The sequence below is a fragment of the Clostridium fessum genome (assembly GCF_027698965.1).
Taxonomy (GTDB): Bacteria; Bacillota; Clostridia; order Lachnospirales; family Lachnospiraceae; genus Otoolea; species Otoolea fessa.
The window spans coordinates 240-230,925 of record NZ_JAQEQF010000003.1 but is presented as its reverse complement, the minus strand read 5'-3'; the positions used below and the strand labels follow the sequence as shown (position 1 = coordinate 230,925).

Here is a 230,686-nt window from a genome sequence, read left to right as displayed (position 1 = left end):
ACCTGCAGTCGGGCTGGAGATACTGATCGTCGGAGCGACCTTCTCCTTTACCTTTAACTTCAGCGATGCACCCAGCGTAGCATCTGAATCTGTCTTTGTCGTTGTGTTTCCTGCTTCATCCGTAGCTTTAACAGTGACCGGATAATAGTGTCCGCTATTTACGTTATAACTCGATTTAGCAGGTGCCGTAACCGTCGCCTCATATTTTCCATTGCTGCTGTTATACGTTAGTGTGACGGTCGTGCCATTAATGACGGCCTGTACTGATTTTACTGCCATATCTTATTCCCCTTATCCGAGTTTGTGTTTAAACGCTACGATACGGATCTGTTTCGTCTCGTAGACCGGTTTCCAGTTCTTCGGATTTGCAACCTCAGTTCTGGACGGGCCTTCTGTCTTAGCAACCTCCGCATTCTGCCAAGCGATTCCTCTCGGATGCAGGATCGTAGTTCTGCGGTTGATCAGATAGTCGATACCAGAGCCTTTACGTTTCGCACGATCGGTCTCTGTCGGCACATCGCCCACCGGATGACCGTTTCCGAGCGCTACAGCTCCGTTACCGAACAGATATGTCGTGTACACATCGCCATCGACCGGGCATCCATCATCGACGATAACTCGTTTTCCCTGGTACACACCGAATGCAACATCGCTGGACGGCTGCACCGTCTCAATCAGGTTCTGTTTTTTCAGATATGCCTCCGTTGCAGAATGCATACAAACACCGGTCAGCTGCGCTTTTGCGTCGCCTAACTTCTGTTCTGCATCAATGAATGCTGAACCAGACCAATTTGCTTTCGCGCCACTCAGACCAGAAATGTCCAGAATATTAGACGCCAGTCTGGTTTCTGCCGGAGGAGTTCCAGATCCACCTGCCGGTACGGTACCAAACACGCCTTTGAGGATGGCGATCAATTCTTTCTGCATATCACGCTCCCAGAATCTGGCGACCAGAGTACCAATTGCCATCATGGGATCTGTTCCCGCAAGTGCCGCTGCCAGGTCTGTTGCCGACCACATCTTTGCACGGCGAAGAATTACCGCTACATCCTTGTTTGATGCAATCTTGTTATCTGCAAGATCCGCGCCTTCAATAATCGGCTCAGACTCTCCAGTCAAATCCTCGAAGAACGGCATATTGACCATCGGGGATGCCTGGGAAGCCAGGGCATCAAACTCTGTATTATTTGCAATAATTCCGCTCTGGTACAGCGCGGACAGTTCCATCGTACGATTAATCACATACGGATTAAAAAGTTCCGGGACAATAACGTCCTGTAAGGTTGTTCCTGCCATTTAAAATTCCTCTCTTTCTTAAAGTTTTACCCCAGCTGCAGCCGCCATCTGCCGTGCCTGCTCCGGGTTCTGCTTGAACAGGCGTCCCTGTTCCGTCAGATTGTACGTTTCTTTCGCGAACGGGTTATTTACAGGCGGCTTTCCGCCGCCAGCCGGATCGTATCCACCAGCACCGCCGGCATTCTTAAACAGGTGTGGAGAAGATTCCCTCATCGGTTTCAGAACATCATCCAGACCAATAACCTTTCCATCCTTGTCAAAGGTAAATTTATCCAGACCGCCTTGCTTATAGATGATGTAGTCTGCATCCGTGACGCCCGCCTCTTTCAGCTTATCCTTCAGTGCATACTCTTTTCGGGTATTATCCGCCTCCGTTTTAAGCCTTGCCGTCTCCGCTTCATAATCTTTGACCTTCTGCTGCAGCTCTGCGTTATCCGCATTATTTTTCTTCAGGTCCTTGATTGTCTCACTGGCTGTGCTCAGCTCTTTTACTTTGTCATTGTAGTCCTGTTTCGGTACCGCGTGCTTTGGAAACTCCGCGTTGATCGCTTTCACGGCTGCCTCAACATCCAGTTTTCCATCAGTAATTACTGCTTTTTCTAAGATTTCTTTTAACCATTCCACGTTACATACCTCCATAGATTTTTATTCCCGCTCTCCGGGTGTTGGGATCGGCCGGTTATACTCCCGGCAGAGTAGGCCCAGTTTTATGCCTTATGGCAGGGCATAAAAATAACACGCATCTCTGCGTGCTTACCGCTCGATCTTATCGCATTTCGTGCACCGCCGTACATAACCGAATCCCGGCTCCAGTGTTTGCAGTAGTGATGGCTGCACCGGTGCTGTCTGATCCACTTGAAGATTCCTGTTATGATCACCTCCCTGTTGTTGCGATATCGCAACGGATTATTTGACTTCAATATCCGGAATTATTCTTTCCGGATAAAATACCAGCTCATAATGATACTTGTCCGTCCCTTTAGGCTCCGTCTGCTCCATCACGTAACAGGTCCAGTCATTCAGATAAATGTAGTCCTTATAATACTGATCCTTTCCAGTCTTAATCGTTACTACCAATTCATTTGACCTATTATTACTAAGTGCCATATACCCTTCTGCCTGAAGCATGATTGTATCTGTTCTTGCATTCGTAACCGTGATTTTGCGGTAAACATTAAATTCATCCGCGTCCTTTGACAGATTGTGATTCACTGTAGATGCCGTTGAACAGCCAGATACTCCCACAGCAAAGCAACACGCCATCATAAGTGCTAAAAGTTTTTTTCTCATAAACCTTAAATCTCCTCTCTCGAAAACGGGTACAAAAATACCACCAGCCTACTGACCGGTGGTATCTTTCAATTTATTTCGAATCTGTGTTTTATAATCTTCAATCCCATCGTATTCATCCCAGTTATAAGGTGGAAACGGTGCGGAGTACATCTCCTTCCATCTTGACCGAAGTTCTTTCAACTCTTCATCCGTCTTTAAATACTGTATTAACCCCATCCTCCGACCTCCTTATAAGCCTCATACAAATCTGGAAATAATTCTTTGATTTCCTTTAAACTGTCGTATTCCAACACCTCGATGCTGTTGATATTTGCAAAAAGTTCCATGCCTATATTAGCATCTGTACTCCAATACTCTACGCTGTGTCCCGCAAACAAATACTCATTGAATTCTGCTTTACTTAACGCACTAATTATATCCGATAAAGCCATATCATATTCATATTTGCCTCCGTCAGAAAACCATTGTTTTACAAGATCAACATTATTGTACACCGTCCTCGATGCTCCTTCAATCGCTTTCTGAAATCTTGCATTTCTCCATGAATGATACTTTTTATAATCAATACGATGAGATGTTTCATGCGCTTGTACAAATGCTAAATCATATAACTCAAAGTTGGGGGCTTTTGAATTGTACATTATCACATCTTTCTGCATGTCATACGCAAATGCCACCTTTAAATCAGGATTTTCTTGATATACGGCTGTATCACTGAACATGATCATATCCAATACAGCCTTGTTCTCGTTTGCGGTGTTCGCTAATACTGATGTAAATTCATCATAAGCTTTTCTGATGATCTTATCTTTTATAACCGGCGCTTGTAGACTACTGTCTAGAAACTTTTTCTTCCAATCAACATAGGTCATATTCTCCGGCACTTCGATGTTGTTGCCATCCGCATCCCTTGCAGCTCTCATCTGGCCTTCCGTTGGAGTATCCGGATAATACGGCACGTCCGTGCACCGGCAGAAGGGATGGAACGGAGGCATATTCTTTCCAGTTACTGCTTCAGATACCAGATAAATCTTACCATCTTTTTCTCCGCAGATACCGCAGGTCTTACTGTCCAGAGTGGCCAAAATCTGGTATTTCTCAACCCCATCCTCTTTATATCCGGCATGGGCGGCCTCACTCATCACGAACGAGCTTTCTGTGTGCAGAAGGCGGTAGGCATCGAACTTCTTGGCCTGCATCTTTTTGGCAAAGTCTTTTGCCAGGTTTTGTGGAGCAGTTCCCTGAATCATCATGGTAGTCAGCGACTCCATGAGCTGACTCTGCAGGTGATCCTTCTGCTTCCAGAGCCTCGTGGAGAAATCCGCGCCGTTGAACGGATACTTAAGCAACTCCTCGACTGTCCGAGGTTCAATCTGCGCAAACTCTGCGTGAAAGCCGTGATACCGGTCTGAATCATACCAGATGCGGTGGTAAGTATCGGCATAGACCTCACTCATCATCTTCCCCGCGTCCGCTTCATAATCAACCGCATACAGTTCCCGGAGAATCGCATCAACCTGCGCCTCCAATGCCTGGTATCTCGTCATACGTGCCTTGATGGACATGTTGTTAACCTTCTGGTTGTACTTGCCAATGTTCTGCATCACAAGGTCAATATACTCACGCATCTCACCTATTTCGGCTTTGCTGAGACGTTTCTGGGCCTCCGCATAGGTGAGTCCGTTCTCTTCTGCATACTGCCAATAAAAGCTTTCTACTGTCTTCTGAAGTTCTCTCTTAGCCTGGTTGAATGCCTTTTCCAGTTTTGTGAAATATTGATTTACCGTAAATTCGCTAGCTTTATAGACTGCTTCCTGCCGTTTCTGCCAGTAGGCCACTAATCATCACCACCTCCGCCGCCTGGATCGTCGATAGGTTCATTCTTCGGGAACATCTGTGAGATTTCTTCTACTTCTGATTCTTCCTTCTGGATCATCTCCATCTCCTTTTCCGGGTCTTCCACCCACGGATGATGATCCACAATGGTCTCATCTGAGATGATGCCCTTGCTCTGTGATGCAATCTGTGCAAGCTCCTGGTCATTCTTCACACTGGTTCTTGTCCAGGTCTGGACAATCGTGTCATCCTTGATTGAGATGTCACACAATCGGCAGATGCAGCGGATGAAACTTCCGAAGCCTGTTTTAAACTCCGTTTCCTGCAGTCCTGCCTTCTGCTCTATCAAGGAGTACAAAAACTGCAGTGCAACGCCAGAACTGTTCCCGAAGTTCTGCGGATCCGGATCGATCCCCATGCCCTGCTCAAAAATGCATTTTCTGGTAATATCAAGCAGCTTCTCCCTGGCCTCCACCGGCAATTCAATCGTTAAAGTCGAAACGCCTGAATGGTCGCCATCTCCATCGTTATCAATCTGTATCGCTTTGTAGTCCTTCAAATCCCTCAGGAACTGGCCTAAATCCGCACCGCCATAATTGGTCAGTATAAAGATTACCTCCTGGATGTCTTCCAGGTCATTTACAAACCCGCTGAATACTTTACAGTAGGTGTCAATCAGCGGCTTGATGTTCTTTAAGTCGTTGGTATCTTTGTTGTTGTTGAAAAAAGGAAAGAATGGAACCTCACCGACTCCATGCCGATAAGTGTTCGAGTACTCACAAAGCGAAGGATCAACCAGGAACATTTGATGCGGCATCAGCTGCCCAATCTCGTCTCCGGCTTTTAATCGATATGCAGCGCATTCAGTTTCGTTCCAGTATTCGTAAATTGTATAGGCATCCCCTGTTTCTTCGTCAATGTCCTGGTAGCATCTGAATACGCCCAGCAGCTCTTTTTCTAGGCTCTTAGTCCAGACCGGGATAACCTGCTCGGCCGGAACCACCGCATACTTCCATATACCTTTTCCGTCCTTCCACACATGCAGCCAGCCAACCGTGCAATTGGATGCCTCGATGCACAAGTCCTTACAAATCTTCGCATATTTGTCCCCGAGAAACTTTGAAAGCTTTTTGTTCTCCTCTTTTTCTCCGAGGTCAAAGATTGGAGGTGCCGTGAACATGTAAGCAGCTTTCTGATCGACTAACATGCCGTGGAAGTTAAATGGAATCCGGTTATCTGCATTTCGGAGTGGTTTTTCTTTTTTCTCTCGTTCTTCCTTCAACGGCGGGAATAAAATATCTGTTTCGTTTTCGTAGTACCGCCTCGCTACTTCAGCCTTCGCCATAAAATCCGAATGCCCTACCTGATACTTCCGTATCAGCTTCTTAATCACTTCCATGTCCATTCATATCACCTCACTTTAATATCCGGATGCCGCCACCCCTGCGAATAATCGTGTAACAAAAGTACCGGAGAGCATCGAGCGCATGATCATGTTCTTTTACCGGTTTGTCTTCTCCGCGTTCCGCTACCTTTGCATCCCAGATATAGGATGCAAACTCTTTAATCAGATTCTCACAGGATTTATCAACAAAAATAGAACCCGAAAGCAGCAAGGTTGCTACAAATCGGATTCCATCCAAAACATCATTCTTTGCTTTTTTAACTTTGTATCCGTCTTTCTCCAGCTGCGCCTTGAACGAAGCAGCAGCAGGATCCAGAATCACCGCCCGGACCTTTTCTCCGGAAAGCCAAGCGGTCAAATCATCCGAAAACTCTTTATCCGTTTTCTGCCGGCCTTTATCGCGGCCGGAATAGTAATACTCTCTGCGGCAGTACCATTTCTTGTCGCCTCCCTTACTCCACAGCAGAAAGGCCGTCGGGTTCTGGGTACCATAGTCACAACTGACGTACTGGTCGCCCATCCAGAACTCGTGACCGGTTTTCTGCCGGTATTCCTCTGCAATTGCCTCTGCATCAACTACGTTTTTGTCCTGGCTGAACATGTCGTAGATGATGCCCTCAGCCATCGCCCAGAGTCCTAAGATATACCGCTTGAAGAAAACGCCGGAATACATGCTCCGGTATCGTGCTTTGATTTTTTGCGACAGGCTCAGGTTATCATCCATCGTGAAATGGATATACAGCAGGTTCTTGTCTTTGCATCGGTCTATCCAGTTAACTTTGAACCAGTGATATGGTCCGTCCGGGTTACAGTTAAACCAATACTTAGAACCCTCTACAGAGCATCGGCCAGTTGCCTGATTGACGAAACTCTCTGGCATCAGTGCAACCTCATCACAGAAAACTCCTGCCAGGGTAATACCCTGAATCAGGTCCTGACTGCGTTCGTCCTTACCACCGAAAATGTAAAAGTAATTCGTTACATTCTTTCGGGTGATCTCCACTAGATTGTCAGCCCGATGGTCCGTCACTTGATAACCTCGGCTCTTGAGCATCAGCTTCAGCCAAAACAGAACATTTCGCCGGAAGGAACCAATTGTCTTTCCGCACATGGCGAAGTTCTGACCGTTGAAGTTCTCCATCGCCCAGAACACGAACGAAAGAGACATACAAACCGTTTTACCCGAACGGATGGCTCCATCTGCAATAACACCATCATAGTCCTTCACAGGGCTTTTCTGCATCCACCAGGTAAGAACCTGCTTCTGTCTTTTCGAGAACGGCTGGAATTTAAAGACCTGGACCTTTGCAGTAATTCCGCGCCGGTCTTTCATGGCATTCACTTTTTCTCGCATGTCGGTGATGCGCTGCTTAATCGTCATCCGCATCCCCCCACAAGTTACTAGCCTCGGCATTCAGTGCGTCAATAAAGCCATCGTCCTCGACTTCAGTCTCCTGACCTCCCAGTTTCAATGCCGCCAGGTCAAGTTTCATCATCTCGATTTCAAGGCGGGCATCATCCACACCATAACGGTGCAATGCGTCGATGGCAGCCTGCTTCCGCCCCTGCACACGGGTCAGCGCAGCCTCGATGTTTTGGATCTGTCCCAAAACGCCCTCATATTCTCCTAAATCTGATATTTTCCCCTTTTCTATACCAGCCTTATATCCCGTTACCGTCATGCCCGGCGGGATCTCTATCTCATATCGGTTATCCTTTACCGGCTCTTCTCCCGCTTTGCGGAGTGCTTCAATCCGGTGCAACATACGACGTTCCCGGACTGTCAGAAGCTGTATCTCCTGCATGAGGAGCTTCTGCTTGTCCTCCGGGACCGCCTGTGCAAGACGCTGTTCCTCTGGATCCAGGCAATCAAAAAGGAGAGTTTCAAACTCTCCCGTGGTGACTGCATTCTTGTTTTTCTCCGGAGCCGCACCGCCTCTGTTCCCGGCAGCGTTCTTGTTTCCTGGCTGACCGCCTTTCCGTTTCGCAACGTTGCGTTTCTTTTGCAACGTTGCATTGTCCCAGTCATATCTATTTTTCCAGCTTCGGATTGTCCCTTCCGGGATTTCCAGAAGCTCAGAAATCTCAATAAGTTTCTTGCCTTCCAGGAACAGTTCTCTGGCCTGTTCCATTCTGGCATCCGGCGCTCTTGCCATACCACCACCTCTCAATCGTGTTTGTTTTTTGGGGGATAAGAAAGGAGCCACGCTGGGTGACTCTTACTGTGAATCATTCTTCGCACTAAAAATATTGAATTTTTCATACCTTTCAAGTATCTTTTGCAACTTTTCTGTATTATTTATTAGCGCCCTTAGTCTTTCTCCAATTTTTTTCTCGATTTTTTCAGCAGCTTTTTTATATTCTTCCCTATCACCCAGCCCAAACGTATCACTTCGGCTACGCCGTTCAAAATCTGCCGCCGTTGCTATATCAGCGAGAATATTTTGGCTTTCTTGATAAACATTTTTTACGATATCTATTTCATCATTTCTAAATTTAATCCAACTATAACAGATCGGACATTCGTTGAGAAAATCTTGAACTTGTTCAATTGTCATAGTCTCTTCCCTTTGCAGCAAAGATGTAGATATTCGCACACCAGCCCTAGCTGAAAATAAATATAATTCCTTAAGAAACACTATTTTCTCACGTTCATCATCTTTCATCCTATAATTTCTTGTGACAATCACACTACTAATAACTCCTGTTAGGATTCCGATAATAATACTTCCTATTGCGTTTGCATTGTTTGATATCAAATCATACATTGCATCGTATACCACATTGCTCGTACTTAGCAAATCCATCACAACACATCCTTTGCTTATTTTTAACACATTTGTACAATATCACATTATACACAAAAATAGCTTGAAAAAGCAAGAAAAAGAAAAGCACCCGTTTCCGGGTGCCATTCTCGAAAGGATATTATTATGAATCACAACGCAAGTGGATCGGCGTGTTGCTCCGCCAAACAACCGCCAAATCGGAACGGAAGGAATCGAACCTTCGACACGCTGGATATAAGCCAGCTGCTCTAACCGACTGAGCTACGCCCCAAGGGGTTCCCCGCCGGGACCATCTTCCAGCGGGGTTGAAGTACATTCAGGAGAAGCTTTCGCTACTGTGAAACTCTCACATTCGCCGTCACACGAATGCATGATACCATATTAGCACCTTTCATCGGGACATTGAGGGACATTTTTAATTTTTTCAAAAAATCTTTGTCTCCGTTTCTTCACGTTCTCGTCCGTATACTTCTTTCTGCGATTTGGGAGCATCCGATTCATCCGGTACGCTACCTTCGGATCACTCAAACCATCTATAAAATACAATCTGAACATAATCCGCAGTTCTGAACTCTGGATCGTCTCTATGTACTCTTCTGCCTGAGTAGTCAACTCCAAAAGTTCCGTCTCTTTTGCAGCCAGCAACTTCCTGTATCTCTCTCTGGCTTTCTGCTTTCGACAATAGACCGGGTCCGGAATACCAACTATCTTGATCGGACCTATCGTTAAATCCGCCCTGCTCCCCTTTACTGTGTCCGCCACAATCGGCGGGTTTTCCAGGAACTTGTCCAGTTCCCGGATGCGTCTTCTAATATCTTTTATCTCTTCCATGACTTCGCAATACTGCAGCAGCACCTTTTTCTCCAACGGTACCACCTCCCTCTATTTTTCTACGCGAACCTCAACTGCCCGCCCGCATCCTCGCCCAGGCGATCCGCCCGGCAATTTGGCAGCCGCTTCGCTATGCATAACTCTTTCAGATTCGCCCGCACCAGTGCCGTAGGTATCGGCGGACACACAGCGTTCCCGCAGCGCCGCACCTGCTCCGCTCTCGGATAAGGCTTGCCGTCGCAATCCCGGTCGATGATGTAGTCGTCCGGGAATCCCTGGCAACCGTACAGCTCTTTCGGTTCCAGCATCCGCAGTCCGATATCCACAATCTGATATTCAGTGCCATATATGGTTACCAGCCCGAAACGATCCTGCGCTGTGATAGTATCAAGCGGCACTTTTATATCCTGCCCGGTACCGCCACCGTAATACTTCGTCAAAAACGCCCGCACCTCTCCAAAATGCCCCGGGGAGGTCGTCACTGTATGTAATGGCTCCCTTATATCTTGTCCGGTACCGCTCTTATAAAATTTATTGATAAACGATGTAACAAGACCGTATCTGTTCGAACCATCTACCGTCATAAGCGGATCTTCTATTCCTTGACCACGCGTTTCATTTTGCGTCGTTTCCGAATGGTACTGAATCAGTATCGGCGCAGCCACAAAATTTCGATTTCCGGTTGTTATTGTCGGGAGCGGACTTCTTATATCTTTTCCGACATTATTTTCGTTGTTGCACATAATACACGGTGCCAGCGTTGCCTCCACAAGTCGATTGTGAGCGACCGTCGTAATAGTATCTATCGGATCGTTTACTCTACTCCCCGCGCCGGAATAGTTCCCGCCATATGCTTTGTCAATAATCGGGGCAAGTTTTGGCTCAACGACTCCAAAACCATGCTTTCCGGTAATTGTCGGCATTGGCTGCCGGATATCCCCCGGTTTACGTTCGCCGCCGTGATTGCACTGGATCAAGAACGGCTCCGGGTTATCCAGAATGAATTTCTTGATTCCACGGGCAATGCGATCCATTGTCTTCTTCGCCAGCGGACGCACCGCCCGGATTCCGTACTTTTCTTTAATTTCTTCAGCGCTATCGAAGATGCTCGGACATGGGAGTGAAAAATCCAGCTGTGTATACGCCCCCACATAAGGTTTCAGCAAGCCAGCCTTTACCTCCGGGCTGTCTGCCGGTCCGTGGGTATGTCGCGCCCATGCGATCGGCTTGCCATCGCATCGCGCAATCAGGAAGAACCGCTTCCGCATGGTAGGAGCTCCATAATCTGCCGCCACCAGCTCCCGGAACTGCACTTCGTATCCCAAATCAGTAAGCTGCTGGATAAATTTATGAAACGTTTTTCCTTGCTTTGCCTTGATCGGATGCTTCCGACGCCCCAGCGGTCCCCACGTCTTAAACTCTTCGACATTCTCCAACATTATCACGCGCGGGCGTACCAGTCCTGCCCAGCGGCAGGCAACCCACGCCAGACCGCGAATAAACTTGTCCTTTGGCTTCCCGCCCTTTGCTTTGCTGAAATGCTTACAATCTGGAGAAAACCACGCCAGCGCCACCGGATGCCCTCCACATACTTTGACCGGATCTACCTGCCACACATCCTCGCAGTAATGCTTCGTGTATGGATGATTTGCTTTGTGCATCTTGATGGCTTCCGGATCATGGTTGATTGCAATGTCTACACAATACCCCGTTGCCTCCTCGATTCCAGTACTTGCCCCGCCTCCACCGGCAAAGTTGTCTACAATCAGCTCTCCGTTAATCATTTCTGCAAGACTTCCTTTCCTCCGCCTTCCACTTCCCGCAGGCATCCTCCTCGCCTGCTGCCGTCCAACTGCAAAAATCATCAAATTCGCAGTTCCAGCATTTTCTATCATGCTCTTTCTTGCTCATCTTATCGTCCACTCCTTAACATACAAAACAATAGTTCGACCATTGACCGCTTCCGGCGACCGCCAAAACACTTGATGGCGATCGCCAGTTTCCATTTATCCAGGTTCCCATCCAGCGGTGTCGGATTCTGAAATTCATCTTCGAGCATTCTCGTTTTTGGAATAGCCACTATGATTCCGTATTCTGTCGACGATCCTGGATTGATACTGCGGATATGTGCGTCAAGTGCCCCGCTTAGATAATCCTCTTTAATGTCTTTATAGCACTGCATCGTGGTTACTATGTAATTCTTTTCTCCGATGAAATTCAACCCATTCCCGCTATATACATCTGCCTTGCAACTCTTGATTTCGTAACAGATAAAGATTCCCTTTTCGATGTCCGATATATTACGCTGTCCCGCTGGCTGGAATAACATATAGTCGATCCGGCGATGCGTCCGTGCTGAGCCCGGATCGATGTTTACCTCTTTCGCCCAATGTTTTCCCAGCCCACTTAAATACTGCCGTTCCAGCAACTCGCCAAGAAATTTTGTTGTTTCCTTTCTATCCATGCTATAACCTTTCCGATACCTTCTTCGTGATCGCATCGCAAGCCATATCCCAGCCTTTCGAGAAATTGTCCGACGAATCACATCCTCCGGTTTCTTTGATGATTTCCAAAACATCTTTTTTGGAGATCGGCTCGTTTTTCAGAAGCTCCATAACCCGCTCATTTTCCTCTTTTGTGCCGCAGCGGATAATGATATCATAAGTCTCATCATGAGCACTCCACGTTCCGTCGTTATTTGCTATCAACCGCATTCTATTACCTCCCAAATCCATGTTTCAGGGCGCACATCGTGCATACTGCTATCGCCCTTGCCTTCTCCTGCTCCGGTCTATACCAGCACGCCGCCCCGCATTCCGGGCACTTAACTATCTTCCAGCCTTTGCGCCCATTTGGCACGTTTGCCACTAGCGGCATCATAAGATAACCGCCGACTTCGTCCGGTTTTCTTGGTGTGATCTTTATCTTCATCATTCCTTCCACCTTCCCAGCCTCTAACATCTTCTGCAGGGCGTTGCGGGTGTATGTCGGCTCTTCGTCAATCAGCTCCGCAATCTCGCTCACGCGCTTCTTTCTCCCATCAAGGAGCGCCTGCCAGATAAGCTCCTGGCGTTCTTTCATGCTTTTCATCGTCCATCGCTCCTTTCAACCTGTCTAAAACATTCTTAACTGTCCCGACGGCTCAAAATTCATCCAGAGACATTCTTCCCGCTGCTTATTCGCCCGGCAGTATTCCATTTTTGTTTCCAGATGCCAGCCCCGAAGCATATCTCGATATATCTCATTGTCATAGCCGCTTATCAACACCGATCCTTTGTGCTGCAAAAGCGCCTGTAGCAACCGCTCATGATCCGCATCACTCATCTCGTGCTTATACTGCTTGCCTGTCCTGCTGCCAAGGATATACGGCGGATCGCAGTAAATCAGCACGTTTTTGTGATTGTATTGCCCGATCAGCTTGACCGCATCCATGCATTCTATCTGCACTCCCCTCAGCCTTTCCGCTGCCTGCATAATAACGTCCGGCAATCTGCTCCAGTCCCGCGCTGTGTAGGCTTTTTCTCTACCGCAGACGTCTCGTTTCCACCCAGCCGGTGTCCCCGCCGTTCGGAATCCATATCCTTGATTGGCTCTTATACACAGTCTTGCAGCCCGGTCATAGGCTTCCGTGGATTTGCCCTCTTCTTCGTACAGCACACGCGCATATGGGGTGTAGTAAATCATCCATGCGAGACGTTCCGGATCTTTCCAGATGCATTCAAACAGGTTGATTACATCTCCATCCAGATCGTTGACCGTTTCAATCGGGCTCCGCGTTTTCCGGAAGAGAACCGCTCCAGAACCTAAAAATGGCTCTAAATAGCTGCGATGAGCCGGGAAGTGACCGATGATCCAGTCCGCCAAGCGCGCCTTACTGCCTGGATAGCGAATCACTGATTGCATTGTTCATCATCCTTTCATCCCGTACCGGATTCCACAGCGCTTCCAGCCTTGCCCTGCGCCGCTGCACCCACCATGCCCCACACCATCGCATCGTAGTCGTAACCATGTTCTTCCAGGTTGTGAAAGCGGTTCTTCTTGGCGACTTCGGCGGTCCCTTCCAGCCTCTGCGGAGTCTTTTCACTCCTGTCCCAGTTTCTAACCACCGCTTTCCAGTCCTTCATGCGGTTTTTTCCGACCATCCAGCCGTTACTCGCGTAGTAGTCAATAAAACGCTCTGCATCCACGTGCGTGTATCCCATTTTCAGGCAGTAATCTTTTACTTCCTGGAGTGTGGGAGGCGCGAAGCGCTTTTCTTTTACACCCTCTAGGGTGTTTTCTTTAAGATCATTATCATATTCATTATCATTATCAGCTTTTTTTGCTTTTTCAGAAAAGCATTTGCTTTTTTTGCTTTCCTCAGAAACCATTTGCTTTTTATCAGAAGCATTTGCTTTTGGTCTTCCGCCTTTCTTCCCTGCTTCCGATCTGGCGGCACATGCTTCTTTATAGCGCTGGCTATCTGCGTCCAACTGCTGCTTGATAAGTTCAAACACAAATGCCAATGCAGGGTCTTTCGGAGCGGCATCCGGGTCTTTCTGGTAGGCATAGATCGCCTTGATGAGTTCGCCTGCCTGTTCGTTGCTCATCTTTTCGATGGCAGCGCCCCAGCTCTCATACATGACAAAAGACTTCTTATCACTCATCCAAGCCCATCTCCTTTCCCGCCTGCCAGTCCCGGTAATAGCAAATCCATGTATCCAACAGCAGAGTAATGATTCCACCGCGGATCCGTGCTTTCAGTTCGTCGAAAATGTCGTCCGAATACATCCGCTGGAAGTTCTGCAGGCACATGGACACCCGCCACGGCTCCCGGTTGCGCCGGTGCATTACCACCGGAATCTCGCCCGCTCTGGCGTCCCTGGAAGACTGCTGCAGCGCTTTCCGAAGTCTCAGGTCTTCCACTCGTTTTACTTCGATATGTACATTCGGCAGCCCGATCACGTCCGCATCGCCAGAAGTCCCGCAATACTGCTGACCCCGGCGGCAATTATATCCATAGTCCCGCAGGATGCCCGCAAGTTCACGCTCGCCGCGCTTTCCTTTCTCTCTCTGCATCTTCCCCATCCTGTCCTCCGTCTCTGAACATACTAATCTGTCCATATATGCCCTTCGGCTCTTTCCATCCCATCGCAAATTTAAGTGCTCCCGCCTGTGCTGCGCGGATTGCCTGCACGCGGCGATCTTGCCGCTTAGACCAGCGCTTGGCATCTGCACGCCCCGCATCCGTTGTCTCTGGCAAATAGTATCCCTTGCCATCGTCACGGCTCAGAATCGCGTAATCAATCCGCAGAATCTCTATTCCCTTCCGGAGCATCCGATCGCTGCATCCGAGGCGCTTGCACAGCTCCCCGCGGGTCTGCGCGTTCTTATGTCCTACACCCAGCGCATTGTATAAAGCACTGGTAAAGATTTCCATTTCTGTCAATTTCTTTTCCGACAAATCTCTTCCTCCTTCCGGAGCGGGAGGGTCGGTCTCCCTCCCGGTAAACCAATGGCATCCTGTAAAGGTTCGATAATATATAACACGGTAAGGCGTGCCAGGATGCTGTCTACGGGTTGCTATGTACAAGCCCTGCGGCTGTTGTACCGTTATAAATAACTCTTGCCAAACTCGGCAATAAACTGCTGTCTGCTGCCGATGTGAGCCTCATAATACTCCTGTGCCTGACGTTTCAGACTCTCATCGAACTCTTGGTTCATGTGGACACTGTACGGCGTCATGTTATGCCAGTCTGGGCGGAGCGGAACGATAAAGCCATATGCCTCCGATCTGCTCCGGTTGGCTCCATTAAATACATGATGGATTGCCACCTCCTGGCTGCCGGTAATGATACAATGTTTTAAATCATCCGTCAGTACGCTGTACAGTTTCTTTCTTCCTGTGGTTTTCTTCATATTCTGCCATCATCCGAGCCAACTCCTCCGGCGGCAGGGTTTCAATCCCCTGCTCCTTGCATTCCGCTACCAGCCCGTTTATCAACTCACTCATTTCCTTTGTATCGTAGGTACTGGATCCGGCAAGCACCGTATATGTACGGTATGCTTTCCCGTCCTTACCCTGCTTAACCTGCGAAGTTGGACGGATGTGGAAGGTTTCCGCCTCCAGCGCCGTCTCTTCCGCTTCGGTCGTGTCCGGCACAACCAAATACGCCATCTGACCGGCAATCATGAGATTCTGACCGTACCTCCGAAGCATGAGATTGTGCGCCCGCGGCTTGGATATGCCCGCCGCCTCTGCCAGACGCGAGAGAAGCACCCAGTAATACGCATTCGCGTCCAGGCTCCGCTTCTCCCGCCATTGCTTTGCAATGATCCGCAGGGGCTTGTCCTTCATCTTGTCAATCGACGATGACACATCCGATTCCAACTCAAACGTCAGCCGCATCCGACCGGTTTTCCAGTCCATCGACACATCTTTTAAAGTTCCCTTACTCTCCATAGGCTAATTGAACGGAAGACCGCTCGTTTCATCCTCCGGCGGTACCGTGGCTGGATCTACTTTCCCTTTGGATTTATCCGGCGTGTTCTTAAAACTCTTCATCGCGCTCTGGAATCGTTCCACCGTCAGGTGTTCCAACGAATCTATGCCGATTGCTTTCAAAATACATTTCGGACTCTTTCCGATTCTGTCGCACTCTTTCAGGAATACATTCCTCATCGCTTCGGTTGCCAGCTCCGGAGCTTTCTCGGAAGCCGGCGGCGTCTCTGCATCCGGATCCTTCATTTCCTCGGTTGGAATGCAGAACACCTGGAAGCAGGCATATTTGAACGCAACCGACATCGCTTTGTTGGTTGCTTTGTCGCCGCTGTCCATCCCTTCGCCAACTACCACCGCCTCGATGTGGCTGCCGTCCTCGGCGTAGAACGTATATTTCATACGACAGACCGAATATAAAAGCATCCCGCCCTTTGCAGTCCTGCGTTCCTCCCGCGTCTGATCCATAACCTCCGGGACAACGAACAGGTGATGCTTAATAAATGCCGGATTCAACGCATTCATGACTGCGTCAATGCCGCGATACTTGAATTTCTGCTGCTCATTTAACGAATCTTTCCCGACCACTCCCACATCTTCCATGACGGCCGCTATCGTCTGGAAGATATTCTTTTTTGTCTCTCCCATATCTCTGCCACCTATCTAATGATCATGTTGCTACGGGTTACAATCGATACTCCAGGAATCTCAGCGCCTTTGTCCAGCGCCTCTTTCAGCGCTGTCTTATTCAGCTCTGGATCCTTGCGGCGGATAAACTCTTCCGGAAGTGCATTGATATCCCCAGCGTATTCAATCGCTTTGCTGGCGCGGTACGACACCGCCACTCTGCTTGTCTTAAACTTCTGACCATCCAATGCTCTTTTAACATACTCCTGCAGCGATTCCGCCTTTCTCTCGGCTTCTCTCTGGCGTGTTTCCAGCACCCTCTTCTCATTTTTCAGCTGCTCTGCATCGCTTTTCAGGTCCTTGATCCAGAGCAGGACATTCTCAATCTTCTCGTCTCTGGCTTCCTGCAGCGCATCCAGCGCCGCATAAGCCTCCTCATTTACAATCTCTCCTGTCTCTTCATCGACTGCCGCCTCAAACGCTTCCATGATGCGGGCATCAATCTCATACAAATTCATAAGCTACCTCCGGTTCATTTGCTCTATTTTCATTTCTCTGATTTCTATGGTTGATCCGGTTCTTCATATCTTTCCGGCACTCCTCACAAGCCAGACCGCCGCCTTCCCGATACGCCCCGCAGTAGTCACATCTTTCCAGCATCCTGTAACTCCTTTTTCTTGTTTGCAAGCTCTTCTAAAAGTCTATCCGTACTACAACCAATATAATTAGTACTGAATGACCAATATTTATAGCAACCAGGGTACCACCCATCTGGATATACACGAATATCCAAGCAACCATTAATGTGTCCATTAAACGTAAAGAACGCCGTAGGCTTGTTTCCTGTAACACTCTGTTCTCTTGCATGCGTGGTATTGATCTCCAACACCATCTCCAGCGCCTCATGAATCTTCTTCCGGCGCATCTTCTCAATTTTCTTTGCCAGTCTCTTCTTCATCAGAATCCCCCTCCAGCTCCATCGGCTCCCTTTTACCTTTAATTGTTGCTTTTACCATTGCATCCTCCCGAATCTCTTGATATAATCAAGTTGTTAATATTTTTATTAATGTGACCGTTCAGCTCTGCCAAGCTGGCGGTCTTTTTCTTTGGTTTCCCATAACCGGTGTACCGGCTGGCGTTAAGCATCGCACCGGCACGGTTCGTCCCGTTGGTTCTTCTACTCATGAGCTTCTAACCACTCCTTCCCTTTGCAGATAACTCCGAGCAACTTTGCAATGTCTTCACCCTTATAGGCTTCCTCTTCTACTTCGAGATATCCGATGAGATAATGCACACACGCTTTGACACGTAATGCATCATCCCTGTAATCATCCTTTGGTTCGAGGATTTCACTAGGCATTCCTTCAACGATTCTTCTAATTTCTTTTGCCATCTTCTCCACCTCCTAATGCAGTACCAAGAGCGCCCCGGTCGCGATCCCTGCAACCGCCGACATCACTACCGCCACCTCTGCCATCAGATGCAGATGCTTGTCCTTCTGTCTCAGCTCCGCTTCCAACGTCTGGATCATCTGGTTGCGCTGGCTCCGCAGGTTCATACACTCGATTTTTCTTTCCTCTCTCATCACGCTTCCTCACTTTCTTCTCATGCTCTCGGCAGGCATATTCTCTGTCGGATTCCCAACACCGCCACTGCTTTCGGCAGTTGTTACATGACACTTTCATACTGCTTGTCCAACACAACCGCCCTCAGGCGGTTTTCTCCTTCTCGTCCTTATGGACTTCATACGTTATTTTCACTCCTTCTTGATCCTCCAAAAGGGCTACTAAAATTGCTACGATTTTATTTACATCCATGCAAAACGCCTCCTTTGTAATCATCATATGTTTCTGCGTTTGTCCCTGTTTCCTTTTGCATTCCGAATCAATCCGGTTCTATCGGCAAATCATCCGTCACACGCTTTTTGAACTTCTTCTGAATTTCTGCCGTTGATACTGGAACTCCTACAAGCTGTACAAAATGTCTCTCTCGCCCGCTGCTGTATGCAACATGGCACTCCTTGAATTTTCTGTCATATATCATGAACGCCATTCGCTTACTGGTAGCTTTCTGGTAAAGTTTAAAACCAGGACTGGAGTCCGGCCAAATCAGATAAAGGCATTCTTTTCCGCCGCCCTCCAACTCCGCATCCAGAAGCCAGTCCACTGATCTGTTTAAGACCTTTGACAGCTTTTCCAAATCATCCAAGTCGATCCGGATCTTTACATTTTCAATTCCCACCAGCCGATGAGGTTTGATTCCTGACTGCTCTGCCAGCTTCTTCTGGGTCCATCCCATTTCTGCTCTGGCTTTGACAATGTTATTTGCAATGTCACAATAAAAATCAAAGCCAATACGTTCCAGAATCTCGTTCTCAATAAAACGCATCTCTTTTGCCTCCCTTCTAGGTTCGCTCTCTTTATTGGAATACGCCTCTTTTTAATTGCCATCCCCATCCTTTTGTCCTATACTGTACTTACAGGCTCCTACCAGAACCGAGTATGATAGAAAGGAGAACGATATGGGCGAATTATCTTCTTATAGAATCCGAAACTATTCTCTCGCTGACTGGAAATATGAAAAAATTATGGAAGAAATAGCTGAATACGAAGCTAAGCTTGATAATGACCATGAAATTGCTTTACGCTTGGCATCGTTTGGTTCTTCGACCGTTATGGTCGTTACATCTGTTGGTTATCAAAATCCAGATATGCTTTATTTTTATGGATTTGTTAACGGAAAGGATGCTCAGCTTATCCAACACGTTAGTCAGCTTAACTTTCTCATTACCTCTGTGGAACGTGAAGACAAAACTAAACCTGCACGTCGCATCGGCTTTCGCACTACCAACGATTCTCAGGAAGACTAGCTTTTGATAATTCCATTGCCATTCTTTCGCATATCTTATCAACCTCAGCATCGCGTGACTGCCCTTGCAGCTTTTCTTCAAGAGCAGTCACTCTTTTCTCTAAAGACGCCCATTTCTTCTTGGATACCCACATTTCGCGATCACCTCCCTTCGACCTGCCAACTCACTCACAGGAACTCCCCCATTGTCTTTTCTCTCTACTTGCCCTATACTGAATTCATAGGCTTCCATCAAAGTCTAATTACACTAGAATGGAGAATTTCATGAAACAATTTTTTCAACATATCATCGCTGAATACCCTATATCCTTCGAATCTCTGATTATATGGGTCAAACTTATTCTTTCAACCGCCATTTCCTATGTAATGGGGCGATATGCTTCAAATAATCCCCGACACAAGGCAATCAATCAAGAGCAACTTGAAAAGGTATATTTACCATTGTATAAACTTCTTTTTGTTCAAGACATCTCAAAACTTGACTGCCAAAGCTTAATAAAACTTTCAAACCGAATGCAGATTATTTTGCGCAAACACTATGAACTGGTCTTTCCTCAACTGCATCAGCTTACCGAAGACTTTCATCAAGCACTACTATTAAAGCAAAATCATCAAGAAATACTTCGCCAAATCAAATATCAAGTTTATGTAGATTATGAATCTCTAAAAAGGAAACTTGGATATCCACATATTAATGCTTTCGAATTGTTTAGGCGAAAAACACTCATTGATAAGATTCGTACTATTTGGGGGTATTTGTTTCTTCTGTATTTATTTCCAGGCGCGTTTCTTAGCGCCGCATTCTCTCCCGTGACTTGGTCGTCTCTCTTGTTCTATTGTATTGGATTTTGTATTATTTCTTATATTGGTGTACAACTTGGATCTAAAAGTTTTTAATCAGCTCTTCCCAAAGTCCATCCCATAAAAATTCCATACAAACTTGCTGGCAAATCTCCGTATTCCGAACGAATCATTAATACGGAGAGCGCAAGCAAGAAAAATATCACGCCCTTTTTCACTTTTCCGCCTCCCTTCTGTCTGCTTGGTTCATCCCAGCAGCTCACTCACAGGAACTCCCATCCGTTCAGCCACTTTTTGTAAAGAATCCAACCTTGGATTTCCATTTTCCCAACCACGGATTGTTCCATTTCCCAAGCCACATTCTTTTTCGAAAACGTATACTGGAATTCCTTCTTTTTTGCAAAATTCTACAACCTTGTTGTACAGCACCTCTTCCCCTCCTTGTCTTTTAGATTTTTTTATAAAATATATTGACAAGTTTTAGAGAATAATCTAATATAAAGATGTCCAATAATTATATAAGATTATCTCTAAAACTCATTTTTTGATTTAGAGCTTTCTCTAAATCACGAGTTCATTATATAGAGTATCTTCTAATTTGTCAAGCTCATATTTAGAGTTTTCTATAATTTTTAGAGGTGTGTAATGAACAGTGTCGAATTGATAAAGAAAATATGTAAAGAACGAAAAATTCCAATTTCCAGACTAGAACGAGAATTGGGTTATGGAAATGGATATATAAATCAATTAAAAAAAGGAACCATTCCTTCCAATCGCGCGGTTGAAATAGCTAATTACCTTCAGATTGAGCTTCCTTATCTTTTATCCGGTGGAAAAGCAGATGACTCCCCAGCACAAACTCCAGAGCTTACTGCCCGCGATGAGCGCGACATAAAGAAAGACCTTGATAACATCATGGATAAAATCCGAAACGGCGAAGATGGACCTCTGTATTATGGTGATACAGAAATTGACAGCGCTTCCCTGAGCCTGCTCCAAAACGCATTCGAATACGCGCTTAGGGAAACAAAGAAAGAAAATAAAGTAAAGTACAATCCAAATAAGAATAAAAAGTAGGTGGTACTTTTTGGAAACAATTGATCATAAAATCCGCAGGCTAATCCGGTACTATGAACGCATGGCTGGAAGCCGGAACCCTATAAAGATTGCTGAATATGCCAATATTCGCATAGCAATTCTCCCGCTTGGAAACATTGCTGGAAACTACAAGCTCATAAATCGAAAGCGCTGGATCTTCATCAATGACAGCATCCCGGCGGACAGTCCGCTCTTCGAAGTAGTCGCGGCACACGAACTCGGGCACGCACTTTTACATAGAAAAGAAAATTGCGCGTTCATAAAAAACAAAACCTTGCTTCTCACATCTGGCATTGAACGGGAAGCAAACGAATTTGCGGCTCAACTGCTTATATCGGAGGATTTGCTACAAGCTTATTCCGGATGCACGCAGAGCCAGTTCTGTGATTGCACGGGATATCCGATGGAATTGATTGAGTTAAGATTAAAATAGCCTATGGCATTTTAATAAAAACACGTTAAGGAGAAAAACATGGAACCTTTAACCACAGAAGAGGCAACTCGCCTTATAAAGCTTACCAAACAATCTCTTATCGATATTTTATCCTCTCCAGACCCTGGTGCCAATGTTGAATTTGATGCCAGCCACGAAGATACTGGTGATTTATTTACTGTTAAAATTTATAGAGGAAAAATAAATAAAAACAAATATAATTATGGTGCCAGAATTTCAAAAAATGGTATAATATTGTTGGAATTACATATAAATGCAGGTAATATACATGTGAATCCTAACGGTCAAAAAATCACAGGATCGCATTGGCACTATTACACACAAGAGAACGGAATTAAAAATGCATTTCCAGCAGATGATCTGGACTCTAATGATTTTGTTAAAAATACATTATTGTTCCTTGAAGAATTTCACATTGTGAAGACTCCTACCATTAATCATCAAATTGATTTATTTTAACAGCAGAAAGGAGTGTATATTATGGATATTCAAAAATGTATTAATGATTATGCCGATTGGCTAAAAAGCGAAATTACCTTTACCAAAATGGGAGAATATTTTGAAATTACCACTCCTTTCTTGGACTCGTACAACGATTACTTTCAAATATATGTTCGCCAAGACGGGGAAAATGTTCATTTTTCAGATGATGGTCAAACATTAAATAGCCTTGCAATGAGTGGTTTTCAGCTAACACCTAATAGAAAAGTACAGCTCAAAAATATTCTGTCTCAATATGGAATTAAGCTTAAACAAAATGAATTAATCGCAGTTGCGCCTATGCATGATTTTCCACAAGCAAAACATATGTTTGTGCAGGCAATGATTCGTGTTAGTGATTTATATATGACTTCGAGAACTAAAGTTTCCTCGCTGTTTCTTGATGATATTCAGGAATTTTTTCATCAAAACCATATTTATTGTACAGAAGATGTTCAATTTAGGGGAAAATCAGGATTTTTTCATAATTATGATTTTGTTTTACAACGAACCCAATTCAAACCAGAGCGCTTGTGTATGGCAATTAACAATCCAACAAAGTCTACCATTGGAAATGCATTATTTTCATGGAATGATACCAAAAGCACCAGAAAAAAAGATAGCCAATTAATCGTTCTGCTTAATGACAATAATAACTTCAACAAAAATATTACTGACGCTCTAACAAACTATGACGTAAAGTCGATCTTGTGGAGCGAGCGGAGCAGTCGTTCTAGCCTAGACTTATTATCTGCATAAATTTTTATTTTTTTACTTTGCAATCTTTTACGTTATATAAATAGCAAAACCGCCCGGTATTGGCGTACCGAACGGCTTCACATAGATTTTCTCTTACAGGCTGCCCTGAAAGATATGAATCAGACTAGAACACCTGAATTATATCATCTCCAGAGCGTCCTGGCAAGGGGCGTTATTTTTATACCCATTTTCACGTAAACTACTAGAGGAGATGATATCATGAAGCACTCTACTTTTCCATCCATCCCCCTGCGCGCTGGTATTTACATCCGCGTCAGCACGGAAGAACAGCATTTAAACGGCCTGTCTCTCCCCGCCCAGCGCCTTGCACTGGAGGACTACGCCAACAAAAACGGCTATATCATCGCCGGAGTCTATGCCGATGAGGGAATCTCTGCCCGGAAAAGTATGTCCCGGCGCAAAGGTCTTATGCGGCTGCTGGAGGACGTGCGGAAAGATAAAATTGACATGATTCTGGTAACCAAGCTCGATCGCTGGTTCCGGAATATCAAAGACTACAATATTACCGAAGAAATATTAAGAGAACACCACTGTTACTGGAAAACCATTTTTGAAAATTATGATTCTTCGACCGCGAACGGTCAGATGGTTATCAATATCATGCTATCCGTAAACCAGGCGGAATGCGATCGAACCTCCGAACGTATTAAAGCTGTTTTCGACTATAAGCGTTCAAAGGGAATGTGCGTGACCGGAATGTGTGCGCCCTACGGTTACATCATCGAAAATGGCTACATCAAAAAAGATCCGGCTACTCGGTCCGTCGTCGAGGACGCCATCCAACATTATTTTTCCTGCTTTTCCATTCGTCACACGACGCGGTATATCGCTGACAAATACGGCGAAAACGCCCCCAGCTATTACAAGGTTGATAAAATATTCCATAACCCCAAATACGCGGGAATTGACAAGGATGGTGCACCTTATTGTGAACCCTATATGACGATGGAGCAATATCATATGCTCCTTAAATCCAGGCAGGCAAAATCATGGAGTCCTTCCGGATATGTATACATATTCAGTTCCCTGATTACCTGTCCGATCTGCGGATGCAAATTCTCCGGCCGGCAGCGGAAAGCGATCCGGAAAAACGGCGCCGTTTACTGCGACACCCGCTATAACTGCATGGGGAAATTTCAGTACCATTCCGGAGCCTCGCTTCGTGAAAGCGCGATCGAAGCCTATCTGCTTGAACACATTGACTCCTTCATTGAGTCCGCTCAGGTAAATCTTTATATGGACGCAGGCAACGCATCGCCGAAGCCCGCCCGCTCCGCTCAATCAGTACAGGAAGAATTGAACCGCCTAAATACCATGTACCAAAAAGGGCGGCTGTCAGAAGAATATTATGATCGGGAATATGAGCGCTTGACCGCTCTCCTATCCACATCTGATGATCGCCAACTTGAAGAAAAACGGAAGCGTCTGAAATGTGTAGAACGGCAATTCTCCGGTGACTGGAAAGTTTTATATAAACGCCTGGATAATTCCCATAAACGGGCGTTCTGGAAACAAACGATCGAAGAAATTTTAGTAGATCCTGATACACGAAAAATTAAAGACGTGAAATTGCTTATATAAGAAAACAAGGGCAGTATTCTATCTTACACGGTCGAGTTCGAGCCCTTCGCCACCACCCTTGAAACCGAAGGAAATGGCACCGTTGTCGCCTCGCTCGGCGTCGATTCCGGTTATGTCCCCTACACCGCCTACTGTGCAAAGCAGAGCTATCTAAATAGGCATCCGGAAATTATCCAGTCGTTCACGAATGCCATCCAGAAGGGCTTAGCTTACGTCAACTCCCACAGTGCGGACGAAATCGCCGAGACAATCCAACCTCAGTTTCCGGAAACAGACCGCGCGGCAATCGCCCGCATCGTTGAACGCTACAAAGCGCAGGACACCTGGAAAAATGATACCATTTTCCACAAGGACAGCTTTGAGCTTCTGGAAAATATTCTGGAAGAAGCAGGTGAACTCAAGGAACGGATTCCTTATGAAAAACTGGTAACGACCACGTATTCTGAAAAAGCGGCTGGATTGCAGAATGAATAACCAGCAAAAAAGAATGTGCCTTGGCACATTCTCGCGCCGAGCGCGGTCGCTTGCGACAACCTACATCTTCGCGCGAGTGCGCATCATTGGCACGTTAGTGCCTTTTTGTGTAATAGGGAATTCCAAGGAATTTCCTATTACACAAAAAAGCTGTCATGTATCACTATTCAAACATGACAGCTCTTTATTTCTATGCCGCAAACACTCCCATTACCTTCTTAAAATAGTCCCATAGTCCCGCTTTCTCCACCGTTTCTGCCGCTTCTATCTCCACACTTCCCAATTCCCGTCCATCCAGCCGGTAAACCAGATGTCCGATCACATCGCCCTCCTGAATCGGCGCTTTGCGGGATTCTTCCATCATCCACTCTTTTTCGATTCCATCCAGATTCTCTCCTCCCATCGAAAGATAAGAAAAGGTTCCTCGCAGACGTCCTGCAACCTGTTCCTGGATGCCGCCCGCCACCATCGTTTCCGGCACAGCTCCCGGATTGTCATCTTTGTAAAGATGACAATTTGCAAACCCATAATTTAACAATGTGACCGCATCCGCAAACCGCGCCTTATAATCCGGTGCTGCCAGAATGACGGCAATCAGATCAACTCCATCTTTCCGCCCGGTTGCGGACAGGCAATATTTTGCCAGCGATGTAGAACCTGTTTTCAGTCCCGTCACTTCAAAATTTGTCACCATTTTCAGCAGCTTATTCGTATTGGAAAGTCCAAATTCTTTCTCTCCCTGCTTGGTCCGGTGCGTTATATTTTCCATCCAGATCGTTGAATACTGAAAAATTTCCGGATACTTCGTGATCAATTCCCGCGACATGAGGGCAATGTCGCGCGCCGACATCGCGTGCGTCGTAGACGCCGTCAGACCACAGCAATCCTCAAACTTTGCTGTCTCCATTCCAAGCCCTTTCGCCCGCTCGTTCATCATCGCAACAAATGCCTCCTCACTGCCGCCGATATACTCTGCCATTGCCACACTGGCATCATTTCCCGATGCAATGACGATGCACTTGATCAGCGTTTCGACCGTCTGTACCTCCCCTTCTTCCAAAAACACCTGAGATCCCCCCATGGATTTCGCATGGGCGCTGGTCGTGACCTCATCCTGCAAATGAATTTTTCCCGAATGTAACGCATCAAAAATCAAAAGCAGAGTCATAATCTTCGTCACGCTGGCTGGATTTCGCGCCTCGTCCGCATTTTTTTCATACAAAACAGTTCCGGTGGACGCCTCCATGAGGATCGCCTCCGGTGCCCGGATGGGAAGCTCAGCGGCATTTTCTGCTGCCTGCGCTGTCTCTGCGGTTACTGAAACGGGAATCCACAGTTCCTCCGCGTAAGATGTGAGCATACCACTTCCCCCCAATTTACCAATTCCAAGCTGTATGCCTGACACACATTCTCCCATCGTAAGCACAACCGCTACACCAATCGCTGCCAGCCCTCTCCAAGCATTTTTATTTAAATACTCTCTTCTCCTGTCTCTGCCCCCTTTGTCCCAACACATACATTCTTTTTCCCGAAACAGCTTCTTTTTCACAAACCAACACCATTTTTCCACACGCTTCCATTTCAAATACCACGCCTCTCCCTGCATGATACATTTTTCATTCATATCTTCCTCCGCCTGCACATACTCTCTTCTCAAGATATGGCATATCCGCCCGTCCCTATGCCAAAGAGAATTGTAAGAAACTGTCATAGACCACCTTTCCTTTTTATGGTATACTATAAGAACACAGACAGGCTTATAAAAACGTTTTCCGCTCTCTTTCTTGCTGTGTCGAGTCGGTGGCAAACTTTCTCGGCCTGTTATTACTATCTGACGCAAAAAACGACAGATAAATATGAATAAACAAAAGGTGAAAACTATGATGAGAAGAAATTCCTCCCTTGGAAGCGTTGGATTTTCTGCACGTGGCGGACGTTCCAGGCGACGGCACGGCGGTTCCTCTAAACTTCCGTATTTAATTTTAATCGGCATTCTGATTGTACTGCTTGGAATTGCCGCGTTCCTCTGGGTGCGCCGCTCTCCGGCAGCACATGTATCTTCGGTTCCAGCGACAACCGAAACGGATTCTGAAAATGGAGTAATTTCCCTTGATAATGCATCTGCACCTGCTGATGACAGCCTCGAGGGTGTCATCGCTCAGGCAAAGCTTCTGGCAGACGGTTATGACTATGACGGGGCAATCAATCTCCTGTCCAGCAGTACATACGCATCTGACGAGTCCGTGACGGCAGCGATCGACGAATACAACGCCACCAAAGAAACACTGGTGCGCGCTGATCCGCGTAAGGTAACGCATGTATTCTTCCATACACTGATTATGGATACCTCGAAAGCATTTGACGGCGACAGCCGCGAAAAGGGTTATAATCAGGTCATGACGACCAAGGATGAATTTATGAAGATTCTCCAGTCGATGTATGAGCGCGGTTTCGTTCTGGTACGTCTGCACGATGTAGCATATGAGGTGACCGCAGAGGACGGTTCCAGGCATTTCCAGGAGGGCGATATCATGCTTCCGGAAGGTAAGAAACCGTTCGTCATGTCACAGGATGATGTCTGCTACTACGAATACATGGATGGCGATGGCTTTGCCTCCCGTATGATTATCGGCGAGGATGGCAAGCCAACGAACGAGATGAAGATGGACGACGGTTCTGTTTCCGTCGGTTCCTATGATCTGGTGCCGTTACTGGATGATTTCATCAAAGAGCACCCGGATTTCTCCTACCGCGGCGCAAAAGCGTGCATTGCTTTTACCGGTTACAATGGCATCCTGGGTTACCGCACCGATTCCGCCTACAATACTGACGAGTACAAAGCGGAACACCCGGATTTCAACTTTGAGGAAGAACGCGCCAACGCAGCAAAAGTCGTCCAGTGCCTGCGCGACGACGGTTTTGAAATTGCCTCCCACAGCTGGGGCCACCGCAACATGGGTACGATCCCAATGGATAAATTCCGTGAAGATACCGATAAATGGGCAAATGAAGTCGAAACGCTGACCGGTCCGTGTGATATCATCCTCTTCCCGTTTGGAAGCGATATTGGGGACTGGCATCCGTATGATACAAGCAGCGAGCGCTTCCAGTACCTGTACAACAAGGGATTCCGTTACTTCTGTAACGTAGATTCCTCCCAGTATTTCGTCCAGATCGGCGACGATTATATGCGACAGGGGCGCCGGAACCTCGACGGCTACCGGATGTATTATGACCTTCCGGAAAGTGGAGTCGGCGGCGACCATTTGAGTGACCTGTTTGATGTCAACGAGGTATTTGACCGGTCAAGACCTACTCCGGTGCCGAAGATGACGGAGTAAGATAAAGCTGTAATCCAATTTTAAATAAAAGAAAGAGAAATCGAGCATTTGTTCGATTTCTCTTTCTTTTTTAAAAACCCCGGAGTCTTCCACACTCCGGGGCACACCTTTTCTTTCAAACACAGCTTTCCGTTGCAAATCTTAGAACTGCACAATCTCCTCAATCGGCTCTGCCTTTTCCACGTAATCTGCATAAAGCATCGGACCTTCACCCTCATACTCCGGCATATACTCATATTCTACGCGGGCACGTACTTTGACCCAGTCTTTCGTCTCAAGCAGACGGGCATTTTTTGCCTTGCACATGAAACCTAAGAACGTCATATCTGCCTCGCAACAGGTCATCGCCATACGTCCAGGAACAAAGTTGTTCTTCGGGAAATCCGGGGTTTTCAGTACCATGCCGGTAAATTCAACGGTCTTTCCACGGTAACGGTCCGGTTTATCCATCGCATCAATATACCAGATACCATATGCCTCCGGCGGAATCTCGATCACTTCGGCATTGACATCAAATGGAAGATCCGCTTCGGTCACTTCCTCAATTTCGCCCTCTGCGTCCTCAAACACGATCTGAACCTGCGGGTTCATGCCCTTTAAAGTACGGCGGTATACATCCAAATCCTCGATCTCGTCGCAACGGTTCATGATAATCATTTCCGTGTTGCGGACCATGGCACCAATCAATGGTTTCATGTTCTGCAGGTATAAATCAAATGTGGAACCATCGATGATCGTAATCTGCTGATACAGATCCCAATCGTTCGGAAGTTTCAGGGCATCCAGATTCCACATACCGTTCCACTCCATCAGAACTCGCTCCGGATTGTAAAGAAGCTCCAGATCCTGTAGGTATTCCGGCGTCAGCTTTTCCGCTTCCTCTATATAAACAACCGCTGTATGAGTCTGCTTTAAAAGCTCCTCATCATACTCTTCCTCGCCCTCTTCGCAGACAATCAGAAGTGTTTTTCCTTCGGTCTGGAAATAATCCTGCTGCATTGTAAATTTAATAAACTGGGTTTTTCCAGCTTCCAGAAAACCATTGATGAGAAACAACGGCATCTTATCTTCATTCATAGTTCATTCTCCTTGTATTTACGCGTTGAACGCTGCCTTCAGACCCTCTTCGTCCAGCTCGGCACCGATCACGCACACCTTTCCGGTAAAATCCGGTGCTCCCTCACGGATCTCAGCCTGCTCCGGAACCATATCAAAATGCAGCCATACGCCCTTTTCTTCACTCGGAACCATGCCTTTCGCACGCAGAACCTCGCCGTATTTATCACCATAAGCCAGATCATCCAGAATCTTCTGCAGATCTTCTTTCTTCATCACGCCGACATTCTCCAAGCCCCAGCTTGTAAATACATCATCTGCATGATGGTGTCCTTCGTGATCGTGGTGGTGGTCATGGCAGCCACAGCCACACTCGTCATCATGGTCATGATGATGGTGCTCATGATCGTGATCATGACAGCCACAATCGCAGTCATCGTCATGGTGATGATGCTCGTGATCATGATCATGGCAGCCACAGTCGCAATCATCGTCATGGTGGTGATGCTCATGATCGTGGTCATGGCAGCCGCAATCGCAGTCATCGTCATGATCATGATGGTGATGATGCTCATGCATATGCTCTCTTGCCTCTTTCATCAGCTCCTCTGCCATATCGTCTTCCTGCTCGATCATCTCAAGAAGCTGTGCGCCGGTCAGCTCGCTGCATGGAGTGGTCACGATGGTTGCCTTTGCATTGTGCTGGCGAAGCATCTCAACCGCGCCCTGTACCTTCTTCGGATCCGCTACATCGGTACGGCTTAACACGATCGTGCCTGCATTTTCGATCTGGTTGTTGAAAAACTCACCGAAGTTCTTCATATACATACGGCATTTGTTGACATCTACCACGGTAACCGCACTGTTTAACATAACCTCAATCTCAGAAGCTACATTTTTTACTGCATTCATAACATCAGACAGCTTGCCGACGCCTGACGGCTCGATGATAACACGATCCGGCTGATATTTGGTCAGAACTTCCTCGAGGGAACGTCCAAAATCGCCGACCAGAGAGCAGCAGATACAGCCGGAGTTCATCTCACGGATCTCGATGCCAGCGTCTTTTAAAAAACCGCCGTCAATGCCGATCTGTCCAAATTCATTTTCAATCAGAACGACTTTCTCGCCTGAAATTGCTTCTTTTAAAAGCTGTTTAATAAACGTAGTCTTTCCTGCACCCAGGAAACCGGAAATAATATCAATCTTTGTCATTTTACTTACCTTCTTTTCTGTACAAATGTGTACTGACTGTAAATCATTGTCCGCCCGGTACCTGACATCCCGGCAATGCATAGCTTTACATCGCCCGAATCTGCCGAAGTTCCGATCAGCCACTTATTATTTTACACAAATACCTAGTAAAGTCAAGCATCGGCAAAATCCCGTTACTGGGCGCGTGTGAACAGTAACTTTTTTAGCCTCACATATATGCAGCCTTTTTGAGACCAAAAACGCCCTATAAAGACACAGTAATCGTCCGCTTCCAGCTCGCCCCAGCATACACTGCCGTGATAAGCTCTGCCAGCCAGAACGCGTGCCAGACACCGATAGGACCGATGATCCGGCTGAGCACAAATGCGATCGGAATGATAATCACAGCATAGCGCATCAGGGAAATTTTCAGAGATTTAAGTCCCATTCCAAGTCCCTCAAACGCGCCAGAAGCAATGACGGAAACCGTTGACATGACAAAGCCCGGGCTGATGAGCCGGAGCGCCGTTCTGCCGATCTCCACCGTCGAAGGCGTCTGCGTAAACAGCCCCATCAGGAAATCCGGCACCAGCTCGCCAAGCAGGGTTCCCGCTGTCATGATAATGCCAACAATCATGAAGGCCGCGCGGAAGATCTTTTTCACCCTCTCCTGCTCGCCTGCACCGTAATTGTAACCGATCAGCGGGCGCATTCCCTGCACCACGCCGCTGGCTCCCTGATAAAGCAGTGCCTGCAGCTTGTAGTAAACACCCAGCACCAGAATATATACCTGCGAAAATGGTGCCAGAATCGCATTGAGCGCCGTCAGAAGCAGGGATGTCAGCGCCATATTGAGTGTTGCCGCGATTCCGACTGAATACATACCGCCGCAGATCTCCTTCGACGGACGCATTTCCCGCAGCGAAATCTCCACATTTAACGGTTTCACATGGTTTAAAATCAAATAAAACAGCAGCGACGCCGTCTGCCCGATTCCTGTCGCCCACGCCGCACCGCGGATTCCCAGTTCCGGCATGGGGCCTAATCCAAAGATAAAGATCGGGTCCAGCACGATATTGACGACGCATCCAATCAAGACGGCTGCCATCGATATTTTCATCTTTCCAACCGACTGGTAGACCTTTTCATATGCCATTCCCATCGTGTCGATCGTTGAAAACAGAAACACATTGCAAAAATACGTCAGTCCGTAGGAAATCGTTACCTCATCGCTCGTAAACATCCGCAGGAAATACGGAATCACCGCCATTCCTAAAATCGTTAAAATCATTCCATGTAAGGCACTTAAAAATACTCCCTGCGATGCTGTCTGGTTCGCCATCCGTGTTTTTCCTTCGCCAAGGCGTCTCGCCACCATCGCATTGATACCAACGCCAAACCCAACCCCGGCTGCGTGCGCGAGGTTCTGGATCGGATAGACAAGCGAAACCGCCGTCATCGCGTCCTCACTGATCATTGCCACGAAAATGCTGTCCACGATATTGTAGAGTGCCCCGGCGATCATCGATATGATGACCGGGATTCCCATCGAAAGCAGCAGCGGGACAACTGGTTTTTCTTTCATGTAGGTCTGATCCATTTTTCCATCTCCATTCCTTTTTTATTTTTCACTTTTCATGAGCGTTTCTGACACATTCTTCGCAGAAAAAAAACACCTGGGGTTCTTCTGCAAAGCATTTCTTATCAAATAAAAAAGAGACTACGGACTTTACTGTTTATCTCAGAAACAGTACAAACCCTATAGTCTCTTTAACGCTTAGACAAGCTATTCGATTTTCGTTTTCTATCGCCGACCAGCAACTCTGCAAGCTTTTGCTGGCGATCTGCCCATTCCGGCAACCGGATATTATTATAACCGCAAGCCATTTTATTTGTCAACCACTCCCCGGCAAATTCCTGCTGCCACCACGTTTTCTTACGGCACTTTCGGTTCCAAAAGTGCCTACCCGTGAACAGAAACATGAGCATACAGAATGTGTATGTTCTACAAAAAACATCCTATTTGCGGGCAGTAGCAGCTATCCCTCTCTGTATCAGCGAAAAGAGCAGAAACGCCGCCAGATCCACCACAACAACGCTCGCGCCCGCCGGTGTTGAGTACGTGTAAGACATCACCATTCCTCCAAAGAAACAGATCAGCGACAGAATCCCCGATGCGATGACCACCCCCCGGAAGCTCTTGAACACCCGCATGGAGGTCAGAGCCGGGAAAATAATCAGACTGGAGATCAGCATCGCGCCCATCATCCGCATTCCAATCACGATCGTGATCGCGGTCAGAACCGCTATCAGCACGTTATAGAGCGACACATTGACGCCGGTCGCCTTGGCAAAGCTCTCATCAAAGGTAACCGCAAATACTTTGTTATAGCAAAAAAGATATAATCCAAGCACCACCATGGAAAGCACCGCCGCAAACTGGACATCTTCCCGGCTCATCGCGAGAATGCTTCCAAACATATAGCTGCTGACATCGGTCGTCATACCGGTTGTCAGGGAAGTTACGATAATACCGATTGCAAGCGCACTGGCCGAGATCATCGCAATCGCAGCGTCACTCTTTACTTTTCCATGTTCCGTGATCCGCAGCAGGAAAAATGCCGCCAGCACGACCACCGGAATCGAAACCTTTAAAGGTGACCAGCCTGCCGCCAGTGCAATCGAAAGGGATCCGAACGAAACATGGGATAAACCGTCTCCAATCATTGAGTAGCGTTTCAGCACCAGGCTGACACCCAGCAGAGAGGCGCAGAGAGAGACTAAAAGACCGCCGATCAGCGCCCGCACCATAAACGGGTATGATAACATTTCAGATATAATTCCCATCTTCTACACCTCCTTCTCCGCATTTCTGTCTTTCAAATGCTGTTTCGTTTCAGAATCAGTTTCCGAACCCATTTCCGGCTTCTGCATCTTCCTGATTCCATCCTTCTGCATCGGCACTCCGCATCTGTGCCCCAGAGTTGCCAGCTCTTCCCGTCCCAGGAAAGAATGAGCAATCTCACTCTTCACATATTCTTTCATCGTACCCCAGAACAGCGGCTTCTGCCGCATCTGCAAAATTTTTCCTCCCTGATGCACAATATTTGCCATATCATGGGAAACCATCAGGATTGCAACCTTTTCTTCCTGATTCAGTTTCCGGATCAGCTGGTAAAAGTCCAGAATCGCCGACGGATCGAGTCCCGTGATCGGCTCATCGAGAATCAACAACTTATCCGTCGCACAGAGCGCCCGCGCGATCAGAACACGCTGTTTCTGACCGCCGGAAAGCTCTCTGAAACAGCTTTTTTCCAGATCACGGATTCCCAGACGATCCAGATTTGCCCGCGCCTCTTTCTTTTCTTTCATCGAATAAAACGGGCGGCTGCCGCGTTTTCCCAGGCACCCGGAGATAACCACCTCAAACACAGTCGCTGGAAAGTCCTTCTGCGCGTCGGTCTGCTGCGGCAGGTAACCAATACCGGCTTTTTTTAATTCTTCCGAATATTCAATCCTGCCCGAAGTCGGTTTTAAAAGTCCCAGAATGCCCTTCATCAGGGTACTTTTTCCCGAACCATTTTCCCCGACAATGCAGATGTAATCGCCCTCATTTACCTCCAGGTTCACATCCAGCACCGCATCCTGGTTTTCATAACCAAAACCTACATGCTCACATTTTAAGAGTAATCCCATCTATAATTCCTTTCACTACTGCTCTACTCTTCTATTGTCATAAACATTCACCATGGCTAAAGACTTTTCCCATAATCATCTATTCTTTTTATGACAATCCCTTTTTCAAGTTCTTTACGTTCTGCTCCATCAATTCCAGATAGGTAACGCCCGAATCAAACTGGTGTCTCGTCACATTGTGGCAGGAGTGGAACAACAGTGGTTCCGCGCCCGTCTCTTCCCCTATGATCTCCGCCACGCGCGGGCTGGAAAGCTCCAGGTAATAGACGGCTGGTATCTGTTCCTCCCGCACCTTATCGATCAGGTAGGCGATGGTCTTGGCACTCGGCTCCGTATCCGTACTGCATCCTGAAAATGCCGCCCTGTATTCCAGCCCATACTCATCGAAAAAGTACCGGAGTGGAAATTTATCACCGAAAACGACGAGACGGCGCTTGGCATGGGAGACAACTTCTCTGAATTCTGCATCCAATTCCGTCAATTTATCCTGATAGGACGCGCAGTTTTCCGCATAGGAAGCCGCGTGCGCCGGATCTTCCTGTGCCAGCACCTCCGCCAGCACGCCGGCCAGCTTTTTCGCATTGACCGGGGATGTCCAGATGTGCTCGTCATATTCAATCTCGACGCCGTGACCATCGTCCTCATCCAGATACTCCTGAGCGTGATCTTCATCATGAACCGCCACATCTTCCATATCATGCTCATCCTCGCTGTGAATATGCTCTTCTGTGTCGTGTTCTTCTTCACTGTAAACATGGTCCTCTGGCTCATGTTCTTCTTCACTGTGAGCATGATCTTCCAACTCATGATCGTGATCACCCGCATGAACTGTTCCATCCGCATGAACATGCGTATGTCCATGATCGTGCGCCTCTCCATCTTCCATGCCCTCGACGATCTCCTCCTGCACTACATCCACGCAGTCCATCATCGTCACGACGCGCTTCGGTCCGGTGCCTTCCCCGAAGGAATCAAGCACCTGCGAAAGCCACTGTTCCATCGTACCGCCGTTGCAGACTAACAGATCTGCATTCTGGATCGTGATCATGTCCGCCGGCGTCGGCTCGAACGAATGGCTGTCCATGCCCGCCGGAACAACCATCGTCAGCCGGATCGAATCCCCGGCAATCTGCCGGAGAAAATCGTAATACGGAAATAGCGTCGTCACAACGTTTAAGCGCGTATCACCAGACGCATCTGCCCCTTTTAACGGATTCGACGATGAATCAGACGATGCAGTTCCCCGCCGTGGCGTACACGCTGTAAGAACACAGGAAAAGGCAATCAAAAAAGCAAGCATCCATGATATCCATTTACATTTAAATCCATTCTTGTGTTTTACCATATTTCTTTTTTACCCTTAACTTCTTCTATTTCAGTAAATGTTTTTCAATAAACATTTCGAATTACTCTTTCAAATATCATTTTCTTTCACAACTGTTTCTCTTTTCACAGCTATGAACAAACACAGACACTACTCCATTCTTCCATGTGACTCATTCTTTTTCTTCACAATCTCCGCTACTTCCGACGGATGTGCCACAATATACTGCGGGTGGCAGCCTTCCAGCTCTTCCCGGTCACGGAAGCCCCAGAGCACGCCGACCGTGTCCATTCCGGCATTCAGCCCAGTTTCCATATCTGTATTCGTATCGCCCAGATACAGACACTCTTCCTGTTTTATACCCAGTTCCCGGCAAATGGCGAACACCCCGTCTGGAGCCGGTTTTTTCGGCGTTCCCGCCTGCTCACCGCGCACCACATCAAAATATCCTTTCCCAAAGAATGTCTCAATATTCACAATTGCCTGATCATGCGGCTTGTTCGAAAGGACAGCCACATGTACATCCATCTCTTTTAACGACGCCAGCAGTTCCCGGATACCGTCATATGGCTCTACGTCTTTCAGGCAGTATTTAGAGAAATTCTCCATATAAATCGGAAGCGACGCTTCATAATGAACCAGCTTCTCGTCCCCCGCCAGCACCAGCGCGCGCTTCATCTGCATCCGGTATCCATTTCCCACGATCCGTTTCGTTTCCTCCGGTGTAACATGGCGCAGTCCGAATGCATCCAATGTTAAATTTGTCACATAAGTCAGCGCATAAACCGTATTTAAAAGAGTTCCATCCAAATCAAATATACATAAGCGGTACATTGCGTTTCTTCCTTTCTGTTTCCATCTTTTCTTATAACTTTTTTGTTACTGTTCACGCATACGTGCTCAGTAACGGAATTTGCCGTGGCTTCGCATTTAAATACGGCAAATTCCTGCTGCCACCACGTTTTCTTACGGCACTTTCGGTTCCAAAAGTGCCTACCTGTGAACAGTACCACTTTTTTCCCCTCACAGCCGTTTCATACTTTCACAGCTACAGGCAATCATCCATACAAACTCCTCTTCGACCAAACATATCGCCCCGCAAATCACGATGTTTCCTGCCTCTCCTTCTGCATCTGCTCTTCACGCTCCCGCTTCGAGAACACGCATCCGCAGTAATTCTGACGGTATAGATGATACTGCGCCGACAGCTCGATCGAGCGCTTATATCCCTCTTTTTTCTTGAAATCCGACGGCAGAAATGCCACATGATACTCTTCTCCCATCGCCTGCCCGATCGTATTGAGGCGCCCGGCATTTTTGAGCGGACTGATCGTGAGGGTCGTCGTGAACCAGTCATAGCCGCCCTCGGCTGCCAGCTTCGCCGCTTCCCGTAGGCGCATCTCAAAACAAATACCGCAGCGCTCGCCGCCCTCCGGATCCTTCTCATGCCCCCGGACTGCCTCATAGTAGCATTCCGGGTCGTATTTTCCTTCTACAAACCGGATCGGATGCACCGCTGGAAGCTCCCGGATCAGCCGCTGTACCTCCTCCGTGCGCGCCTCATATTCCTCTTTCGGTGAAATATTCGGATTGTAGTAGAACACCGTAATTGAAAAATACTGCGACAGATATTCCAGCACGTAGCTGCTGCACGGCGCACAACAGCTGTGGAGAAATAAAGTCGGAACTCTGCCGTCCCGGACTGCTGCATCCAGCACTTTTTCCATTTCTTTCTGATAATTCCGTTTCGCCGTCTGTGTCTTTCTGGCTGGCGGATTTTTCATTGGTTCCGACATTTTTCTCTCCTCTTTCTATAAGTTCCCATCTGTCCGTGCATTTTCCTTCCAGCACGCGATATTTCTATCCGAAACGCTTCTTTCCTGACAAACATCATTTCCATCCTTAGACGTCATATGAAGATATGCACAATAATTCATATTCTCCAAAACTTGAAAAAGCAGCCTGTACCCACGGACGGGTACAAACTGCTTTATCTTTTTATTAAACCTTTCAGGAAATTCCAAACAAATTTCCCTTTTTACCAAAATGATACAACTCTTACAGGAAATCGCGAATCCGCTTGCTCCGGACCGGATTTCTTAATTTACGAAGTGCTTTTGCCTCGATCTGGCGGATACGCTCTCTCGTTACGTTGAATGCTTTTCCGACCTCTTCCAGGGTTCTCGGATGTCCATCCTCCAGACCAAACCGGAGAATAATAACCTGACGCTCTCTCTCCTTCAGGTCTCCAAGCAATGCATCGATATGCTCACGCAGCATAACAGATTCTACATTACCTTCCGGCGTTACCACGTTGCCGTCCGCTACGAAATCACCCAGATTGGAATCGTCTTCCTCACCGATCGGGGTTTCCAGGGAAGCTGGCTCACGTGCGATCTGCATGATCTCCATGACCTTATCCTCGGACATGCCAAGCGCCTCGGACAGCTCTGCCACCGACGGCTCATAGCCCAGTTCCAGCGTCAGCTTACGCTGCATCTTGGACATCTTGTTGATCGTCTCTACCATATGCACCGGGACACGGATAGTTCTCGCCTGATCCGCCAGAGCCCTTGTAACAGACTGACGAATCCACCAGGTCGCATATGTACTTAACTTATAACCCTTTGTATAATCAAACTTCTCAACGCCCTTAATAAGACCCAGATTGCCTTCCTGAACCAGATCCAGAAAGCTCATGCCGCGTCCTGTATAGCGCTTTGCAATGCTGACAACCAGGCGCAGGTTTGCCTCAATCAGGCGCTCTTTTGCATTCACATCACCCTCTGCTTTGCGCTTTGCAAGGCGGATCTCCTCCTCCGCGCTCAGAAGCGGAACGGTACCGATCTCTTTCAGGTACATGCGGACCGGATCTTCCGTGCCGATTCCCTCTAACAGATCGATCGCATCCAGATCGATATCCTCTTCCTCGTTCTTGAGGAATTCATCATCCACATCATCATCGAGCATCGAATCATTTTCCTTGAGAATCGAATCATCGATCACCTCCGGAATGACATCAATATTATTCTGCTCCAGATAATTGTAAATCTGCTCCATCTGCTCTGTCTGCAGATTATCGCCCATAAAAAAGTTATTGATCTCTGTCACGTCCAGCGCGTTCTGCTTGGACTTTGCTAACTCTACCAGTTTCCTTAACTTACCTAAAAAATTTTCTTTCTCCACGAATTAACGTCCTTTCGATTTATTTCGCTTAGAAGTTTCTTTATATCTAACGTGATATTGTCCCTCGATTGTTTGTGTGCTCTTATTTCCCTGCACCTTTCCCTGCAATATCCCGAAAGTACATTATATACGATTAAATTCTATTTTTCAACAATTTTCGAAATTTTTCGATCTATTTCTATTTAGGCAGTTACTGTTCACGCATACGTGCCCAGCAACGCAATTTGCCGTGGCTTCGCATTTAAATACGGCAAATTCCTGCTGCCACCACGTTTTCTTACGGCACTTTCGGTTACAAAAGTGCCTACCCGCGAACCGTAACTTCAGGCACCCTGATCGCAATCTCTCTTGGTTTATTTTCAATCACGACCTCTGTCTGACTTCCACCAAACTCACCGTCCAGCGACCAGTCCACCAGCTCCTCCGACTGTACCGTCAGTTTCGAGGTGCGGAACTTGAATACGCATTCATTTTCGCCCTCTCTCTGAATCAGATAAGCAGCAATACTTGCAATGTCAAGCGGCGTGCGCGGTTTCCGGACCAGAAGCACCTCAAACTCCCCGTCATCCAGCGCCACGTCCATACCAACCAGTCCTTTAAAACCTCCGATCGAGGTCGTATTGGTCACCATTCCCAGAATAAATTCCTCTTCCAATTCTCTTTGCTCCCCCAGATGTTCCCACGTAAGGCGCATCCGGTAGGATTTAAGCCCTGTCAGGCGTTTGATGGCTTCCAGCATATATGCCTGATGCCCCAAAATATTTTTCGTCTCCTGCGGGGTCGAATAGGATACCTCCGTAAATGCTCCGAACGCCGCCACATAGACGAAATACCGGTTTTTGCCGAATATACCGACATCGACCAGAAATGGTTTTCCCAGCGCAGCTGTCTGCGCCGCTTTCCGCATATTTTTCGGAAGTCCCAGACTGGATGCGAAATCATTCGTGGAACCCGACGGGATATATCCTAACTCCGGGCGCTTTTCCGGGGTGATCGTCATCAGCCCCGATACCACCTCGTTGAGCGTACCGTCCCCGCCGCTGCACACGACCAGTTCCTTCGTTTTCGCACGTGCCGCCTGATACTCCGCGTCCTTCGGTCCCTGCGTAATATAAACAGACGGTCCATAGCCCGCCTTTACAAAACTATCTAAAATTTCAAGAAGACGACTTCGAATCTGTTCTTTGCCAGATCTCGGATTGATGATAAAAAGCATTTTTTTCATAATCGCCATTTCTCCTGTTTCCCCACACTAACAGTATTTCATATTAATATATTTGTATACACGCGAAATGCATTGGGGATCGGATAGCGATCCTGCAGCTGTGCCCGGCACACCATCAAAACTGTTTTATCCTGATAGCCGGATGCCCGTTTCAAGCGGATTCTGCGTCCACACATATGCCATTCAACATGGGAAAAAATGTGGACTGCATCCGGCAGATCCTCGGTTTCCCTGATATCCGCCTCCGCGATCCCCAGTTCTTTCGCTGCCTCCGCCGCACTCTTTTTTCCGTCCAGATTGACATATTCGTAGAGGGACGCCAACAATCCCTTGCTGCTGCGCTTGCGGATCGCCACCGTATCCTCCCACTCAATCAGGCAGACCGTTTTTTCCTCGATCCGGCGCGGCTTTTTCGGCGGCTTGACCGGATATTGCTCCTCCTCTCCCCGCCGGTGCGCCAGACAAAGGGATTCCAGCGGGCACTTCTCACAGAGCGGACGTCCGCCCGGGATGCAGACAAGCGCGCCCAGTTCAATCCATGCCTGATTATATTCACCTGGATGAAATAGCTCTTCTGACCGTAATGCCGTGGAAACCTCACCGGCATCATCACCGGCTGACAAATAGGAATCTCTTTCCTCCGTCCGGCGCACAAGTTCCGCCTCCAGGCGCCGCTCATATTTCTTTCGAAGCGCCGGCTTCGTGCTGTCCTGTGGGTCAGCAAACAGGCGTGTCAGAACACGCACCACATTTCCATCCAGCGCCGGAGCCGGCAGAGCATACGCGATCGACGCAACTGCCCCGGCTGTATAACTTCCGATGCCCGGAAGTTTCAATATCTCATCCCGCGACGCAGGCATCTGACCGCCGTAGTCTTCCATCAGGCAGACCGCTGCCTTTTTTAGGTTCCGGGCTCTGGAATAATACCCAAGTCCCTCCCACAGCTTCAAAAGCCGCTCTTCGTCCACCTGCGCGAGGGAGGTGATGTCCGGGAGTGCTTCCATAAAACGGGCAAAGTACGGTTTGACCGCCTCTACCCGCGTCTGCTGCAGCATGATCTCCGAAATCCAGACCGAATACGGTTCCGGATTCTCCCGCCACGGAAGGAGCCGCCGGTTTTTCCGGTACCAGAAGAGCAATGGAGCGCCGGATGCCGCCAGCCTCTCTTCTTCCGCATAAGGTATTTCCCCCTCTAAAGGCTTCAACGACGCATAAAAATCTTTATACATATCCGTAAATGCCCCTGACAGATACCTCTCCTGAGATCACTTTGCACACCTTTCCGTCTTCTGTGCGGACCAGCAGTTCGCCCATCTCGTCAATTCCGAGCGCCATGCCCGTATACTCATTGCCCGGAGACAGGACGCGCACCTGTGTACCGCAGTTTGCCAGACGGCTGTTATAAACGTCCATCAGGGATTTCATGTTCTGGTTTTCCATGAATTTATCATAATATCCCTCATACGCCCGCATGATCGCGGCGATAAGCTGGCTGCGGCGCACTTCTTTTCCTGTCTCCAGATACAGAGACGTTGCCACATCCCGAATCTCCTCCGGGAACTCGTGATTTGCCACGTTGATACCAATACCAGTCACGATATAATTAATACACTCTAATTCCGTGCTCATCTCGGTCAGGATACCACAGACCTTCTTTCCATTGACGACGATATCGTTCGGCCACTTGATCTTTGCCTCCAGATCACAAACCTCCCGAATCCCGTCGGCAACTGCCAGAGCCGCCACCAGCGTCAGCATCGACGCGCAGGTCGGAGGAAGCTCCGGGCGCAGAAGCAGGCTCATCCAGATGCCGACGCCATGCGGCGCCGCCCAGCTTCTTCCGCGGCGTCCCTTTCCCATCGACTGATAATCCGCGACTGCCAGCGTACCGTGCGGGGCATCTTTCTCCGCCGCTTTCTTGATCTCGGTATTGGTTGAATCTGTCTCGTCAAAATATAAAATATTTTTTCCAGCCCACTCGCTGTCGATGCTGCTCTCCAGCTCTGCCTGGCTGAGAACATCGCCCAGGAAACGCAGCCGGTAACCGCGGTTCCGGACCGCCTCTATCTCATATCCTTCTGCCTCCAACTGTTTGATAACTTTCCAGACTGCCGTCCGTGATACATTTAAACGCTCACAGATCTCCTGTCCGGACAGGTAATCATCCGTTTCTTTTAACATTCGCAAAACTTCTGTTTTCACTTTTATTACCCCCACCATATTGTAAGTGTACTGACAATACATAAAAGGAACAATCCTGCTCCCACAGCCATCAGGATCATTCCGCCGGTCCGCAGATGCTTTCTTCCCCTTCCCCGGCGATAGCGGTCATAGCCATTGGCAAAATTCAGTACCGCCGCCAGAAGAAAGATTACCGGAAACAAAATCCGGTTTTCATCCGGGTTCAGAAACGCAAGAACCGCAAATATCACGATCAATATACCCACTACGATATGAAGCATATCCAGGGCAAACGCGATATTCGCGCTTTTCTTTCTTTTTTCCTGCAGGTTCAACGCATCCACTCCTTACTTATATTCGTATTCGCAAACAACAGCCTCATTCTTCATATAGCACATAGCTTCTTGCATATACCCTTTCATCAACATATATGGGTATACATATCACTATGGGATATTATACCGAATGTCCGCAGGCTTGTCAAAAAAGAAATCGAAAAAGGCTGCGGTTCCTGCTTTACATAACCATCAGCCTTTTCTTATACCTTCTTTTTATAACTTAGAGCCGCTCACTCCCGGCTACTCTGCCTTTTGAACATCCGTGCCAACTTCCGTCAGACCCTTTACCAGACCGGCAATGCCCTGGATCTCGGACGGGATGATGATCTTCGTCGCCTTGCCGTCCGCTGCTTTGGCAAATGCCTCCAGGCTCTTGAGCTGTAGCACTGCATTGTCCGCGCCTGCTTCCTTGATGAAGCGAAGTCCGTCTGCTTCCGCTTTCTGGACTTTGAGGATCGCTTCCGCCTCACCTTCTGCCTCGCGGATCATCTTTTCCTTCTGTGCTTCTGCACGCAGGATCGCCGCTTCCTTCTCTGCTTCTGCTTCCAGAATCGCGGACTCTTTCTTACCTTCGGCTACCAGGATCGTCGATTTCTTCTCGCCTTCGGCACGGAGAATGGACTCACGGCGCTCACGCTCTGCCTTCATCTGTTTCTCCATCGCATCCTGAATAGCTGCCGGAGGAATGATATTTTTCAACTCAACACGGTTTACCTTGATTCCCCACGGGTCTGTCGCCACATCGAGTGCAGCGCGCATCTTCGTGTTGATCGTCTCACGGGAGGTTAAGGTCTGGTCAAGTTCGAGATCACCGATGATATTTCGAAGGGTGGTCGCCGTCAGGTTCTCGATCGCCATGATCGGGTTCTCAACACCATACGCAAACAGCTTCGGATCCGTGATCTGGAAAAATACAACCGTATCAATCTTCATCGTAACGTTATCTTTCGTGATAACCGGCTGCGGTGCAAAATCTACAACCTGCTCTTTTAAAATGACTCTTTTTGCCACGCGGTCAATGAACGGCACCTTGAAATGCACGCCAACCGACCATGTCTCCAGATAAGCACCCAGACGCTCTACGACTAATGCCTGTGCCTGCGGCACAATCCGGATACAGGATGACAAAATCAGAAGTACCACAATTGCAATGACAAGAAAACTGATAACTGCTCCCATATTTCCTACTCCTCCTTACATTTGCTGACAATCAGCTTGACGCCGCTGACCGCCTGAATCTGTACCATCGTATCCTTCGGAATCCGGCTTCCATCCGCCGAGCGTGCCGTCCATTCCTGACCGGACACCATCGCCGTCCCTCTCGCCTCGTCGTTATCAATCTCTGCGGTTACCCGCGCTTTTTTACCCACCAGCGCGTCCACATTGGTCCGCACCGTCTTCTGATTGATATACCGGAGTGCCAATGGTCTTGTTGAATACAAAAGAAGGAATGAAACAACGACAAACACTGCCATCTGGATGTAAAGATTCACTCCCGCGATCGACAGGACACACGCAATCAGAGCGCCTCCAGCAAACCAGATCGAAGTCAGCGCCATCGACGCTGCTTCCAGCCCGATACACACTACAAACACCGCCAGCCAGACACACCATACTGACATGTCATCCCCTCCTTCCATATAGGTCTTTTGACCCTGATATCTTAAAACTAGTATACGATATTTTCTGACATTTATCAACCAATCAGCTCTGTTTTTGAACTTACGGTTTTATTACAAACTTCTTAATGGAACATATCGATCTGCAGTTCAATTTATTTCTTCACTGCTCTCTATTTGCACAAACTATCCGGCTTAAAACATTGTTTCAAAAAATGCAATTTACTGCCGTCTCTGCCGTGCCGTCTCAAACAGCAGCACCGAAGCCGCCACCGCTGCATTGAGGGATTCAACCTTTCCAGCCATCGGAATCCTCACCCACGCGTCAGCAAGCGCCGCCGTCTCCTCGGTCAGACCATTTGCCTCATTTCCGATCAGGAAGCCGGACGGACCTGTATAATTTTCTTCTTCGTAGTTATGTTTCCCCTTTAAATGCGCAGCATAGAGGCGGATTCCCTGCTTTTTTACTTCCCCGATCGTCTGATGCAGGTCGTCCGTGTAGATAAACGGCACCCGGTAGATCGAGCCCATCGTGGAACGGATGACCTTCGGGCTGTAAATATCAGCTGAACCACGGTCAAGAATGATGCCTGTCACACCCGCCCCCTCTCCGGCACGCAGGATTGTTCCCAGATTACCCGGATCCTGCAGCGTCTCCAGAATCACAAGCTCCGGTGCCTTTCCGTCCGGGCTATTTTTCAGCACATCTGAGAGCTGATAGGAAAACTGTTCCGCTATCGCCAGGATACCCTGCGGTGTCTGGGTGTCCGACATATGGCGCATGACCTCATCCGTCACCGTCTCATACCGGCAGCCAGCCAGCAGTTTTTCTGCTCTTTCCCCCTGCTGGCGCAGAAAATTTTCCGACACATAGACTTCGCGGCGTCTCTCCACCGGCAGTTCCCCGAACATCTTCGGACCTTCCACCAAAAAGACGCCCTGTTCCCGTCTTGCTTTTGCTTTCTTTGCAAGCGCCGTCACCGCTCTGACACGGGCGTTGCCCGTGCTCGCGATCACAGGCTGCCTCCTGCCGCGTTCGTCTCCGGCACTCCGTAAACGCAATCCTCATCCAGTGTTTCCAGCTCCTCCAGCCACAGGCGGCTGCACGCATCGCTCGGCATACGCAGGTCGCCGCGCGGTGATACTGCAGCAGAACCTACCTTCGGACCATCCGGCAGGCAGGAACGCTTAAACTGCTGGTTGAAGAAACGGCGGTAGAACACCTTCAGCCATTTAAGGATCGTTTCCTTATCATAAGCACCGTCAAATGCCTGACGCGCCAGGCGGTAAATCTTACCCGGACGGTAGCCGAATCTTAATATATAGTAGAGATAGAAATCATGCAGCTCATAAGGACCAACCAAATCCTCCGTTTTCTGTGCAATCTTTCCATCCTCCTCCGGCGGCAGAAGCTCCGGGCTGACCGGTGTATCCAGTACATCCAGTAGAATATCAGAAAGCTCTTTCTCGCCACAGGTATCTGCATAATAGCGCACCAGATGGCGCACCAGCATCTTCGGAACCGAGCAGTTGACACCGTACATCGACATATGATCGCCGTTGTAGGTCGCCCAGCCAAGCGCCAGCTCCGACATATCGCCGGTACCGATGACTAGACCGCCGATCTTATTGGCAAGGTTCATCAGAACCAGCGTTCTCTGGCGTGCCTGTGAATTTTCATACGTTACATCATGAACCGACGGATCCTGCTCAATGTCACGGAAATGGATAGTAACTGCCTCCCGGATATCGACTTCTTTCAAGGTTGCACCCAGCTTTTTCGTGAGCTGGCAGGCATTCTGGTACGTCCGGTCAGTCGTACCAAAGCACGGCATCGTCACAGACAGGATATTTTCACGCGGAATTCCCAGCAGATCAAAGGCGCGCACGGTTACTAAAAGTGCCAGCGTTGAATCCAGACCGCCTGAAATACCAACGACAGCATGGCGGCATCCGGTATGTTTGAGACGTTTTTTCAATCCCATCGCCTGGATCGAAAGGATCTCCTCGCAGCGGCGGTTCCGGCTGCCCGCATCGTGCGGAACAAATGGGGTCGGATCGATCGCGCGCTCCAGCGCAAGCGGTTTTTGATCCAGCGTAAATCTTACAAACTGGTAATCCTCACGACCTTCTGTCTGATAGGTCGTCATCCGGCGGCGCTCACATTCCAGACGTTCCAAATCGATATCTGCGTAGATCGTCTGATTCTCAAATCGCGCTGACTCCGATAGGATATTGCCATTCTCAGCGATAATATTCTGGCCGCCAAAAACGAGATCCTGGGAAGACTCTCCTTCGCCCGCATTGGCGTAAATATACGCACAGAGAAGCCGCGCCGACTGACCGCTGATCAGACTTCTGCGGTACTCGCTCTTGCCTGTCACCTCATCGCTGGCAGAACAGTTGACGATCACCGTTGCCCCCGCCGACGCGTGTGCAATACTCGGTGGATTTAAAACCCAGACGTCCTCGCAGATCTCCGCTCCCACGACGAGATTTTCCACATTGTCACAGGAAAATAAAAGCTTCATTCCCATTGGCACCTGATAACCGTCCCAGGAAACGTCGATTGTCTTTTCCCAGCCCGGGTTGAAATAACGTCCCTCATAAAATTCAGAATAGTTTGGAATCCATCTCTTCGGAACCAGACCGAGCAGCTTTCCATCCTGGATCGCCGCTGCCACATTGTACAATTTATTGTTGTATTCCCACGGAAGTCCTACAAATACAAGCATTGAATCGCCAGCTGTAAAGGCGATCAGCTTCCTAAGCTCTTCCTTTGCCTTCGCCAGCAGCGATTTCTGGATAAACAGCTCACCGCACGTATATCCTGTCAGCACCAGCTCTGGAAATACCATAATCGAAGCGCCCTTTTTGCGCCCCTCCTCTATCTGTTCACAAACCTGTTCCCGGTTGTACTCTACATCTGCCACCTTCACTTCCGGCGTTGACGCGGCAACCCGGATAAAGCCATCTCTTATCATATGGTTTGTCTCCCTTATAAATAATTTTTAAAAACATAGCAACTGTTCAATAGGTCTGCGCATTTACTGCGCTGACCGTACGAAAACATGGACCAGCAGGCAAAAATCCCATTGCCGTAGGCAATTTTAAATGGATTTTTGCGCGTGACTGTGAAGGTACTGAACAGTTACGAATTTATTGTAGCTGTCACTATACAAAAAGTCAAACATATATAAAAAGAGAGCCGCTTTTCCCCCACAGAAAGCAGCTCTCCGGTCACGTTCACAACCGTTACATTAAATAGTTTGATTGCTGTATGTAAATATACCACTCTTTTCCATTTTTGTCAACGTCGCTTTTGTCATTTTGCACAATAAATCATTTTCTTTTTTCGACAAGAAAAAGCAATTTTCACAGTTCTTTTTTACAAATCTTTCCGCTTTCAGTCTTTGAAAACTCCTTTAGCAAGGCAAATTTGCGCGGGATCTCATAATCTGCCAGTCTTTCCGCCAAAAATTCCCAAATTGCCATATTGGTACAACCACATATCCCGCTGTCACTTCCGACATTTTCTAGTATATCGGAATTTCAAAAGATTGCCAAACTTGTACCACTGAAGGTTTACAAATTGTTTTTCTTTTTACTCAACTGCCAGAACGGATATTTCACGATACCGGGTGTGTTATTGTTTTATCATTTTAAACGGTTGCTTTTCACTTCCGATGAATTTATAATAACGCCATAGGTTACAGTCTGAAACCAATCCCCGACGCAATGCGGATCTGGGGCGGACATTATAAACCGACACAGGAGGATACTGCCAAATGATCACCATTCAAAATCCGCTGACCTTTACTTCCTCTTATCCGCCCAAACGGTTAGGAGCTATCTCCGATCTGCTCTTTTTCGATATCGAGACAACCGGCTTTTCCGGCGACTACGCCTCGGTCTATCTGATCGGCTGCGTCTGGCACGACGGAAACACCTGGATTCTGACCCAGTATTTTGCCGAGACGAGGGATGCGGAGGAAGAGGTTCTCGACGCTTTTTTTGCACTTCTCCGGACAAAGCGCATCCTCGTCCATTTCAACGGCGACGGGTTTGACATTCCATTTCTGACGAAACGCTGTGTTTTTTATAAAAAGGACTGGAATTTTGAAGCGGTTGAAAGTTTTGATATTTATAAGAAAATACGCCCATTAAAGAAATTGCTGGGACTTGAAAATCTGAAACAGAAAAGCATCGAGCGGTTCCTCGGCATTGCCCGCGAAGATAAGTACAACGGCGGTCAGCTCATCGAGGTTTACGGTGAATATTTACAGACGCACTCTGAGCTGCTGAAACACCTTCTGATTCTCCATAACGAGGATGACTTAAAGGGAATGCCGCAGATTCTGCCGATTCTCGCCTACCCGGACTTTCTGACCGGCGATTTTTCTTTCAAAGGTTCAGAAAGCCGTGATATCCCATATGCGGACGGAAACTCAGAAAAGCACCTGCTGCTTCACTATGAAAGCCCCGTCTCTCTGACAAGTGGATTCCAGTTTTCTATCGGTGAGCTGGAGCTGTCGGCGGAAGGAAACCGCCTGACGCTCGACCTCCCATTATATTCCGGGGAACTGAAACGATTTTACAGCGATTATGAGAATTATTACTATATGATCTACGAGGACTGCGCCATCCACAAAAGTGTCGGTCAGTATGTGGATCGCTCCGCCCGCAAGAAGGCAACCGCCAAAACGTGCTACACCCGCGCAGCCGGGCTGTTTGTGCCGCAGCCGCTTCTTGCAGATGGCACTCCGATGTGGCATGAATGCCTGAAAGCAGACTATAAGAGTAAGCAGCTGTTTGTGCCGTATTCAGAACAGCTTTTCACAGATCCAGAGACGGCAGTGCTGTACTTACATAATTATCTGAGAGAATTGTCCTTATAAATTACAGCACCCGTCCACGCTCTCTTATCTCCCGGATCACGTGTCCCATCCGTTTTCTCCGGACTGCCTGTTCTTTCGCCCTCTCCCGCGCAAGCAGCGCCCGGATGAACGCAAAGGTTCTCTCCTCGCCCTGCTCTTTCAGCATCGTGAGGAGATATTCCAGCTGGTACTTTGTCCTCGGGTGCATCACGACAAAATCTCTGCCTCTTTCAAAGTATTCCCACGCACACGCATCCGTATAATCTTTTCCCTTATAAACCTTCGACGCGGCAATCCGGTCCATTACCATCTCGATCAGATAGCGAAGGGGCATTTTATTGCCGACAAGCCCCCAGGACTTGTCCGGTGCAAAATCGATCCAGTATTCGAAATGATGTTTGTTGCGTCCCTTGTGGTGCAGCCATGCCGCCGAATAGCCCTTTTCTTCTTTTTCCGCTGCATTTGGGCTGCGGTTTCCCTGATAATATTTAACGCCGGTCACAAATTCCTCCCAGGAATACTTGGAGAGGTCGTGCAGAAGTCCCTGGCGGTACAGCCCTACCGCAAAGCAGTTTTTCATGACCTCGCATTTATGTTTCGTGATCGTCAAAAAATGATGATACGCATTGTAAATATAATTCATTTTCCTACCTCTTTCCCCTTTTCTTTCCTCCTATTTTACCCCCCGTATTCTGGTTTGACAACCCCACTTTCTTTCGCGGCTTTCTGGAAAATACCCGTTACTGGGACACATGTGTGTACAGTAACAAATGCCCTTATTTTCCACAAAAATTTAACTATTTTTAAATGTCTGAATTTCCAGAAATTTTATGCGAAAACGTTTGACATCAATATGAAACTATGCTATTCTTGGAACAGGTCGTAAATCCATGCGGCCATCACTATTTTTTATATTTTTTTGGAGGTATCATATGAACAGAGGTACTGTAAAGTGGTTCAACAACCAGAAAGGTTACGGATTTATCTGCGACGAGCAGGGCAACGATGTATTCGTTCACTACTCCGGACTGAACATGGAAGGCTTCAAGTCTCTTGAGGAAGGCGCTCAGGTAGAGTTCGAAGTTGTTAACGGTGCTAAGGGACCGCAGGCTACTAACGTAACCAAGCTTTAATCATCAACTTTCCAGTGTACCTGTTTTCCAAATATGTTTGATATATATTTTGCGAATACGTTATATTGATCTAAGTAAAGTGATTATAAAAAGGGATACTGCTTCGGCAGTATCCCTTTTTTCGTCACTGCTCACACATGTGTGAACAGTGACCTTTTTTTCTGTCCTGCCATGCGGAACATATCCAAATATCCTTTTTCCGCACAGCAGCCATATCTATTATCTCATTTCTTTTTACTTCTTAGCTTTCTCGTACAATTTTTTCAGCTCATCCACACTAAATTCATAGTGCTTGTTGCAGAACTGGCAGTTGACTTCGATGCTCTTGCCCTCGTCGATCATCTCCTGCAGCTCCTTGCCGCCGATGCTGATCAGCGCCTTTTCTACACGGCTCTTGGTGCAGTTGCAGGTAAACTGAATCGGCATCTTATCCAGAATCTCCAGACCAAATTGTCCTAAAATCAGCTCCAGAATATCCTCCGGGGTCATTCCCTTATTTAACATCGTCGTCACCGGCTCCAACTCACCGATCGTCTTTTCAAGTGCCGCGATCGTCGCCTCCTCTGCTCCCGGAAGAAGCTGGATGATAAATCCGCCTGCCTGGCGCACCGTATTTTCTTTATTCATCAGAACGCCCAGTGCCACGGAGGACGGAGTCTGCTCGGAGGTCGCATAGTAATAAGTCAGATCTTCCGCAATCTCACCCGTTACCAGGATCGTCTGTCCCACATACGGCTCTTTCAAACCGATATCCTGGATTACGCTCAAGACGCCGACTCCCAGCGCACCGCCCACATCCAGCTTGCCCTTCGCATTCGGCGGCAGCATTACCTCCGGGTGGAACGCGTAGCCCTTGACATTGCCGTTCTTATCAGCTGTCACCGTCAGACCGCCGATCGGACCATCGCCCTCGACCCGGATGGTTAAAAGATCACTGTCCGCTTTCATCATCGATCCCATCATGACCCCTGCCGTCATCAGGCGTCCCAGCGCTGCGGTCGCCACCGGGCTGGTATTGTGCGCCTGTCTGGCTTTCTCCACCAGATCACGGGAAGTCGCCGCAAATGCGCGGATCTGACCATTCGCCGCCGTCGCACGGAGCATATAATCTCCGGTCTGTCCCGTTATTTCACCTGCTTTTATCTTTTCCATCATTTATACCTCTTTTCCATGTTCTCTCGCAACCACATAGATTCGGTCGCTCTCTTTTCGCGGCGCATTCTTCGTAAATGCGTCATACGCCGCCACAAATTCCATGCCCGCCTCTGTGAGCGCCTTTTTTATCTCGTCCAACGACCACGCGCGCTCAAAATGCGTCTCCTGATAGCGGCGGTATAAGTCATCCTCCTCGCGGATAAAGAGCGTCAGATCGTAGGAGTTAATTTTCTCCTCTTCATCATACTCATTTTCCCAGATGAAGCTCCCCTCGTCGCGCACCTCCGCGATCGTCTCACTTCCCATTGCCTGAAACTTTGCCTCCGTGTTCAGGTCGAAAATGAACATTCCCTTCGGATCCAGATAATTGTTGACCAGCGAAAATACGTGCGCCAGATCGTCATAATCCAGAATATAATTCAGCGAATCGCAGATACTCACGACCGCCCGGACCGTCCCGTACAATTCAAATTCACGCATATCCTGCAATAAATACAAAATTGGCAGCCCGGATTCTGCCCGTTTTTCGATTGCTTCCTGCAGCATATCCTCCGAGACATCCACGCCGATCATATCATAGCCTTCCTTTGCCAGAAGCTCCGTCAGCGTGCCGGTTCCACATCCCAGATCCAAAACCAGACCGTCGTCGATCCCATATTCCTTTAAAAGAGAAGTCAGGTACCCGCACCAGTCCTCATAGGGAATATTATCCATAAACATATCATATACTTCCGCAAAACTCGTGTAAGCGTCCATTTAGCCTCTCCTTCTATATTGCCAATGCAAAAATGACTGCCATGCACCGAAAGCTTTCCCCTACTGCACAATCTCCTTCCGATGCCAGCACTCCCATCATAGCAATTTTTCGCCCTGTTTGCAAGAATAATTGAAAAAGCACGCGCAGATGACCAGGAATGGAGTAATTGTTTACAGGTAGGCACTTTTGGAACCGAACGTGCCGTAAGAAAACGTGGTGGCAACAGGATTTTGTCGTATACACTAACTCTTGACGTTCCACGCAGAACTGACTATACTAGAGCGTATGAAAAATTTGACTGAAAAACAAAAACATTCCCCCATCAAAAGCCGCCGTTTTTACCGCCGGCAGATGTGGCTTCCGGCGCTGGTGCTGATCGCGTCCATCCTGCTCCTGTGGCAGAATGCCGGGGAAAATTCACACTCCCCGCGGCCGATAAACAGCCAGTGCAAGTTTGAAGATTTTTATAACCCGGCTCAGCCCTATGTCTCGGTGAACGCTCCTTCCTTATATTATACAGGGTGCGCTGCCTACGATGGAAAGAAAGAGACCGGATATTATTATTACTCTCTGGAAAATGGAACCTGCCATTTCTATCTGCTCGATCCGTCTTCCGGCTATCCAGAGCCGCCCGAACGCAAAGCACTTTCATTAAACGGGCGTTTGATCCGCCTGAACGAGGATACCTATGAATCTCTTCTCCAGACGATGGCGGACAGTCTCTCCTGGACGGTAAGCTCCCTGCGGAACATGACTTCTCCTTATATCATATCCGCTCTGCCGTATCCCGCCCTGACGCATGAGGTATTTCATCTATTAGCCGGATGTGCGTTTCTGATCGCCCTGGTGGATCTGATCTGGCTTTTTTACCATTCACTCCGGCACCGCCGGGAGCCGCTGCAGCTTTCCGGTGAGGCACAGCAGGGGCAGCAGGATTCTTCCAGTGAGCAGCCGCGCACTTTGATTTCCCACCGCAGGAAAAAACATTGACAGACGATTCGAGCCATGCCGCTTTCCCTGGCATAGGCCGAACCGTCTGTCTTTTTTCGGCTGCTATTTCGTTTTTCTCTATTTCAGCTTATCAGATTATGCTTCTATCTGAATACACCGCGCCCAGTGTGTCCTTGAAAGTTGTACTGCCTCCGGTGACAGCGGCACATGGGCACACGCCTCTCTTCTCTTCGGACAGCGCTCATAAAAGATACACTTCTCCCCACTGCCCTCTATCTTCTTTGGTGCATTCTGGACGAACCGCTCTTTTTCCTGATTTTCCAAAAGGTTCTCTTTCGTCTGTCCCCGCTCTGGTTTTTCCATCCGGCTGTCTCTCTCCGGCTCCGCACTCTGCTTTCCTGCCTCCGCATCCAGTTCCATTGTATCCCCGCCGATCGCCGCTTCCAGCAGAAGTTTCGTGTACGGGTGCGCCGGATGCTCATAGATCTCTTCTGCCAGACCTTCTTCCACAATCACACCCCTGTAAATGACCATGACACGGCTGCAGAGCCCGCGCACGACGTTCAGATCGTGGGAAATAAAGAGGATGGTCATCTGCTTTTCGGCGTGCAGCTTCAAAAGCAGGTTCAAAATCTGGGACTGGACCGTCACATCAAGCGCCGAAACAGGCTCATCCGCGATCACCAGGCGCGGATCCATGAGAAGGGCCACGCCGATGCTGATGCGCTGTTTCTGACCGCCAGAAAGCTCTCTCGGATGGCGCGCCGCAAAGGACTCGTCCAGTCCGACATTTTCAAGCATTTCCTTCACTAGCTGCCTGCGCTCTGTGCGGTCCCTGATGCCGCGCAGGCGCAGCGGTTCTTCCAGAATCCATCCGATCGTCCGCGCCGGGTTGAGCGATCCCGCCGGATCCTGAAATACCATCTGCGGACGGACGCCGTCACGCACCTTCACCTCACCCGTATAATTGTCGTGAAGTCCCAGGATCGTCTTGCTGAGCGTCGATTTGCCGCAGCCGCTCTCGCCCACGATCCCCACAATCTCTCCCTCTCTTGCCGACAGGTTCAGATCGTGAATTACGTGTTTTTTTTCTTTTTTGCGGAACAGACCGCCACGCACATCGTAAAATACGTTCAAATCCGTCAGGCGCAGGATCTCCCCGCCGGAGCTTTCCCCTTTTTCTCCCTCCGGAATCGACGCCACCAGATGGCGCGTATATTCATGCTTCGGATGCAGAAGGACGTCTTCCGTCTGCCCTTCTTCCACGATCTCGCCCTTATAAACCACGATCACACGGCTGCAGAGCGCACGCACAACATTCAGATCATGGGAAATAAAGAGAATCGACGTTCCCTTGGTCCGGTGGATATTCCGCAGAAGCTCCAGGATCTGTGCCTGAACGACACAGTCTAACGCTGTCGTCGGCTCATCCGCAATCAGAAGACTCGGGGAATTGATCATCGCCTGCGCGATCATCACACGCTGGCGCATGCCGCCGGAAAGCTCATGCGGGTATTTACCGCACAGCCCCTCCGGGTCCGGCAGACCGACTTCTGAGAGTGCCTGCACCACCCGTTCATGGATCTCAGCATTTCCGAGTTTCGTATGGATCCGCAGGCTTTCCCCGACCTGCCGTTCGATTTTCAATACCGGATTTAAGGAGGTCATCGGCTCCTGAAAGACCATCGCCATTTTGCTGCCGCATAGCTGTCTTCGCTTTTCCGGTTTCATGGTCACCAGATCTTCTCCCTGAAAACAGAGCGATCCGGAGGCAATCTCGGCGTCCTTCGGAAGCAGCCCCATCAGTGCAAGCGCACTCATGGATTTTCCTGACCCTGACTCGCCGACTACTCCGACGATCTCGCCTTTTCCGATCGAAAAGCTGATGCCCTTGACTGCCTCAAAGGTCGAATTTCCTTCTGGAAAACGGATCGACAGATTTTTTATCTCAACCAATGGTTCCATCTTTTCGCCTCCTTACTGCTGCATCGAGCGCAGCCCCTCGCTCACCATGCTGAATCCCAGAATAATCAGGATGATCGTCACGCCCGGTCCGATCGCGTACCACGGCGCATTGAACAGGTACGACTGCGCTTCGTAAAGCATTCTCCCGAGACTCGGCTCCGGCGGCTGGATTCCCAGTCCCAGATAACTCATACTCGCCTCCGCCAGCACCGCATTGTTAAATCCGATCGCCGCCGCCGTCAAAAGGCTGACCGCCGCATTCGGCAGAATATGGGCGAAAATAATCCGGATATGCCCTGCGCCAAGGATCCGCGCACTCTTGACAAAATCCAGTTCCCGGCACCGGATCACCTCACTGCGGACGATCCGGGCAAAACTCGGGATAAAAAGGATTCCCAGCGCCAGAATGATGTTGTAGCTTCCCGGCTTCGTCAGGCTGATGAAGATAAGCGCCAGAAGAATGCTCGGAAACGATAAAAGGATATCATTGAAACGCATGATCAGGTTATCGAAAAAGCCGCCGAAATAGCCGGTCAGCGCACCGACGATCGTGCCAAACACACACCCGATCAGAACCGTGCAGACTGCCACAAAAAAGGTGCTGCCGCTTCCCGCCATCACACGGCTCAAAATATCGCGCCCGAAGTTATCCGTTCCCAGCGGGTGTGCTGCACACGGCGCCAGATTGACTGCCATGGAGTCCATCGTCGTCGTCCCATACGGCGTCCAGAACTGTCCGATCAGGGCAACTGCCAGAAAGAACAGCGTGATCGCGCCCCCTATCATCAGATTATAATTCTTTCGTTTCATTCGTCTTCCCTCTATTCTTCCGCCGTCCGGACTCTCGGATCCAAAACCTGATAAATCATATCAACCGCAAAATTGATAAGTACGACCACCGATGTGATATACAGCACGATCGCCTGCACAACCGGATAATCGCGGTTGGAGATCGAGCTGATCAGAAGTCTTCCGATTCCCGGCACGCTGAACACCTGCTCCGCCACGATGCTGCCGGCAAGGATCTCCGCGATTACCATCGCAAAGAACGTCACAACCGGAATCATCGCATTTTTCAGCACATGCCCGTACAATACCGCCGTTTCCGTATTGCCGCGGCTGTAGGCAGTCCGCACGTATTCCCGGTTCATCTCGGTCAGAATCGAGCTTCGCAGGAATTTCACCACCATCGCAATCTTCGGCAGCGCCACCGCGAGCGCCGGAAATAAAAGGTACTGTGCAGACTTTCCGAAATTTTCCGACGGTTCAATAAATTTACCCGGCTGGAACATATGAAGAATCAGTCCAAACACGTAGGTCAGGATCATGCCGAGAAAGAATGACGGCACCGCCATCAGAATCTGCGTCAGGCAGTTCGTCAGCGTATCGACCCATTTCCCGGCAAACCGGGCACTCAGGATTCCGAGCGGAACTGAAATCACCGTGATGATGAGCAGGGAAATGACTGCCAGAAGCACCGTGACCGGAAGCCGCTGTGCCAGAAGGGAGCGGACTGAGGTTCCCTCATACCGGTAGGACTCCCCGAAATCCCCCTGCATCGCATCGGTCACCCATCTTCCATACCGCTCCAGAAGTGGATCGTTTAATCCCATCTCATCCCGCGCCCGCTCTAACTGCTCTTCCGTCGCGTCCTTTCCCAGCCTGGAAAGTGCCGCATCGCCCGGAATCACAGAAAAAGCGGTAAACGTCAGGAAGGATATGACCAACAATGTGATAATGAGAGTTATCAGTTTTTTTATAAAGAATTTCATAATTCCCTCCTGCGTTTACCGCTTCTTATTCTGTTGTTATTTCCTGGTTACTGTTCACGGGCAGGCACTTTTGGAACCGAAAGTGCCGTAAGAAAACGTGGTAGCAACAGGAATTTGCTGGATTGTAACTGTATATTTTACTGCTCTACCTGATATAACAGGGACATATCCTCTGCTGCCGTCGGGTAGAAGGTGTAGCCGCCAAACTTCTTGCTGACTGCTACGAGGTTCGCCGGATCTTCGATGTAAACGGCTGCCGCATCCTCCGCCAGGATCATCTGCGCCTTCTTGTAGTTTTCTACTTTTACATCGTCATCAACGGTTGTGTATGCTGTATTAAATACATCGTCGTACTCAGTGTTGGAGTAATGCATGAAGTTCTTCGCATCGTCTGTCACATATTTCTTGAGCCAGTCGCTTGGTGCCAGCGTTCCGTCAAAACCGATGACGGTCGCCTGGAAGTTGCCTCCCTTGTATACATCCTGCAGCCAGGTGCTCCACTCAACCTGATTTAAGGTCACGTTGATGCCGACCTGAGACAGCTCATCCGCGATGATCTGCGCGCTGTCTACGTGCTGGCTGTATGAGCTCGGAACGGTGATTTCCAGATCAAAGCCATCTGCATATCCGGCATCTGCCAGAAGCTCTTTTGCCTTCTCCGGATCGTAGCTGTATACGGTCTCTGCTTCCGGCTCATAGTATTTCGACATTGCCGGAATCATATGGGAGCCGATGATGTGGCTCTTTCCGCCGAAAATAAAGTTGTTGATCGCATCGCGGTCTACCGCATAGCAGAGTGCCTGACGCACCTCTGTCTTGGAAAGCGGCTCGTAAGCGCTGTTTAAGTACATCGCATGGACGAGGTTCATGCTTCCCTGTACGATGTTGTAATCTTCATCGCCCAGCGTCTCCGCCTGTGCGGCGGTTAAATATTTCAGAATGTCGATGGTGCCTGCCTGCAGCTCTACAAATGCGGTGTCCACATCGGCAATAAATTTAAATTCCACGCTGTCCAGGCTCGGAACGCCCTCCTGCCAGTAGCCATCATATTTTTCCAGCTCCAGGTTCTGTCCCGGTGTGTAGGAAACATATTTGAATGGGCCGGTACCGATCGGATTGCCTGCCGGGTCCTCGTTGGACTGCGGAATGATGGCAATCGTCATCATCGGAAGAAACTCTGAATAACTTTCTTTCAGGTTTACAACCAGTGTCTTGTCATCCTGCACCTCTACACTATCTACAAGCGAAGAAAAAGCGGAGGATTCGCCCTGAATCTCCGCATAACGATCGATGGAATATTTGACATCTTCGATGGTAACCGGTGTGCCGTCATGGAATGTGATGCCATCTCTCAATGTGAAAGTATAAGTCTTTGCATCATCGGAAATGGTATAATCGCTGGCAACAGCCGGAATAAATCCGCCATCGGAAGTAGGCTTTACAAGCCCTTCGTACAAATTGAAAACCACGTCTCTAGTTCCTGCGTCCGTATCTACATGGGGGTCAAGACTAGCCAGATCCTGCGTCATGCCATACACAACGCTGCCGCCTGGTACTGGTGTTCCTTCTGAAAGAGTATTACTGGTTTCTGCTTCGCTGGACTCGCCAGCTGCTTCTGAGGTGCCTTCTGCTGTCTTGCTGCCTCCGCATGCACAGAGTGAAGCAGATAACAAAAGTGCCATTACGCCTGAAAGAAGCTGTTTCTTTTTCATATCTTTGTCCTCTCGAATTCGTAATAATCTCTCATTATTAAATTGTCCTAGCCATTATAGCAGATTTTCATAGAAAATCAACTTTTCCAGCATAATTTAGGACTTTCTCACTATCTTTTAGGATGTTTTTTGTTAAAATTCACGAATTGATCCGGCTCGAAGCTGTCAAAAATAAAAACATCAAACTGTTTCCGGTGCCGGTTTAATTCACCCTGGTTTTTGATCGTCCACGCCGCCATCTTACATTTGTAGAAATAGCGCAGCATTTCCACCGGAAGCGTGTTGCTGAACTGGCAGTTGTACGCAATGAAATCCGGTCTGCAAAATCCGTTCAGCATACAGTATGTAAGCATCTCCCGCACAATGACCGGCGTTTTCAATCCCTCGCCGCGGTGATTGGTCGCAAGCTGTCCGCGCAAAACATTCGGACGATGGCGCTTAAACCAGCCGAGTGCCAGCGGACTGAACGATTCGATGCAGTACTCACCCGGATAACGATCTAAAAGCGCCGCGCACTTCTCGCACAGCTCCCGGTGGACAATCTCCGCTTTCAGCTCGATGATAAGCGGTGTGCGTCCATCCGCCAGCTCAAGCACTGCCTCAAAGGCCGGTATCGTCTGGGATGAACCAAACAAACGATAGCTTTGCAGCTCTTCAAAGGTACAGTCGCGTATCTTCCGGTCAACGCCCGCCGCCCGCTTCAGATCCCAGTCGTGAAATACGACCGGAACCCCGTCTTTTGTCAGCTGTACATCCAGCTCGATCCCATATCCCATCTGGATCGCGCGCTCAAACGCCGGGAGCGAATTTTCCGGACATTCACTCCGGTTGTCATGAAATCCCCGGTGGGCGATGTATTGCCGCTCAAATGCCTGCATTCTCGTCTTTCGCCCCGTCTCCGGCAGCATACTGCAGTAGAACAGAGATAAGAGCGATAACGTCACCATCCCTGGAATTACGATTGTCATATGTAAATAGCCTCTTTTCTTTCGTCACACAACGGCTCTGCGCCGTCATACTAATCTTCTATCTCCCAATGCACCTGGCTTCCGCCATTTCCTTTTTTTACCACCAGCTTGTGTCCCATCTCCTCTTTCAGTTCCGTCACATGGGAAATGATGCCGATCAGGCGTTTTCCTCCGGACAGTTCCTGCAGCACCTGAACCGCCCGCGTCCGTGATTCCTCATCCAGGGAACCAAACCCCTCATCAATGAACATCGCATCCACCTTCACGCTGCCTGCCGCATTCTGGATGACATCCGCCATGCCGAGCGCCATCGCAAGCGCCGCCAGAAAGGATTCTCCACCGGACAGTGTTTTGACGTCCCGGACCCGGTCAGTCACAAAGCTGTAGACATCCAGGTCAAGTCCCACTTCTCCCTGTTTTCCCAGATCAGCCAGACCGCGGCATTGAAGTTCAAAGGTTCCTTTCGTCATCCGGCGCAGGCGGCGGTTAGCTGCCTGTATCATCTGGCGGAAATACTGGCGCTGTACATACGTCTGGAAATCGATCCGCGCCGCGCCGCTCAGTTTTCCGTCCGCCGTCTGGTAAAGCTCGCTGATCTGCTGTTTTTCCCGGTCAAGCTGCTCCCGTTCCTGCAGATACACCCGAAGTGCCGCATATGCATCCTCGTTGCGCGTCCGCACCGACACATGTTCCCGGTGAAGCCGCGACCAGCGCTTTTTTTCCTCTTCCCAATGCCGGATCGCCTGCTGGATTTTTTCTTCCGGATCTGTTTCCGAATCTGCTTCCATATGCTCCCGGAGCGAAGATAAGCTTCCCTCCAGCTCCCGACATTTTTCCCGGCACTCCTGTGCTTTCTTATCAGCCGCTGTCACCGCCTCTGCAAGTGTTTCCAGCTCCCGGCTGCGCTTCTCAAGCTCCACCCGGAGTGTCCGGCTGTCTTTCCACTCCAGCCGCTTCGAGAGTTCCTCCAGCTCATTACGTCTCGTCTGGCTCTCGATCGCCGCCTGCTGCACCTCACTTCTTTTAAGCTCCAGCGCAGCTTCCAGCTTCTTCTGTCCGGCTCCGTTCGCCTCCCGTTTCTGCCGAATCGTTTCTTCCATGGCAATCCGGTCAGTATAAGTGGTTTCCGCCTGCCTGCATCGCCGGATTTCCTGTGCCATCTGCCGTAGCTCCTTCTCCAGAGCATCCACATCCGGCTGGACTGCCGGGCTGTCCTGATTTTGACCGTACAGTTTTCCCTGGATCTCTATCCGCCGTCTGCTCTCATGTTCCAGCGAGATCTGCGCCTCCTGGCACGCCTCAGCGGCTGTCCTCTGCTTCTGATCGGCATCATCCCGCCCGGCACGCAGCGCTTCTACCTGTTCCTCCCGGATCGGCTCTGTCTCCAGACGGCAGGGAGCCGGGTGTTCCAGCGAGCCGCAGACCGGGCACGGTTTTCCTTCTTGCAGCTCTGCCGCCAGAAGTCCCGCCTGCATCGCCAGAAAGCGGCAGGACGCGTCCTGATACAACTGATCTGACTGCTGGTACGCCCGCGCGGCTGCCTGAAATTTTTCCTGGCGTTTTTCCAGTGACTTCCTCCATGTCCGCTCCGCTTCACAGCATTTCCCTAACTCCTGCAAAACCGCCTGGCGCCGTTCCATCTGCTCCCGCCGTCCCCGGCATTCTGCCAGGGCAGCGCGCGCCTCTACCGCCTCCCGCTCCTGGTTTCGAAGTATTTCTTCCTGTGTACGGCACGTTTCCAGCTGATTCTGCATTTTTTTCAGGTTTTGGGTCAGAGCCGTCCGCTGATGTTCCAAAGTTTCATATGCCTGCCGTTTTTTCTCCTGCTCCGCATAGAGCGGAAGCGCATCCTGCATCCGCCGGATCTGATCCTCCAGCTCCGGTTTCCGGCTCTCATAGGCTGCGGCAGCTTCCCGGCGCCTAGCCTCCATCTCCCGTCCAAATGCTTCCAAACGGCTCTTTTCTTCCAGTACCCGTTTTTCCTTTTTCACAAGCTCCAGATGGTTCTGTCCGGCGGCAAGCTTCTGGATTGCATTCTCTTCCAGTCTCCCCGCCTCTTCCTCGATCCTCCGGCTTTCCTCCGACAACTGATGCAGAAATGCAAGCAGTTCCGCTCCATTTGTCCGGTACCGCTCTTTCAAAGACTGCCATCTTTCTTCCCACTCCGAAGCTACCGCCTCCTCCGTCCTGGGAACCGTCACCTGCCGGATGACTTCCTCGCACCGGGTCTTGTTATCCTCCAGCCTTCCATACAGCGTCCGATCTGCCTCCCGCAGCTTCTGCTGGATTCTACCGTAGATCCCGGTATGGAAAATGCGCGAAAATATCTCTTTTCTTTCTTTGGAGGATGCATGGAGCAGACGGATGTATTCGCCCTGCGCGATCATCGCGATCTGCGAAAACTGATCGCGGTCCACGCCCACGATCGCCCGGATCTTCTCATCGATCTCACGGATCCGGCCGGACATCTCACTTCCATCCGGCAAAAGCAGAGACGCTTTCGGCGCCACACTCGTCGCCGTGTATGCGCCGTCCTTATTTTTCCGCTTGCTGAGGCGCGTGTATGCCGGACTGCGGCGGATCGTATAATCCTGCCCCTTATCCTCAAACGTCAGTTCCACCCAGGTCTCCGCGTCCTCCGGTGCATACTGGCTGCGAAGCATCGCGCCCTCTCTCCCGGCGCCGCTCGCCGCCCCGTAGAGCGCAAACGAGATCGCGTCAAAGATTGTCGTTTTGCCTGCCCCCGTATCGCCCGTGATCAGGAACAATCCCGTCCCTGCCCGTTCGAAATCAATCTGCGTCACGCCCCCATAAGAGCCAAACGCCGACATTGTAAGCAGCTTCGGTTTCATACGCGTTCCTCCTCCTCTGCCTCTTCCACCATGCGCGCCAGAATCGTCTCCTGTTCCTCTGTCATCGGGCAGTGGCGCACCGCCTCATAAAAAGAGGCAAATGCCTGAAACGGCGTCACCGCCCCTGTTTCCTCCGGTTCTTCCTCCAGTCGTTTCCGCGTCCTCTCATTGTCCACCCGGATCTCCAAAATATGCGCAAATAACTCCTCCAGGCGTTCCCGGAAATCGTACATTTCTTTTTCGTCCGTCAGGACCACGCTCACATACGCGTCCGCGCGTCCGCTTCCATCCGGCATCTTTTCCATCGTATCTGAAAGCAGCTTGAGTTCTTCCAGTGTCCCCCGCACGCGCTTTACATCGGGATGACAGAGAATCGGCAGACGGCGGATCTGAGGCTCACTTCCTTTTTCTCCCAGTTCCACCACCGTGATCCCCTTCTGATGATGTTCTTCACTGATCGAATATTTGTACGGCGTCCCACAATAGCAAAACCGCTCCTGCCCTACCTTCTGTGCCCCGTGGATATGCCCTAACGCCGCATATTCAAAGGGTTCCAGCACCGACGCATCGATCGCATCCAATCCTCCGGAGGTCAGCACCGCCGTCTCCGAATCGCAGGCTTCCGGATTCTGACCGTTCCAGACAAAAAACTGGTGCGCCAGAACCACATTGCGCTCCTGCTTCCGGATCGTCTCCCGCGCCAGGAGTTTCTGGAATGCATCGGTATAACCATTGGTGTCAAACAAATGGCGCACATGACCCGGACGGATAAACGGTACCAGATAAAAATGAACCGGTCCCCACTCATCTGTAAGTGTGACCTGCTTTAAATACTCCGTCCGATCTGCCGGCGGCAGCGCCGCGATATGGATCCGGTGGCGTGCCAGAAACGATGCGCCATACGCCAGCCGCTCCGGTGAATCGTGATTTCCCGCAATGATCAGGATCTCCGTCCCCGGACAGCGCCCGGATAGCTCGGTCAGAAACCAGTCAAAAAGCGTATACGCTTCCCCCGCCGGGACCGATTTATCATAAATATCCCCGCATATCAGAATCGCATCCGGCTTCTCTTCCTCCGCATATTTAAGTATCTGCAAAAACGCATTCTTCTGGCTCTCGCGCAGGCTATAGCCATTTAACATTTTCCCGATATGCAGATCAGAAAGATGAAATAGTTTCACGCAGGCACACCTCCTTTTTCTTTCTTTGAGCCACTGTTTTTTTGATTTCCAATTTTTTCCGCTTAAACATATAGACATTTTCCGGACATATATGGCAAAAAGCGCCGACACATCGAACCACTTCCCGTGCCAGCGCCTTTTTTGGTTACTGTGAACCGTTACCTTTTTCTGTTTTGTTCTTCACTCTTAATCCAGCTGGATCAATGCCATAAAGACCAGATCTTCATCTCCGGTATTGGCAATGCCATGACCACAGCCATCCGGCGTGAAGGTCTTATCGCCGACGGTAACCGGACGTTTCGTTCCATTGTCATCGTACTCGCCCTGTCCCTTGATGATATAATACGTCTCGCTCTCGCCGTGGTGCTCATGATAGCCCAGGGAACATCCCGGTGCGATCGTTACCTCGGCAAACATCTTACATTTTGCATTTAACTCATTGTCATCCAGAATGTATTTTACAACTACCTGTCCTTTGCCGCCGTTCGCATTTTCCTTAACAACTGTCTTCATGCTGCTTCCTCCTCATCCTGTGCCATTCTTTCAGATTCGTTCGACACTATTTTTCTATGGAGTATTATAAGCGATTTTTTCCTCAACTTCAAGCTCTCTACTTAAGGGCAATCCGCATTTGTTGCAGTTCAGAAAATTCCTACTTGCTAAGTTCAATCCGCATTTCTAACTCGCTGTACGGAATTGTTACCTCCGGGAATCCTTCCGCATACGATGCAATCTCATACGGCGCATAATAGAAAACCACGCCCGTCTCGCTCAGATAAAACGGCGATTCGTAGCTGATGCCGTCTGCCACCGTATGTTCCAGATCCTCCGGTGATTCAAAGGCAAAATTTGTCTTTTCCGCCAGCTCCCGGAATGCCGCACCAACCTTCGCCTGCAGCTCCTCCACCGGATTCTCAACCACATCGCTCAAAGACAGGCGTGCCCCCGTTTCCCGGTCAAAGACAAAATACTGGCGGAACGGCGTTCCGTGTGCGCCGCCCGTATATTCGTATCCATCCGCACGGACGCAGACATAATGATCATCCAGATACGTAATCGCGTCATCTCCGTCGATCGTAAGCGCCATCGAATAGATCGGCTGCGCTGCATCCGCCTCCTGCGGAAGTACCTCTTCCTCCGATCCGTCCGTTTCCGCTGTATCGATGCTCATCTCCGTATCAAGATTCATGGAATCCGTCCGCGCCGCCGACAGAACCGACGCCTGCAGCTCCTGCATCGTCTGGTTCATCGCCTCGACCGCATCGCCCTCTCCGTCAAATACCAGCCGTTCTGCGTACACACTTCCCAGCTCCCGGCTTCCATCTGCACTCTTTAACGTCTCCGACTGCGCCTCGACATGCCCCAGCTCCCGGATCGGAGACTGGAACAGAACCGGCTCTAACAACGTCACTTCCCCGCCTGCCGCATCATCCAGCGTTTTTTCGCCCAGATAAACGCCGTAATCCTTAAACTGCTGGCAGTATGCCTGATTTCCCGTCACATAAAAATTACCATACATAGAAAAATCATTCGTCATGCCCGGCTCTTCCTCGACCGTAAAAAGCGCATTCTGCGCCTCGGCGGCATTTGCCGCTGCATCTGCCTTAGCATCCGCCGCAATCCGCTTAAACGAATACTTTCCCGTGCTGATCTGGGACGCCTGATTTTCCATCAGGTACAAATATCCGCCCTGATACTGCACCAGGCTGATATTTTCCGCCGTCTCATATAAAAGCGTCCGTTTCTCCGGGTCAGAGACCTCATAGCGGTAACACTGCGTATTTCCATTGCCATCCCGAAGCAGGGCAAAAAATGCGTCCTTCGCAAACAGCACCGACGATGTATTCGTAATATCCGAAATCTCCCTCGGATGGCTGCCGTCCACATCCGCAATCACCAGGCAGGTTTCATTCTGCACCGGCATATACCCAAACTGTTCCGTATAATATGGAAGAATCCCATTAAACAGCTCGCTGCAGCCTGCCGGAATCTCCCCGTAGATCGTGTCTGACGGTGACAACTCTCCCGCTGTTTTGCCATTCTCATCGAGCGTATAAATGACATTCATGTTGTAACCCTTGACATACAGGCGGTTCTTTGACGCATAGAGCACCGACGGCTGATCCGTCAGATCCGCTAAATGCTCTTCCACACCGCTCTCCAAATCCAGCCGGTACAGCCCATAAAGCTCCGTGCCCTGTGTGCTGCCACTCTCCGCCTGTATCCGATCAAAATACAGCCCGCCTCCGTAGACCCAGAAGGTGCTGTTTTCCTCTCCCGTGTCAAACTGGCAGAGCGTCTTCATCTCGCCTGTCTCCTTCGAAAGGGAACGGATCTCCGTGCGGTATTTGAGGTACAGCATGCCATTCTCCTCCAGCACCCGATCCGCCGCTCCGAGCGCCGTGCTGACCGCGCCCTCCGTTTCCTCTGCCGCCTGTGTCTGCGCTGTTGTCTCAGCCGCCGGTGATTTTTTGCACGCTGACAGGGCTGCCGAAGCAGCAATCAAAAACATCGAAGCCGCCAGCACTGCCCTATACCCTGTCTTTTTCTGAACCTTTTTTCTCTGGTTCTGCTCTGTTCTTCCCTGATTCTGTTTCATTTCTTCCCGTTTCCACTCTTTCTGAGCCATCCGTCCAAACTCCCCACACTTTTTCTATTTTTCATCGGACCTGCGTCCGCTTTTTCTTCTGAATACAGGCGGAAATGGTGAATCCATCCCCGCCTGTCATACAGTGTACCCTGTTTTTTTTGCAATGTCAAAAGGTGTTCCAATATATTAAGTTATATTAATGAAACTGTAAGATTACAGTGCGCGGGTCTTTGACACCTGCATACCAGCTTTATGAGGCAATCGGCATTCCTACTGCAAATTATCCGGTCCGAATCCCATCGGTAGAAGCTCCGCCAGTGTATAGACCTTATATTCCTTCACCGAACGTGCCAGAATGATCTGAAACGCATCCTCATGGCAGAATTCCTTCATCACCTGACGACACACGCCACAGGGCGCACACCAGTCAAATTCCGAAGCTCCTTCCGGGCCTCCCACAACTGCAATCGCTGTGAAGCTGCGTTCACCCTCACTGACTGCCTTAAAAAAGGCAGTGCGTTCCGCGCAGTTTGTCGGTGTATAGGCCGCATTTTCAATATTGCAGCCACGGTAAATCCCGCCTTTTTCAGTCAGCAGAGCCGCCCCCACCTGAAAATGAGAATAGGGTGTATAGGCCATTTTCCGTGCTGCGAATGCTTCCTCGATGAGTGTTTCTATCCTCTCATTATTCATTCTTCGCATCCTCCTGAATCAAGATACGGATGGCTTCCACCGCTGTCCGGATCGCTGCCTCTGTATCATGGGCCTGTTCATTGGACAGGCCTTTTTTCGCCCGCTCCTGATTAGCCAGAACCAGGAAGCAGGCACCTACACGCACCCGAAGGAAGCTGCCTGCGATAAACAGTGCTGCTGACTCCATCTCCGATGCCAGGCATCCCATCCGAAGCCACGCCTGCCACTTATTTTCAAGCTCGTAGCTGACCGGCATCACCTCCGGCTCATGCTGTCCAAAGAAGGAATCCTTCGACTGTACAACGCCCGCATGACAGCGGAACTTCAGCTTCTTCGCTGCACGGATCATGGCATTCATAACATCCACATGGGGAACAGCCGGGTACTCAATGGGAGCGTACTCTCTGCTGGTTCCTTCCATGCGGATAGCTCCGCTTGCAACTACGATATCTCCGCCCAGTACATCCTCCTGCATACCGCCACAGGTGCCTACACGCAGAAAAGTATGGGCTCCGCACTTGGATAACTCCTCGATAGCAATAGCCGCTGACGGACCACCGATGCCGGTTGACGTCACACTGACTTTTACCCCATCGATGGTTCCCGTATATGTGGTATATTCACGATTATCCGCAACTAACACAGGATTCTCAAAATGTTCTGCTATCTTCTTGCATCGCTTGGGGTCCCCCGGCATGATGACATATCCGCCGATATCCTCCGGACCGATTCCTGTGTGGTACTGTTTTCCCGTTCCTTCTGTATAATCAACCATATAATCGCCGCCTTTCTGTTTTTAACTTCAAGTCCAATGTCATTTATTTTATCTGATCCAGCATAGAAGTTCCGATGGTTCCCTCCGGCATTCTGACACCGAAATTGTCCGCAATAGTCGCACCGATGACAGCAAAGGTGTCACTGGTATCAAGCTTCCCACTTTCCGTATCCGATGGTGAATACGCAATAAACGGGACCTGCTCTCTCGTATGATCCGTTCCCTTGTAGGTTGGATCATTTCCATGATCCGCCGTCAGAATCAGCAGATCGTCCTCACGGAGCAGCGGCAGAAGCTCGCCCAGCTTTTTATCAAATTTCTCGATCTCTTCCCCATATCCTACCGGATTTCTGCGATGCCCCCACAACGCGTCAAAATCCACCAGATTGGTAAAGCAAAGTCCCTTGAAATCCCGCTTTGCGATATCGATGGTCTGCTGCATGCCATGTACACTGCTGTTGGAATGATTGCTTTCTGTTATCCCTTCTCCCACAAAGATATCGTTAATCTTTCCAACGGAAATCACATCATATCCGGCATCCTTCAGTGCATTCAGCGCCGTCGGTCCTGTGGGTTTCAAAGCATAATCATGGCGGTTGCTTGTCCGCTTAAATTCACCGCGTTTTTTACCCACATAGGGTCTTGCGATAACACGGCCAACTCTCCACTCATCCCGCATAGTCAGTTCTCTGGCAATCTCGCAGTAATGATACAAGGTCTCAAGTCCCATGGTTTCCTCATTGCCACAGATCTGAAGCACAGAATCCGCTGATGTATAGACAATCAGCTTTCCTTCATTCACTTCCTGCTCGCCCAGTTCCTCCAGAATCTCCGTTCCGCTGGCTGCCTTATTGCCGATTATCTTTCTGCCGCAGCGCTTTTCCAATTCGTCAATCAGTTCCTTTGGAAAGCCATGTTCTGTAAATGTGATAAATGGCTTATCTGTCCGAATGCCCATCATCTCCCAATGACCGGTCATGGTATCCTTACCATTGCTCGCCTCATTCATCGCCATGAAATATCCTTCCGGATGTTCTGCCGGCTTAACCTGCTTAAGGGCCTTGAGATTGGCAAGTCCCAATCTCTGCAGATTCGGAATATCCAGATGTTCCACTGTTTCTGAGATGTGCCCCAGCGTATCCGCACCGGCATCATCAAATCTGGCTGAATCCGCCATGGACCCGATTCCAAGGGAATCAAGTACAATTACAAACACTCGCTTAAAACGCATACCACTCACCCTTTCTACTAATTTTTGCTATATTTGATAGTTTACTTTTTTACACTCTCACACAGTCACGGGTAATTTCAGCAAGGGAAGATACGCCGCACATAGCCATGGTATCTGCAAGCTCACTTCCAATCTTCTGGATATACGCTTCAACTCCTTCTCGGCCTCCGCCATATACAGCTGTGACGAAAGGTCTGGCTATGATAACCGCATCTGCCCCCAATGCCAATGCTTTAAATACATCGGTACCGGAACGGATTCCGCCATCCACGAAGATTTTCATGGAACCGTCCACTGCCGTTGCTATTTCTTCCAGAACCTCTGCCGTTGCCGGGCACTGATCCAGGACTCTTCCTCCATGGTTAGATACCACGATGGCTGCCGCACCGGCCTCTTTAGCCTTCAAAGCGCCTTTTACCGTCATAATACCCTTTACAATAAAAGGGACTCCTGCTGCCTTCACGATCTCACGAAGCTCCTCCACTGATTTACTTCCGGCCGGCGGATTGAAATTTTTCAAAAATGGAAGACCTGCCGCATCAATATCCATGGCAGCCGCGAAAGCACCTGCATCCTTGACAAGCGCCATTTTTTCACGAATCATCGCCACATTCCATGGCTTCACTGTAGGAATTCCCAGTCCCCCTGCCTTTTTGATGGCTTCCGTGGCTGCCACCATCACATTGCTGTCCATTCCGTCTCCTGTAAAAGCAGCAATTCCAAACTCTGCGCAGGAAGAAACTAATATATCATTGTAAGAAACATCATTCAGTGAATCGCCGTAATGCATATTCACGGCTCCCACCGGACCTGCAAAAAACGGATACTGAAAATTCTTTCCAAACAACGAAAGAGAGGTATCGATGGGACGTTTCTCCACCAGTGTATCCATCTGGACACGGATTTCCTTCCATTTGTCATAATTCCGAATCGCCGTATCTCCGATTCCTTTGGCTCCCGGACCCGGCATCTGATTCTTGCAGGCTCTTCCGTTGCATTCCGGACAGGCCTTACAGTAATTGCCCATTTTTACTCTTGCCAGTTCTAAACATTCTGCATAATTCATTAATCTGGTTACCTCCCTGTCACTTTCATGTGGTCTCGAAATCCTTTTGTACTTGATTCTGCGAGAAATTTTTTGACAGCTGCATCATTTCCGGTAAGCAGCTGTCCACCACTCAAAACAGCCATTTCACATATGATATAATAAAAACCTATCCCTTCTTCGGCCTCTTCTCAAATCCATGCACCCAATTTCCCCTTAAAAACAAAAACAGGAAAATCACGGAGCTGATGCTCCAGGTCAGTGGGTATGCCCAGAATATGACACGGATATCCGGAATCAGACGCACTGCCAGTGTGATGTAGCTGACCCGGAACAGACACCATACACAGAGCAGAACGATCATGGGCACGGCAGCATTGCCGGAACCCCGGAGTACAGCCGCGATACAGTGAGTAAATGCCAATAAACAATAAAACAACGCAATGGTTCTGGACTGCATCACCCCATAATGTATCACATCCGGATCACGGTTGAATGCTGCAATCAGCACCGGTGCCGCCGTATATATGGTGATACCAATCAATTCTGCAATGAAGATGGAGCAGAGGATACCGAACTTCGCACCTTTCTTTGCTCTGTCATACTGCTTTGCCCCAAGATTCTGTCCCACAAAGGTAGTTATCGCCATAGTAAAGCAGGTCACCGGCAGGAAGGCAAAACCTTCTACCTTAGAATAAGCTCCGCAGCCTGCCATGGCCATTTTACCGAATGCATTGATGTTGGACTGTACAAACACGTTGGCTATGGCAATGACTGAGTTCTGGAAACCGGAAGGTACACCATTCTGAATAATCTGCCTCAGCATATGTCTGTCAAAACGAATCCTCCTAAGCTCCAGCCGGTAATCTTCCTTCACCCGCATCAGATGCACCATACAGAGAATCGCACTGACAAACTGGGATATAGCCGTTGCCAGGGCTGCCGATCCCACTCCCATGCCAAGTCCGGCGATAAAGAAGATATCCAACACCACATTCACACAGGAGGAAATAATCAGATAGATCAGCGGATGGCGGCCGTCCCCCACCGACTGCAGGATTCCCACGAAAATATTGTACATGACTACACCCAGAGAACCTGCAAAATAGGTTTGAAAATATACAATCGATTCCGGAAGTACATCTGCCGGTGTTCCCATCAGTACCAGAATCTTCGGTGCCAGATACATTCCCGCAGCCGTCAGTGTGATTCCGGCCACCAGACCGAAGGCTGTGGTTGTATGAATCGCCCGCTGGAGATAATCCTTGTTTTTCGCCCCATAATACCTGGCAATTACCACACCGGCTCCCATGGCAATACCGTTAATAAAACCTACCATCAGGAAAATCAGGTTTCCCGACGAACTGACTGCTGCCAGCGCATTGCTGCCAAGATAATTACCTACAATCAGGGAATCCGCTGTATTATACAGCTGCTGAAACAGATTCCCCAGAAACAATGGTATGGCAAATAAAATAATCTTCTTAGAGATACTTCCCTCTGTCATCCTCGTTTTGCTTTCAGCCCCCATAAAACCCCCAAAATGAATCCTATTTATGCACACAGTCGATGACTATTCATCGCCCCTCTGCACGCATATGTTCTCGATCTCATTATAGCCGACTGCCAGCAAATTCTCAATACTTCTTGCGCTGAGTGTGCAGCCCATTGGCTGTGATTAACAGTGCTAATCGGAACACATCGTTTTTATGTTTCTTTATATTTTTGCTGTCAACCTGATCTCCATTCAACTTGCGTTCTTTTAAATCCAGCCACGCTTTCGCCTTAAATAGTATCAGGCAAGTCGGACTTAATACCGGAATGCCATCAACCATCTTTTGTCCGGTTTTTAGCAATTCATAATACGCTTCATTTAAAAGGATTGCCGACAAACTAGATATTTCATCATCTATCAGAAGCGGGGTGAGAACTGCATCATCTTCCAATATAATGAAATCCGGATTTCTGGAAAATATCTCTATCATATTAAGCAAAATTTCCACTCGATGAGTGGAATTTCTACAATACCTAAACTACTTCTTGAATTTATATTTTCCTTTTCCATGACCGGATACTGATTCAATAATGTCTGCCTTTACCAAATTGGAAAGAAGTTTTGAAGCACCTGAACCTTTCAGCTCAAGAAGCTCCATAACTGCACTTCTTCCAAACACCTCATCAAAGCCAAACTTTTCAAAAAGTCTATGGATATGAATCGTCGTTTTTGCCGAGAAATCACTACTTTTTTCGAAAAGTAAACTTTCAATATCCACTTTTTTGTCTCGAATGTCCACTTTTCCACTCTCAACATCCACTTTTTTGTCCCCAATGTCCACTTTTTCTTCGTTCAAAAGTTCACTTATATGAAGATTTCGATTATGAAGCTCATTTTTCTCGTTCAAAAGCAAATTTCTGAGAAATGCTTCCAAATACTCTGTTGTTTCGTGAATGCCTTTTTGCAGGTTCGTATAGTTTGCACGCACAAGTGCATTTCTGAAATACCAGGCATTTTCTGCAAAAATATCATTGGTTGCAGAGAACCCAAGCGTCCTTAAATATTTGATGAAGAACACTGCTGTTGTTCTCGTATTGCCTTCCCCGAAGATATGGATTTGCCATAACCTTGAAACAAATACCGCAAGATGATGGATAATCTCGTCCATTGAAAGCCCTTTATAACTATAATCCTTCTCCTGCGAAAAATCATATTCAAGTGTGGCTCTCAATTCAGATGCACTACCGTACATAACAGTTGCCCCATCAAGCACCCATTCTTTCTTTGTAATGTTGTAATCTCTAATCTTTCCGGCGTGTTTATAAATGCCCTGAAAGAGTTTGCGGTGAATAGAGATATACTCATTCGGAGAAAATGAGAACGCTGTTTCAGAAAGAATTTCAGCAATACGGGACGAAACCTTATCTGCTTCTTCGGTACGCTCATCATCCGACAAATGCACTGGTCTTTCTTCATAGTAGCTATCAATAAGACTTTGTGCTTCTTTCATCGTGATTTTGCCTTCAATATTCTGAATGGCGGTATCAATCAGATATTTAGATGGTTTGAGTCCGTCCACCGCCTGAAGTCCGATTGCTGTACTCCAAGCATAACTTTTATAAGCTTTATTCGGTTCAGACTCCCTCAAATATTCCTTAAACGGATCTTTCTCCATATCCACTACCTCGCTTCATAGTCTTATAATTCTATCTTCTGTAAGATTGAAAGTGCTATTTAAAAGAGTAAGTTGTTGATTATCATTTTTAACAAAAGACATATGCATCACCTCACAGAATCTTACCTATATTTTACCAGAAAATCCAATGTTTTTATATATCGTGTTAAACTTTCAAGGTACAAATTTATATCAAAGGGGATGCGAAAAAACTCAATCGAGTTTTTTCACATCCCCTAATTTCTTCTAATTCAAATTTCTTATATGATATATCAAAATAATACCCGAACCGAATTTTTTGACATTTGCCGCACTGAATTACCTGATTCTCTAATCTTTATGATTATCGCTCTAAAATCGTATACTTCTTCTCCAGGCGAACCGGATGCATACTCTCTTTCGTCCGCCTGAGATTTTCAAGTCCCATATCGTCTTCCCGGTTTACAAATTCCGCCTCCGGATAAACGTGCGTTAAAAATTCTTTTTCCAGGTAATTATAAAGCCCGCGTAACTCCAGATTCGCCTTTTCCACATGGGTAACAGTCATATTTCTCTCCTGATTCATCGTTCCCATCGAAAATGCTTCCAGAGTTCCTCCTATCCGGACTCCCGCCATCGTGATCCCCGCCTCACGTCCAAAACGGATTGTCTCAAAGATCCCCTGCTCTTCGCTGTCCAGCCGGTTCAGATCATCGTCGCTCTCCTTATTCTTAGACCAGCGTTCCAGAAACGTCCGTATCTCGCCCTCATCCTCCGGATTCAGGATCACAAACTCTGCCGTTTCCCCGTAATCCCGACGGAATCGCGAAATCCGGTTTTTCATTTTTGAATATTTTCTTCCGGGAAGAACACGCATTTCTTCCCCGGAATAAATATAGTCAAAGCTGTCCCGATCCTCCAGCACCTCATAGCGCTCCGGATCCGGACGAATCGCTCCAAGCGCCGCCTCATCCACCAGATACATATGCATTTTCACACCGATTGCTGTGAAATATGCCTGCAGACGGTCAAAGTTTTCCCGCATATGCCCCAGGCCGCAGACCGGGACCATCGTCGCCTGCTCATCATAATCGATCTTCTGAAGCCACACAAGCCCCTTTTCGTCCGCATAGTATTTTGTCTCATAATAAGGTCTCCAGAGCAGATGATAGGCAAAATGGGATTCTGCACAGTCCGTCGGGCGCAGCGAAAAATACGGCTGCAGACCAATCAGCTTCTCCGGTGTCAATGGTTCAAATTTTATCATGCGTTGCTCTCCTCCCCTGCATCTACTTTCTCACCAAAGAGGAAGAAAAGTACAGCTGCGGCAAAACCACTTCGACGCAAACGGTCAAACTTCGACCTAATTGGTATCTGGGGATCAAAAAAATGCCGCCTTACGCGACATTTTTCTGAATCCGAATCTTATATTTAATTTATAATCACACCTCCAGCTTCCGCTTCTTTGCCAGCTTCTTCATCTCCTCCGCATTCTGCCGCACGGTCTCGGTGATCTCCGCGCCGCCCAGCAGTCTCGCAAGCTCGTCCACCATCGCCTCGCGGTCTAAGGCGCGGATGGAGGTTGCCGTCCGTCCATCGGACGCGGATTTGCGGATCTCGAAGTGCTGGTCCGCCATCGCCGCGATCTGCGGCAGGTGCGTGATGCAGATGACTTGACGGCATTTGGAGAGGATCCGCAGCTTCTCCGATACCATCTGTGCAGTCCGCCCGCTGATACCGGTGTCAATCTCATCAAAAATCAACGTTGGAACCTGATCGGTCTCCGCCAGCACCGTCTTGATTGCCAGCATGATACGCGACAGCTCACCGCCGGATGCCACCATACCGAGCGGCCGAACCGGTTCGCCCGGATTCGTGGAAATCAGGAATTCCGGCTCGTCGATACCGCCCGCCGTGAAATGATCCAGCCGCCTAAACTCCATCTCAAACTGCACATCAAGGAAATTCAGTTCCCGAAGCCCGTCTGCGATCTTCTCCACCAGCTCCCCGGCAAACTGCTTACGCGCTGCTGACAATGCCTCGGAATGTTCTTTCAATACTGCTTCCGCCTGTTCCAGTTCTTTTTCCGCCTGTTCCCGAAGTTCATCGTAATTCTCCAGTTCCTGCAGTCGCGCTTTCTTTTCTTCCAACGCCTGAAGTACCTCCGGGATCGTCTTCCCATACTTGGTTTCCAGGCTCCGGATCAGGTCAAGCCGCTCCTGTGTCTCCTGAAATGCCGCTTCGTCAAAGGTCATATCGTCCATATATCCGGCGATCTCCCTGGAAAGATCCGAAAGAAGGGAATCTACATCGCACAGCTCGTCACGGATCCCCTTCAATCCCTCGTCAAATGCCATCGCACCATCGATCTCACGGAACGCCCGCGACACCGCATCGCCGGACACCGCGTCATATGCCTGTGAAAGACTCTCAGCGATCCGTCTGGCATTGGAAAACCGCTTAAAATCGGCTGCCACCTTTTCCTCTTCGCCATCCTTTAACGCGGCATTTTCAATCTCCTCGATCTCAAACCGGCAGAAATCCATCTCCCGCAGTCTCGTCTCCTGATCGGATGCAAATGCGGCACATTTCTGTTTTAACTGCATATACAAGCGATAGGCAGCTTCCGTATTCTGTTTGAATGGGAGAAGTTTCTCCCCGCCATACGCATCGAGGATTTCCAGATGTTTTGACGCATTCACCAGCGACTGGTGTTCATGCTGTCCGTGCAGATCGATCAGAAGACCCGTGATCTCCCGCAGCCTTGCAGCCGTTACCGTCTCGTCGTTGATGCGGCTGATGCTCCGGGTCGGTGTGATTTTCTTAGAAATGATTAAAATTCCCTCTTCATCAGGGTAAACATCGTGTTCCTTCAGCTGCTCGCGCTTTCTCTCATCATCGATGGAGAAAACCAGTTCAATGTAGGCGCTGTCACAACCCCGGCGGATCATCTCTTTCGGTGCTTTTCCGCCCAGCGCGATCTGGACCGAACCGATGATGATCGATTTTCCGGCTCCCGTCTCACCGGTCAGAATGTTGAGTCCGTCCCCGAACTCCACCTCCGCCGAATCGATCAGAGCCAGATTTTTCACTCGTAAATGATAAAGCATCCGCTTTCCGTTCCTCCTTATCAGCGGTTCCCGCAAAAAATGCGTGAACCCACCTTCCCTCATCCCGCAATCAGCTTGCGGATCTTGTCCATCAGCACGATCGTATCGTCCACCGTACGGACTGCACACATGACCGTATCATCCCCGGCGATGCAGCCGACAATCTCTGAAAAATGGATTGCATCGAGCGCTGCCGCGACTGCCATCGCCATGCCTGACACCGTCTTGATGACAAGGATGTTCTGCGCCATATCCATGGAAACGAAGCTATCGTGCAGAATACGGGTATATTTATCATTGAACGCCGTCTGAGGATGGAAAACCGCATATTTCTGTCCGCCGTTTTCTGTCTGGATCTTAGACAGCTTTAACTCCCGGATATCCCTGGAAACCGTTGCCTGCGTGACATTGTATCCCTCTTTATTCAGATATTCCGCCAGCTCTTCCTGCGTTTCAATCTCATATTTTCCAATCAATTCCACAATCTTGCTGTGACGTTCCATTTTCATGGCTCTGACTCCTTTTATATCTGTTTCATTTTGTTCCGTATATTTTCCAAAAATGGCACCTGTTTGAGCTGAATCAATGTCGTCTCGATCTCTGATTTTGCTATCTCGATTGTATCACCCGGCTCAATATCAACCACCGTATCGCCGTCAAAGCTCAGCGAAACCTTCGTCCGCCCGGTCGTCTGAATCCGCAGGCTCAAATGGTTATCCGGCGGCAGAACGATGCTGCGCGAATTGAGTGAATGCGGGCAGAGCGGTGTCAATACCATCAGATCCGCCTCCGGCGCCACGATCGGACCGCCCGCTGACAGGTTGTATGCCGTCGAACCGGTCGGGGTCGCAACCACCATGCCGTCCGCCGAATACTCATTAAACAGCTGTCCATTGACAGCCAGCTCAAACCGGAACGCATCGATTCCCATACGGTTCAGGACGATATCATTCAGCGCGATATCCTCTATGACGACCTTCCCGCCGGAAATCACGCACCCCTTGAGCATCATCCGGCTTTCCAGACGGTAGTGATCTTCCATCAGATCCCGCATGGCAGGCAGAATGTCCTCCTCATGCCCGATCTGCGTCAGATACCCCAGATGCCCCATATTGATGCCAAACAGTGGAATCTTCCGTCCCGCCAGATCACGCGCCGCCTGAATCAACGTTCCATCACCGCCCAGACAGATCACACAGTCTGTGTCCTCCGGCACGGTCCGACGATCCGTATAGCGATACGCCGGTATCACCCCAACATCCCGTCGAAGCCCGTCGTGACGGTCCAGGCGAATGCAGCGGCAGCCCTGCTCTGCAAAAAAGCTGCAAATCAGATCGGCGGCCTCCTCTACGCGCGGCTTTTCGCGGTTTACAATCAGATAGAAATTTCTCATGTTTTGTCTAACTCCATGTGAGCTTCCTCAACAACCTGTTCCGGTGAAACCGGACACTCTTTTTCCGCTTTTGCAAGTGCTTCCTCACCAGTCACAGTTTCCTCCGATGCCTGCTCCGGTTTATGCAGATACAGGAGGTACTCGATATTTCCCTCCGGTCCCTTGATCGGGGAAAATTCCAGATTCCGGATCTCAAAACCGATCTCTGCCGCATATGCCATCACCATCTGAATGACCTCCAGATGCGTGCTCTTCTCGCGGACAACGCCCTTCTTTCCGACTTTCTCACGTCCCGCCTCGAACTGCGGCTTGATCAGTGCAACCACCTCGCCGCCCGGGCTTAAAATCTCCTTGACCGGACCTAAAACCTTCGTCAGGGAAATAAAGGAAACGTCGATCGAAGAGAAATCTACCGGCTCGCCGATATCCTCCAGTGTCACATAACGGATGTTTGTCTTCTCCATGCAGACCACACGCGGATCATTGCGAAGTTTCCACGCCAGCTGTCCATGTCCTACATCGACCGAAAACACCTTGACCGCGCCATTCTGCAGCATACAGTCGGTAAATCCGCCTGTGGACGCGCCGACATCCATACAGACCTTTTGATCCAGCGTCACTCCGAAATGCGTCATCGCCTTCTCCAGTTTCAGACCTCCGCGGCTCACATATTTTAAGGTAGATCCACGTACCTCGATCTTCGCATTTTCATCGAAGGTCGTACCCGCCTTGTCTTCTTTCTGATCTTCTACATATACAATCCCGGACATGATGATCGCTTTCGCCTTCTCACGGGATTCTGCCAGACCTCTCTTGACGAGAAGTACATCTAACCGTTCTTTCATTCTATGTTCTTCCTTCCGCTGCTGCCACTCTTTTGTTTCCCATCATGCTTCCGCGTCAGTCTCCAGCACACCTTCACGTTTCAGCTGCGCCAGAATCGAATCACTGTCTATTCCCAGCTCATTCCGGAGCACCGACACATTTCCGTGTTCGATGTAGGCATCCGGCAGCGCTATATTAACTACCTTGATCTGCGGATAATGCTTCTGTACATAATCCGTCACCCGCTCGCCGTAACCGCCGCGCAGGACATTTTCCTCCAGTGTCACGATCGTATGGTGCGTTCCTGCCAGATGGTCGATCACGTCGGTATCCATCGGTTTCACAAACCGCCCATTGACCAGCGTACACGGCTGCCCGGCACTCTTTAATTTCTCCCGGATATGCTCTGCCGTGCTGACCATACTTCCGACTGCCAGAAGCGCCGTCCCGCTCTCCTCATACAACATCTCGCTGACGCCATACTCAACCGGTGCCAGAAATTCCTTCAAGCCCCGGTACGCCTCGCCCCTCGGATAACGGATCGCAATCGGTCCATCGTAGGAGATGGCAAACTGCAGCATCTTTTCCAGTTCCCAGCGGTTCTTCGGCGCCATCACGCTCATATTCGGCACAGAGGAGAGAAATGTCAAATCAAAAATACCCTGATGCGTCTCCCCATCGCTTCCGACCAGTCCCGCGCGATCCACGCAGAACACAACCGGAAGATTCTGGATACAGACATCGTGAATGACCTGATCATATGCCCTCTGTAAAAAGGACGAATACACCGCCACCACCGGTTTCAGACCGGCTGCCGCCATACCCGCCGCCGAGGTAACCGCGTGTTCCTCCGCGATTCCCACATCGAAAAAGCGGTCCGGATATTCTTTCGAGAACCGTTTGAGCCCCGTTCCATCCGGCATCGCCGCTGTCACCGCCACGATCTTCGGATTTTCCGCTGCCAGACGGCAGATTTCTCTGGAAAATACATCTGTATAGCCCGGATGTTCCTTTTTCCGGAGCGGTTTTCCCGTTTCAATATCAAATGGTTCAACTCCGTGAAATGCCGACGGATTCTTCTCCGCCGGACGGTATCCCTTGCCCTTTTTCGTAATCACATGGATCAGCACCGCGCGGTTGATCTTTTTCGCCTCGCTGAAAATACGGATCAACCCCTTAATATCATGTCCATCCACCGGTCCCAGATACGTGATTCCCATATTTTCAAACCACATGCCCGGAATCAGAAGCTGCTTGATGCTGTTCTTTGTCCGGAGCAGCGTGCCGACCAGATCCGAACCGATCATCGGGATCCGCGATAACGTGCCCGCCACATTCTTCTTCAACAGATTGTAGCCCTCATCTGCACGAAGATTATTCAGATACCGCGACATACCGCCGACATTTTCCGAAATGGACATATTATTATCATTTAAAACAATAATAAAATTCGTCTTGAGCCGTCCCGCATTGTTGAGCGCCTCATATGCCATGCCGCCGGTCAGCGCGCCGTCCCCGATGACGGAAACGATCGAATAATCCTCGCCCAGCAGATCGCGCCCCTGTGCCATACCAAGCCCCGCCGAAATCGAAGTCGAGCTGTGTCCCGTGTCGAACGCATCAAACGGGCTTTCCTTCCGCTTCGGGAAACCGCTCAAGCCCCCATACTGGCGCAGTCCATCAAAATTATCCTTCCGCCCGCTTAAAATCTTGTGCGTATAGGACTGGTGCCCTACATCCCAGATAATCTTATCCTTCGGAAGATTCAGCGCGCAGAACATTGCAATCGTCAGTTCCACCACGCCTAAATTGGACGCCAAATGACCGCCTGTCCGGCTTGTCGTCTCGATCAGAAACTCGCGGATTTCCGCCGCCAGCTCCTTGCGTTCTTCCTCGCTCAACCGTTTTACATCCTCCGGTCCTTTTATCGTATCTAATACCATTCTTTCATCCCCCAAACCGTTTTCCACATCCGCTGTCGTCCCCGGTCTTCGATTGGATTTTTTATTTTTCACGGCTGACCAGCATCTCGATCAGCTCTTCGAGGAATTCATTCTTTCCAGGCAGGGAATAGAGGATATCAACCGCCGTCTCCGAAAGCTGTTTGACATCATGCTTCGATTTCTCGATTCCCTCCAATGTCACATAAGTGGTTTTATTGTTTTTCTCATCGCTCAGAACCGGTTTTCCAAGCACCTCCTGGCTGCTGGTAACGTCGAGAATATCATCCTGGATCTGGAACGCCAGACCGATCGCCGCCGCCATACGCTCTACTGTCCCGCACTCAGCTTCGCTCGCGCCCGCCATCACGGCTCCGATCACCATCGACGCCTCCAAAAGTGCTCCCGTCTTTAAACGGTAGATAAAATCCAGCTTATCCTTCGGAATCGGCTGATTCGTCAGTTCCACATCCACCGTCTGACCGCCGATCATGCCGTAAATACCCGTTTTTTCGGATAAAATCTGGATACAACGTCCCACCTTTGCCGCATCCGGCGTCATCGCAAATGCCTTTGCCGCCGTCTCGATCGCGTAGATCAGAAGGGCATCTCCCGCCAGAACTGCCATATCATACCCATATGCAACCCAGGTCGTCTTTTTGCCACGGCGGTACTCGTCATTGTCCATACATGGAAGATCGTCATGAATCAGGGAAGATGTATGAATCATCTCGATCGCCGCCATCAGCGGCTCAATCTCTTTTCCCTGACCGCCAAACAGACGGTATACCTCACGCATTAGAATCGGACGAAGGCGTTTGCCGCCTGCCTTCACACTGTAATTCATCGCTTCAAAGATCGTTTTCTGATGCCCTTCCTCTGCCGGAAGATAAGAATATACAATCTCTTCCGCTTCTTTGACTGCCTGTGCCAGCCGTTCCTTTGCATTTTCCATCTCTGTCACGCCTCCGTCTCCTCGCCGTTTACGACCATAATCTGTTTTTCAACCTTATCTATCTTTTCACTGCAGGCGCGGACCAGACGCATTCCCGCCTCATACGACGCAAACGATTCTTCCAGCGTGCTGCGGCTGTCCTCCAGCGTCCGCATAATGCCATCCAGACGGTCAAACATTTCCTCGATCGAAAGTTCTTCCTTATTTTCTTCCATCGATCCTGCCTCCTGTTTTATCTAATATACTCTCGGAATCTTTCCTGAAAGAAAACGTGTTCTCAAATCTCTCTGTTATGATTCACACGCAACACAATGAACCACTTTTTTACCCAGGCAGGTTTTCCTGATAAACCTCCCGGATCTCTGCCTCCACGCGTCCATCTGGCAGACGGACGGTCAGAGTATCCCCAGCTTGCAATCCTGTCACTGTCTCCACACGTTTTCCATCTGCATCCGTCACGAACCCATATCCGCCGCTTATCTTTTTTAACGGGGAGAGACCATCCATCCGGCTGCACACCAGTTCCAGACGATGGCGCAGATCGGACACCTTTTTCTCCATCTGGCGCGCCATCTTAACTCTCGCATCTTCCAGATACTGCCGTCTCTCATTTAACTGGCTCTGCGGACTGTGAAGCTGCAGGCGCAGACGAAACTGCTCCAGACGATAGGCATACTGCTCCGCCTTCTGCTCCATCCGCTTCGTCATCTGCTGTGCCGCCGCTATGCACTGCTGCTCAAACAGGTGGTAATCAAAAACCGCCAGTTCTGCCGCCGCCGAAGGAGTCGGGGCACGCAGATCCGCCACATAGTCCGCGATCGTAACGTCTGTCTCATGCCCGACCGCCGAGATTACCGGCGTCCGGCACGCAAAAATCGCCCGCGCCACACTCTCCTCATTGAACGCCCACAGATCCTCAATCGAACCTCCTCCGCGCCCGACGATCAGCACATCCAGATGCAGCGCATCCAGGGTCTGGATCGCCCGCACGATACTCGGCGCTGCCCCTGCTCCCTGCACCAGTGCCGGGCAGAGGACAAGCTGCACGTAAGGGTTCCGCCGTCCCGAGATATTGATAATATCCCGGATTGCTGCGCCGGTGCTAGCCGTCACGATACCGACCGTTTTTGCATACTTTGGGATCGGCGTTTTATATTCCGGGGAAAACATCCCCATTTCTTCTAATTCATTTCTCAGTTTTTCAAAGCGCCGGAATAAATCGCCCGTGCCGTCCAGCGTGATCTCGCTGGCATAGAGCTGGTATCTTCCATCCCGCTCATACACTTCGATACTGCCCTTGACGACCACCTGCTGTCCTTCTTCCAGACGGAACGTAAGTCCCTTCCGCCTACTGGCAAACATAACTGCCTGCATCGCTCCCAGACCGTCTTTCAAGGTAAAATAAATATGACCGGACGTATGATATTTGCAGTTAGAAACCTCGCCCTTGACCGAAATCCGGTTCAGGGCAAAGTCCTGTGCGAACATATTCTTAATGTATGCATTAACCTGCGAAACCGAATATACGCCAGCCATCGCTTATACCAGCTTCGCTAAAATGCCGTTGATAAATGCCGGTGAATCATCGCCGCCGAACTTCTTCGCCAGCTCGACCGCCTCATTGATCGCTACCTTCTCCGGTACATCGTCATCGTGCTTGATCTCGTATAATGCCAGGCGCAGGATCGTCAGTTCCACCTTGCCCATACGGCGGGTAGTCCATCCCTGTGCAACCCCATCGATTGCCTTGTCAAGCTCCGGAAGCACATCCAGAATCTTCTCAACCTTGCTCTTTACGTATCCGCCGTCAAAGGTGTCTAACATCGGATTATGGATGATATCGCCGATTCCGCTCGGAACATCGTCCTCCTCTTTCGGCTCTGTAAAATATACATCCACCTGCTCCTGCATCTCATCCGTCGGGTAAAAATCCGCACAGAAAAGCAGCTTAAAGCAATGTTCTCTCAGTTCTCTTCTGGTCATACTAATCCTCCTGTTACCTGTTTCTATCCGTCTGATACGCCCGATTTGCTGCCTCGGTATCGCAAATATCCCTTTCGTAATCCGCTGCAATCGTTTTCTGAATATCCACAGTCTTTCCTGCATAATTGTTATATTTCTACTATTCTAATGTATCATTATACCGTATCCCCGGTTTTTTCACAAGAGTTTGAGAAAAAGAATCCGCCAAAGTTACTGTTCACGGGTAGGCACTTTTGGAACCGAAAGTGCCGTAAGAAAACGTGGCGGCAACAAGAATTTGCCGCATTTAAATGCGAAGCCACGGCTAATTCCGTTACTGGGCACGTATGCGTGAACAGTAACCCGCCAAAAAAGCGGCATCCCTGCTGAAGCAGAAACGCCGCTTTTATATCGTTTACAATCTTATCGATTGCTTATGCTATCCAATTTTTATTCATCCACGCTGTAGTTCGGAGCCTCTTTTGTGATGTGGATATCATGCGGATGGCTCTCTTTTAAGGATGCTGCGGAAATCTTGATGAAACGTCCGGTCTCCTGAAGAGTCGGAATATCCGATGCGCCGCAGTAACCCATACCAGCACGCAGACCGCCGAGCATCTGGAATACGGTATCTTCTACCATTCCCTTGTATGCAACACGTCCTTCTACACCCTCCGGAACGAGTTTCTTCGCATCGCTCTGGAAGTAACGATCCTTGCTGCCGTTCTCCATCGCTGCGATGGAACCCATGCCGCGGTATACTTTGTATTTTCTTCCCTGGTACAGCTCAAAAGTTCCCGGGCTCTCATCACATCCTGCAAACATGGAACCCATCATGCAGACGCTGCCGCCTGCTGCGATCGCCTTCGTCAGATCGCCAGAATACTTGATACCGCCGTCTGCGATGATCGGAATGCCGTACTCTTTGGCAACTGCGTAGCAGTCCATAACAGCGGTGATCTGCGGAACGCCGATACCTGCTACGACACGGGTCGTACAGATGGAACCCGGTCCGATACCAACCTTGACCGCGTCAACGCCTGCCTCGATGAGAGCTTTTGTTGCCTCTCCGGTCGCTACGTTACCTGCTATTACCTGCAGATCCGGATATGCTTCCTTGATCATTCTGACACAGTGAAGAACATTCTCAGAATGTCCATGTGCAGAGTCGAGAACAACTACGTCTACTTTTGCTTTCACCAGGGCTTCCACACGATCCAGCACGTTTGCAGTGATACCTACTGCCGCGCCGCAGAGCAGACGTCCCTGTGCATCCTTTGCAGAGAACGGATACTTGATCTGTTTCTCAATATCCTTGATAGTGATAAGACCCTTGAGGTTAAAATCCTTGTCCACGATCGGAAGCTTCTCGACACGTGCCTTGGCAAGAATCTTCTTTGCCTCCGTCAGGGTGATGCCCTCCGGAGCGGTAACCAGATGCTCAGAAGTCATGCACTCTTTAATCTTCTTGGAGAAATCTTCCTCGAACTTGAGGTCACGGTTTGTGATAATACCAACCAGTTTTCTTCCCTCTGTGATCGGAACACCGGAAATCCGGAACTTGCCCATCAGCTCATCCGCATCCTTTAATGTATGCTCTGGGGATAAATAAAACGGGTCAGTGATTACACCATTCTCAGAACGTTTTACTTTATCGACCTCCTCAGCCTGCGCCTCGATCGACATGTTCTTGTGAATAATACCAATTCCACCCTGTCTTGCCATTGCAATCGCCATGCGGTGCTCTGTAACCGTATCCATGCCGGCACTCATCAGGGGGATGTTCAGCTGAATCTTCTTGGTCAGATGTGTCGTCAGGTTTACCTGATTCGGAATAACCTCAGAATAGGACGGCACAAGCAGGACATCATCAAATGTAATGCCATCGCCAATAATCTTACCCATTATATTACCCTCACTTTCGTAAATTTTAAACACTGGACATTGAAAACTGTCTGATGTTAATAATTGATTTTAGCAAGTTTTTTGAAATATGTCAACCGGAGAATAAAGGGGTTGACGATAGAATTTACTTACGCCATTTAATTAGTGTATCTTATAAATAATACCAATCAGATAAGTATTAATAATGCAGTCATCCTTAGCCTCATTTCCCTGCCAATTTTTTCACCAAAAAAGAAGGACTGCCACACCTTCGCATAGCAGTCCTTCTCTCCCCTGGCAGCTGCCTGTCAGAGATTCTTTCTATAAATTACCATTTTTATTTTCTACATTCGATACTGCATCTCTGATGTAACATCTTCCGCCATTTTCCGGCTCTCTTACTTACATCATGCCGCCCATGCCAGCGCCTGCTGCCGGACCTGCCGGTGCATCTTCTTTGATGTTGGCAACTGCAGACTCGGTTGTAAGCAGGGTAGATGCAACGCTGGTTGCGTTCTGCAGGGCACTTCTGGTTACCTTTGCCGGATCCAGGATGCCTGCTTCTACCATATCTACGTATTCCTCATTGTAAGCATCGTAACCTACGCCTACCGGGGACTCTTTTACCTTGTTGATGATAACAGAGCCTTCCAGACCTGCGTTTGCTGCGATGTGGAACAGCGGAGCTTCCAGAGCTTTCAGGACGATACGGCCGCCGGTCTTCTCGTCGCCTTCCAGTCCGTCTACTACCTTCTGAACTTCTGCTGCTGCGTGAACATATGCAGATCCGCCGCCTGCGATGATGCCTTCTTCAACAGCTGCCTTTGCTGCGGACAGGGCATCTTCCATACGCATCTTAGCTTCCTTCATCTCAGCCTCGGTCGCTGCACCAACACGGATAACGGCTACGCCGCCAGCCATCTTAGCCAGTCTCTCCTGCAGTTTCTCACGGTCAAAATCAGAAGTGGTTTCCTCAATCTGAGCCTTAATCTGAGCCACACGGTCTGCGATGGCTTTCTTATCGCCGCAGCCATCTACGATGATGGTGTTCTCTTTCTGAACCTTAACGGATTTCGCACGACCAAGCTGGTCCATGGTGGTATCCTTTAATTCAAGTCCCAGTTCCTCGGAAATAACAGTACCGCCGGTCAGGATTGCAATATCCTTTAACATTTCTTTTCTTCTGTCGCCGTAACCCGGAGCCTTCACACCAACAACGGTGAAAGTACCTCTCAGCTTATTGACAATCAGGGTGGTCAGCGCCTCGCCCTCAATGTCCTCAGCGATGATGAGCAGCTTGGAACCAGACTGTACCAGCTGTTCCAGCAGCGGCAGAATCTCCTGAATGTTGGAGATCTTCTTATCGGTAATTAAGATGTACGGATCGTCCAGAACGGCTTCCATCTTCTCCATATCAGTTGCCATGTATGCAGATACATAGCCACGGTCAAACTGCATGCCTTCTACCAGATCAAGCTCAGTCTTCATAGTCTTGGACTCTTCAATGGTAATAACACCGTCTTTGGAAACCTTCTCCATCGCGTCTGCTACCATCTGGCCTACTTCCTCATCAGCGGAAGAGATAGCAGCGACTCTTGCGATATCTGCCTGGCTCTTAACGTCCTTCTTCATGCCTTTGATTGCCTCTACGGCTGCATCTGTGGCCTTCTTCATACCCTTTCTCATGATGATCGGGTTAGCACCTGCTGCCAGGTTCTTCATACCTTCGTTGATCATCGCCTGGGCCAGAACGGTTGCGGTTGTAGTACCATCACCAGCTGCATCGTTGGTCTTGGTTGCTACTTCCTTCACCAGCTGTGCGCCCATGTTCTCAAACGGGTCTGCCAGCTCGATCTCCTTCGCAATGGTCACACCATCGTTGGTAATGAGCGGAGCACCGAAGGATTTATCCAGAACTACGTTTCTGCCTTTCGGTCCTAATGTAACTCTTACGGTATCTGCTAACTGATTTACGCCCGCTTCCAGGGCTTTTCTGGCTTCTACGCCATATTTAATTTCCTTTGCCATGGTTATCAACCTCCATAATTTTCTTGAATAAACGTTCCGATCGGCATCTGTCTTCCAGACATCCTGCCCATCGATTAACCGATAACAGCCAGAATATCATTCTGTTTTACAATGACATATTTCTCATTGTCCAGCTCAACTTCTGTGCCTGAGTATTTCGAATAGATAACTTTATCGCCAACCTTTACCTGCATCGTGATTTCTTTTCCATCTACCACTCCGCCAGGACCAACCGCGATTACCTCTGCCTGCTGCGGTTTCTCTTTTGCCTGACCCGGAAGAACGATACCTGATTTGGTCGTCTCCTCTGCAACTAACTGCTTTAATACAACTCTGTCAAATAATGGTGTTAACTTCATTATTGGCTCCTCCTTATCCATCCAAATTTATTCCATCTGATTGCTTTTCTTTCGTAATCAGATATGTATCTTCTTCTTACGAAGTATGTTATAACACGTTCTGTTAGCACCGTCAAGTGTTGAGTGCTAAAATTTTAGTAAATTTTACGGGGAGAACTGAAATATTCCATTTCTCCCCGTTCTATTAATTGCTCTCCTCAAATGCCTTAATCGCCGCAACCGTTTTCTCATAACACTCTTTTACCGATGCAAAATCTGCCTCGTATCCGGTCAGTTCTCTGCCTCTCAGTTTTTCGGTCAGCGCTGCGCTTACCTCATAGAAGGCATCAAAGCCCAGGTTCAGACAGATTCCTTTCAGGGTATGTGCCGCGCGGAATGCTTTCTCCGCATCCTTTTCTTTTAATCCATCCTCCAGATCCTGAAAGCTGGAATCGCTCAGAAACTTGATGGCAAATTTTTCCACCAGCGCCACACCTCCAAAGCGTTTCTGAACTCCTTCAAAATCCCCGCCCATTTCTTTGTAGCATTCCTGAATTGTCATGACAGCCTCCTGTTATTTCTCTTCCTCAGTTTTCATACGGCTCAGCTCCTCGCCCGCAGTTCCATACTCTTTTTCAATCGCCTGCGTCACCGCGCCGAAAAACTTCTTCTGTGAATTGTCATAATGTTCAAATTTCTTATTTTTTCGCTCCGGATCACTCATCTCACTCCGGTATGCTGCCTCCTGCAGCTCCTTTTTAATAGGATCCTGAATCTCACACAGGCACTCAAGCAGGAGCGGGTTAAATGTACCACACTCTCCGTTGCAGATCATCTGCACCGCCTCCTCATGAGAATAAGCCTTTTTATAGACGCGCTCACTTGTCAGCGCATCATACACATCCGCCAGCGCCACCACCTGCGCTGAGATCGGGATCTCCTCCCCTTTTAGACCATCTGGATATCCTTTTCCATCATAGCGCTCATGGTGCCAACGGCAGATCTGGTACGCCACTTTCATCAGCGGCTCATCCTCATACATCTGAAGATTCGCAAGCATGTCCGCACCGATCACTGTATGTTTTTCCATGATCTTACGCTCCTCCGGCGTCAGACGACCCGGTTTATTCAAAATCTTCTCGTCAATTCCGATCTTTCCGATGTCATGCAGGGATGATGCCGTGCTGATCAGCATCCGGTTCGACCAGGACAAGGGATATTTGTCCGTCTTCTTGACGAGCTGTTCCAGAATCATCGTCGTCAATATATTAATATTGAGTACGTGCATACCGCTCTCGCCATTTCGAAATTCCACGATCTCGCTCAGAACACTGATCAGCATCCGGCTATTCTTCTCTTTCTCAAAAACCTGGTTCGTCACCATTGCCACCAGGCGGCGCTGTTTCGCATACAATTTGATCGTATTTAAGACACGCCGGTGTACAACCTCCATATCGAACGGGCGCTTGATATAATCAGAAACTCCCCACTCATACGCCTGCTTGATGACCTCGCCCGAATCTTCGCCCGAAATCATGATAACCGGGATATCCCCGATCAGGTTGTTGCGGTTCATGTATTCCAGAACCCCGAAGCCGTTCATCCCCGGCATGACGATATCGAGAAGAATCAGGGAAATCTTCGTCTCATAACGGTTCAGCATGTCGAGACATGCTGAACCATTTTCTGCCTCCAGAATCTCGAATTCGCCTTTCAGCATTTCTGAGAGAATCATACGGTTCATCTCCGAATCGTCCACGATCAAAATGCGGTAACGACTCGCATTGCGCCGCCCGGCTGCCACGATCTCCTCCGGTGTCCACTGTCCATCTTTCTCAGTCACAATCATGTTCTTGGAGGTCTTCGCCTGATACATAAATTCGTCCGCCCGGCACATCGCCTTCCCGACTGTCTCCCCGTTCGTCAGCGTACCGCCGATGCTGACTGACAATTTCAGTTGCGGATATCCTTCAACACTCATGTTGCAGATCAGATCCTGTATCCGATGCAGCTTCTCAACAAATGCCTCCAGACTGATGCCCGGCATCACAAGCAAGAATTCATCCCCGCCATAACGCACCAAGCGGTCCGTCTTACGGATACAGCTTATAATCGCCGCCGACACCGTCACCAGCACTTTATCGCCCGCCACATGCCCATATATATCATTGTAGGTCTTAAAATCATCCAGATCGAGCATCGCGATACCGGCATCCATCCGCTGCTCTTTTAACTGATCTTCAAAATATCTCCGGCTGTAGCTCCTCGTCAGTGCATCCGCATACAGCTCGCGCCTGTAGTGTGCAAATTTCTTAACGAGTGCTTCTCTTCCCTCTGCGTCAAGAAGTGTCTCATCATCCAGACAGGAAATCATCTCCACCACACAGGGAACTCCATCCACCTCCAGATACTTCGCGATGACCTGATACATCTTCAGACCGATAAATTCAAGCTTCATGCACTGTCCCTTCATCGCAAGCGCGCGCTGTGCCGCACAATTCTCACAATTCTTTCCTTTTTCCCAGAACGAATAGCATTTGCAGTCCTCGGATCGGAGTTCCCCGTTCCTCACGTCCATCTTATGGAGTAGATCTTTATCTAAAATACGTACAACCGTAAATATCCTTTCCATCTGTGCAATCATTTGTTCCAATTCCTGCGCCGTCATCTTTGTATTCAAATTCATCATTTTATTTTTATCACCACCTAGCAAATATATAATTTTATTCTACATGATTTCCGGTATGACAACAAGCATTTTTCTCATGCTTCCTGTACATAATTACCGCCCCTGTGTTACTGTTCACGCATACGTACCCCGTAACACGTGATTCACACACTTCCCGCTGTTCACAAAAGATTCCCTTTATTTTTTAGGCGTTTCGTATTACAATAAGGATATCGAATCGTATAGAGAGGAGTATCAACCATGGCAAAAAAACATTTTGGTAAATTACTGACACTGGCAGCTATCGTCGGCGCTGCAGCAGCTGGTGTTTCTTACGTCTTACAGTATAAATCATTCCACAAGGAACTGGATGAGGATTTCCACGACTTTGAAGATGATTTCGATGATTTTGACGATGCCGGCGATAAAGAAGCTTCCAAGGCTTCTGATACAGCTGCCTCCGAACGCAGCTATGTTTCCTTAAATCCGGAGAAAAAGGAAGCTCCGGCTGAGACTCCAGAGGAAACTTCTGAACATTCTGAGGAAAGCGAAAAAGCTCCGGCTGATGCAGATGTCTCTTCCGAAGAACCAGTCAAAACAGAAACCGTCCGCGCAGATGCTCCGGTTTCCGAGGACGGCGAAGCTTCTTCCGAGAAAGAGGATTCCGACGCAGCCCCGGATGACAGCACAACCGTGACGGTTGAGGAAATCACAGAATAACACAGGAGGATTCTTTGCATGATACAAAGTCTTCTCCGCGCGATGGAACTTCTGGAACTTTTAAAAGAAGCCAACCACAAATATTCCATCGCAGAACTTTCCGAATCAACCGGGCTTCCGCCCAGCACAATCCACCGGATTTTGCAGACATTTTGTGAAAAAAAATACGTGATCCGCGATGAACACGCGCACACCTACCAGCTTGGTCCCGCCCTCATCTCTCTCGGTCGGGCGGCGGCTGACAATGTGCGGATTCAGGATGCGGCGCTTCCGATTCTCAAGAACCTCTCCTACTGTACCCGTGAGGATTCCTATCTGATCATCCAGGTTGGCGACAAGGGACTGGTACTTGACAAAACGGACGGTCCGAACCACCTCAAGGTCGTCGAAGAATTTGGCTATGAGATGGATCTGCACTGCGGTGCGATCCGCAAGGCGCTTCTGGCTTTCCAGAGCGACGAATACATCCGCCGCTATCTGGACATACGCTTAAACCGCCCGGAGGCATTTCCAAAGGCGGATCGCGCAGAACTGGCAGAAGAACTCCGCACCATCCGTGAGAAGGGCATTGCCGTTTCCCATGGCGAGTATGTCCCGGATGCAGTCGGGATCGGTGCTCCCATTTACGGTATTGACGGACGCATTTCCGCTTCGGTCGGAATCATCGCACCGTATTCCCGTATTGAAGATGACACACATCTTCTGCACCTGCAGGAGCAGGTCCGCCACAGCGCGGCCGAATTGTCCTATTATATGGGACATACGTTTAAGCAGAAGAAATAAAGGAGATTTCACTTTATGATTAATAAACGCTTATTTTTAGCAGGCTTAACAACCGGTCTTCTCTCCCTCTCCGCCGCTTTCCCGGCAATGGCAGGAAGCTGGAAAAATGGAGCTGGTGACAATGCCGCCCGCTGGTGGTACGACAACGGCGACAACACCTGGGCGGCAAATGGCTGGCGCTGGATCGACGGCAACCAGGACGGCGTCAGCGAATGTTACTATTTCGACGCCGAAGGCTGGCTCCTAACCTCCACCACGACGCCGGACGGCTACAATGTAAACGCAGACGGTGCCTGGACGGTAAACGGCATCGCTCAGATCCGCCAGACCGCGGCTTCCAATGAATCCGATAACGAAAGCTGGGACGATTTCCAGAACAGCTCCTCCAAAAAGGCGAAAAAAACAGCCACCAGCTCCAGCAGGACGCCAGATTCTTCCAGCGATGATAGCAGCAGCTCCAACGGAAGCTCCGGCAGCCACAGCAATTCCGGAAGCTCCGGTCCGTCCAAAGAAACCTCTTCTACTTCCGGAGACAAAAAGCCGGATGCTCCAAAGAAGAACTCCAAACAGGAACCAGGCAGCGGCTACCGCCAGGGGTCTGTGACGGATGAGCAAATTGCAAATAATAGTTCTTCTGACTCCACTAAGGAATAAATAAATGTATGCCGCTAGGCGCACCAAACAAACGCCCCCGCAAGAAAATCTCCTGCGGGGGCGTTTCTATCTCATCATTCAGTTTCCCAAACGAATCTTCTATTATTTCTGAAGTGCAAGAACGTCAGCGAATGCCTGAATAGCAGTGCTTGCCTGACCGAAGTCTCTCATCTGCTGGTCGATACCCAGTTTGATGTGCGGAACGCCTGCATCGTTCAGAGCTTTCTTCAGGTATGGATACTCCATCTCCTCCGGATCACAGAACTGCTGCATAAACAGTACCAGACCCTGAGCGCCGCTCTCTTTAACCATGTTAGCTACGAACTCACCACGACGGTTCTTGTCAGATTCCGGATCGTACAGAAGTACTTCGTAATCGATGTTAGCGAACTGTTTAGCCAGTGCTCTAACCGGATCCAGCTCGTCTTCCGGAGCATCTACACGGAAGGAACGTGTCTCGTGTGCCACATCATCTGCAGCGATAGCGATGTTGTTCTCTTCGAAGATAGAAAGCAGCTTCGGATTATCACAGATAATACCAGAGGTAACAACCTTGGTTCCCTTCCAGTCACAGACAGGAAGTTTAGCCAGCTCTGCGTTCAGCTCAACAAGCTTTGCAGTGTACTCCGGCTTCTCCATGAAGTAGAATGCCTTCAGAACTGCGGAACGTTTGGTTGGTGTGATAACATCACAGTGCTCGTTAGCCAGTTTTACGAACTCACGGCGAGCTGCACGGCTCTTGTTGTATACAACGATAGCATCCTGGATATCAGCATCCGTAATTTTTCTGCCTGCGATCTCTTCCAAATCTGCCTTAACATGGTTGTACTGATCGATACAGAACTGAAGACCAAACTCTTCAAAACGGTTCTGCGGATGAGCTAAGAAGATAACTTTCATCTTGTCGCCCATAGCTACACGGAAGTTCTGGCTCATCGGACGAAGGGTATCACAGATAGTAGGTGTGATAATACCGTCTAACTGATCCATAGTTCCATCCAGCAGCATCTCCAGTGCTAACTGAGCGATGGTGCAGTAGAAAGTAGCGCAGTACTCTTTTGCACGGCTGATGGTCTTGGTGTTGGAACCCCACATACCCATCGGAACGATACCAGCGGCATAAACAAGCTCTTCCGGAGCGTAGTAAGGAAGAACACCAACTACTTTTTTGCCCTGAGCTTTATATTCAGCAAGCTGCTGCTTCGGAGTTGCAGCTTTTACCTTAAATTCTTCTAATAATGCGTTAACACTCATGGTTATTTAGCCTCCTTTGCCTGCTTATTTGCTTCCATTGCCTCAACCAGACCCTCTACACGAGTCTCGTACTGAGCAGCATTGAAGTTACGCGGGTCAGCCTGATCGCCGTCGAAACCAGCACACGGGATACCCAGGTCAGCAGTAAAGCGACGCTGCATCTCAGCCATGTAACCACTCCACGGTTTACAGCTTCTGTTGTAGTGAACCAGAACGCCATCTACCTTGTTATCACGGCAGATGCCTTCACGCCAGTCAACACCCTGCTCGATGCAGACAGAGTTCGGAGCTTTGTAGTAAGCACGAGCCATCTCATCGATGTTGTTGTAAACGAAACCGAATGCCGGAGCATATACAACGGCAGTAACGTTTACACCGTGGGTCTTCAGCGGTTTGAACAGAGCCGGCAGTTTCGGCCAGCACGGAATACCCTCGAACATAACACGGTATTTCTCCGGGAACGGAGTTGTGGTCTCACCCTTCTTAACTGTCTCTTCCAGGTCTTTTGCAAGTAATTCAAAAGCATCACCAGCAGCTACAGTAGCACGTGCAGTTACAACGTCTGCCATGTGGTTGAACAGGTCAAATCCACTATATGGAGCCGGTTTGTACTGCAGGAAATCACAGACTTTCAGCCAAGCCTTAGCGGTACGGTTAGCGTTTGCACAAGCCTGCTCGAACTTCTTCTCGTCGAACTTCTTGCCTGTCAGCTCTTCCAGCTGTTTGATCGCTTTGTCGAACTGAGCGCGAACATATTTAACATTCTCATCATGAACTTCTACTGTATTGTTGTACGGGATATCGATCATGATCAGCGGAATGTTGCACATACGAGCGATGTTCTCATACCATTTTGTCATACAGTTACAGATGTTGTTGCAGCAAAGAACGAAATCCGGCTGCGGAATACGCATCTGACGAATCGGAGAAATAGCCTCAAGACGTTTCTCTTTTTCCGGACCATCCGGGAGTTTTTCAATCTCAAGCAGGTTGTCCAGCTGCAGATACGGAGTCTGAGTCTTCGGATCCTTCTTCGGTTTTCCGTCTTCACCCATCACTACGTTGCCGTCAGCATCTTTTAATGGTTTACCTGTGCTCGGATCGATGATGTATTCACCAGTCTCCGGATCATACTTACGGGATACACGTACACCAGCTGCATATGCAAGGCTGATACGAGCGTAACCGCAGATATCGTTGTCATATCCAAGATCCTCAGCTGCCTGGCACATCAGCTCACCGTAACGGTTAGCTGCGATACCAGCTGCCTGGTTCTCCGGATACATAACGTGTAAATCAAATGCTGCTGCAAGCTCACACGGGAATTTGGAAGAAGACCATCCAACTAACTCGCCTCTTGCTTTGGCCTCACGCGCCTCTTTGTGTACGTCATCTACGACTTTACGAAGCGCAAGAACACCAGGACTAACTTGTTTTGCCATAATAATTATCCTCCATTCTTAAAAATTAACTTAGTTACTTCTGACGGCTGGCTACCTGATATGCCATCAGGGCTGCACCAAGCGCGCCGTTATACTGTGTCAGCGGGGATGTATAAATCTTTACGCCAAGCTCAGCCTCAAGCGCATCTACTACGCCCTGGTTCTGAGCCACACCGCCTGTCATAACGACATCCGGCACTACACCGATTCGGTGGGCAAGACCCGTGACACGATGAGCCACTGAACGATGAATACCGGCAATGATATCACATTTATCCGTTCCCATCGACAACTGGCTTATAACCTCACTCTCTGCAAAAACCGTACAGGTGGAACTGATTCCTACCTGCTTCTTGGACATAGCGCCAAGACGGCCTAGATCACTTACCTCAACTTCGAGAACGCGAGCCATAACATCCAGAAATCTTCCGGTTCCGGCTGCACACTTATCGTTCATCTGGAAGTTTGTCATGACACCGTCCTCAACGCGAAGAACCTTCACGTCCTGACCGCCGATGTCAATTACGGTATGAACCTTCGGGAAAAGGAAATAAGCGCCCTTTGCATGACATGACAGCTCACTCATCTGCTTATCGGCAATTCCGTCCATCAGAGATGTACGTCCATAACCGGTAGCCAGTGTGAATGCCATATCTTCTTTCTTGAGGCCTGCATCTTCCAGAACTGCCTCGATGGCACGGCTTGGACCGCTGGTACCTGCTCCAACGTCAATCAGAGACTTACCTACGATCTCCTTGCCATCCTTCAGGATGATACATTTGGAAGCTGTAGAGCCTACGTCGATACCTAAAGTGAAAATTTCGCTCATGATGTATCTTTTTCCTTTCAATACTGACTTTCTATGCCTGATTTTTGTTTCAACGATGTTTTGGCAGATCCGTGCTATCACATCGTCTCCACCCATCATAATACCACAAAATCAACTAAAAGTCGCTGTAAAATCTTGAAAATGTTATAAAATAATTCTTAACAAAACTATTACTTATTACTTATCTGCCTGAGTATACCAATAAATCGAGCAAAGGTTCCAGTTCCTTTGCCCGATTTATCTGCAAGCATCCGGCAAAACGGTTCATTTACAGTCATACAGACAAGCCGCTTCGCCAGAGCCTCACACTATTCACACTATCAATTTGTTACTTATCACTATTTACACTATCACTGTCAGCCGCGTACTTACGCGCCTTCTCTTTTTAAAATGTTATCTTAGCGGCACCTATCACAATGCCGTTTTAATTTGATAATTATTTACCGTAGTTGATGAACTCACGAGTAGATCTCGGAGCCAGCATCTGATGCATCGGGCAGATAGCCTGAGCATTCTGATAATAAGCCTCGGTAAATGCCTGGATGTACGGACGAAGATCGGTCAGATCTACGATCTCATCAACCATACCCTGTTTTGTACAGTATTTCGGACGAGATTTGTCTGTGTACATTTGGATCATAGCGTTCATCTTGTCGATGATCGGCTGAAGCGGCTCGCCAGCTTTTTTAGCTTTAACAAGCTTTCTGGAGTACATAGCGTTTGCAGCGGTCTCACCCGGCATTACGTAGTACTCGCAAGCACCTGTACCGATGGAGAATACGTTGGTGTTGTTGCCCTGCGGACCACCCAGAACGTAGTGAGCAGCAGCACTTGCCTTACGAAGAGTAACCTCCAGAGACGGAAGCTTAGCATTCTCGATAGAGTAGATCAGGGACTGACCTAAACCAAGCAGCTCTGCCTTCTCAGCGTCATCGCCTACATCGATACCTGTGGTATCCTGCAGCCAGATAACCGGTGTCTTATCACGAGCACACAGAGTAACGAACTCGTTCATCTTAATCAGACCCTGACGGTACAGCTTACCACCGATACCTACAGAACCCTGTTTGTACTCCGGATAGTTCATGAGTAAGCCCTGTACGTTAGCGATAACACCAACCAGAAGGCCGTTAACTTTTGCAAGACCAGCAACGATCTCCGGACCGTAGCCTTTCTTGTACTCGAAGAACTCACTGTTATCGAACAGACGGCCGATTACATCATAGATGTCGTACGGACGTTTCTGGTTCATCGGGATGATGCTGTACAGATCCTCAGCCGGAAGCTGCGGAGCCTTCGGGCTATCAACACGGAAGAACTCCAGGTTGAAGCACGGAAGGTAGTTGATGTACTTCTTGATTCCCTCGATAACGCCTAAATCATCCTCGTAAACCTCACGGAAGAATCCGGTCTCATCATAGTGGATCGGCACGGAACCCGGAGCCGGAACGTGATGTTTGCTGTTCTCGATCTGAGCGTTAACGATCTGCTCTGCTGCTTCCTCATCGATGTAACCCTTCGGGTTCATACCGGAAAGGATACCAGCGCCACCAACTGCCATGTTCGCATCTTTATGAGCGATCAGGATAGTCGGGGAAATGCTGTGGTAACCACCACCTGCCGGGTTGGTTCCGTAGATACCTACGATAACCGGAACACCAAGCTGGTTTAACTCAGCGTTGCGGAAGAACGGTGTACCACCACCACGACGGTTCGGGTATACTTTGTCCTGGTTCGGGAACTCAACGCCTGAGCAGTTTAACAGGTATACTAACGGCAGATGCAGCATCTTAGCGGTATCTGCAGCGCGGAGCAGGTTATCTGCCTGTCCCGGAACCCAAGCACCAGCCATCTTCTTGTTATCAGAAGCGATGATGTAAACCCATTTGCCATTTACACGGCCAAGACCATTCAGAACGTTAGTTGTCTGGAAACGGTTGTCTTCCGGATTGTAAAGGCTGTTTAACGGGCACCATGTACCTGGATCGATCAGGGCGTTGATACGCTGTGTAGCAGAAAGCTGTCCACGTGCGTTTAACTTCTCTTCGGTTGTGATACCTGCATCAAGAGCCTGCTTAATGGACTCATGGATGTCGTTCTCAACAGCCTTCAGTTCCTGCTCGTTTTCCGGATTCGGATTAACCAGAGCTTTACCAACGGTAGGCATATTCTGGAAATATCCTGGCATTGAATACATATTCATGTCTTCTTTTCTCCTTATAAAATAAAAAATAAAAATGGTTATAAATGAATTGCTTGCGGGACAGTTCGTCTCCTGTCCCGCCTGCAATCAGTAACTAATAAATCGACAGAAATGATATCTGTCTTGATTCCCGATGGAAGGCTAATTACTTAGTCTCCTTCGGAACTTTGATGAATGCCTGACCTGGGTCGATCTCTTCACGAATAACGCGGATGATCTCCGGATCCGGACCTTCCATCAGCTGAGCTCTGGAGGTATCGATCTCGAAACCAGTGTTCTCCTGAACCATTTCCGGAGAGGAGAATGGATAGTAGTAAGCCAGGTACATTCTCTTGGTCTCTTCGTCGAATTTCATGATACCAAGATCGGTAACTACCATCTGCGGTCCACGGTTGCCCGGAAGACCTGCTCTCTCACGTCCGCCAGGGCCGTCCATCCAGCCACAGCTTGTGATGTAGTCAACATGCTCCATGAATCTTCTCTTCTGATGCTGCATCATGATGATGGTGTTGCAGAAGGTAGCGATTCCGTTTGCACCGCCAGAACCGGTGAAACGTGTGGTAGGTTTAACATAATCACCCTTACCAAAGATACAGGTAGAGTTAACGTTTCCGTACGGGTCGATCTGAGCGCCGCCGATGAATGCGATCATACGATCAGCATCATGTAACCACTCATTAGCCTCGAAACCTACGAAACGAACGTTCGGCCACTGTACTGCACAGTGAGCCATGAAACGGTTGTCACCTACAGAACGCGGAACCTCGATCGGAGAACAATCCATAAGACCACTCTCTACGATCGGATGGCAGCTCGGGCAAACAACACGTTTTGCCAGGGATGCACCGATTAACGGAAGACCGGTACCAACGATAACGATCTGATTTTCTTTAATATTTTTTGCGATGGCGTAAGCCTGCATTTCCTGCTTTGTATACTTTGTATAATCAGCCATTTTAGATTTTCCCTCCCTCAATTAATGTCTGGTAGAATAGCCAAGATGCGGCTCATTCTTAAGGTTCATGAGGCGAGCGCCGCCCAGTACGTTGAGCAGATCATCCTGATCCTTGCATCCATATACATACTTCTGAAGGTAATCCTTGAAGGTCTCCGGAATCTTGGTGCCGTCAGCAGCATCTTTTGCAGCCTGTGCAGCAACTTCTGCAGCTTTTGCAAGCTTCTCATCTTCCGGCTTAGCAGCAGCAGCCTTAGCAGCTTTGTCTGCAGCCTTCTGAAGCTGTGCCTTAGCATCCTCAGCGTCAAGGTACTTGGAAGCCTTGTCGTACTCTTTCAAGCCCTTATCATCATCATCATAATAGCCGTAGCACTGTGCCGGCCAAGCACCGTACGGTGCACGAACAACGGCGTCTACACACTCACCAAAGATTCTTGTCTTGGTTGGGTCACGACGGATATACTCATCACTTACGATCTCCTCGCAGGTAACGATACAACGTTTTGCAGCTACAGCGATATCTACGTCATGGAACTCATCACCATCGATGATACAGGTTCCATCCGGAGATGCCTGCTGAACATGGATGATAGCGCAGTCAAGCTTCGGAACCGGAACAGCCAGCAGCTTCTCGCCTGGCTCAAGCGGGTTCTCGATCTCTACGCATTTCAGGTTGTCAACACCTTCCATGGTTCTTCTCTTCTCTTCGCTGATACCCCAGAACTTAACAAGTCCGGAGCCCTGCATCATACGTACCGGCAGGTACGGAAGACCCAGAGATGCAGCATGAAGCTGAAGCATCAGAACGTCCTGAGAATAATCCTCATATGTAAGCTCACCCTTCTCGATAGCTGCACGGAAACGACGAGCTACGTTGGTGTAACCAGAGTTTGCAGTATAGCAGTTGATGTAGGCTCTCACACGGCCCTCACCGATTAACGCATCCCAGTCACCACCTGCCGGGCCAGACCAGCCTACAAAACCAGTTTTACCCTGACGAAGGATCTCGTAAACTGCTGCATACGGTTTACGGTTTGTTGTAAATCCGCCGAGACAAAGTACATCGTTGTCACATACATACTTTTCTACGGCATCGTGTAAAGACATTACTTTATTAGCCACAATAAAGCCTCCTTTAAAAAAATTTTCTATAACTACCTATATAAATAAGTAAAAACGGGATCCGGTACTTCCGGCGCTGCGGTCTTTCGCAGGCCAGATGCAGCCAGATCCCGGCTGCAACAGCCAAAAATCAATATTCGATTAACCGAAAATCAGCATGAAGAAACCTGCTGCTACGGCAGAACCGATAACACCTGCTACGTTTGGTCCCATAGCATGCATCAGAAGGAAGTTGGTCGGATTCTCTTTCGCACCAACTGTCTGAGCAACACGGGCAGCCATCGGTACAGCAGATACACCTGCAGAACCGATTAACGGGTTGATCTTGCCGCCGGTTACAGCGCAAAGCACCTTACCAAGGAGAACACCTCCGATGGTAGCGAATGCGAATGCAAGCAGACCCATGCAGATAATAGCGATGGTCTGAATACGCAGGAAGATCTCACCGTTTGCGGTCGCACCTACGGTAGTACCAAGCATGATAGTTACGATGTTGCACAGTGCGTTCTGAGCTGTGTCAGAAAGACGCTCTGTAACGCCAGACTCACGAAGCAGGTTACCAAGCATCAGCATACCAAGCAGCGGAGCTACAGACGGAAGAAGCAGGGAACAGAATAGTACTACGAATACCGGGAATACGATCTTCTCTACCTTGCTTACCTTACGGAGCTGCTTCATAACGATGGAACGCTCTTTCTTAGTAGTAAGAAGCTTCATGATCGGCGGCTGAATCAGCGGAATCAGCGCCATGTAGGAATAAGCGGCAACGGCGATCGGAGCAACCAGATCCGGTGCCAGGTTGTTAGCTACATAGATAGCGGTCGGACCGTCTGCACCACCGATGATACCGATAGCGGCAGCCTCGCCTACTGTGAATAAGCCAGTTGCATTTGCCAGCATGAATGCGATATAAATACCAAACTGTGCAGCTGCACCAAGCAGTAAGCTGATCGGGTTAGCAATCAGCGGACCAAAGTCTGTCATGGCACCTACTGCCATGAAGATCAGACACGGAAACAAACTGGACTTAACACCGCCGTAGATGATACGCAGAACACCTGCGGTATACCACGGCTCGCCTTCCTTCATCAGGTCAGCTAACGGCAGGTTTGCCAGGAACATACCAAATGCAATCGGAAGCAGAAGAAGCGGCTCGAACTGCTTTTTAATTGCCAGGTATAATAATACAAAAGCAATGAGAATCATTACACAGCTTCTCCAGGTCAATGCTGCGAAACCTGACTGTGCAAGAAGCTCTTTTAATATTTCAAAAAAGTTCATTACCTAACCTCCTAGTTCAGAGCAACCAGAGCAGCTCCTGTATCAACAGAATCGCCAGCCTTAACAAGGATCTTGCTGACTGTACCGTCTGCCGGAGCAACGATCTCAGTCTCCATCTTCATGGCTTCCATAATAACTACTACTTCGCCAAATTTAACTGCCTGTCCTTCAGATACTTTGATGTTCAGGATTTTACCTGGCATCGGAGCTTCTACGGTAGTTGCGCCCGCCGGAGCTGCTGCCGCCGGAGCCGGTGCTGCTGCCGGTGCTGGAGCTGGAGCCGGTGCTGCTGCCGGAGCCGGTGCTGCCGGTCTCTGTACCGGTGCGGATGCTGGAAGAACCGGAGCTGCCGGAGCTGCTACACCATTACGATCCAGAGATTTGTAAGCTTCTAATTTTTCTACTTCAACTTCGTATTTCTTTCCATTGATCGTAGCAACATATTTCATAATTCTTTACGTCCTTTCGAATGTTTATCATTACTGTTCACACATGTGTGCCCAGTAATGGGATTTTGCCGATGCTTTGTATTCCAAATCGGCAAAATCTGTTGCCTGAACTGTATCATACAGAATTTTCAGTTCAGAAAATTCCTTTTTGTAAACAGTTGCTATTTATCATAGTATCGTCTATTAGTTCAGGGTAACCAGTGCTGCACCTGTGTCAACGGCGTCGCCTGCTTTGACAAGAATCTGTGCTACTGTACCGTCTGCCGGAGCAACGATTTCAGTTTCCATCTTCATAGCTTCCATCACGATGACGGTCTCACCAAACTTAACTGCCTGTCCTGCAGATACTTTGATGTTCAGGATCTTACCTGGCATCGGAGCCTCTACGGTAGTTGCGCCTGCTGCCGGTGCTGCCGCCGGGGCCGGTGCTGCTGCTGGTGCAGGAGCCGGGGCTGCTGGTGCAGGAGCCGGGGCCGGTGCTGCCGGTGCTGCTACTGGAGCCGGTGCTGCTGCCGGAGCCTCGCCGTAACGCGGCATTGGCTCGTATGCATCGATTCTTTCAAGTTCTACTTCGTACTGTTTTCCATTGAGGGTAGCCGTATACTTCATAACTGCTCTAACCTTCCTTTCGATTTCCTTTCATTCCTGTTTCTCATTACTTAACTTCTGTCACGCTCAAGATCTTAAACTTGTCTGTCGGCAATCCGAGGTCATCCCCGATCGTTGCCATCAGCACGGCAAGTAATTCCTTATCAGCTTCATCCGACACAGCCGGTGCTGCTTTCTGTGCTGCGGCCGGGGCCTTAGCACCATCAGAAACAACGGAGCGGAGAATCTTGGAAATTACCATAATTGCCAGAGCCAGACAGATCAGAGCCAGGAAAACTACCGAAAGACCCAGCAGAGAAACGATAACTGACTGCCCGAAAGGCATAGTTGGTTCAGTCCACATTGTGCATTGCACCTCCTTATTTATTTTAGGTTCTGCTTTCTTTGTGAAAAATTATACTTATAAAATTCCACCAGTAAGATTCCGTATTGTGGAATGCATTCCATTTTTGAAAGCAATTTATAAGGGGCTTTTCCCCTTAACTGTAACAAGTGAAGCCACAGATTGACATGATCAGCTCACTTTACTTAAATTATAACAGTAACCCCCCTGATTGTCAACCAAGCCTTTCATAAATTATGCACAAAAAGCAGGGTGTTTTATTAGCAAAAACAACCTGCTTTTTATAGGTTATTACTACATTTTTCTACATTTTTCTTAACAACCCCCGGAAGAATCGCCAAGACCTCTCAAGCATTTTGCTCATATTCTAAAATGTATTCTGAAAGTCCCGTTCTCTCCTTTTTTCATCAGAACAAAGCCGCTTTTTTCTGTATTTTTTTATACATTTTCAAGATTTGTCCTTGATTTATTTCGGAAGCTTGAAAGAGCTCTTCAGCGAAACAATCCGGTTGAAAACCGGTTTGCCCGGCTCGCTGTCGCGGCAGTCCACGCAGAAGTATCCATTGCGGACGAACTGAAAGCTCTCAAATGCTTTTGCCTCTTTCAGACCCGGCTCTAAGTAACACTCTTTCAGAACGCGCAGGGAATTCGGATTTAAGTTCAGCGTTCCATCTGCATTAAGTTTGCCCTTTTCCTCGTCTACCAGATTCTCATAGAGACGTACTTCTGCTTTCAGCGCAGTCTGTGCTGCTACCCAGTGAATCGTACCTTTTACCTTTCTTGCATTGAAGCCGGAACCACTCTTCGTCTCCGGATCGTAGGTACAGTGAACAACCGTTACATTGCCGTCTGCATCTTTCTCGCATCCGGTGCAGGTAACAAAGTACGCGTTCATCAGGCGGACCTCATTGCCCGGGAAGAGACGGAAGTATTTCTTCGGTGGTTCTTCCATAAAGTCCTCGCGTTCGATGTAAAGTTCTCTGCCGAATGGAATCTTTCTGGAACCAAGTTCCTCGTTCTCCATATTGTTTGGTGCATCCAGCTCCTCGATCTGTCCTTCCGGATAGTTGTCGATAACAAGCTTGACCGGGTCAAGAATTGCCATCACACGGGACTTCTTTAATTTCAGATCCTCACGCAGGCAGTACTCTAACATTGCACTGTCGATGGAATTATCTGCTTTGGAGACACCTGCCAGTTCTACAAAGCGGCGGATGGATTCCGGCGTGTAACCTCTGCGGCGCAGCGCTGCGATGGTTACCAGACGCGGGTCATCCCAGCCATCTACAATCTTATCTTCTACCAGTTTCTTGATATAACGTTTTCCGGTAATGACGTTGGTCAGATACATCTTCGCAAACTCAATCTGGCGCGGCGGGTTCTCAAACTCGCACTCTCTTACGACCCAGTCATAAAGCGGTCTGTGATCCTCAAATTCCAGCGTACAAATCGAATGCGTGATGTGCTCAATCGCATCCTCAATCGGATGAGCGAAATCGTACATCGGGTAAATGCACCATTTGTCCCCGGTGTTGTGATGATGCATATGGGCTACACGATAAATAACCGGATCACGCATATTGATGTTCGGGGATGCCATATCAATTTTCGCACGCAGTACCTTTTCGCCATCCGCATATTTGCCTTCTTTCATCTCCTCAAAGAGCTGTAAGTTCTCCTCGATGCTGCGGTTGCGGTACGGGCTTTCCTTACCAGGATTGTTAAAATCACCGCGGTACTCACGGATCTGATCAGCTGTCAGATCGCAGACGAATGCTTTTCCCTTTTTAATAAGAAGAACTGCACACTCATACATCTGCTGGAAATAGTTGGATGCAAAAAACAGGCGATCCTCAAAATCAGCGCCCAGCCATTTTACATCCTCGATGATCGACTCAACAAACTCTGTCTTCTCCTTCGTCGGGTTGGTGTCATCAAAACGGAGATTGAATTTTCCGTTGTATTCTTTTGCCAGTCCAGAGTTCAGAATAATCGATTTAGCGTGTCCAATATGAAGATATCCGTTCGGTTCCGGAGGAAATCTCGTCTGGACATGATCGTAAACGCCTTCTGCCAGATCTTTGTCAATCTCGCGCTCGATAAAGTTCTTGGAGACAGCCTCTTCCTTCTCCTCTCCCTCTGCCAATGGTTTTTTATTTTCTTCCATATACATTCCCTCCGTTGTTTCTTTTCGTAAATTGATACTGTTGTTTGAGTCAAATCAAACAGTTTTATTTTTTATCATATCACATTTTGGAGTTTTCGAAAAGGGGATATTTGCCCACAAAAAAGGAAGCGCCGCGGGAGGACACTTCCTTTTCTGATTTTCAATTTTTAAGCATCTTTATTATGGCAATTTAAGATGTCCTGCGTTCGCAGGTAATTCTACTTCTTCTTATTATATATGTGTTTTTATGCAATTCTACTTATGCGTTTGCAAGAGCCTCGCCCAGTGCCTCGCACTCAGCACCTGCTGTCTCGTCCGGCGTTGCGTTGCAGATTACCGGCTCGCAAGCCATGGTTACGCCCAGAGTCATGCAGTCGCTCTCCCAGGTACGCATCCACTCGCCGTCGCCCCATCCGTAAGAACCGAATAATGCAATCTTTTTGCCAGAGAGAACCGGGCTAACCTCGTCGAACATCGGCTGGAACTCAGACTCCTCTAACTGTTCAGCCCCCATGGACGGGCAGCCAAATGCGATTCTGTCATACTCGCCAGCTTTGTCAGCGCCAAACTCTGCGGAAGTAAATAAATCAGCCTCGCCGCCCGCTTTCTTAACGCCCTCTGCTACGTAATTTGCCATAGCCTCTGTGTTTCCTGTTCCGCTCCAGTATACAATTGCTACCTTGCTCATTTTTATTTCCTCCTTGTGAATAATTTACTTACTTAGATTTATTATGCGGCTTTTACAAGCTGAATAATCGGTGTCCCCTGACGGTATTTCTCCCGGCACACTTCCGTGCATTCCCGGTATGAATCAAACCGCCGTTTTGCTTCCTGCGGGTCGCCATACGTCTTCCAGTAACCGCTGCAGGTATAATTTTTTCCCTGATTTTCAATGAATCCAACAACATCCTCAAGCGGATACCCCAGGAAAATGCCAATCTCATGTGGAAAATCATGTTCCAGACAAAGCCGGTTGGAAAGCTGCCTCAAAAATCCATCGACCGTCTTCTTCATCTGGTAACCAGACTTTTTTAAAAAGTGCTGTACAGATATTTTACCCAGAATGAAGCGAAGCCATTCCTCGCGGTACACCAGAATCAGAAACGCGCCCGTCCGGCTGCACTCTTTAAGCGCCCGCACCTGAAGCCCCGACGGTTCCAGTTCCCGGTTCCAGAAATCAAGCGTTTCCAGGAGTTTATCACGGTTCTGCGGCTGATAGCGGAACAAGTTCGACGGTTTGATACCACGAAGAGTCGGCGCACACACCTCTACGAATACTTCTTCAAACAACCGTTCCATCTTTCTGCCTCCTAACTGCTTCTCTTAGTTAGCCATATCTACCTTTAGTTAGATATGGCTAACTATCTTTTAAAAAATAAAAGGCTTTTTCTGCCTTCTATTTTCCTCCTCATGGGTTAGTCTCATCTAACTTCAATGAGACTATATCATGAATCACTTACCACGTCAAGCAAATTTTGTTCATTTTTGCTTACTGAGTTTTTTTATCAGTAACATCATTTTCTATCTTTTGGGACGATAAATAATCTCATTCACCGCATACACCGTCACAAATGCCTTCGGATCTGTTTTTAATATATACGGCATGAGCTGTGCATATTCGTTTTTATCTACGATCGTGATAATTTCCGTCTTCGGCTCATTGTCAAACGCGCCGAATCCCTGATAGATCGTCGCGCCGCTGTGAAGCGTATGCAGGATAAACTGGCGTATCTCTTCTTCTTTTTCCGAGATAATGCAAACTCTCTTTTTCAGATTCAGACCGAAAATAAAACGATCCAGCACAATTCCGTTTAAGTATGTGCCCAGAATGCCCAGCACCACCAGTTTTTTATCGCTAAAAAACACGGATGAGAGCGCCACACACATGCCTGGAAGCGCCATCGCTTTTCCCAGCTCCATATGGAAATATTTGTTTAAGAGCTTTGCCACGATGTCCAGACCGCCCGACGAGGCATTCATCCAGAACAAAAGAGCCAGACCAACGCTGACAACAAAGATATAGCAGACCGTATCCATCATCGCATCCTGGTTGATCGACACAAAATCCGGAAAAACCTGCTCAAACACCCACAGAAAAACCGGCAGAATCAGTGACGTATACACCGTCTTGACGCCGAACTCGCGTCCGATAAAAAGAAAGCCCACCACCAGAAGCGCCGCATTTAAAATAAAGGTCAGCACTGAAATCGGCAGCGGTATCACATTTCCCAAAAGCATCGCCAGACCGGAAATACTTCCCACCGATACACCGCTCGGAATCAGAAAGAAATAGACGGCTGCCGCCACGACAAAGGTCGCCGCTGTGATCATTGTGTACTCCCCGATTACGCGCATGGACTTTTTTGCCATAACTTAAAACCTCCTCATATTACAATTTCGCGCGAGCGCGCATCATTGGCACGTTAGCGCCTTTTTGTGTAATAGAGACTTCCAAGGGATTTCCCATTACACAAAAAGACACATCGCGTCTGCAATGTGTCTTCGTAATGAGGCATCGGGGATTCGAACCCCGGACAACTTGATTAAAAGTCAAGTGCTCTACCGACTGAGCTAATACCCCATATTTAACTGGGCTAGTTGGATTCGGACCAACGAATGCAGGAGTCAAAGTCCTGTGCCTTACCGCTTGGCGATAGCCCATCAGCAAAAGATCCTTTTAAAAGGAAGGTGGATATAGGGATTCGAACCCTAGGCCTCCAGAGCCACAATCTGGCGCGCTAACCAACTGCGCTATATCCACCATAGGAATCTGTCGAAACAGATTCGACGAGCCTGAAGGGATTCGAACCCCCGACCCACGGCTTAGAAGGCCGTTGCTCTATCCAGCTGAGCTACAGACTCATATTCATTTTGCGATTCCGACCGTTTTATCCGGCACTGTAACCTTTCCCGCACCTGACCTTTCAGCCAACTGCTTGTCTGTCTCATCGACAGCAAAGATAGTATATAACATTTGAAAAAGAATGTCAACAGGAAATTTCATATTTTTTAAAATAATTTCAAAAATTCATTTCTTTTGACTTTCCCCCTATTTTTCCACCTCTTCCTGCTCGTATGACAGGAAGTCCGCCAGAAATCCCTTTTCCCGCAGCGCTGCCTCGATCTCGTCGAGAATCTCCTCCTGATCGGCAGCCACGTGATGGAAATGATAGCCCGATGTCACGTTTAAAAGCGGCGTGGAACGCCCAGTCCGGATATTTTCCACAAATGCCTCAACATCGCGGCGGCTGCGGATATTTAACGGCGCCGATACCTTTCCATAGATGCGGTGGTTGACCATGACATCCAGCACCTCGCCGCCCAGATCAACAATCGTATTCAGCTCTTCGCGCGTCTGCTCGGTCGTATGGCACATTTTAAAGAGGCGTTCCGTCTGGTGCGGCACCTCCAGCACATAACCGCGGGCAGTCGCAAGGACAGGGTGTCCCTCGGTACGCAGAAGCGCGATATCCTGCACCACCACCTGACGGCTCACGCCGACTGCCCGCCCCAGCGCCCCGCCGGAAAGCGGTGTGGATGACTGTCCCAGCATTTCCAGTATTTTCTTTCTCCGCTGTACTCCTGTCATCGTTGTTTCCATCCTGTTTTCCCTGTCCTTTCTTAGTTTTTAAATTTTTATAATGCCCGCAGATGTTTGAGGCTCAGATCCAGAATTGGTGCCGAGTGCGTCAGCGCGCCGCTGGACACATAATCTACGCCTAATTTCGTGATCGTTGCGATATTTTCCTTCGTCATATTTCCGGAACACTCCGTCTCGGCGCGTCCGTCGATGATGCGGATCGCCTCCGCCATCTCGTCCGGGGTCATATTGTCCAGCATGATAATATCAGCGCCCGCTTCCACTGCCTCGCGCACCATATCGAGATTTTCCGTCTCCACCTCGATCTTGCGGACAAATGGGGCATATTCCTTCGCCGCCTCAACCGCCGCCTTAACTCCGCCGGCTGCGTCGATATGGTTATCCTTGAGCATCACGCCGTCCGATAAGTTGTAACGGTGGTTGCTGCCGCCGCCAACCTTGACCGCATATTTTTCAAATATACGCATACACGGGGTCGTCTTGCGCGTATCTAAAAGCGTCGTCTTCGTTCCCTCTAAGAGCTTCGCCACCTGATTCGTATAGGTCGCAATGCCGCTCATCCGCTGTAAATAGTTGAGCGCCGTCCGCTCGCCGGAAAGAAGCACCCGGATGTCGCCGGTAATCACGCCTAAAAACTGCCCTTTTGTGACGGTATCCCCGTCTTTTACCTCAAATTTTGTCTCGGTCGCCTCGTCCAGAAGTTTAAACACGCGCTCAAACACCTGTAAACCGGCAATAATACCGTCTGCCTTGGCTAAGAGCTGTACCTCGCCCTTGCGGTATTCCGGCATGACCGCGTTCGTCGAAACGTCCTCACTGTTGATATCTTCCTTTAACGCCATGCGGATATACTCATCCGCAACAAGCTGCATCGTAATTGGATTCATACTCTTCGTCCTCCCGTCCGGCGATCTTGCCTGCCGCTCTCTCTGCAAATACAAGGCTTTCCAGCAGACTGTTGCTGGCAAGCCGGTTCTTTCCGTGTACGCCGTTGCAGCTCGTCTCACCAACCGCATACAGGTGGTCCATCGTCGTCTCGGAGAAATGATCGACATAGATACCGCCCATAAAATAATGCTGCGCCGGTACGACCGGAGCCGGTTCCTTCGTGATATCGTAGCCCTCTTTTAAGCACTCCTCATAAATGTGCGGAAAATGGTTCCGGATCGTCTCCTCCGGAACTGCCTTAAACGACAGCCATACATGATCGCTGCCCTCTTTTTCCATCTCCTTCTCGATCGCCTGCGTCACCACATCACGCGGCAGAAGCTCATCGACAAAGCGCTCGCCCTTTCCATTTAACAGAACTGCCCCCTCGCCGCGGGTCGATTCTGAAATCAGGAAGCTACGTCCCGGCTTCTTGCTGTACAGGCTGGTCGGATGAATCTGGACATAATCGAGATGTTCCAGACGCACGCCGTGTTTCTTTGCTACATCCAGCCCATCACCTGTCAGGCTCGGGAAGTTCGTCGAATGCTTGTAAAGCCCGCCGATACCGCCGGTCGCCAGAACCGTGTCTTTCGCATGAATCTTTAAAATATCGCCGTCTGCATTCTTTGCCAGAATACCGATGCAGATGCCCTTTTCTACCAAAATATCCGTCATAACAGTATATTCCCGGATTTCTACATTCGGAAGTTCTTTTACACGCGTCTGCAGGGTCGTCGTGATCTCTTTTCCCGTGATGTCCTCATGGAAACAGATACGCGGCTGCGAATGCGCGCCCTCCTTTGTATATTTTAAACTGCCATCTGGATTTTTGTCAAACCCTACGCCTAATTTCAGCAGATTATTTATCACATCCCGGCTGGAGCGGATCATGATATCCACACTCTCCTTGCGGTTCTCGTAGTGTCCCGCGCGCATCGTGTCCTCAAAATACGCATCATAATCCGTCTCATCCCGCAGCACGCAGATACCTCCCTGCGCCAGCATGGAATCACAGCTCTCTATATCTTCCTTGCAAATCATTAAGATCCGGTCTTCCGACGGCAGATTTAAAGCGGTGTACAGACCGCCTACGCCACACCCGACGATGACCACATCATAATTTTCCTCCCGGACCATTTTGTTGCCTTCCTTTCTATACCATAAGTTTGCACTTATCTTTTTATCCTGCAGATAGTTCAGCCTTCAAATCGCAGAATACTATCTGCCACTCTATGCTCCTATCGCAAACAGAGTTCTCTTTCAATCCAAAACTTTATTTGTGCATCCGCATCAGTATAGCACATATTATTTCATGTGACAAGACATATGTAATGATATTTTGGGCGATTCTGTAAAAAACATATTACTATTCACGCATACGTACCCAGTAACCAAAAAACTCCAGTTTCATTGACAGCCCATCATAAATCCATTAAAATACCTACTATAATAAGGTATTTTACCGAATTAAATTTAAGCATACGAAGAGAAGGTATTTTCATGAAAATCAATCACGTACACGCAGTCTATTTCAGCCCGACCGGCAACGCGAAAAAGGTTGTTACCACGCTGGCGCAGGCGATCGCTGACACACTCGGCGTCCCGATGGATTCCTATGATTTCACGCTGCCGGAAAGCCGCGAAAAAGTTCATACATACGGGGCAGACGATCTGATCGTCATCGGCACCCCGGTCTACGCGGGACGCATCCCGAACAAGATGCTCCCATTTGTACAGACCCATTTTGAGGGAAATGGCGCGCTCGCCATTCCGGTGGCTGTCTTCGGAAACCGCAACTTCGACAATGGGCTCATCGAGCTTCGCAATGAATTAGAGGCGCACGGCTTCCACACCATCGCAGGTGCCGGTATCCCGACCGAGCACGTATTCAGCGACAAGCTGGCAACCGGACGTCCAGATGCAGATGATCTCGCACAGATCCATGCATTCGGCATCAAGGCAGCCGAAAAGATCGCTTCCCTGACCGAAATCCCGACTCCGATTGCCGTGCGCGGCGATGATCCGGTCGGACCATATTACACCCCGCTCGGCACCGACGGAAAACCGGCTATCTTCCTGAAAGCCAAACCAGTCACCGATCCGGAAAAATGTACTGGCTGCGGCATCTGTGCAACGGTCTGTCCGATGGGCTCTATCCCGGCAGATGCACCGGACACCTGCACCGGTATCTGCATTAAATGTCAGGCGTGCATCAAGATCTGCCCGGCTGGCGCCAAATACTTCGACAATGAGGCCTTTCTGTCCCACGTCGCGATGCTGGAACAGAACTATACGCGCAGAAGTGAGGCGGAGTATTTTATCTAAGGATAGCCACATTTCAGCATAGTTTTAGGGCGGCACCATTTTACTGGTGCCGCCCTATCAACCTGCTTTTATGACCGTGCAGTCTTTATTTTTCTATGTCTCGTTCTATTCCTCTGTCTTTTTTCTACCTGTCATTAATACATAGGCTGCTGCCATCATTCCAACTGTAAGTGTAGCCATCGGCACATTCATCTGATCCTCTCCAGTCTTCGGAAGTCCCTCTTCCGGTACGACCGGCTGAGGTTCTGGTTCAACCGGTGTAACCGGTTCGGTCGGTTCTGCTGCCGGACCAGACGCGGTTGTGGTCGAAGACTTTTTACTGCCAGAACCACTTCCACCGCCGTGACCACCATGACCTCCACCGCCATTATGATCCGGGGTCGGATCTGGTGTTGGAGTTGGATTATCGCCTCCGCTCATGGCATTGACAAATTTTACAACTGCTGTTTCTCCACCAGCGATTGTTCCTACATCTCCTGTTTTCGTCACGGTATAGCCTTCATTTCCGCTCTCTTCCACCGTGTAAGCAGTTCCCTCCGGAAGACCGGCTGCTGACTTGCTCTCGCCGTGCTTTAATGTAAATGTTGCTACATTATCGACAAATTCCATATCGCCATAATTTCCGTTCAATGCAGTGAAGCCCTGCAAGGTTACTTTAAACGTGAACGCTTTTTCCTTGTCTCCGCTTCCGGTGACCTCTTTGGAAACCGTCAGGCTGCCGTACCGGATTGGTGCATTGGTCAGTGTAATGTGATAGGTTTTGTTTTCCTTGTCATATTCTGTACTGGAACTTCCCTTCCATCCTTCCAGCGTTTCTTCTTCCACAATATAGTGACAATCTTCCACCTCTCCATTCGAAACGCATTTTGACGGAAGATCCTCAAACGACGCCGACCAGTTATTCTCCGCATTTATTTCTGCGTGACTGTCGAGCTTCACTTTTTCACCGCTCGTATCGCCTACGCGGTAGAGATCCACGTACACGTGGTCTGGATGAGTTTCTTCGGTCCATTTTTTGGTTACTTCTACCGCCACATCTGCATATTCCATACCAATCACGACTGGACTGTTCGTTGCAATACCGCCGCCACGCTTGGAAACATTGTCACTGATAACAAGCTGCGCCTCCGAAGACGCCAATTTCTGGTGCTCCTCACTCAACTCTCCATGTAAACCAAATGACTTATTTGTATTGGTATAAATAGCCGGATCCGCTTCTGGATTTCCAGCCTGATAGCGATTTTCCGCCTCATCAGAATACCATCTGATCACACCGCCGCCCAGAGAACGACCGGAAACAGAAATGTGGGTAGTTGCGCTCGGCGGGTTGCTCTGAATCGAGAACTTATCCGGTGTATCGGTTCCTTCATAGCGGATCTCATCTCCTGATGCTTCATAAGAATAGGAAATGCCGCCTGTCTTCCCAGTTGCCTTATTTCCATAAAAAGCGCCGCCCAAAGTTGAATAAACCTCTGTCTCAGAGGTCGGGCACGCCCAGATTCCTGCACCACGCGATGCCCGATTTCCTGTTATCAGAACATTCGTAAGATGAAGCGTTGGATTCTCGTGATTCGTGTAATCAATTCCGCCGCCAAAGCCAGACGATCTATTTTCACTGATCAAACCACTGATTAAATTCACCTGGCTGTTCTTATCCATATTCAGCTTCATACCGCCGCCACGCTGACCCGCTTCATTCTTAGCAATGGTATTTCCTTCCAATGTCAGAACACAATCAGCCGCTCCAAGTACCCACAGCCCGGCGCCATTTCCCATGCTGCTATTTTCTGTAATGACATTGTTCTTCAATGTAACTGTTTTCGATATACGGCTGTAAATCGCACCGCCATCGCCGCCTCTGGCTGCCATCTCTGTAATCCGATGGTTATAAGCATGTGAATTTCGAATCCGGTTGCCTGTCAATTCTGCCGTCTGCACCGCATCCAGATGGATTGCTCCACCATAATCCTTAGATGTATTAGAGAAGAAATAATTTTCATTCAGTGTCACCGTTCCGCGATCTGCAAAAAGCGCACCGCCGCCAAACCAATACTGTCCAGTCGTTCCTGTCATATCAATCGCGCTGTTATAAAACAAATTACACTTCTCCATTTTAACCGCTGCCTGAGAAGTATAGACAGCACCTCCGCTCTGGGCGAAATTTCCCTGTCCACTATATTCTTTGTAATTATTATCTTCTCTTGTAAAATAACCGAAATTACATTTCTCTGCTTCCAGCGTACCTCCATTCATCAAAACAGCGCCGCCGTTTCCAGATAACGCCTGAAAACCTGCCAGAATCGTATTCCTCAGAATGACTGTTCCGCCCTTTGCCTCGATCGCACGGTTATCTGCACCCTTGCCGCTTCCGCCAAGCAGACCATTCAAAACCGTAAAGGTTCCCGATTCCGCAACCGCAAATGCACTGATTGTCTGTTTTGCTTTTGCTTCCGGAACTATTTTTACTTTTACTACTTTTCCATTCAAATCAAGTGTAAGAGCTTTATCAACTGAAACAGCATTTGACAGTCCACAGTTTTTCAGCACCTTCACCGTATCCCCATCATCTGCTGCCGCGAACGCAGCTTCCAGCGTATCATACGCTGTCCCATTTACCTCTGCCACACCGGCAGCTGCCTCGTTTAAAGCCAGCAGAATAGAAAATTCGTTGACGCCAAAGGTCAGTTTTGCTGTTTTTTCACTGTCCTCTGTGCTATCCTGGATTTCAACCTCAGAAAGTTCTGTGATGACATCCTCATGGATATGCAGGATTTTTGTCTCTTCCAGATTTTCTCCTGTCTCACTTTCAACTGCATTCTTTTTAAACTGAATGCTGACCTTGACTTCTTCGGATGGCTCGACTTCCTCTCCTGCCTCGTTTACAAATTTCACATCAAAGGCTGTAAAGGAATCCGCGCGGTATCCTTCTTCATGGATCTGATCGCTCAATGTCTGATGTTCTTCGCTTCCGTCCTTGATCTCTTCTGCTTTCAGCTTTACTTTTTCTTCAAACGCACCCGCCGGTACCGTCAGGGTAAGTACAGCAGAATCTGTATTGACCGTGTAGACCGCATCATCCACACTGCCGGAAAGTCCCAGCTCTGCAGCGGTCGTCACGAATGCAGTAGCTGCCGTATTTTTAAGAAGAACGCTCTCATATGTCTCGCCCTCTAGCCGCTCTGCTCCGTCTTCTATCTCGACTTCCGTCTCCGCATCCGGCTGGTCGGCTGTATTCGTTTCTTTCTCCGATGTCTCATCTTCCGTCTGTATCTCGCTCGCCGTCGCCGGTGCCGCTGTCAGAAACATCTTAAAATGATCCGATCGCGATACCTGCGCCACGTCCCCTGCTTCGCTGCCTGCAGAATCATTCTTTTCATTTTCTGAGCCCGAATCTGCATCCGGCTGACTGTCCTTTTCTTCTGGGGTACCTGTTTTTCCCGCATCACCCGCACCCGAGCCTGCTTCCTGACTCTTTTCCGGCTCGTTTGCCGGGTTCTCTGCTTCTGCCCCGTTTTCTGCTTTATTCGCCGGATTTTCCGCCTCTGAACCTTTTTCCGGTTCACTTGCCGGGTTCTCTGACTTGTCCACCTTTTCCGGAGTTTCCACCGGATTCTCTTTTTCTGGTTCCTGCGAATCTGTCTCTTTTACATTTTCTTTCTTCTCAGACTCTCCAGCCGTTTTATTTGATTTTTCTTCCGCACCATTCGAAATGGAAACTCCCGTTTCTTCGCTTGCTTCCATTTCTTCATCCTGGATCTGCTTCTTTAACTCTTTAGATGAGAGAATCGAAACTTTTCCGCTTCGTTTTCCATCTACCTCTATCTGCCCATATTCTTTCTCAGAAGAACGATTTAACAGCAGAAATAAAATTTCTTCCTCGCCCGTGATCGTATAATGATCCAGATCCTCTTTTTCATCCAGTCTCGCATAGACCTTTAAATTTACCTTTCCGTCCGGTGCTTTCACATCCGGATGCAATTCAAAGAGGGAACCATCTTCCTGAAACAGTGTCTCATACGCTTCTGATTCTTCTCCCTCAAAGGTTAGGGCATCTTCCTTGACCGGTTTTCCTTTCACCGCTTTTAATAGTGCCTCACTCAGCTCTTCCCGATCTAGGACAAAATTCTGATTTTCTTCCTCCGCCTCATTCTTTTCCAACAGCGGAGCCGTTGCTGCCAGCGCCGTCGTACTTCCAATACTGGTACTGATCATACTGGTGCACAAACAGACAGACAAAAGACGCTTCATCTGCTTCATTTCTTTATGAAACAAATGATGCCTCTGTTTCCGGCTCCTCCCCTTTGTCTCTAACTTCTTCATATTCTTACCTCCTATTATAGATCTATTTCCCATTCTATTCTGCCGCCTCATACGCATATAGAATTGTCCGGGCATTGTTAAATTCATAGCTGCATGTCACAAATGAATACAAACGCACGATCGTCCCCTCGACCGGCGCGGACGCGCTCGCGCCCGCTGTCATCTGCTGAATATATGACGCAAATTCTTCTCCCGATGCAAACTCCGTTTTCCGGCGGATCGCATCCGGCGATGTGCAGACAGCCGCCAGGGCTTTTAAATGAATCTCCCGCTCCGGCGTATAAAGAATGATTTCTGAATGCTGATCGAAATAGCCCTGATCCTTGTATCTGGAAATGTCCTTAAACATACTTCCATTCTTCATGTGATGGCCGTACAGCACGTTATGCAGGGACGAAAAATCTGCCCGATCGGCATAGTCCAGAAAAATCGTGCCCGCCGTGCTCTTCTGCCCGTTCAGATCACGGTGCAGATAATAATCATTGTCCTTCCCCTGAACCACCGGATAATTGATCTGAGTTCCCGGAATCTGAATCCAGGCAACGACGTCCGGATTCTGGGAATCCAGCACTGCGAAATCAATTGCTGACACATATTCTGTCTCCTTTATTGCATTCGTCTCACCTATCTCATTTTCCACTTCTGGCACTTTTTTCTCCGGCATTGTTTCTCCTGTCGTCCCTGCTTCCGACATTCCCACAACCTGAGCGGTCAGCTCTTCATGCGCCTTCTCCTGACGCATTTCATCCCATTTATGCATTGCCACCCCCGCTGTACCAAACGCCAAACAGATGACAGCTATCACAGCCGCTGCTTTCCGTGTCCACTTTTGCATCGATCCCTCCATCTTTGCCCGTGAAACGTTCTGCGCCTTTATTTATTAAGCAAATTATATATTTTTATAAATGATGTATTAATTTGCATACAAAACGAAACAGATAACAGCATAGTTTTAGGACAGCGCCATTTTTTCTGGCGCCGCCCTAAAAACCTGCTCTTATAACCGGGCAATTTTTATTTTTCTATATCTTGTCTTACTCTTCCGTCTTTTTTCTGCCCGTCATTAATACATAAGCTGCTGCCATCATTCCAATTGCCAGCAGAGCCATCGGCACATCCATCCGATCCGTATCCCCGGTCTTCGGAAGTCCTTCTGCCGGTACAATCGGCTGAGGTTCTGGTACAACCGGCGTAACCGGTTCCGTCGGCTGGGCTGCCGGTCCCGACGCGGTTGTAGTCGAAGACTTTTTACTGCCAGAACTACTTCCGCCTCCGTGACCGCCGTGGCTTCCGCCTCCGTTATTGCCTGGATTCGGGGTCGGGGTAGGATCAGATCCCGGTTCCTGGCTTCCATGTTCTACCACATATGATACGGTCGGCTTCGGGAATTCTTCTGGCCGATACTCATTTCCACGGCTGTCTACCGGATACAGGACCGCCTCCTGATTGGTATAGAGCCCTTCATAGTGCTGGCTGCCGTCCCGGTCATATTTTCCATAGGTTCCATCCGCCGTCTTTGGGTTTATCAGTTTTACGGTATAGGTCAGCTGCACCGGTGCAAAGTTTGAAACTGGTTCATTTATATACCAGGTAAACATCTCTGTCTCTGCCTTATTTCCCGCGTCATATACAACTTTAAAACGATAATTCTGCGGTCCCGGTTCTCCGTCTCCAAAATACCAGGTGTTGCCCTCCTGATACATAGAAAGCGCTTTTCCCCCTACTGTCAGCTGGTCTAAGTGATCGAAATCAAAGTTATAATCCTCTTTCACATAGCCCATATAATCTTTCACAACAGAACCTTTATCAACGGCATACAAAATATCATTTTCTATACTATCAAATGAAACCTGCTTTCCATTCGCGAGGTACCGCATGAAACTCATTCCCCACTCATAGTTACTTGCCGTTCCGGGCGGCGTAATCGGCATCGCATAGCAGTGATATCCTTCCGAAGCTGCCTGTGCGTACGCCTCGTACGAAAGATATAATGCCTTATCGATCGAATTCACATAATTTCCTGCTTCCTCCACCGGTGTAATAAGCGATGCATCCGGTTCCATTCCATATGGATAGTCGTGTGTATCCTTCTGCTCTGAAAGTCTGGCTCCTATGCCGGTCAGCCATGCATTCCAGTCCGTCGGTGCCTGATTATTTCCATACTTGGATTTCCAGTTATCCGGTCCTGCAAAATGTTTCGGAGAATCTGCCATAAATCCCCAGGCAACCGCCGTCGGATTCTCATTAAACATATAGGTAATACCATCACTGACAACTACCAGTGTCTTGCGTTCATCTTCCACTCCTGTATCCTGGTCTAACATTGATTTACCCGCTAAAATACCTGCGTGAAGATTGGTTCCACTCTTAATTTCCTGACAAATGGCTGCTTCAATCGCCTCATATTGGGTCTCCAGATCCATAAATCCATCCGTATGCGCTTCCTTGTTAAAGAGCACTACTCCCACTTTGACCTTTGCTCCCTTTTCCTGCACTCCTTTCTTGAGGTTCTGAAGCATTTCCAATGCCTGCTCTTTCAGTCCCATGCTGGTTGATTTATCTAAGACAAGCACCACATCACTTACCAGCTGCTCCTCCGCTGACGGCAAGGACAAAGCCACTTGAGACTTAAAATTTTCATCCAGCTGTTCCGCTGTCTTCGATTTAGAAGTTCCTCCCTCTGGAATCGTCGGAAGTTCTCCTCCCGGAATCGTATATGATACAGTCGGTTTCGAAAATACTTCCGTTTTTCCTTTTTCCTGATCGCTTCCAACCGGATGCAGCACTGCTTTCTGGTTAGTATAAAGTCCATCATACTCTTCGCTTCCGTCTTCATCGTACCGTCCATACGATTCTCCTGGATTGTTCTTCGGATTTACCAGTTTTACCGTATAGGTCAGCTGCACCGGTTCATTATTTTTTACCGCCTCATTCATCGTCCAGATGAAATGTTCTCCGCCTTCCTTATCCGACGGATCATATTCCACCTTAAAACGATACTGAGCTGCATTCACGTCTTCATTTCCAAAATAAACGGTATTTCCATCTTCCAATTTAGAAAGCTCCCTGCCGCCAACAGTCAGACGGTCGATGCTCTTTAAGTCAAAATTGTAATCATCCTTGACCCAACCCATATAATCTTCCACAGTCGAGTCCCGATCGACGGCATAAAGGATATCATTTTTGATATCTTCAAAACTTACCGTTTTTCCGTCTGCCAGATATTTCACAAAGCTCGGTCCCCATGGATAGCTTTCACCAGCAGATGAACCAATCGGCATCGCATAGCAGTGATACTGTTCCTTCGCCGCTTCCAGATATGCCTCATAGGAAAGATAGAGTGCTTTATCAACGCTATTGGCATATTTTTTTCCTTCATCAGGTGGGGTACATGGCGTTAACTCTCCTTGCTCATATGAATGGTCAAATTCATCGCCCTGATTATCCATCTGTGCTTTGATTGTACCCAGGCGCTCGTTCCACTCATCCTCCGATAATGCTTTATTATTCCCATATTTAAGAATCCAGTTATCCGGTCCCGCCCAGGAATGTTCTGAACCATCATTCTCAAATCCCCAGGCAACCGCCGTCGGTTTTTTCCCAAAAATATAGGTAATGCCATCGCTTAAAAGCACAAGGCTCTTTCTTCCTGCTGCCACCTGCGTATCCTCATCCAGCATTTTCTTGCCTGCAAGGATTCCAGCCGAAAGATTCGTTCCGCTGCTAATATTCTCACGGATCGCTGCCGCAATCGCATCATACTGGGTTTCCAAATCCATAAAGTCAGACTTGTGCGCTTCTTTATTGAAAATAACGACTCCAACCTTTACTTTTGCGCCATTTTCCTTTGCCTGCGCCTGCAGCTCCTTAAGCATCTCTAACGCCTCATTTTCCAGCTGCACGCTGGTAGATTTATCCAGCACAAATACAATGTCATTTTCCAGTTTTTCCTCCGCTGACGGAAGGGAAAGTGTTACCTGGGATTCAAAGTTTTCGTCCAGATTGGTAGCTTTTTTAGACTTCGAAATCTGCCAGTGTGGAATTTCTTCCACTTCCACTGCCGACAAAACAGCTACGTCTGTCAGACCAAGCTCCATCGCGGAAGTTACAAATGCGGCTGCGGATGCATTCTTAATGCCTACCGTTTCATATGAATCCCCCAGAATGCGTTCAAAATTGTCTTCTTCTGCTTCGTCGCCTACAATCGCCTTATTTTTTTCGTTTTCATCGTTCTCGTTCTCTTCTTCTTTTGCATCAGACGGAGATGCCATTGCAGCTGAAGTCAAAAACATCGAAAAATGAGCCGAACGTGATACCTGAACTGAATCTTCGTCCTGGGCGCTGTCATTTTCTGAATCCGATGTATCTGTTTCGGACGCATCCATGCCTGCTTTTTCATTCTCGTTCTCAGAATCCAGCTCCGATAAATCTTTCTTGTCATCCGCTGCTTCCGGTTCTTCTTTTATATCCGAGGTATCTTCTGAATCTCCTGTATTCGGTTCCTGCTCCTTCTGCTCTGCTTTGTCCTGTTTTTCTGGATCCGAGGTTTCTTCTTTTATTTGATTGTTACCTGTATCTGAAGCATTTTCCTGCTCTTTTACATCGTCCTCCAGAGCCGTATCCTCTTCTGTGATATCTTCACTTCCTGCCGGAACTGCACTTTCCGGTTCTTTTACCTCATTTTCTATCTCGGTCGGAACCGCTTCCTCTGTCTCCAGCCCAACCTGCTTTTTTACTTCACCAAATGGCGCAACCGTCATCCATGCGCTGGCTCTTCCATCCACCAGAATCCGTCCGGTGCGCTCTTTTGAAGAAGAATTGGTCATCAGGAAAATAATTTCTTCATTTCCGCTGATCGTATACTGATCCATGTCCTCTTCATCCTCTAAGCGGGCATACATTTTCAAAGTAAGCCGGTCGTTTTTCTTCTCGAAATCTGGATGCAGTTCATATAGATTTCCTTCTTCAAACAGTCCCTCGTAGGTTTCTGCCTCATCGCCGGAAAACGTAAATACATCCTCTTTTACTGTCTTTCCTTTTTTAGCAGCATCCCGGATTGCCTGCCTGAGGACTTCTTTTTCCAATGAAAATTCCTGTCTTTCATCCCCTCCTTCGGATGTGGCAGCTGCAAATGCGGCTGTATTTGCCACGCTTGTGCTCAACATACTGCTGCACAAAAGCACTGACATGAAACGCCTTGACTGACGTTCAAACCATCCTTGACTGTAACTTTTCCCCTTTTTCTTCGCTTTTTTCATTCTTTTTGCCTCCTGTCTTATCTATCATCAACGCAGGTCCCCTTATGCGGATTTAAATACCTCCATTCTGAACCGCTTTCACGCCATGTTCCCGCAAAAATGGCTCGTACAATTCCTCTTCTGCTTTTTTCCGCGCTGCCACCGCATCCTCAAGGTTTACGAAGGTTCCAAGGTTGTACACTTTTCCCTGAAAGCCGATCGCTGCCCGCCACCGGGAATTTTCCCGCTGGTAGACGCCTCGGTAGCCGCTTGTATTGTTTGCCGTATTTTTCTGGTTGGCGATTCGTTCCAGGCAGGTTCCGCCTACAAAATGAATCGCTTTTTTCATGTTTTTCTTTCGTGTCTCCGCCTGCAGGCACCCACAGCTCTTGGTTTTTCCCGCGCACAGGCTTTCTTTGGATGCCTCAATCAGGCGTCCGCAGCTACAGACACATTTCCAATATTCACCTGTCCGGTTGGAATTATCCGCCTCTTCAAGCACTTTCAAACGTCCGAACTGACGACCTGTCAGATCGATCCGCCGACTGGACGGAAGTTCCTTCCGATAGCACCCGCAGCTTTTCGTATGCCCTGTTTTCAGATGGGACTCCTCCACGGTTTTTTCTTTCCCGCAGTCACACCGGCACAGCCAGTAATGGCGGCGGCTTTTTTCTGCCTGTTTTATCTCCCGGCAGACGGTCAGGCGTCCATACCGGCGCCCCGTCAGATCTTCTCTCACATACTCCACCTCCCCGGCTGACATAATGGGAATTATGTCATATCCACCTGTTTTGTTTTTTCTTTAATTTGCAAGATTTTTGTCGGATTTTGGATAAAATATCTGTACTTTCAAGTACTGTTTTTTAACGTCTTTGTAGGTTGAAATTTTTTCTCAGAAGTGATAAACTTGATAATAAAATCATATATTTAGATATGTATGCAGATTTTTTTCATTTCATGACATAATTCCCATTATGTTTTTCGTCAATTTTCCCTATCAATCAACAAACCTAATTCCAGCTGTCTGCGGCACGCTTCCCGACTGCTGATGATCGTATAACGGCGTGTCGTTTCCACGCTGCTGTGACCTAGATAGTCTGCCAGACGGACCAGATCGTGATCGCGCTCGTAAAATATCTTGGCAAACAGATGGCGCAGATTGTGCGGATATACCTTGCTCGGAAGAACACCCGCTTCGGTGCAGACGGATTTCATGTCCGCCCACACATTCTGTCTGCGGACTGCCTGCCCGTTTTTTGTGACAAAGATGCTGCCTCTCACAATCCGCTGCTTCCGGCAGTACTGCGTCAAATACAGCATCAGCGACTGCGGCAGCAGGATCACCCGCTGTTTTCCCTTACAGTCAATCACTACTTCCCCCTGTGCCAGCGATTCCGCTGTAATATATGAAAGCTCGCTGATTCGTATGCCCGTGCTCGCGATCGTCTGCAATATCGCACAGAGGCGTTCATCGCCGCGCTCCCGCGCCGCCTTAACTAACTTCTGATAATCGCTGCGCGTCATTTCCCGTCTCTCATCACAGAAAATCCGCTTCTGCACCCGGAACGTGCGGACACAGTATTCCTGTCTTCCGATAAAATGAAAGTAGCTGTTCAGAGACGCCAGCATTGAATTGGCGCTGGACGTTTTATAATGAGCTTGCAGATATTCCTTAAAAGATATAATTGTATTTTTATCCCAGTCTTCATCAGCAAACATCAAAAACTTTCTCACGTCCCGGCAGTATTTTTCGATCGTGTGGCTGCTTTTTTCCTGTTCTCTCAAATAATCCCTAAATCGTTCCAATTCATTTTGTGTTTCCTGTTTCAATGCGTTCCCTCTCTTTCTCACGAAACTTTCTCGCGTATTTGTTTTTTCGAAGCTGTTTCTTCTTTCACAACTGTGACCACTTTTCTATTTTCTGAAAAGTAATCTTATAGTATACGCACCGGAAACAGAAATCTCGCAAAAAAAACATTTTTTCTCTTTTAATCGGATTTTTGCAGAACCAGATATCACTGCGCCCGAAATTTTTTCACATGGACTCTCTTTGATCTTCACAATAAAAACAGGACAGCCGCTCCCATATTACTCGGAACAGCTGCCCTGTTTTTTCATATATTTTCTTTTATATTCTTTTTACTCGTCCGCCCGGATCGCCCAGCGCATCTTCGTTGAGCGGGCACGCGGGTTCTGTACGCACTCCTGCGCGGACGGGCGCACCACATCTTTGGAATATTCTTTATAGATACCGGCGCGATATCCCTCTTTGAGCGCCGCTTTCACCAGTTTATCCTCTCCGGAATGGAAGGTCAGGATCGCTGCCCGTCCGCCCGGTCGAAGCGCATTTGGAAGCTTCTCCATAAACTCATAGAGTACTTCAAATTCCTGGTTTACATCGATCCGGAGCGCCTGGAAAACACGCTGACAGGTCTTCTTGACTGTCTCCTTTTTCTCCTTTTCCGGAAGGAAATCCAATGTTTTTTCAATGATTTCACGGAGTTTCGTGGTCGTATCGATCCGGTTTCCACGGCGGATCTCATCCGTGATCGCTTTTGCCAGCTCCTCGCAATACGGTTCGTCTGAATTTTCGTACAGCATGCCCGCCAGCTCCTCACGCTCGATCGTGTCAAGGCGCTCGGCGGCGCTGATGCCTTTTTCCTGATTCAGGCGCAGATCCAGCGGCCCATCTACCTTGAACGAAAAGCCTCGCTTCGGATTGTCAATCTGCATCGAAGACACGCCCAGATCGGCTAAAATAAAATCAAAACCACCCGCTTCTTTGGCAATCTCATCGATTGTACAGAAGTTCTGGAGACGGATTGAAAGCATGTCCTCGCCATAGCCCGCTTCTTCCAGGCGTTTCCGCGTCTTGGCGGATTCCTCCGGATCAACATCGGTCGCATACATATGTCCCTGCCCTTTCAGGCAGGCCAGCATTGCCTTCGTATGTCCGCCGTATCCTAGCGTCGCATCAAATCCGACCTGCCCCGGCTGGATCTGCAAAAAGTCCAGAATCTCCTGCACCATAATGGAAATATGCATGCCCGCTGGTGTATTTCCCTTCTGAATCACGTGCTGGATCGTGTCCTGATACTTCTCCGGCTGCAGCTCTTTATATTTTTCTTCAAATTTTTTTGGATATTTTCCTTTATATCTGACACGCCGTTTGTGTGGTGTCTGATTTTCCTGATCCATAAAAGCCTCCCATATCTGCTTAGATTTTCCATTGATTTTCCCATCTGTCAAATCGAAAATCATATTGGTTCAAGCATATATGGAAGGCGTTCAAATGTCAATTCTTTCTTGATTTTTCCAGATAAAACGCAGCATCATAGGTATACAATAAAGGCGTTTTGGTTGAAATGTTTCTCCGGGCAGATGTTTGCAGATGAGCCATCAAATCTTTCTGTATATAAAATACTCATTCTCCCCAATGTCTGACGCTCCTGCCTGCCCGGATACTCCTTTTCAACGTGCATAGTATGACAAATTGTGTGGTGTTTTGCATCGGCGGAATACTTGACACGGCATCCCGCTTTCAATAAAATGATTATATACCGTACATTGATGTACGATACAATCCCTTTTTAGCTAATTTATATAATTTTTACTTATTTTTCATGTAATTATACACAACTATGAGTGTAAAAAATTGCACCAGAATCCTACATGACAAATATACATGATTGCGCATCTTATGGATATCTAACAGGAGGTTTTATGACGCACGATAAAAAACGGCTGCTCTCGATCGGCGAGGCAGCCAAAGCGTTGGAAGTGACCCGGCGCATGATTTTAAATTATGAAGACAAGGGTCTTATTCTGCCGGATCAGAGAGACGGTATCAATGGAAACCGTTACTATACAGCAGACACCGTCTCGCGCATCCGGAGCATCCGCATTCTGCAGAATCTCGGTCTGTCGCTGGATGATATCTATGCCTATTATCACGGCACGACGGATCTGGAGCCGCTGATCACTCGTCTGGAAGATCTGCGTGACGAGATCAGCCGGAATATTGAGAAATTAAAAGAACATTCAAAAGGGCACAATGACTTTGAAATCCGACAGATAGAACTTCCCGCCCAGACCGTTTACTGCCAGGATCTGCATTCGACAGAACTTGAAGACAAGAAAGAGCAATTACGTAGCGTCTTCATCAAGGCGATCCGCCAATATGGTTCTGACACCACCCAGCATATGTTTTTCACCGAATACAACCTTTCGAATCCGGGCGATTTTACCTGCTGCATCGCCGTCCCGCCGGAAAGCCTGGGTGAACATCTCGTCACCCTGCCCTGCCAGAAAGCGCTCTGTATCTTTTATCACGGTGCCTATGAAGGTCTTCCGGTAATTGTGAAGCATCTTTGTGCGTATGCTAACAAATATCAGATTCCATTAAAGGGCACCGCCCGCCACCTCTATCTGGAGGGACCGCCCCAGCACAAAAATCCTGAGAATTTTCTGACGCAGGTAGCGGTTCTGATGGCGGATGATACCCTTTAACCAAAACTTATTTCTCTAATTTTATTATTTTAATTCCTCTGGGCGCAACACGCATTGACCCACTCTATAAAGTTATCGGCCGCGGCAGCCCGCATGGACATAAACAAAGCCCTGATCCGTATAATCCGTAAAACTCCGGTACTCCGTCAGATCCTCCTGCGCCGCATATCCCGGCGTATTGACTGGAAATACGATCGGCTCCGAACGTGCCTATCTGTATCCAGAATCACTGCCTTACACTTCAATCGCCCCAAACCGGAATGAATACAGGTAGCGCTCCGCCACCCTTTTTCCTGTCATCTGTTCTAGTGCGCGGGTATAGTAGCGCACCTGTGCCTCATAGCGGCGGATCAGAATGTCTGAATTTTCCACATAATCTGTCTTATAATCCACCAGAACCAGCTTGCCATCCTCCTCAAAAAAGGCGTCGATGATACCCTGTATCAGAATCCGCTCATCCGAATCCCAGTCGCCCATTTCGCGCGCCGGAATACCGATGACGAACTGTTTTTCCCGGTACAGTTTCCCGGCTGCTGCCGCTCTCTGCATGCGTTTTCCCAATGAACTGGCTGTCAGTTTTGCCAGATCTGAGCCGCGCACCAACGCCGCCGCCTCGGCATCCATCCGCCCCTCAGCCGCCAGCTTCGCCGGAAATGCATTTAACTCCTGTCTCGACATTGCCCGCTCAAACGGCAACAACTGCAACACACGGTGGTACGCTGTACCGCGCGTCGCGCCGCCTTTTTCTTCCTGCTCCTTCTCCATAAACACTGGCAGCGTCGGCAGAAATACCATCTCCTCCTCTTCTTCCTCCATGCCCTTTTTCTTGAGTTCAGAAACGGACATCTTGGTGTTGAGACTCAGATCGTCCAGGTATGGGTACTGGAAATGGTAGTTGCTGCTGATGATCGATTCTATTTGCCTGATATTTTCGAGCCGATTTTGCGTGTTTGGATGATTCTCGTCATTCGACAAATGGCTGTCCTCCCCCGCCAGCCACCGCAGCCACTCTCTCGATAACGTCTGGCGTATCTGCGTGCCGATCTCACGGTCGATCTGGTCGGAAAGCGTTTCCATCTGATATGAAATCCACGGATTTTTTTCCGGAATACTCATCAAAATCCAATCCAGATACGAGGAAGCCAGCGTCAGAATCGTATACGGAATCGCCCCGTGTTCGGTTGCCACTGCGCTCCACTTCGCAATCCGATCCTCCAATTTCCGGGAGGACGCCGTCAGAATCAGTTTTTCCTTCGCACGCGTCAGCGCCACGTAAAGAACACGCAGTTCCTCGCCCAGCGCCTCCAGTTCCATCCGGCGTTTCATCACATTTTTCTTGAGCGTCGGTCCCTTGATGCGCTTCTCGCTGTCCAGATAGTCGGTTCCGATTCCCAGATCCGCGTCGATCAGAAGTTTCCCCCGCGTATCCTGCTTGTTAAAATTTTTTCCCATTCCAGCCACAAACACGATCGGAAATTCCAGTCCCTTGCTCTTATGGATACTCATGATCCGCACCACCGTTCCCTCGGAATCCGCCACCGGCGCCTCGCCAAAATCTGTGTTATATTTTTTCAATTTTTCAATATACCGGATAAAATGGAACACGCCCCGGTAGCTCGTCGCCTCATAGGCTGCCGCTTTCTCCACCAGCATATCCAGATTGCCGCGCCGTCCCGCCCCGCCCGGAAGCGCCGATACATAGCGGTAATAGCCCGTTTTGTCGTAAATCCGGTAGAGGAGCTCGTGCATCGGCAGGTAAACAGCTTCCTGGCGGAATGTATCCAGAAGAGTAAAGAGTTTTTGGAGTTTTCGGCGCAGGTTATTCTTTTGAATTAATTTATTTTTTTGAAAACGAAACACATCCGCGATCGACGACTCGTCACTTTCGTCATTCGACTTCACCGGTCCATCCTCGTTCATATACTCCACAACCGCCCGGTAAAGCCCTGCATCCCGCGACCGGTCAACGCCCGCCTTATGTTCCGCCACAATCCACGCCATCTCCTCATCAGAAACGCCGCCAAACGGCGATTTGAGCACCGACGCCAGGGGAATGTCCTGCATCGGATTGTCGATGACTGCCAAAAGATTCAGCACCGTCTCGACTTCCAGCGTATTAAAATATCCCGTCCGAGACTCTGCGACCGCCGGAATCCCCTGCGTCGCCAGCACCTCGATAAATTCTTCCGCCCATCCGCTGACGCTTCGAAGCAGAATCACAATATCCCCGTACTGCGCCCGACGGTAAGCGCCAAGCTCCTTATCCCAGATCGTGATCCCCCGTTTTTTATCCGTCATCTCACGGATCTTTCCGGCGATCATGCGCGCTTCCAGCTCTCTGGCGGTGTAATCGGTTGCCTCATCATCTAACTCGGGGGATTCCGTCTCTTTCTGCGGCTGCGCCGACAAATCCACCAGCAAAAGCTCCGTCTTTAACTCATCCAGGCCATCCCGCTCTTCAAAGGCTGCGCCCGGATGCAGTGCCGCATCTTCCGTATAGGATATATTTCCCAGCTTTTCCGTCATGATACGGTAAAAAATCGCATTGATCGATTCCAGTATGTGATCCCGGCTTCGAAAGTTCTGGTGAAGCTCGATCTTCTGGTGCGCGCTCTCCTCCGACGTGTATGTGCTGTATTTTTCCAGAAATAATTCCGGTCTCGCCAGGCGGAATTTATAGATACTCTGCTTGACATCGCCCACCATAAACACATTCGGGCGGTCAAAGCGTTCACCGCTGATGCACTGGATCAGCGTCTCCTGAACCAGGTTGCTGTCCTGGTACTCGTCCACCAAAATTTCGTCGTACTGCACGGCGAGCTCATCCGCGACTGTGCCTGGTACACGCACTGTCCAGGCATTTTTCCCTTGCATCTGATCGGTTTCTTCTGCACTTGAAGTTTCCTCCGCCTCGGAACATTCTGCTTCCGGTTCTGTCAGAATCTCCAGCGCAAAATGTTCCAGATCATGAAAATCTACCACATTTTTCTCTTTCTTCTTCGCCCTAAACCGCCGTCCAAATTCCTGCGCCAGCTCCAAAAGTTCCAAAATCCGCTCTTTTCCAGCTTCCATATCCGCAAGCATCTGCTCCGGGGATGCAAACAGATACTCTCCTTTTAACTTTTCAACTGCTTTTTTGACCCGGCTGCGGCAGTCGGAAACAAGCGCCTTTTTCTCCGGATCGACCTCCCCGTTTTTGCCGCGGATCGCCGCCAGACGCGAAAACGTAAATTGTTCCAATGCCTCCGAGATCGTTTCAAACGAACCGACTGCCCCACAGACTGCCTCCGCATGGCGCAGATCTTCCTCGATCATCGGCAGGTACGGCATCGGTCCCCCCGTCTCCTGGCAGATCTCCCACGCCTCCCGAAGCTGTATTTTCCACTCCTGCGCCTGCAATGCAATATCACGCAAAAGGAACTGCATCCACTCCGTCTGCTCCAGCTCTCCCTGTTCGGTCAAGAGCAGCTCCTCACGGCATTTTTCATACCACGCATCCGGCCACGGGTTACTCTGGGCGAAATTGTAGACCTGCATCACATACTCGGCAATTCCATCGTCCGCCTTGCCCGTCGCATACGCGTCCACAAACTCCTCATACCTTTTCCCGCCGTCGCGGTAATAATCTTCCAGCAGCCCATCCATCACATCAGCGCGCATCAGAAGCATTTCGCCCTCATCGCCAACCCGAAATGCCGGATCGATGTCCAGCCGGTCAAAATGTTCCCGCATGATATGCAGGCAGAAGCTGTCGATCGTCGTGATCTGGGCAAACTGAACCAGAACTGCCTGCTGCTGGAGATGTTCATTTTCCGGCTCCGATTCCAGTTTTTTCTCAATCGCCGCCTGGATCCGCTCCCGCATCTCCGCCGCTGCCGCCCGGGTAAAAGTCATGACAAGCAGGCGGTCTATGTCCTTCGGGTTCTCCCCCTCCGTGATCATCTGGATGATCCGCTCAACCAGCACCGCGGTCTTGCCGCTTCCGGCCGCTGCCGACACCAGGAGGCTTTTCTCCCGCCCCTCAATTACCTGCTTCTGTTCCCTGGTCCAATTTACTGCCATTTCTCGCCCTTTCCTTTTTCATGACTGGTTCTTCTTTCATTCCCACAGTCACAGCCAAACACAAACTTACCGTTCCGTTTCCTTATCCTTTTCTTCCATCTTCCCCCAGATCTCCTCCGGGCTCAGCTTATCAAAACGCCGGAACTGGTAGCCGTCCGTTTTCAAATCAAATCCGCACACACTATGGTACGGGCAATAATCGCACGCCGTTTTCTGGCCGTTTTTGTACGGCGACGCCGCAATGTTTCCATCCAGAATCTCCCGCCCCATATGCTTCATTTTCCGGTTCACATACGCGCCCAGCACACGGAATTTTTCTTCCCCTGCCGCCTGCGAACGCCGCTCAACGATCGCCTCATTTTTAATCGAAACCGGCACAACATCCGAATCCGCCGTCGCCTCCTCGCCCAGCCGGTTATCCAGATGTGCCAGTGCCTCCCGATCGCCGTTTACCAGCCCGTTCATCCGCAGTGCCTTCAAAATATCGGCATTCGTCTCCTCCTCCGACTCCACCGGCTTGCGCTCCACCATCGGATCCTCGATATGATAATAGAAAAGCCCCGCTGGAACCACCGTTTTATCCGGGTATTCCCGCCCGATCTTCTCCATCGCCGCATCCATGTAGACAACCAGCTGCAGCTGCAATCCATAATAAATATCCGTCAGGTCAAATTTCGTTTTTCCCGTCTTGTAATCAATGATCTTAAGGTACAGTCGGTCGCCATCCTCGCAGAGATCGATTCGGTCAATCCGCCCGCGCAGATAGATCGCCTCCTCGCTTGAAAGCGGAATCCGCATCGCTTTCAAGTGATCCATCGGTGAAAAACTGACCTCAAACCCGGCTGGCTCAAAATCACCTTTTTTTAGCTGTTCCGTCAGTGCCCAGATCGTCCGATCCGTGATCCGGTATACCTTCCGTTCCAGATACTGATTCCGGTACGAGCTTCCCAGAATCGCATTGCCGTATTCCTCCGTGACCGACGCCACACACTCCGCCACCATTTTCTGGCGGTCTTCCTCCGAAATGCCGGAAAACCGGCGATTTTCCTCTTTCATCCGCGTGAAATACATGTCGATCGCCGCATGGAACAGATTTCCGATATCCGACGGGGCAATCTCGTACATCTGCCGTTCCGACAATTCCAGCCCATACGAAAGAAAATGTGCATACGCACACGACGCATACAGCTCCATACGCGTCACACTGCCCCGCAGAATCGGGCTATAGAGCGCCCGCGCCGCCGCCTTCCCGATGCCCGTATCCTGATAGGTATAAAATGCAGCATCCGAGAGCGCCTGCATTTCATCCCGGTACGATTCTGACTGAATAAAGTATCGGTACAGCGATATAAACTGGTCATTTTCCCCGCTTTTTTCATCCTGCAGTCCCCGAAGCACCCAGCTCATGCCAAGCTCCGGCGACCAGAGCGCTTCCTTCTCTTCCTTCGGCTGTTCCAGACGTTTCTCCGGAAATAATTTAAGCAGCTGCAGCATCAGACTCGAAGGACGCATCGCTTTTCCCTCGGCAGAGGACGCCGCACACGACAGATAGAGATAGTCCGATGGCTTTGTCAGCGCCAGATAGAGATAAAATCGTTGCAAAAAGCTTTCCTCCCGCGCGGTCGGCGCCAATTCTACCTGCATTTCCCGCAGCGCCCGGCGATCCGCCTCCGAAAGGATCCCGCCGCGTCCCGAAACAGACGGCACTATCCCGTCATTGACTCCGGCAAAAAACAACACTTTTATATTGGAAAGACGGGTTCGCGTGATATCGCCGACCACGATCCGGTCCACGACCGCGGGGATCAGTCCTACCTTGATCTCCGCAAAACCGGCGTCCAGAATCTCTGCATACTCCCGCTGTCCCATGATCTCCTCGCCAAGAAGCGCCACAATCCGGTCAAACAGATCCATCACCAGCCCATACACCTGCCCGTACTCCTTGGCAAGACTCATATCGCCCACTTCTTCAAACTGCTGCGCCATCGCCGCCAGCTTCTGCTCCATCTCAAGTGCTTCGAGAAAATGGACCAGCGCCTCCGTCCGCTCGCGCACCGTTGCTTTGCGGTTGGAAAACACCTCCCGAAGCGGCAGAAATGGTGTGACAACCGCCTCACGGAACTGATTTAACTCATCCAGATTGATAAGCTCTGCCCCCCGGTACACGCGCTCCCATGTACTGTTCCACCGCTTAAACCCGCGGATTCCAAGCGCAATCACATAATTTTCCGCCTGATAGATCACTTCCGGTGAAAGCCCCGCAAGCGGCATCACCAGCCCTGTTTTCAGGAATCGAAACACCGATTCATAGGAAAAGCCCGATTGCAGCACCTCCAGCGCCGCCCGGATTAGTTCCACCATCGGGTTACTTAAAATATTTTTCTTATAATCAATAAAACACGGGATCTGATTCTTCTCAAACTGCCTCAGAATCTCCCGCGAATATGTCTCCAAGTCGCCGGTAATCACCGCGATCTCCCGGTAACGGATGCCCTCCGATGCCACCAGACGCCGGATTTCTCCGCATAAGAAAGAGATTTCCGCCTGCGGGGTTGCTGCTTCAATTAGACGCAGGCTTTCCCGGTCGTGTTCAGCCGCAGCCCCGCTTTCGTTCCCGCTCCCAGAATGATACACCTTTCCCCTATATCGGAATAATTCATTTTCAATAAATCCCAGTTCCGGGCTGTCCTTAAATCTCCACATTGGTTTTTCTTTCAACAAAATATCCTCATCCCGGCTGCATCCGGCAGCTGCAGCACGGTCAATCAGACGGCAGACGGTATGACGGCTCATGTAAAAGAGCTTCTGCTGCACGCTCTCGCGGTACGGATTGTCCTCCGGATCCATCGTGACCGTCACGATCACCTTCCGGCAGCACCGGAATAAGAGTTCCAGAAGCTCATACTGGATCGGCGTAAAGCCCGTATAGCCATCCAGCGTCACAACGCTGTCGCGGATAAGCTGTGACTGCGGCAGCACCCGGCAGAGAAGGCTTAAAATTTCTTCTTTTACGATCACTTTTTCCTCGGTATACGCCTGGAATGCCCGGTATAAAACCTGCATATCCAGAAGCTTCTGGCGCAGCAGCGGGCTTTTCGTCTCCCCGATCAGCGTCTCCAGCTTTTCCTCCGTGATGCCGTACTGGAAAAACTCAGACAGCATCGATTTGATCTCGCTGATAAAGCCCGCCTTGTCCAGATGCCCTCCAAACAGGTGCAGATTTCCCCGGACGCCCGATGAGACGCGCCGCAGAACCATCGATTTTCCCATATCATCCAGCACCGCCAGATTTTCAATCGCCAGTTCCTCAAACACCCGGTATGCCAGACGCTCAAAACTGACAATATCGATATTCATCACGCCATGGTTCGGATGCAGCATCACGATCTCTTTCTGCGTCTGCATCGTAAACTGTTCCGGCACCAGAGCAAAAAAACGTTCGTCCGGCTCTTCCATCGACTGACGGATCAGATTTTCATACAATGTCCGTGTCTTTCCCGAACCGGAACCACCGATTATAAATTGCAATGACATAGTTTTCCCTCTGTCTTTCTGTCTATGTTTTCTGTCAGATACCAAAGCACTTCCGCCCGGATGCATCCCGGATTCCCATTTCTTCCCGGTATTTCGCCACAGTCCGCCGCGACAGCGTGATCCCCGCTTCCGCCAGTTTTTCTGACAGCACGCGGTCGCTGAACGGCTTTCTCGGATTTTCCGTTTTGATCAGATGGCGGATTGCCTCACGCGGATCTTTGCCTGTTTCCATCCGATTCACCATTTCTGCCTGAACCGCCGTTTCTTCCTGATTCGCCGCCTCTTCCCGTTCTGCCATTCTTCCCTTATCCGTTGTCCCGAATCCCTCCGCAGCCATGTGTCTTGAAAAGAAATATGACAGCGGAAAAATCCCCCAGCGGCATTGCAGATATTTTTCACGCACTGTCCGGCTCAGCGTCGGCTCGCTGACCCCCAGCGATTTAGCCGCCTGTTTCTGCGTCCACGGAGCCAGTTTTCCACTTCCTTTTGCGAAAAATTCCCCCTGTACGCACAAAATCTCTTCTGCCAGCCGCAACAATGTCTGGTTGCGCTTCCCAATGCACTGGCAGACCCATTCAGCCTGCCGGATTTTCCCCTCAATGTAGTCCTTTGCCTCCGTCTCGGTATCTTTCTGCTTCATCAATGACAGATAATACGGATTGATGGCAATCTGCGGCAGTGTCTCATCGGAAAGCTGCATTTCAAATCCGTGTTCCGTCTGGGTAATAATTATATCTGGTACGATATATTTATCATAGCTCTCATCCCCATATCCGCTTCCTGGTTTGGGATTCAGCTCCCGGATCCGCGCTGCTGCCAGAAGCACTTCCTCCAGCTTGCAGGAGCATGCACGGGCAAGCTGCTTCATCTGGTTTTTTCCCAGCAGATCCAGATGGTTGGAAATGATGCGTGCCGCCAGAATTTCGGTTCGCATCGTTCCATTCTGAACAATATCAATCACCGCGCCGCCGTCCTCTGCCAGGTAAGACAGCTGCATCAACAGACACTCCTTCAGCGACCGTGCCCCGATCCCACACGGTTCCAGCCTGCCAAAATTTTTCCAGACCCGTTCTCCTTCTGTCTCCTCAATTCCCAGCCCAGCGCAGAGTTCTCCAAAATTCACGCTGAGATATCCGCTTGCATCCAGATTTTTGATCATATAGCGGAATATTTTTTCTTCTCTTTTCGTCAGATGCAGCATACACGCCTGTTCCAGAAGCGATTCCAAAAGCCCATCCTGGCTTCGTCCCGGCTCTAATCGTCCCGCCTCTTCTTCCTCATCCTGATAATAGGTCTGGTTCTGGCGGTCAAGACTGGAAAGTTCTTCAAGTCTGCGGATTTTCTCGTTCAGCTCTCCATTTTCTTCCAGCCGCCCGTTCTCCGGCTCCCGCTCTTCCAGATCCACCACCGGATTTTCCAGCGCCATCTCTTCTATGTACTCTTTCAGCTCTATCTGCCCCATCTGAAGAATATTTGCGGATTGTATCATTTTCTGGGACAAGGTCTGTTTGAGCTTTAACTCCTGTTTCAGTTCCATCGTACCACCCCTGAAAAGATGTAAAACGCCCAGATGCCTCGCCGTTTCTGCCTGCGAAGTACCTGGGCGTCCTGTCTTTTGCCTGCCTAATTACTGATCCAGCTCATCCTCGCCGACCAGCTCATCATATTCCTGCTCGTCCAGAAGCTCGTCAAACGCATCTGCCACGATCTCATACTCATCGTCGTCCTCGATGTTTTCCAGGTTCGGCTGTCCGTTCTCATCCTCGCTATAACGGTACAGATATACCTCGCCGTCCTCTGCCTCGATGTCATCCATCGGAAGAAGGGCAATATAATCCTTACCGCCTGCCGGGAAAATCGTCAGAACAACACACTCAATCTCTCTGCCGTCATCCAATGTCAGGGTCACGGTCATCTCCTCGCCGTTGTCAATCTCTTCCTGCGTCATATTCTTATTATCTGCCATATTTTACCTCTTTCTTTTCTATGCCTTTTCTACGTCCCACAAGATCCGTTGGCGGAATCCTGTCTTGACTCCACTGTATCAGAGTATTCTGTAAAAATCAAGACTTGACTTCCTCATTGTCCTCTTCATCCGCCGCCTCGTTACTGTTCACGCATACGTGCCCAGTAACGGAATTTGCCGTGGCTTCGCATTTAAACACGGCAAATTCCTGCTGCCGCCACGTTTTCTTACGGCACTTTCGGTTCCAAAAGTGCCTACCCGTGTACAGTATCGCCGCTTCATTCCGATACGCCGCCATCTATTCCAGCCCCTCATCCGGCACCTGTACGCGCATTCCACGTGCAAATGCCCGGTTTAAGCGGATTGTGTGCCGTGCCAGCGGGTTAAACAGCATATAGATGCAGAATACCGCCTCGATAAATTCGATTGCCGCCGCCATCACCAGCATAAAAACCAGCGGAAATGGCAGCCACCAGCTCATCTGAAGCAGCGATACGCCGCCCCACACGATACTCGTCCCACGCCCGATCAGCATCAACACCGTAAGCACCGAGCTCTCCCGCAGCATAAGCATATACCAGCCATAAAAAATAAACGGTCCCAAAAGCGTCATGACCGCATTTGTTTTCTCCATTCCATAGACAAATGTCATAATCAGATAAAACAGGCAGTACAGAACCCGCACCCCCGTCAGAATCCGTACCATCCAGTGCAATGCCTCATTCTGCTCCCCGTAACCCGGAAGTGTTTTTTCCATCTGTTTTCCCCACATTGCCCATTCCCGCTGCACTGTAGCGTACTCCGGACGATGCTTTCTCTTTATAAATCCCATTCAGAGTCCCCTCTCTAATATTCAATTCCCCGCCGCGCCAGGATTTTCCGGTCAAACGGATGCTTGATTTTTTCCATCTCTGTCACGTAATCAGCCCGCAAAAGCAGCTCCTCCGGCGGTTTCCGCCCCGTCATCACAACTTCCAGATCCGCTGGTCTGTGATCCAGAAAATCCACTATATCCGCCAGCTCCAAAAGTCCCGAAGAAAGAGAAGCGCAGACCTCGTCCAACACCAGCAGAACATCGCAGGTTTCACAGAAGTTATTCTCCTCCAGTGCTTTCAAACCGTTCTCTTCTGCTTCCCCACACCGCTTCACTGCCTCACGGCACGCTGTCTCAAACATACTTTTATAATAATCCGCTGCCTCCTGCTTCACCTCATCGGTCATTTTCCACGTGAATCCAAATGTTTTTTCACAGGGAATCAACGTCACCTCCGGGAGCCGCTTTAAAATCTCCACCTCCCCAGACTGGTCCGTTTTTAAAAAGCGGGCAGCAACTACCTGTTTTCCCGCTCCTGCTGCCCGGACCGCCAGACCGATCGCCGCCGTCGTCTTTCCTTTTCCGTCGCCGCAGTACAGATGTACACATCCCATATATTTTTCCTTTTCTTTCTTTTTATCTCGCTTTTCAGCGCACCGATACCAACTATCTTATCATATCAAGCTGCCAACCACAATATTTGCCCGATTGAAAATTTACATTGAAATATTTCCCCATATACGCAATCTGGCGGTCTGATCCCAAGGACCAGAACCGCCAGAAAACCAAACTCAATGATTCAATTTTACCAAACTTCTAACTTCAAACTTCTAATTTTCCTATTTGAATGCAGCAACCAGCTCTTCCGCATCCTTATAACCCTGTTTTTTCAGTTCCCCGATATACCACTCGGTTACTGGTTCTACAACCGCCTTGAAGGAATCGATATCCAGATCCTCATACGGGATGACCTCGACACCATTCTTGGACTGCCATCTGGAGAGGATCTCGTCGTCGCCTGCGCGGTTGATCTCGCGCTCGTACTGAACAGCAAGTTTGCCGCACTCATCGACTACTTCCTGCTGCTCCGGTGTCAGGCTGTCGTAAATATCCTGGTTGATGCAGAAGAACAGGCAGTCATAGTTTGCATTCCACATGGAAACGTATTTCTGTACTTCCTGTACGCTTGCCGCATCAATCGCCGGAAGCGGGTTCTCCTGACCGTCTACCGTACCCTGCTGCAATGCCGTGTAAGTCTCGGACCAGTTCATGTTGGTCGCATCTGCGCCCCACAGCTCGTAGCACTTCATCAGAAGGTTTGAACCAGCCACACGTACTTTCAGGTTCTTCATATCTTCCACGGAATGAACCGGGCGCACGCCGTTCGTGAGCTGACGGAAACCATTCTCCGCCATACCCATGCAGTGCAGGCCATAGGAAGAAAGAATCTCATCCATCTTCTGGCCTGCCTCGCCGTCCAGCTTCGCGTCGGCGTCCTCCACTGAATCAAACAGATACGGCAGCGATACCACGTTGAAACGCGGGTCAAATGCCGAATAAATCAGGTTGCTGTGCATCGAAATCTGCACCGGATCTCCGTTCATCAGCGCCTGGATGCCCTCGGACTGGTTTCCACCGGTCAGCTGATCCGCTGCGTAAACATCTACTTTTATCTTGCCGCCCGTTGCCTGATCCATGAGCTCGCCAAACTTGCGTCCTGCCTGTGCCCAGGTACTGGTTTCTGTCGTGGAACACGTAAAGTTCCAGGTCATTTCCGGCCAGTTTAGGTCACTATGATCTTCCACCTGATAGGTCGAAGAATTTTCAATGCCCGCCGTCCTAACTGCACTAGCCGCATTTTCAGTAAAGGTGTTTACCAGATCCTCTGCATCATCAAAGCCCTGGGTTTTCAGTTCTCCGATAAACCATTCAGTTACCGGCTCAGCTGCTTTCTTAAAGGATTCGATGTCGAGATCCTCATATTTCAGCACCTCCACACCGTTCTTAGTCTGCCAGCGATCCAGAATCTCCTCATCGCCTGCACGGTTGATCTCACGCTCGTAAGCAACTGCCTTACGGCCTGCCTCATCAACAACCGCCTGCTGCTCCGGTGTCAGGCTGTCATACAGCTTCTGATTGATGCAGAAGAACAGACAGTCATAGTTTGCGTTCCACAGGGAAACATATTTCTGTACTTCCTGTACACTCGCCGCATCAATCGCCGGAAGCGGGTTCTCCTGCCCGTCTACCGTGCCCTGCTGCAGCGCCGTATACGTCTCGGACCAGTTCATATTAGTCGCATCTGCGCCCCACAGCTCATAGCACTTCATCAGAAGGTTCGAACCAGCCACACGCAGTTTCAGGTTCTTCATATCTTCCACGGAACGAACCGGATGTTCGCTGTTGGTCAGCTGACGGAAACCATTCTCCGCCATACCCATACAATGCAGGTCATAGCTTTCTAGGATCTCAACCAGCTTGTCGCCCGCCGGACCATCTAAGACTGTATCCGCTGTCTCAACAGAATCAAACAGATACGGCAGTGATACAACATTGAACCGCGGGTCAAATGCCGAATAAATCAGGTTGCTGTGCATCGAAATCTGCACCGGATCGCCGTTCATCAGTGCCTGGATGCCCTCAGACTGGTTTCCACCTGTCAGCTGATCGGCTGCGTAAACATCTACTTTGACCTTGCCGCCGGTCGCCTGCTCCATGAGCTCGCCAAACTTGCGTCCCGCCTGTGCCCAGGTGCTTGTCTCGGTTGTGGAACACGTAAAGTTCCAGGTCATATCCGCCCAATCCAGATCGCTGTAATCGCCGATCGTGTTGAAATCGTCATTGTCTGTCTGGGTGGTTCCGCTGTCGCCTCCGGCTGTCTCGCCATTTTCAATGGCTGCCGCACTTCCCAGTGCCGCCGGCAGACAGGTCGAAATCTGCGGAATATAAGTAATTATCAGTAAAACAACAATGGAAGCGGCTACCATCGGAACGACTGCCCTGGAAATCTCCTGCAGCGTTACGCGGATACCGTCTCTTAATTTGATGCCGAGCGCGACAAACAGGTTGACACCGACCGGAGGTGTTACCTGACCAATTGCCAGGTTGACCGTTGCCATGATACCAAATGCGATCACGTTGTAGCCCAGTGCCTTGCAGACCGGCAGCATGATCGGGATGAAAATGTACATCGCAGAATTTGCATCAATAAAGCAGCCCGCGATCAGGAAAATAATGTTACAAATCAGCAAGAAAGTAAACTGGTTGCCTGCCACTCTTGCTAACAGTTCGGAAGCAGCCGTCGAAATACCGAAACGGGTGCAGACAAAGGAGAACAGCGACGCACACGCTACGATCAGCATGATGCCGCCGGTGGTCTTTGCCGAATCAATCAGAATTTCCCACAGGTCTTTAAATTTTACTTCCTTATAAATAACCATGCCGACAAACAGACCGTACACAACGGATACGGCTGCCGCCTCGGTCGGTGTAAAGATGCCTCCGTAGATACCGCCCAGAATGATGACCGGCATCAAAAATCCCCAGAATGCATCCTTAAATGCGTTCCAGCGCTCTTTTGCGGATGCCTTCTCTACGTTGGACGGCACAACATGATTGCGGCGTACCTCCAGCATAACGACAACTACCAGAGCCAGACCCATCAGGATACCCGGGATGATGCCTGCCATAAACATATCCCCGATGGAAACACCTGTGATCGACGCGTATACGACAAACGCGATACTCGGCGGGATGACGATGGCGATGGAACTGGAAGTTGCCATCAATGCCGTCGAGAAGGCTGCGGAGAAACCGCCCCGCTCTACCATCGCCGGAATCAGGACCGCACCCAGGGCCGCTACCGTCGCCGGACCGGAACCGGAGATCGCGCCGAAGAAGCAGGCTACGATGATACACACATTCGCAATGCCACCTTTTCTGTGACCGACACATGTGTCAACGAAACGGATCAGGCGCGTGGAAATCCCCGCCTTCGCCATGATATTTCCGGATAATACGAAAAACGGAATCGCCAGCAGCAGGAATTTACTGATGCCGGAGTAAATATTCGTCGCGACAATCGTTAAAGAAGTACCGGAATACAGGATCGCCGCTGCGGAAGAAAGTCCCAGACAGACGGAGATCGGCACATTCAGCACCAATAATACGAAAAAGGTAATAAAAAGAACTGCGCTAACCATTTATTTGTCCTCCTTTTTCGTACACTCATCGAGACAGAACTCGATAAAATGAAGAATCATGCACGCCGAACCGATCGGTACAAAGGACCAGAAGATCCACTCCGGCCAGTTCAGCACAAAGGTACGTTTCTGGTTCGCAAGCTGCGCCAGTACCTTGTCCATGCCATAGTAAAATAAGATTCCCATAAAGAGAACCGAAAAGATCGTAATCAAAATTACGACCGGCTTCTTTGCTGATTTCGGCAGACGCTCTGTTACCAGATTTAAGCCTACCAATCCGCCCTCACGCGCAGACAGCGCCGCGCCAAGCAGCGTAATTAATACGAAAATGGCAACAACCAGCTCCTCTGTAAAGGACCAGGACTGGTGAATCACCTTACGGGAAAATACATTTCCCACCGTCAGTACAAGGATCAGGAGCATCGTGACTACCAGCACGGTTTTCTCAACCATCGCCACAATATCCATCAGCTTTTTATATCCTTTCATACTGCGCTCTCCTCCTAAAATAAGTATCTCATTTTTCCACATTTCTGTCGGCTGTACGCATTCATCTGAACGTTTTTGTGTCATAGGACGCAATTTCCTAAGGCATAAAAAAACGCCCCCAGATAATAGGGACGAATGAAGTGCCAGATTTCTGCTAAATGTTCTGTTTTTCTCGGAAAACACGCAAACATATGCAGCACCAAACAAACAAACGCTGCTCCCGCTTGTGCGGGATTCGTACAAAAACAGTGACCGCCGCGCCCTTGCTCTCAGTCAATCGAGGCATGAACGGTTCCGTTTTCATATGGAACAATATCAAACTAAAATTAAATATTGCTGATATGGAATATATTCTACACTTTTTTAATAAATACGTCAACCATTTTTATAGACTACGGTCTATTTAATAAAAGCTGCGTAAAAATAGCATAAAAGAAATAAAATTCTTTTCCCTCAACCTATTGATGATTTGATTTTTCTATACTATAATAAACATCATACGCTTTAAAGTGCGAAAATTTTTTAGACAATACAGGAGGATAAAACTCATGGGATTTGAATATGTCAGCAAGCTGCCGACCCCGGACGAGATTCGTGCACAGTTTCCACTGGCACCGGAGCTGGCCGCAGAAAAAGCTCGAAGGGACGCTGCTATCCGTGACGTCTTTACAGGCGACAGCGACAAGTTTCTTGTCATCATTGGTCCGTGCTCTGCTGACCGGGAAGATGCGGTTATTGATTATGTAAACCGTCTTGCCAAGGTACAGGAGAAAGTGAAGGACAAACTGATTCTGGTTCCTAGAATCTACACCAACAAACCTAGAACAACCGGTGACGGCTATAAGGGACTTTTACACCAGCCAAATCCGGAAGGTAAGCCAAACTTATACCAGGGTCTGATCGCGATTCGCAAACTTCACATGCGTGTGATCGAAGAAACCGGCTTCTCGACCGCAGACGAGATGCTATACCCGGAGAACCTGACCTACCTTTCCGACGTTATGTCCTATGTTGCAGTCGGCGCACGTTCCGTTGAGAACCAGCAGCACCGCCTCGTTGCCAGCGGCATCGACGTACCGGTCGGCATGAAGAATCCGACCAGCGGCGCACTCTCCGTCATGCTGAACGCCGTACACGCAGCACAGCACGGTCATGAGTTCATCTACCGCAGCTGGGAAGTAAAGACACAGGGCAACCCGCTGACCCACACCATCCTGCGTGGTGCTGTCAACAAGCATGACCAGTGCCTGCCGAACTACCACTACGAAGACCTGAAGCTGCTCTTGGACCTCTACAACGAGCGTGATCTGAAGAATCCGGCCTGCATCATCGATGCAAACCACTCCAACTCCAACAAAAAATACATGGAGCAGATCCGTATCGTCAAGGAAGTACTCCACAGCCGTCGTCACTCCGACGATATCCGTAACTTCGTCAAAGGCGTCATGATCGAGAGCTACATCGAACCAGGCAGCCAGAAGGTTGGCGAACACATCTACGGAAAATCCATCACCGACCCGTGTCTGGGATGGGAGGATTCCGAGCGTCTGCTGTATGAAATGGCAGAAGGATTATAAAAAATAGAAATATGCAGAAAAAAAGTCCGGTGGAAAAGCTCCGCCGGACTTTTTTTCGTTAGGAATTCGGATTTCAAAAAGGTTAAAGGATTAAATCTTTTGTATCATGCATTTATTATGGTTATAGTATATCATGCCTCTCTCCAAAATGTTTGTATTCTCTTTAAATAAATTATGAAGAAATTCTTAAGATTCACCATTTCGATGCAATAAAAATCGTCTTTCCTGCATTATATTAATTTACCGCTCTTTTTTACTGCACATCCTTAAACAGATCACAGAAATCAAAGGTCGCAAAATAATCCTTCGGTGTCTCTGCCCGGCGGATCATCTCCACGGAACCATCCTCTTTCAGGAGCAGTTCAGCCGAGCGCAGCTTTCCGTTGTAGTTGTAGCCCATCGAAAAACCATGTGCGCCGGTATCATGAATGACAAGGATATCGCCCATATCGATCTTCGGAAGCATCCGGTCAATCGCAAATTTATCATTGTTCTCGCACAGGGAACCGGTTACATCGTATTTATGGTCACACGGCTCGTTCTCTTTTCCCATGACCGTGATGTGATGGTATGCGCCGTACATCGCCGGGCGCATCAGATTGACTGCACACGCGTCCACACCAATATACTCTTTATAGGTGTGTTTCTCATGGATTGCCGTTGTCACAAGGCAGCCATACGGCGCCAGCATGAAACGTCCCATCTCTGTATAAAGCGCTACATCGCCCATGCCAGCCGGAACCAGAACTTCCTCATAAACCTTGCGGACGCCCTCGCCGATTGCAAAGATGTCGTTCGGCTCCTGATCCGGGCGGTAAGGAATGCCAACGCCGCCAGACAGGTTGATAAATTTAATATCTGCGCCGGTCTCTTCTTTCAGCTTGACCGCCACCTCAAACAATACCTTCGCAAGCATCGGATAATACTCATTTGTAACCGTATTGCTTGCAAGGAAGGCATGGATACCAAAATGTTTCGCACCTTTTGCTTTCAACACCTTGAATGCCTCAAATAGCTGCTCGGTTGTCATACCGTATTTCGCATCGCCTGGGTTGTCCATGATATCATTGCTGATCTTGAACAGTCCGCCCGGATTGTAACGGCAGCTGATCGTCTCCGGAATATAACCGATCGTCTTCTCCAGGAAATCAATGTGCGTAAAATCATCAAGGTTGATGATCGCACCCAGCTCGGCAGCCATCTTGAATTCCTCCGGCGGTGTATCGTTGGAGGAGAACATGATCTTCTCGCCATCGTACTTCATCGCCTTTGCCATCATAAGCTCTGTCAGCGAAGAGCAGTCCACGCCGCATCCAAGTTTCTTTAAAATATCAATTACAAATGGGTTCGGTGTTGCCTTTACAGCAAAATACTCTCTGAATCCCTTGTTCCAGGAAAATGCACGCATCAGGCGCTCGCCATTCTCGCGGATTCCCTTTTCATCATACAGGTGGAACGGTGTCGGGTATGTTTTCTTGATCTCCTCCAGCTGCTCCCGTGTTACAAATGGTTTCTTCTCCACTTTTACATCCTCCGAACTAAAATCTACATATAAAACCTAAAAGTCTGGACTACCGGGAACATACACTACTCCCGGCACGCCCAGACTCCTTTGTCCTGCTACTATTTATACACCAAAAACCGTGTTTTATCAACTGATTTCCCGAAAAACGCCCACAAATGGGCGGTATTTGTTACTGTTCACGCATACGTGCCCAGTAACGGAATTTGCCGTGGCTTCGCATTTAAATACGGCAAATTCCTGCTGCCACCACGTTTTCTTACGGCACTTTCGGTTCCAAAAGTGCCTACCTGTGAACAGTAACTGGTATTTTTCTCCTTTTCTCCGCCAGGACACAAACTCCGGACAAATTGAATCATTTTCCAGATACATCTATGAACCGGTCACAAATTCAGGCGCAGAATCCGGTCTCTACTCTACCACCATTACACGCATGATATTCGTATCGGCTACCGGTTCATGACGGTTGGCACGTGTCACCACACCCGCAGTTGCAACCACAATTTCACCCTCTTTGACGATACCTTTCTCTTTCAGCAGTTCCACCGATGCAAATAAGAGTGCATCCGTCGATTCAGCGCGTTTTGCATGGAACGGCTTAACACCCCAGTAGAGCTGCATCTGGCGGACAGCCGTCATGCTCGGGGAAAGTCCCGCGATCAATGCTTTCGGACGCCATTTCGAAAGCATTCTCGTCGTAAATCCGCTGACACTCGGAGCCACAATGACCGGCGCTTCCAGATCGGAGGCGGTCGCTACGGATGAATAGCATACCGTATTAGATATATTTCGAAGATTTTCTGCCGATACCTTTCTTCTCTGGTAGAACATATAATCCAGATATTTCTCCGACTCCTCGGCGATCTGGCTCATCATGCGGACTGCCTCGATCGGGTAACTTCCCATCGCCGTTTCTCCGGACAGCATGACCGCATCGGTTCCCTCGTACACTGCATTCGCCACATCCGATACCTCGGCACGCGTCGGACGCGGGTTGCGGATCATTGAATCGAGCATCTGGGTCGCCGTGATAACAACCTTGCACGCTAAGTTACACTTGCGGATGATCATCTTCTGAATGTGCGGAACCTTCTCTGCCGGTATCTCCACGCCCATATCGCCCCGGGCTACCATGATGCCGTCGCTCGCCTCAATGATGGAATCAATATTTTCAATTCCTTCTTCATTCTCGATTTTCGCGATAATCTGCATAGCAGAACCTTTTTCATCCAGAATCTCCCGGATCTCGCGGATCGCATCGGCATTGCGGACGAACGAAGCCGCCACAAAATCAAAGCCTGCATCCACGCCGAAACGAATGTCTTCCTTATCTTTATCGGTCAGCGCCGGAAGCTTGACCCGTACTCCCGGTACATTGACACCCTTCTTCTCGCCCAGCTCGCCTCCATTTTCAATCCGGCAGACGATATCTGTTCCATTGACCTCCCGCACGTGCAGCTCGATCAGACCATCGTCAATCAGAATGCGGTCACCCGGCTTTACATCCTCCGCCAGCCCCGCATAGTTGATGTAGCCGCGTGTCTCATCACCCACGATCTCCTCGGTCGTCAGCGTATACAGATCGCCCTCTTTCAGCGTCACTTTCTTTCCATCTTTTAATTTGCCAGTACGGATTTCCGGTCCCTTGGTATCCAGAAGCGATGCGATCGGAATCCCCAGCTCCTCGCGCACACTCTCCAGAATCTCCAGACGATGTTTATGCTCCGCATGATCGCCATGCGAAAAGTTAAAACGTGCGACATCCATGCCATTTAACGCCAACTCCTTCATAATCTCCCGGTTATCGGTGTTTGGTCCCATTGTGCAGACAATCTTTGTCTTTTTCATTCTGTCATTCCTCCTCATATTCTGTCATTTATCGAGATTTTTCCCATCAGTGAATCATTTATAACCTCTTTTGTATGCTTCATCCAACCTATTTAAATCCCCTGCTAAAAAAACAATCCACCGCTTGGTTCTATTTAGAATCTTTCAATTCTTCTTCCGTCACGTGTTTGTGCGTATACAGATGATCCATGCAATATTCCAGATTTCCCGCACACTTCGAACAATAGCGGAATTCCAGGTTCGGATCATCCTTCTCGGTGCGTCCGCAGACTGCACATTTATGATGCGTCAGCGAAATTTTCTGAATCTGTGCCTTCTGCATCTCGTTTTTAAACTTCTGCTTACGGACCATCTCTTTCGGACTGGCTTTCCGATAGTTGCGCGTCATCAGGAAGAAAATGATAAAATTGAGCATCGAAACAACAATCTCAATTTTCGCGATAATGCCACCCGTTAAGAAACTGTAGACCAGAAGCGCTCCATACATCATTCCGAGGTATTTCGCCCGGATCGGAATAAAAATCAGAAGGAACTGCATCTCCGGGAAAGTGCAGGCAAACGCCAGAAACAGCGATTCATTTAAGTAATACGGGGACATCGGCACCGAAAAGCCGGTCACACCGTACACCAGAAATGCCGCGATGATGTGTCCCAGCACGCCCATAAAGAAAAACATATTAAATCGGAAGGTTCCCCACACGCGCTCCAGCGTCGAGCCAATCGAATAATAGAGATACATCGCAAGCAGCGCAAACAGTACGCCCGACTGAGGCGGGCATACGAGAAAGGTCACGATTCTCCACACCTGCCCCCGCAGGATCGCCGCCGCATCAAGTGCCAGATACTGCACGTAAAAATATGGATTAAACAGGCTCATCACAAATCCAGCCGCATACATCATGATGATGTAGTACATCAGATTCGGGATCGCAAACCGACCGAATTTGCGCTCTAATTTTCTAAAAAAATTCATAATTCACATCCTTTGCCGTTTTCCTTTCATTATAGAGAGCGGCGGATTCTTTGTCAAATTATATTCTCGCTTCCACCACGTTATCTTACGGCACATTCGGTTCCAAAAGTGCCTGCCTGCGATCGGTAACGGCTGCATTCCAACTCAGAAAAAGCGGTATTTTCCACGCAGAAAATGCCTTTCCTTGTACAGGAACACCCTCCTCCCATTATGCGCGATATTAACAAATTTTGCACATTTTTAGCATCTTTTTAACGCACCCTACCGATTGTTTTCTTCCTTATTCTATGTTAAAGTATAGCCGAATACATGTGTAATACAAAGGAGGGAAGGGGCACTGCCCCGATTGTACATGAATTCCTGTAAAAAATTAGGAATCGACATCGGTTCCACAACGGTTAAAGTATCTATTATTGAAGACGGCGGTAAGCTTCTTTTCGCCGATTATAAACGTCATTTTGCAAACATACAGGAGACGCTCGCGGACCTGCTCCGTGAGGGTGAAGAGAAACTTGGCGCACTGACCGTTGAGCCGGTCATCACTGGTTCTGGCGGTTTAACACTTTCTAAGCATCTGGGCATTCCATTTGTCCAGGAGGTTGTGGCGGTTGCCACATCCCTGAAGGATTATGCCCCGCAGACCGACGTTGCCATCGAGCTTGGCGGCGAGGATGCGAAAATTATTTATTTTACCGGCGGCATCGACCAGCGTATGAACGGAATCTGCGCCGGAGGCACCGGCTCTTTTATTGATCAGATGGCTTCGCTGCTTCAGACGGACGCATCCGGTCTTAATGAGTACGCGAAAAATTACAAGGCAATCTATCCGATCGCGGCGCGCTGCGGCGTTTTCGCCAAGACGGATATCCAGCCTCTCATCAACGAAGGCGCAACCAAAGAGGATCTGTCCGCCTCCATTTTCCAGGCGGTTGTCAACCAGACCATCAGCGGTCTGGCATGCGGCAAGCCGATCCGCGGCAATGTTGCGTTTCTCGGTGGACCGCTTCATTTCCTCTCGGAGCTGCGCGCGGCATTTATCCGCACCCTGAATCTGGGGGCGGACCAGATCATTGCCCCGGATCACTCGCATCTGTTTGCGGCGATCGGCGCGGCGATGAACTCTGATCCGAAGACAACTGCCAGCCTGCACGATCTGATCGAACGGCTTTCCCACGGCATCAAGATGGATTTCGAGGTAAAGCGGATGGAACCCCTCTTTACTGATGAAGCTGACTATGAAAAATTCAGAACCCGCCATGCAAGTCATGACGTCAAAAAAGGTGATTTAGCGACCTACGAAGGCAACTGCTACCTCGGCATTGACGCCGGTTCCACCACAACCAAGGTGGCGCTTGTCGGCGAGGACGGCTCTCTTCTATACCGCTTCTACAGCAACAACAACGGCAGCCCGCTGGCGACGGCGATCCGCGCGATGCAGGAGATCCACGACCAGCTTCCTGAGAAAGCACAGATCGCTTATTCCTGCTCCACCGGTTACGGTGAAGCGCTCTTAAAATCTGCCCTGATGCTGGATGAGGGCGAGGTCGAGACGATCTCCCACTACTACGCAGCGGCGGCATTTGAGCCGGATGTAGACTGCATCCTTGATATCGGCGGTCAAGATATGAAATGCATCAAGATCAAGGACGGCACCGTAGACAGCGTACAGCTCAACGAAGCTTGTTCGTCCGGCTGCGGCTCCTTTATTGAGACATTTGCTAAATCCTTAAATTACAGCGTACAGGATTTTGCCAAGGAGGCACTCTTTGCCAAAAATCCGACCGACCTCGGTACCCGCTGTACTGTTTTCATGAACTCTAACGTCAAACAGGCGCAGAAAGAGGGCGCTTCCGTCGCAGATATTTCTGCCGGACTGGCTTACTCCGTCATCAAAAACGCCCTGTTTAAGGTTATCAAGATTACCAACGCCTCCGATCTCGGAAAACACGTGGTCGTACAGGGCGGTACCTTCTATAACGATGCGGTTCTCCGCAGTTTTGAGAAGATCTCCGGCTGTGAGGCAGTCCGCCCGGACATTGCCGGTATCATGGGTGCCTACGGCGCGGCTCTGATTGCCCGTGAGCGCTACGATGCTTCCAAGACGACCACGATGCTGCCGATCGACAAGATCTTAAGCCTGACCTACAAGACGACGATGGCACGCTGCCAGGGTTGTACAAACCACTGCGTCCTGACGATCAACCGTTTCGATGGCGGACGTCAGTTCGTGACCGGAAACCGCTGTGAGCGCGGACTGGGCGGCAACAAACAGAAAAAAGACATTCCGAACTTATTCGACTATAAATACCACCGTATGTTCGATTATGAACCGCTGACCGCCGATCTGGCGCCGCGCGGTACCGTCGGCATCCCACGTGTCCTGAATATGTATGAAAACTACCCGTTCTGGGCAGTCTTCTTCAGGGAACTGGGGTACCGCACCGTTCTGTCCCCGAAATCGACAAGACAGATCTACGAACTTGGTATTGAATCAATCCCGAGCGAATCCGAGTGCTACCCGGCAAAACTCGCGCACGGTCATATCGAATGGCTGATCCGCCAGGGACTGACCTACATTTTCTATCCGTGCGTTCCTTACGAGCGCAACGAAACCCCGGAAGCGGGAAATCACTACAACTGCCCGATGGTCACATCCTACGCGGAAAACATCAAAAACAACGTAGAATCCCTGACGGATCACAAGGTACATTTCCGGAATCCGTTTATGGCATTTACAAATGAGGAAATCCTGACAAAACGTCTGGTCGAAGAATTTACCAGGGATCAGTCGATCCCGGAGAAAGAGATCCGCGCCGCCGCTCACAAGGCATGGCAGGAACTCATCGCCTCCCGTCAGGATATGGAAAAGAAGGGCGAGGAAGTCATCGCCTGGTTAAAAGAAACCGGACACCACGGCATCGTGCTGGCAGGCAGACCGTACCATGTAGATCCGGAGATCAACCATGGCATTCCGGAACTCATCACTTCCTACGGTTTTGCCGTGCTGACCGAGGACTCCGTCTCCCATTTAGGACGCGTTGACCGTCCGCTGATCGTCACCGACCAGTGGATGTACCACTCCCGCCTCTACGAGGCAGCTTCCTATGTGAATACACAGCCAAACCTGGATCTGATCCAGCTCAACTCCTTCGGATGCGGTCTGGATGCAGTTACTACTGATCAGGTCAATGATATTCTGACCCGTTCCGGCAAAATTTATACGCTGCTCAAGATCGACGAGGTCAACAACCTCGGCGCCGCACGTATCCGTGTGCGCTCCCTGATCGCCGCAATCCGTGTGCGCGAGATGCGCCACTACCATAAACCGATCGTTTCCAGCGCATACAGCCGTGTTTATTTCACGAAGGAAATGAAGAAAAACTACACAATCCTCTGCCCGCAGATGTCGCCGATCCATTTCGACCTCATCGAACCGGCAGTCCGAAGCTGTGGTTACAACCTGGAGGTGCTGCAGAACTCCGACCGTACCGCTATCGACACAGGACTTAAGTACGTCAACAACGACGCCTGCTACCCGTCCCTGATCGTGGTTGGTCAGATCATGGATGCGCTGCTCTCCGGCAAATACGACTTAGAGCATACAGCTGTTATCATGAGCCAGACCGGCGGCGGCTGCCGTGCTTCCAACTATATCGGCTTTATCCGCCGTGCCTTAGAGCGCGCCGGTATGCCGCAGATTCCGGTTATCTCGTTAAATGCCAACGGCATGGAGACGAATCCGGGCTTCAAGATTACCCTGCCGCTTCTCACCAAGGCAATGCAGGCGGTTGTCTACGGTGACCTCTTCATGCGGGTTCTCTATGCGACCCGCCCATACGAGGCAAAAGCCGGTTCCGCCAATGCCCTGCATGAGAAATGGAAAGCAATCTGCATCAAATCGCTGCAGAAACACTCTTTATCCATGGCAGAGTTTAACCGCAACATCCGCGGTATTATCCATGACTTCGACGAACTTCCGAGACGCGATGTCCAGAAACCGAGGGTTGGCATTGTCGGCGAGATCCTGGTAAAATTCTCCCCGTTAGCAAACAACCACGTGGTAGAGCTTCTGGAAGCCGAGGGTGCCGAGGCTGTAATGCCGGATCTGCTTGATTTCCTGCTTTACTGCTTCTACAACAGCAACTTCAAAGCCGACAATCTGGGCGGCAAGCGCTCCACCGCACACCTGTGCAACATGGGAATCTCCCTGCTGGAGTATTTCCGCCGCACCTGCCGCCGCGAACTGGAACGCAGCACACATTTCCTTCCGCCTGCACGGATTCAGGATCTGGCGTCGATGGCGAAGCATTACGTTTCCCTCGGCAATCAGACCGGCGAGGGATGGTTCCTGACTGGTGAGATGCTGGAATTGATTCACAGCGGCCCGACGAACATCATCTGCACCCAGCCGTTCGGCTGCCTGCCGAACCACATCGTCGGAAAAGGCGTCATCAAGGAACTGCGCGCCAGCCATCCGGAGGCGAATATCATCGCCGTAGACTACGATCCGGGTGCCAGTGAAGTCAATCAGTTGAATCGTATCAAACTGATGCTTTCCACCGCACAGAAGAACCTGTCAGAAGGAAAAAAAGATTCGAGAATTGGATGATTTTGGATAAAATTTCCAGCTGACTTTTAAAGACGTCTGTGATATAATAAATTTATATGGAGTTTAAGATAGGCTATGGATTCCATAGCCTATCTTCTATATAGGGGAACAAAAAGACAGACTAAAAGGAGATCTCAGGATGAAATCAAAATTATTCCTCTGCGCGGCTCTGGCTGCGGCTCTCTACGTGACGCCGTCTTATGCAGCTGATTATTCCGCACAGGTTGTGAGTTTTTCTCAGGAGGACCCGGACAACCTCTCCATCGAGCTGACCGGCTCCAAAGTAATTACCGACGATTTTTCATTCAAACTTCCATCCCAGGTATTTTCGAGACTCATCATGGTTTCGAACGGGGATTCCTACGAGGTATATGAAAAAACAGCCTATGAAGCCAACGGAGGCGGACTTCTCTTCCGCATTCTCGCATTTGAGGACACGCACTACCGTGATTTAAACGGCTGCACCATCTTAGGCTTCTGCGGCAACAAGCTCTTCATTCTGGATCTGCACTACGACGAGCAGTATGCCAGCGACAGCGAAGAATATGCAAAATGCAACGAAATCGTGACCTCGCTCAAAAAGAGCTTCATTTCCTATATCAAAGACACCGGGACGGTTGAGTAGCATCGAATCGAATATAAATATGCAAAAAGAACGTCAAATTCTAAGTTTTTCGCTTGGATTTGACGTTCTTTTTTACTTTAAACTCTTCTATTTTGGGCTCTTCTATTTTCGTCTTTGTGCCATAGAGGTCCCTTACAAGACCGCTGATGGTCGTGTACTGGCTTCTACGCAGGTAACGGACTGCCAGCATAGAAGAAACAACCGCGCCGATCGCCCATGCTGTATCATACCAGCCTGCCGACAGCCCCACGGTAAAAGCGTTCTCCGCGATACCGATCGTCGAAGCGCCGCCGATCGCCAGACCCGCGATACTGGCTGCCACGACAAACGCATTATTTTTTCCTTTATATAAAAGGAAGTTCTCTGAATCCTTTTTCTGGCTGTAAGACACATAGATACTGATGCCAAACAGCAGAAGCACATATAAAATAACAATTAGCAGCGGAATATTCATTACTTCGCGCCTCCATTTTCCTCTGCCTCGCGGCAAATACGCTCGTAGGCTTCCTTTGTCTGCGGGAGCACGCTTCCGCCGTACGGAATTACATATACATCTTTTCCGTTAAAGTCTACCTCTGCCAGCAGATCCTTCATATCTTTAAACGATCTTACGCCCATATCCCGAACCAGCTCCGGCTCCATGGAAGACAGAAGCAGCGTCTTCGAACGACGAATGGACTCGCAGGCTGCGTAGAAAATATAGCCACCGATGGTGAAAGACGCACGCAGTGCCTCATCCAGGCATCCCTTAGAGAGAGGCTTAATCCAGTCGAAGAAATCCTTGGAACCGCTTCCCTCCGGGCATTCCGCCAGCATAATGAGTGTACCGCCCTCTTTGACCGCTCTCGATGCGTTAAACAGCGTCTTGGTGGACTGATAAAAATTCAGATCCTTCGGGAAACCGCCGCAGCTTGCAATTACGACATCTGCCTGATAGTCAATCGGTAGTCCGTATCCCTTCTGTACATAACTGCAGCTTGCCTGCCATGCCTTGTCAAACTCACCACAGAATAAACCGCTGTGGCGGGAAGACGTATCTACCACGATATTGATACCGAACGTAACATGCACCATGGCACCTGCCTCGCGCATATCCAGATTGATCGGGTTGTTCTCCACCAAACCGCTGCCGACACGCACATCCGTCATCGGTTTCTCCGGATCCAACGCACGCTCATGGTTCATGCGGATCGTCTCACGGGAAGCAATACCTGGAACGATGCTCTTTCTTCCGCCGCCGTAGCCTGCCATCAGATGGTGCACCGTACCGCCGATGCAGATGACCTTTCTGCCGACTGCCAGCGGATTGACCGATACACGCGTTCCGAAGGACGTCGTACCGATATATACCAGATCCGGCGCATCGCAGTCATGGTCAGTCACGCTCGCTACATGGTCATAGACAAACTCGCTTGCAAGTTTTCTGCGATCCTCCGCCGTATTCTTGCGGTGTGTTCCCAGTGCAACCACAACCGCAATCTGGTCATATTCCACGCCCATCTCATCGTGCAGATATTTTACCAGAAGCTCGCAAATCACGTCCTGACGCATCCAGAAACGCGTCATATCACTGATCACGATCGTAACCGGATCGGTCGGTGCAATCAACTCCTTTAACGGCTTCGTGCCAATCACACCATCCGTCACACAATACAAAAATTCTGCTTTTATATCTTCAATGACCCGCATCTTATTTTCATACAGGTATTTTACACTCTTCGCTCCGTCAACCTCAAAATCGACCGCCGACGTTCCGTACTTTAAATGTACTTGCTCCATTGTCTTTCTCCTTCACATTTCCTCATCTGCGTTAAACGTTTGCACTTTAAACCACTAAAGTGTATAATAAAGCACCTGTTTTGTCAAGTCTTTCACAAAACAGGTGCTTTATTTTTATAATTTATATGATATTTTTCAATCTTCCCGGTACGCCGCATACATCTGCGTCGTCGCCATATCCGAATGTCCAAGAATCGTCTGAACCGCCCGCATGTCTGCACCTCTCGCAATCAGGTGTGCCGCAAAGGAATGGCGCAGCGTGTGCGGCGTGATATCTTCCTCAATCCCGGCTTTCTCGCCGTAATATTTGATAATCTTCCAGAATCCCTGCCGGCTCATCGCGCCGCCCGTACAGTTGACAAAGAAATAGTCCGATCCCTTTCCACGCAGCAGCTCGTTTCTCGCATGTTCCAAATACTCCTCCAGCGCTGCTTTCGCCGAACGTCCAAATGGGATCGTCCGCTCCCTCTCCCCGTCGCGACAGACCAGAAATCCAATGTTCATATTGATATCTTCCATCTGGATCCCTATAAGCTCTGACACCCGGATTCCGGTCGCATATAAAAGAGCCAGCATCGCCTTGTCCCGAATCTCCTTCGGTGTCTGCCCGGATGGCTGTGCCAGAAGCGCTGATACCTGATCGACACTCAGGACCACCGGCGCCTTTTTCTCCACTTTCGGCGCATGCAGACTTTCCGCCGGGTTCCGCCGGATGCATGCCTGCATACATTCATAATTAAAAAACGCTTTCATCGCCGCCATCATCCGCGAAATGGTGGTAGCCGCCTTTCCCTGCTCTTCCATATGAAGAATATATCCATGCAGGCTGGTCTTTGTCACCTTCGCCGCCTCCCGGATCTCTTTCTCCTCCAGATAAGTAATCATCTGCATCAGATCTCTCCGATATGACTGTACGGTATTTTCCGATGCCTGTTTTACCTCCCGCAGGTACTGTTCAAATCTGTCTACTTCCCCTCTCATACTTCCCCAATCTATTCTCGTAACCATTTCCGCCATTCTTTTATTCACGGCATTTTCTGCCAAAGCCCCAGCCTACAGGGCAAATATCGTTCCGCGGCAATCCTATCGATTCCTCCATCTGAACCATCCATTCTCCTGAGGTTTTCTCACCCTATCTGCAACTTACCTTCTTCTCCACAAACAGGGCTTTTATCGTCCGCAGGTATCATTATATCTACATTTTCCCATAAAATCAAACATAATTTTCCCCACTTTTCCTACATTTTTCGACTGATTTACATAAAAATACAACATATGGTGCGTCCACTTTTTTTACCCCCATATGTTGTAAATTTTGAATTATATTTTTATTCGGACAGCCCCATTAAAATGGGCAGTGTGAGACCAGTAATGATACAAAACCAGGATTCAGCCACACTTCCAGCGCAGTTCCCATCCCCAGCACCAATAAAAGGATTAAAAATCCAGCCGTCCGTATCCGCCTCTCCTTTGCAAGCGCCCAGGAAAGAAGCAGCCAGAACACAGGAATATAAAACACCACCTGTGGAAATAACGTCGCCACAAATACAGGCAGTCCCCAAAAACCGCCCCAACCAGTAAATCCTGCCAGCAGCCATGCCTGCTCCAGACCTAAGACGAGACAAGCACCCCACGCAGCCAGGCATGCGACCGGCGTCATACCTGCCAGCCACAGCATCAGCGCCATCCCTGACCGCTGCAGCCAGACCTGAAAAAACAAAGTTCCCCGGCTGGCTGCCTTCATTCCGGCGTTTAGATGCCACCCGGCACCCGATGGATCTCCAATTTCTTGTCCAAGCCTCGCTGCCAGCACACTTTCCAGCCCGGCATGTCCGCTCCCGGACGAAATTTGAAAACAAACGGCTGCTATCGTCCCCAATACAATCCCAAGGATCAAAAAAAACACTGATACATCCCAGGTACTTAAAGCCGGAAGCCGGAATCTCCTTTTCACATGCAATCCCTGCCTATTCCTTTGTTACCTTATCTGTATTCAGTGTTTTTTATAATATGCCTTTATATCTGCCTCTATATGCTGTTAGCTTCATGCGTCTTTCAGCGTTTAATCCATATATTTATTTCATCACAGATGCTTACAGTGCTTCGCTGATCCTTATTTTTACTTCTGTCCTGCTTTGCAGGCATACGCCAGAATCGCGGACACAGTCTTTCCATCCGTCAGTTCTCCTGCGTAGATCCGTTTCAAAAGGTCGGAAAGTTCCCACGCCTCTACCTCAATCTCCTCATCCGGGTCAAGATGCTGATGGGTTTTCTTGAGATCGCGTGCCAGAAAAATATCCAGCGCCTCATCACAGAACGCGATCGTTGTGTTGACGCTCATCAGATATTCCAGATGGTCACAACGGTAGCCCGTCTCCTCCTCCAGCTCGCGGTACGCGCAGTCAATCTTCGCCTCATCCGGCGAATCCAGCTTACCAGCCGGAATCTCCAGTGTATAGCGGTCCAGCGCATTGCGGTACTGACGCACCATGAGAATCTTTCCATCCTCCGTAACCGGAAGCACCGCTGCCGCGCCGTCATGATGGATAAAATCCCATTTTGCCTGATGTCCGTTTACCTCGACGGTATCTTCGTACATTTTCAAGATGGTTCCCTGATATTTTAACTCTCGTTTCAGGCGTTTGACCGGCACGGACTCCAGCGATGCCTGCTTTTCTACTTTCTGTTCCATATTTTCTCACCCTTATATCCAGGTTCCTTCTGGGTTCTTTTTCAACATTTTTTCACTATTTCAGGTCGATGCACTTCTCATAGCATGCGTCACATGCCTTGATAACCGCATTCCGCAAACCATACTCCTCCAGGACGCTGACCGCATAGATCGTCGTGCCGCCCGGCGAGCAGACATCATCTTTGAGTGCGCCCGGATGCTTGCCGGTCTCGAGTACCATCTTCGCACTGCCGACAACGCCCTGCGCCGCCATCCGGTAAGCCACATCTCGCGGCATGCCGTACTTAACGCCCGCATCTGCCAGCGCCTCGATGAACATATAGATGTATGCCGGTGCACTGGAACTGATACATACAACCGCATTCATCATATATTCCGGAACGATCTCCATCATACCAAAAGATTCAAAGAAATTGCTGATCATCTGCTTTTCTGTCTCTTCAAACAGCTTCTTGTCGTAGCAGACACCTGTCATACCCTCGCCGATCAGCGCCGGCGTGTTCGGCATCGCACGCACGATACGGCGGTCACCGCCCAGCTTCTCGTTGACACTGTCAATCGTGATACCCGGTGCAATCGAAATAATAATATTTTCTTTCGTTACATGGTCCTTGATATCTGCCAGTACATTGTCATAAAACTGCGGCTTTATAGCTAATACGATATATTTTGCATTTTCCGCACAATCCTGGTTTGTGTCAACCGCCTTGACACCTGTCTCTTTCTCTATCTGTGCCACTCTCCGGCGGTTCAGATCCGTAAAAGTGATGTCTTCCGTTTTATATTTGTTCAGCAGGCTTCGCATGATCGCATAGCCGATATTTCCCATTCCGATAAAACCAATTTTCGCCATAATCTTTGTCTCCCTCCATCTGCCATCCGGCACTTCCCTGCCGGATGAGCCTCCATTTGTTGTCTGACTGCAGCTGCTCTTTCCAACAGCCACATCTGGCTTTCTATTCAGCATCTTGGTAACGGTTCAATCTTCTTACCATTACGCCACAATAAATGCATGAAGCTGCTAAATAATCACTATTTTTCAACTCTATCATGCTATAATACTCGTCTTTTGGACAGTTTGCAAGCAAAATTTCTCCGCCTGCCTTCACGCTCACGATCCTTTATTTTACCCTGCTCATGCAAATTTTCAGTCTGTCCGAAAAACAGAGTTTCCGTTTTCCGCTTCATGAAAAAAACCTGTATTTTTCTGTTTTTCTTTCTCTCTCAAAAAAGATGTAAAGAATGTGCCTTGGCACATTCGGGCGTCTCGCGCGGTCGCTTGCGACATGTTTCTTCTTCGCGCGAGTGCGCATCCTCGCGGAGCGTTTTTTTGTTTCATAGGACGCAATTTCCCATGAAACAAAAAAGTCTTATGAATGTAATGTATCTTCATCCATAAGACTTTTATTTTCATGCTCAAGTTTACTCCATGCAGCCCTGCTGCCGGGTTTTATTTGGCGTACTCGGTAACTCTCGATTCACGGATTACATTGACCTTGATCTGTCCCGGATACTGTAACTCTTCCTGAATCCGCTTTGAAATCTCTCTCGCCATCAGAACCATATCATCGTCGCTGACCTGTTCCGGTACAACCATGATACGCACCTCACGACCTGCCTGAATTGCGTAGGATTTATCAACACCCTTATAGGAGTTCGTGATATCCTCCAGCTGTTTCAGACGGTTGGTATATGTTTCCAGAGTCTCTCGTCTCGCACCTGGACGTGCCGCTGAAATCGTATCAGCTGCCTGTACCAGACATGCAATCAAGCTCTGTGGCTCTACATCGCCGTGATGGGCTTCCACTGCATTGATAACGGTTGCGGACTCTTTGTACTTCTTACAAAGCGCCACACCCAGTTCTACGTGGGTTCCCTCCTGCTCGTGATCGACTGCCTTTCCAATATCATGTAATAAACCTGCACGTTTGGCGGTCCGTACATCGACGCCCACCTCAGCCGCCAGAAGTCCGGCTAACTGTGCAACCTCAATCGAATGCTTCAATGCATTCTGACCGTAACTTGTCCGGAATTTCATCTTACCAAGCAGCTTGACAAGTTCCGGATGGATACCATGAATGCCAACTTCCAGAAGAGCCGCTTCGCCCTCCTCGCGCATCATGTTTTCCACTTCTTTCTGTGCCTTCTCTACCATCTCTTCGATTCTGGCTGGATGAATCCGTCCATCCACAATCAGACGTTCCAGTGCAATACGCGCTACCTCTCTCCGGATTGGATCGAAGCCAGACAGGACAACTGCCTCCGGCGTATCGTCGATGATCAGTTCCACGCCCGTCAGAGTCTCCAGTGTACGAATATTTCTTCCCTCACGTCCGATAATTCGTCCCTTCATCTCATCATTCGGAAGCTGTACGACTGATACGGTTGTCTCAGCCACATGATCCGCAGCACAGCGCTGAATCGCTGTCACCACATAATCCTTGGCTTTCTTCTCTGCTTCCTCTTTCGCTTTCGCCTCGAGATCTTTGATCAGCTTCGCCGTATCATGCTTTACATCTTCTTCCACGGAACGCAGCAGATATTCCTTTGCCTGTTCAGAGGTTAAACCGGAGATCTTCTCCAGTTCCAGCATACCTTTCTCATAGAGAGCCTCTGCCTCCGCAGTCTTTCTCTTAAGTGCCTCCTCCTTGACATTCATACCCGCTTCACGCTTTTCCATCGCTTCTGCTTTTTTGTCCAGGTTTTCTTCTTTGCTCAGTACACGTCTTTCATAGCGCTGAAGCTCAGCTCTTCTTTCCTTTGTTTCTTTCTCAAGCTCATTCTTTGTCTTTAACGACTCTTCCTTCGCTTCAAGGAGAGCTTCTCGCTTCTTTGTCTCAGCAATTTTCAATGCTTCATCTATTATTTCCCTGGATCGTTCTTCTGCGCTTCCAATCTTCGCCTCATATGTCTTCTGGCGATGCTGGTTCGCAACGACCCAAGTAATAGCTGCTACAATAACACCTGTAACGATAACCGCAATTATTACTTGTGACACAGGAGCACCTCCTTATTTAGTTTTCATTGTACGAAAATACAATACTATAATTTTAAACGGTTTTATACAGTATGTCAAGCAGAATAAGCGCTTCCTAACCAGCTTCCTGGGACACCTTCAGACAGCGTTCTGTTCTGTTTTATAATACATTTGCACGTTCACAATCATGAAACAGAATCCATTCAAAATTATCTTTGGTAAATGACTCTGCGCCTGAAAGTCAACCAAGTGCATCCTCCTGCTCCTTCATCTCTCTCCGGATATCTTCCCATGAAAATCCCCGCCTCATCAGATAGGCAATGATCTTTTTTTCCTCCTCCGGCGCTGTCTCTCCCGCCCTGTAATGCTTCTTCTCAAGCAAGACGCGGATTGCCTCGCCCGAATCATGTTCTGTCTCTTCCAGCTGCTCCCGGATGATCTCGCGCGATATGCCTTTTCGCTGCAGGTAAAGCTTCAATTCCGCCTGGCTTTTCCGCTTTCCATGAACCTGCAGGTAATTCGCCGCATATCTGGCATCGTCCACAAAATGATATTCCTGCAAAAATCCAATCGTCTCCTTCACGATCGAATCCGGATACCCGTCCTGAAAAAGGCGGCGGCACATTTCTCCTTCCGTCCGGTCCTGCACCTTCAAAAGATTCAGCGCCCGCTCATGTGCCCGGCGGCTTAAAAGATCCAAAAGCTCCCTCTCCGTTCTTTCTTCCAAAACCGCGCCTTCACAGACACCGTATTTTTCTAATTCCCCATTATATAAAAGAAAGGCAAAGTCCTCATCCGTGAAAACTTTGCACTTTCTCTTATCCAGGGATTCTACGCGTTCAATCCGCATATACAGCCCCTTTTCATAGCTACAGTTCACACGCTGCCAGCTGTAACTTTTCCTGTTACTGTTCACACATATGCGCCCTGTAACAGGATTTTACTCTATTTTTCGTCCTCTGCGTCCACTCCTACCGGCGGAAGCTCCGTCGGTGCTTCCTTGGACGCCTCCGGCATCATCGTGTCTTCGGAAAGTCCGTATTTGACCCGTACCTTGTTCTCAATCTCAAGGCAGATTTCCGGATTTGCTGCCAGGAAATTCTTCGCGTTCTCGCGTCCCTGACCGATCTTGCTGCCCTCATAAGCATACCAGGCGCCGCTCTTCTCCACGATGTTCTCCTTCGCCGCCAGATCCAGGATATCGCCCTCACGGGAAATACCTTTTCCGAACATGATATCAAACTCTGCCTCACGGAATGGCGGAGCAATCTTGTTCTTCACAACCTTGATGCGGACACGGTTTCCAATCACTTCGCCGCCCTGCTTCAGAGACTCAATCCGGCGGACATCCATGCGGACAGAAGAATAGAACTTGAGTGCCCGTCCACCGGTCGTAACCTCCGGGTTTCCGAACATGATACCAACCTTCTCACGCAGCTGGTTGATAAAAATAACGATACAATTTGAACGGCTGATTGCTGCGGTCAGCTTTCTGAGTGCCTGCGACATCAGACGTGCCTGCAGACCTACGTGGGAATCACCCATCTCGCCGTCAATCTCTGCCTTCGGAACCAGTGCGGCAACCGAGTCCACAATCACGATATCGATCGCACCGGAGCGCACCATCGTCTCGGTAATCTCAAGCGCCTGCTCGCCGTTGTCCGGCTGGGAGATATACAGATTATCGATATCAACACCGATCTTCTTCGCATATGCCGGATCGAGTGCGTGCTCTGCATCGATAAATCCAGCGATACCGCCTCTCTTCTGTACTTCTGCCACCATATGCAGGGCAACCGTCGTCTTACCACTGGACTCAGGTCCGTATACCTCGATGATTCGTCCCTTCGGAACACCGCCCAGTCCCAGTGCAATATCCAGGCTCAGGGAGCCGGTCGGAATCGTCTCTATATTCATATTCGCACCAGAATCACCCAGCTTCATCACTGAGCCTTTTCCGTATGCTTTCTCAATCTGTGTCAACGCAGCATCCAATGCTTTCAGCTTGTCTTCTTTATTCATCTTTCCCTCCAAAACGCCGCTCCGCGGCCAATCACGAACAAACGTTCTAAACTTAGTTCTATCATAGCGGATCCGGCTGTAAATGTCAACTGTTTTCTTTTGGTTTTCCCCCGGACGCACTGCAGGATGCTGCCGGATCTATAACCTGATTCTGCGATTCAAAGTATCTACAATTATATCATTTTCCGGCTGGTTCTGTCTATTATTTTGCCGAGAAAAGCTGCTACCCGAACTGTGTCGTACGGAATTTTCAGTTCGGAAAATTCCGTACGACACAGTTACGCTGCCACCATTACTGTTCACACAAAACCTTCCGTTGCAAAAATGCCTGCCTGTACACGCCATCTGGCACCGCCCCGCTTCTACTCTAACAGCCGCCCGATATCCAGCGCCCCCCAGCCCTGCTGGTTGCGCGGCAGCCCCAGATCCACTGCCCGCTCTTTAAAGCGAAGCTTCACATCCCGGTTCGTCATGTCCGGGTTCTGCTCCAGCAGAAGCGCCGCCGCCCCCGCGACAAGCGGCGTAGACATGGACGTCCCGCTTTTAAAACGGTACCCGTTCCGCCGCAGGTTACAGCTCACAATCCGTGATCCAGGCGCCACAATGTCCGGCTTGCAGATGCAGGCGTCCGTCGGACCCCGCCCCGAATAGTCCACCATCCGGCTGCCTGCCACCTCTACCTCCCGGTCATCATCCGAACATCCCACCGTGATGACCTTCCGGCTGATCCCCGGCGTTGTGATCGTGTGCGCGGCTGGACCATTATTTCCCGCTGCCACCACGACCACATACCCGGCATCCCACGCCGCATCGACACCGCGCACCAGCGCCGAATCCTCACTCATTCCCTTCGGTGTAAAGGAACCAACCGATATATTGATAATCCGGATCCCGTACTGGCTGCCATTCTGGCGCACCCAGCGAAGCCCTGCCAGCACATCCGATACATACCCATTTCCCCTCTGATCCAGCACTTTCAGGCAGACCAGCTGCGCCCCCGGCGCCACACCCTGATAGCGTCCCGCCGACGCCGTGCCGCTGCCGGCAATCATCCCTGCCACATGCGTTCCATGCCCATTGTCATCATACGGCTGCTGTTTTTTCTTAAGGAAATCCCGAAATCCGTAAACGCAATTTTCCAAATCCGGATGCAGAAATACCCCTGTGTCCAGGATCGCCACTCCGACGCCTTTTCCTGTCAGTCCTCGTCTGTACGCCTCATTACAATGAATCCATTCTCTCGCCCGGTTCACAGGAAAAAGCCCCCATATTCTTCCCTTACTGTTAGAATATGGGGGCTTTCGCCGTATGTGAATGCAGCCTCTTATTTGTGGAAGCTGTAATAGACGGTTCCGCCTGCCAGTCCACCGCGGAACTGCGCCAGCTCACTGACCGTCACCAGCTGATAGCCACGCTCCACAAGCGCCGGAATGATCGTGACTGCCGCATCACCGGAAGCATTGTAAAGCTCATGCATCAGAACCACCGAGCCATCTTTTACCTGGTTTAACACGGTCTGCACCGATGAAGCCGCATTGCGCGTCTTCCAGTCCAGCGTATCCACATCCCAGAGTACGATCGGCTGGCTGATATTGGCAAGCACAGTGCTGTTTTTTCCACCGCCCGGAAGACGGACTGTTTTCGGTGGCTCGCCTGTGATCGCGGCAACCGCCTGATTGCAGGCCTCCACCTGCTGACGAATCTCCTGTGCGCCTAACTTCTGGAGATACTTGTGATCCTGCGTGTGATTTCCAATCTCATGCCCATTGGCATACATCCGCTGAATCTCACTCTTATAGGAATTCACACGGTTTCCGACCACATAAAAGGTCACACGGCCGCCGTACTGTTCCGCGCAATCCATGATGCGGTTTCCAACCGGGGCATACGGACCATCATCAAAGGTCAGTGCCACCATCGGTGCATTCGGATCGATATAACGACCGCCGCTGGCTACCATTCCATCCGGAACCTGGCTGTCCCCCTGCTCCGTTCCCTGTGTCTCAGAAGCAGTCTGTCCGTTATTTCCTGTCTCCTGGTTCTCTGTTGTCTGCTGTCCTTCCGCTGCGCCAGCATGATTCTCGCTGCCAGCAGCCGTCTGTGCATCCCCCGCCTCATTCTGGGAACCGGACGCCTGCTCCCGCCTCTGAATCAGCTCCATATCCGATGCCGGTCCGGACGGCACATCATCCGCATACGCCGCAAACGACGCCCCTACCGTACAGACCGCCGTAAGTAACAGTGCTGCTGCTCTCATTTTCCATGTTTTTCTCATACCGCTCCAAACCCTCCAAATCGTTTTCTTTTTCTTCTGCCATTCCGATGCAATCCGGAACAGCCGACCATGTGACATACTCACGTACAATGGTTTTATTATATCACATTCTTTCTTTATTAAGAACACTTCGTCCCATTTTACTTCTTACATTTTTCTGACAAGGTTAGTGTTCACGCATACGTGCCCGGTAACGGAATTTGACGTGGTTTCGCATTTAAATACGGCAAATTCCTGCTACCTCCACGTTCTCTTATGACGCTTTCGATCCCAAATGTGCCTGCCTGTAAACAGCTCCAAAGAATATTCATAAGTATTTTTAATAAATATTTCATATTGTGTAATACACCTAATATATGCTATGATAAAAATGATGTCGTTACGCATCACAACGCGTGCAACGTAACACATGGAGTTTATTGACAAAAGAGTTGAAAGGAAGTAACAAATGGGCGGATTTTTTGGTGTCACATCAAAAACAAACTGTACACTGGATCTTTTTTTTGGTACGGACTATCATTCCCATCTGGGAACACGACGCGGTGGTATGGCGGTTTATGGAGAAAACGGTTTCAGCCGTTCTATCCACAATATCGAGAATTCCCCGTTCCGTACAAAATTTGAGCACGATGTCGATGAAATGCAGGGTAACATGGGCATCGGCTGTATCTCAGATATGGAACCGCAGCCTCTGTTAATTCAGTCGCACTTAGGAAGCTATGCCATTACCACAGTCGGCAAGATCAATAATGAAAAAGAGCTGATTCAGGAAGCATTTAAGAACGGGCATATTCATTTCATGGAAATGAGCGGCGGCAAGATCAATGCAACCGAGCTGGTCGGCGCCATCATCAGTCAGGCAGATTCCCTTGTTGAAGGTCTGAAACTGGCACAGGAAAAAATCAAGGGTTCCATGACCATTCTCCTGCTGACCCCGGAGGGCATCTATATCTCCCGTGACCGCCTCGGACGTACCCCGGCGATCATCGGACGCAAAGATGGTGCGTTCTGTGTTTCCTTTGAAAGCTTTGCATACATCAACCTTGGATACACGGACTACAAAGAACTGGGACCGGGCGAGATCGTCCGCATGAACGCCGACGGCGTAGAGGTACTCAGCCCGGCTCGCAAGGAAATGAAAATCTGTTCTTTCTTGTGGGTTTACTACGGTTATCCGACCTCCTGCTACGAAGGAATCAACGTCGAGGAAATGCGGTACCACTGCGGTCGTATGCTTGCCAAACGCGATCAGTCCGACGCCGATCTGGTAGCCGGAATCCCCGATTCCGGTATCGCGCATGCAGTCGGCTACGCCAATGAATCCGGCATTCCATTTGCCCGTCCATTCATTAAATATACCCCAACCTGGCCGCGTTCCTTCATGCCGACCACCCAGAGCCAGAGAAACCTGATCGCACGTATGAAGCTGATCCCGGTAGACGCCCTGATCCGCGACAAGAGTCTGCTCTTAATCGACGATTCCATCGTCCGCGGCACCCAGCTCGGCGAAACAACCGAATTTCTGTATCAGAGCGGTGCCAAAGCAGTACATATCCGTCCGGCTTGTCCGCCGCTGCTGTTTGGATGTAAATATCTGAACTTCTCCCGCTCCAATTCCGAGCTGGACCTCATCACACGCCGCATCATCCGCGACCGTGAGGGCGACAATGTTTCCCCGGAGCTTCTGGATGATTATGCAAACCCAGACAGCCAGAATTATAAGGAAATGGTCGAAGAAATCCGTAAACGCTTAAACTTTACCTCCCTGCAGTTCCACCGCCTCGACGATTTAATCGAGTCGATTGGTCTGGAACCGTGCAAGCTGTGTACGTATTGCTGGAACGGAAAAGAATAATGTTGTAGAATACGTTTCTATGATAACCAAAATGGCAGCCCATCAATTTCTGCTGATGAGCTGCCATCTTTATTCTGTTAATTCTCTGCCAATCGTTTTGTTACTGTACACGCATACGTGCCCAGTAACGGAATTTGCCGTGGCTTCGCATTTAAATACGGCAAATTCCTGCTGCCACCACGTTTTCTTACGGCACTTTCGGTTCCAAAAGTGCCTACCCGTGTACAGTAACATCGTTTTATCAGCACCGTGCCTTTATGGTTTATACAAGCACACCGCCAATACCCACATCACTTCTGCCCTGTCACCATCATATAACGGTTATGTGCGTCCTTCAGACAGGCAATGAGCGGCTTCTGAGTCAGTGCAAAATACCTTTCCCGGATACTCTGCTGCATCTCGTCCAAATCCGTTTTCAAACTCTTTCCAAGCAGCATCGACACAACAAAATTGCGCGTCACCGACAAAATCGTATTGCACTCCAGATCAAGAATCTTTCCCGTCGCCCGTTCTACCACAAAACTCACATAAAACTCGCCGTGCAGGCTGTAAATCGCGTCCTCCTTGCTCGGTTTCGCCTGACCGACCACCAGAATGGTATCATCCTTATACATTATATCGTTTCCCCTTTTCTTCGGAACTGCCCTGATAAAAGCAGTTTCATCTATATACTGGTTTCATGATACCATGTTCTTAGGAAAGGTACAAGCTACGCTTCCTCGGAACCATATAAAATATGTAGGATTAGTTACTGTTCACGCATACGTGCCCAGTAACGGAATTTGCCGTGGCTTCGCATTTAAATACGGCAAATTCCTGCTGCCACCACGTTTTCTTACGGCACTTTCGGTTCCAAAAGTGCCTACCCGTGAACAGTAACTAGGATTACAATACATCATAAAAGGAACCAAACGCTCTCACGAGAAAAGGGATCGAAATCGACCCCTTTTCCCACTCTTCTCAGATTCACAAGCAATTAACAAATGATGTACTTTTTACTGCTTTTTACCACATCTAACCACCCTTAAAACCCTTGAAAAATCAATATTTTTTAGAATTTTCCAGCTGTAGCTGCTTCCTCAATCGAAACTGCAACCGCCACAGTAGCGCCAACCATCGGGTTATTACCCATACCGATCAGACCCATCATCTCTACATGAGCCGGTACAGAGGAAGAACCTGCAAACTGTGCATCGGAGTGCATACGTCCCATGGTATCAGTCATACCGTAAGAAGCCGGACCTGCTGCCATGTTATCCGGGTGAAGGGTACGTCCTGTACCGCCGCCGGATGCTACGGAGAAGTATTTCTTGCCTTTCTCTACGCATTCCTTCTTATATGTACCTGCTACCGGATGCTGGAAACGGGTCGGGTTGGTGGAGTTACCGGTGATGGAAACGTCTACGCCCTCTTTCCACATGATCGCTACACCCTCGGTAACGTCATTTGCACCATAACAGTTTACTTTTGCACGAAGTCCATTGGAGTAAGATTTTCTCCACAGTTCTTTTACTTCGCCTGTGTAGTAATCCATCTCTGTCTCTACATATGTAAAGCCGTTGATACGGGAAATGATCTGAGCTGCATCCTTGCCAAGACCGTTTAAGATAACGCGAAGCGGTTTTTTACGAACTTTGTTTGCTTTTTCAGCGATACCGATCGCGCCCTCAGCTGCTGCAAAGGACTCATGACCTGCCAGGAAGCAGAAGCAGTCGGTCTCTTCTTCCAGAAGCATCTTGCCTAAGTTTCCATGTCCCAGACCTACTTTACGCTGATCTGCTACGGAACCCGGAATACAGAATGCCTGCAGTCCCTCGCCGATCGCTGCCGCCGCATCGGCAGCTCTGCGGCAGCCTTTCTTGATTGCGATTGCCGCGCCTACCGTGTAAGCCCAGCATGCATTTTCAAAACAGATTGGCTGGATCTTCTTTACCTGATCGTATACATCCAGTCCGGCATCCTTCGTGATCTTCTCAGCTTCTTCGATCGAAGCAATGCCATAGCTATTTAATACGGAATTGATCTTGTCAATTCGTCTCTCGTATGATTCAAATAATGCCATTGTGATGTTCCTCCTTAACTATGTACCCTGTGATTATTCCTGTCTCGGATCGATAATCTTAACTGCATCGTCTACACGGCCGTACTGACCTTTTGCCTTCTCATATGCAGTGGTCGGATCGTCGCCCTTCTTGATGAAGTCGGTCATCTTACCTAAGTTTACAAACTGGTAACCAATGATCTGATCTTCTTCATCCAGTGCAATTCCTGTTACATAGCCTTCTGCCATCTCAAGGTAACGCGGACCTTTTTTCAGAGTTCCGTACATCGTACCTACCTGAGAGCGGAGTCCTTTTCCAAGGTCTTCAAGGCCGGCACCAATCGGAAGCCCCTCTTCAGAAAACGCACTCTGCGTTCTGCCATATGCGATCTGGAGGAACAGCTCACGCATGGCGGTGTTGATTGCATCACAGACAAGGTCTGTATTTAATGCTTCCAGTACGGTTCTTCCCGGAAGAATCTCTGCTGCCATCGCTGCAGAATGTGTCATACCAGAACATCCGATCGTCTCTACCAGAGCCTCCTGAATGATACCTTCCTTAACATTCAGGGTCAGCTTACAAGCACCCTGCTGCGGCGCACACCAGCCAACACCGTGTGTTAAACCGGAAATATCCTTTACTTCTTTGGACTTAACCCACTTTGCTTCCTCCGGGATCGGAGCAGCGCCGTGATTTACGCCCTGGGCTACTGGACACATATTTTCTACTTCTTGTGAATAAATCATTGTAAGACTCCTTTCGAAATGATTGGATTTTGTACTTTGTTAATTTTATCACATCAATCCTGTCCCTATTATCTCACGAAATTCTCAATTCGTCCATAGGTTTTTTGTAACTTTTCAGACGGTTTTCTCAATCTTCTTTCTCTCCAAAAAAACATACAAAAACACGACAAAACTAACGAACAGAATACATCCCTTTACCATGCTGGAAATACTTAACGCCCACCAGATACCGCTAAGTCCCATCACAGAGGACAACAACACCGCCACTGGGATGCGCGCGGAGGTAAAGGTCACGCTGACGATCGACGGATACAGCGTCCGCCCCAGACCGGAAAACGCACCGATCGAGGTCTGTTCCACCATCATAAACATCTGGCTCAGTCCCACGATCCGCAGGTAATTGACGCCGAGCGCCATGACCTCTTCTTCCTGCAAAAAGATCGAGAACAGCGGACGCGCCATTCCGATCAGCAAAAATGTCGTGCAGAGTCCCCACGCCGCCGTCATCGCGATCGCACAGAAATAGCCGCGGCGCACACGGTCATACCGCTTCGCCCCATAATTCTGTCCGAGGAATGCATTGACTGCCGCCGAAAAGCCATCTCCGACCATCCAGGAAACGGATTCAATCTGACTGCCAACACGCTGTGCCGCCACTGCCAGATCACCCCATCCGGTGATAAGGCGGGTCAGAATCATCGAAATTCCTGCGTAAATCAGGTTCTGCACCGCCGACGGCACACCGATCCGCACGATCTCCCTCCAAACCTTCACTGGAACCAGCACCCAGAGACGCAGATGCGGAAACAGCACCTTTTCCCGCAGGACTGCCTTGAAAAACAGGAGGCTTACGAGCGCCTGTGCCGTGACCGTCGCAGCCGCTGCTCCGCTGACTCCCAGTTCCGGAAATGGTCCGATTCCAAAGATCAGCACTGGATCCAGTACAACATTGAATACAAGCCCCGCCACGTTGACGATAAACGGAGTCCGGCTGTTTCCCGCCGCCGTCAAAAGTCCGGTCAAGATCGCATTTAGATAAGAAAAGATCACAAGCCCACAGGCGATCCGCACATACCATTCTGCCTGTGCAATCACCTCCGGGCTGTTTAATTTAAAAAATCCAATTAACCGACTGGCTCCAAAGAGCGAAACCAGCCCATACAGCACGGCAAACAAAATCCCCAGCTGCAGCGCACCTCTCGCATACTGCGCCGCACTGTCATTTTCTCCCGCACCAAGACAATGGGCGGTCTTTACCTGACCGCCCGTTCTCGCCAAAATCGCAAATCCCTGGGAAAACCAGGTATACATACCTGCCGATCCCACCGCCGTGACAGCACCTGCCCCGAGGCGTCCGATCCACGCCATATCGGTCAGATTGTAAAGCATCTGAACCAGAGAAGTCGCCATGATCGGAAGAGCCAGTCGGGTCAGTGCCGGGGCGATTGCTTCATTCAGCAAATCTACATGATGAGATTTCATTATTTTGCAGAAAGATACTCGTCGATGCCTCTTGCACCTGCTCGTCCGGCTTCCATCGCGAGAATAACCGTAGCCGCGCCAGTCACTGCGTCGCCTCCGGCGTAAACGCCCTCTTTCGTTGTCTTTCCATTGCTCTCATCCGCCACGATACATCTCCAGCGGTTAATCTCCAGACCTTTGGTCGTATTGGAAATCAGCGGGTTCGGGGAAGTACCCAGCGCCATGATAACAGTATCTGCATCGATCGTGAAATCAGAACCGACCACCTCAACCGGACGTCTTCTTCCAGATTCATCCGGCTCGCCAAGCTCCATACGGCGGCATACGATGCCTTTGACCCATCCGTTCTCATCTTCGAGAATCTCAACCGGGTTGGTCAGAAGGTCAAAATGGATGCCCTCCTCTTTTGCGTGATGTACTTCCTCCACACGTGCCGGAAGCTCTTTCTCACTTCTTCTATATACAATATGAACTTCTGCACCGAGACGCAGAGCCGTTCTTGCCGCATCCATCGCTACGTTTCCGCCGCCGACTACGACTACCTTCTTTGATTCCATGATCGGTGTGTCATAATCATCGCGGAATGCCTTCATCAGGTTATTTCTGGTCAGGTACTCATTCGCAGAAAATACGCCGTTGGCATTTTCACCCGGAATACCCATGAACTTCGGAAGTCCGGCGCCAGAACCGATGAATACTGCCTGGAAACCTTCTTCATCCATCAGTTCGTCGATTGTGATAGATTTTCCGATAACTACGTTTGTCTCAATCTTAACGCCCAGCTTGCGGACATTCTCGATCTCCGGCTGTACAACGCCGTCCTTCGGAAGACGGAACTCCGGAATGCCGTAGGTCAATACTCCGCCCGGCTCATGAAGTGCCTCGAAAATGGTTACTTCATAGCCCAGTTTTGCCAGATCGCCTGCACAGGTCAGACCTGCAGGACCGGAACCGATGACTGCTACTTTCTTTCCGTTTGTCTTCTCCGGCGCTGCCGGTACAAAACCATGCTCACGGGACCAGTCTGCCACGAAGCGCTCAAGTTTACCAATGGAAACCGCCTCGCCCTTGATACCGCGCACACACTGTCCCTCACACTGGGATTCCTGTGGGCAGACACGTCCACAGACTGCCGGAAGTGCCGAAGAAAGTGCGATGACTTTCGCTGCCTCCTCAATATTTCCCGCTTTTACTTCCTGGATAAACGCCGGAATATCGATGGAAACCGGGCATCCAGCGATACATTTTGCATTTTTACAGTTCAGACATCTCTCAGACTCCGCAACTGCTTCTTCCATATTATAGCCGAGACATACCTCTTTAAAATTAGTCGCACGTACCTTCGGATCCTGCTCTCTGACCGGCACCTTTTTCATCATATCTCTCTTTGCTTCCATTATTTGTCACCTCCGCACTGTCCGCATCCGCCGTGATGAGTATCGCCCTCTTTCAAGCGCAGCATCGCTCTGCCTTCCTGAGTCTTATAAATTCTCTGACGTTCCATCGCCTCGTCAAAATTAACAAGATGTCCATCAAACTCCGGTCCGTCTACGCAGGCAAATTTGACCTGGTCGCCTACGGTGACACGACAGGCACCACACATACCGGTTCCATCTACCATGATCGGGTTCAGGCTGACAATCGTCGGAATCTCCAGTTTTTTCGTCAGCAGGCAGACAAATTTCATCATGATCATCGGTCCGATTGCAACACAGACATCGTACTTGCGTCCCTGTTTTTCAACTAAATCCTCGATGACACCTGTAACCATACCTTTAATGCCAAAGCTGCCATCATCGGTTGTGATGTAAAGGTTTCCGGCTGCCTTCTCCATCTCCTCGGTCAGGATCAGCAGATCTTTGGTCTTAGAACCTACGATAACATCTACATCAATGCCGTGCTCATGCATCCATTTTACCTGCGGATAAACCGGAGCCGCACCGACACCGCCGGCTACGAAGAGGTATTTCTTCTTTTTCAGCTCTTCTACATCCTCATGGATAAACTCGGACGGATTTCCAAGCGGTCCTACGAAATCATGGAATGCATCCCCAGCCTTGAGGGTGCTCATCTTCTCGGTAGAAGCTCCCACGGTCTGGAATACGATCGTGATCGTTCCTGCCTGACGATCAAAATCACAAATAGTCAGCGGGATTCTCTCGCCCTCTTCGCCCATCTTGACGATGACAAATTCGCCCGGCTCACATGCACGCGCTACACGCGGTGCTTCTACAACCATCAGATAAATCTTATCTGCCAGTTTTTCAGCTTTTAAAATCGGGTACATTCTATTCCTCCTTACAGTTATATGAACATTTTATTGTTTGACTTTTCAGAATTCTCAATTATTTTACCACTTTGTCCTATTTTTGACAACCTTAGAGCGATTCCTTTTCCAGCTTCCGATATTCCCTGAATTCATAGCACAAATTGAAAAATGTCTGCTCGCCGCTTCGTCTTACCAGTTCCCAGCCTTCTTTCTCCAGATCAACCATATGTGTGTCTGCCACATAGGAAAAATCAATCCAGGTGATCTGCGCTGTGTCGCAGAACGGAAGAAACTGCCGATAAATCGACTCGCCGCCGATGATGACGACATCTACATCTGTCAGATGTTTTTCCTGTTTCAGCTCGTCAATCCGCACCAGCGCCTCCTCGACACTGTGGCAGATCTCTGCCCCCTTTACGCTCAGAGCCTTCTTTTTTGTCAAAATCAGGTTGATTCTGCCATCCAGCGGTCGCTGAGCCGGGAAAGTCAGAAACGTTTTATAGCCCATCACGATGATTTTTCCCATCGTTTCCTGCCGGAATAATTTCTGATCCGCCGGGATCACCGTCAGCATCTGCCCTTTATTGCCGATACCCCAGTTCCGATCCACTGCCGCAATCAGCTGAAAATGTCTCGGAAACCGTTCCGGAAACTGTCTTTTGAGTGTCTTCATCATGCTCGCCGCATTGATATAGAATGCCTCGTCTGGCTGTTCTTTCTTATCTACATGAGAATGGAACACGCGCTCCATCTCCCGAAGCGCCGCCTCTTCTTCCGGGAACCGGTTCATAATATCAATCATGACATCACGGCTGTCACGAAGCTTCTGCATCAGGACATCCCAGATCGCCGCCTTATCCGCTTCACTGACAAAGCCATAGTGGTTTAAAATAATCTCTTTTGCATCCAATTCCGATGAATACTCGATCGATTCTTCTGCCGCCTTATAGTCTACCAGAAACGACGGCATATAACTCCCATCATGCCCCATGACGCCTACCGTCTCACTGCACAGCATCAACTCATCGTCAATCAGGTAAGACATGGAACATTTCGTGTGGCCGATCGTCGCAAACGCGTAGATCGTATGGTCGCCCAGTTCGATCGTCTCGCCGTCCTCCAGCGATACATCAATCTGTAAATCTGCATCGTCATATTCCGAATCCCATGGAAGCCCCGCCGCTTCTGCCGCCTCGCCGCTTAGACGCCGGATCGTCTTCAAAGCGCCCGGTTTCACTAAAATTTCTTTTGCGCGCTCGGAAGCATATGTTTTCACCCCCGGCCATGCTTTCCGCACCGCCGGAAGCCCCGCTACATGATCATAATGGGAATGGGATAAAAGAACCGCGTCTAACTCTGCATCGCCCAGTTCTCTTTTTATATTTTCCACCATCTGATCGGCAGCATACGCCATCCCCGCCTCGAACAGGAGATTGGCTTTTCCCTTTATCAAAAACACCGCACCGCTTCCGCAGCCAGATACATCGATCACCGTCATTGCTTTCTCATCCTTTTTGTTTGAATTTAAAATCGAACCGAGAAAATTTAAACAAAAACAAATCCTCAAATCCATATTTCATATTTGATTTTATTTTACTGGATCTTTATGAGAAATACAAGGACTGGTTCAACTCAGATGAATGTAAGGAATAATGTTGTTACAGTTCACGGGTAGGCACTTTGGGAACCACGAACAGAGTTTCTAAATTATAAAAAAGATCGGCACCGATATGAAATCGTGTGTTTCGTTACACAGATTCCGGATCAGCGCCGATCCTCTGGGTGGTTGGTTTTAATTTAGTAAATTATGGGGAAGAGCTGCGCCCCAGCATGCTCAGTGGCTTCAGCGTGCTCAGTGCCCCAGCTCAAAAAAGCTGCGCTTTTCTTCGCTGGACGGGCTGCGCCCTATAAAGCAGTCCAGCAAGACAGTTCCTTATGTGCAAGCACAACGTTCCTGTCTTACTGCCCTGCTTTGCACTGCTTATGCCTCAACCATGTACGGATATGTTACATCCAGGCACGGTACTCTGAGTTCTTTGATGGTTCTCGGGCTTAACCAGCGATACATGTTGATCTCGCTGCCGGCTTTGTCGTTGGTTCCTGATGCTCTTGCACCGCCGAACGGCTGCTGACCGATAACTGCACCAGTTGGCTTATCATTGATATAGAAGTTTCCGGCTGTTCCTTTGAGTGCATCTTCCATCTTAACGATAGCTTCGCGGTCATCTGCAAAGATTGCTCCGGACAGACCATAGGACGTTGCGGTATCGCAGCTTGCCAGAGTCTCATCCAGTTTGTCATCCGGATATACATATACGGTCATAACTGGTCCAAAAATTTCCTCTACCATAGTCTTGAAATCTGGCTTCTTAGCCTCAATCAGGGTCGGATATATGAAATATCCCTTGGAATCATCGTATCCGCCGCAGATAACGTCTGCATCCTCGGATGCTTTTGCATAGTCGATGTACTCTTTGTTGGTCTTGAATGCGGATGCATCGATAACAGCGCCCATCAGGTTTCTGAAATCGGTTATATCGCCAATTTTAATCTTCTCAATCTCTGCCAGCATACCCTCTTTAACCTGCGGCCAGATGCTTGCCGGAACAAATGCACGGGAAGCTGCGGAGCACTTCTGTCCCTGATACTCGTAGGATGCTCTTGTCAGAGCTGCTACCAGGCCCGGTACGTCTGCGGAATTGTGAGCAAAGATGAAGTCCTTTCCACCAGTCTCGCCAACCAGACGCGGATATGTTTTGTATTTCTTGATGTTCTCGCCTACTAAGGAGTAAACACCACTGAATACTTCGGTAGAACCTGTGAAATGGAATCCTGCCAGATTCGGATCGCTTAATACGTACTTGCTCATGTCAGAACCACGGCTCGGTACGAAGTTGATAACACCTGCCGGAAGCCCTGCAGCCATCAGGGCCTGCATTACATAGTAGTTGGAAAGAACTGCTGTGGTAGCCGGTTTCCAGAGAACTACGTTACCTGCGATCGCCGGAGCGGTCGGAAGGTTAGCACCGATGGATGTGAAGTTGAATGGGGAAATCGCGGTTACGAAACCTTCCAGTGGACGGTACTCGATGCGGTTCCAAACATTCGGTGTGTTGTTCGGCTGTCTGTCATAAATCTGCTGTAAGTAGTATACGTTGAAACGAAGGAAATCAATCAGCTCGCAGGTATCAATCTCAGCCTGATATGCGGTCTTGCTCTGTCCTAACATGGTAGCTGCATTTACTTTATCTCTCATCGGACCAGCAATTAAATCAGCTGCTTTTAAAAAGATAGATACGCGGTGTTCCATCGGCATCTCGGTCCATGCTTTTCTAGCTGCCAGAGCCGCTGCGATTGCATCCTTTAACTCTTTCTCACCGCCGGAAGCTGCTTCTGCGATTACATGAGCATGGTCATGCGGCATAACTGCTTTGGTTTTTCTCTCTGTCCAAACTTCCTTACCACCGATGATCATCGGAACCTGAACAACCTGTGCGGACTGGCGCTCCAGTTCTTTCTTTAAGCTGGCTCTCTCCGGGCTTCCTGGAAGATATGCTTTTACCGGCTCATTTTTCGGCATCTCTACTTTGAAATATCCATTGCTCATTGTTCATCTCTCCTTTTTGACATTTTGTCTCATTCGTGATTATGATATGAAATTTTTTCTCACTTCGTTTTCGTAAAATCTAATTTTTTCTTTTTAATTTTCATATCAGTGAATTTCTATGGCTAAATATTAGCATGTTTTTCATTTTATGTCAATACTATTTCATATTTAAAAATGCATGTTTTCATTATATTTTTCTGTGCATATCGCATAATCTCTTTGCTTTTTCCTGTATTCTGTTTTGGATTGTAATTTTTATCGATCTTACTGTTCACGCATACGTGCCCAGTAACGGAATTTGCCGTGGCTTCGCATTTAAATACGGCAAATTCCTGCTGCCACCACGTTTTCTTACGGCACTTTCGCTTCCAAAAGTGCCCACCCGGGAACAGTAACTATCGATTCTTGTAATTCTGTATGTTTTTTTATGCTTTGTTTACGGGACATGGTTTTTGTGGTATACTGATCCCGCCTGAAACAACTCACAAAAGTGAGTTTATCCTGAAAATAATTCACTTATATGAAAAAGGAGTTTGATTATGCTTAAATTAGAACGTACCAGCGTCATGAATCTGGAAAATGCCATGCGCGGTGCCCGCAATCCGATGAACAGCTGGGGACGGATGGACAGCTTTTATGATGAGAATGGCAAATATAAACTGGGACCGAACGATCTCGACCTTGCGAAACGTCTCCGCAAAGCAGGCAGCGACCACCGCAAGTTTCTGCGCCAGGTATTTGTCTCAGTCGATGTGACCGCACCTCTCTACTGGTGGAAAGAATATGATACTTATAAAGTAGCGACCGTCGCCAATTCAACCAGCACGATGCACAAAATCGCCAGCAAACCGTTTTCGATGGACGATTTCAGCTGCGACCACATGACAGCCGGAACACGCGCATTTATGGAAACAGTTATCGCCAAGCTGGAGGAAATCCGCCTGCGTTATCTGGAGACAAAGAACAAGGATGACTGGTATGATATGATCCAGCTGCTGCCGAGCAGTTATAATCAGATGCGGACTTGTTCGTTTAATTATGAGACACTGATTAATATTTATTATGCCAGAAAGGATCATAAGCTGGCGGAGTGGCATACATTCTGTGACTGGATCAAGACCTTGCCGTATGGGGAAGAATTGATTATTGGGGAAGGAAAATAGATAATTAGTTTGATTTTCGTGAGAGGGACGGAGAAAAAGCCGCCCGGGCAAAAATGATCAGGTTTCGAGGACTGGGATTTTCTAGGCATCTTCGGTTTGATTAAAAACAGAAAGAAATCCTCACAAAGCAAGTTTGTTGCGGTTTCTTTCAACATCAAACCCGAATCTGCCAAGTAAATCCACAGTCTCGAAAATTCCATTTTTGCTCGGGCGGCTTTTTCTCCTGTTTATTGGATGATAACTTGGTAAAATTTAAGATCCTGGTGTCATCCAGCGCATGAATGCGGCTGGATGACGGCGTAGGATCTTTTTTCGTTCCGTATGATAAATTACTTTGTCCACCATCTACTTTCTTATCTAACTATATTCAAGAAAGTCCCCCATGTCTTTCTTCTAAATACTGAATGTGCGCTTAGAAGAAATGTTTAGTTATGGCAGAGAACTGGCATTCCCTTGTATACTTTCTCGTAGAGAAGTTTTGCTTTATCAACCGGCAGATTGATGCAGCCGTGGCTGCCGGAATACTGGTAGATGGTTCCGCCGAATTTACTTCTCCAGCTTGCGTCATGAAAACCGATGCCGCCGTTGAATGGCATCCAATAGTCTACGTGACTTTCATATTCATATGTGCCGTCTGCCCGTTTGGCGCCGCGCAGAACGCGGTCGGCCTGCTTGTAGGTCAGGCTGTAAATACCTTCCGGGGTTGTGTAGTTTTTGGATACGTTTCCGGTTACGCACGGAGCATCCCAAGTCAGGGCGCCGTTTTCATACATATATACATGCTGGGCGCCGAAATCAACTTCTGCGTAGGTATTGCCCCAGTCTGCGTCTGAATGGCTGGCTGCCTGCTGGGAGAACTGGACTTCACGTTCCTGATTGATACCTGTCTGCGCCATCAGAACCAGATTGTCTGTCTCTGCAGTCTGGTCAATCTTCCATCCATAAGGGCCTGTCAAGGCTACCTCTTTTCCGGAAGTGGTATGGAAAGTACGGGTAGTTCCAGCTGTGTCGTATTTCGCTGCCAGCGCCTTGATGTAGGCAGCTGCCTTATCGCGGTCTACAGTAATGCCATTCTCGCCGCCTGTATACCAGCTGACATATTCAGTACCGGACAGTGTCTCGGTTGCATCACCGATATGGAAGGTGATGGTCGCATTTTTAGCCTGGTTCATCTGGGCGCAGAGTGCTTTTAAGGATGCATCGCCGGAAGTCACCTGGATCGGTGTGTAACATCCCAATGCTTCCAGATCGATCTCTGTCATGCCGGAGGCGATCGCCGCATTGATCGCCGTCTGTACCTTTGCCTTATCCACAGATTCTCCCTTTACTTCCGGAACAATCGTGAAATCTTTTCCTTCTTCCCAGGCGGATATATGGGCATCTACCGTCGGCGCTACACTATCTGACATACAATTTAAGGAAGCAATGCGGTTTGCAAGCATCGTCTGATCGCAGGAAAGCGGCATCGCGATCGTCAGCGCTCCTGCTCCAGCTACCCCTGCTGCCTGCTGGTCAATCGCTGCCTGCAGCTCATTTGTAATCACTACTTTATAGCCGATCTCCGCTGCGGTGATCTCTTCTGTCTTGCCTCCACGTTCTTTAATCGTTAATTTATAAGAACCGTAATTCTGCTCCAGCTTTGCCTTCGCTTCCTCATTGCTCATTCCGCCGACTGCGACGCCATTTACACTTGTTCCATTTGCAAAACTGCCATCTGCCAGTACTGGCTGTGCAAACATCAGCACCAGTGCAGCTGCTGCACCAGTCATTTTAAGTATACTCATACTTTTATTTTTCATTTTTTCACAAACCTCTCTGCCGCGCCATATGGCTGCGGCCTGTATATATGGATTCTGAATCCTTATTATAGCAGAGTCGGAAAAAAAGTCCAGACCGATTCTAAAAAAGATCGTCAAAAGATCCGATTCGTAAGAATTTCTTAACGGTTCCTTTTTTCTTTCCTTTTTCTTTCATTTTTTCCATATTCATGATTGCAGTTTTTCCATTTTGCAGTATGATGGTATTCATTGCAAATGGGAAGTATAACTTTCAGAACGTCCTTAAAAATGTTTAAAATTTTCATGTTCCCAAAAGCGCCAAAAGGACCGCCGCATATGGCATGCCCTCTTCTAAGTAAACAAGATTTTTATTGTTATCTTGGTCTGCTTAAAAGGAAATATGCCAGTCTGCGGCAGTCCTTCTTTCTATTTCCGGTCAATTTCCGGATTGACATGCACCATAATGTGTTTTACCTTCGGAAATGTCTTTTCAATGCTGTTATGCACCACCTCGGCAATCTTGTGCGCCTCCCGCAGCGGCATGGAACCATCTACCTCAATCTCAATGTCCGCATAAATTTTATTGCCAAAGATCCGCGTCTGAAGCAGGTCAATCCGCGCCACATCTGGATTCTGAAGAACGCAGGCGCGCAGCTGTTCTTCAGTCTTCTCATCACAGGAATGATCGACCATTTTATCCATCGCATCTTTAAAAATCTCATACGCCGCTTTCACGATAAAGACGAAAATAACCAGGCTCGCGATCGGATCCATGACCGGAAATCCCATTCTCGCGCCCACGATTCCGACCAGCGCACCGATCGAGGAAAACGCATCGGAACGGTGATGCCATGCATCTGCCATCAGTGCGCTGGAATCAATCTTTTTCGCATAATATCGGGTGTACCAGTACATCGCTTCTTTACTGACAATGGATATAACAGCCGCTGCCAGCGCCAGCATTCCCGGAACCTGCAGGTGACTGTATTCTCCCTTGAGCACGTCCGTAAGCGCCTCCACGCCAATCCCCAGACCTGTCATAAAGAGAACCATCGAGAGGACAATCGCAGCCACACACTCCATCCGCTCATGTCCATACGGGTGCTCCTTGTCCGGCTGTTTGGACGACAGCTTAATTCCAATCACCACGATCATCGTGCTGAACACATCGGACGCCGAATGGATACTGTCACTGATCATCGCATTCGAATGTGCGAACACACCCGCTAACAGCTTCATAAACGACAAAAGGATGTTCACTACTATCGTTACAAAAGACACCTGATTTGCCACCTTCTGAAAATCGTTCTGTTTCATATTCGTTACCTCCAAAAAATATCTCATGGCACTAACGATAGGTGGGTGCTGCGGTTTAACCCGTAAAAAAGTATAAAAAAACACCCACGAACCAGTATGAGTAACTACTGTCCCGTGGATGAAACTAACTTCCACTGTCGCTTCTGCGACCCGACCCCATGATATTCACGGTCTGCTCAGTTTGTACTGTAGTTTGATATGCAGTGCAAAGAGTTTATGATGAATAATAGCACAAGTTTACTTAGTTGTCAATATCGGGAAACGCCCTTTCTTCCATAATTTATTTCTTCAATTCCTTAATCCCAGCCTCAAGCCCTGCCGCCGTCAGCGGAAACATCGGGATCTCATCTCGGATCAGGCTGATCGTGTACGCACCGTAGGCATATGCCCAGTTATTTTCCCGCATCGGGTTCAGCCAGATCGCCGACGGAAAACGCCGGTGCATCTCCTGCAGCCAGTAAATGCCCGTCCGTTCGTTGCTGTGGAAATAGTCGAGACTGCCGCCGCGGTACAGAAGTTCCGACGGCGCCATCGACGCATCCCCGACCAGAATTACCTTGTATTCCGGTTTCAGGTTGTGAAAGACCCACTCGGTCGAGATCTTATCCCGCCAGGAGCAGGACGGCGTCGTAAACAGCTGATCGTAGAAACAGTTGTGGAAATAATAAATCTTCAAATCCTTAAAATGGGACGACTGATTGACCGCCTGGAACAGCCGGTTGCACAGATCCGCATATGCCCACATCGACCCGCCGCTATCCATCAGAAGCAGGAGCTTCGTCTGGTTCTTTCTCGGGCGCTCCATGACGAGCTCCAGACGTCCGCCTTCGTCACAGGTCTTCTCGATCGTTTTCTCCACATTGAGTTCCGTTTTCGGTCCATCCTCACGGCAGGATAAAAGACGCAGCTTTTTGAGCGCCACCTGGAACTGCCGGATCTGGATGACCGCATCGTCGCGGAAATCGCGGTAATTCCGCTGTTCCGCCACCTGCAGCGCGCTCCGGTTTTTGCCCGGTCCGCCCACGCGGATGCCCTTCGGGCTGTAACCGGAATGTCCAAATGCCGACGTACCGCCGGTTCCAATCCACTTATTGCCGCCGTGGTGCTGCTCATGCTGCTCTTTCAGTCGTTCCGCCATCATTTTACGGATATCGTCCAGATCAAGTCCCGCAAACCGCGCATCGACCTCATCCTTATCATACGGCGTCTGCGCGTGCGCCTTGGCAAGCCAGTCTAAGACCTCCTTCGGAAGTTCCTCAAACGTCTGCACATTTTTAAAATATGCCAGAAATGCCTGGTCAAATTTGTCATATTCGGACTCTTTTTTGACCAGAACCGCCCTCGCCATATAGTAAAACTCCGTCAGGCTCGCGTCGTTCAGGTTCATTTCCAGCGCATCCATCAGGCTGTTCCACTCATTGAGGCTCGTCTTCATCCCGTAAGAACGGAGTAGATACAGAAAATCAGTAAACATATCGGTTATTCTCCACCAGCTTTAAATCCTCTGTCTTTTTTAAGAGTACCCCCGCAAACGGGATCTCCTTTTCCAGCTTCTCCACCGGCACGCCGCCGATCACAAGCGCCTGAATCCAGTCCAACACCTCGGAGGTACTCGGCTTCTTCTGCAGGCCGCGCAGATCGCGCACCCGGTAGAAGGCGTCCAGCACGCCGTCGATCAGCTTCTGGTCGAGATCCGGGTAATGTGCCTTGATGATCTTCTCCATCATCGGCTGCTCCGGGAATGCAATATAATGGAAGATACAGCGGCGCAGGAACGCATCCGGCAGCTCCTTCTCCGCATTGGAGGTAATAATCACAATCGGACGGTGCTTCGCTTTGACAGTCTTTCCCGTCTCCGGAATGTAAAATTCCATCTTGTCAAGTTCCCAGAGCAGGTCGTTCGGGAATTCCAAATCCGCTTTATCGATCTCATCGATCAAAAGAACCGTCTGCTTTTCCTTCTCAAATGCCTCTCCCATCTTTCCGAGGCGGATATATCTGGCAATATCATCAACGCCATCCGCACCAAACTGGCTGTCGTAAAGACGCTGTACCGTATCGTACACGTAAAGACCGTCTTGTGCGCGAGTCGTCGATTTAATATTCCAGATCAAAAGTTCCATATCGAGGGATCTGGCAATCGCCTCCGCGAGCATCGTCTTTCCAGTGCCCGGTTCTCCCTTGATTAAGAGCGGCTTTTTGAGCGCCGCCGCAATGTTAACGCTGCGGATCAGTTCATCCGAAGCGATGTATTCGTCACTGCCGTGAAATTGCTGCATGGTAAATTCTCCTTTTAGAAAGTTCTCCTTTTACATAACTGTAAACACTAACAAGGGCAGCATAACGATTCAGGATCCATGCTGACTGCGATCGGTTCGGATCCATCGTTCCTCTCGATCGTCATACATAATCCTGCCCGTTTGCCACCCTATTGATTTGCGATACCAGATTGCTCCGCACTATATGCTCCCGCAATCTTCAAAACCATTCGTAATTCGCTCATTTTTCTTTGAAAAAGGGCTACTTACTCATGTTTTTGGCGGGTCCCAAGGTCAAAAATTTTCCTGCAAGCAAGCTTGCGTCGAACTTCTGACCTTTTGACCCTGGTATCATCATAATATAGCAATATTCTAATAGTTTGTCAAATCGTATATATGTTAGGATTTCATTAGAAAAACACGATTGTTACTGCTCACTATTCTACTTTGCCACCCGGATATTCTTGCTGCCGCTAAATCCTTCCGGCGGCTCTGTCTCCGTGAGGATCGTCGCTTCTTCAAACACCCCGAACGTCACCGAACTTACCATGCCGAATTTCTGGCTGTCCGCCAGCACATAGCAGCGCTCTGTCTGGCGCATCGCCTCTTGCTTGACTAATGCCTCATTCGGATCCGGCGTCGTGAAACCGTGGCGCTTGCTGACGCCGTTGGTTCCAAAAAATCCCTTTGTAAAATGATAGCCCTGGATCGTCAGGATCGCCTGGCTTCCGATGACCGCCTCCGTCGTGCCCTTTAACTCACCACCAATCAGAATTACGCGGTTTCCGGCGGCTGCCAGCCGTTTGGCATGTGATACCGCATTCGTCACAAACGTGGCGCTGCGCGCCGGAAGATAGTCTAAGATATACCCGGTCGTCGTGCCCGCGTCCAGATAGACAAAATCATCCGGCTGGATAAGTCCCGCCGCAAACTGGGCGATTCTCCTTTTCTCCTCCTGCTGCAATTCCATCTTCTGTGCCACTGACGGTTCGGTTCCCGTAAATGTCCCGTCTGAGGACACCGCGCCGCCAAACACCTTGGTCAGGCGCCCCGCCTTGTCAAGCGCATTCAGATCCCGCCGGATCGTCGATTCCGAAACTCCCAGCACATCTTTAATCTCAGGAACTGTCACACTCCTCTTTTTATCCAGAAGTTCCAAAATCAGTTCGTATCTTTTTTCTGTCAGCATGACTCTTTTCCTTTCATCTTCTGCTGTGGTTGAACTTTTTTTAGCTCAATTTTTCACTTCTCTCTGTCTTAATATTCTTATCAACTGCAGCTGCTTTCGACAATGACCTTCCGAATCGGCAGCACACGCCCCGGCGATACGGAAAGCTCATCCACACCCATTTTCAGGAATTCTTTTGTCAAACTCAGATCCGCGCCCAATTCGCCGCAGATACCTGCCCAGATGCCCTCGGCGTGTGCATTTTCGACAACCATGCGGATCATCGCCAGCACCGCCGGATGGTGCGGATCGTAAAATGCATCCAGCTCCGGGTTCTGACGGTCAACTGCCAGCGTATACTGGGTCAGGTCGTTCGTTCCGATGCTGAAAAAGTCCACTTTTTTCGCCAGTTCCCGGCTTACCATGACTGCCGCCGGGGTTTCAATCATAATGCCCTGCTTCGGGTCGCCAAACTGGAGATTCTGTGCGGTCAGCTCCGTCTTGACCTCCTCGACAATCTTCGCGATCGCCTCGACCTCCCAGACACTTGTGATCATCGGATACATGATCTGGAGATTGCCATAGGCACTTGCCCGAAACAACGCGCGAAGCTGTGTCTTGAAAATCTCCGGTCTTGTCAGGCAGATACGGATCGCCCGGCAGCCCATCGCCGGATTTTCCTCTTTTTTCAGTTCAAAATAATCGCACTGCTTGTCCGCGCCGATGTCCAGCGTGCGGATAATGACCGGTTTGCCCGCCATCGTTTCCGCTACCTGTTTATATACCTGGAACTGCTCCTCCTCCGTCGGAAATGTTTCTTTTTCCAGATACAAAAATTCGCTGCGGAACAGTCCGATGCCCGCCGCATCGTTATGAATGACCGACGCCAGATCCTTGCTGTTGCCAATGTTCGCATACAGGCGGATCTTCTTGCCATCCAGAGTGACTGTTTCGCGCCCTTTCAGTGTTTGCAGCAGTTCTTTCTTCTCCTGTTCCTCCCTCTGCCGGCGGCGCATTGTTTCCAATGTCTCCTCATCCGGTTCCACATACAGGACTCCGTTAGTACCATCCACAACCGCAAATTTCCCATCTACCGTCTCATCGAGCGCCACGTCCGTTCCGATCAGCGCCGGAATGCTCATCGTACGCGCCAGGATCGCCGTGTGGGAATTGACGGAACCGTGTACCGTCACAAAGGATAGCACCTTGTCCTTTTCAAGCTGTACCGTCTCCGATGGCGCTAAATCATCTGCCAGAATAATCACCGGCTCGTCCGTATGGATGCCCTGACCTGCGCCTCCGGACAGAACGCGCACAATCCGCTCCGAAATATCTTTGACATCCGCCGCGCGCCCACGCATATATTCGTCCTCCATCGCCGCAAACATCTGGGCGAAATTGTCACCGGTCACCGCAACCGCATACTCGGCATTGACCTTCTGCGTATCGATGATATTCTGAACCGCGTCCAGATAGTCCTCGTCCTCCAGCATGATCTGGTGAATCTCAAAAATCGCCGCATTCGCCTCGCCAACTTCTTTTACCGCCTTTTCATATAACTCGCCGAGCTGGCGGATGGACTCCTGAACTGCCGCATTAAACCGCGCTTTTTCCTGCTCTGCATTCTCTATTTTTGTCCGTTTTACGGTCTGCTCGCCTTTCTGATACACACATATTTTTCCAACTGCGACACCGCCAAATACACTTTTTCCGCGATACGTCTGCATGATCATTCCCCTTTCCATTGATCCATTATCGAAAAATGCCGCCATGTAATAATCCCTTACATCGCGGCATCTTTATTAAACTACATATTTTCCTTCATAAACTGGCTGACTGCCTCATAAGCTGCTTCTTCGTCCTCGCCCTCAAAGGTCAGGGTTACTTCCTGTCCGTTCTTTACCGCCAGTCCCATGATACCGAAAATCTTTTTGCAGTCGCCGCTCTTTCCATCTTTCGCCAGCTTGATCGTACTCGTAAACTGTTTTGCCGCCTTTACCAGTTCACCTGCCGGGCGTGCATGGATTCCTTCCGGGTCTGTAATGGTATATTTAAACTCTTTCATGATGATGTTCTCCTTCTCATTATAACCTATTTTGATTGATTTGACCAAAAAATTTCTAATAAAGATTCACATTCCGTCAAAAAAAATTATTTATCTATTCTTCTACATTCTTCTTGAGAACTCCTAAGAGTACCGTCGAGATCGCCATGCCAACCACCAGTGCCAGCAGATAGAACAGCGGATTTCCCATGACTGGGAATACGAAGATTCCGCCATGCGGCGCCATCAGCGTACAGTTAAATAACATGCTCATCGCTCCCGCAACACCCGAACCGACGATGCAGGCTGGAAGCACGTGTACCGGATCGGACGCTGCAAATGGAATCGCGCCCTCCGTGATGAATGCCAGACCCATGATGAAGTTGGTCGGTCCTGCCTCGCGCTCTTCCTTTGTAAATTTCTTCTTAAACAGCATGGTTGCCAGCGCAATCGCACACGGCGGTGTCATACCGCCAATCATAACAGCTGCCATCACATCGTAGTTGCCGGAGGCGATTGCCGCCGTACCAAATACATATGCCGCCTTGTTGAATGGACCGCCCATGTCGATCGCCATCATCGCCGCCAGCACAAAACCAAGAATCAACTTACTCGAACCACCCATGCTGCTCAGACCATTGTTTAACGCCATATTGATCGCGCCCATGACCGGCTCTACGACGAAGCTCATAACCAGTCCGATGAGCAGGACGCCCACAACCGGGTAAATCAGGACCGGAGCAATCTTTTCCAGTGCCTCTGGAAGATTCTCGCACGCTTTCCGAAGCGCCAGAATCAGATATCCGGCAATAAAACCTGCCGCCAGGGCGCCAAGGAAACCTGATTTTCCCTGAGAAGCAATCATGCCGCCGACAAAACCGACTGCCAGCGCCGGGCGGTCTCCGATCGCCATCGCGATGAAACCAGCCAGAATCGGGAGCATAAAGCCAAATGCCACACCGCCGACATTTTTAAACCATGCCGCCAGCGGGGTAATCGTACCAAAGTTTACACGCTGGTCGAGCGGAAGTGCATTCATATCCACACTGAAACCATCAATCAGAAACGCAATCGCAATCAGGATGCCGCCGCCGACTACAAATGGGAGCATGTGGGAGACACCATTCATCAGCTGTGTGTAAATCTGGTGTCCGACACTGCCCGATTTGCCGCCAGAGGCTGCCTTTGCCGGGCTGCTGTTTCCAGATGATGCTGCGTGGTAAACCGGTACCTCCCCGGACGCCGCGCGCTCCAAAAGCTCCGGTGCCTTGCTGATACCGTCCGAAACCTGACATTCGATCACTCGTTTTCCGTCAAACCGATCCATCGGCACCTGTGCGTCCGCTGCCACGATGATGCAGTCCGCCGCCTCGATCTCCTGTGCCGTCAGCACATTTTTTGCTCCGGCTGAACCGCGCGTCTCAACTTTGATCTTCCATCCCTTCGCGCGTGCCGCTTTTTCCAGGCCTTCGGCAGCCATGTAGGTGTGCGCGATACCGGTCGGACAGGAAGTAACCGCTAAGATCTTCGGTCCGGCTGTCTGTTCCGTCTCTGCACCCGCTTTTTGCGCCTGAATCTCCTGACCACCTGCTTGTGCGGCATTCTCTCCATTTGTATCTGCCGCTTCTTCGCCGGAATCAGCCGCCAGTCTCTCATCGATGCCTGCCTGTTCTGCATCTGCCTTATCAATAATGGAAAGAAAGTCTTCCACCGAAGAGGCATTTCGCAGGGAATCTGAGAAATGCTCGTCCATCATGAGAACGGAAAGCTTGCTCAACACATCCAGATGTACGTTATCTTTTGTATTTGGCGCTGCAATCAGAAACAGCAGAGTGACCGGTTCGCCGTCCAGGGAGTCGAAATCCACGCCATTTTTGATGACCATCGCCGCCAGCCCCGGCTTTTTGACCGCATCACATTTTCCATGAGGAATTGCAATCCCCTCGCCGATACCGGTCGTGCTCTCTTCTTCTCTCGCATAAACCTGCTTGCGGAATGCCTCGACATCCGACAGCTTTCCGCTCGCCGCCATCAGCTCTACCGCCTTGTCCAGTGTCTCCGATTTGCTGGTGGGTGCCGCATCCAGCGATATACTTCTCGGATCCAGTAAATCAGTAATCTTCATATCTGTTGCCTCCCTATTTATGCCCGAATGTCAGGTATGCATTGCATATCCGGCAGTACATTCTGCCAGCTTCAAAAATGTCTGCATACAACCTCATCCGATTTTTGTGATTTTACAGGTCTCATACACTTTCTTTATCTCATCCTTCGTCGCCAGCTGCTCCGAAAAGGCGCTCGCGCTTCCAGCTGCCAGTCCCATGCGGAAGGCGTGTTCATAATCTCCGCTCTCCCCGTATCCGGCCAGGAAACCGGCTACCATCGAATCTCCGGCTCCGACACCATTTTTCAAGGTTCCCTTCGGTGCTTCCGCCGCATAGACGCTTCCATCCTCCGCCAGAAGAACCGCGCCCTTGCCTGCCATCGAAACCAGCACGTTGACCGCACCTTTTTCCTGCAGCTTCTTCGCATACGGAACAACTTCCTCCCGCTCCGAGAGCTTCATGCCGAAAATGTCTCCCAGTTCATGATTGTTCGGTTTGATTAAAAATGGATGGTGTCCCAGCACATTGAGCAGCAGATCCTTGGTCGCGTCCACAACAATCCGGACGTCCCTGCCATCCAGGCGCTCCATAATCTTCTGATAAATATCATCCGGCATCGACGCTGGAATACTTCCAGCCAGCACCAACGTATCATCCGCCCCCAGCCGGTCAAGCTGGGTCATCAGCGCATCCACCGCTTCCCGCGGAATCCTCGGTCCCCGACCGTTGATCTCAGTCCCGTCGATGGATTTCAGCTTCAGGTTGATGCGGGAGACTCCCTCATCCAGGGAAATAAACTCGGCTTTCACGCCCAGCTGCTCCACTTCCTTCCGAACCTCCTCGCCGACAAACCCGGCAGTAAAGCCAAACGCCGTATTGGCAATTCCAAGGTTTTGAAGGACCATCGAAACATTGATTCCCTTTCCGCCCGGAAGCAAAAGCTCCGAATCTGTCCGGTTGGTCAGTCCGAGCTTAAAATCGCTCACTGACACAATATAATCTAACGATGGATTAAAGGTTACCGTATAAATCATAAGCCTTCATTCCTTTCTTATCTTGATTGATTCTGACTGTATTATAAAATCATTTTCATTCAAAATCAATCAAACTTATTCACAAACATGCTACCTCTTTTTGGGTTATATTGCACAATTTTGATTTTTTATGATTGTTTTTGATTGATTGTTTCGTGTGAATTCCGGCGAAACGATTGCTGTCACTGATGGAATAGTGTTTCCAAAAACATCATTTTTACTCAGTTTCATCTCCTCTTCTAATCGTAAAATCCCCCTTTGTTGACAAGGATTTCCCCATTTGCTATAGTAAATGAAGAATTTTGTAATATCTTTGTAATATTTCCAAGATGTTTTTATATCAGAAAGGATATACAATATGAACGATTCCCCTTTGAAACCTGCTTCTTCCAGGCGCAAAAAAATGGATAAAACAATGATGGCGATCTATTTCCTGATCCTTTTTATTGTGGCCGGGGCGGCTCTGCTGGTATTTCTATGCCTCTCTAAACCTTCTGATAAGAAGAACAAAGCAGGCTCTGATCCTTCCATTGCTTCTTCCAGCACCTTAAAAAACAGTCATCAGACCGGCACCGATACTAAAAGTACGGCGAAAGCCAAAATCAAAGAAGAAAAGCCGGTCGATCCGTATGAAAATCTCGCGGTCGCCAATGTGGATGATGCGCTGAACCTGAGAGAAAAACCAGATACAGATGCCAAGGTACTCGGCACCTGCTTCCGCGGAGGCGGCGGTACCATTTTAAAACGCAAAAATGGCTGGACAAAAATCCGCTCCGGTGGGCTGGAGGGATGGCTCAAGGACGATTATCTTGTATTTGGCGATGATATCAAGCCGCTCGCCAAAGAGCTCGGTCTCTATATCGCTACCGTCAGCACACAGACACTCCATGTACGTGAGGAAGCCAGCACGGATTCTGCCATCGTCGGTCTGGCTGCCGCGGAAGACTACTATCCTGTACTGAGTCAGGAAACTGGATGGGTCAAAATCCAGCTTTCCGTTGACACCTCCGGTTACGTTTCTTCTGATTATGTCACAATCAGCGTCAAGCCAGGACGCGCAATCAGCATTGAGGCTGAGATGGCAGCGCTGGAGGCGGCACGGCAGGCTGCTGAAGAAGCTGAGCAGGCATCCAGAGCCGCCGAGGAAGCCCAGATTGCAGCCGCAAAATCGCAGGCAGAAGCAAACGCGGCTAAAGGTTCCTCCCAGACTTCGGGAAAATCTGGAAATTCTGGAAGCTCTTCGAAAAAGAGCACGGCTGCACCAGCCGCTAAATCGTCCTACGTGGTCTCCGCCTCCGAGAGCGACGTTTATCTGCTCTCCGCCTGCCTCACGATGGAAGCCAACGGAGGATCCTATGAAAGCTATCTGGCAGTCGGAAGTCTGATCGTCAACCGCGTCAAATCTGGCAAATGGGGCAAATCCATCTCCAGCGTCATCTACGCGGACGGACAGTTCCCAGGCGCGACCTCCGGCCTGCTTGACAAATATCTCGATAGAGGACCGTCCTCTACTGCCACCAAGGCGGCAAAGGCAGCGCTCGCCGGGGAGAATCAGATAGGCGACTACCTTTATTTTACCTCGACCAAATCAGCAAACTACGACAGCTACTCCAGCTATCAGGTGGTTGGTGGGAATTGTTTCTATAAAAAATAAAAGGCTAAAAAAGGCGGATTTAAACGCATTACATTAAACCTCATATACATTCCCATCGCCTTGTGATATGATAATCATATCAGCCAAACATACAGGCAGAGGACACCTACTGTCCATACCTTATTGATAGGTACTCTCGGAGTCTTTCCTGCAAATCATCTCACAACATTAAGCACAGAAAGCTTCCGGGAGTCCATTAATTGCAAATGGAGGAAATTATGAGAAAATCAATTTATACCTTGATGGTTTCCACTCTCATCGCAGCCGCCAGCATGACCGCCTGCTCCAGCCAGCCGTCTGAAACAACCACGGCTGAAACAACTGCCGCTGAATCCACACAGGAAAACGATACATCAGCAGAAAGCAGCGATGCCAGCGAAACAACTACTGCCGGAGAAAAAGAAACCGCCCAGACAACGGATGCAGATTATGCAGAAGACGAGACTCTGAGCGAAAAAGAAATCACAGAACTTTACCGTGGTTTTGCCAGATCCCTTCAAAGCATCATCGCCAATAAAAATATGAACGATTTAGCCGAGCTGCTTGTCTATCCGTCCTACATCGGCATCGATGACGGGATTGTCGTAAATAACAGAACTGAATTTATGGCTCTCGACGCAGACAAGGTATTTACCGACGCGCTGATTGAGGCAGTCAAGACAGCCGATGTTTCTTCCACCGAACTGACCAAGGCAGGTTTCATCGTAGGCAATCCATCCGGTAAACCGGCAGTTACCTTTGGTCTGGACAAAGAGGGATCTATCGGTATCACAGGTATTAACTACTAATCAGATATAAAATAGTGAAAAAGAGCGCCGCAACACTCACAAACCGGCTTTCCATTTCTGGTAAAACCGCTCCATGAGTGCCGTAGCGCTCTTTTCTACGTTACAGCCAGACAACTGCATCCATCAATCCGGCTGACTGCTTCTTCTACATTATCCTTCAATCGCAATATATTTTTTCTGCTCGACTTCCGGTTTTGCTTCTTTCTTCGGAACAAAAATCTTCAAAATACCATGCTTAAATTCCGCCTTGATATCTTCCTCTGTTATATCATCACCGACATAGAAGCTTCTCGCACAGGAACCTGCATAACGCTCTCTGCGGATGTAACGACCGGACTTTTTCTCCTTCTCGTCCTCATCCAGTCCCTTCGCAGCCTGAATCGTCAGATTACCATCTTCCAGGGAAATCGAAATCTCTTCTTTCTTAAATCCCGGCAGATCCATCTCCAGCTCATAGCCATCTTCCATTTCCTTGATATCGGTCTTCATCAGGTTCTGTCCATGGCGTCCATACAGCTTTTTCTCTATCTTCTGTCCGGCGTTATCATCATAAAACGGAAAATCATTAAAGAAATCATCAAACAAATTTTCTCCAAAAATACTCGGCATTAACATAAGTCATCTCTCCTTTTCTAACTTCATTTCATTATGTTTATTTACCAACATTTTCGGAACCGGGACGGTCTGGGAACTTTTCTTTTCTTCCTCTTCCTTCGTTCTGGCTATGTTATAGCACTTCTTATTAGCACTGTCAAGAGTCGAGTGCTATTTTTTTTGTGAAGAATTTGTGAACGCTACGAGCCATGCACATTTACGTGAAAGAGACATCTTTCAAGCTTGCTTGATAAAGATGGCTCTTTCATGGAAATGTATAGGGCGACAGCCCTACAGCGAGGGAAGTCTTTCCCGAGCTGTGCATGGCGTATGCCACTACTTCACAGGGATTTTTCACTTACTTTCGCACTCAATTTTCTTGGTTTGACCACATTTTTACGACAAATTCTTGGAAAAATATATTCGTCTGATTTTCTTACCACATTTTACGACAACAACTTATGGTTTATACCACAGCAGGTACGGTTTCTGGCAGGTTCATTTTAGACATCTCATTCTCCACATGAGACTTATCTGAAATATGATTATAGACATTCATTGTGATCTGTGCATCTGAATGGCCCATCACATACTGCATAACTTTGGGATTGACATTGTTCTCACCCAATCTGGTACATCCCGTATGACGAAGGGTATGCGATGAAATAGGAGGCATCAACTCCGGCTCTCGCTTCTCTTCTTCTGCCAATTTGCTTTCTTTTTTATTATAGGCATTAACAATATTTTTCAGAAAGCTGTTCACTCCCGCTGGCATAATCGGACGTCCATGCTTTGTATTAAAGATGAATCCACTGCGTCCACCTATCTCAACATTACTCTGTAAACCAAACATCAGGTTCAGTTCTCTCTGCTTACGGAACGCATCATATACCATCTGTGTCATAGGAATATTTCTGATTCCTGCATCCGTTTTAGTTTCTGAATCATGGAAACAATATCCGTCATCACCTTCATAATACACAAGCTGTCCACCTACATGGATCTCCCGGTTCTTCATGTCCACATCTGACCAGGTTAAGCCGATTGTTTCACTCACTCTCAGGCAAGCCCCAAACATAACCTGCATCATTGGAAGATGAGGCTTATACACATTACTCTGTTCAACAAACTTCAAAAGTTTTTCCTGCTGTTCCAGTGTCAATGCTTCTTTCTCCTTTGCCGGAGCCCCATAATCTCCAAGTGTTCCTGTTACTGGATTCTTGCGGATAATCCCATCTTCCACTGCCAGTTCAAAACTGGGATTCAATAAGCCATAAAGACCTTTGATCGTACTGTGTGCCAGTCCTTCATCTGACAATGCAGAAAAGAACGTCCTTACGTGAGATGTCTTAAAATCCACAACACGTAGCAAAACTTAAATTCACTGCATTTTTCCTCTTTGGCAAAAGGAAAAGCACTGTAAAACTCATAATCCAACGGTTTTCAGTGCTTTTTTCATATTACATTATTGAATATCCCTCATTCTGCCTATATAAGTGAAACTTAGCGAAACTTAAATTAAATCTCTTTCAGACAATTCAATTTGGATATTCACCGACTGTGGATTATTTCTCAGTGCACCAGTTTCCAACTTACCGCCTGATGCCTTGCATCCACAAATCTCTTATAAATACCTTCCTGTTTCATTAATTGCTCATGTGTTCCCTGCTGTGCAATTCTTCCTTTTTCAACAACCACAATCTGGTCTGCATGTCTGACTGTTTTTAATCTGTGGGCAATCATAATAATCGTTTTTTCCTTTGTAAGTGCATCTACTGCATCCATCAGCTCCTTTTCATTCTCCGGATCAACATTTGCCGTTGCTTCATCCAATATGACGATTGGCGCATCCTTCATAATCGCTCTGGCTATCGAAATACGCTGCTTCTCACCACCGGAAAGTGTGGCTCCTCCTTCTCCGATCACTGTGTCATATCCATTCGGAAGTTTGCTGATGAAATCATGACAACATGCTTTCTTCGCCGCTTCCACCACTTCCTCATGACTTGCATCCTGGCGTCCGAATTTAATATTATTCTCAATGGTGTCTGCAAACAAATACACCGACTGAAACACAAATGAGAAATTACTCATCAGACTGTTCATGCTGTAGTCTTTTACATTCACACCTCCAAGTGTCACTTCCCCGGAATCCACATCCCAGAACCTGGCAATCAGATTGCAAAGTGTTGATTTTCCTCCACCAGATGGTCCAACGATTGCTGTCGTCGTTTTCTGCGGAATAGAGAGCGATATATCATCAATGATCTTCCGTTTGTCATAAGAAAACGAAACATTAGAAAGTCTGATATCGTAATTTTCCGGCTGTATTTCTTTACCGTCGATATCCATGGTATCCAGCTCCAATATTGCATTTGCTTTATCTACACATACGCTTACCACATGTAAAAGAGATGAATAATTTCCTGCACATTCCAGACTGGCATAAAGCATAAATGCTGAAATTGTCATACCGATCGCATAGACCGCACTCATAGTTCCATTAATATAAAAATATGCACTGCAAGCCACGATCACAGCACCTGTAATTTTGGTTATCACACTTTGCAGAAAATGATAGGGCACAAACAGCATTTCCATCTTTGTATTGATCTTTTCACATGCTTCATTTGCATCATTTAATCTTTTCGCCTGTTTCCCAAGCAAGTTATATGATTTAACTTCTGATATTCCCTGCAGATACTCCATGATCTGGTTTACAAGCTCCATATCGCATACCACTTTTTGCTCTGAATCTTTTTTACCCGCATTCTGCATCACAGAATTGACCCCAAAGAAAATAAGTACTCCTGCTGCAGCTATCAGTCCAATTCTCCAGTCAAAAATAAACAGCATAAGAATGATCATTGATGTTTCCAGAATTCCCTGCATTGTCAGCATAACCACTCTCGCAGCCACATCGCCAAGTATTTCCATTGTATTGGTTGTAATGGAAGAAATTTCCCCGATACTATTGGAATTGAAATACCCCATCGGCAGATATCGCAGATGTTCTGCAATCTTGATTCTCATAAAAGCACTTGCATTATATCCTCCCTCTGTCTGAAGCACTGTAGAGTATCTCTTGCAGATTACGTCGACTACAATTGCAAGAACCATAATCGCAACGGAGCCTCCAATATATTTTCCTGTCGGTTTCCCACTCAGCAGACCAATCAGTATGTACATAATAGCCGGAATCTTCATTGCTGAGGCAAGAGCCTCTATGAGTCCGATCACTATCGACAGTTTAAATTTATTGCCATTTTCCCTGCCTGAAAAACGAAAGAATTTTGCCAGAATCCCAAACATATCATTCTCCCTCCTTCACCGTATCTTTTACAGAAATATGGGCATTCCACATTTCCTTATAAAGCGGGCATGACACCAGAAGTTCCTCATGTGTGCCATGTGCTGTTACATTTCCATCATTTACAACAAAGATCTGGTCACTGTCCTTAACAGTAGAAAGTCTGTGTGCTATTACGATCAGGGGCTTCCCTGCTACCAGTTTTGCGATAGAATTCTGCAGAATTGCCTCATTTTCCGGATCTGTGTAGGCAGTTGCCTCATCAAGGATCACGATCGGAGCATCCTTTAACATTGCTCTTGCAATGGAGATACGCTGCCTCTCACCACCTGACAGATGTCCTCCTGCACCTCCTACAACCGTATCAAATCCATTCTCCAACTGCATGATAAATTCATAGCATCCACTTTTCTTTGTCACCTCGATGATCTGTTCATCTGTAGCATCCGGATTTCCCTGTCTGATATTTTCACGGACTGTTTCATTAAACAGATAATTGTCCTGTGCAACATATGCAATTTTCCGATTAAAATCTGCAAATGCCAGTTCTTTGACATCAACTCCACCGATTTTGATGCTTCCGGAATCCACATCCCACAGGGACGCAATCAGCTTTGCGATGGTCGACTTGCCGCTTCCGGAAGGTCCTACGATTGCATTTACCGTTCCTGCTTTCAGCTCCATAGTTACTCCGTGCAGGATTTCTTTGTCGTGATAACCAAATCTGACATCTTCAAGAGTAACGGAGTTATCTTTTGGAACACTTTTACTTTTCTCTGGACGTTCAAGCTCCGGCTGTTCCAGAATTCCTGCCACTTCACCAACAATCACTCCGATCTTGCCAAGATCATCTGTATAGGAACCCACTGTGATCAACGGTCCAACGATTCCAAGTGATAAAATAATGCAGATGACAAAATCTGAAATCGCAAGTGTTCCATTGGCTACATAATGTGCCCCAAACGGCAACACCGTAAGAAGCGTATAAGGTGTGACCACCATCATCAGTCCATGAAAGATCGAGCACCGTTTCATCCAGGAAATAAAGGAATCTGCATAAGCCATAGCCGCCTTTGTAAATTTTGCATAAGAACTTTCTGTCTTTCCAAATGCCTTGATCACTTCGATTCCGTCAATATATTCCACTGCCGCATCATTCAGATCTTTTGTTGTCTGAACCGTTCTCTCGAAGCTTGGTTTATAATCCAGCATCATTCCAAAATAGGAAAGAAATCCCACTATAACCGGCACCAATGACCAGAGTGCCAGTCTCCAGTCTGTCAGGAAGAAATAAATCAAAATCACAATCGGTGCCAGCAGATTGGACGTGAATTCCGGGACAATATGCGCCAGTGTTGTCTCGATACTGTCGATTCTTTCCACCATAATATTTTTAAATGTACCGGAAGGTGTGCCTTTCACATAGCCAAGAGGTACCCGCGCCAGCTTGTCACAGCAGGATTTTCTTATATTTGCAAGTACTGCAAACGTTGCTTTATGTGACAATGCTGTCGAAAGTGAATGAAGCAGTTCTGCAATGATAAACGATAATGCAATCAAAACCGCTTTTGCAAGATATATTTCAAACTCCTTTTCACCATTTAAAAACAGCTTTACTACATCTGCAATAATAAAATACGGCAAAATCTTAAAAATCACATTTCCTATTGCAAGTAACACACTCCACACATAGGCAATTCTTTTTTGTCCGGCCCACGTCAGGATCCAGCTGACTGCCGACTTCTTTTTTTCTTTCACATCTTTTCACTCCTTACGTTCGTTTTATTGTTTCGTTTTATTATTTTACCTTCTGTTAGTTAGCACTAACCAACATATAATAAAATAGGTGGTCTACTGGCATCAACCACCTGATATTATTATCCTGTCTGAACTTTATTCAGAAATCCAGAACCTGCAACACACATAACCTATTCAGAATTCCTGCATCAGTTATACTGGAAATTCAATATTCCACAATCGTTCCCAGCCACCTGTATTAAATTCTTTCAGTTGATGTACATTTTTCTTTGCAGTCTCCCTGTCTATATCATGCTCAATGATCTGAAATACTGATGAAAAAAATCCCGTATAGATCATATGCATAAGGCTTTCCTCTACAATCGGTATTTTTACACCGTTCTCTTTCATCTTTTCCATATAATTCAGGCTGGACTTCATTTCCCGCTCTACCATATTGTGTATGAATAATTCAAATTTTCCACTGTCTCCGCATTTCAACAATAATCTGAAATTATCATAATGATCATAGATATAATCAACCATCTGCTCCATCCCATCACTGGATGTATCCGACATATTCCTTGTCTGATCACTGGCAGAAAGCTTTTCAAACTCCTCAACGATCTGGTCATAAATCTGATAAATATGTTCCATATAAGGATCCGTCAGTGCATCAAAAAGTGCCTCTTTCGTCGGATAATATTTGTAAAATGCGCCAGTAGTAAGTCCTGCATCTTTTACAATATTTCTTAAAGATGCTCCTGTCAAACCATCTTTCAGAAAATGTTTTCTGGCTGTATCTAATATGTTTTTCTGTGTATCTTCTGCTTTCGTCGACATTCTTTTCGTATCCTCTAAACTTCTTTTCAAAATATAACAGTGCTATATAACACTGTTATATTTTAACTCATTACAGGAATTTGTCAAGTCTTGGTGTTTCAATTTTTTATTTTCCTCGTGTATTCAGTTTCCACTCCGCAGATGCTTTCTGCAGTTTTACAAGTCTGTTCTATTCAGACAGATTTTCTGTTCCTCAGATCGTCGTTGCTCTGCTGAAGCGATTGATTCAGCTTCTGCGTTTCGGACAATTCGGTTGTCAGACACTGAATTCCTACGGTTGATTTCCGAACTTCTTCTCGCAATCTCTGCCTGTCGGACAAGATCGTCTGTTTCTCTTCTTCCAGCATCTGTATCTGCTTTTTCTGTGTCCGCATGAACTCTTTCGCTCTCTCGAAACTCTGCATTAGAAGATCTTTTTCTACTTTGAGCTTGATCGGTGATTCCTCCGGCAGCTGCGATAGCTGTGTCAAGTTCTCTGTAATAATTTGTAAATTCTTCGGCTGCTCTGCTTTCTCTGATTTCAATATCTCTGGATTTTTTCCTATTTCTATCAAATTCATTCTCTAGTCCCTCCTTGCTGATATCCAGATGAAATGTTTTTGACAGATTGCTGTCTCTCACCTTCTTCCCATCCTGGTTCTGAAAAGTAATGTGCTTCCGTTTCTCTGTCCAATTTACATTCCATCCAAACTGTTTCATTTTTTCCTTAAACTTTTCTTTGCTGATACAATTTTCCAGTGCTTTTAACACTGCCATTGCACAATCCGCTACTAAGCTGTCTTTCACCTGCTGATGGAACAGGTTATATTTATCTTTGCTCCATGCAATGACTTCCCCTTTTTCAATCTGGCTTCTTATTCTTGAAATGGTGATTACTCATTACCGTAAAATTCTTAGTTCTCTCTACACGAAAAATCTGTGCCATTCTATCTCACTTCCTTTCCAGACAGAAAAAGACGCAAGCCACATTTCTATGACTCACGCCTTTCTCTGCACTTCATTATTAAATTGAAAATTTCTATTCTTCTTTCCTTTCTTCTGGTTTCTTCGATATTGCAGTTCGTTCATAAAGCATGGATTTTTTTCTTTCACGCAGTGTTCGCACTGACCAGTTTTCCTGCATACACATTGCAGCATAAAAATCTCTTTTTAACTCATCTTGTATTGGCAGAATCTCTACAAAATGCGACCAGGTCAATTGTTGCGACAATGTCGCAACTTTTTCGAAGTCAGGAAATTCCTGATAAAACTTAATCATTCTTGAAATTGATGTTTTATCAAATCCCGAACCATACTCCTGTTCCAGCCGTTTACTGACTTCTGCAACAACCTTTTTTCCATACTCAGGCTTATTATTTCCAGTTAACTCCACACTAAGTCTTTTTCCAATTCCCCAATTAAGAGAAATAATGGCATCATTCACAACTTTTTTTACATTAGTTTTCTTTTCCCTGATTAACGCATTTATTTCATCATAAATATTATCAATATTATCTGCTATTAATATCTCTTTTTTCATTATCGATCCCCTTCTATAACTTGAAATGCCAAATTGGCATTTCAAAACTGTCCCAACTGCTTACTGTTATATTACCCTATTTTTCTCATTCTGCCTACTGCTTTTTCATGGTCACATATAATAATGAGGTCGCATTCCACGACCTCATCACCTTCATTTAAACATAAATCAATTCCTTGAGAATAATTTCTTCCGCAATCGCTCTGTGCTGATTAACAGCTCTTACCCAGGTCATCTGATCTGCTTCTTTATCCGGCAGTGGTTCTTTTTCTTCTAACTGCTTCAGAATTACCTTTTCCCATTCTCTGGCTGCCTTGTCCACTTCCAGAAGATGCTCTCCAATGGTGTCCTGCAGAAGCATCACCTGATAAGTTGAATTTCGATGGTTTTTCAGATAATCTCTGCGAAGAAAACCATACTTGCCAAGTTGCTCCATCTGTTCACCGGATTTATAGGTGAGATTCGGGATTAGATATCCATTTACATTTGTATACGTTAATTTCATTTTATTAGCACTCTCCATTTCTCATCTTTTTTTGACCACAAATTTACGACATTTACGACAAATCTGACACTGCTTTACAATACCAGACAAAATGGCTGATGCCCCGGAAAGCCTGTAAAACAGGCACTTCTAGGATACACAAGACAGAACAAAAATCGACTTCCATTATCAATAGGTGAGTGCTAATTATTTGTGAATATTTTGTGAAATTATCAATCCTTTTTCTCTCTATTGATACTGCCACACTAAAGAGGATAGGAGAATTCTTGCAAAGTGTTGTTAAAAAAGTAAATCTCTAATATTATTCTTATACTATTTCATAATCAAAACCGTCGCCAGAATACAGACGAATCCAATCAACTCTGCCGGTGTAAAAACGGAATTCAGCCAGACCGCTGACAGGCACGCCGCCGTCAGCGGTTCCAGGCAGGCAAGCACCGAAGCGCGCACCGGTCCCGTCAAAGAAACTCCCTTTAAAAAAAGAGTATACGCAACCGCACTTCCCAGTATCACAAGCACACCCAGATAAAATGCGGCATGACCGTCCAGCTCCGCCGGAACTTCCCAGATGCGGACGGCTCCCGATAGAAACACGCCGCCGATAAACATTCCCATTCCGGTTGCAGGAATACTTCCCCACTGCTTCACCGGATTTTTTGAAAGCAGGAAATACGCAGCTGCGCCGACACCTCCCATGATTCCCCAGAAAAGTCCCTTCGCCGTCAGTTCCATGCCGTCCAGTCTTCCTCCCGTCGCGATCAGCCAGACTCCAAAGAATGCCAGACAGATACAGAAAAACGTCCGTTTCGTGGGCAATGTACGTTCTGCCGCGCATACAAAGACCGCCACGAAGATAATCGATAAATTCTGCAGCACCGTCGCCGTTCCCGAATTGGTCCATTTGATTGCATTTAAGTACGCATACTGGGACAGCACCAATCCCAGAAACGAAAACAGCACCATCTGAGCCATCGCTTTCTTATCCTGAACCAGTGCCCGCACCGGCAATTTTCCCTTCGCAGCGGCAGCAAGCAGAAGAATCGTCCCCGCCCCCAGCATTCTAAGCGCCGTCACCCACGCCGCATCGATCGGGTAGGATGAAAACAGTGCCTCCCCGCATGTTCCCGAAAATCCCCAGCTAGTCGCGCCGATCATGCAGCAGAGAGCGCCGAGGCGGGCAGACGAAGAAGGAACTTCTGTGGAATTTGATGCCTGTTTTTCTGTGGCATGATTCGACTCCTTGATGTTCATTTGATTCTTTCCATCTCTATTCCTTTTTAACATCTTTCATTTCTCCACTATTCTTTTATGAGTTTCGTTCTTTTTCATTGACTTTATCATTATATCGGTATTATCTTTATTTATATATAAAAATATCGGCTTGTTTTTTCATTATATTGAGGTTATTATGATTACAAACTATCTTTCCATAAATTCTGACCGGGAGGAAAACCTGATTCGTATTTTCCCGGATTTTCCGGTTTCGGTGTACCGAACCGACTTTTCCGATCCGTCTTATCAGCTTGTGAGCTGGCACTGGCATGAAGATTTCCAGTTCTGCCTGGTCAAGCGCGGCGAGGTCTGTTTTCAGACGCCTGGTTCCAGATTCCCGATTTCGTCCGGCTGCGGTATTTTTTTAAACCGGCGGCTCGTCCACAGCGCTTTGCCATTGACGACGGATTCCTCCTACTACTGCATCAATTTTTCCCCGGCGCTTCTGACTGCTGCCAGCGGGGCTGCTTTGTCGGATGCGATGGTTCTGCCCCTTTTGAATGAGGAAACCTTGTCTTTTTTCCAGTTTGACGCCCTCACCCCCGACGGCTCTCTGCTGGCGGACTCCATCTGCCGTATTTTACAGCTTTCAGAGAATCACACACCTGAAAGCTCGTTTCAGGTATATGGTATCCTGTTTTCCCTCTGGATCATCGCCTGGCGCTTTCTCCGTCAAGACGAATCCACGTTCAATAAACGCGGTGATACTTCTGCCGCCAACAGCCGCCTGAAAGAGATTTTTCACTACTTGCAGGCGCATTACTCGCAGAAAATCACCCTGCGCGAGATCTCTGACGCAGTCTGCCTCTGTCCGGAAGAATGTGAACGTTTTTTCAAACGGATGACTGGCATCACGATTTTCCAGTATCTCCTTGAATACCGGATCAAAAAAAGCCAGGAGCTTTTGAACAACTCCCGCCTATCTATCGCGGAAATTGCCCAAAGCTCCGGCTTTACAACACAAAGCTACTATTCTTCCTGTTTCAAACGCCTGACCGGATGTACACCGGGGGCGTATCGTAAGCGGAAAATTTCTCTTATAACTTTTCTTTAAGGAATTGCTTCTTCTTGAAACTTCCTTAACCGTGTTCTCATCCGATTCTTTCCATACACAGCACAAACGAGACACTTTGCATCCCTGTTTTATCAGGGATTGCAGTTCTTACATGGTTCATATCCCTCTGCAATCACTTCATTGCGCGTACCGGTAAATTCCTGCCGGTTTGCCGCCTTCATCTGGGTGACAGATGTGCAGCTTGGAAGATGAAATTTTTTCGAGTTGGTATTGAGAATGTAGGTCTGAACCGTCGCGCTGCTTCCAGAGGATCCAGCGCCGCCTCCCGACGAACCAGCTGCTCCCGATCCAGCCGATTGATTCTGGCTGCTGCCATTTCCAGCCGTTCCCTGTCCGGCTGTGCTTCCCGCACTTCCAGAACCGTCCGCCCAGCTTTCTCCTGTCGCATAATCGATCGCAATACCCGGCTGGACATTATAGACGTACACGCAGAACAGCACTCCCTCGCCCTGATCCTCGACGGATTCCGCCTCCATCAGGACGCCGGAGACAACCAGATTATTGCCCTCAAAAACCGGTGTCACGCGGTACATGACATGGTTTCCGGTTTCTTTCACGTAATCGGCTGTCAGATTTTCAAATGGCAGCATTCCCTGTACGTTCAGATAGCGGGTTCCGGTAATCAGGTTTTCGACATTGGCATTCTCCGCCGTAAGCTGGTAGCCGATCAGATGACAGCGGTTATAGAGATACTTTCCATCCACATTGTCATACTTCGCCGTATGCCAGCCCGTCGGCTTGACTTCCCCGATCGAGCCGCGCTTCTCCGTCGGCATCGTGTCCTGCGAGACCGAAGCATATGCCACGCCGCAGCGCCCCAGGCTGTCCAGATCACTGTAACTCTCAAATGATACATCCGTCAGGTCCGCATCGGTAAAATACGGCACATTTCCATTGACCGCCACATACGGCTGACCGGAATATGCCGGTACATCCGCCAGATTAAATGACGTTCCCGAAGCAGAAGATACACGGTTTCCACCATTTTCTGACGATGACACCGCCTGCGAATCTCCGTCCGCACTTTCCGCCTGATTTTCCTCCGCGCTGACACTTCCGTTTCCATTCAGACTTTCCTCTGGAATCTCCTGCGCGCACGCTGAAACAGACAGCATCGCCGCTGCAGCCAGCCCCAGAAGCCACATTTTCAATTTTCTCATATGAATTTCTGCCTTTCCGTTTAAGCCTATCCCTTTCAGAGCCATGTAGATTTGCGCGTTCTGGCGCCTGATTTTCAGGTGCAGAACCGGCTCTTTTTTATATTTGACTTGTTTTTTATGTTTTTCTTACTCTTTTATATTGTACTTACTTTTTATGTATATTTTTTACCTGCGCACATACCGCTCTTCTGTGATTTTCTCATGCGAGGAACCCGCATATTCCTGCGTTTCTGCCAGCTTCCAGCTGCCCAGATCCATCTTAAAATACATATCTGCCGGATAATCCCGGTTCCAATGACAAAGAATCACTTCTTCGATCCGGCTCTCATACGGAACAACATCCTTGTTCTCGACAAAACAGTACTCTCCCGGCCCCGCCTTTTCCAAAAACGCTTCATCTGCCTGAATCTGCCCGGATTGTTCCTGTTCTTTTGACATATTTCCATTCACCTGTAAAAACTGTTTCTGGCTGTATGCATTCATCCACAGTTTTTTCCCACCTGTCAGCTCTAGAATACGCTTTCTAAGCACGCGGTCCTGGCTCTGCCGTCTGTGATTGAACATCATGCCGTTCTGATTATCCACACATACAATTATCTTCATCTCTCTTTTTCTCCCTTTTTCTGTCTGCTGTACGCTTCATGTTTCCCAAGGAATCAAAGCAAGCGTCAGCTCCTCCATCCAAGTCCGCAGATTGGGACGTCTGACTGCCAGCGTATTGACAATCACCGATCGTACACGCACTGGCATCGTTTCTCCTTCTTTTACCAGCCTGCTCACATCGTTTATGACATAAAAATTGTCATTCTCATATCCCAGATACATCATCACATGTCCCGGAAAATATAGAAGTGTGCCCGGTTCTAATGCTCTTAAAATCTGCTCTTTTTCTGAGCAGCACCGCCCCGCCAGCTCTATTTTTCTAACTGGCATCTGCAGCTGACCGGTCGTATTGCGAGGCAGGATCCATCCAAAACAGCGGTACACTTCCCGGATATAGGAAGAACAATCCCGGCTTTCCAGCATCCCGCCCCAGCCGTAACGATCTCCCAGACACTTGAATGCCTGTTTAAGAATCCCACCGGTTGTCAGATTCAAATACCCCACTGATACATCCCGGCTCATCGGAATCAGTCCTTTTTGCCGGAAGAAACTGCCATCCGGGGCGCGGCATGGAAGCCAGACGATGTAATTATTCCAAGACAGTCTGTTCTGTACCCTCTGTTCTGCCTGTGCTTCTGTTGTCTCTATTAGCGCTCCTGTCCCTTTTATTCTGTTTGTTTCTATTGTTTCTTTTATCTCTGGAATTCCTTCTTCCACGCACAATTCCAACACCGTACCCATCCGAAGCCGGTATGCACTGGTTCCCGGATAGACCGCACTTGCTTCCAGCCAGACCATGTCCCCTGTCACTACTAACGGATGGATCGGAAATGCCGCCATCAGCCATTCCGCCCGGTTCCGACAGACTGCCACCGACTCTGCCGATATCCAGCCCTCGCTGCATTCATTCCGGACATACAGATAACTCTCCTCCTGCACCGAACCCAAAATCAAAAGCGGTTCCCCGACCATACAGAGACAAAGTGCTGCCTCATCCCACTCCGGATCGGATGGATCCTCCTCATCGGCTAAAAAAGTCTCCATCGGAAACTGTTTGATCAACCCCTGTGAAATCGCGATTCCATATTTGATATGAACATTTTTATCCACGGAATTTTGAGCATCACGCACAGTCCAATTTATCCCCTGTATCCCAAATGATAAGAAATTTCCACACCATTTATCATAAACAACTCTCTCTTCTTTGGCAAAGGCTTCATTTTTCAAATCATGCATTTCCGTTCCAGATGTCCGTAAAATCCGTGCATTCAAATTTTCAATTTCTTCCGGCGTCATTTTTACTGTTCCTGGCGCATTTCCTGTGTCAATCCAATGTTCTACCCGGCATTGTTCCTTCGAAACATCTGGTGCGAATGATAAAAAAGACGATCTCATATGAACTGTTCCAAAACAGCCTGCTTAATTTTCGTATCTTTTATATGATGCATCTTCCTTTTTTATACACAATAAGGAATCGGCAGCGCCTGCTGCCACCATCTGTCCCCCTCCCAAGTATAGAACATTTGTTCTGATTTGATTATATACAATTTTCTCCCAAATAGCAAGCCCCTATTGAAAGCAAATCCCCAGATTTAGTAATTCTTTGCATGAATCTCGAAGTAAGCCTGCGGATGTGCACATACCGGACAGACTTCCGGTGCTTTCTCGCCTACTACGATATGACCGCAGTTGCGGCATTCCCATACCTTCACTTCGCTCTTCTTAAATACTTCCTGCGTTTCCACATTGTGAAGCAGGGCACGGTAGCGCTCTTCATGGTGCTTTTCGATCTCCGCTACCATACGAAATTTCGCTGCCAGTTCCGAAAATCCTTCTTCCTCAGCAGTCTTGGCAAATCCATCGTACATATCTGTCCACTCATAATTCTCGCCGTCTGCAGCAGATGCCAAATTCTCTGCGGTATTTCCCAGACCGTTTAATTCCTTAAACCACATCTTTGCGTGTTCTTTCTCATTGTCTGCGGTCTTTAAAAAAAGGGCGGAAATCTGCTCAAATCCCTCTTTTTTTGCCTTGGATGCAAAATAGGTATATTTATTTCTTGCCTGTGATTCACCAGAAAAAGCCTCCCTCAGGTTCTTTTCCGTCTGGGTTCCTGCATATTTGTTAGCCATTGCATTGTCCTCCTTTTAATTGCATAAAAACAGCTTGTCTTTTCTTTCTATTATAGTACGATTGAATGTTTTTAATGTATTTTTTAAAAGCATTTTTTTCCAAAATCCAGACAATCATTATGGCTCTTTTCCTGTGCTGGAGCCTAAACGCTTCTGCTGTATTTGGCAGGCTTGTCACAAGAATCATACTTGCCACAAGCATCGCCGCTATTTTCTTTCTTCGTTTTATCATTGTCTGCCCCCGTTCTTTTTCCGGTGTTATCCTAATTATTATATGTTGTGTAAATCGTGTTTTTGGTGAAATTCATGCGTACCTTCCTTGGTCTCGTGAAAATCCGGTGTTTTTCTATCAGCACAAAAAAAGCAGCAGGATTCCTCCCGCTGCTTTAAAATCTATTTATTTTTTTGTGTGCTTATAAGAGTTTTCTACTTCCCATACCGAACAAACACCGAAATCATTATGGCTTACAATGTTGGAGCCGATGCCACCCTGTTCTCTATCCATTCCAGTAACATGATTATAAATCAGTTTTCCGTATGGGAAACTACTCATGCGCCAACTATGGCCGATGCCGATTTCCCAATCGTTATATTTACTTAGATCCACATGATTTGGATCCGGCACATTTACGCTGCTTGCGGTATACAGGCATTCTTCGCAGTGCGTTACTTCACGGCCATCAATTTCGAGCACACCCCGCTTATTTACATAATATCCATCCGGTGTCACGGTATCTGCAAGAAGATAGCCTTCATCATTCAGCGCAACCGCTTCTACGTCCGTATTGTCGTAGCCTAAATAATACCATCCGCCATGTGTATGGCTCCAACGTGGAGCGCCAACAGCATCTATCATGTAAATGTTGGTGACGCCATTGTTCCACTCCGGTTTTGAAGTGTCGATTTTTCCGAAATATTGTGTATCTGTTCTTCCACGATACAGGTAATCCAGAATTTCCTTCGATGATGGTCTATTGGTATTTGTTGTAGCTGCCGCAGCGCCTATGGTCTGTACGACACCATTTATGGTCCACTGACCATCGGCATTTACATCATATCCATCCGGGGTTTTCCCATTTGTCACGATGTATCCGTTCGGAGTGAAATAGTAGCACTCTGAAATTCCATCCTTGTTTCCATCAATCCACTGCCAGCCATCGTGATACCAGGTTGTTCCGGTGGCATTCGTTCCGTACCACCATCCTGTTTCATTCTTCTGCCATCCGATCGGGTTATCTGCAAACACCGGAACAACCATGATGAGTGATAATGTAAGCGCAGATAACGCGATTAACTTCTTTCGTAACTTCATCGATTTCTCCTTTTTACTGCTTCTTTACATTCTCATAGCCATTCTCAGTCTCTACGACCATTACACCAGGCGCCGAGAAATAAATATATGAATTGCTACTGATGGCGGTTTTATTCGAACTTATGCACTCAAACACGGTGTAGCCCATCTCATTCACACCTGCATAATGGTACGTATCCGTGACTCCGCCAAATCCCGGAAGCCACTCGGTATCTGTCAGCGTCTTGGTTGCCGGATCATACACGATCTTCATTGAAAACGAGTAAGTGCCAATATTGTATGCATAGGTTCCGCTATAGACATCAGTTGCCGGAGCCTGTGAATTTGCAACCGTGCCGTTTGACGTATTTGTCGTTACGGGTTCTGTGCTTACATTCTTCGTCTTTACGGCTCCTCCTTCCGTCCATGCCCCATCACCGTTTACTACGTATCCATCCGGGGTTGTGGCATTTGAAAGCATATAGCCGCTGCCATCAAAGTAATAGCATTCTGCAATGCCATCTTTATTGCCATCGATCCACTGCCACTGTGACTTTGGGTAAGTGCCATTATCCTCCTGCCACCACCAGCCTTTTGAATTCTGCTGCCACTGACCGGCGAGTGCAGTCGTTGCTGTGCCCATCATCATGGCTACAATCATTGCAGATGCGATTAGCTTCTTTCTTATCTTCATATTCATCTCTCCTTTTTTTGAGTATTTTGTTTTTCTTATAATCTTATTATCTCACAAGCGGATAATGGTTTAAAGGGCAATTTGTTTTTCAGATACGTATTTTTGAGAAAATTACAAAGTGATCGCACGATCATCACAAGCCTCAATATCTCACAGTTTTTCACTGATTGCACAGCACCGTTTCTTACAGAAGGTAATACCATACAGCCGGATGTCCTTCCGATCATCATTCAGAAGATATTCCTGATAACGGCGATCCCTGATCTGATCAATAGCCTTTTGACAAGTCATCTTCATATCGTCAAAGTTTTTTGTATATTTTAGTTCTGCGACGATTCCCGCATCTGGATCGTCCGTTTCTACGATGATATCCGCAAATCCTTCTCCGGCTTCAACGTTTGACTTTACAAGCCAGTCTGCGTTTCCAGTAAGGATCCCGACGAGAAGGTTATGATAAGAGCTTTCTTTTTCTTCTTTCCTTGCCTTTGTATCAAATACGCTGATGGAATTACTGAGTACGCGGTTTAAATACTGCTCGACACCTTCGGTATCTCCTTCTTCAAAAGCCTTCCAGAATGCTGTTAGACGCTCCGTGTTACTGAAGATCGACTTTTTAAACCACTCGTTAATCTGAAGACGAAAGACTTCTCGTACTTCCCGGTTTGGAATAATCAGCCGATAAGCTCCGTCTTCATTTCTTCCACTCTGCGTCAAATACCCGGTCGTAAAAAGAACGCTCCAGAGATTTTCGATGCTCTGATCGACCTCTTCATACGTGAGATCCAGGCGAAGCTCCTTTTCGATGGCTTCACCGTTGATCAGGCGCTCAATTTCATTCTTCGTCGTTTTATTTGCTTTATCGATAAAACGCTTTACGAGGTCATTTCCGCTTGTGTTGATCCAGTACGCTTCCGGCTTTGCCTCTTTGTCATCCTTCGCGCGGTCCACAAAATTTATTACATCCCATGGACAGTATACATCTGCATTTCCGAATCTGTATCCATCGTACCACTCCTTCACTTCTTCGAAGCGATCCTCCAGATGATAATCTAAAAGCAGTTTCCGCACTTCCGTATCTGTAAAACCGAACTGTTCGTCAAAACGCGTATCCGTGATCGACAGGATCTTGAAATTGTTGAGGCCCGTAAAGATACTTTCTTTCGAAACACGAAGGCAGCCGGTCAGCACTGCGAATGAAAGCGAATCGTTTGTTTTTAATGCTTCACCTAACAGTCCGCGAATAAAGTGAACCATTTCTTTGTAATATCCATGCTGAAATGCTTTATCCAGCGGGACATCGTACTCATCGATGAGAATGACTGTTTTTTTACCATAATGCTTATATAAAAGAGCCGACAGCATCTTTATAGAAGAAGATACAATGTCGGAATCTTCTTCCTGGACTGTCATATCTAAAAGTCGGCAATAATTCTTTTTATCTATATCCAGAAGTCGCTCGCTGTTTTTCAGATCATAAAATCTTTCAGCTTCCCGTTTGATCAGTTGAATACATTTACGTTTTGCTTCTGAAAAACTCAATCCCTCCACGTCCTTTAAAGAAAGAAAGATAACCGGATATTGCCCCTGATGCTGCTCGCACAGTTCCTTATTCTCAGAAACATACAGCCCATCAAACAGTGATGTATCCGTTCCAATCTCAAAAAAGCTCTTCAGCATACTCATGTTGAGGGTCTTTCCGAATCGGCGTGGGCGTGTGAAAAGATTCACTTCACCCCAATTTAAAAATAACTGTTCGATTAATTTTGTTTTGTCGATATAGTAAAAACCATTTCGACGTATCTTTTCGAATCCATCAATTCCAACCGGAAGTTTTAATTTTTTTTCCATAAAATCCTCCCGCTTTTACTTTTTTAGAACTTCTGTTTTCTTTTATTGTCTCACATTTTTTATAAAAAAGAAAGAGAAAGAAAAGAACATATGCAAAAACGCCGGATAAGAATCGTCGTCTTACCCGGCATTTTTCGTTATTTCTCTTCTTTGAATCTCTCGAAGCCCTTCTTGTCTTCCGATGTCACACCTCTCTTATAGAAGTATTGGCAGGTCTTACAGTTTTCCGCTCCGCGCCTCTTATATGGGCACTTTACTGTTTTCTCGTAAATGCAGCGGTTCCGTACCTTTCTCGTGATAAGGAAGGCAATGAGTCCCGCAAATACGAATCACATTTCTGTATTGACAATCGCTTCCGCTTCCCCTACGCCTCATCAATCGCATGCCCGATATCATGGCGCATATATTTGTTAGCGAAATCGATCCACTCGGTCGCCTTGTATGCGTTGGCGCGCGCCTCTTTCAGGTCTTTGCCCTTTGCAGTAACGCCCAGCACTCGACCGCCGTTTGTCACGATATCGCCGTCTGCATCGAACTTCGTGCCTGCATGGAATACATAGTAACCGTCCGTGTCTTTGAATTTCTCCAGACCGTGAATCTTGAAACCTTTTTCATATTTCACCGGATAACCATCCGACGCCAGAACAACACAGACTGCCGCATTGTCCTCAAATTCCAGCTGGATCTGATCCAGGGTTCCGTCGATACATGCCTCAAAGACTTCCACGATATCGTTCTTCATGCGCGGCAGGACAACCTGTGTCTCCGGATCGCCGAAACGAGCATTGTATTCCAGCACCTTCGGACCATCTTCGGTCAGCATCAGACCGAAAAAAATGATTCCCTTGAAGATACGTCCTTCCTTCTTCATCGCGTCAACCGACGGCTGATAGATGTACTTTTTGCAGAATTCATCTACTTCTTTTGTGTAGAACGGGCTTGGTGAGAAGGTTCCCATACCGCCTGTATTTAAGCCCCGATCGCCGTCCAGCGCCCGCTTGTGGTCCTGGGAGGAGGTCATAATGCGGATCGTATCGCCATCGACGAAGGAAAGGACAGAAACCTCGCGTCCTGTCATGAACTCCTCGATGACCATCTGATTGCCGGCAGAACCAAACTTCTTGTCCTCCATGATCTCCTTGACGCCTGCCTCTGCTTCCTCTAAAGTATTGCAGATCAGAACACCTTTTCCAAGTGCCAGACCATCTGCTTTCAAAACGATCGGCATCTTAGCGGTCTGTAAGTATTCCAGCGCCTTGTGCGGATCGGTAAAAGTCTCATAGGCTGCGGTCGGAATGTTGTATTTCTTCATCAGATCCTTGGAAAATGCCTTCGATCCTTCCAGAATCGCCGCATTTTTTCTCGGTCCAAATACACGCAGTCCCTGTGCCTCGAACACATCCACGATACCGCCGACCAGCGGATCGTCCATGCCAATCACGGTCAGATCAACCTCATGCTCTTTCGCAAATGCCGCCAGCTTATCAAATTCCATTGCACTGATCGGCACACACTCTGCATACTCTGCGATTCCTGCATTGCCCGGTGCACAATAAATTTTATCTACCTTCGGACTCTGAGCCACTTTCCATGCGATCGCATGCTCACGTCCGCCGCTGCCAACGATTAAAACTTTCATGTTCTTCTCCTTATATTCTTCCGTTTGCAATCGCATCGATCGCCTGCGGAAGCAGTACCCACTCTGCCTGTTCCATCACGCGCTGCTGCAGCGTCTTCGGCGTATCATCCGGCTGCACCTCTACAGCTTTCTGGAAGAGGATCGGACCGGTATCGGTTCCCTCATCCACATAGTGAACCGTCGCGCCCGTCACCTTGACGCCGCGCGCCAGTGCCGCCTCATGCACCTTCAGTCCATAATAGCCGACGCCACAGAAGGACGGAATCAGGGACGGGTGGATATTGATAATTTTATTTCTGTATGCCTCGATCATCGCCGCCGGAATCTTCACAAGAAATCCAGCCAGAACGATGAGATCCGGCTTACACGCCTTGACGGTCTCTAAAAGCGCCTCATCGAATGCATCTCGCGTCTCATACGCCTTCGGAGTCACAACAAACGCCGGGACACCGTGTTTTTTCGCGCGCTCAATCGCATAAACGCCCTCATTGTTGCTGATAACCGCTGCAACCTCTGCGTTCGTGATCTTGCCGTTATCAACCGCATCCAGGATTGCCTGCAGATTTGTACCGCCGCCAGACACCATTACAACGACTCTTAGCATAATGTTACTCCCTTTTCTCCCGCCTCAATGGAACCGATAATGTACGGTGTATCGCCCGCGGACTTCATTGCCTCCATCGCACGGTCTGCATCAGCCGCATCGACTGCTACGACCATGCCGATACCCATGTTGTAGGTATTGTACATCATATGCTCCTCGATATCGCCTTTCTTCGCCAGCATACCGAAGATCGGCGGAATCTGATAGCTGTCTTTCTTGATGACTGCGCGGACACCGTCTTTCAGCATACGCGGAACATTCTCATAGAAGCCGCCGCCTGTGATATGGCTGCACGCTTTCACAGTCACGCCTGCATTCTTCACTGCTTTCAGCGCCTTTACATAGATACGGGTCGGTGCCAGAAGTGCCTCGCCAAGCGTGGTTCCCAACTCCTCATAGTAGGTCTCCAATCCCTCTTTGTTGAGTTCCTTCTCAAATACCTTGCGGACCAGGGAGAAACCATTGCTGTGAACGCCGGTGGATGCCATACCGATCAGTACATCACCCGGTTTCAGGTTTTCGCCGGTAATCATGTCTTTTTTATCAACCACACCGACAGCAAAACCAGCCAGATCATAATCTTCCTCCGGCATCAGCCCCGGATGCTCGGCTGTCTCGCCGCCGATCAGAGCTGCCTCCGACTGTAAGCAGCCTTCTGCAACGCCTTTTACGATATCCGCGATCTTTTCCGGATAGTTCTTGCCGCAGGCAATATAGTCCAGGAAAAACAGCGGCTCGCCACCTGCACATGCAATGTCGTTGACACACATCGCAACTGCATCGATACCGATCGTGTCATGCTTGTCCATGATGATCGCCAGCTTTACCTTTGTGCCGCAGCCGTCCGTACCAGACAAGAGAACCGGCTCTTCCATCTCTTTAATCTTTGCCAGGGAGAATGCACCGGCAAAGCCGCCCAGACCTCCCAGCACCTCCTCGCGCATCGTTTTCTTTACATGCTCTTTCATCAGTTCTACTGACTTATAACCAGCCTCAATATCTACTCCGGAATTCTTGTAATCCATGGTTTTCCTCCGTATGTCCTTGTTTATATTTTTTGTTTTTATTTCTGTGCCAGATACTCTTTATGTCCCAGTTTCTGTAATTTCTCATCCTTACCGGCTACTTCATTCTTCATCTCCTCGGAGTATGCCTTTAATTTCGCTAACAGCTCCGGATCGGAAGTTGCCAGAATCTTGGCTGCCAGAATACCCGCGTTCTTACCGCCGTTGATCGCTACCGTTGCAACCGGAATACCGGATGGCATCTGTACGATCGAATACAGAGAATCAACTCCGCCTAAATCCGAGGTTTTCATCGGAATACCGATCACCGGCATCGAGAACAGTGCCGCGCACATACCCGGCAGATGCGCTGCCTTACCAGCACCTGCAATGATAACCTTAAAGCCTTTCTCCTCAGCGGATTTTGCATAGTTAAAAAAGATGTCTGGCTCACGGTGTGCAGAAATGATTGTCATTTCATAATCAATCCCCATCTTGTCCAGAAAATCTGCTGCCTGTGCCATGATCGGCATGTCCGAATCGCTTCCCATTACAATTCCTACTTTTGCCATCGTTCATTCTCCTTTTCTCTGCATTGTATTTATTAGTTCTACTTATAAGTAATTTGAATAAAAACAGCCTTACTTATTAGTAATGATACTAGGTTTTTGATCGCAAGTCAATAGGGTTTCGAGAATCCTTCAAAAAATACTATGAGATTGCAGCCTCCTTGCTTTTATGTTATCCTTATTGGCATCACAATGATTACAAAGAGGTTCCCTAAATGAAACGGACATTATCATACACTATTACAAATAAAAACAAAGCTGACACCATCGGCGCCTTCCTCCGCGATGCCGGATATTCCCGCCGCATCCTCATCGAGCTCAAACAGAACCCTAAGCAGATCTGCCTGAACGGAACACCGTCCTGGCTGAACACACCGCTTCAGATCGGAGACACCCTGACGCTCTTTCTCCCGGACGAACCCGTTTCTTCAGATATTCTTCCGGTCAATCTTCCGATCGATATAGTATATGAAGACGAAGATCTCATAATACTCAACAAAGCCACCGGAATGCCTGTCCACCCGTCCCAGGGACACCATGAAAATACGCTGGCAAACGCCCTCGCGTACCGGTTTGCCTCGCGCGGCGAACATTTCGTGTTCCGTGCCGTGAACCGCTTAGACCGAGACACCACCGGTCTTCTGCTGATCGCCAAACATAAAATAAGCGGCGCATTTCTCTCCGCCATGACTGCAAAAAAAGAGATACGCCGCGAATATCTCGCGATTGTTGCCGGTAAACCAGAAGGATCTGGCACCATCGATCTGCCGATCGCCCGAAAAGATGGTTCCACCATCGAACGCTGCATCGATATGGATCATGGGGAACACGCCGTCACCCATTACCGGTGTCTCGATTACCGGGACGATCTCGGCTGCTCCCTCGTCCGGCTTCGCCTGGAAACGGGACGCACCCACCAGATCCGGGTCCACATGAAAGCCATCGGGCACCCGCTTTTAGGGGATTTTCTATACAACCCGGATTACCGCTTCATCGGACGGCAGGCGCTTCACTCCTATACGGTGGCATTCCGGCATCCGATCACTGGGGAAGCAATGGAGTTTACGGCTCCGATGCCGGAGGATTTTTCCTTCTTCTATTAATACTGCTTCCGCAGTCCCTTCGGATAATGGTTTTTCAGCGTCCCGCCGCTCTTCTTGCCCCATCCGAGCGAATACCCGTCCACACTCACAAGGCACCAGCCTTTTCCGGCGTCTTCCTCAGAAAGCTGGATCGTCTCGCCACGCAGGTATGCCGCCGTCTCCGGCGCGTTGGCAGACAGGTTCACGTTCTGTTTTACCTCCGATGGATGCAGGGCAAGTGCCAGCGCGTGGGACGGCTCAAAACGGTTTTTCTTAAATTCTCCCATCTGAAGCCCCGGGCGAAGCACCCGCAGCCCCTTAAAATCGACCATCTCCTCCGGCGTCCGGTAAAGCTGATCGCCAAACATCGTCATCGTACTGTCCGCTGTCCATTTCTTCGGCTCAATAAATATCTCTTTGCAGAAATCCTCATAGACTGCCAGAAGCTTCTTGTCTTTCACCGAAGCCGGATATTTACGCTTCACGCTCTCCGGCTCGCCCGTTTTTCGAAGAAGTGCCGCATAATGGCCTTCTCCCTCGGTCCGGTGCGGCCAGATACGGACCGTTTTCTCAATTCCATCCGTCACGCCCGCGCCCCAGGCTGGAACGCCGTGCGAAAGTCCCGGATAGTCCGGCGTTTCCTCTATCGTAAACTCTGGATGTGCCTCTAAAAAACGTCCGATCGCCTGCTCGTCCTCCTCCGGTGCAAAAGTACATGTAGAGTACACCAGACGTCCGCCCGGTTTCAGCATCATCGCCGCATTTTCAAGAATCTCCTGCTGCCGCCCAGCACAGCGATGCACATTCTCCGGACTCCATTCCGTGACCGCCGTCTCATCCTTGCGGAACATTCCCTCGCCGGAACACGGCGCATCCACGATGATCCCATCAAAAAATGCCGGAAAATACTTCGTCAGCCGCCCGGAATCTTCATTTGTCACAACCGCATTCCGGATTCCCATGCGCTCGATATTCTGCGAGAGAATCTTTGCACGCGCCGGATGGATCTCATTGCTCACCAGAAGTCCTTCTCCGCCCAGTCTCGCCGCCGCCTGCGTCGATTTTCCGCCCGGTGCCGCACAGAGATCCAGAATCATTTCCCCCGGCTGCGGGTTTAAAAGCGAAGCCGCAATCATCGCGCTCGGCTCCTGAATATAGTAAACGCCCGCATCGTGGTACGGATGACGCCCCGGACGCTCCTCCGCCCCATAAGCGAATCCCTCCGCCGCCCACGCAACCGGATTCAGAGAAAATGGAGCCGTCTTAGCAAATTCAGCCGGATCCGCTTTCAGTCCGTTCACGCGCAGTCCCTGTGAGCGCTCCTTATCATAACTGGCGATAAACGCATCGTACTCCCTGCCGAGCATCTGTTTCATACGTTCAGTAAATGCTGCTGGTAAATTTATCATGGTTTTGTATTATCCTTCTTAATCAAACATATAATTCATCTTTTCTAAATAATAATACTATTACATAAACAGCAATTCCGTCAACTATTTCTGCCTCTTCTTTCCAGTATCTTTTCCGCCCCATTTTCCCACACTATCCTCATGATTCGATGGATATTTACGTTCGTTCTCCTCCCATTTTTTAGTTTCTCACTCACACGCGGATGCAATCTGTTTTCTTCCAATTTTTCCAGTATCAGCATCGCACTGCACCGGCGTGGGGAATTTTTTCTCTGGTGCCTGCTCTGCGGCGGCTTTTTCTACTCCCAACTCTCCCTGTACCGCCCCCGCCAGGCAAAATGCTGCCTGCTTCTCCTCACTGCCGCTGCCCTGCTGCCCTATACCCCGGAGCACCTCCCAGTCTGTGCTATCCTTCACACGCTTCTGGCGCTGGCGGCTGCACTGTTATTTCTTTATAATCTGTTTTATTTAAGCTTGCAGTTCTATCTTTCGTCCCCAGCTCCTGCCCGTTATTCCCAAACAAACTCCCATACTGCCTTTTTCAGCAAATTGACTCACTCTTTGGATTCTCCTGCTGCCCGTGGGCGCCTCTGCCTCCTGCTTCTCTGGATTTCTTGTGTTTTCTGTCTGGACAGCTGGATTTTATCGGGAATCATCAACAGTGCCATGGAAATTTGCCTGACCTTAACCGCTGGCGTACTGTTCTGGCTGTTTTTTCCTTCACTACGCCTGGCATCGAATCATCCGCATTCCCTGTTGTAATTCTTGCAAAGCGTTTTTTAAACATCTCCCTATCAACAAAAAAAGCCAGTTCTATATCTCTCTTAATACACCAAAGATATAAAAACTGGCTTTTTACCATTCTTAGATTTTTATACCTGCTCCCTCATTTTAAGCAGATATGGTATGTAAACTTCCCGTCATACAGAGCCGGAAACTTCACCGAACGCCCACCTTAGTACACAATCTTGTACTCGCTGGAACCTTCTCCATTTACCACATAGTAAACGGCACGCTCTTCCGGTTTAACATACAGGGTCAGAGTCTCAATCTCGTCCTCTTTATGTCCCAGAGCTGCATATGCTTTCTTTGCTTCTGCCTCCAGCTTCTCGATAGAAATCTCCGCACCTGCGTACTGTACGTATGCAACTGTCTTTACTTCCTTTTTCTCAGCTGTCTTCTTTGCTGCAGTGGTTGTCTTTGTGGTTGTCTTTGTGGTTCTCTTTGCAGTTGTTTTCTTTACGGTCACGTCTGTCTCCTTTTTCTCTGCGGCTGCTGCCATCTCTTTCTTCTCTGCGAGGGCGGTCTCCTTCTTCTGTACCGGCGCTACGGCTGTTTCTTTCTTCTCTACATGTGCCAGTGCAGTTTCCTTTTTCGGAACGGATGCTACTGCCGTCTCTTTTTTCTCCACCGCTGCAACAGCTGTTTCCTTCTTTGCCACTTCCGCTACCGCTGTCTCTTTCTTTGCGACTGCTGCCACTGCCGTTTCTTTCTTCGCCACTTCAGCTACGGCTGTCTCTTTTTTCTCCACAACAGACGGAACCTTTTTCTCTTCCGTTGAAACAGATTTCTTTGCCGCTGTCTTGGCTAATGTTTTCTTTCTCTGAACCATATATCTCATCCTCCTTCTCTGCTTTCTCCGCAACGTCTTCCGGCTTGTGATTCTGTGCTCACTCACACGGCGCAGCTTTTCTGCCTGCGGCAATGCCTCATATCCGATTCATTCCCGACAGTCGAAGTAGGGACACCGCCTAATCACATCCTTGTCATTCTGCGGTATCCCCATAATTTAATTGTCTTATATTCAAGTTTCCCCAAGTTGTCTGTCCATTCAGATTATCACACAAATGGTCTTTTTCCGCCCTTGATCCACCGTCAAGCACATCCTATCCCTATTTCCATGACCTTGTCTGAACTTTAACAAATTATACGGCAATTTCCTGTTTTTGTCAACAAAACCGCTCTTCCTACCGAATCGCCAAGTACAAATTATAAAATCCAGTTACACTGACGATTCCCACCATAATCGGCGTCAGGAATCGGATGCAGAACACCCAGAGTTTTCCCAGACGGAATTTCGTACCGTCCGCCTCGATCTCCGCAAGCAGATACTCCGGTTTCCATTTCCAGCCTACATAGTAGCACATCGTGAGTCCACCGAGCGGCATCAGAATATTATCCGTTACCAGTCCGGCGAAATCAAAGACCGACTGATTCAGGATTGTGACATCACTCAGGACGCCGAAGGACAGCGCACTCGGAATGCCAAGCAGCGTGATCGCCGTACCAATCACAAGCGCCGCATGCTTGCGTTCCCAGCCCAGCGAATCAATCGCAAAAGAGGCACAGACTTCCAGAAGTGCGATCGCACTCGTAACGGCTGCGAAAAAAACCAGCGCAAAAAACAGGATTGCAAAGAAAGTTCCCCCCGCAATATTCGCAAATACCATCGGCAGTGTGCCGAAAATCAGTCCCGGTCCCTGTCCCGGCTCCAGACCGAAGGCAAATACTGCCGGAAAGATCGCGATACCCGCGAGAACCGCAATCACGGTGTCCAGACCACCGACGATCATACAGCTTTTTGGAATATTTTCCTTTCCACTCAGATAGCTTCCGTAGGTGATCGTGATACCCATACAGAGACTCAGGGAATAAAACACCTGTCCCAGTGCCGCGCTGACAGAAGAAAGCGTGAACGCCGAAAAATCCGGCTGGAAGATAAATAACAGTCCTTTCGAAGCTCCCGGAAGCGTCACGCTTCTGAAAATGATGACAAATAACAGAACCAGAAGCATCGGCATCATCAATTTGCTCGCTTTCTCAATGCCATTGATGCCAAAATAGCAGACAGCTATAGTCGCTGCCATAAATACAATATGCCAGATCACCGGCTCGCTGCTGCCGATAAAGGCGTTAAAATCCGGCGCTGCCGCCGTCGTCACATAGCTGGCAATATACTTTAAAATCCAGCCGCCGATGACGCTGTAATAACTCAAAATAATAAACGCCGCCAGTACGCCGAATATACCGACAATCCGTGCGTGCGGATGAATGTCCGCATATGCCTGCACCGGATCATGCCGCGTCTTCCGTCCCAGGGACATTTCCGTGATCATAACCGGCAGTCCGAGAACGACGATAAAAAACAGATACGCAACCAGAAATGGAAATCCACCGTTCTTTCCCATCAGATATGGAAATTTCCACAGATTTCCCAATCCAATCGCCGCCCCAGCCGTCGCCATAATAAAGCCCAGCTTACTCGCCCATTGTTTGTTTTTACTCATGTGTAGCCCTCTTAGTATTCTTTCATTTCATATTTGATATAGCCTTGCGTTATAACGCAATATGGACTATTATATCGAATTTTAGGGACTATGTAAACCGTTTTTAAGTGGGAATCACGCAAAAAAGCCTGTCCCCCGACACCTTTCCCATGCCAAAAGACAGACTTTTCTCTATTTCTTAATTCAATTTATTTCCGGCAGCACACTCCCGGCATTCCAGAAAGCCACGCCGAATTTCCACTTTTTATCTTAGTCCTCGATCGTATCAATCAGGCTGTCATCATCAAAGTAATTGATCCGCATCGAAGCCTTCACATCGCGAAGTGTCTCAGCAGCCTTCGCCTCTGCTGCCTTGCTTCCCTCTTTCAAGATGTCAAATACATCCGGGATTCTCTTCTCCCATTCCTGGCGTCTCGCGCGAATCGGAGCCAGTTCAGCCTGCATGACGTTGTTTAAGAATTTCTTCACCTTCACATCGCCCAGACCACCTCTCTGGTAATGCGCTTTCAGCTCGTCCAGGTTCTGGTAATCCGGAAGGAACTCTGCAAAATACTCCGGACGGCAGAATGCATCCAGATAGATGAAGACCGGATTGCCCTCGACTTTACCCGGATCCTCGACACGCAGGTGATTTGGATCTGTAAACATGGACATGATCTTCTTCTTCACATCTGCTTCCGAATCAGAAAGGTAGATGCAGTTTCCAAGCGATTTGCTCATCTTTGCCTTTCCATCGATACCCGGCAGACGCAGACATGCCTTGTTGGACGGAAGCAGGATCTCCGGTTCCGTCAGAGTCTCGCCGTACACGCTGTTGAATTTGTGGACGATCTCCTTGCACTGCTCTAACATCGGCATCTGATCCTCTCCAACCGGAACGGTCGTCGCGCGGAATGCAGTGATATCCGCCGCCTGGCTAATCGGATAAGTAAAGAATCCAACCGGAATGCTTGCCTCAAAATTACGCATCTGAATCTCTGCTTTTACGGTAGGATTTCGCTGTACACGGGATACCGTAACCAGGTTCATATAGTAGAAAGTAAGCTCTGTCAGCTCCGGCACCATCGACTGGATAAAGATGGTGGATTTCTCCGGGTCAATTCCACAAGCCAGATAGTCCAGGGCAACCTGCAGAATATTTTTACGCACCTTTTCTGGGTGATCGGCATTGTCCGTCAGTGCCTGCGCATCGGCAATCATAATATAGATCTCGTCGAATTTGCCGGAATTCTGAAGTCTCACTCTCTCGCTCAGAGAGCCAACATAATGTCCGACATGTAAGCGCCCGGTAGGACGATCGCCGGTTAAAATAATTTTCTTCATCTATTTGTTTCCCCTTCCATTCTGGTGTTTTTTCTTTAATGGATTTTTGCGCGTGACTGTTAAGGTACTGAACAGTTACGAAAATATTATATATCCTGGCTGGCAGACTGTCAACATTCTGAGACTCCATCTTCCCCAGTAACGCCCTGTTGTTTACTGTACACGCATACGTGCCCAGTAACGGAATTTGCCGTGGCTTCGCATTTAAATACGGCAAATTCCTGCTGCCACCACGTTTTCTCACGGCACTTTCGGTTCCAAAAGTGCCTACCCGTGAACAGTAACTCTGTTACCATTCTTGTCTTGCATATATATGTTAAACACCAGAATTTCCAGTTCCGGAAATTTACTTGCTCTGCGCAAACAGCCAGTCTCTGACTACTTCTGGCTCTTACTCCTGCAGGTTTACCATCACATCCGAAACATCCACTTTCTTATCGATCAGCCCGCTCTCGCTCATCCAGTCGATGTTTTCCTGCCAGCACTCTTCGGTCTGGGTCAAAAACGGAACCTCATCGCTCTCCATGAGCGGCAGAAGTGTCTCACAGGACTTCTCCTCCACGCTCTGGGTCAGAGGGAAGTTTTCCTCATTCTGATTATTCATCAGGATTGCCAGGCAGCCATTCGGATCGTTCTTAAAGTCTTCAAAGCCCTTCTTCGATGCGCGTAAGAATCCTTCCAGAACTTCCGGCTCCTGCTGGATCATTTCGTTGTTGGCAAGGAATACTTCCTCATAATAATTCGGGATTCCATATCCAGCTGCCATGAAGTAGTTGACATCAAAGCCCTCTTCCTCCATCTGCGGAACCTCATGGTTAACAAGGCATCCGATCGTCGCATCCACATTGCCGGTCGTCATAGAACTCATCAGTTCAAATCCGACATCGATCAGGTTTACATCCGATGCATCCGCTCCCACATATTCCATCATGCTCTTGACAACCGCCTCGCTGAGTGCTGTTCCGCCGTAACCAACGGTTTTTCCAACCAGATTTTCCGGTCCTGTGATATTCTTATCCTTTAAAGAAAGAACGACACTTAACGGGGACTGCACGATCGCACCGATGGATTTGATCTTCGTTCCCTGATTGGCAACCGCCTGGATCACATCCTGCTGATAGTACATGCCGATCTCCGCCTTTCCAGCCGCTACCAGTGATAACGCATCGTTCGCATTGGCCGGAAAACGCACTTTCACATCCAGTCCTTCTTCCGCATAATAACCGCGCTCGATCGCCGTATAAATAAAGGTATGGATCGCATTCGGATACCAGTCAAGAACCACATTGATCTCCTTAAGATCCTGACTTTTTCCATCTTCCGAGGTCTGTTTCGCATCCGTGCCCTCTGCCTGAGCAGCTGTCTCACTCTTTTCGCTGGCCGTTCCACATCCGCCAAGTGTCATCATTCCCATCACTGCTGCCATCACTGCGGCAGCCATTTTCATTCGTTTTTTCATCTCATATCCTTTCATTTTTACAAATTTCCGTTTATATTTCCCTATCACTTACCTGTTTTCCAGTTCTTTTGGCATATGACTTGCTGGATTCACATACCAATCTCAAAGATCTGCACTTCTTCACGAGTAGCTTTTTTGTGAATACACTTTTTTCGGTCTGCAGCACACATTTCAAAAATACAGACTTTTCAATATCCGCACACATACTTCAAAATTTCATCCTATATCACAATTTCCTACTCATTCCTCCAGAAAATCATCCGCTTTTCAAGCAGCGAGACAATCCACGTTGCCGCCATCGCCACTTCCGATAGGAGCAGAATCGGTGCAAATACACCGGCTCCATCTAACTGGGTCATCATTCTCCGGCTGAAATATCCGAGTCCGCTCTGAGCGCCCAGCCATTCTCCAATCGCCGCTCCGATGATCGACAGCGGTACCGCCATCTTGATCGCTGAAAAAAAGTACGGAAGCGTCGCCGGAATCTTTAATTTCAAAAAGATCTGACGCTTATCCGCGCCAAATGTAAACAAAAGTTCTTCCATTTCCGTCTTCACCGACCGGAACCCGTCAAATACCGTGATCGTGATCGGGAAAAACGTAATCAGCACCGTTACCAGCACCTTGCTCCAGATCGTGTAGCCAAACCAGAGGACAAACAGCGGTGCCAGCGCCGTCGTCGGGATCGTCTGCGAGGCGATGATCAGCGGATACAGCGCCTTTCTTGCCGTCTCACTGGCATCCATCAGCACAGCCAGTCCCACGCCCAGCACGATCGAGATCAAAAGTCCAATCGCAACTACCGACATCGTCGCCGGCAGATGTGCCGTAAATAATGGACCCCGAAGTTCCCACAGCCGTACAACCACCTGAACCGGAGACGGGAGAATATAGGCTGCATCAATCCCCATAGCCGCTGCCTGCCATGTAAACAGAAGCACCGCCACCAGAATCAGGGCTGGAAGATTCGCATTCATCCGGCTTCCCATTTTATTTGTTTTTTTCTGTTCCATCACGCCTTCTCCTTCTTAAGCATTCCGATCAGTTCTTCCTTTAAGGACAGAATCTCCGGTCTGCGAAGCTCTTCCCGGGATCGCGGATATCCCGCCGGGACCTCGATGGAGCGCAGATGTGTGATCGGTGACTGTTCCACCACGAGAATCCGGCTGGACAGAAACACCGCTTCTTCCACATCATGCGTGATGAAAACAACCGTCTTTTTCTCCTTCTCCCACTGTTCCAGAAGCCACTCCCGCATAGACAGTCTTGTCAGATAATCCAGGGCTGAAAACGGCTCATCCAAAAGCAGAAGGTCTGAACCCGTCAGAACCGTTCTCGCAAAGGCGGCTCTCTGGCGCATACCGCCGGAAAGCTCTTTCGGCGTCTTATCTCCCCAGTCTGCAAGTCCAACCGATCGAAGCGCATCATCCGCTTTTTTCTGCATCTGTTCCTTCGAATATCCGCCCTGAATCTCCATCGGAAGCATCAGATTCTCCCGCACGGTGCGCCATGGAAACAGCAGATCCTGCTGCGGCATATATCCGCAGTAATTTTTCTTCGTTTCGATCGATTCCCCATCCACCCGGATCACACCGGAAGCCGGGGTAAGAAGCTTATTTACCAGCCGGAAGATCGTACTTTTTCCACAGCCGGAAGCGCCGATGATGGACACAAACTCCCCATCCTGGACTTCAAACGACAGATGGTCAATGATCGAAAAATCCTCTACCGCATATTGGAAACGCACATTGTCAAATGTAAGCATATTTACCGCCTCATTTCCCACGCCATATCCCAGAATGCCGCTTCATAGCGGGAGCAGGCCACAAAAATATCCACCAGATGTTTCTTTTGTTTCTCAGACAGATCCTCTGCCAGACGGTTCATCCACTCTACAAGGACTTCATTTTCCTTGTGGTAAGACTCGGAAGCGTATCCCCGGATCCACTCCCCATAAAATGGATGTTTGTCGGCATCCGGTCTGTCTGCTGCGATTTTCTTCGCAATCCATTCATAACTGAGGGCGCAGGACAATATCGCTGCTGCCGCCTCCGGCGCGCCCCCCTCATAAGCGATGCGAAGCATATAAGAAGTATAAGAAAGGTTATCCAGAGCGACCGGCGTCTGTTCCGCCTCTTCTCTGGTTATCCCCAAACGTTCCATGTAAGCACGGTGAATATCCATCTCCCCATCCAGAATCGAGTGGGTATATCCGGCAAACAGGCGCATAAATGCGAGATCCGTTGATTTTGCCGCCCCGATGGAAAACACCTTTGTGTAATCAATCAGATACAGATAATCCTGTATCATATAATATTTGAATTTATCATGATCCAGACTGCCGTCCGCAATGCCTTTTACGAACGGTTTTTCATTGTAACCAGCCCAGATCTCCTTTGTGGCTTCCAAAAGCCTCTCTGTCATTGTCATACGCGTTCCTCCGCAAATCCTTTTCCCCGGAAATCAAATCCATGATCCATCGGACCGGATCCTTTGCCGAGATCCAGCATCGCTCCCAGTGCGCCGGAAATATATGCCTTGGCACGTTCCACCGCGGTGTCAAGATCATAGCCCTTCGCCAGATTGGATGCAATCGCGCTGGACAGGGTACAGCCCGTCCCATGGGTGTTGGAATTGTGGATGCGTTTTCCGTTAAACCAACGGTATCCGCCGTCCCGGTATAAAAGATCGTTGGCATCATTTAACTGATGTCCACCCTTGCAGAGAACCGCACAATGGTACGTTTCACTGATACATTTTGCTGCCGTAATCATATCGTCGGCAGACTTAATTTCCATTCCCGATAAGACCTCCGCCTCCGGAATGTTCGGTGTCAGAACCGCCGCTAATGGAAAAAGCGATTCTTTCAAGGTATCGATGGCGTCGTCGCTGATTAACTTTGCTCCGCTCGTCGCCACCATAACCGGGTCCACAACAATGTTTTCTGCCTGGTACTCACAAAGCTTCTTCGCAATCGACTTGATCAGTCCGGTTGATGAAACCATGCCAATCTTTACCGCATCCGGACGAATATCCGTAAATACGCTGTCAATCTGCTGTTCCAGAAATTCCGGGGTTACCTCAAAAATCCCCTGGACGCCGGTTGTGTTCTGGGCCGTCAGCGCCGTGATCGCACTCATTCCATATACTCCATTGGCGATCATCGTCTTTAAATCGGCCTGGATACCGGCGCCTCCGCTGCAATCACTTCCAGCGATTGTTAATGCTGTCTTCATAATTAACTCCTTTCAGGCATCAATAACTTTTATAAGGCGACACAAGGTGGTGCCCCCAATGTGCCGCCATAAAAAACTTTTTGCAAAGTTTCTTACCATTTTTTTATGAAGCTTTTTTCACAAGCTTTTTCTTATAAACTTTTTCATGCCATTTTTTTGACAAAATGACAACGTTTTCATCTTTACAGAACCTTTTTTACAGCTTCCTTCAGTTCCTCTGCTGCCTTTTCAATATCATCGACCGCAAACAAGGCGCTGACCACTGCAATGCCGTCCACACCTGTTCCTTTTAACAGTTCCAGATGTTCTTTATTCAGTCCGCCGATCGCAACAACCGGAATATCGACTGCCTGACAGATCTTGGAAAGCATCCCCGGCGTCACGGCATCGGCGTCCTTTTTGGTTCCCGTCGGATAGATGGCTCCGACTCCCAAATAATTCGCCCCATGCTTTTTCGCAAGAAGCGCCTGTTCTACATTTTTGCAGGAAACGCCGATGATCTTATCTGGTCCCAGCTTTTCCCGGACCTTTCCCGCTTCCATATCGCTCTGTCCCACATGGACGCCGTCCGCATCCACCGCCAGGGCAATCTCCACGTTGTCATTGATCACAAACGGAACCTGATACTTTCTGCAAAGCATTTTAAGCTTCTTTGCCTCCTCCAGAAACTCCGCCTCGTCAAGCTCCTTTTCTCTCAGCTGGACAAACGTCGCCCCGCCCTTCAAAGCTTTCTCAACCTGACTCTCCAGAGTTTCCCCCTTCAGCCATGCGCGGTCTGTCACCGCGTAAAGCAGCATATCTTCCGGTCTGCAGTTCATCTGCATTTCCTCCTTTTCTCAGCTGTTCTTATAAAAACGGACACTAAAGCTCTATTATCTTACTTCAAATTTTGCTCCAGCCTCCAGCGCTTCTCCGTTCATGCGATAAATAGCATCAATGATATAATTCCGATAAGTCGCATTGCCGTCCAGTTCACTTAAACGGGCGTATGCCGTCTCCCCGGCCAGTCCCATCGCGCAGACTGCCGCAGCAGCTGCCTCAAGCGGCTGTTCCTGGTTGGCTGTCACAAAGGCCGCCGTCAGAGCCGAGAGCTGACAGCCGGTTCCCGTGATGGAAGACATCTCCGGACGACCGTTGTAAATGCAGTATGCATTCTCCGCATCCGCCACAATGTCGATCGCACCGGTGATCGCAACGACCGCGTTCATCTTTCCGGCAAATGCCTTCGCAAAAGCTGCCGCCTCGTCCAGGTTTTCCTTCGTCACCCGGTCTGCCAGATCAGCATCCACGCCCTTCGTCGTTCCATTTCCAAGTGCCAGTGTCTTAATCTCCGAAATATTCCCGCGGATCACGGTAAACCTGACTTCCTTTAAAAGCTGATTGGCGGTCTCTGTTCTGAGTTTCGACGCACCGGCGCCTACCGGGTCTAAAACTACCGGATGACCCAGCTCATTTGCCCGCTTTCCGGCAAGCAGCATGGATTCGATGGTCCGGCTGTTTAATGTGCCGATATTGATATTCAGTCCGCCGCAGATGGTCTGGATATCCGAAACTTCGTCCTTATCATCCGCCATGATCGGGGACGCGCCGCATGCGAGTACCACGTTGGCACAGTCATTGACAGTCACGTAGTTCGTAATGTTGTGGATTAACGGACATTTTTCTCTTACATTATCAAATATTTCTTTAAACATGTGCTGGCTTCTCCTCTCTCAGTGCTTCCTGCATTCCTGCTAAAATATTGGCTTTCTTTAAACTTAAAATCAGAACCGCGCTTATGATCGCTCCTCCCGCGGTCGAGATCAAAAACGGAACCACATAGGCATAGACAGCCAGTCCCGCCGCGCTCTTTCCCATCAGGAAAACCGCCACCGGATATGCCGCAAATCCGCCCAGAATGGACGTTCCAAGCACCTCACCGATCAAAGTTGCGAACACACTCTGCGTTTTCTTGTAAACCAGTCCGCAGATCAGGGCGCCAAACATACTGCCCGGAAATGCCATCAGGCTTCCAAGTCCTAACAGATTTCGGATCAGCGCCGCTGCAAAGGCCGCTCCCAGTCCATAGCCCGGTCCCAGAAGAACGGCACACAGGATATTTACCATATGCTGTACCGGGGAACACTTGCTTCCGAACACCGGAACGGAAAATAAACTTCCTACGACGGCAACGGCACAGAATACAGCCGCAATCGCCAGTTTTTTCGTGTTTGTCTTATTCATTTTTCTTCTCCTTCTTTGAAAATTTGCAACTGTTCTGTTTCTTTGATATTCTTGAACAGTTACGAATAATTTACGTTTTCTGCATGAAATTCGGTCGATACTCTCTGGTATCCTCTCACGCCGGAACACGGCTTCCCATCGCTGCCTACAAAGCCCAGGGCGCTCCCCCTCAGCTCGCCGCACACATGCGGAATACGTTCCCCCTTTCAAAGAATTTAATTTTAAAAGAATGTGCCCTGGCACATTCCCGCGCCGAGCGCGGTCGCTTGCGACATGATTCCCTTCCGCCGCAGTGCGATCCCGCCCGGTAGGGCTTTTTATATAACAGGAAATTTCAACGGATTTTCCTGTTATATGAAAAAACAGGAGATACCCCTGCGGATATCTCCTGTAAAAATTCATCTCATGACTTCCTACGACGGCATTATCCGCATCAGGTTAAAGGGTCGAAGTTCGATTACTTCCTCTCAGCCCGCCAACGAGCTCCCCTGTTTTTATCAAATTTGCAATGTTTCCCTGCTGAACCATCGCCAGACTTATTATAACGCATCTGGCGGAATTTTCAAGTGTGACTTTCTGGTACACTTTTATCCCCTATCCTTTCACGATCAAGGTCAGCGTAAGCGCCCGCCAGATTCCGGTGAGTCCCATAATGCCACCCAAAAGAATCGCTAATGGGATCCTGAGACCGGTAAATGTAATGCTGAGCAGACTGCAAAGGCGCGTCTGCAATCAGCTGAGGCGTTCCATTCGTGTTATTACACAAATCCCCCAAAACCTCTACACAACTCACTACACACTTTTTTACACAATTCGCATAAGAAGATATAATAAATTGCAACAAGTTATATAAAAAAGTATCAAAAAACAGTACATAAAAAAGTGCTGAAACCCTACATAAATACTGGGGTTCAGCACTTTCTAATAAGTTATATGAAGTTACAACAAGTAGTTCGCTTACTGTGCCATCTGCTTTGCAACTTCCTCTGCAAAGTTCTCTTCCTTCTTTTCGATACCTTCACCAGTCTCAAAACGAACGAACTTCTTAACAGTGATCTTCGCACCATTCTCTTTAGCAACCTGAGCTACATACTGAGCTACGCTCTGCTTGCCATCCTCAGCCTTAACATATACCTGATCCAGAAGGCAGATCTCTTTGAGCTCTTTCTTGATACGACCCATAACCATGCCGCTGATGATCTTGTCGTTTGCGTCCGGCTTCTCGTTCTTAGCTGCTACAGTCAGGATCTCTTTCTCTTTTGCGATGTAATCTGCATCTACTTCGCTGTCGTTGGTGTACAGCGGTTTCAGAGCTGCAGCCTGCATAGCTACGTTCTTAGCCATCTCTTTGATTGCATCGTTTACAACGTCAGTCTCAACGTCTACCAGAACGCCGATCTTGCCGCCTGCATGGATGTAGGAAGCAACGAAACCGTTCTCCTCAGCTAACTGAGCAAAACGACGGATCTTCATGTTCTCGCCGATGATGGAGATCTGGGAAGACAGAGCCTCTGCAACTGTCAGGGACGGATCCTTTGCCCATTTTTCAGCCAAGAATGCGTCAATATCTGCTGCGCTTGTGTTCAGCGCCTGCTCAGCAACATCAGATACATAGTTCTGGAACTTCTCGTTCTTAGCTACGAAGTCTGTCTCTGCGTTTACTTCTACTACAACTGCCTTCTTTTCATCAGCGGTAACCTTAGTCATAACGATACCCTCTGCTGCAATACGGCCAGCTTTCTTAGTAGCGCCTGCAAGTCCTTTTTCTCTCAGGAACTCAACAGCTTTGTCCATGTCGCCATCTGTAGCTGCAAGAGCTTTCTTACAGTCCATCATACCAGCGCCTGTCATTTCACGTAACTCTTTTACCATTGCGGCTGTAACTGCCATCTTAAATCCCTCCGTGTATATAAATTCAGGTACACGTTCGTATACCCGCGCGGAGCACGCTTTTATGCGGAAAACCGCGGCGTGCTCCTGGTCTTTTGGTTTCAGTTTTTAATTTTGGGGTTAATTAAGCCTCTGTAGCCTCTGCTTCGCCCTCTGCTGCAGCTGCCTCAGCCTCGCCCTGCTTAGCTTCGATAACAGCGTCTGCCATTCTGGAAACGATCAGTTTTACGGCACGGATAGCATCATCGTTACCCGGGATTACATAATCCAGCTCTTCCGGATCACAGTTGGTATCGATGATACCGATCAGCGGAATACCCAGAGTATGAGCCTCCTGTACGCAGATTCTTTCCTTCTTCGGATCTACTACGAAGATAGCATCCGGGATCTTCTTCATATCTTTGATACCGCCCAGGTTCTTCTCCAGCTTCTCCCACTCTTTTTTCAGCTCGATAACTTCTTTCTTCGGCAGAACGTCGAAAGTTCCGTCCTCAGACATAGCCTCGATCTGTTTTAATCTAGCGATACGGCTCTGGATGGTCTTGAAGTTTGTCAGCATACCGCCTAACCATCTCTCGTTTACATAGAACATACCACATCTCTCAGCCTCGGTCTTGATAGCGTCCTGAGCCTGCTTCTTTGTACCAACGAACAGGATTGTGCCGCCGTCTGCTGCGATATCGGATACTGCCTTGTAAGCCTCATCTACTTTACCTACAGATTTCTGAAGGTCGATGATGTGGATACCATTTCTCTCGGTGTAGATGTACGGAGCCATTTTCGGGTTCCATCTTCTGGTCTGGTGTCCAAAATGTACACCTGCTTCGAGTAACTGCTTCATTGAAATAACGCTCATGTTTCTTTCCTCCAATTTTGGTTTTTCTTCCGCCGTCTTCTCATGCTTTCCGCGGGGACTCATAATGAGCACCGTCCTGCGCAAATCCGACCGGCGTGAATTTTCAGCCTTTATACTATATCACAGGCAAGGTATACATGCAAGTGGAAATTAAAAAAATCACGCATTTTCCTTCATTTTTCTTCGTTTCTTGAATTTCTTCCAGCAAGCATATACGGAATGATAATACAAAACCTTCAGTAAAAACTTTTAGCAATTCTATGTAAATTAAAAGCGGGCTCCGAAAACCTCGGAACCCGCATAAATCCTAGAAATAAAAAAGAGCGCGAGACGGGACTCGAACCCGCGGCCTC

At 48.6% G+C, this 230,686-nt stretch carries 208 protein-coding genes, 5 tRNA genes and 2 riboswitches (1 of these 215 running past the window's edge); of the genes, 25 read left to right on the top strand and 188 right to left on the bottom strand.

Annotated features, from left to right (window positions below):
* From PG862_RS05665 to PG862_RS05515, 31 genes are all read right to left on the bottom strand, one after another.
* Positions 1–279, bottom strand: the 5' portion of a protein-coding gene (locus tag PG862_RS05665) for an Ig-like domain-containing protein (RefSeq protein WP_270706802.1). The gene continues 636 nt to the left of window position 1, outside the view; only the first 279 of its 915 coding nucleotides appear in the window; its start codon is at positions 277–279; its stop codon lies off the left edge, out of view.
* 12 nt (positions 280–291) lie between these two features.
* Positions 292–1,296: a major capsid protein gene (locus PG862_RS05660; RefSeq protein WP_270706801.1), complete on the bottom strand. Its 1,005-nt coding sequence runs from the start codon at positions 1,294–1,296 to the stop codon at positions 292–294.
* An 18-nt stretch (positions 1,297–1,314) separates the two neighbouring features.
* Positions 1,315–1,920 (bottom strand): phage scaffolding protein, encoded by a 606-nt coding sequence (locus tag PG862_RS05655; protein WP_270706800.1) that lies wholly within the window; start codon positions 1,918–1,920, stop codon positions 1,315–1,317.
* Positions 1,921–2,202: 282 nt separating this feature from the next.
* Positions 2,203–2,586, bottom strand: a complete 384-nt coding sequence (locus PG862_RS05650) for a beta-sandwich lipoprotein (protein ID WP_270706799.1) — start codon at positions 2,584–2,586, stop codon at positions 2,203–2,205.
* 48 nt (positions 2,587–2,634) lie between these two features.
* Positions 2,635–2,805, bottom strand: coding sequence for a hypothetical protein (locus PG862_RS05645; RefSeq protein WP_270706797.1), 171 nt, complete (start codon positions 2,803–2,805; stop codon positions 2,635–2,637).
* Positions 2,796–4,427 (bottom strand): minor capsid protein, encoded by a 1,632-nt coding sequence (locus PG862_RS05640; protein WP_270706796.1) that lies wholly within the window; start codon positions 4,425–4,427, stop codon positions 2,796–2,798. The genes PG862_RS05645 and PG862_RS05640 overlap by 10 nt, the downstream gene beginning before the upstream one ends.
* The gene (locus PG862_RS05635) at positions 4,427–5,830 is read right to left on the bottom strand and encodes a phage portal protein (protein WP_270706795.1); all 1,404 of its coding nucleotides are present in this window, start codon (positions 5,828–5,830) and stop codon (positions 4,427–4,429) included. The genes PG862_RS05640 and PG862_RS05635 overlap by 1 nt, the downstream gene beginning before the upstream one ends.
* 10 nt (positions 5,831–5,840) lie before the next feature.
* Positions 5,841–7,163, bottom strand: coding sequence for a PBSX family phage terminase large subunit (locus PG862_RS05630; protein ID WP_408639996.1), 1,323 nt, complete (start codon positions 7,161–7,163; stop codon positions 5,841–5,843).
* Between the two features lie 37 nt (positions 7,164–7,200).
* On the bottom strand, positions 7,201–7,986 hold the full coding sequence (terS, locus tag PG862_RS05625; RefSeq protein WP_270706792.1) for a phage terminase small subunit: 786 nt from the start codon (positions 7,984–7,986) through the stop codon (positions 7,201–7,203).
* Positions 7,987–8,049: 63 nt separating this feature from the next.
* Positions 8,050–8,637: a hypothetical protein gene (locus PG862_RS05620; RefSeq protein ID WP_270706790.1), complete on the bottom strand. Its 588-nt coding sequence runs from the start codon at positions 8,635–8,637 to the stop codon at positions 8,050–8,052.
* A 179-nt stretch (positions 8,638–8,816) separates the two neighbouring features.
* Positions 8,817–8,890: transfer RNA gene (locus PG862_RS05615), tRNA-Ile, on the bottom strand.
* A gap of 110 nt (positions 8,891–9,000) precedes the next feature.
* The gene (locus PG862_RS05610) at positions 9,001–9,486 is read right to left on the bottom strand and encodes a hypothetical protein (RefSeq protein WP_270706788.1); all 486 of its coding nucleotides are present in this window, start codon (positions 9,484–9,486) and stop codon (positions 9,001–9,003) included.
* 23 nt (positions 9,487–9,509) lie between these two features.
* A complete protein-coding gene (locus tag PG862_RS05605) occupies positions 9,510–11,234 on the bottom strand; it encodes a DNA cytosine methyltransferase (RefSeq protein ID WP_270706786.1) in 1,725 nt (574 codons plus the stop codon).
* Positions 11,227–11,361, bottom strand: coding sequence for a hypothetical protein (locus PG862_RS05600; protein ID WP_270706785.1), 135 nt, complete (start codon positions 11,359–11,361; stop codon positions 11,227–11,229). The genes PG862_RS05605 and PG862_RS05600 overlap by 8 nt, the downstream gene beginning before the upstream one ends.
* A gap of 1 nt (position 11,362) precedes the next feature.
* Entirely contained in the window at positions 11,363–11,914 is a 552-nt protein-coding gene (locus PG862_RS05595) for a hypothetical protein (RefSeq protein ID WP_270706784.1), read from the bottom strand.
* Position 11,915: 1 nt separating this feature from the next.
* The gene (locus PG862_RS05590; RefSeq protein ID WP_118491271.1) at positions 11,916–12,164 is read right to left on the bottom strand and encodes a hypothetical protein; all 249 of its coding nucleotides are present in this window, start codon (positions 12,162–12,164) and stop codon (positions 11,916–11,918) included.
* 4 nt (positions 12,165–12,168) lie between these two features.
* Complete coding sequence (locus tag PG862_RS05585) at positions 12,169–12,540, bottom strand: hypothetical protein (RefSeq protein WP_270706782.1); 372 nt, start codon at positions 12,538–12,540, stop codon at positions 12,169–12,171.
* Between the two features lie 24 nt (positions 12,541–12,564).
* Positions 12,565–13,353, bottom strand: a complete 789-nt coding sequence (locus tag PG862_RS05580; protein ID WP_270706781.1) for a DNA adenine methylase — start codon at positions 13,351–13,353, stop codon at positions 12,565–12,567.
* Between the two features lie 14 nt (positions 13,354–13,367).
* Positions 13,368–14,096, bottom strand: a complete 729-nt coding sequence (locus PG862_RS05575) for a DUF6291 domain-containing protein (protein ID WP_270706779.1) — start codon at positions 14,094–14,096, stop codon at positions 13,368–13,370.
* The gene (locus tag PG862_RS05570; RefSeq protein ID WP_270706778.1) at positions 14,089–14,517 is read right to left on the bottom strand and encodes a putative PDDEXK endonuclease; all 429 of its coding nucleotides are present in this window, start codon (positions 14,515–14,517) and stop codon (positions 14,089–14,091) included. The genes PG862_RS05575 and PG862_RS05570 overlap by 8 nt, the downstream gene beginning before the upstream one ends.
* Positions 14,474–14,893 (bottom strand): hypothetical protein, encoded by a 420-nt coding sequence (locus tag PG862_RS05565; protein WP_270706777.1) that lies wholly within the window; start codon positions 14,891–14,893, stop codon positions 14,474–14,476. Before PG862_RS05565 ends, PG862_RS05570 begins: the two co-directional genes overlap by 44 nt.
* Before the next feature lie 149 nt (positions 14,894–15,042).
* On the bottom strand, positions 15,043–15,348 hold the full coding sequence (locus tag PG862_RS05560; RefSeq protein WP_118749803.1) for a phosphoenolpyruvate carboxykinase: 306 nt from the start codon (positions 15,346–15,348) through the stop codon (positions 15,043–15,045).
* Entirely contained in the window at positions 15,299–15,859 is a 561-nt protein-coding gene (locus PG862_RS05555) for a hypothetical protein (protein WP_270706774.1), read from the bottom strand. The genes PG862_RS05560 and PG862_RS05555 overlap by 50 nt, the downstream gene beginning before the upstream one ends.
* Positions 15,860–15,895: 36 nt before the next feature.
* Positions 15,896–16,576 carry an ERF family protein gene (locus PG862_RS05550; RefSeq protein ID WP_270706773.1) on the bottom strand — a complete coding sequence of 227 codons (681 nt, stop codon included), beginning with the start codon at positions 16,574–16,576 and terminating at the stop codon, positions 15,896–15,898.
* Positions 16,577–16,587: 11 nt separating this feature from the next.
* Positions 16,588–17,073 carry a siphovirus Gp157 family protein gene (locus PG862_RS05545; RefSeq protein WP_270706772.1) on the bottom strand — a complete coding sequence of 162 codons (486 nt, stop codon included), beginning with the start codon at positions 17,071–17,073 and terminating at the stop codon, positions 16,588–16,590.
* Positions 17,060–17,215, bottom strand: coding sequence for a hypothetical protein (locus PG862_RS05540; RefSeq protein WP_270706771.1), 156 nt, complete (start codon positions 17,213–17,215; stop codon positions 17,060–17,062). Before PG862_RS05540 ends, PG862_RS05545 begins: the two co-directional genes overlap by 14 nt.
* Positions 17,199–17,513 (bottom strand): nitrogenase molybdenum-iron protein subunit beta, encoded by a 315-nt coding sequence (locus tag PG862_RS05535; protein WP_270706769.1) that lies wholly within the window; start codon positions 17,511–17,513, stop codon positions 17,199–17,201. Before PG862_RS05535 ends, PG862_RS05540 begins: the two co-directional genes overlap by 17 nt.
* Before the next feature lie 38 nt (positions 17,514–17,551).
* On the bottom strand, positions 17,552–17,740 hold the full coding sequence (locus PG862_RS05530) for a hypothetical protein (protein ID WP_270706768.1): 189 nt from the start codon (positions 17,738–17,740) through the stop codon (positions 17,552–17,554).
* Entirely contained in the window at positions 17,733–17,948 is a 216-nt protein-coding gene (locus PG862_RS05525) for a hypothetical protein (protein ID WP_118472813.1), read from the bottom strand. Before PG862_RS05525 ends, PG862_RS05530 begins: the two co-directional genes overlap by 8 nt.
* Positions 17,949–17,960: 12 nt before the next feature.
* Positions 17,961–18,140 (bottom strand): hypothetical protein, encoded by a 180-nt coding sequence (locus tag PG862_RS05520; RefSeq protein ID WP_118749797.1) that lies wholly within the window; start codon positions 18,138–18,140, stop codon positions 17,961–17,963.
* Between the two features lie 299 nt (positions 18,141–18,439).
* Positions 18,440–18,943, bottom strand: coding sequence for a helix-turn-helix domain-containing protein (locus PG862_RS05515; RefSeq protein ID WP_270706767.1), 504 nt, complete (start codon positions 18,941–18,943; stop codon positions 18,440–18,442).
* 133 nt (positions 18,944–19,076) lie between these two features.
* Between PG862_RS05515 and PG862_RS05510 the strand changes: the two genes are divergently transcribed.
* Entirely contained in the window at positions 19,077–19,424 is a 348-nt protein-coding gene (locus PG862_RS05510; protein WP_270231557.1) for a DUF6173 family protein, read from the top strand.
* On the opposite strand, the gene PG862_RS05505 is transcribed toward PG862_RS05510, so the two are convergent.
* Positions 19,399–19,557 (bottom strand): hypothetical protein, encoded by a 159-nt coding sequence (locus PG862_RS05505; protein WP_270706766.1) that lies wholly within the window; start codon positions 19,555–19,557, stop codon positions 19,399–19,401. The genes PG862_RS05510 and PG862_RS05505 overlap by 26 nt on opposite strands.
* 130 nt (positions 19,558–19,687) lie before the next feature.
* Between PG862_RS05505 and PG862_RS05500 the strand changes: the two genes are divergently transcribed.
* Positions 19,688–20,320: a hypothetical protein gene (locus PG862_RS05500; RefSeq protein WP_118691826.1), complete on the top strand. Its 633-nt coding sequence runs from the start codon at positions 19,688–19,690 to the stop codon at positions 20,318–20,320.
* Here the strand turns inward: PG862_RS05500 and PG862_RS05495 are convergent.
* Positions 20,317–20,442, bottom strand: a complete 126-nt coding sequence (locus tag PG862_RS05495) for a hypothetical protein (RefSeq protein ID WP_270224425.1) — start codon at positions 20,440–20,442, stop codon at positions 20,317–20,319. The genes PG862_RS05500 and PG862_RS05495 overlap by 4 nt on opposite strands.
* A 28-nt stretch (positions 20,443–20,470) precedes the next feature.
* A complete protein-coding gene (locus PG862_RS05490; protein ID WP_270231558.1) occupies positions 20,471–20,653 on the bottom strand; it encodes a helix-turn-helix domain-containing protein in 183 nt (60 codons plus the stop codon).
* A 216-nt stretch (positions 20,654–20,869) separates the two neighbouring features.
* On the opposite strand from PG862_RS05490, the gene PG862_RS05485 reads away from it, so the two are divergent.
* The 5 genes from PG862_RS05485 to PG862_RS05465 all read left to right on the top strand — a co-directional run bounded on the left by PG862_RS05485 (position 20,870) and on the right by PG862_RS05465 (position 24,617).
* A complete protein-coding gene (locus PG862_RS05485; protein WP_270706763.1) occupies positions 20,870–21,301 on the top strand; it encodes a helix-turn-helix domain-containing protein in 432 nt (143 codons plus the stop codon).
* Between the two features lie 10 nt (positions 21,302–21,311).
* Entirely contained in the window at positions 21,312–21,755 is a 444-nt protein-coding gene (locus tag PG862_RS05480) for an ImmA/IrrE family metallo-endopeptidase (protein WP_270706762.1), read from the top strand.
* Between the two features lie 39 nt (positions 21,756–21,794).
* Positions 21,795–22,235, top strand: coding sequence for a DUF6978 family protein (locus PG862_RS05475; RefSeq protein ID WP_118524341.1), 441 nt, complete (start codon positions 21,795–21,797; stop codon positions 22,233–22,235).
* 21 nt (positions 22,236–22,256) lie between these two features.
* A complete protein-coding gene (locus tag PG862_RS05470) occupies positions 22,257–23,015 on the top strand; it encodes a DUF1829 domain-containing protein (protein ID WP_118523749.1) in 759 nt (252 codons plus the stop codon).
* 219 nt (positions 23,016–23,234) lie between these two features.
* Positions 23,235–24,617 carry a recombinase family protein gene (locus tag PG862_RS05465; RefSeq protein WP_270706761.1) on the top strand — a complete coding sequence of 461 codons (1,383 nt, stop codon included), beginning with the start codon at positions 23,235–23,237 and terminating at the stop codon, positions 24,615–24,617.
* A 664-nt stretch (positions 24,618–25,281) separates the two neighbouring features.
* Here the strand turns inward: PG862_RS05465 and PG862_RS05455 are convergent.
* A complete protein-coding gene (locus PG862_RS05455; protein WP_270706760.1) occupies positions 25,282–26,715 on the bottom strand; it encodes a D-alanyl-D-alanine carboxypeptidase family protein in 1,434 nt (477 codons plus the stop codon).
* Between the two features lie 256 nt (positions 26,716–26,971).
* Between PG862_RS05455 and PG862_RS05450 the strand changes: the two genes are divergently transcribed.
* Entirely contained in the window at positions 26,972–28,432 is a 1,461-nt protein-coding gene (locus PG862_RS05450) for a polysaccharide deacetylase family protein (protein WP_117796424.1), read from the top strand.
* A gap of 141 nt (positions 28,433–28,573) precedes the next feature.
* Here the strand turns inward: PG862_RS05450 and PG862_RS05445 are convergent, their stop codons facing one another.
* The 17 genes from PG862_RS05445 to PG862_RS05365 form a co-directional block, all read right to left on the bottom strand.
* A complete protein-coding gene (locus PG862_RS05445) occupies positions 28,574–29,509 on the bottom strand; it encodes a TIGR03943 family putative permease subunit (protein ID WP_022359817.1) in 936 nt (311 codons plus the stop codon).
* 18 nt (positions 29,510–29,527) lie between these two features.
* Positions 29,528–30,703, bottom strand: a complete 1,176-nt coding sequence (locus PG862_RS05440; protein ID WP_107000154.1) for a CobW family GTP-binding protein — start codon at positions 30,701–30,703, stop codon at positions 29,528–29,530.
* Between the two features lie 244 nt (positions 30,704–30,947).
* Positions 30,948–32,282, bottom strand: a complete 1,335-nt coding sequence (locus PG862_RS05435) for an MATE family efflux transporter (protein ID WP_117796422.1) — start codon at positions 32,280–32,282, stop codon at positions 30,948–30,950.
* A 419-nt stretch (positions 32,283–32,701) separates the two neighbouring features.
* Positions 32,702–33,529 carry a metal ABC transporter permease gene (locus PG862_RS05430; protein ID WP_022359814.1) on the bottom strand — a complete coding sequence of 276 codons (828 nt, stop codon included), beginning with the start codon at positions 33,527–33,529 and terminating at the stop codon, positions 32,702–32,704.
* 3 nt (positions 33,530–33,532) lie between these two features.
* On the bottom strand, positions 33,533–34,378 hold the full coding sequence (locus PG862_RS05425; protein ID WP_107000158.1) for a metal ABC transporter ATP-binding protein: 846 nt from the start codon (positions 34,376–34,378) through the stop codon (positions 33,533–33,535).
* An 88-nt stretch (positions 34,379–34,466) separates the two neighbouring features.
* Positions 34,467–35,678 (bottom strand): metal ABC transporter substrate-binding protein, encoded by a 1,212-nt coding sequence (locus tag PG862_RS05420; protein WP_270706759.1) that lies wholly within the window; start codon positions 35,676–35,678, stop codon positions 34,467–34,469.
* Between the two features lie 174 nt (positions 35,679–35,852).
* On the bottom strand, positions 35,853–36,536 hold the full coding sequence (locus PG862_RS05415) for an HAD family hydrolase (RefSeq protein ID WP_270706758.1): 684 nt from the start codon (positions 36,534–36,536) through the stop codon (positions 35,853–35,855).
* 269 nt (positions 36,537–36,805) lie between these two features.
* Positions 36,806–37,498, bottom strand: a complete 693-nt coding sequence (locus PG862_RS05410) for an epoxyqueuosine reductase QueH (protein WP_022359809.1) — start codon at positions 37,496–37,498, stop codon at positions 36,806–36,808.
* A gap of 262 nt (positions 37,499–37,760) precedes the next feature.
* Positions 37,761–38,888 carry an RNA polymerase sigma factor RpoD gene (gene rpoD / locus PG862_RS05405; protein ID WP_022359808.1) on the bottom strand — a complete coding sequence of 376 codons (1,128 nt, stop codon included), beginning with the start codon at positions 38,886–38,888 and terminating at the stop codon, positions 37,761–37,763.
* 304 nt (positions 38,889–39,192) lie between these two features.
* Positions 39,193–40,113 carry a diacylglycerol/lipid kinase family protein gene (locus PG862_RS05400; protein ID WP_117796419.1) on the bottom strand — a complete coding sequence of 307 codons (921 nt, stop codon included), beginning with the start codon at positions 40,111–40,113 and terminating at the stop codon, positions 39,193–39,195.
* Positions 40,114–40,151: 38 nt separating this feature from the next.
* Entirely contained in the window at positions 40,152–41,342 is a 1,191-nt protein-coding gene (locus PG862_RS05395) for an A/G-specific adenine glycosylase (protein WP_270706757.1), read from the bottom strand.
* Positions 41,335–42,294 (bottom strand): biotin--[acetyl-CoA-carboxylase] ligase, encoded by a 960-nt coding sequence (locus PG862_RS05390; RefSeq protein WP_337955605.1) that lies wholly within the window; start codon positions 42,292–42,294, stop codon positions 41,335–41,337. The genes PG862_RS05395 and PG862_RS05390 overlap by 8 nt, the downstream gene beginning before the upstream one ends.
* A 26-nt stretch (positions 42,295–42,320) precedes the next feature.
* Positions 42,321–42,629, bottom strand: coding sequence for a DUF6637 family protein (locus PG862_RS05385; protein ID WP_022359804.1), 309 nt, complete (start codon positions 42,627–42,629; stop codon positions 42,321–42,323).
* A gap of 243 nt (positions 42,630–42,872) precedes the next feature.
* Positions 42,873–43,811, bottom strand: coding sequence for an SPFH domain-containing protein (locus PG862_RS05380; RefSeq protein WP_022359803.1), 939 nt, complete (start codon positions 43,809–43,811; stop codon positions 42,873–42,875).
* Positions 43,812–43,816: 5 nt separating this feature from the next.
* Positions 43,817–44,254: an NfeD family protein gene (locus PG862_RS05375; RefSeq protein WP_107000164.1), complete on the bottom strand. Its 438-nt coding sequence runs from the start codon at positions 44,252–44,254 to the stop codon at positions 43,817–43,819.
* Positions 44,255–44,473: 219 nt separating this feature from the next.
* The gene (locus PG862_RS05370) at positions 44,474–45,268 is read right to left on the bottom strand and encodes a TrmH family RNA methyltransferase (RefSeq protein WP_107000165.1); all 795 of its coding nucleotides are present in this window, start codon (positions 45,266–45,268) and stop codon (positions 44,474–44,476) included.
* The gene (locus tag PG862_RS05365; protein ID WP_270706860.1) at positions 45,265–47,232 is read right to left on the bottom strand and encodes an NAD(+) synthase; all 1,968 of its coding nucleotides are present in this window, start codon (positions 47,230–47,232) and stop codon (positions 45,265–45,267) included. The genes PG862_RS05370 and PG862_RS05365 overlap by 4 nt, the downstream gene beginning before the upstream one ends.
* A gap of 807 nt (positions 47,233–48,039) precedes the next feature.
* Between PG862_RS05365 and PG862_RS05360 the strand changes: the two genes are divergently transcribed.
* Positions 48,040–49,149 (top strand): ribonuclease H-like domain-containing protein, encoded by a 1,110-nt coding sequence (locus tag PG862_RS05360; RefSeq protein WP_118523527.1) that lies wholly within the window; start codon positions 48,040–48,042, stop codon positions 49,147–49,149.
* Between the two features lies 1 nt (position 49,150).
* Here the strand turns inward: PG862_RS05360 and PG862_RS05355 are convergent, their stop codons facing one another.
* Entirely contained in the window at positions 49,151–49,771 is a 621-nt protein-coding gene (locus tag PG862_RS05355; protein ID WP_243099712.1) for a DUF5662 family protein, read from the bottom strand.
* A 289-nt stretch (positions 49,772–50,060) separates the two neighbouring features.
* Here PG862_RS05355 and PG862_RS05350 point away from each other — a divergent pair, with 289 nt between their 5' ends.
* A complete protein-coding gene (locus tag PG862_RS05350) occupies positions 50,061–50,261 on the top strand; it encodes a cold-shock protein (protein ID WP_022359797.1) in 201 nt (66 codons plus the stop codon).
* 234 nt (positions 50,262–50,495) lie between these two features.
* Here the strand turns inward: PG862_RS05350 and hslO are convergent, their stop codons facing one another.
* Positions 50,496–51,416 (bottom strand): Hsp33 family molecular chaperone HslO, encoded by a 921-nt coding sequence (hslO, locus tag PG862_RS05345; RefSeq protein ID WP_333489824.1) that lies wholly within the window; start codon positions 51,414–51,416, stop codon positions 50,496–50,498.
* Entirely contained in the window at positions 51,417–52,172 is a 756-nt protein-coding gene (locus tag PG862_RS05340) for a class I SAM-dependent DNA methyltransferase (RefSeq protein WP_118749540.1), read from the bottom strand.
* 286 nt (positions 52,173–52,458) lie between these two features.
* On the opposite strand from PG862_RS05340, the gene PG862_RS05335 reads away from it, so the two are divergent.
* Positions 52,459–53,163, top strand: coding sequence for a hypothetical protein (locus PG862_RS05335; protein ID WP_107000168.1), 705 nt, complete (start codon positions 52,459–52,461; stop codon positions 53,161–53,163).
* 96 nt (positions 53,164–53,259) lie between these two features.
* On the opposite strand, the gene PG862_RS05330 is transcribed toward PG862_RS05335, so the two are convergent.
* The 31 genes from PG862_RS05330 to PG862_RS05180 form a co-directional block, all read right to left on the bottom strand.
* The gene (locus tag PG862_RS05330) at positions 53,260–55,089 is read right to left on the bottom strand and encodes an ABC transporter ATP-binding protein (protein ID WP_270706755.1); all 1,830 of its coding nucleotides are present in this window, start codon (positions 55,087–55,089) and stop codon (positions 53,260–53,262) included.
* A 12-nt stretch (positions 55,090–55,101) separates the two neighbouring features.
* The gene (locus tag PG862_RS05325) at positions 55,102–55,899 is read right to left on the bottom strand and encodes an ABC transporter permease (RefSeq protein ID WP_107000170.1); all 798 of its coding nucleotides are present in this window, start codon (positions 55,897–55,899) and stop codon (positions 55,102–55,104) included.
* Between the two features lie 11 nt (positions 55,900–55,910).
* The gene (locus PG862_RS05320) at positions 55,911–56,861 is read right to left on the bottom strand and encodes an ABC transporter permease (protein WP_022359791.1); all 951 of its coding nucleotides are present in this window, start codon (positions 56,859–56,861) and stop codon (positions 55,911–55,913) included.
* A gap of 137 nt (positions 56,862–56,998) precedes the next feature.
* Positions 56,999–58,573: an ABC transporter substrate-binding protein gene (locus tag PG862_RS05315; protein ID WP_117796409.1), complete on the bottom strand. Its 1,575-nt coding sequence runs from the start codon at positions 58,571–58,573 to the stop codon at positions 56,999–57,001.
* A gap of 110 nt (positions 58,574–58,683) precedes the next feature.
* Positions 58,684–59,541 (bottom strand): glycerophosphodiester phosphodiesterase family protein, encoded by an 858-nt coding sequence (locus PG862_RS05310; protein WP_270706753.1) that lies wholly within the window; start codon positions 59,539–59,541, stop codon positions 58,684–58,686.
* Between the two features lie 50 nt (positions 59,542–59,591).
* On the bottom strand, positions 59,592–62,393 hold the full coding sequence (locus PG862_RS05305; protein ID WP_270706751.1) for an SMC family ATPase: 2,802 nt from the start codon (positions 62,391–62,393) through the stop codon (positions 59,592–59,594).
* A complete protein-coding gene (locus PG862_RS05300; RefSeq protein ID WP_270706750.1) occupies positions 62,390–63,574 on the bottom strand; it encodes an exonuclease SbcCD subunit D in 1,185 nt (394 codons plus the stop codon). Before PG862_RS05300 ends, PG862_RS05305 begins: the two co-directional genes overlap by 4 nt.
* A 186-nt stretch (positions 63,575–63,760) precedes the next feature.
* On the bottom strand, positions 63,761–64,087 hold the full coding sequence (locus tag PG862_RS05295) for a cupin domain-containing protein (protein WP_107000176.1): 327 nt from the start codon (positions 64,085–64,087) through the stop codon (positions 63,761–63,763).
* Positions 64,088–64,226: 139 nt separating this feature from the next.
* Positions 64,227–66,203, bottom strand: coding sequence for an RsiV family protein (locus PG862_RS05290; protein ID WP_270706749.1), 1,977 nt, complete (start codon positions 66,201–66,203; stop codon positions 64,227–64,229).
* Between the two features lie 231 nt (positions 66,204–66,434).
* On the bottom strand, positions 66,435–66,857 hold the full coding sequence (cdd, locus tag PG862_RS05285) for a cytidine deaminase (RefSeq protein WP_118293287.1): 423 nt from the start codon (positions 66,855–66,857) through the stop codon (positions 66,435–66,437).
* On the bottom strand, positions 66,850–67,632 hold the full coding sequence (gene udp, locus PG862_RS05280; protein WP_118472069.1) for a uridine phosphorylase: 783 nt from the start codon (positions 67,630–67,632) through the stop codon (positions 66,850–66,852). Before udp ends, cdd begins: the two co-directional genes overlap by 8 nt.
* Before the next feature lie 43 nt (positions 67,633–67,675).
* The gene (locus tag PG862_RS05275; protein ID WP_270706748.1) at positions 67,676–68,863 is read right to left on the bottom strand and encodes a phosphopentomutase; all 1,188 of its coding nucleotides are present in this window, start codon (positions 68,861–68,863) and stop codon (positions 67,676–67,678) included.
* 49 nt (positions 68,864–68,912) lie between these two features.
* Positions 68,913–69,929, bottom strand: coding sequence for an alpha-hydroxy-acid oxidizing protein (locus PG862_RS05270; RefSeq protein ID WP_270706747.1), 1,017 nt, complete (start codon positions 69,927–69,929; stop codon positions 68,913–68,915).
* A 148-nt stretch (positions 69,930–70,077) separates the two neighbouring features.
* A complete protein-coding gene (locus PG862_RS05265) occupies positions 70,078–71,439 on the bottom strand; it encodes an MATE family efflux transporter (RefSeq protein ID WP_270706746.1) in 1,362 nt (453 codons plus the stop codon).
* A 106-nt stretch (positions 71,440–71,545) separates the two neighbouring features.
* Complete coding sequence (locus PG862_RS05260) at positions 71,546–71,893, bottom strand: hypothetical protein (protein ID WP_118481804.1); 348 nt, start codon at positions 71,891–71,893, stop codon at positions 71,546–71,548.
* A gap of 48 nt (positions 71,894–71,941) precedes the next feature.
* Entirely contained in the window at positions 71,942–73,078 is a 1,137-nt protein-coding gene (locus PG862_RS05255) for a Fic family protein (protein ID WP_270706745.1), read from the bottom strand.
* 343 nt (positions 73,079–73,421) lie between these two features.
* Complete coding sequence (locus PG862_RS05250; RefSeq protein ID WP_270706744.1) at positions 73,422–74,324, bottom strand: DUF2156 domain-containing protein; 903 nt, start codon at positions 74,322–74,324, stop codon at positions 73,422–73,424.
* Between the two features lie 175 nt (positions 74,325–74,499).
* Positions 74,500–76,167: a DNA repair protein RecN gene (recN, locus tag PG862_RS05245; protein WP_118626925.1), complete on the bottom strand. Its 1,668-nt coding sequence runs from the start codon at positions 76,165–76,167 to the stop codon at positions 74,500–74,502.
* 59 nt (positions 76,168–76,226) lie between these two features.
* Complete coding sequence (gene argR, locus PG862_RS05240; protein ID WP_022359930.1) at positions 76,227–76,676, bottom strand: arginine repressor; 450 nt, start codon at positions 76,674–76,676, stop codon at positions 76,227–76,229.
* 14 nt (positions 76,677–76,690) lie between these two features.
* On the bottom strand, positions 76,691–77,560 hold the full coding sequence (locus PG862_RS05235) for an NAD(+)/NADH kinase (protein WP_270706743.1): 870 nt from the start codon (positions 77,558–77,560) through the stop codon (positions 76,691–76,693).
* Positions 77,557–78,405, bottom strand: coding sequence for a TlyA family RNA methyltransferase (locus PG862_RS05230; RefSeq protein ID WP_270706741.1), 849 nt, complete (start codon positions 78,403–78,405; stop codon positions 77,557–77,559). Before PG862_RS05230 ends, PG862_RS05235 begins: the two co-directional genes overlap by 4 nt.
* Positions 78,406–78,447: 42 nt before the next feature.
* Positions 78,448–80,328, bottom strand: coding sequence for a 1-deoxy-D-xylulose-5-phosphate synthase (gene dxs, locus PG862_RS05225; protein ID WP_270706739.1), 1,881 nt, complete (start codon positions 80,326–80,328; stop codon positions 78,448–78,450).
* A 61-nt stretch (positions 80,329–80,389) separates the two neighbouring features.
* Positions 80,390–81,280, bottom strand: coding sequence for a polyprenyl synthetase family protein (locus PG862_RS05220; RefSeq protein ID WP_117796477.1), 891 nt, complete (start codon positions 81,278–81,280; stop codon positions 80,390–80,392).
* Between the two features lie 5 nt (positions 81,281–81,285).
* A complete protein-coding gene (gene xseB, locus PG862_RS05215) occupies positions 81,286–81,495 on the bottom strand; it encodes an exodeoxyribonuclease VII small subunit (RefSeq protein ID WP_107000293.1) in 210 nt (69 codons plus the stop codon).
* A gap of 109 nt (positions 81,496–81,604) precedes the next feature.
* The gene (gene xseA / locus PG862_RS05210; RefSeq protein ID WP_022359936.1) at positions 81,605–82,816 is read right to left on the bottom strand and encodes an exodeoxyribonuclease VII large subunit; all 1,212 of its coding nucleotides are present in this window, start codon (positions 82,814–82,816) and stop codon (positions 81,605–81,607) included.
* 3 nt (positions 82,817–82,819) lie between these two features.
* The gene (gene nusB / locus PG862_RS05205; RefSeq protein ID WP_107000295.1) at positions 82,820–83,263 is read right to left on the bottom strand and encodes a transcription antitermination factor NusB; all 444 of its coding nucleotides are present in this window, start codon (positions 83,261–83,263) and stop codon (positions 82,820–82,822) included.
* Positions 83,264–83,692: 429 nt separating this feature from the next.
* Positions 83,693–85,147, bottom strand: coding sequence for an IMP dehydrogenase (gene guaB, locus PG862_RS05200; protein WP_022359938.1), 1,455 nt, complete (start codon positions 85,145–85,147; stop codon positions 83,693–83,695).
* A gap of 381 nt (positions 85,148–85,528) precedes the next feature.
* On the bottom strand, positions 85,529–87,154 hold the full coding sequence (groL, locus tag PG862_RS05195) for a chaperonin GroEL (protein WP_022359939.1): 1,626 nt from the start codon (positions 87,152–87,154) through the stop codon (positions 85,529–85,531).
* Between the two features lie 74 nt (positions 87,155–87,228).
* Positions 87,229–87,513, bottom strand: coding sequence for a co-chaperone GroES (locus PG862_RS05190; RefSeq protein WP_022359940.1), 285 nt, complete (start codon positions 87,511–87,513; stop codon positions 87,229–87,231).
* Between the two features lie 184 nt (positions 87,514–87,697).
* Complete coding sequence (locus tag PG862_RS05185; protein WP_107000297.1) at positions 87,698–88,054, bottom strand: Hpt domain-containing protein; 357 nt, start codon at positions 88,052–88,054, stop codon at positions 87,698–87,700.
* A 12-nt stretch (positions 88,055–88,066) separates the two neighbouring features.
* A complete protein-coding gene (locus tag PG862_RS05180) occupies positions 88,067–90,181 on the bottom strand; it encodes a diguanylate cyclase (RefSeq protein WP_333523619.1) in 2,115 nt (704 codons plus the stop codon).
* Between the two features lie 240 nt (positions 90,182–90,421).
* Between PG862_RS05180 and PG862_RS05175 the strand changes: the two genes are divergently transcribed.
* Genes PG862_RS05175 through PG862_RS05165 form a run of 3 tightly spaced genes read left to right on the top strand, consistent with a single transcriptional unit; the run spans position 90,422 to position 92,317 of the window.
* Positions 90,422–90,880, top strand: a complete 459-nt coding sequence (locus PG862_RS05175) for a hypothetical protein (protein ID WP_186855014.1) — start codon at positions 90,422–90,424, stop codon at positions 90,878–90,880.
* A gap of 18 nt (positions 90,881–90,898) precedes the next feature.
* The gene (locus tag PG862_RS05170; RefSeq protein ID WP_270706738.1) at positions 90,899–91,663 is read left to right on the top strand and encodes an IclR family transcriptional regulator; all 765 of its coding nucleotides are present in this window, start codon (positions 90,899–90,901) and stop codon (positions 91,661–91,663) included.
* Positions 91,664–91,678: 15 nt separating this feature from the next.
* Positions 91,679–92,317: a hypothetical protein gene (locus PG862_RS05165; RefSeq protein WP_270706737.1), complete on the top strand. Its 639-nt coding sequence runs from the start codon at positions 91,679–91,681 to the stop codon at positions 92,315–92,317.
* A 102-nt stretch (positions 92,318–92,419) separates the two neighbouring features.
* On the opposite strand, the gene hgdB is transcribed toward PG862_RS05165, so the two are convergent.
* The 21 genes from hgdB to PG862_RS05060 form a co-directional block, all read right to left on the bottom strand.
* Entirely contained in the window at positions 92,420–93,571 is a 1,152-nt protein-coding gene (gene hgdB, locus PG862_RS05160) for a (R)-2-hydroxyglutaryl-CoA dehydratase subunit beta (protein WP_117796389.1), read from the bottom strand.
* A gap of 2 nt (positions 93,572–93,573) precedes the next feature.
* Positions 93,574–95,013, bottom strand: coding sequence for a (R)-2-hydroxyglutaryl-CoA dehydratase subunit alpha (gene hgdA, locus PG862_RS05155; protein ID WP_107000302.1), 1,440 nt, complete (start codon positions 95,011–95,013; stop codon positions 93,574–93,576).
* Between the two features lie 34 nt (positions 95,014–95,047).
* Positions 95,048–95,842, bottom strand: coding sequence for a (R)-2-hydroxyglutaryl-CoA dehydratase activase HgdC (gene hgdC, locus PG862_RS05150; RefSeq protein WP_270706736.1), 795 nt, complete (start codon positions 95,840–95,842; stop codon positions 95,048–95,050).
* Positions 95,843–96,278: 436 nt separating this feature from the next.
* Positions 96,279–98,045 (bottom strand): acyl-CoA carboxylase subunit beta, encoded by a 1,767-nt coding sequence (locus tag PG862_RS05145; RefSeq protein WP_107000304.1) that lies wholly within the window; start codon positions 98,043–98,045, stop codon positions 96,279–96,281.
* Positions 98,046–98,190: 145 nt separating this feature from the next.
* Positions 98,191–99,000 (bottom strand): glutaconate CoA-transferase subunit B, encoded by an 810-nt coding sequence (gene gctB, locus PG862_RS05140; RefSeq protein ID WP_107000305.1) that lies wholly within the window; start codon positions 98,998–99,000, stop codon positions 98,191–98,193.
* 21 nt (positions 99,001–99,021) lie between these two features.
* Entirely contained in the window at positions 99,022–100,122 is a 1,101-nt protein-coding gene (locus tag PG862_RS05135) for a CoA transferase subunit A (RefSeq protein ID WP_022359951.1), read from the bottom strand.
* Between the two features lie 141 nt (positions 100,123–100,263).
* Positions 100,264–101,403 (bottom strand): sodium ion-translocating decarboxylase subunit beta, encoded by a 1,140-nt coding sequence (locus PG862_RS05130; protein ID WP_118672634.1) that lies wholly within the window; start codon positions 101,401–101,403, stop codon positions 100,264–100,266.
* A gap of 11 nt (positions 101,404–101,414) precedes the next feature.
* Positions 101,415–101,852 (bottom strand): biotin/lipoyl-containing protein, encoded by a 438-nt coding sequence (locus PG862_RS05125; RefSeq protein ID WP_118570086.1) that lies wholly within the window; start codon positions 101,850–101,852, stop codon positions 101,415–101,417.
* A 183-nt stretch (positions 101,853–102,035) separates the two neighbouring features.
* A complete protein-coding gene (locus PG862_RS05120; protein WP_118651208.1) occupies positions 102,036–102,461 on the bottom strand; it encodes a biotin/lipoyl-containing protein in 426 nt (141 codons plus the stop codon).
* 46 nt (positions 102,462–102,507) lie between these two features.
* Positions 102,508–102,804 carry an OadG family protein gene (locus PG862_RS05115; RefSeq protein ID WP_022359955.1) on the bottom strand — a complete coding sequence of 99 codons (297 nt, stop codon included), beginning with the start codon at positions 102,802–102,804 and terminating at the stop codon, positions 102,508–102,510.
* Positions 102,805–103,270: 466 nt separating this feature from the next.
* A complete protein-coding gene (locus PG862_RS05110) occupies positions 103,271–104,971 on the bottom strand; it encodes a glutamine--tRNA ligase/YqeY domain fusion protein (protein WP_107000309.1) in 1,701 nt (566 codons plus the stop codon).
* Between the two features lie 259 nt (positions 104,972–105,230).
* Positions 105,231–105,659 carry a flavodoxin gene (locus PG862_RS05105; RefSeq protein WP_118481811.1) on the bottom strand — a complete coding sequence of 143 codons (429 nt, stop codon included), beginning with the start codon at positions 105,657–105,659 and terminating at the stop codon, positions 105,231–105,233.
* Between the two features lie 41 nt (positions 105,660–105,700).
* Complete coding sequence (locus tag PG862_RS05100; protein WP_118524039.1) at positions 105,701–106,270, bottom strand: DUF3793 family protein; 570 nt, start codon at positions 106,268–106,270, stop codon at positions 105,701–105,703.
* 222 nt (positions 106,271–106,492) lie between these two features.
* A complete protein-coding gene (locus PG862_RS05095) occupies positions 106,493–107,341 on the bottom strand; it encodes a YitT family protein (protein WP_270706734.1) in 849 nt (282 codons plus the stop codon).
* A gap of 138 nt (positions 107,342–107,479) precedes the next feature.
* Positions 107,480–107,552, bottom strand: a tRNA-Lys gene (locus PG862_RS05090).
* Between the two features lie 8 nt (positions 107,553–107,560).
* A tRNA-Gln gene (locus PG862_RS05085) sits at positions 107,561–107,632 on the bottom strand.
* Positions 107,633–107,658: 26 nt separating this feature from the next.
* Positions 107,659–107,732: transfer RNA gene (locus PG862_RS05080), tRNA-His, on the bottom strand.
* Positions 107,733–107,759: 27 nt separating this feature from the next.
* A tRNA-Arg gene (locus tag PG862_RS05075) sits at positions 107,760–107,833 on the bottom strand.
* Between the two features lie 187 nt (positions 107,834–108,020).
* Positions 108,021–108,560 (bottom strand): transcription repressor NadR, encoded by a 540-nt coding sequence (locus PG862_RS05070; protein WP_333489813.1) that lies wholly within the window; start codon positions 108,558–108,560, stop codon positions 108,021–108,023.
* A 47-nt stretch (positions 108,561–108,607) separates the two neighbouring features.
* The gene (gene nadC, locus PG862_RS05065) at positions 108,608–109,459 is read right to left on the bottom strand and encodes a carboxylating nicotinate-nucleotide diphosphorylase (protein WP_022359784.1); all 852 of its coding nucleotides are present in this window, start codon (positions 109,457–109,459) and stop codon (positions 108,608–108,610) included.
* A complete protein-coding gene (locus tag PG862_RS05060) occupies positions 109,425–110,639 on the bottom strand; it encodes an L-aspartate oxidase (RefSeq protein WP_118626924.1) in 1,215 nt (404 codons plus the stop codon). The genes nadC and PG862_RS05060 overlap by 35 nt, the downstream gene beginning before the upstream one ends.
* A gap of 363 nt (positions 110,640–111,002) precedes the next feature.
* On the opposite strand from PG862_RS05060, the gene PG862_RS05055 reads away from it, so the two are divergent.
* On the top strand, positions 111,003–111,827 hold the full coding sequence (locus PG862_RS05055) for an EFR1 family ferrodoxin (protein WP_270706732.1): 825 nt from the start codon (positions 111,003–111,005) through the stop codon (positions 111,825–111,827).
* A gap of 105 nt (positions 111,828–111,932) precedes the next feature.
* Here PG862_RS05055 and PG862_RS05050 read toward each other — a convergent pair whose 3' ends face one another.
* The 6 genes from PG862_RS05050 to rsmH form a co-directional block, all read right to left on the bottom strand.
* The gene (locus tag PG862_RS05050) at positions 111,933–116,147 is read right to left on the bottom strand and encodes a DUF7601 domain-containing protein (protein ID WP_270706730.1); all 4,215 of its coding nucleotides are present in this window, start codon (positions 116,145–116,147) and stop codon (positions 111,933–111,935) included.
* Positions 116,148–116,181: 34 nt separating this feature from the next.
* On the bottom strand, positions 116,182–116,982 hold the full coding sequence (gene srtB / locus PG862_RS05045) for a class B sortase (protein WP_182435333.1): 801 nt from the start codon (positions 116,980–116,982) through the stop codon (positions 116,182–116,184).
* 199 nt (positions 116,983–117,181) lie between these two features.
* Positions 117,182–121,405, bottom strand: a complete 4,224-nt coding sequence (locus tag PG862_RS05040; RefSeq protein WP_270706727.1) for a VWA domain-containing protein — start codon at positions 121,403–121,405, stop codon at positions 117,182–117,184.
* Between the two features lie 52 nt (positions 121,406–121,457).
* On the bottom strand, positions 121,458–122,123 hold the full coding sequence (locus PG862_RS05035; RefSeq protein WP_118524622.1) for an AP2/ERF family transcription factor: 666 nt from the start codon (positions 122,121–122,123) through the stop codon (positions 121,458–121,460).
* A gap of 245 nt (positions 122,124–122,368) precedes the next feature.
* Entirely contained in the window at positions 122,369–123,214 is an 846-nt protein-coding gene (locus tag PG862_RS05030; protein ID WP_270706726.1) for a tyrosine-type recombinase/integrase, read from the bottom strand.
* A 309-nt stretch (positions 123,215–123,523) separates the two neighbouring features.
* Entirely contained in the window at positions 123,524–124,582 is a 1,059-nt protein-coding gene (gene rsmH / locus PG862_RS05025) for a 16S rRNA (cytosine(1402)-N(4))-methyltransferase RsmH (RefSeq protein ID WP_107000320.1), read from the bottom strand.
* 525 nt (positions 124,583–125,107) lie between these two features.
* On the opposite strand from rsmH, the gene PG862_RS05020 reads away from it, so the two are divergent.
* Positions 125,108–125,893, top strand: coding sequence for a MerR family transcriptional regulator (locus tag PG862_RS05020; protein ID WP_118467936.1), 786 nt, complete (start codon positions 125,108–125,110; stop codon positions 125,891–125,893).
* A 234-nt stretch (positions 125,894–126,127) separates the two neighbouring features.
* On the opposite strand, the gene addA is transcribed toward PG862_RS05020, so the two are convergent.
* From addA to PG862_RS04980, 8 genes are all read right to left on the bottom strand, one after another.
* Positions 126,128–129,955 carry a helicase-exonuclease AddAB subunit AddA gene (addA, locus tag PG862_RS05015; RefSeq protein WP_270706725.1) on the bottom strand — a complete coding sequence of 1,276 codons (3,828 nt, stop codon included), beginning with the start codon at positions 129,953–129,955 and terminating at the stop codon, positions 126,128–126,130.
* A gap of 66 nt (positions 129,956–130,021) precedes the next feature.
* The gene (gene addB, locus PG862_RS05010) at positions 130,022–133,489 is read right to left on the bottom strand and encodes a helicase-exonuclease AddAB subunit AddB (protein ID WP_270706723.1); all 3,468 of its coding nucleotides are present in this window, start codon (positions 133,487–133,489) and stop codon (positions 130,022–130,024) included.
* Between the two features lie 34 nt (positions 133,490–133,523).
* A complete protein-coding gene (gene rpoN, locus PG862_RS05005; protein WP_270706722.1) occupies positions 133,524–135,026 on the bottom strand; it encodes an RNA polymerase factor sigma-54 in 1,503 nt (500 codons plus the stop codon).
* A 90-nt stretch (positions 135,027–135,116) separates the two neighbouring features.
* Positions 135,117–135,455 carry a DUF1292 domain-containing protein gene (locus tag PG862_RS05000; protein WP_022358993.1) on the bottom strand — a complete coding sequence of 113 codons (339 nt, stop codon included), beginning with the start codon at positions 135,453–135,455 and terminating at the stop codon, positions 135,117–135,119.
* Positions 135,456–135,753: 298 nt separating this feature from the next.
* Positions 135,754–136,287: a hypothetical protein gene (locus PG862_RS04995; RefSeq protein ID WP_270706721.1), complete on the bottom strand. Its 534-nt coding sequence runs from the start codon at positions 136,285–136,287 to the stop codon at positions 135,754–135,756.
* A 14-nt stretch (positions 136,288–136,301) separates the two neighbouring features.
* Complete coding sequence (locus PG862_RS04990) at positions 136,302–136,883, bottom strand: cob(I)yrinic acid a,c-diamide adenosyltransferase (RefSeq protein ID WP_270706720.1); 582 nt, start codon at positions 136,881–136,883, stop codon at positions 136,302–136,304.
* Between the two features lie 225 nt (positions 136,884–137,108).
* On the bottom strand, positions 137,109–140,471 hold the full coding sequence (locus PG862_RS04985; RefSeq protein ID WP_270706719.1) for a TRAP transporter large permease subunit: 3,363 nt from the start codon (positions 140,469–140,471) through the stop codon (positions 137,109–137,111).
* On the bottom strand, positions 140,472–140,960 hold the full coding sequence (locus PG862_RS04980) for a TRAP transporter small permease (protein WP_118468093.1): 489 nt from the start codon (positions 140,958–140,960) through the stop codon (positions 140,472–140,474).
* Between the two features lie 548 nt (positions 140,961–141,508).
* On the opposite strand from PG862_RS04980, the gene PG862_RS04975 reads away from it, so the two are divergent.
* The gene (locus PG862_RS04975) at positions 141,509–142,537 is read left to right on the top strand and encodes a 3-deoxy-7-phosphoheptulonate synthase (RefSeq protein ID WP_270706718.1); all 1,029 of its coding nucleotides are present in this window, start codon (positions 141,509–141,511) and stop codon (positions 142,535–142,537) included.
* A gap of 253 nt (positions 142,538–142,790) precedes the next feature.
* On the opposite strand, the gene PG862_RS04970 is transcribed toward PG862_RS04975, so the two are convergent.
* The 3 genes from PG862_RS04970 to PG862_RS04960 all read right to left on the bottom strand — a co-directional run bounded on the left by PG862_RS04970 (position 142,791) and on the right by PG862_RS04960 (position 146,880).
* A complete protein-coding gene (locus PG862_RS04970; protein ID WP_022359661.1) occupies positions 142,791–144,059 on the bottom strand; it encodes a diaminopimelate decarboxylase in 1,269 nt (422 codons plus the stop codon).
* Positions 144,060–144,470: 411 nt separating this feature from the next.
* Positions 144,471–145,925: a pyruvate kinase gene (gene pyk / locus PG862_RS04965; RefSeq protein ID WP_270523636.1), complete on the bottom strand. Its 1,455-nt coding sequence runs from the start codon at positions 145,923–145,925 to the stop codon at positions 144,471–144,473.
* Between the two features lie 112 nt (positions 145,926–146,037).
* The gene (locus PG862_RS04960; protein WP_117796362.1) at positions 146,038–146,880 is read right to left on the bottom strand and encodes a rhomboid family intramembrane serine protease; all 843 of its coding nucleotides are present in this window, start codon (positions 146,878–146,880) and stop codon (positions 146,038–146,040) included.
* 352 nt (positions 146,881–147,232) lie between these two features.
* Here PG862_RS04960 and PG862_RS04955 point away from each other — a divergent pair, with 352 nt between their 5' ends.
* Positions 147,233–151,489, top strand: a complete 4,257-nt coding sequence (locus PG862_RS04955) for a 2-hydroxyacyl-CoA dehydratase (protein ID WP_270706859.1) — start codon at positions 147,233–147,235, stop codon at positions 151,487–151,489.
* 139 nt (positions 151,490–151,628) lie between these two features.
* Complete coding sequence (locus PG862_RS04950; RefSeq protein ID WP_270706716.1) at positions 151,629–152,114, top strand: hypothetical protein; 486 nt, start codon at positions 151,629–151,631, stop codon at positions 152,112–152,114.
* A gap of 40 nt (positions 152,115–152,154) precedes the next feature.
* Here the strand turns inward: PG862_RS04950 and PG862_RS04945 are convergent, their stop codons facing one another.
* The 11 genes from PG862_RS04945 to PG862_RS04895 all read right to left on the bottom strand — a co-directional run bounded on the left by PG862_RS04945 (position 152,155) and on the right by PG862_RS04895 (position 163,859).
* Positions 152,155–152,568: a sodium:solute symporter family transporter gene (locus tag PG862_RS04945; protein WP_227589629.1), complete on the bottom strand. Its 414-nt coding sequence runs from the start codon at positions 152,566–152,568 to the stop codon at positions 152,155–152,157.
* On the bottom strand, positions 152,568–153,893 hold the full coding sequence (locus PG862_RS04940; RefSeq protein ID WP_270706713.1) for a nickel-dependent lactate racemase family protein: 1,326 nt from the start codon (positions 153,891–153,893) through the stop codon (positions 152,568–152,570). Before PG862_RS04940 ends, PG862_RS04945 begins: the two co-directional genes overlap by 1 nt.
* A 135-nt stretch (positions 153,894–154,028) precedes the next feature.
* Positions 154,029–154,922, bottom strand: coding sequence for a site-specific tyrosine recombinase/integron integrase (gene xerA / locus PG862_RS04935; protein ID WP_333549083.1), 894 nt, complete (start codon positions 154,920–154,922; stop codon positions 154,029–154,031).
* 316 nt (positions 154,923–155,238) lie between these two features.
* A complete protein-coding gene (locus PG862_RS04930) occupies positions 155,239–155,847 on the bottom strand; it encodes a hypothetical protein (RefSeq protein WP_270706711.1) in 609 nt (202 codons plus the stop codon).
* A gap of 165 nt (positions 155,848–156,012) precedes the next feature.
* On the bottom strand, positions 156,013–156,585 hold the full coding sequence (locus PG862_RS04925) for an NUDIX hydrolase (protein ID WP_022359672.1): 573 nt from the start codon (positions 156,583–156,585) through the stop codon (positions 156,013–156,015).
* A gap of 55 nt (positions 156,586–156,640) precedes the next feature.
* Entirely contained in the window at positions 156,641–157,438 is a 798-nt protein-coding gene (proC, locus tag PG862_RS04920) for a pyrroline-5-carboxylate reductase (protein ID WP_022359673.1), read from the bottom strand.
* A 597-nt stretch (positions 157,439–158,035) separates the two neighbouring features.
* Positions 158,036–159,583 carry a ribonuclease Y gene (rny, locus tag PG862_RS04915; RefSeq protein WP_107000340.1) on the bottom strand — a complete coding sequence of 516 codons (1,548 nt, stop codon included), beginning with the start codon at positions 159,581–159,583 and terminating at the stop codon, positions 158,036–158,038.
* Between the two features lie 220 nt (positions 159,584–159,803).
* Positions 159,804–160,412 carry a regulatory protein RecX gene (locus tag PG862_RS04910; RefSeq protein ID WP_118523676.1) on the bottom strand — a complete coding sequence of 203 codons (609 nt, stop codon included), beginning with the start codon at positions 160,410–160,412 and terminating at the stop codon, positions 159,804–159,806.
* Between the two features lie 95 nt (positions 160,413–160,507).
* Entirely contained in the window at positions 160,508–161,584 is a 1,077-nt protein-coding gene (recA, locus tag PG862_RS04905; protein ID WP_022359677.1) for a recombinase RecA, read from the bottom strand.
* Between the two features lie 362 nt (positions 161,585–161,946).
* On the bottom strand, positions 161,947–162,837 hold the full coding sequence (locus PG862_RS04900; protein WP_270706709.1) for a S8 family peptidase: 891 nt from the start codon (positions 162,835–162,837) through the stop codon (positions 161,947–161,949).
* A 71-nt stretch (positions 162,838–162,908) separates the two neighbouring features.
* Positions 162,909–163,859, bottom strand: coding sequence for a polysaccharide deacetylase family protein (locus PG862_RS04895; RefSeq protein WP_118523677.1), 951 nt, complete (start codon positions 163,857–163,859; stop codon positions 162,909–162,911).
* Positions 163,860–164,307: 448 nt separating this feature from the next.
* Between PG862_RS04895 and PG862_RS04890 the strand changes: the two genes are divergently transcribed.
* Complete coding sequence (locus PG862_RS04890; protein ID WP_117796354.1) at positions 164,308–165,714, top strand: amidophosphoribosyltransferase; 1,407 nt, start codon at positions 164,308–164,310, stop codon at positions 165,712–165,714.
* A 290-nt stretch (positions 165,715–166,004) separates the two neighbouring features.
* Here PG862_RS04890 and PG862_RS04885 read toward each other — a convergent pair whose 3' ends face one another.
* From PG862_RS04885 to pruA, 8 genes are all read right to left on the bottom strand, one after another.
* The gene (locus PG862_RS04885; RefSeq protein ID WP_022359681.1) at positions 166,005–166,328 is read right to left on the bottom strand and encodes a DUF3870 domain-containing protein; all 324 of its coding nucleotides are present in this window, start codon (positions 166,326–166,328) and stop codon (positions 166,005–166,007) included.
* 437 nt (positions 166,329–166,765) lie between these two features.
* Positions 166,766–167,776: a GGGtGRT protein gene (locus PG862_RS04880; protein WP_270706707.1), complete on the bottom strand. Its 1,011-nt coding sequence runs from the start codon at positions 167,774–167,776 to the stop codon at positions 166,766–166,768.
* A 33-nt stretch (positions 167,777–167,809) separates the two neighbouring features.
* On the bottom strand, positions 167,810–168,502 hold the full coding sequence (locus PG862_RS04875) for an iron-sulfur cluster assembly scaffold protein (protein ID WP_022359683.1): 693 nt from the start codon (positions 168,500–168,502) through the stop codon (positions 167,810–167,812).
* Positions 168,503–168,616: 114 nt separating this feature from the next.
* On the bottom strand, positions 168,617–169,963 hold the full coding sequence (locus PG862_RS04870) for an MATE family efflux transporter (RefSeq protein WP_333493370.1): 1,347 nt from the start codon (positions 169,961–169,963) through the stop codon (positions 168,617–168,619).
* Between the two features lie 20 nt (positions 169,964–169,983).
* Positions 169,984–171,381, bottom strand: coding sequence for an NADPH-dependent glutamate synthase (gltA, locus tag PG862_RS04865; protein ID WP_117796351.1), 1,398 nt, complete (start codon positions 171,379–171,381; stop codon positions 169,984–169,986).
* Positions 171,381–172,271: a sulfide/dihydroorotate dehydrogenase-like FAD/NAD-binding protein gene (locus tag PG862_RS04860; RefSeq protein ID WP_022359686.1), complete on the bottom strand. Its 891-nt coding sequence runs from the start codon at positions 172,269–172,271 to the stop codon at positions 171,381–171,383. The genes gltA and PG862_RS04860 overlap by 1 nt, the downstream gene beginning before the upstream one ends.
* Positions 172,272–172,362: 91 nt before the next feature.
* The gene (locus PG862_RS14360) at positions 172,363–173,751 is read right to left on the bottom strand and encodes a dihydrofolate reductase (protein ID WP_333563190.1); all 1,389 of its coding nucleotides are present in this window, start codon (positions 173,749–173,751) and stop codon (positions 172,363–172,365) included.
* 483 nt (positions 173,752–174,234) lie between these two features.
* The gene (gene pruA, locus PG862_RS04845) at positions 174,235–175,860 is read right to left on the bottom strand and encodes an L-glutamate gamma-semialdehyde dehydrogenase (RefSeq protein ID WP_118523679.1); all 1,626 of its coding nucleotides are present in this window, start codon (positions 175,858–175,860) and stop codon (positions 174,235–174,237) included.
* Between the two features lie 539 nt (positions 175,861–176,399).
* On the opposite strand from pruA, the gene PG862_RS04840 reads away from it, so the two are divergent.
* Positions 176,400–177,023, top strand: a complete 624-nt coding sequence (locus PG862_RS04840; protein ID WP_118556091.1) for a hypothetical protein — start codon at positions 176,400–176,402, stop codon at positions 177,021–177,023.
* A gap of 425 nt (positions 177,024–177,448) precedes the next feature.
* Here the strand turns inward: PG862_RS04840 and PG862_RS04835 are convergent, their stop codons facing one another.
* The 9 genes from PG862_RS04835 to pfkB form a co-directional block, all read right to left on the bottom strand.
* Entirely contained in the window at positions 177,449–178,807 is a 1,359-nt protein-coding gene (locus tag PG862_RS04835; RefSeq protein ID WP_270706706.1) for a L,D-transpeptidase family protein, read from the bottom strand.
* 420 nt (positions 178,808–179,227) lie between these two features.
* Entirely contained in the window at positions 179,228–180,118 is an 891-nt protein-coding gene (locus PG862_RS04830; protein ID WP_270706705.1) for a cation diffusion facilitator family transporter, read from the bottom strand.
* Between the two features lie 105 nt (positions 180,119–180,223).
* Positions 180,224–180,308, bottom strand: a riboswitch (NiCo riboswitch).
* Between the two features lie 90 nt (positions 180,309–180,398).
* Positions 180,399–181,592 carry a vWA domain-containing protein gene (locus PG862_RS04825; protein ID WP_117796347.1) on the bottom strand — a complete coding sequence of 398 codons (1,194 nt, stop codon included), beginning with the start codon at positions 181,590–181,592 and terminating at the stop codon, positions 180,399–180,401.
* On the bottom strand, positions 181,582–182,397 hold the full coding sequence (locus PG862_RS04820) for an AAA family ATPase (protein WP_022359195.1): 816 nt from the start codon (positions 182,395–182,397) through the stop codon (positions 181,582–181,584). Before PG862_RS04820 ends, PG862_RS04825 begins: the two co-directional genes overlap by 11 nt.
* A gap of 421 nt (positions 182,398–182,818) precedes the next feature.
* Positions 182,819–183,565: a DeoR/GlpR family DNA-binding transcription regulator gene (locus PG862_RS04815; RefSeq protein ID WP_118523681.1), complete on the bottom strand. Its 747-nt coding sequence runs from the start codon at positions 183,563–183,565 to the stop codon at positions 182,819–182,821.
* An 80-nt stretch (positions 183,566–183,645) separates the two neighbouring features.
* A complete protein-coding gene (ptsP, locus tag PG862_RS04810) occupies positions 183,646–185,271 on the bottom strand; it encodes a phosphoenolpyruvate--protein phosphotransferase (protein WP_118651348.1) in 1,626 nt (541 codons plus the stop codon).
* Positions 185,272–185,351: 80 nt separating this feature from the next.
* Positions 185,352–185,609: an HPr family phosphocarrier protein gene (locus tag PG862_RS04805; RefSeq protein ID WP_022359198.1), complete on the bottom strand. Its 258-nt coding sequence runs from the start codon at positions 185,607–185,609 to the stop codon at positions 185,352–185,354.
* A gap of 94 nt (positions 185,610–185,703) precedes the next feature.
* Complete coding sequence (locus tag PG862_RS04800; protein ID WP_118570064.1) at positions 185,704–187,713, bottom strand: PTS fructose transporter subunit IIABC; 2,010 nt, start codon at positions 187,711–187,713, stop codon at positions 185,704–185,706.
* A gap of 93 nt (positions 187,714–187,806) precedes the next feature.
* Positions 187,807–188,727, bottom strand: a complete 921-nt coding sequence (gene pfkB, locus PG862_RS04795; RefSeq protein WP_117796344.1) for a 1-phosphofructokinase — start codon at positions 188,725–188,727, stop codon at positions 187,807–187,809.
* A 403-nt stretch (positions 188,728–189,130) separates the two neighbouring features.
* Here pfkB and PG862_RS04790 point away from each other — a divergent pair, with 403 nt between their 5' ends.
* Both PG862_RS04790 and PG862_RS04785 read left to right on the top strand, forming a co-directional pair.
* Complete coding sequence (locus PG862_RS04790; protein WP_242995773.1) at positions 189,131–190,381, top strand: cell wall hydrolase; 1,251 nt, start codon at positions 189,131–189,133, stop codon at positions 190,379–190,381.
* Positions 190,382–190,599: 218 nt separating this feature from the next.
* The gene (locus PG862_RS04785; RefSeq protein ID WP_117796343.1) at positions 190,600–191,169 is read left to right on the top strand and encodes a hypothetical protein; all 570 of its coding nucleotides are present in this window, start codon (positions 190,600–190,602) and stop codon (positions 191,167–191,169) included.
* Positions 191,170–191,319: 150 nt separating this feature from the next.
* On the opposite strand, the gene PG862_RS04780 is transcribed toward PG862_RS04785, so the two are convergent.
* From PG862_RS04780 to PG862_RS04740, 9 genes are all read right to left on the bottom strand, one after another.
* Positions 191,320–191,784, bottom strand: a complete 465-nt coding sequence (locus tag PG862_RS04780; RefSeq protein ID WP_022359203.1) for an Hsp20/alpha crystallin family protein — start codon at positions 191,782–191,784, stop codon at positions 191,320–191,322.
* A 445-nt stretch (positions 191,785–192,229) separates the two neighbouring features.
* A complete protein-coding gene (locus PG862_RS04775; RefSeq protein ID WP_270706703.1) occupies positions 192,230–193,081 on the bottom strand; it encodes a tyrosine-type recombinase/integrase in 852 nt (283 codons plus the stop codon).
* Positions 193,082–193,335: 254 nt separating this feature from the next.
* Positions 193,336–195,075: an ABC transporter ATP-binding protein gene (locus PG862_RS04770; protein ID WP_270706702.1), complete on the bottom strand. Its 1,740-nt coding sequence runs from the start codon at positions 195,073–195,075 to the stop codon at positions 193,336–193,338.
* 1 nt (position 195,076) lies between these two features.
* Complete coding sequence (locus PG862_RS04765) at positions 195,077–196,831, bottom strand: ABC transporter ATP-binding protein (RefSeq protein WP_270231573.1); 1,755 nt, start codon at positions 196,829–196,831, stop codon at positions 195,077–195,079.
* A gap of 192 nt (positions 196,832–197,023) precedes the next feature.
* Positions 197,024–197,653 carry a TetR/AcrR family transcriptional regulator gene (locus PG862_RS04760; protein ID WP_021739680.1) on the bottom strand — a complete coding sequence of 210 codons (630 nt, stop codon included), beginning with the start codon at positions 197,651–197,653 and terminating at the stop codon, positions 197,024–197,026.
* A gap of 156 nt (positions 197,654–197,809) precedes the next feature.
* Positions 197,810–198,409, bottom strand: coding sequence for a hypothetical protein (locus tag PG862_RS04755; protein WP_182436610.1), 600 nt, complete (start codon positions 198,407–198,409; stop codon positions 197,810–197,812).
* A gap of 262 nt (positions 198,410–198,671) precedes the next feature.
* Positions 198,672–199,172: a DUF1016 N-terminal domain-containing protein gene (locus tag PG862_RS04750; RefSeq protein ID WP_107000358.1), complete on the bottom strand. Its 501-nt coding sequence runs from the start codon at positions 199,170–199,172 to the stop codon at positions 198,672–198,674.
* Positions 199,173–199,329: 157 nt separating this feature from the next.
* Positions 199,330–199,677: a TnpV protein gene (locus PG862_RS04745; RefSeq protein WP_117796340.1), complete on the bottom strand. Its 348-nt coding sequence runs from the start codon at positions 199,675–199,677 to the stop codon at positions 199,330–199,332.
* 312 nt (positions 199,678–199,989) lie between these two features.
* Complete coding sequence (locus PG862_RS04740) at positions 199,990–200,961, bottom strand: DMT family transporter (RefSeq protein ID WP_118491800.1); 972 nt, start codon at positions 200,959–200,961, stop codon at positions 199,990–199,992.
* Between the two features lie 124 nt (positions 200,962–201,085).
* Between PG862_RS04740 and PG862_RS04735 the strand changes: the two genes are divergently transcribed.
* Entirely contained in the window at positions 201,086–202,003 is a 918-nt protein-coding gene (locus tag PG862_RS04735; RefSeq protein WP_270706701.1) for an AraC family transcriptional regulator, read from the top strand.
* A gap of 92 nt (positions 202,004–202,095) precedes the next feature.
* Here the strand turns inward: PG862_RS04735 and PG862_RS04730 are convergent, their stop codons facing one another.
* The 12 genes from PG862_RS04730 to purE form a co-directional block, all read right to left on the bottom strand.
* Complete coding sequence (locus PG862_RS04730; protein WP_118472135.1) at positions 202,096–203,184, bottom strand: DNA/RNA non-specific endonuclease; 1,089 nt, start codon at positions 203,182–203,184, stop codon at positions 202,096–202,098.
* 165 nt (positions 203,185–203,349) lie between these two features.
* Complete coding sequence (locus PG862_RS04725) at positions 203,350–203,787, bottom strand: ribonuclease Z (protein WP_118472116.1); 438 nt, start codon at positions 203,785–203,787, stop codon at positions 203,350–203,352.
* 36 nt (positions 203,788–203,823) lie between these two features.
* Positions 203,824–204,918 (bottom strand): C40 family peptidase, encoded by a 1,095-nt coding sequence (locus PG862_RS04720; RefSeq protein ID WP_182431271.1) that lies wholly within the window; start codon positions 204,916–204,918, stop codon positions 203,824–203,826.
* Between the two features lie 461 nt (positions 204,919–205,379).
* Entirely contained in the window at positions 205,380–205,919 is a 540-nt protein-coding gene (gene rbr, locus PG862_RS04715; protein WP_270706700.1) for a rubrerythrin, read from the bottom strand.
* Positions 205,912–206,151, bottom strand: coding sequence for a hypothetical protein (locus PG862_RS04710; protein ID WP_270706698.1), 240 nt, complete (start codon positions 206,149–206,151; stop codon positions 205,912–205,914). The genes rbr and PG862_RS04710 overlap by 8 nt, the downstream gene beginning before the upstream one ends.
* Before the next feature lie 165 nt (positions 206,152–206,316).
* Positions 206,317–207,231, bottom strand: coding sequence for a hypothetical protein (locus PG862_RS04705; protein ID WP_270706697.1), 915 nt, complete (start codon positions 207,229–207,231; stop codon positions 206,317–206,319).
* 13 nt (positions 207,232–207,244) lie between these two features.
* Complete coding sequence (locus tag PG862_RS04700) at positions 207,245–207,904, bottom strand: hypothetical protein (RefSeq protein ID WP_118570054.1); 660 nt, start codon at positions 207,902–207,904, stop codon at positions 207,245–207,247.
* Positions 207,905–208,054: 150 nt separating this feature from the next.
* Positions 208,055–209,752: an AAA family ATPase gene (locus tag PG862_RS04695; protein ID WP_118467816.1), complete on the bottom strand. Its 1,698-nt coding sequence runs from the start codon at positions 209,750–209,752 to the stop codon at positions 208,055–208,057.
* A 364-nt stretch (positions 209,753–210,116) separates the two neighbouring features.
* Positions 210,117–211,391, bottom strand: coding sequence for a phosphoribosylamine--glycine ligase (gene purD, locus PG862_RS04690; protein WP_270706696.1), 1,275 nt, complete (start codon positions 211,389–211,391; stop codon positions 210,117–210,119).
* Between the two features lie 10 nt (positions 211,392–211,401).
* Positions 211,402–211,995: a phosphoribosylglycinamide formyltransferase gene (purN, locus tag PG862_RS04685; protein WP_107000366.1), complete on the bottom strand. Its 594-nt coding sequence runs from the start codon at positions 211,993–211,995 to the stop codon at positions 211,402–211,404.
* Positions 211,989–213,020 (bottom strand): phosphoribosylformylglycinamidine cyclo-ligase, encoded by a 1,032-nt coding sequence (purM, locus tag PG862_RS04680; protein WP_270706695.1) that lies wholly within the window; start codon positions 213,018–213,020, stop codon positions 211,989–211,991. The genes purN and purM overlap by 7 nt, the downstream gene beginning before the upstream one ends.
* A gap of 38 nt (positions 213,021–213,058) precedes the next feature.
* Positions 213,059–213,571, bottom strand: coding sequence for a 5-(carboxyamino)imidazole ribonucleotide mutase (gene purE / locus PG862_RS04675; protein WP_270706694.1), 513 nt, complete (start codon positions 213,569–213,571; stop codon positions 213,059–213,061).
* 212 nt (positions 213,572–213,783) lie between these two features.
* On the opposite strand from purE, the gene PG862_RS04670 reads away from it, so the two are divergent.
* Positions 213,784–214,671, top strand: a complete 888-nt coding sequence (locus PG862_RS04670; RefSeq protein WP_270706693.1) for an RluA family pseudouridine synthase — start codon at positions 213,784–213,786, stop codon at positions 214,669–214,671.
* Here the strand turns inward: PG862_RS04670 and PG862_RS04665 are convergent.
* The 15 genes from PG862_RS04665 to rpsB all read right to left on the bottom strand — a co-directional run bounded on the left by PG862_RS04665 (position 214,668) and on the right by rpsB (position 230,333).
* Entirely contained in the window at positions 214,668–216,059 is a 1,392-nt protein-coding gene (locus PG862_RS04665) for an RsmF rRNA methyltransferase first C-terminal domain-containing protein (RefSeq protein WP_270706692.1), read from the bottom strand. The two genes, PG862_RS04670 and PG862_RS04665, sit on opposite strands and share 4 nt — an antisense overlap.
* A 189-nt stretch (positions 216,060–216,248) precedes the next feature.
* Positions 216,249–216,476: a hypothetical protein gene (locus PG862_RS04660; protein ID WP_270706691.1), complete on the bottom strand. Its 228-nt coding sequence runs from the start codon at positions 216,474–216,476 to the stop codon at positions 216,249–216,251.
* 538 nt (positions 216,477–217,014) lie between these two features.
* Complete coding sequence (locus PG862_RS04655) at positions 217,015–217,671, bottom strand: DUF6465 family protein (protein WP_117796331.1); 657 nt, start codon at positions 217,669–217,671, stop codon at positions 217,015–217,017.
* 355 nt (positions 217,672–218,026) lie between these two features.
* Positions 218,027–219,346, bottom strand: a complete 1,320-nt coding sequence (locus PG862_RS04650; RefSeq protein WP_117796330.1) for a sodium-dependent transporter — start codon at positions 219,344–219,346, stop codon at positions 218,027–218,029.
* A 249-nt stretch (positions 219,347–219,595) separates the two neighbouring features.
* Positions 219,596–220,669 carry a tryptophan--tRNA ligase gene (gene trpS, locus PG862_RS04645; protein WP_117796329.1) on the bottom strand — a complete coding sequence of 358 codons (1,074 nt, stop codon included), beginning with the start codon at positions 220,667–220,669 and terminating at the stop codon, positions 219,596–219,598.
* Between the two features lie 391 nt (positions 220,670–221,060).
* Positions 221,061–222,128 carry an ABC transporter substrate-binding protein gene (locus PG862_RS04640; protein ID WP_233430188.1) on the bottom strand — a complete coding sequence of 356 codons (1,068 nt, stop codon included), beginning with the start codon at positions 222,126–222,128 and terminating at the stop codon, positions 221,061–221,063.
* A 236-nt stretch (positions 222,129–222,364) separates the two neighbouring features.
* Positions 222,365–223,105 carry an ABC transporter permease gene (locus tag PG862_RS04635; protein WP_118742722.1) on the bottom strand — a complete coding sequence of 247 codons (741 nt, stop codon included), beginning with the start codon at positions 223,103–223,105 and terminating at the stop codon, positions 222,365–222,367.
* Positions 223,106–223,140: 35 nt separating this feature from the next.
* On the bottom strand, positions 223,141–223,893 hold the full coding sequence (locus PG862_RS04630; RefSeq protein ID WP_117796328.1) for an ABC transporter ATP-binding protein: 753 nt from the start codon (positions 223,891–223,893) through the stop codon (positions 223,141–223,143).
* A 2-nt stretch (positions 223,894–223,895) separates the two neighbouring features.
* Positions 223,896–224,558 carry a thiaminase II gene (gene tenA, locus PG862_RS04625; RefSeq protein ID WP_107000374.1) on the bottom strand — a complete coding sequence of 221 codons (663 nt, stop codon included), beginning with the start codon at positions 224,556–224,558 and terminating at the stop codon, positions 223,896–223,898.
* On the bottom strand, positions 224,555–225,364 hold the full coding sequence (gene thiD / locus PG862_RS04620; protein WP_270706690.1) for a bifunctional hydroxymethylpyrimidine kinase/phosphomethylpyrimidine kinase: 810 nt from the start codon (positions 225,362–225,364) through the stop codon (positions 224,555–224,557). The genes tenA and thiD overlap by 4 nt, the downstream gene beginning before the upstream one ends.
* Positions 225,365–225,546: 182 nt before the next feature.
* The gene (gene thiE / locus PG862_RS04615; protein ID WP_270706689.1) at positions 225,547–226,182 is read right to left on the bottom strand and encodes a thiamine phosphate synthase; all 636 of its coding nucleotides are present in this window, start codon (positions 226,180–226,182) and stop codon (positions 225,547–225,549) included.
* Positions 226,183–226,236: 54 nt separating this feature from the next.
* Positions 226,237–227,058, bottom strand: coding sequence for a hydroxyethylthiazole kinase (gene thiM / locus PG862_RS04610; protein ID WP_118683844.1), 822 nt, complete (start codon positions 227,056–227,058; stop codon positions 226,237–226,239).
* Positions 227,051–227,587 carry an energy coupling factor transporter S component ThiW gene (gene thiW / locus PG862_RS04605; protein WP_117796324.1) on the bottom strand — a complete coding sequence of 179 codons (537 nt, stop codon included), beginning with the start codon at positions 227,585–227,587 and terminating at the stop codon, positions 227,051–227,053. Before thiW ends, thiM begins: the two co-directional genes overlap by 8 nt.
* A 393-nt stretch (positions 227,588–227,980) precedes the next feature.
* Positions 227,981–228,087: riboswitch (TPP riboswitch) on the bottom strand.
* A gap of 457 nt (positions 228,088–228,544) precedes the next feature.
* Positions 228,545–229,477, bottom strand: a complete 933-nt coding sequence (gene tsf, locus PG862_RS04600) for a translation elongation factor Ts (RefSeq protein WP_117796323.1) — start codon at positions 229,475–229,477, stop codon at positions 228,545–228,547.
* Between the two features lie 124 nt (positions 229,478–229,601).
* Positions 229,602–230,333: a 30S ribosomal protein S2 gene (rpsB, locus tag PG862_RS04595; protein WP_022359217.1), complete on the bottom strand. Its 732-nt coding sequence runs from the start codon at positions 230,331–230,333 to the stop codon at positions 229,602–229,604.
* Between the last annotated feature and the right edge of the window lie 353 nt (positions 230,334–230,686).

Excerpts from the sequence above, each read along its gene's own strand:
- PG862_RS05660 (WP_270706801.1), bottom strand. The coding sequence starts at position 1,296 with ATGGCAGGAACAACCTTACAGGACGTTATTGTCCCGGAACTTTTTAAT.
- PG862_RS05650 (WP_270706799.1), bottom strand. The coding sequence starts at position 2,586 with ATGAGAAAAAAACTTTTAGCACTTATGATGGCGTGTTGCTTTGCTGTG.
- PG862_RS05645 (WP_270706797.1), bottom strand. The coding sequence starts at position 2,805 with ATGGGGTTAATACAGTATTTAAAGACGGATGAAGAGTTGAAAGAACTT.
- PG862_RS05635 (WP_270706795.1), bottom strand. The coding sequence starts at position 5,830 with ATGGACATGGAAGTGATTAAGAAGCTGATACGGAAGTATCAGGTAGGG.
- PG862_RS05630 (WP_408639996.1), bottom strand. The coding sequence starts at position 7,163 with ATGAAAGACCGGCGCGGAATTACTGCAAAGGTCCAGGTCTTTAAATTC.
- terS (WP_270706792.1), bottom strand. The coding sequence starts at position 7,986 with ATGGCAAGAGCGCCGGATGCCAGAATGGAACAGGCCAGAGAACTGTTC.
- PG862_RS05620 (WP_270706790.1), bottom strand. The coding sequence starts at position 8,637 with ATGGATTTGCTAAGTACGAGCAATGTGGTATACGATGCAATGTATGAT.
- PG862_RS05605 (WP_270706786.1), bottom strand. The coding sequence starts at position 11,234 with ATGATTAACGGAGAGCTGATTGTAGACAACTTTGCCGGTGGAGGCGGG.
- PG862_RS05600 (WP_270706785.1), bottom strand. The coding sequence starts at position 11,361 with ATGAGCAAGAAAGAGCATGATAGAAAATGCTGGAACTGCGAATTTGAT.
- PG862_RS05595 (WP_270706784.1), bottom strand. The coding sequence starts at position 11,914 with ATGGATAGAAAGGAAACAACAAAATTTCTTGGCGAGTTGCTGGAACGG.
- PG862_RS05590 (WP_118491271.1), bottom strand. The coding sequence starts at position 12,164 with ATGCGGTTGATAGCAAATAACGACGGAACGTGGAGTGCTCATGATGAG.
- PG862_RS05585 (WP_270706782.1), bottom strand. The coding sequence starts at position 12,540 with ATGAAAAGCATGAAAGAACGCCAGGAGCTTATCTGGCAGGCGCTCCTT.
- PG862_RS05580 (WP_270706781.1), bottom strand. The coding sequence starts at position 13,353 with ATGCAATCAGTGATTCGCTATCCAGGCAGTAAGGCGCGCTTGGCGGAC.
- PG862_RS05575 (WP_270706779.1), bottom strand. The coding sequence starts at position 14,096 with ATGAGTGATAAGAAGTCTTTTGTCATGTATGAGAGCTGGGGCGCTGCC.
- PG862_RS05570 (WP_270706778.1), bottom strand. The coding sequence starts at position 14,517 with ATGGGGAAGATGCAGAGAGAGAAAGGAAAGCGCGGCGAGCGTGAACTT.
- PG862_RS05560 (WP_118749803.1), bottom strand. The coding sequence starts at position 15,348 with ATGAAGAAAACCACAGGAAGAAAGAAACTGTACAGCGTACTGACGGAT.
- PG862_RS05555 (WP_270706774.1), bottom strand. The coding sequence starts at position 15,859 with ATGGACTGGAAAACCGGTCGGATGCGGCTGACGTTTGAGTTGGAATCG.
- PG862_RS05550 (WP_270706773.1), bottom strand. The coding sequence starts at position 16,576 with ATGGGAGAGACAAAAAAGAATATCTTCCAGACGATAGCGGCCGTCATG.
- PG862_RS05545 (WP_270706772.1), bottom strand. The coding sequence starts at position 17,073 with ATGAATTTGTATGAGATTGATGCCCGCATCATGGAAGCGTTTGAGGCG.
- PG862_RS05540 (WP_270706771.1), bottom strand. The coding sequence starts at position 17,215 with ATGCTGGAAAGATGTGACTACTGCGGGGCGTATCGGGAAGGCGGCGGT.
- PG862_RS05535 (WP_270706769.1), bottom strand. The coding sequence starts at position 17,513 with ATGAAGAAGAGACTGGCAAAGAAAATTGAGAAGATGCGCCGGAAGAAG.
- PG862_RS05530 (WP_270706768.1), bottom strand. The coding sequence starts at position 17,740 with ATGAGTAGAAGAACCAACGGGACGAACCGTGCCGGTGCGATGCTTAAC.
- PG862_RS05525 (WP_118472813.1), bottom strand. The coding sequence starts at position 17,948 with ATGGCAAAAGAAATTAGAAGAATCGTTGAAGGAATGCCTAGTGAAATC.
- PG862_RS05520 (WP_118749797.1), bottom strand. The coding sequence starts at position 18,140 with ATGAGAGAGGAAAGAAAAATCGAGTGTATGAACCTGCGGAGCCAGCGC.
- PG862_RS05515 (WP_270706767.1), bottom strand. The coding sequence starts at position 18,943 with ATGCGTTTTATTGAGAACGAGATTCTGGAACGTATTGGCTTTGATTTT.
- PG862_RS05510 (WP_270231557.1), top strand. The coding sequence starts at position 19,077 with ATGGGCGAATTATCTTCTTATAGAATCCGAAACTATTCTCTCGCTGAC.
- PG862_RS05505 (WP_270706766.1), bottom strand. The coding sequence starts at position 19,557 with ATGTGGGTATCCAAGAAGAAATGGGCGTCTTTAGAGAAAAGAGTGACT.
- PG862_RS05500 (WP_118691826.1), top strand. The coding sequence starts at position 19,688 with ATGAAACAATTTTTTCAACATATCATCGCTGAATACCCTATATCCTTC.
- PG862_RS05485 (WP_270706763.1), top strand. The coding sequence starts at position 20,870 with ATGAACAGTGTCGAATTGATAAAGAAAATATGTAAAGAACGAAAAATT.
- PG862_RS05475 (WP_118524341.1), top strand. The coding sequence starts at position 21,795 with ATGGAACCTTTAACCACAGAAGAGGCAACTCGCCTTATAAAGCTTACC.
- PG862_RS05470 (WP_118523749.1), top strand. The coding sequence starts at position 22,257 with ATGGATATTCAAAAATGTATTAATGATTATGCCGATTGGCTAAAAAGC.
- PG862_RS05465 (WP_270706761.1), top strand. The coding sequence starts at position 23,235 with ATGAAGCACTCTACTTTTCCATCCATCCCCCTGCGCGCTGGTATTTAC.
- PG862_RS05455 (WP_270706760.1), bottom strand. The coding sequence starts at position 26,715 with ATGAATGAAAAATGTATCATGCAGGGAGAGGCGTGGTATTTGAAATGG.
- PG862_RS05450 (WP_117796424.1), top strand. The coding sequence starts at position 26,972 with ATGATGAGAAGAAATTCCTCCCTTGGAAGCGTTGGATTTTCTGCACGT.
- PG862_RS05445 (WP_022359817.1), bottom strand. The coding sequence starts at position 29,509 with ATGAATGAAGATAAGATGCCGTTGTTTCTCATCAATGGTTTTCTGGAA.
- PG862_RS05440 (WP_107000154.1), bottom strand. The coding sequence starts at position 30,703 with ATGACAAAGATTGATATTATTTCCGGTTTCCTGGGTGCAGGAAAGACT.
- PG862_RS05435 (WP_117796422.1), bottom strand. The coding sequence starts at position 32,282 with ATGGATCAGACCTACATGAAAGAAAAACCAGTTGTCCCGCTGCTGCTT.
- PG862_RS05430 (WP_022359814.1), bottom strand. The coding sequence starts at position 33,529 with ATGGGAATTATATCTGAAATGTTATCATACCCGTTTATGGTGCGGGCG.
- PG862_RS05425 (WP_107000158.1), bottom strand. The coding sequence starts at position 34,378 with ATGGGATTACTCTTAAAATGTGAGCATGTAGGTTTTGGTTATGAAAAC.
- PG862_RS05420 (WP_270706759.1), bottom strand. The coding sequence starts at position 35,678 with ATGCTTGCTTTTTTGATTGCCTTTTCCTGTGTTCTTACAGCGTGTACG.
- PG862_RS05415 (WP_270706758.1), bottom strand. The coding sequence starts at position 36,536 with ATGTACCGCTTATGTATATTTGATTTGGATGGAACTCTTTTAAATACG.
- PG862_RS05410 (WP_022359809.1), bottom strand. The coding sequence starts at position 37,498 with ATGTCGGAACCAATGAAAAATCCGCCAGCCAGAAAGACACAGACGGCG.
- PG862_RS05400 (WP_117796419.1), bottom strand. The coding sequence starts at position 40,113 with ATGAAAAAAATGCTTTTTATCATCAATCCGAGATCTGGCAAAGAACAG.
- PG862_RS05395 (WP_270706757.1), bottom strand. The coding sequence starts at position 41,342 with ATGTATAAAGATTTTTATGCGTCGTTGAAGCCTTTAGAGGGGGAAATA.
- PG862_RS05390 (WP_337955605.1), bottom strand. The coding sequence starts at position 42,294 with ATGTTAAAAGAAACGGATGATTACCTGTCCGGACAGGAGATCTGTGAG.
- PG862_RS05380 (WP_022359803.1), bottom strand. The coding sequence starts at position 43,811 with ATGGGAGCAGTTATCAGTTTTCTTGTCATTGCAATTGTGGTACTTCTG.
- PG862_RS05375 (WP_107000164.1), bottom strand. The coding sequence starts at position 44,254 with ATGTCAGTATGGTGTGTCTGGCTGGCGGTGTTTGTAGTGTGTATCGGG.
- PG862_RS05360 (WP_118523527.1), top strand. The coding sequence starts at position 48,040 with ATGATCACCATTCAAAATCCGCTGACCTTTACTTCCTCTTATCCGCCC.
- PG862_RS05355 (WP_243099712.1), bottom strand. The coding sequence starts at position 49,771 with ATGAATTATATTTACAATGCGTATCATCATTTTTTGACGATCACGAAA.
- PG862_RS05350 (WP_022359797.1), top strand. The coding sequence starts at position 50,061 with ATGAACAGAGGTACTGTAAAGTGGTTCAACAACCAGAAAGGTTACGGA.
- hslO (WP_333489824.1), bottom strand. The coding sequence starts at position 51,416 with ATGATGGAAAAGATAAAAGCAGGTGAAATAACGGGACAGACCGGAGAT.
- PG862_RS05340 (WP_118749540.1), bottom strand. The coding sequence starts at position 52,172 with ATGGACGCTTACACGAGTTTTGCGGAAGTATATGATATGTTTATGGAT.
- PG862_RS05335 (WP_107000168.1), top strand. The coding sequence starts at position 52,459 with ATGAAAAATTTGACTGAAAAACAAAAACATTCCCCCATCAAAAGCCGC.
- PG862_RS05330 (WP_270706755.1), bottom strand. The coding sequence starts at position 55,089 with ATGGAACCATTGGTTGAGATAAAAAATCTGTCGATCCGTTTTCCAGAA.
- PG862_RS05325 (WP_107000170.1), bottom strand. The coding sequence starts at position 55,899 with ATGAAACGAAAGAATTATAATCTGATGATAGGGGGCGCGATCACGCTG.
- PG862_RS05320 (WP_022359791.1), bottom strand. The coding sequence starts at position 56,861 with ATGAAATTCTTTATAAAAAAACTGATAACTCTCATTATCACATTGTTG.
- PG862_RS05315 (WP_117796409.1), bottom strand. The coding sequence starts at position 58,573 with ATGAAAAAGAAACAGCTTCTTTCAGGCGTAATGGCACTTTTGTTATCT.
- PG862_RS05310 (WP_270706753.1), bottom strand. The coding sequence starts at position 59,541 with ATGACAATCGTAATTCCAGGGATGGTGACGTTATCGCTCTTATCTCTG.
- PG862_RS05305 (WP_270706751.1), bottom strand. The coding sequence starts at position 62,393 with ATGAAACCGAAGCTGCTTACAATGTCGGCGTTTGGCTCTTATGGGGGC.
- PG862_RS05295 (WP_107000176.1), bottom strand. The coding sequence starts at position 64,087 with ATGAAGACAGTTGTTAAGGAAAATGCGAACGGCGGCAAAGGACAGGTA.
- PG862_RS05290 (WP_270706749.1), bottom strand. The coding sequence starts at position 66,203 with ATGGCTCAGAAAGAGTGGAAACGGGAAGAAATGAAACAGAATCAGGGA.
- cdd (WP_118293287.1), bottom strand. The coding sequence starts at position 66,857 with ATGAATAATGAGAGGATAGAAACACTCATCGAGGAAGCATTCGCAGCA.
- udp (WP_118472069.1), bottom strand. The coding sequence starts at position 67,632 with ATGGTTGATTATACAGAAGGAACGGGAAAACAGTACCACACAGGAATC.
- PG862_RS05275 (WP_270706748.1), bottom strand. The coding sequence starts at position 68,863 with ATGCGTTTTAAGCGAGTGTTTGTAATTGTACTTGATTCCCTTGGAATC.
- PG862_RS05270 (WP_270706747.1), bottom strand. The coding sequence starts at position 69,929 with ATGAATTATGCAGAATGTTTAGAACTGGCAAGAGTAAAAATGGGCAAT.
- PG862_RS05265 (WP_270706746.1), bottom strand. The coding sequence starts at position 71,439 with ATGGGGGCTGAAAGCAAAACGAGGATGACAGAGGGAAGTATCTCTAAG.
- PG862_RS05260 (WP_118481804.1), bottom strand. The coding sequence starts at position 71,893 with ATGATAGAGATATTTTCCAGAAATCCGGATTTCATTATATTGGAAGAT.
- PG862_RS05255 (WP_270706745.1), bottom strand. The coding sequence starts at position 73,078 with ATGGAGAAAGATCCGTTTAAGGAATATTTGAGGGAGTCTGAACCGAAT.
- PG862_RS05250 (WP_270706744.1), bottom strand. The coding sequence starts at position 74,324 with ATGATAAAATTTGAACCATTGACACCGGAGAAGCTGATTGGTCTGCAG.
- recN (WP_118626925.1), bottom strand. The coding sequence starts at position 76,167 with ATGCTTTATCATTTACGAGTGAAAAATCTGGCTCTGATCGATTCGGCG.
- argR (WP_022359930.1), bottom strand. The coding sequence starts at position 76,676 with ATGAAAATGGAACGTCACAGCAAGATTGTGGAATTGATTGGAAAATAT.
- PG862_RS05235 (WP_270706743.1), bottom strand. The coding sequence starts at position 77,560 with ATGAGAAATTTCTATCTGATTGTAAACCGCGAAAAGCCGCGCGTAGAG.
- PG862_RS05230 (WP_270706741.1), bottom strand. The coding sequence starts at position 78,405 with ATGAAAGAACGGTTAGATGTACTTCTCGTCAAGAGAGGTCTGGCAGAA.
- dxs (WP_270706739.1), bottom strand. The coding sequence starts at position 80,328 with ATGGTATTAGATACGATAAAAGGACCGGAGGATGTAAAACGGTTGAGC.
- PG862_RS05220 (WP_117796477.1), bottom strand. The coding sequence starts at position 81,280 with ATGGAAAATGCAAAGGAACGGCTGGCACAGGCAGTCAAAGAAGCGGAA.
- xseB (WP_107000293.1), bottom strand. The coding sequence starts at position 81,495 with ATGGAAGAAAATAAGGAAGAACTTTCGATCGAGGAAATGTTTGACCGT.
- xseA (WP_022359936.1), bottom strand. The coding sequence starts at position 82,816 with ATGGCTGGCGTATATTCGGTTTCGCAGGTTAATGCATACATTAAGAAT.
- nusB (WP_107000295.1), bottom strand. The coding sequence starts at position 83,263 with ATGACCAGAAGAGAACTGAGAGAACATTGCTTTAAGCTGCTTTTCTGT.
- guaB (WP_022359938.1), bottom strand. The coding sequence starts at position 85,147 with ATGGGTAAGATTATTGGCGATGGCATTACATTTGATGATGTCCTGCTT.
- groL (WP_022359939.1), bottom strand. The coding sequence starts at position 87,154 with ATGGCAAAGGAAATTAAATATGGCGTAGAAGCCAGAAAAGCCCTGGAA.
- PG862_RS05190 (WP_022359940.1), bottom strand. The coding sequence starts at position 87,513 with ATGAAGTTAACACCATTATTTGACAGAGTTGTATTAAAGCAGTTAGTT.
- PG862_RS05185 (WP_107000297.1), bottom strand. The coding sequence starts at position 88,054 with ATGACAATTCAGGAATGCTACAAAGAAATGGGCGGGGATTTTGAAGGA.
- PG862_RS05180 (WP_333523619.1), bottom strand. The coding sequence starts at position 90,181 with ATGATGAATTTGAATACAAAGATGACGGCGCAGGAATTGGAACAAATG.
- PG862_RS05175 (WP_186855014.1), top strand. The coding sequence starts at position 90,422 with ATGGCAAAAAAACATTTTGGTAAATTACTGACACTGGCAGCTATCGTC.
- PG862_RS05170 (WP_270706738.1), top strand. The coding sequence starts at position 90,899 with ATGATACAAAGTCTTCTCCGCGCGATGGAACTTCTGGAACTTTTAAAA.
- PG862_RS05165 (WP_270706737.1), top strand. The coding sequence starts at position 91,679 with ATGATTAATAAACGCTTATTTTTAGCAGGCTTAACAACCGGTCTTCTC.
- hgdB (WP_117796389.1), bottom strand. The coding sequence starts at position 93,571 with ATGAGTGTTAACGCATTATTAGAAGAATTTAAGGTAAAAGCTGCAACT.
- hgdA (WP_107000302.1), bottom strand. The coding sequence starts at position 95,013 with ATGGCAAAACAAGTTAGTCCTGGTGTTCTTGCGCTTCGTAAAGTCGTA.
- hgdC (WP_270706736.1), bottom strand. The coding sequence starts at position 95,842 with ATGAGCGAAATTTTCACTTTAGGTATCGACGTAGGCTCTACAGCTTCC.
- PG862_RS05145 (WP_107000304.1), bottom strand. The coding sequence starts at position 98,045 with ATGAATATGTATTCAATGCCAGGATATTTCCAGAATATGCCTACCGTT.
- gctB (WP_107000305.1), bottom strand. The coding sequence starts at position 99,000 with ATGGCTGATTATACAAAGTATACAAAGCAGGAAATGCAGGCTTACGCC.
- PG862_RS05130 (WP_118672634.1), bottom strand. The coding sequence starts at position 101,403 with ATGAACTTTTTTGAAATATTAAAAGAGCTTCTTGCACAGTCAGGTTTC.
- PG862_RS05125 (WP_118570086.1), bottom strand. The coding sequence starts at position 101,852 with ATGAAATATGTTGCTACGATCAATGGAAAGAAATACGAAGTTGAAGTA.
- PG862_RS05120 (WP_118651208.1), bottom strand. The coding sequence starts at position 102,461 with ATGAAGTATACGGCTACCCTCAATGGAAAACAGTACGAAGTAGAACTT.
- PG862_RS05115 (WP_022359955.1), bottom strand. The coding sequence starts at position 102,804 with ATGTGGACTGAACCAACTATGCCTTTCGGGCAGTCAGTTATCGTTTCT.
- PG862_RS05110 (WP_107000309.1), bottom strand. The coding sequence starts at position 104,971 with ATGGAAGAAAATAAAAAACCATTGGCAGAGGGAGAGGAGAAGGAAGAG.
- PG862_RS05105 (WP_118481811.1), bottom strand. The coding sequence starts at position 105,659 with ATGAGCAAGGTAGCAATTGTATACTGGAGCGGAACAGGAAACACAGAG.
- PG862_RS05100 (WP_118524039.1), bottom strand. The coding sequence starts at position 106,270 with ATGGAACGGTTGTTTGAAGAAGTATTCGTAGAGGTGTGTGCGCCGACT.
- PG862_RS05095 (WP_270706734.1), bottom strand. The coding sequence starts at position 107,341 with ATGGCAAAAAAGTCCATGCGCGTAATCGGGGAGTACACAATGATCACA.
- PG862_RS05070 (WP_333489813.1), bottom strand. The coding sequence starts at position 108,560 with ATGACAGGAGTACAGCGGAGAAAGAAAATACTGGAAATGCTGGGACAG.
- nadC (WP_022359784.1), bottom strand. The coding sequence starts at position 109,459 with ATGAATCCAATTACGATGCAGCTTGTTGCGGATGAGTATATCCGCATG.
- PG862_RS05060 (WP_118626924.1), bottom strand. The coding sequence starts at position 110,639 with ATGGTCCGGGAGGAAAATTATGATGTGGTCATCGTCGGGTGTGGCGTA.
- PG862_RS05055 (WP_270706732.1), top strand. The coding sequence starts at position 111,003 with ATGAAAATCAATCACGTACACGCAGTCTATTTCAGCCCGACCGGCAAC.
- PG862_RS05050 (WP_270706730.1), bottom strand. The coding sequence starts at position 116,147 with ATGAAGAAGTTAGAGACAAAGGGGAGGAGCCGGAAACAGAGGCATCAT.
- srtB (WP_182435333.1), bottom strand. The coding sequence starts at position 116,982 with ATGCAAAAGTGGACACGGAAAGCAGCGGCTGTGATAGCTGTCATCTGT.
- PG862_RS05040 (WP_270706727.1), bottom strand. The coding sequence starts at position 121,405 with ATGAAAAAAGCGAAGAAAAAGGGGAAAAGTTACAGTCAAGGATGGTTT.
- rsmH (WP_107000320.1), bottom strand. The coding sequence starts at position 124,582 with ATGGATCAGGAAAATCAGACACCACACAAACGGCGTGTCAGATATAAA.
- PG862_RS05020 (WP_118467936.1), top strand. The coding sequence starts at position 125,108 with ATGACGCACGATAAAAAACGGCTGCTCTCGATCGGCGAGGCAGCCAAA.
- addA (WP_270706725.1), bottom strand. The coding sequence starts at position 129,955 with ATGGCAGTAAATTGGACCAGGGAACAGAAGCAGGTAATTGAGGGGCGG.
- addB (WP_270706723.1), bottom strand. The coding sequence starts at position 133,489 with ATGTCATTGCAATTTATAATCGGTGGTTCCGGTTCGGGAAAGACACGG.
- rpoN (WP_270706722.1), bottom strand. The coding sequence starts at position 135,026 with ATGGAACTGAAACAGGAGTTAAAGCTCAAACAGACCTTGTCCCAGAAA.
- PG862_RS05000 (WP_022358993.1), bottom strand. The coding sequence starts at position 135,455 with ATGGCAGATAATAAGAATATGACGCAGGAAGAGATTGACAACGGCGAG.
- PG862_RS04995 (WP_270706721.1), bottom strand. The coding sequence starts at position 136,287 with ATGGGATTTATAAAGAGAAAGCATCGTCCGGAGTACGCTACAGTGCAG.
- PG862_RS04990 (WP_270706720.1), bottom strand. The coding sequence starts at position 136,883 with ATGGGATGTGTACATCTGTACTGCGGCGACGGAAAAGGAAAGACGACG.
- PG862_RS04985 (WP_270706719.1), bottom strand. The coding sequence starts at position 140,471 with ATGGTTAGCGCAGTTCTTTTTATTACCTTTTTCGTATTATTGGTGCTG.
- PG862_RS04980 (WP_118468093.1), bottom strand. The coding sequence starts at position 140,960 with ATGAAAGGATATAAAAAGCTGATGGATATTGTGGCGATGGTTGAGAAA.
- PG862_RS04975 (WP_270706718.1), top strand. The coding sequence starts at position 141,509 with ATGGGATTTGAATATGTCAGCAAGCTGCCGACCCCGGACGAGATTCGT.
- pyk (WP_270523636.1), bottom strand. The coding sequence starts at position 145,925 with ATGAGGAGGAATGACAGAATGAAAAAGACAAAGATTGTCTGCACAATG.
- PG862_RS04960 (WP_117796362.1), bottom strand. The coding sequence starts at position 146,880 with ATGAATTTTTTTAGAAAATTAGAGCGCAAATTCGGTCGGTTTGCGATC.
- PG862_RS04955 (WP_270706859.1), top strand. The coding sequence starts at position 147,233 with ATGAATTCCTGTAAAAAATTAGGAATCGACATCGGTTCCACAACGGTT.
- PG862_RS04950 (WP_270706716.1), top strand. The coding sequence starts at position 151,629 with ATGAAATCAAAATTATTCCTCTGCGCGGCTCTGGCTGCGGCTCTCTAC.
- PG862_RS04945 (WP_227589629.1), bottom strand. The coding sequence starts at position 152,568 with ATGAATATTCCGCTGCTAATTGTTATTTTATATGTGCTTCTGCTGTTT.
- PG862_RS04940 (WP_270706713.1), bottom strand. The coding sequence starts at position 153,893 with ATGGAGCAAGTACATTTAAAGTACGGAACGTCGGCGGTCGATTTTGAG.
- PG862_RS04925 (WP_022359672.1), bottom strand. The coding sequence starts at position 156,585 with ATGGAACAGAAAGTAGAAAAGCAGGCATCGCTGGAGTCCGTGCCGGTC.
- proC (WP_022359673.1), bottom strand. The coding sequence starts at position 157,438 with ATGGCGAAAATTGGTTTTATCGGAATGGGAAATATCGGCTATGCGATC.
- PG862_RS04910 (WP_118523676.1), bottom strand. The coding sequence starts at position 160,412 with ATGCGGATTGAACGCGTAGAATCCCTGGATAAGAGAAAGTGCAAAGTT.
- recA (WP_022359677.1), bottom strand. The coding sequence starts at position 161,584 with ATGAATAAAGAAGACAAGCTGAAAGCATTGGATGCTGCGTTGACACAG.
- PG862_RS04895 (WP_118523677.1), bottom strand. The coding sequence starts at position 163,859 with ATGAGAAAAACATGGAAAATGAGAGCAGCAGCACTGTTACTTACGGCG.
- PG862_RS04890 (WP_117796354.1), top strand. The coding sequence starts at position 164,308 with ATGGGCGGATTTTTTGGTGTCACATCAAAAACAAACTGTACACTGGAT.
- PG862_RS04885 (WP_022359681.1), bottom strand. The coding sequence starts at position 166,328 with ATGTATAAGGATGATACCATTCTGGTGGTCGGTCAGGCGAAACCGAGC.
- PG862_RS04880 (WP_270706707.1), bottom strand. The coding sequence starts at position 167,776 with ATGGCATTATTTGAATCATACGAGAGACGAATTGACAAGATCAATTCC.
- PG862_RS04875 (WP_022359683.1), bottom strand. The coding sequence starts at position 168,502 with ATGATTTATTCACAAGAAGTAGAAAATATGTGTCCAGTAGCCCAGGGC.
- gltA (WP_117796351.1), bottom strand. The coding sequence starts at position 171,381 with ATGGAAGCAAAGAGAGATATGATGAAAAAGGTGCCGGTCAGAGAGCAG.
- PG862_RS04860 (WP_022359686.1), bottom strand. The coding sequence starts at position 172,271 with ATGTACCCGATTTTAAAAGCTGAAAAACTGGCAGATAAGATTTATCTG.
- PG862_RS14360 (WP_333563190.1), bottom strand. The coding sequence starts at position 173,751 with ATGACGGTGATCGATGTATCTGGCTGCGGAAGCGGTGCGGTGTTTTTG.
- pruA (WP_118523679.1), bottom strand. The coding sequence starts at position 175,860 with ATGAGCAATGGATATTTCAAAGTAGAGATGCCGAAAAATGAGCCGGTA.
- PG862_RS04840 (WP_118556091.1), top strand. The coding sequence starts at position 176,400 with ATGCTTAAATTAGAACGTACCAGCGTCATGAATCTGGAAAATGCCATG.
- PG862_RS04835 (WP_270706706.1), bottom strand. The coding sequence starts at position 178,807 with ATGAGTATACTTAAAATGACTGGTGCAGCAGCTGCACTGGTGCTGATG.
- PG862_RS04830 (WP_270706705.1), bottom strand. The coding sequence starts at position 180,118 with ATGAAACAGAACGATTTTCAGAAGGTGGCAAATCAGGTGTCTTTTGTA.
- PG862_RS04825 (WP_117796347.1), bottom strand. The coding sequence starts at position 181,592 with ATGTTTACTGATTTTCTGTATCTACTCCGTTCTTACGGGATGAAGACG.
- PG862_RS04820 (WP_022359195.1), bottom strand. The coding sequence starts at position 182,397 with ATGCAGCAATTTCACGGCAGTGACGAATACATCGCTTCGGATGAACTG.
- PG862_RS04815 (WP_118523681.1), bottom strand. The coding sequence starts at position 183,565 with ATGCTGACAGAAAAAAGATACGAACTGATTTTGGAACTTCTGGATAAA.
- ptsP (WP_118651348.1), bottom strand. The coding sequence starts at position 185,271 with ATGCAGACGTATCGCGGAAAAAGTGTATTTGGCGGTGTCGCAGTTGGA.
- PG862_RS04805 (WP_022359198.1), bottom strand. The coding sequence starts at position 185,609 with ATGAAAGAGTTTAAATATACCATTACAGACCCGGAAGGAATCCATGCA.
- PG862_RS04800 (WP_118570064.1), bottom strand. The coding sequence starts at position 187,713 with ATGAAGATTACTGATTTACTGGATCCGAGAAGTATATCGCTGGATGCG.
- pfkB (WP_117796344.1), bottom strand. The coding sequence starts at position 188,727 with ATGATTTATACGGTAACCTTTAATCCATCGTTAGATTATATTGTGTCA.
- PG862_RS04790 (WP_242995773.1), top strand. The coding sequence starts at position 189,131 with ATGGATAAAACAATGATGGCGATCTATTTCCTGATCCTTTTTATTGTG.
- PG862_RS04785 (WP_117796343.1), top strand. The coding sequence starts at position 190,600 with ATGAGAAAATCAATTTATACCTTGATGGTTTCCACTCTCATCGCAGCC.
- PG862_RS04780 (WP_022359203.1), bottom strand. The coding sequence starts at position 191,784 with ATGTTAATGCCGAGTATTTTTGGAGAAAATTTGTTTGATGATTTCTTT.
- PG862_RS04770 (WP_270706702.1), bottom strand. The coding sequence starts at position 195,075 with ATGTTTGGGATTCTGGCAAAATTCTTTCGTTTTTCAGGCAGGGAAAAT.
- PG862_RS04760 (WP_021739680.1), bottom strand. The coding sequence starts at position 197,653 with ATGTCGACGAAAGCAGAAGATACACAGAAAAACATATTAGATACAGCC.
- PG862_RS04755 (WP_182436610.1), bottom strand. The coding sequence starts at position 198,409 with ATGGCAGTGTTAAAAGCACTGGAAAATTGTATCAGCAAAGAAAAGTTT.
- PG862_RS04750 (WP_107000358.1), bottom strand. The coding sequence starts at position 199,172 with ATGAAAAAAGAGATATTAATAGCAGATAATATTGATAATATTTATGAT.
- PG862_RS04745 (WP_117796340.1), bottom strand. The coding sequence starts at position 199,677 with ATGAAATTAACGTATACAAATGTAAATGGATATCTAATCCCGAATCTC.
- PG862_RS04740 (WP_118491800.1), bottom strand. The coding sequence starts at position 200,961 with ATGTTAAAAAGGAATAGAGATGGAAAGAATCAAATGAACATCAAGGAG.
- PG862_RS04735 (WP_270706701.1), top strand. The coding sequence starts at position 201,086 with ATGATTACAAACTATCTTTCCATAAATTCTGACCGGGAGGAAAACCTG.
- PG862_RS04730 (WP_118472135.1), bottom strand. The coding sequence starts at position 203,184 with ATGAGAAAATTGAAAATGTGGCTTCTGGGGCTGGCTGCAGCGGCGATG.
- PG862_RS04725 (WP_118472116.1), bottom strand. The coding sequence starts at position 203,787 with ATGAAGATAATTGTATGTGTGGATAATCAGAACGGCATGATGTTCAAT.
- rbr (WP_270706700.1), bottom strand. The coding sequence starts at position 205,919 with ATGGCTAACAAATATGCAGGAACCCAGACGGAAAAGAACCTGAGGGAG.
- PG862_RS04710 (WP_270706698.1), bottom strand. The coding sequence starts at position 206,151 with ATGATAAAACGAAGAAAGAAAATAGCGGCGATGCTTGTGGCAAGTATG.
- PG862_RS04705 (WP_270706697.1), bottom strand. The coding sequence starts at position 207,231 with ATGAAGTTACGAAAGAAGTTAATCGCGTTATCTGCGCTTACATTATCA.
- PG862_RS04700 (WP_118570054.1), bottom strand. The coding sequence starts at position 207,904 with ATGAAGATAAGAAAGAAGCTAATCGCATCTGCAATGATTGTAGCCATG.
- PG862_RS04695 (WP_118467816.1), bottom strand. The coding sequence starts at position 209,752 with ATGGAAAAAAAATTAAAACTTCCGGTTGGAATTGATGGATTCGAAAAG.
- purD (WP_270706696.1), bottom strand. The coding sequence starts at position 211,391 with ATGAAAGTTTTAATCGTTGGCAGCGGCGGACGTGAGCATGCGATCGCA.
- purN (WP_107000366.1), bottom strand. The coding sequence starts at position 211,995 with ATGCTAAGAGTCGTTGTAATGGTGTCTGGCGGCGGTACAAATCTGCAG.
- purM (WP_270706695.1), bottom strand. The coding sequence starts at position 213,020 with ATGGATTACAAGAATTCCGGAGTAGATATTGAGGCTGGTTATAAGTCA.
- purE (WP_270706694.1), bottom strand. The coding sequence starts at position 213,571 with ATGGCAAAAGTAGGAATTGTAATGGGAAGCGATTCGGACATGCCGATC.
- PG862_RS04670 (WP_270706693.1), top strand. The coding sequence starts at position 213,784 with ATGAAACGGACATTATCATACACTATTACAAATAAAAACAAAGCTGAC.
- PG862_RS04665 (WP_270706692.1), bottom strand. The coding sequence starts at position 216,059 with ATGATAAATTTACCAGCAGCATTTACTGAACGTATGAAACAGATGCTC.
- PG862_RS04655 (WP_117796331.1), bottom strand. The coding sequence starts at position 217,671 with ATGGTTCAGAGAAAGAAAACATTAGCCAAGACAGCGGCAAAGAAATCT.
- PG862_RS04650 (WP_117796330.1), bottom strand. The coding sequence starts at position 219,346 with ATGAGTAAAAACAAACAATGGGCGAGTAAGCTGGGCTTTATTATGGCG.
- trpS (WP_117796329.1), bottom strand. The coding sequence starts at position 220,669 with ATGAAGAAAATTATTTTAACCGGCGATCGTCCTACCGGGCGCTTACAT.
- PG862_RS04640 (WP_233430188.1), bottom strand. The coding sequence starts at position 222,128 with ATGAAAAAACGAATGAAAATGGCTGCCGCAGTGATGGCAGCAGTGATG.
- PG862_RS04635 (WP_118742722.1), bottom strand. The coding sequence starts at position 223,105 with ATGAATGCGAATCTTCCAGCCCTGATTCTGGTGGCGGTGCTTCTGTTT.
- PG862_RS04630 (WP_117796328.1), bottom strand. The coding sequence starts at position 223,893 with ATGCTTACATTTGACAATGTGCGTTTCCAATATGCGGTAGAGGATTTT.
- tenA (WP_107000374.1), bottom strand. The coding sequence starts at position 224,558 with ATGACAATGACAGAGAGGCTTTTGGAAGCCACAAAGGAGATCTGGGCT.
- thiD (WP_270706690.1), bottom strand. The coding sequence starts at position 225,364 with ATGAAGACAGCATTAACAATCGCTGGAAGTGATTGCAGCGGAGGCGCC.
- thiE (WP_270706689.1), bottom strand. The coding sequence starts at position 226,182 with ATGAACTGCAGACCGGAAGATATGCTGCTTTACGCGGTGACAGACCGC.
- thiM (WP_118683844.1), bottom strand. The coding sequence starts at position 227,058 with ATGTTTAAAGAAATATTTGATAATGTAAGAGAAAAATGTCCGTTAATC.
- thiW (WP_117796324.1), bottom strand. The coding sequence starts at position 227,587 with ATGAATAAGACAAACACGAAAAAACTGGCGATTGCGGCTGTATTCTGT.
- tsf (WP_117796323.1), bottom strand. The coding sequence starts at position 229,477 with ATGGCAGTTACAGCCGCAATGGTAAAAGAGTTACGTGAAATGACAGGC.
- rpsB (WP_022359217.1), bottom strand. The coding sequence starts at position 230,333 with ATGAGCGTTATTTCAATGAAGCAGTTACTCGAAGCAGGTGTACATTTT.